The organism is Arcobacter defluvii (assembly GCF_013201725.1).
In the GTDB taxonomy this organism is placed as follows: Bacteria; Campylobacterota; Campylobacteria; order Campylobacterales; family Arcobacteraceae; genus Aliarcobacter; species Aliarcobacter defluvii.
Genome location: NZ_CP053835.1, coordinates 1,959,293 through 2,189,978 on the forward strand (window position 1 = coordinate 1,959,293; position 230,686 = coordinate 2,189,978).

At 26.0% G+C, this 230,686-nt stretch carries 228 protein-coding genes and 4 tRNA genes (2 of these 232 cut by a window edge); 93 read left to right on the forward strand and 139 right to left on the reverse strand.

The window, feature by feature from the left end; genetic code table 11:
- On the reverse strand, window positions 1-1,781 hold the 5' portion of the coding sequence (locus ADFLV_RS09790; protein WP_129011350.1) for a bifunctional aconitate hydratase 2/2-methylisocitrate dehydratase. 796 nt of this gene lie to the left of the window's left edge; 1,781 of the gene's 2,577 nt are visible here — the first part of the coding sequence; its start codon is at window positions 1,779-1,781; its stop codon lies beyond the left edge, outside the window.
- 307 nt (window positions 1,782-2,088) lie between these two features.
- On the opposite strand from ADFLV_RS09790, the gene ADFLV_RS09795 reads away from it, so the two are divergent.
- A complete protein-coding gene (locus tag ADFLV_RS09795) occupies window positions 2,089-2,529 on the forward strand; it encodes a YiiD C-terminal domain-containing protein (protein WP_129011351.1) in 441 nt (146 codons plus the stop codon).
- 35 nt (window positions 2,530-2,564) lie between these two features.
- On the opposite strand, the gene ADFLV_RS09800 is transcribed toward ADFLV_RS09795, so the two are convergent.
- Complete coding sequence (locus tag ADFLV_RS09800; protein ID WP_014474624.1) at window positions 2,565-3,056, reverse strand: PAS domain-containing protein; 492 nt, start codon at window positions 3,054-3,056, stop codon at window positions 2,565-2,567.
- A 112-nt stretch (window positions 3,057-3,168) separates the two neighbouring features.
- Here ADFLV_RS09800 and def point away from each other — a divergent pair, with 112 nt between their 5' ends.
- From def to ADFLV_RS09835, 7 genes are all read left to right on the forward strand, one after another.
- Complete coding sequence (gene def / locus ADFLV_RS09805) at window positions 3,169-3,690, forward strand: peptide deformylase (RefSeq protein WP_129011352.1); 522 nt, start codon at window positions 3,169-3,171, stop codon at window positions 3,688-3,690.
- An 83-nt stretch (window positions 3,691-3,773) separates the two neighbouring features.
- Window positions 3,774-5,516 carry an AMP-dependent synthetase/ligase gene (locus tag ADFLV_RS09810; protein WP_129011353.1) on the forward strand — a complete coding sequence of 581 codons (1,743 nt, stop codon included), beginning with the start codon at window positions 3,774-3,776 and terminating at the stop codon, window positions 5,514-5,516.
- Complete coding sequence (locus tag ADFLV_RS09815) at window positions 5,513-6,787, forward strand: thiolase family protein (RefSeq protein ID WP_129011354.1); 1,275 nt, start codon at window positions 5,513-5,515, stop codon at window positions 6,785-6,787. Before ADFLV_RS09810 ends, ADFLV_RS09815 begins: the two co-directional genes overlap by 4 nt.
- A gap of 1 nt (window position 6,788) precedes the next feature.
- Complete coding sequence (locus ADFLV_RS09820; RefSeq protein WP_129011355.1) at window positions 6,789-8,894, forward strand: 3-hydroxyacyl-CoA dehydrogenase NAD-binding domain-containing protein; 2,106 nt, start codon at window positions 6,789-6,791, stop codon at window positions 8,892-8,894.
- Window positions 8,882-11,242: an acyl-CoA dehydrogenase gene (locus ADFLV_RS09825; protein WP_129011356.1), complete on the forward strand. Its 2,361-nt coding sequence runs from the start codon at window positions 8,882-8,884 to the stop codon at window positions 11,240-11,242. The genes ADFLV_RS09820 and ADFLV_RS09825 overlap by 13 nt, the downstream gene beginning before the upstream one ends.
- Complete coding sequence (locus ADFLV_RS09830; protein WP_129011357.1) at window positions 11,239-13,362, forward strand: alpha/beta fold hydrolase; 2,124 nt, start codon at window positions 11,239-11,241, stop codon at window positions 13,360-13,362. The genes ADFLV_RS09825 and ADFLV_RS09830 overlap by 4 nt, the downstream gene beginning before the upstream one ends.
- Window positions 13,363-13,423: 61 nt before the next feature.
- Window positions 13,424-14,182, forward strand: a complete 759-nt coding sequence (locus ADFLV_RS09835) for a M48 family metallopeptidase (RefSeq protein WP_129011358.1) — start codon at window positions 13,424-13,426, stop codon at window positions 14,180-14,182.
- A 101-nt stretch (window positions 14,183-14,283) separates the two neighbouring features.
- Here ADFLV_RS09835 and ADFLV_RS09840 read toward each other — a convergent pair whose 3' ends face one another.
- The 10 genes from ADFLV_RS09840 to ADFLV_RS09885 all read right to left on the reverse strand — a co-directional run bounded on the left by ADFLV_RS09840 (window position 14,284) and on the right by ADFLV_RS09885 (window position 23,260).
- Window positions 14,284-14,793, reverse strand: a complete 510-nt coding sequence (locus tag ADFLV_RS09840) for a hypothetical protein (protein ID WP_129011359.1) — start codon at window positions 14,791-14,793, stop codon at window positions 14,284-14,286.
- 2 nt (window positions 14,794-14,795) lie between these two features.
- The gene (locus ADFLV_RS09845; RefSeq protein ID WP_129011360.1) at window positions 14,796-15,224 is read right to left on the reverse strand and encodes a hypothetical protein; all 429 of its coding nucleotides are present in this window, start codon (window positions 15,222-15,224) and stop codon (window positions 14,796-14,798) included.
- 61 nt (window positions 15,225-15,285) lie between these two features.
- Window positions 15,286-16,932, reverse strand: coding sequence for a PD-(D/E)XK nuclease family protein (locus ADFLV_RS09850; RefSeq protein WP_129011361.1), 1,647 nt, complete (start codon window positions 16,930-16,932; stop codon window positions 15,286-15,288).
- A gap of 54 nt (window positions 16,933-16,986) precedes the next feature.
- Window positions 16,987-17,373 (reverse strand): hypothetical protein, encoded by a 387-nt coding sequence (locus tag ADFLV_RS09855; protein WP_129011362.1) that lies wholly within the window; start codon window positions 17,371-17,373, stop codon window positions 16,987-16,989.
- A gap of 50 nt (window positions 17,374-17,423) precedes the next feature.
- Window positions 17,424-18,203, reverse strand: a complete 780-nt coding sequence (locus ADFLV_RS09860; RefSeq protein ID WP_164968516.1) for a WYL domain-containing protein — start codon at window positions 18,201-18,203, stop codon at window positions 17,424-17,426.
- A gap of 187 nt (window positions 18,204-18,390) precedes the next feature.
- Window positions 18,391-19,629 (reverse strand): sensor domain-containing diguanylate cyclase, encoded by a 1,239-nt coding sequence (locus tag ADFLV_RS09865; protein WP_129011364.1) that lies wholly within the window; start codon window positions 19,627-19,629, stop codon window positions 18,391-18,393.
- A complete protein-coding gene (locus tag ADFLV_RS09870) occupies window positions 19,626-20,141 on the reverse strand; it encodes a Rab family GTPase (RefSeq protein ID WP_014474634.1) in 516 nt (171 codons plus the stop codon). Before ADFLV_RS09870 ends, ADFLV_RS09865 begins: the two co-directional genes overlap by 4 nt.
- A gap of 9 nt (window positions 20,142-20,150) precedes the next feature.
- A complete protein-coding gene (locus tag ADFLV_RS09875; protein WP_129011365.1) occupies window positions 20,151-21,914 on the reverse strand; it encodes an OmpA family protein in 1,764 nt (587 codons plus the stop codon).
- Between the two features lie 20 nt (window positions 21,915-21,934).
- Complete coding sequence (locus ADFLV_RS09880) at window positions 21,935-22,504, reverse strand: hypothetical protein (RefSeq protein ID WP_129011366.1); 570 nt, start codon at window positions 22,502-22,504, stop codon at window positions 21,935-21,937.
- Window positions 22,505-22,549: 45 nt separating this feature from the next.
- Entirely contained in the window at window positions 22,550-23,260 is a 711-nt protein-coding gene (locus tag ADFLV_RS09885; RefSeq protein WP_014474637.1) for a YebC/PmpR family DNA-binding transcriptional regulator, read from the reverse strand.
- 165 nt (window positions 23,261-23,425) lie between these two features.
- Between ADFLV_RS09885 and ADFLV_RS09890 the strand changes: the two genes are divergently transcribed.
- From ADFLV_RS09890 to ADFLV_RS09910, 5 genes are all read left to right on the forward strand, one after another.
- Complete coding sequence (locus tag ADFLV_RS09890) at window positions 23,426-24,169, forward strand: MlaA family lipoprotein (RefSeq protein ID WP_014474638.1); 744 nt, start codon at window positions 23,426-23,428, stop codon at window positions 24,167-24,169.
- A 5-nt stretch (window positions 24,170-24,174) separates the two neighbouring features.
- On the forward strand, window positions 24,175-24,762 hold the full coding sequence (locus tag ADFLV_RS09895) for a Tgt2/MlaC family protein (protein WP_014474639.1): 588 nt from the start codon (window positions 24,175-24,177) through the stop codon (window positions 24,760-24,762).
- A gap of 1 nt (window position 24,763) precedes the next feature.
- The gene (locus tag ADFLV_RS09900; RefSeq protein WP_014474640.1) at window positions 24,764-27,253 is read left to right on the forward strand and encodes an efflux RND transporter permease subunit; all 2,490 of its coding nucleotides are present in this window, start codon (window positions 24,764-24,766) and stop codon (window positions 27,251-27,253) included.
- Window positions 27,250-27,813, forward strand: a complete 564-nt coding sequence (locus ADFLV_RS09905) for an LOG family protein (RefSeq protein ID WP_014474641.1) — start codon at window positions 27,250-27,252, stop codon at window positions 27,811-27,813. Before ADFLV_RS09900 ends, ADFLV_RS09905 begins: the two co-directional genes overlap by 4 nt.
- A gap of 219 nt (window positions 27,814-28,032) precedes the next feature.
- Entirely contained in the window at window positions 28,033-28,668 is a 636-nt protein-coding gene (locus ADFLV_RS09910) for an HAD family hydrolase (RefSeq protein WP_129011367.1), read from the forward strand.
- Here the strand turns inward: ADFLV_RS09910 and ADFLV_RS09915 are convergent.
- The 7 genes from ADFLV_RS09915 to ADFLV_RS09945 form a co-directional block, all read right to left on the reverse strand.
- On the reverse strand, window positions 28,665-29,237 hold the full coding sequence (locus ADFLV_RS09915) for a TlpA family protein disulfide reductase (protein WP_014474643.1): 573 nt from the start codon (window positions 29,235-29,237) through the stop codon (window positions 28,665-28,667). The two genes, ADFLV_RS09910 and ADFLV_RS09915, sit on opposite strands and share 4 nt — an antisense overlap.
- Window positions 29,237-29,533 carry a hypothetical protein gene (locus tag ADFLV_RS09920; RefSeq protein WP_129011368.1) on the reverse strand — a complete coding sequence of 99 codons (297 nt, stop codon included), beginning with the start codon at window positions 29,531-29,533 and terminating at the stop codon, window positions 29,237-29,239. Before ADFLV_RS09920 ends, ADFLV_RS09915 begins: the two co-directional genes overlap by 1 nt.
- Before the next feature lie 2 nt (window positions 29,534-29,535).
- Window positions 29,536-30,717 carry a hypothetical protein gene (locus ADFLV_RS09925; protein WP_129011369.1) on the reverse strand — a complete coding sequence of 394 codons (1,182 nt, stop codon included), beginning with the start codon at window positions 30,715-30,717 and terminating at the stop codon, window positions 29,536-29,538.
- Between the two features lie 9 nt (window positions 30,718-30,726).
- Window positions 30,727-31,374, reverse strand: a complete 648-nt coding sequence (locus ADFLV_RS09930) for a DsbA family protein (RefSeq protein ID WP_014474646.1) — start codon at window positions 31,372-31,374, stop codon at window positions 30,727-30,729.
- Window positions 31,364-31,813 carry a disulfide oxidoreductase gene (locus ADFLV_RS09935; RefSeq protein WP_172658783.1) on the reverse strand — a complete coding sequence of 150 codons (450 nt, stop codon included), beginning with the start codon at window positions 31,811-31,813 and terminating at the stop codon, window positions 31,364-31,366. Before ADFLV_RS09935 ends, ADFLV_RS09930 begins: the two co-directional genes overlap by 11 nt.
- 5 nt (window positions 31,814-31,818) lie before the next feature.
- Window positions 31,819-32,103: a hypothetical protein gene (locus ADFLV_RS09940; protein WP_014474648.1), complete on the reverse strand. Its 285-nt coding sequence runs from the start codon at window positions 32,101-32,103 to the stop codon at window positions 31,819-31,821.
- Window positions 32,104-32,170: 67 nt separating this feature from the next.
- On the reverse strand, window positions 32,171-33,100 hold the full coding sequence (locus ADFLV_RS09945) for a methyltransferase domain-containing protein (protein ID WP_228712386.1): 930 nt from the start codon (window positions 33,098-33,100) through the stop codon (window positions 32,171-32,173).
- Window positions 33,101-33,278: 178 nt separating this feature from the next.
- Here ADFLV_RS09945 and rraA point away from each other — a divergent pair, with 178 nt between their 5' ends.
- On the forward strand, window positions 33,279-33,761 hold the full coding sequence (rraA, locus tag ADFLV_RS09950; protein WP_014474650.1) for a ribonuclease E activity regulator RraA: 483 nt from the start codon (window positions 33,279-33,281) through the stop codon (window positions 33,759-33,761).
- A 110-nt stretch (window positions 33,762-33,871) separates the two neighbouring features.
- Complete coding sequence (locus tag ADFLV_RS09955) at window positions 33,872-36,400, forward strand: glycosyltransferase family 2 protein (protein WP_014474651.1); 2,529 nt, start codon at window positions 33,872-33,874, stop codon at window positions 36,398-36,400.
- A gap of 15 nt (window positions 36,401-36,415) precedes the next feature.
- Here the strand turns inward: ADFLV_RS09955 and ADFLV_RS09960 are convergent, their stop codons facing one another.
- A complete protein-coding gene (locus ADFLV_RS09960; RefSeq protein WP_129011370.1) occupies window positions 36,416-38,416 on the reverse strand; it encodes a BCCT family transporter in 2,001 nt (666 codons plus the stop codon).
- Window positions 38,406-39,683 carry an MFS transporter gene (locus tag ADFLV_RS09965; protein WP_014474653.1) on the reverse strand — a complete coding sequence of 426 codons (1,278 nt, stop codon included), beginning with the start codon at window positions 39,681-39,683 and terminating at the stop codon, window positions 38,406-38,408. The genes ADFLV_RS09960 and ADFLV_RS09965 overlap by 11 nt, the downstream gene beginning before the upstream one ends.
- Window positions 39,684-39,794: 111 nt before the next feature.
- Here ADFLV_RS09965 and ADFLV_RS09970 point away from each other — a divergent pair, with 111 nt between their 5' ends.
- A complete protein-coding gene (locus tag ADFLV_RS09970) occupies window positions 39,795-40,571 on the forward strand; it encodes an RMD1 family protein (protein ID WP_014474654.1) in 777 nt (258 codons plus the stop codon).
- Between the two features lies 1 nt (window position 40,572).
- Here the strand turns inward: ADFLV_RS09970 and ADFLV_RS09975 are convergent, their stop codons facing one another.
- Entirely contained in the window at window positions 40,573-41,205 is a 633-nt protein-coding gene (locus ADFLV_RS09975) for a peptidoglycan recognition protein family protein (RefSeq protein ID WP_041654836.1), read from the reverse strand.
- Between the two features lie 79 nt (window positions 41,206-41,284).
- Between ADFLV_RS09975 and ADFLV_RS09980 the strand changes: the two genes are divergently transcribed.
- Complete coding sequence (locus ADFLV_RS09980) at window positions 41,285-41,572, forward strand: hypothetical protein (protein WP_014474656.1); 288 nt, start codon at window positions 41,285-41,287, stop codon at window positions 41,570-41,572.
- Window positions 41,573-41,576: 4 nt separating this feature from the next.
- On the opposite strand, the gene ADFLV_RS09985 is transcribed toward ADFLV_RS09980, so the two are convergent.
- Window positions 41,577-43,187: a cation:proton antiporter domain-containing protein gene (locus ADFLV_RS09985; RefSeq protein ID WP_129011371.1), complete on the reverse strand. Its 1,611-nt coding sequence runs from the start codon at window positions 43,185-43,187 to the stop codon at window positions 41,577-41,579.
- Between the two features lie 129 nt (window positions 43,188-43,316).
- Between ADFLV_RS09985 and ADFLV_RS09990 the strand changes: the two genes are divergently transcribed.
- From ADFLV_RS09990 to ADFLV_RS10080, 19 genes are all read left to right on the forward strand, one after another.
- Window positions 43,317-43,646, forward strand: coding sequence for a DUF6172 family protein (locus ADFLV_RS09990; protein WP_014474658.1), 330 nt, complete (start codon window positions 43,317-43,319; stop codon window positions 43,644-43,646).
- Between the two features lie 151 nt (window positions 43,647-43,797).
- The gene (locus tag ADFLV_RS09995) at window positions 43,798-45,060 is read left to right on the forward strand and encodes a serine hydroxymethyltransferase (protein WP_129011372.1); all 1,263 of its coding nucleotides are present in this window, start codon (window positions 43,798-43,800) and stop codon (window positions 45,058-45,060) included.
- A 22-nt stretch (window positions 45,061-45,082) separates the two neighbouring features.
- On the forward strand, window positions 45,083-45,910 hold the full coding sequence (locus ADFLV_RS10000) for a bifunctional helix-turn-helix domain-containing protein/methylated-DNA--[protein]-cysteine S-methyltransferase (protein WP_014474659.1): 828 nt from the start codon (window positions 45,083-45,085) through the stop codon (window positions 45,908-45,910).
- 305 nt (window positions 45,911-46,215) lie between these two features.
- Window positions 46,216-49,968, forward strand: coding sequence for a hypothetical protein (locus ADFLV_RS10005; RefSeq protein WP_129011373.1), 3,753 nt, complete (start codon window positions 46,216-46,218; stop codon window positions 49,966-49,968).
- Entirely contained in the window at window positions 49,968-50,795 is an 828-nt protein-coding gene (locus ADFLV_RS10010) for a tetratricopeptide repeat protein (RefSeq protein ID WP_129011374.1), read from the forward strand. The genes ADFLV_RS10005 and ADFLV_RS10010 overlap by 1 nt, the downstream gene beginning before the upstream one ends.
- Complete coding sequence (locus ADFLV_RS10015) at window positions 50,792-51,616, forward strand: tetratricopeptide repeat protein (protein WP_129011375.1); 825 nt, start codon at window positions 50,792-50,794, stop codon at window positions 51,614-51,616. The genes ADFLV_RS10010 and ADFLV_RS10015 overlap by 4 nt, the downstream gene beginning before the upstream one ends.
- Window positions 51,613-52,425: a tetratricopeptide repeat protein gene (locus ADFLV_RS10020; protein WP_172658784.1), complete on the forward strand. Its 813-nt coding sequence runs from the start codon at window positions 51,613-51,615 to the stop codon at window positions 52,423-52,425. Before ADFLV_RS10015 ends, ADFLV_RS10020 begins: the two co-directional genes overlap by 4 nt.
- Window positions 52,422-53,255, forward strand: coding sequence for a tetratricopeptide repeat protein (locus ADFLV_RS10025; protein ID WP_129012245.1), 834 nt, complete (start codon window positions 52,422-52,424; stop codon window positions 53,253-53,255). Before ADFLV_RS10020 ends, ADFLV_RS10025 begins: the two co-directional genes overlap by 4 nt.
- Complete coding sequence (locus tag ADFLV_RS10030) at window positions 53,252-54,076, forward strand: tetratricopeptide repeat protein (protein ID WP_172658785.1); 825 nt, start codon at window positions 53,252-53,254, stop codon at window positions 54,074-54,076. The genes ADFLV_RS10025 and ADFLV_RS10030 overlap by 4 nt, the downstream gene beginning before the upstream one ends.
- Complete coding sequence (locus tag ADFLV_RS10035; RefSeq protein WP_172658786.1) at window positions 54,073-54,891, forward strand: tetratricopeptide repeat protein; 819 nt, start codon at window positions 54,073-54,075, stop codon at window positions 54,889-54,891. The genes ADFLV_RS10030 and ADFLV_RS10035 overlap by 4 nt, the downstream gene beginning before the upstream one ends.
- Before the next feature lie 6 nt (window positions 54,892-54,897).
- Window positions 54,898-55,557, forward strand: a complete 660-nt coding sequence (locus tag ADFLV_RS10040; protein ID WP_129012247.1) for a hypothetical protein — start codon at window positions 54,898-54,900, stop codon at window positions 55,555-55,557.
- A complete protein-coding gene (locus ADFLV_RS10045; protein ID WP_172658787.1) occupies window positions 55,554-56,375 on the forward strand; it encodes a tetratricopeptide repeat protein in 822 nt (273 codons plus the stop codon). The genes ADFLV_RS10040 and ADFLV_RS10045 overlap by 4 nt, the downstream gene beginning before the upstream one ends.
- Window positions 56,372-57,205 carry a tetratricopeptide repeat protein gene (locus ADFLV_RS10050; protein WP_129012245.1) on the forward strand — a complete coding sequence of 278 codons (834 nt, stop codon included), beginning with the start codon at window positions 56,372-56,374 and terminating at the stop codon, window positions 57,203-57,205. Before ADFLV_RS10045 ends, ADFLV_RS10050 begins: the two co-directional genes overlap by 4 nt.
- Window positions 57,202-58,029: a tetratricopeptide repeat protein gene (locus ADFLV_RS10055; RefSeq protein ID WP_172658788.1), complete on the forward strand. Its 828-nt coding sequence runs from the start codon at window positions 57,202-57,204 to the stop codon at window positions 58,027-58,029. Before ADFLV_RS10050 ends, ADFLV_RS10055 begins: the two co-directional genes overlap by 4 nt.
- Window positions 58,030-58,035: 6 nt before the next feature.
- Window positions 58,036-58,707, forward strand: coding sequence for a hypothetical protein (locus tag ADFLV_RS10060; RefSeq protein ID WP_129012249.1), 672 nt, complete (start codon window positions 58,036-58,038; stop codon window positions 58,705-58,707).
- Window positions 58,688-59,512, forward strand: coding sequence for a tetratricopeptide repeat protein (locus ADFLV_RS10065; RefSeq protein WP_172658789.1), 825 nt, complete (start codon window positions 58,688-58,690; stop codon window positions 59,510-59,512). Before ADFLV_RS10060 ends, ADFLV_RS10065 begins: the two co-directional genes overlap by 20 nt.
- Window positions 59,509-60,336 carry a tetratricopeptide repeat protein gene (locus tag ADFLV_RS10070; RefSeq protein WP_172658790.1) on the forward strand — a complete coding sequence of 276 codons (828 nt, stop codon included), beginning with the start codon at window positions 59,509-59,511 and terminating at the stop codon, window positions 60,334-60,336. The genes ADFLV_RS10065 and ADFLV_RS10070 overlap by 4 nt, the downstream gene beginning before the upstream one ends.
- Window positions 60,333-61,157: a tetratricopeptide repeat protein gene (locus ADFLV_RS10075; protein ID WP_172658791.1), complete on the forward strand. Its 825-nt coding sequence runs from the start codon at window positions 60,333-60,335 to the stop codon at window positions 61,155-61,157. Before ADFLV_RS10070 ends, ADFLV_RS10075 begins: the two co-directional genes overlap by 4 nt.
- Complete coding sequence (locus ADFLV_RS10080; RefSeq protein WP_172658792.1) at window positions 61,154-61,996, forward strand: tetratricopeptide repeat protein; 843 nt, start codon at window positions 61,154-61,156, stop codon at window positions 61,994-61,996. Before ADFLV_RS10075 ends, ADFLV_RS10080 begins: the two co-directional genes overlap by 4 nt.
- Before the next feature lie 228 nt (window positions 61,997-62,224).
- On the opposite strand, the gene ADFLV_RS10085 is transcribed toward ADFLV_RS10080, so the two are convergent.
- From ADFLV_RS10085 to ADFLV_RS10120, 8 genes are all read right to left on the reverse strand, one after another.
- Complete coding sequence (locus ADFLV_RS10085) at window positions 62,225-62,698, reverse strand: pyridoxamine 5'-phosphate oxidase family protein (protein WP_014474664.1); 474 nt, start codon at window positions 62,696-62,698, stop codon at window positions 62,225-62,227.
- Between the two features lie 12 nt (window positions 62,699-62,710).
- Window positions 62,711-63,946 (reverse strand): serine hydroxymethyltransferase, encoded by a 1,236-nt coding sequence (locus tag ADFLV_RS10090; protein WP_129011962.1) that lies wholly within the window; start codon window positions 63,944-63,946, stop codon window positions 62,711-62,713.
- Window positions 63,943-65,133: an aspartate aminotransferase family protein gene (locus ADFLV_RS10095; RefSeq protein WP_129011963.1), complete on the reverse strand. Its 1,191-nt coding sequence runs from the start codon at window positions 65,131-65,133 to the stop codon at window positions 63,943-63,945. Before ADFLV_RS10095 ends, ADFLV_RS10090 begins: the two co-directional genes overlap by 4 nt.
- Window positions 65,134-65,142: 9 nt before the next feature.
- Window positions 65,143-65,844 (reverse strand): MOSC domain-containing protein, encoded by a 702-nt coding sequence (locus tag ADFLV_RS10100; RefSeq protein ID WP_129011964.1) that lies wholly within the window; start codon window positions 65,842-65,844, stop codon window positions 65,143-65,145.
- A gap of 117 nt (window positions 65,845-65,961) precedes the next feature.
- Window positions 65,962-66,600 carry a Crp/Fnr family transcriptional regulator gene (locus tag ADFLV_RS10105; protein WP_014474668.1) on the reverse strand — a complete coding sequence of 213 codons (639 nt, stop codon included), beginning with the start codon at window positions 66,598-66,600 and terminating at the stop codon, window positions 65,962-65,964.
- Window positions 66,601-67,467 carry an aldose 1-epimerase family protein gene (locus ADFLV_RS10110; RefSeq protein ID WP_129011965.1) on the reverse strand — a complete coding sequence of 289 codons (867 nt, stop codon included), beginning with the start codon at window positions 67,465-67,467 and terminating at the stop codon, window positions 66,601-66,603.
- On the reverse strand, window positions 67,464-68,225 hold the full coding sequence (gene blaOXA, locus ADFLV_RS10115; RefSeq protein ID WP_129011966.1) for a class D beta-lactamase: 762 nt from the start codon (window positions 68,223-68,225) through the stop codon (window positions 67,464-67,466). The genes ADFLV_RS10110 and blaOXA overlap by 4 nt, the downstream gene beginning before the upstream one ends.
- 83 nt (window positions 68,226-68,308) lie before the next feature.
- Complete coding sequence (locus ADFLV_RS10120) at window positions 68,309-69,655, reverse strand: DEAD/DEAH box helicase (protein WP_129011967.1); 1,347 nt, start codon at window positions 69,653-69,655, stop codon at window positions 68,309-68,311.
- A gap of 261 nt (window positions 69,656-69,916) precedes the next feature.
- Between ADFLV_RS10120 and ADFLV_RS10125 the strand changes: the two genes are divergently transcribed.
- Both ADFLV_RS10125 and ADFLV_RS10130 read left to right on the forward strand, forming a co-directional pair.
- Window positions 69,917-71,662, forward strand: coding sequence for an AAA family ATPase (locus ADFLV_RS10125; RefSeq protein ID WP_129011968.1), 1,746 nt, complete (start codon window positions 69,917-69,919; stop codon window positions 71,660-71,662).
- Window positions 71,659-72,594, forward strand: coding sequence for a hypothetical protein (locus ADFLV_RS10130; protein WP_129011969.1), 936 nt, complete (start codon window positions 71,659-71,661; stop codon window positions 72,592-72,594). Before ADFLV_RS10125 ends, ADFLV_RS10130 begins: the two co-directional genes overlap by 4 nt.
- An 11-nt stretch (window positions 72,595-72,605) precedes the next feature.
- Here the strand turns inward: ADFLV_RS10130 and ADFLV_RS10135 are convergent, their stop codons facing one another.
- The 3 genes from ADFLV_RS10135 to ADFLV_RS10145 form a co-directional block, all read right to left on the reverse strand.
- The gene (locus ADFLV_RS10135; protein WP_129011970.1) at window positions 72,606-73,829 is read right to left on the reverse strand and encodes a type II toxin-antitoxin system HipA family toxin; all 1,224 of its coding nucleotides are present in this window, start codon (window positions 73,827-73,829) and stop codon (window positions 72,606-72,608) included.
- The gene (locus ADFLV_RS10140; RefSeq protein ID WP_129011971.1) at window positions 73,826-74,134 is read right to left on the reverse strand and encodes a helix-turn-helix domain-containing protein; all 309 of its coding nucleotides are present in this window, start codon (window positions 74,132-74,134) and stop codon (window positions 73,826-73,828) included. Before ADFLV_RS10140 ends, ADFLV_RS10135 begins: the two co-directional genes overlap by 4 nt.
- 74 nt (window positions 74,135-74,208) lie before the next feature.
- Window positions 74,209-74,637 (reverse strand): hypothetical protein, encoded by a 429-nt coding sequence (locus ADFLV_RS10145; RefSeq protein WP_014474676.1) that lies wholly within the window; start codon window positions 74,635-74,637, stop codon window positions 74,209-74,211.
- Between the two features lie 139 nt (window positions 74,638-74,776).
- On the opposite strand from ADFLV_RS10145, the gene ADFLV_RS10150 reads away from it, so the two are divergent.
- The 3 genes from ADFLV_RS10150 (at window position 74,777) to ADFLV_RS10160 (ending at window position 77,423) form a co-directional block, all read left to right on the forward strand.
- Window positions 74,777-76,402, forward strand: a complete 1,626-nt coding sequence (locus ADFLV_RS10150; protein WP_129011972.1) for a YcaO-like family protein — start codon at window positions 74,777-74,779, stop codon at window positions 76,400-76,402.
- A gap of 42 nt (window positions 76,403-76,444) precedes the next feature.
- Window positions 76,445-76,822 (forward strand): DUF302 domain-containing protein, encoded by a 378-nt coding sequence (locus ADFLV_RS10155; protein ID WP_014474678.1) that lies wholly within the window; start codon window positions 76,445-76,447, stop codon window positions 76,820-76,822.
- A gap of 124 nt (window positions 76,823-76,946) precedes the next feature.
- Window positions 76,947-77,423, forward strand: coding sequence for a DUF2721 domain-containing protein (locus tag ADFLV_RS10160; RefSeq protein WP_014474679.1), 477 nt, complete (start codon window positions 76,947-76,949; stop codon window positions 77,421-77,423).
- Between the two features lie 41 nt (window positions 77,424-77,464).
- Here ADFLV_RS10160 and ADFLV_RS10165 read toward each other — a convergent pair whose 3' ends face one another.
- Window positions 77,465-77,611: a hypothetical protein gene (locus ADFLV_RS10165; RefSeq protein WP_164968540.1), complete on the reverse strand. Its 147-nt coding sequence runs from the start codon at window positions 77,609-77,611 to the stop codon at window positions 77,465-77,467.
- A 186-nt stretch (window positions 77,612-77,797) separates the two neighbouring features.
- A complete protein-coding gene (locus tag ADFLV_RS10170; RefSeq protein WP_014474681.1) occupies window positions 77,798-80,035 on the reverse strand; it encodes a methyl-accepting chemotaxis protein in 2,238 nt (745 codons plus the stop codon).
- 185 nt (window positions 80,036-80,220) lie between these two features.
- Between ADFLV_RS10170 and ADFLV_RS10175 the strand changes: the two genes are divergently transcribed.
- Window positions 80,221-81,042, forward strand: coding sequence for a ribonuclease HI (locus ADFLV_RS10175; RefSeq protein WP_129011973.1), 822 nt, complete (start codon window positions 80,221-80,223; stop codon window positions 81,040-81,042).
- Between the two features lie 59 nt (window positions 81,043-81,101).
- Complete coding sequence (locus ADFLV_RS10180) at window positions 81,102-82,070, forward strand: aldolase catalytic domain-containing protein (RefSeq protein ID WP_129011974.1); 969 nt, start codon at window positions 81,102-81,104, stop codon at window positions 82,068-82,070.
- Between the two features lie 24 nt (window positions 82,071-82,094).
- On the opposite strand, the gene ADFLV_RS10185 is transcribed toward ADFLV_RS10180, so the two are convergent.
- From ADFLV_RS10185 to ADFLV_RS10195, 3 genes are all read right to left on the reverse strand, one after another.
- Window positions 82,095-82,400, reverse strand: a complete 306-nt coding sequence (locus ADFLV_RS10185; RefSeq protein ID WP_014474684.1) for a monooxygenase — start codon at window positions 82,398-82,400, stop codon at window positions 82,095-82,097.
- Between the two features lie 47 nt (window positions 82,401-82,447).
- Entirely contained in the window at window positions 82,448-82,858 is a 411-nt protein-coding gene (locus ADFLV_RS10190) for a DoxX family membrane protein (RefSeq protein ID WP_129011975.1), read from the reverse strand.
- Between the two features lie 112 nt (window positions 82,859-82,970).
- Complete coding sequence (locus tag ADFLV_RS10195) at window positions 82,971-84,242, reverse strand: Y-family DNA polymerase (protein ID WP_129011976.1); 1,272 nt, start codon at window positions 84,240-84,242, stop codon at window positions 82,971-82,973.
- Window positions 84,243-84,383: 141 nt separating this feature from the next.
- On the opposite strand from ADFLV_RS10195, the gene ADFLV_RS10200 reads away from it, so the two are divergent.
- Together ADFLV_RS10200 and ADFLV_RS10205 are read left to right on the forward strand one after the other, a co-directional pair.
- Complete coding sequence (locus ADFLV_RS10200) at window positions 84,384-84,680, forward strand: c-type cytochrome (protein WP_014474687.1); 297 nt, start codon at window positions 84,384-84,386, stop codon at window positions 84,678-84,680.
- A gap of 12 nt (window positions 84,681-84,692) precedes the next feature.
- Window positions 84,693-85,970: an NAD(P)/FAD-dependent oxidoreductase gene (locus ADFLV_RS10205; RefSeq protein WP_129011977.1), complete on the forward strand. Its 1,278-nt coding sequence runs from the start codon at window positions 84,693-84,695 to the stop codon at window positions 85,968-85,970.
- Window positions 85,971-86,000: 30 nt separating this feature from the next.
- Here ADFLV_RS10205 and ADFLV_RS10210 read toward each other — a convergent pair whose 3' ends face one another.
- On the reverse strand, window positions 86,001-86,423 hold the full coding sequence (locus ADFLV_RS10210) for a hypothetical protein (protein WP_014474689.1): 423 nt from the start codon (window positions 86,421-86,423) through the stop codon (window positions 86,001-86,003).
- A gap of 168 nt (window positions 86,424-86,591) precedes the next feature.
- Here ADFLV_RS10210 and ADFLV_RS10215 point away from each other — a divergent pair, with 168 nt between their 5' ends.
- From ADFLV_RS10215 to ADFLV_RS10235, 5 genes are read left to right on the forward strand one after another with little or no spacing between them, the layout of a single operon-like run.
- Window positions 86,592-88,217 carry a UvrD-helicase domain-containing protein gene (locus ADFLV_RS10215; RefSeq protein WP_129011978.1) on the forward strand — a complete coding sequence of 542 codons (1,626 nt, stop codon included), beginning with the start codon at window positions 86,592-86,594 and terminating at the stop codon, window positions 88,215-88,217.
- Window positions 88,218-88,226: 9 nt separating this feature from the next.
- A complete protein-coding gene (locus ADFLV_RS10220) occupies window positions 88,227-89,162 on the forward strand; it encodes a hypothetical protein (RefSeq protein WP_129011979.1) in 936 nt (311 codons plus the stop codon).
- The gene (locus ADFLV_RS10225) at window positions 89,159-91,330 is read left to right on the forward strand and encodes a hypothetical protein (protein ID WP_129011980.1); all 2,172 of its coding nucleotides are present in this window, start codon (window positions 89,159-89,161) and stop codon (window positions 91,328-91,330) included. Before ADFLV_RS10220 ends, ADFLV_RS10225 begins: the two co-directional genes overlap by 4 nt.
- 40 nt (window positions 91,331-91,370) lie before the next feature.
- A complete protein-coding gene (locus ADFLV_RS10230; protein ID WP_014474693.1) occupies window positions 91,371-92,117 on the forward strand; it encodes a hypothetical protein in 747 nt (248 codons plus the stop codon).
- 19 nt (window positions 92,118-92,136) lie between these two features.
- Entirely contained in the window at window positions 92,137-93,390 is a 1,254-nt protein-coding gene (locus ADFLV_RS10235; protein WP_014474694.1) for a response regulator, read from the forward strand.
- A 5-nt stretch (window positions 93,391-93,395) separates the two neighbouring features.
- On the opposite strand, the gene ADFLV_RS10240 is transcribed toward ADFLV_RS10235, so the two are convergent.
- Both ADFLV_RS10240 and ADFLV_RS10245 read right to left on the reverse strand, forming a co-directional pair.
- On the reverse strand, window positions 93,396-94,511 hold the full coding sequence (locus tag ADFLV_RS10240; RefSeq protein WP_014474695.1) for a hybrid sensor histidine kinase/response regulator: 1,116 nt from the start codon (window positions 94,509-94,511) through the stop codon (window positions 93,396-93,398).
- Window position 94,512: 1 nt separating this feature from the next.
- Window positions 94,513-96,126 carry a sensor histidine kinase gene (locus ADFLV_RS10245; RefSeq protein ID WP_129011982.1) on the reverse strand — a complete coding sequence of 538 codons (1,614 nt, stop codon included), beginning with the start codon at window positions 96,124-96,126 and terminating at the stop codon, window positions 94,513-94,515.
- 161 nt (window positions 96,127-96,287) lie between these two features.
- Between ADFLV_RS10245 and ADFLV_RS10250 the strand changes: the two genes are divergently transcribed.
- The 4 genes from ADFLV_RS10250 (at window position 96,288) to ADFLV_RS10265 (ending at window position 96,675) form a co-directional block, all read left to right on the forward strand.
- Window positions 96,288-96,362: transfer RNA gene (locus ADFLV_RS10250), tRNA-Gln, on the forward strand.
- A gap of 22 nt (window positions 96,363-96,384) precedes the next feature.
- Window positions 96,385-96,469: transfer RNA gene (locus ADFLV_RS10255), tRNA-Tyr, on the forward strand.
- Window positions 96,470-96,488: 19 nt separating this feature from the next.
- Window positions 96,489-96,564 (forward strand) — tRNA-Phe (locus ADFLV_RS10260).
- A gap of 24 nt (window positions 96,565-96,588) precedes the next feature.
- Window positions 96,589-96,675, forward strand: a tRNA-Leu gene (locus tag ADFLV_RS10265).
- A 93-nt stretch (window positions 96,676-96,768) separates the two neighbouring features.
- Here ADFLV_RS10265 and ADFLV_RS10270 read toward each other — a convergent pair.
- Both ADFLV_RS10270 and ADFLV_RS10275 read right to left on the reverse strand, forming a co-directional pair.
- Window positions 96,769-97,098: a hypothetical protein gene (locus ADFLV_RS10270; protein ID WP_129011983.1), complete on the reverse strand. Its 330-nt coding sequence runs from the start codon at window positions 97,096-97,098 to the stop codon at window positions 96,769-96,771.
- A gap of 63 nt (window positions 97,099-97,161) precedes the next feature.
- Entirely contained in the window at window positions 97,162-99,069 is a 1,908-nt protein-coding gene (locus tag ADFLV_RS10275; RefSeq protein WP_129011984.1) for a sensor histidine kinase, read from the reverse strand.
- Between the two features lie 148 nt (window positions 99,070-99,217).
- Here ADFLV_RS10275 and ADFLV_RS10280 point away from each other — a divergent pair, with 148 nt between their 5' ends.
- Window positions 99,218-99,727: an NADPH-dependent FMN reductase gene (locus ADFLV_RS10280; RefSeq protein ID WP_129011985.1), complete on the forward strand. Its 510-nt coding sequence runs from the start codon at window positions 99,218-99,220 to the stop codon at window positions 99,725-99,727.
- A gap of 18 nt (window positions 99,728-99,745) precedes the next feature.
- Here ADFLV_RS10280 and ADFLV_RS10285 read toward each other — a convergent pair whose 3' ends face one another.
- Window positions 99,746-101,422 (reverse strand): bifunctional diguanylate cyclase/phosphodiesterase, encoded by a 1,677-nt coding sequence (locus ADFLV_RS10285; protein ID WP_129011986.1) that lies wholly within the window; start codon window positions 101,420-101,422, stop codon window positions 99,746-99,748.
- A gap of 136 nt (window positions 101,423-101,558) precedes the next feature.
- Between ADFLV_RS10285 and ADFLV_RS10290 the strand changes: the two genes are divergently transcribed.
- Window positions 101,559-102,938, forward strand: coding sequence for a PhoH family protein (locus ADFLV_RS10290; RefSeq protein WP_129011987.1), 1,380 nt, complete (start codon window positions 101,559-101,561; stop codon window positions 102,936-102,938).
- 6 nt (window positions 102,939-102,944) lie between these two features.
- Here the strand turns inward: ADFLV_RS10290 and ADFLV_RS10295 are convergent, their stop codons facing one another.
- Window positions 102,945-103,064, reverse strand: coding sequence for a FeoB-associated Cys-rich membrane protein (locus ADFLV_RS10295; RefSeq protein WP_129011988.1), 120 nt, complete (start codon window positions 103,062-103,064; stop codon window positions 102,945-102,947).
- A gap of 190 nt (window positions 103,065-103,254) precedes the next feature.
- Here ADFLV_RS10295 and ADFLV_RS10300 point away from each other — a divergent pair, with 190 nt between their 5' ends.
- The 3 genes from ADFLV_RS10300 (at window position 103,255) to ADFLV_RS10310 (ending at window position 105,995) form a co-directional block, all read left to right on the forward strand.
- The gene (locus ADFLV_RS10300) at window positions 103,255-104,844 is read left to right on the forward strand and encodes an HD domain-containing protein (protein ID WP_228712408.1); all 1,590 of its coding nucleotides are present in this window, start codon (window positions 103,255-103,257) and stop codon (window positions 104,842-104,844) included.
- 51 nt (window positions 104,845-104,895) lie between these two features.
- On the forward strand, window positions 104,896-105,534 hold the full coding sequence (gene pdxH, locus ADFLV_RS10305; protein ID WP_129011990.1) for a pyridoxamine 5'-phosphate oxidase: 639 nt from the start codon (window positions 104,896-104,898) through the stop codon (window positions 105,532-105,534).
- Between the two features lie 77 nt (window positions 105,535-105,611).
- The gene (locus ADFLV_RS10310) at window positions 105,612-105,995 is read left to right on the forward strand and encodes a hypothetical protein (protein WP_129011991.1); all 384 of its coding nucleotides are present in this window, start codon (window positions 105,612-105,614) and stop codon (window positions 105,993-105,995) included.
- On the opposite strand, the gene ADFLV_RS10315 is transcribed toward ADFLV_RS10310, so the two are convergent.
- The 5 genes from ADFLV_RS10315 to ADFLV_RS10335 all read right to left on the reverse strand — a co-directional run bounded on the left by ADFLV_RS10315 (window position 105,981) and on the right by ADFLV_RS10335 (window position 111,358).
- On the reverse strand, window positions 105,981-106,262 hold the full coding sequence (locus ADFLV_RS10315; RefSeq protein WP_014474708.1) for a peptidylprolyl isomerase: 282 nt from the start codon (window positions 106,260-106,262) through the stop codon (window positions 105,981-105,983). The genes ADFLV_RS10310 and ADFLV_RS10315 overlap by 15 nt on opposite strands.
- 64 nt (window positions 106,263-106,326) lie before the next feature.
- Window positions 106,327-108,729 (reverse strand): diguanylate cyclase domain-containing protein, encoded by a 2,403-nt coding sequence (locus ADFLV_RS10320; RefSeq protein WP_129011992.1) that lies wholly within the window; start codon window positions 108,727-108,729, stop codon window positions 106,327-106,329.
- 86 nt (window positions 108,730-108,815) lie between these two features.
- A complete protein-coding gene (gene dbpA / locus ADFLV_RS10325; RefSeq protein WP_129011993.1) occupies window positions 108,816-110,183 on the reverse strand; it encodes an ATP-dependent RNA helicase DbpA in 1,368 nt (455 codons plus the stop codon).
- A 2-nt stretch (window positions 110,184-110,185) separates the two neighbouring features.
- Window positions 110,186-110,722: a DedA family protein gene (locus ADFLV_RS10330; RefSeq protein WP_014474711.1), complete on the reverse strand. Its 537-nt coding sequence runs from the start codon at window positions 110,720-110,722 to the stop codon at window positions 110,186-110,188.
- 3 nt (window positions 110,723-110,725) lie between these two features.
- On the reverse strand, window positions 110,726-111,358 hold the full coding sequence (locus tag ADFLV_RS10335) for a hypothetical protein (RefSeq protein WP_129011994.1): 633 nt from the start codon (window positions 111,356-111,358) through the stop codon (window positions 110,726-110,728).
- A 169-nt stretch (window positions 111,359-111,527) separates the two neighbouring features.
- On the opposite strand from ADFLV_RS10335, the gene ADFLV_RS10340 reads away from it, so the two are divergent.
- Window positions 111,528-112,763, forward strand: a complete 1,236-nt coding sequence (locus ADFLV_RS10340; RefSeq protein ID WP_164968541.1) for an EAL domain-containing protein — start codon at window positions 111,528-111,530, stop codon at window positions 112,761-112,763.
- Window positions 112,747-113,532, forward strand: coding sequence for a diguanylate cyclase domain-containing protein (locus ADFLV_RS10345; protein WP_129011996.1), 786 nt, complete (start codon window positions 112,747-112,749; stop codon window positions 113,530-113,532). The genes ADFLV_RS10340 and ADFLV_RS10345 overlap by 17 nt, the downstream gene beginning before the upstream one ends.
- On the opposite strand, the gene ADFLV_RS10350 is transcribed toward ADFLV_RS10345, so the two are convergent.
- Genes ADFLV_RS10350 through ADFLV_RS10365 form a run of 4 tightly spaced genes read right to left on the reverse strand, consistent with a single transcriptional unit; the run spans window position 113,525 to window position 116,036 of the window.
- On the reverse strand, window positions 113,525-114,436 hold the full coding sequence (locus ADFLV_RS10350) for a 5-oxoprolinase subunit C family protein (RefSeq protein ID WP_129011997.1): 912 nt from the start codon (window positions 114,434-114,436) through the stop codon (window positions 113,525-113,527). The two genes, ADFLV_RS10345 and ADFLV_RS10350, sit on opposite strands and share 8 nt — an antisense overlap.
- Entirely contained in the window at window positions 114,433-115,107 is a 675-nt protein-coding gene (gene pxpB / locus ADFLV_RS10355; RefSeq protein WP_129011998.1) for a 5-oxoprolinase subunit PxpB, read from the reverse strand. Before pxpB ends, ADFLV_RS10350 begins: the two co-directional genes overlap by 4 nt.
- On the reverse strand, window positions 115,107-115,844 hold the full coding sequence (locus tag ADFLV_RS10360; protein ID WP_228712409.1) for a 5-oxoprolinase subunit PxpA: 738 nt from the start codon (window positions 115,842-115,844) through the stop codon (window positions 115,107-115,109). Before ADFLV_RS10360 ends, pxpB begins: the two co-directional genes overlap by 1 nt.
- A 6-nt stretch (window positions 115,845-115,850) precedes the next feature.
- The gene (locus ADFLV_RS10365) at window positions 115,851-116,036 is read right to left on the reverse strand and encodes a hypothetical protein (protein WP_014474723.1); all 186 of its coding nucleotides are present in this window, start codon (window positions 116,034-116,036) and stop codon (window positions 115,851-115,853) included.
- Between the two features lie 335 nt (window positions 116,037-116,371).
- On the opposite strand from ADFLV_RS10365, the gene ADFLV_RS10370 reads away from it, so the two are divergent.
- On the forward strand, window positions 116,372-117,211 hold the full coding sequence (locus ADFLV_RS10370; RefSeq protein ID WP_129012000.1) for a DUF4197 domain-containing protein: 840 nt from the start codon (window positions 116,372-116,374) through the stop codon (window positions 117,209-117,211).
- 11 nt (window positions 117,212-117,222) lie between these two features.
- On the opposite strand, the gene ADFLV_RS10375 is transcribed toward ADFLV_RS10370, so the two are convergent.
- From ADFLV_RS10375 to ADFLV_RS10400, 5 genes are all read right to left on the reverse strand, one after another.
- On the reverse strand, window positions 117,223-117,798 hold the full coding sequence (locus ADFLV_RS10375; RefSeq protein ID WP_014474725.1) for a hypothetical protein: 576 nt from the start codon (window positions 117,796-117,798) through the stop codon (window positions 117,223-117,225).
- A gap of 105 nt (window positions 117,799-117,903) precedes the next feature.
- Entirely contained in the window at window positions 117,904-119,028 is a 1,125-nt protein-coding gene (locus ADFLV_RS10385) for an ABC transporter permease (protein ID WP_129012001.1), read from the reverse strand.
- Window positions 119,028-121,748 carry a ribosome-associated ATPase/putative transporter RbbA gene (gene rbbA, locus ADFLV_RS10390; protein WP_129012002.1) on the reverse strand — a complete coding sequence of 907 codons (2,721 nt, stop codon included), beginning with the start codon at window positions 121,746-121,748 and terminating at the stop codon, window positions 119,028-119,030. Before rbbA ends, ADFLV_RS10385 begins: the two co-directional genes overlap by 1 nt.
- A gap of 1 nt (window position 121,749) precedes the next feature.
- The gene (locus ADFLV_RS10395) at window positions 121,750-122,736 is read right to left on the reverse strand and encodes an HlyD family secretion protein (RefSeq protein ID WP_129012003.1); all 987 of its coding nucleotides are present in this window, start codon (window positions 122,734-122,736) and stop codon (window positions 121,750-121,752) included.
- Window positions 122,737-122,745: 9 nt separating this feature from the next.
- Entirely contained in the window at window positions 122,746-123,345 is a 600-nt protein-coding gene (locus ADFLV_RS10400; protein WP_129012004.1) for a TetR/AcrR family transcriptional regulator, read from the reverse strand.
- Between the two features lie 203 nt (window positions 123,346-123,548).
- Here ADFLV_RS10400 and ADFLV_RS10405 point away from each other — a divergent pair, with 203 nt between their 5' ends.
- A complete protein-coding gene (locus ADFLV_RS10405; protein ID WP_172658793.1) occupies window positions 123,549-125,135 on the forward strand; it encodes an inorganic phosphate transporter in 1,587 nt (528 codons plus the stop codon).
- A gap of 75 nt (window positions 125,136-125,210) precedes the next feature.
- Here ADFLV_RS10405 and ADFLV_RS10410 read toward each other — a convergent pair whose 3' ends face one another.
- Window positions 125,211-126,023, reverse strand: a complete 813-nt coding sequence (locus tag ADFLV_RS10410) for a hypothetical protein (protein WP_129011166.1) — start codon at window positions 126,021-126,023, stop codon at window positions 125,211-125,213.
- A gap of 184 nt (window positions 126,024-126,207) precedes the next feature.
- The gene (gene htpG / locus ADFLV_RS10415) at window positions 126,208-128,118 is read right to left on the reverse strand and encodes a molecular chaperone HtpG (protein WP_129011167.1); all 1,911 of its coding nucleotides are present in this window, start codon (window positions 128,116-128,118) and stop codon (window positions 126,208-126,210) included.
- A 174-nt stretch (window positions 128,119-128,292) separates the two neighbouring features.
- On the opposite strand from htpG, the gene aqpZ reads away from it, so the two are divergent.
- The 3 genes from aqpZ to ADFLV_RS10430 all read left to right on the forward strand — a co-directional run bounded on the left by aqpZ (window position 128,293) and on the right by ADFLV_RS10430 (window position 131,206).
- Entirely contained in the window at window positions 128,293-128,991 is a 699-nt protein-coding gene (aqpZ, locus tag ADFLV_RS10420) for an aquaporin Z (protein ID WP_129011168.1), read from the forward strand.
- Between the two features lie 113 nt (window positions 128,992-129,104).
- Window positions 129,105-130,988 carry an invasion protein CiaB gene (ciaB, locus tag ADFLV_RS10425; protein WP_129011169.1) on the forward strand — a complete coding sequence of 628 codons (1,884 nt, stop codon included), beginning with the start codon at window positions 129,105-129,107 and terminating at the stop codon, window positions 130,986-130,988.
- Window positions 130,985-131,206 (forward strand): cysteine-rich CWC family protein, encoded by a 222-nt coding sequence (locus ADFLV_RS10430; RefSeq protein WP_129011170.1) that lies wholly within the window; start codon window positions 130,985-130,987, stop codon window positions 131,204-131,206. Before ciaB ends, ADFLV_RS10430 begins: the two co-directional genes overlap by 4 nt.
- 71 nt (window positions 131,207-131,277) lie before the next feature.
- Here ADFLV_RS10430 and ADFLV_RS10435 read toward each other — a convergent pair whose 3' ends face one another.
- The 5 genes from ADFLV_RS10435 to ADFLV_RS10455 are packed head-to-tail and all read right to left on the reverse strand — an operon-like array spanning window position 131,278 to window position 135,565.
- A complete protein-coding gene (locus ADFLV_RS10435; protein WP_129011171.1) occupies window positions 131,278-131,568 on the reverse strand; it encodes a hypothetical protein in 291 nt (96 codons plus the stop codon).
- Window positions 131,569-131,709, reverse strand: a complete 141-nt coding sequence (locus ADFLV_RS10440; protein ID WP_164968504.1) for a hypothetical protein — start codon at window positions 131,707-131,709, stop codon at window positions 131,569-131,571.
- 18 nt (window positions 131,710-131,727) lie between these two features.
- Complete coding sequence (locus ADFLV_RS10445) at window positions 131,728-134,394, reverse strand: MlaD family protein (protein ID WP_129011172.1); 2,667 nt, start codon at window positions 134,392-134,394, stop codon at window positions 131,728-131,730.
- Window positions 134,387-134,968: a paraquat-inducible protein A gene (locus tag ADFLV_RS10450; RefSeq protein WP_129011173.1), complete on the reverse strand. Its 582-nt coding sequence runs from the start codon at window positions 134,966-134,968 to the stop codon at window positions 134,387-134,389. The genes ADFLV_RS10445 and ADFLV_RS10450 overlap by 8 nt, the downstream gene beginning before the upstream one ends.
- Window positions 134,969-135,565: a paraquat-inducible protein A gene (locus ADFLV_RS10455; RefSeq protein ID WP_129011174.1), complete on the reverse strand. Its 597-nt coding sequence runs from the start codon at window positions 135,563-135,565 to the stop codon at window positions 134,969-134,971.
- A 136-nt stretch (window positions 135,566-135,701) separates the two neighbouring features.
- Between ADFLV_RS10455 and ADFLV_RS10460 the strand changes: the two genes are divergently transcribed.
- Window positions 135,702-136,139, forward strand: a complete 438-nt coding sequence (locus tag ADFLV_RS10460) for a globin domain-containing protein (RefSeq protein ID WP_014474743.1) — start codon at window positions 135,702-135,704, stop codon at window positions 136,137-136,139.
- 153 nt (window positions 136,140-136,292) lie between these two features.
- On the forward strand, window positions 136,293-138,848 hold the full coding sequence (locus ADFLV_RS10465) for a putative bifunctional diguanylate cyclase/phosphodiesterase (protein WP_014474744.1): 2,556 nt from the start codon (window positions 136,293-136,295) through the stop codon (window positions 138,846-138,848).
- A 6-nt stretch (window positions 138,849-138,854) separates the two neighbouring features.
- Here ADFLV_RS10465 and ADFLV_RS10470 read toward each other — a convergent pair whose 3' ends face one another.
- The 7 genes from ADFLV_RS10470 to rhuM all read right to left on the reverse strand — a co-directional run bounded on the left by ADFLV_RS10470 (window position 138,855) and on the right by rhuM (window position 146,703).
- Window positions 138,855-140,156 carry a SagB family peptide dehydrogenase gene (locus ADFLV_RS10470; RefSeq protein WP_129011175.1) on the reverse strand — a complete coding sequence of 434 codons (1,302 nt, stop codon included), beginning with the start codon at window positions 140,154-140,156 and terminating at the stop codon, window positions 138,855-138,857.
- Window positions 140,157-140,172: 16 nt separating this feature from the next.
- The gene (locus ADFLV_RS10475; RefSeq protein ID WP_129011176.1) at window positions 140,173-140,655 is read right to left on the reverse strand and encodes an outer membrane beta-barrel protein; all 483 of its coding nucleotides are present in this window, start codon (window positions 140,653-140,655) and stop codon (window positions 140,173-140,175) included.
- A 115-nt stretch (window positions 140,656-140,770) separates the two neighbouring features.
- Entirely contained in the window at window positions 140,771-140,977 is a 207-nt protein-coding gene (locus ADFLV_RS10480) for a hypothetical protein (RefSeq protein WP_014474747.1), read from the reverse strand.
- A 70-nt stretch (window positions 140,978-141,047) separates the two neighbouring features.
- Entirely contained in the window at window positions 141,048-144,233 is a 3,186-nt protein-coding gene (locus ADFLV_RS10485) for an NAD-glutamate dehydrogenase domain-containing protein (RefSeq protein ID WP_129011177.1), read from the reverse strand.
- Between the two features lie 89 nt (window positions 144,234-144,322).
- Entirely contained in the window at window positions 144,323-144,790 is a 468-nt protein-coding gene (gene ybaK / locus ADFLV_RS10490) for a Cys-tRNA(Pro) deacylase (RefSeq protein WP_014474749.1), read from the reverse strand.
- Entirely contained in the window at window positions 144,774-145,859 is a 1,086-nt protein-coding gene (locus ADFLV_RS10495) for a DNA alkylation repair protein (RefSeq protein ID WP_129011178.1), read from the reverse strand. The genes ybaK and ADFLV_RS10495 overlap by 17 nt, the downstream gene beginning before the upstream one ends.
- 7 nt (window positions 145,860-145,866) lie before the next feature.
- Window positions 145,867-146,703: a RhuM family protein gene (gene rhuM, locus ADFLV_RS10500; RefSeq protein ID WP_129011179.1), complete on the reverse strand. Its 837-nt coding sequence runs from the start codon at window positions 146,701-146,703 to the stop codon at window positions 145,867-145,869.
- A gap of 144 nt (window positions 146,704-146,847) precedes the next feature.
- On the opposite strand from rhuM, the gene ADFLV_RS10505 reads away from it, so the two are divergent.
- Window positions 146,848-147,486: a hypothetical protein gene (locus ADFLV_RS10505; RefSeq protein ID WP_129011180.1), complete on the forward strand. Its 639-nt coding sequence runs from the start codon at window positions 146,848-146,850 to the stop codon at window positions 147,484-147,486.
- Between the two features lie 19 nt (window positions 147,487-147,505).
- Here ADFLV_RS10505 and ADFLV_RS10510 read toward each other — a convergent pair whose 3' ends face one another.
- The 4 genes from ADFLV_RS10510 to ADFLV_RS10525 form a co-directional block, all read right to left on the reverse strand.
- Window positions 147,506-149,320: a pentapeptide repeat-containing protein gene (locus ADFLV_RS10510; protein WP_164968505.1), complete on the reverse strand. Its 1,815-nt coding sequence runs from the start codon at window positions 149,318-149,320 to the stop codon at window positions 147,506-147,508.
- 296 nt (window positions 149,321-149,616) lie between these two features.
- Window positions 149,617-152,022 (reverse strand): TonB-dependent siderophore receptor, encoded by a 2,406-nt coding sequence (locus ADFLV_RS10515; protein ID WP_129011182.1) that lies wholly within the window; start codon window positions 152,020-152,022, stop codon window positions 149,617-149,619.
- 103 nt (window positions 152,023-152,125) lie between these two features.
- Window positions 152,126-153,103 (reverse strand): FecR family protein, encoded by a 978-nt coding sequence (locus tag ADFLV_RS10520; RefSeq protein ID WP_129011183.1) that lies wholly within the window; start codon window positions 153,101-153,103, stop codon window positions 152,126-152,128.
- Window positions 153,104-153,577, reverse strand: coding sequence for an RNA polymerase sigma factor (locus tag ADFLV_RS10525; protein ID WP_129011184.1), 474 nt, complete (start codon window positions 153,575-153,577; stop codon window positions 153,104-153,106). It lies immediately after the preceding gene.
- 163 nt (window positions 153,578-153,740) lie between these two features.
- On the opposite strand from ADFLV_RS10525, the gene ADFLV_RS10530 reads away from it, so the two are divergent.
- Complete coding sequence (locus tag ADFLV_RS10530) at window positions 153,741-154,802, forward strand: agmatinase family protein (RefSeq protein WP_129011185.1); 1,062 nt, start codon at window positions 153,741-153,743, stop codon at window positions 154,800-154,802.
- 22 nt (window positions 154,803-154,824) lie between these two features.
- Here ADFLV_RS10530 and ADFLV_RS10535 read toward each other — a convergent pair whose 3' ends face one another.
- The 18 genes from ADFLV_RS10535 to ADFLV_RS10620 form a co-directional block, all read right to left on the reverse strand.
- Window positions 154,825-156,126, reverse strand: coding sequence for a 2-isopropylmalate synthase (locus ADFLV_RS10535; protein ID WP_129011186.1), 1,302 nt, complete (start codon window positions 156,124-156,126; stop codon window positions 154,825-154,827).
- Window positions 156,127-156,306: 180 nt separating this feature from the next.
- The gene (locus ADFLV_RS10540; RefSeq protein ID WP_129011187.1) at window positions 156,307-157,092 is read right to left on the reverse strand and encodes an AraC family transcriptional regulator; all 786 of its coding nucleotides are present in this window, start codon (window positions 157,090-157,092) and stop codon (window positions 156,307-156,309) included.
- Between the two features lie 9 nt (window positions 157,093-157,101).
- Window positions 157,102-157,431 (reverse strand): type II toxin-antitoxin system PemK/MazF family toxin, encoded by a 330-nt coding sequence (locus ADFLV_RS10545; protein WP_046992058.1) that lies wholly within the window; start codon window positions 157,429-157,431, stop codon window positions 157,102-157,104.
- The gene (locus ADFLV_RS10550; protein ID WP_129011188.1) at window positions 157,425-157,685 is read right to left on the reverse strand and encodes an AbrB/MazE/SpoVT family DNA-binding domain-containing protein; all 261 of its coding nucleotides are present in this window, start codon (window positions 157,683-157,685) and stop codon (window positions 157,425-157,427) included. Before ADFLV_RS10550 ends, ADFLV_RS10545 begins: the two co-directional genes overlap by 7 nt.
- Before the next feature lie 62 nt (window positions 157,686-157,747).
- The gene (locus ADFLV_RS10555) at window positions 157,748-159,064 is read right to left on the reverse strand and encodes a hypothetical protein (protein WP_129011189.1); all 1,317 of its coding nucleotides are present in this window, start codon (window positions 159,062-159,064) and stop codon (window positions 157,748-157,750) included.
- 350 nt (window positions 159,065-159,414) lie between these two features.
- Window positions 159,415-159,990, reverse strand: a complete 576-nt coding sequence (locus ADFLV_RS10560; RefSeq protein WP_129011190.1) for a superoxide dismutase — start codon at window positions 159,988-159,990, stop codon at window positions 159,415-159,417.
- 155 nt (window positions 159,991-160,145) lie between these two features.
- Window positions 160,146-161,066: a manganese-dependent inorganic pyrophosphatase gene (locus tag ADFLV_RS10565; RefSeq protein WP_014474761.1), complete on the reverse strand. Its 921-nt coding sequence runs from the start codon at window positions 161,064-161,066 to the stop codon at window positions 160,146-160,148.
- A 79-nt stretch (window positions 161,067-161,145) separates the two neighbouring features.
- On the reverse strand, window positions 161,146-161,745 hold the full coding sequence (locus ADFLV_RS10570; RefSeq protein ID WP_129011191.1) for a lactate utilization protein: 600 nt from the start codon (window positions 161,743-161,745) through the stop codon (window positions 161,146-161,148).
- 9 nt (window positions 161,746-161,754) lie between these two features.
- Entirely contained in the window at window positions 161,755-162,243 is a 489-nt protein-coding gene (locus ADFLV_RS10575) for an asparaginase domain-containing protein (protein ID WP_014474763.1), read from the reverse strand.
- Complete coding sequence (gene aspA / locus ADFLV_RS10580; RefSeq protein ID WP_014474764.1) at window positions 162,224-163,654, reverse strand: aspartate ammonia-lyase; 1,431 nt, start codon at window positions 163,652-163,654, stop codon at window positions 162,224-162,226. Before aspA ends, ADFLV_RS10575 begins: the two co-directional genes overlap by 20 nt.
- 65 nt (window positions 163,655-163,719) lie before the next feature.
- A complete protein-coding gene (locus tag ADFLV_RS10585; RefSeq protein ID WP_014474765.1) occupies window positions 163,720-164,400 on the reverse strand; it encodes a response regulator transcription factor in 681 nt (226 codons plus the stop codon).
- Window positions 164,401-164,402: 2 nt separating this feature from the next.
- Window positions 164,403-165,497 carry a sensor histidine kinase gene (locus tag ADFLV_RS10590; protein ID WP_172658795.1) on the reverse strand — a complete coding sequence of 365 codons (1,095 nt, stop codon included), beginning with the start codon at window positions 165,495-165,497 and terminating at the stop codon, window positions 164,403-164,405.
- A 71-nt stretch (window positions 165,498-165,568) separates the two neighbouring features.
- Window positions 165,569-167,005: an alanine/glycine:cation symporter family protein gene (locus tag ADFLV_RS10595; protein WP_129011193.1), complete on the reverse strand. Its 1,437-nt coding sequence runs from the start codon at window positions 167,003-167,005 to the stop codon at window positions 165,569-165,571.
- A 127-nt stretch (window positions 167,006-167,132) separates the two neighbouring features.
- Complete coding sequence (locus ADFLV_RS10600) at window positions 167,133-167,828, reverse strand: 5'-methylthioadenosine/adenosylhomocysteine nucleosidase (RefSeq protein ID WP_129011194.1); 696 nt, start codon at window positions 167,826-167,828, stop codon at window positions 167,133-167,135.
- Window positions 167,821-168,750, reverse strand: coding sequence for an ACP S-malonyltransferase (gene fabD, locus ADFLV_RS10605; protein ID WP_129011195.1), 930 nt, complete (start codon window positions 168,748-168,750; stop codon window positions 167,821-167,823). The genes ADFLV_RS10600 and fabD overlap by 8 nt, the downstream gene beginning before the upstream one ends.
- 142 nt (window positions 168,751-168,892) lie before the next feature.
- Window positions 168,893-169,462, reverse strand: coding sequence for an FKBP-type peptidyl-prolyl cis-trans isomerase (locus ADFLV_RS10610; protein WP_129011196.1), 570 nt, complete (start codon window positions 169,460-169,462; stop codon window positions 168,893-168,895).
- A 28-nt stretch (window positions 169,463-169,490) separates the two neighbouring features.
- Window positions 169,491-170,453 carry a tetratricopeptide repeat protein gene (locus tag ADFLV_RS10615; RefSeq protein WP_014474771.1) on the reverse strand — a complete coding sequence of 321 codons (963 nt, stop codon included), beginning with the start codon at window positions 170,451-170,453 and terminating at the stop codon, window positions 169,491-169,493.
- Window positions 170,454-170,458: 5 nt separating this feature from the next.
- Window positions 170,459-170,998, reverse strand: coding sequence for an OmpA family protein (locus tag ADFLV_RS10620; RefSeq protein WP_014474772.1), 540 nt, complete (start codon window positions 170,996-170,998; stop codon window positions 170,459-170,461).
- A 150-nt stretch (window positions 170,999-171,148) separates the two neighbouring features.
- On the opposite strand from ADFLV_RS10620, the gene ADFLV_RS10625 reads away from it, so the two are divergent.
- Window positions 171,149-171,664 carry a ferritin-like domain-containing protein gene (locus ADFLV_RS10625; protein ID WP_014474773.1) on the forward strand — a complete coding sequence of 172 codons (516 nt, stop codon included), beginning with the start codon at window positions 171,149-171,151 and terminating at the stop codon, window positions 171,662-171,664.
- Between the two features lie 37 nt (window positions 171,665-171,701).
- Here ADFLV_RS10625 and tolB read toward each other — a convergent pair whose 3' ends face one another.
- The 14 genes from tolB to ADFLV_RS10695 form a co-directional block, all read right to left on the reverse strand.
- Entirely contained in the window at window positions 171,702-172,973 is a 1,272-nt protein-coding gene (gene tolB, locus ADFLV_RS10630) for a Tol-Pal system protein TolB (RefSeq protein WP_129011197.1), read from the reverse strand.
- A 5-nt stretch (window positions 172,974-172,978) separates the two neighbouring features.
- A complete protein-coding gene (locus ADFLV_RS10635) occupies window positions 172,979-173,704 on the reverse strand; it encodes a TonB C-terminal domain-containing protein (protein ID WP_014474775.1) in 726 nt (241 codons plus the stop codon).
- 3 nt (window positions 173,705-173,707) lie between these two features.
- The gene (locus tag ADFLV_RS10640; RefSeq protein ID WP_014474776.1) at window positions 173,708-174,097 is read right to left on the reverse strand and encodes a biopolymer transporter ExbD; all 390 of its coding nucleotides are present in this window, start codon (window positions 174,095-174,097) and stop codon (window positions 173,708-173,710) included.
- A 4-nt stretch (window positions 174,098-174,101) separates the two neighbouring features.
- Window positions 174,102-174,662 (reverse strand): MotA/TolQ/ExbB proton channel family protein, encoded by a 561-nt coding sequence (locus ADFLV_RS10645; protein WP_014474777.1) that lies wholly within the window; start codon window positions 174,660-174,662, stop codon window positions 174,102-174,104.
- A gap of 6 nt (window positions 174,663-174,668) precedes the next feature.
- Window positions 174,669-175,046 carry an ATP synthase F1 subunit epsilon gene (gene atpC, locus ADFLV_RS10650; RefSeq protein WP_014474778.1) on the reverse strand — a complete coding sequence of 126 codons (378 nt, stop codon included), beginning with the start codon at window positions 175,044-175,046 and terminating at the stop codon, window positions 174,669-174,671.
- A 22-nt stretch (window positions 175,047-175,068) separates the two neighbouring features.
- A complete protein-coding gene (atpD, locus tag ADFLV_RS10655) occupies window positions 175,069-176,463 on the reverse strand; it encodes a F0F1 ATP synthase subunit beta (RefSeq protein ID WP_014474779.1) in 1,395 nt (464 codons plus the stop codon).
- An 18-nt stretch (window positions 176,464-176,481) separates the two neighbouring features.
- Complete coding sequence (gene atpG / locus ADFLV_RS10660; protein WP_014474780.1) at window positions 176,482-177,366, reverse strand: ATP synthase F1 subunit gamma; 885 nt, start codon at window positions 177,364-177,366, stop codon at window positions 176,482-176,484.
- A 10-nt stretch (window positions 177,367-177,376) separates the two neighbouring features.
- A complete protein-coding gene (gene atpA / locus ADFLV_RS10665; protein WP_014474781.1) occupies window positions 177,377-178,894 on the reverse strand; it encodes a F0F1 ATP synthase subunit alpha in 1,518 nt (505 codons plus the stop codon).
- Between the two features lie 21 nt (window positions 178,895-178,915).
- Window positions 178,916-179,446 (reverse strand): F0F1 ATP synthase subunit delta, encoded by a 531-nt coding sequence (locus ADFLV_RS10670; RefSeq protein WP_014474782.1) that lies wholly within the window; start codon window positions 179,444-179,446, stop codon window positions 178,916-178,918.
- On the reverse strand, window positions 179,446-179,958 hold the full coding sequence (locus tag ADFLV_RS10675; RefSeq protein WP_014474783.1) for a F0F1 ATP synthase subunit B: 513 nt from the start codon (window positions 179,956-179,958) through the stop codon (window positions 179,446-179,448). The genes ADFLV_RS10670 and ADFLV_RS10675 overlap by 1 nt, the downstream gene beginning before the upstream one ends.
- A gap of 13 nt (window positions 179,959-179,971) precedes the next feature.
- Window positions 179,972-180,394, reverse strand: coding sequence for a F0F1 ATP synthase subunit B family protein (locus ADFLV_RS10680; RefSeq protein ID WP_014474784.1), 423 nt, complete (start codon window positions 180,392-180,394; stop codon window positions 179,972-179,974).
- A 113-nt stretch (window positions 180,395-180,507) separates the two neighbouring features.
- Window positions 180,508-181,365, reverse strand: coding sequence for a ParB/RepB/Spo0J family partition protein (locus ADFLV_RS10685; protein WP_129011198.1), 858 nt, complete (start codon window positions 181,363-181,365; stop codon window positions 180,508-180,510).
- Between the two features lie 19 nt (window positions 181,366-181,384).
- Window positions 181,385-182,161 (reverse strand): ParA family protein, encoded by a 777-nt coding sequence (locus ADFLV_RS10690; RefSeq protein WP_014474786.1) that lies wholly within the window; start codon window positions 182,159-182,161, stop codon window positions 181,385-181,387.
- Window positions 182,158-182,793: a biotin--[acetyl-CoA-carboxylase] ligase gene (locus tag ADFLV_RS10695; protein ID WP_129011199.1), complete on the reverse strand. Its 636-nt coding sequence runs from the start codon at window positions 182,791-182,793 to the stop codon at window positions 182,158-182,160. Before ADFLV_RS10695 ends, ADFLV_RS10690 begins: the two co-directional genes overlap by 4 nt.
- A gap of 65 nt (window positions 182,794-182,858) precedes the next feature.
- Here ADFLV_RS10695 and ADFLV_RS10700 point away from each other — a divergent pair, with 65 nt between their 5' ends.
- Window positions 182,859-183,752 (forward strand): AEC family transporter, encoded by an 894-nt coding sequence (locus tag ADFLV_RS10700; protein ID WP_041654850.1) that lies wholly within the window; start codon window positions 182,859-182,861, stop codon window positions 183,750-183,752.
- 14 nt (window positions 183,753-183,766) lie between these two features.
- Here ADFLV_RS10700 and fmt read toward each other — a convergent pair whose 3' ends face one another.
- From fmt to dnaG, 7 genes are all read right to left on the reverse strand, one after another.
- Window positions 183,767-184,687, reverse strand: a complete 921-nt coding sequence (gene fmt, locus ADFLV_RS10705) for a methionyl-tRNA formyltransferase (RefSeq protein ID WP_129011200.1) — start codon at window positions 184,685-184,687, stop codon at window positions 183,767-183,769.
- Window positions 184,688-184,698: 11 nt separating this feature from the next.
- Window positions 184,699-185,469, reverse strand: coding sequence for a glutamate 5-kinase (gene proB / locus ADFLV_RS10710; protein ID WP_129011201.1), 771 nt, complete (start codon window positions 185,467-185,469; stop codon window positions 184,699-184,701).
- A complete protein-coding gene (obgE, locus tag ADFLV_RS10715) occupies window positions 185,466-186,557 on the reverse strand; it encodes a GTPase ObgE (protein ID WP_014474791.1) in 1,092 nt (363 codons plus the stop codon). The genes proB and obgE overlap by 4 nt, the downstream gene beginning before the upstream one ends.
- Window positions 186,558-186,704: 147 nt before the next feature.
- Window positions 186,705-186,962, reverse strand: a complete 258-nt coding sequence (rpmA, locus tag ADFLV_RS10720; protein WP_014474792.1) for a 50S ribosomal protein L27 — start codon at window positions 186,960-186,962, stop codon at window positions 186,705-186,707.
- A 27-nt stretch (window positions 186,963-186,989) separates the two neighbouring features.
- Entirely contained in the window at window positions 186,990-187,307 is a 318-nt protein-coding gene (rplU, locus tag ADFLV_RS10725; protein WP_014474793.1) for a 50S ribosomal protein L21, read from the reverse strand.
- Window positions 187,308-187,423: 116 nt separating this feature from the next.
- On the reverse strand, window positions 187,424-187,807 hold the full coding sequence (locus ADFLV_RS10730; RefSeq protein WP_014474794.1) for a Rid family detoxifying hydrolase: 384 nt from the start codon (window positions 187,805-187,807) through the stop codon (window positions 187,424-187,426).
- A 94-nt stretch (window positions 187,808-187,901) separates the two neighbouring features.
- Window positions 187,902-189,536, reverse strand: coding sequence for a DNA primase (gene dnaG / locus ADFLV_RS10735; RefSeq protein WP_129011202.1), 1,635 nt, complete (start codon window positions 189,534-189,536; stop codon window positions 187,902-187,904).
- Between the two features lie 84 nt (window positions 189,537-189,620).
- Between dnaG and ADFLV_RS10740 the strand changes: the two genes are divergently transcribed.
- The 4 genes from ADFLV_RS10740 (at window position 189,621) to ADFLV_RS10755 (ending at window position 193,240) form a co-directional block, all read left to right on the forward strand.
- Window positions 189,621-190,670 carry a tetratricopeptide repeat protein gene (locus ADFLV_RS10740; protein WP_014474796.1) on the forward strand — a complete coding sequence of 350 codons (1,050 nt, stop codon included), beginning with the start codon at window positions 189,621-189,623 and terminating at the stop codon, window positions 190,668-190,670.
- 80 nt (window positions 190,671-190,750) lie between these two features.
- Complete coding sequence (gene rnc, locus ADFLV_RS10745; RefSeq protein ID WP_014474797.1) at window positions 190,751-191,425, forward strand: ribonuclease III; 675 nt, start codon at window positions 190,751-190,753, stop codon at window positions 191,423-191,425.
- A gap of 5 nt (window positions 191,426-191,430) precedes the next feature.
- Window positions 191,431-192,507 (forward strand): chorismate synthase, encoded by a 1,077-nt coding sequence (gene aroC, locus ADFLV_RS10750; RefSeq protein WP_014474798.1) that lies wholly within the window; start codon window positions 191,431-191,433, stop codon window positions 192,505-192,507.
- The gene (locus tag ADFLV_RS10755; RefSeq protein ID WP_129011203.1) at window positions 192,482-193,240 is read left to right on the forward strand and encodes a M15 family metallopeptidase; all 759 of its coding nucleotides are present in this window, start codon (window positions 192,482-192,484) and stop codon (window positions 193,238-193,240) included. The genes aroC and ADFLV_RS10755 overlap by 26 nt, the downstream gene beginning before the upstream one ends.
- 72 nt (window positions 193,241-193,312) lie before the next feature.
- On the opposite strand, the gene htpX is transcribed toward ADFLV_RS10755, so the two are convergent.
- Both htpX and ADFLV_RS10765 read right to left on the reverse strand, forming a co-directional pair.
- Window positions 193,313-194,173 (reverse strand): zinc metalloprotease HtpX, encoded by an 861-nt coding sequence (gene htpX, locus ADFLV_RS10760; RefSeq protein ID WP_014474800.1) that lies wholly within the window; start codon window positions 194,171-194,173, stop codon window positions 193,313-193,315.
- 54 nt (window positions 194,174-194,227) lie between these two features.
- Complete coding sequence (locus tag ADFLV_RS10765) at window positions 194,228-195,142, reverse strand: 5'-nucleotidase (RefSeq protein ID WP_014474801.1); 915 nt, start codon at window positions 195,140-195,142, stop codon at window positions 194,228-194,230.
- Between the two features lie 95 nt (window positions 195,143-195,237).
- On the opposite strand from ADFLV_RS10765, the gene ADFLV_RS10770 reads away from it, so the two are divergent.
- Window positions 195,238-195,717, forward strand: coding sequence for a SixA phosphatase family protein (locus ADFLV_RS10770; RefSeq protein WP_129011204.1), 480 nt, complete (start codon window positions 195,238-195,240; stop codon window positions 195,715-195,717).
- 28 nt (window positions 195,718-195,745) lie between these two features.
- Here the strand turns inward: ADFLV_RS10770 and ADFLV_RS10775 are convergent, their stop codons facing one another.
- The 10 genes from ADFLV_RS10775 to ADFLV_RS10820 all read right to left on the reverse strand — a co-directional run bounded on the left by ADFLV_RS10775 (window position 195,746) and on the right by ADFLV_RS10820 (window position 206,757).
- Window positions 195,746-196,159: a hypothetical protein gene (locus ADFLV_RS10775; RefSeq protein WP_014474803.1), complete on the reverse strand. Its 414-nt coding sequence runs from the start codon at window positions 196,157-196,159 to the stop codon at window positions 195,746-195,748.
- Between the two features lie 12 nt (window positions 196,160-196,171).
- The gene (mnmE, locus tag ADFLV_RS10780; RefSeq protein WP_129011205.1) at window positions 196,172-197,512 is read right to left on the reverse strand and encodes a tRNA uridine-5-carboxymethylaminomethyl(34) synthesis GTPase MnmE; all 1,341 of its coding nucleotides are present in this window, start codon (window positions 197,510-197,512) and stop codon (window positions 196,172-196,174) included.
- A 2-nt stretch (window positions 197,513-197,514) separates the two neighbouring features.
- On the reverse strand, window positions 197,515-198,387 hold the full coding sequence (locus ADFLV_RS10785) for a Jag N-terminal domain-containing protein (protein WP_014474805.1): 873 nt from the start codon (window positions 198,385-198,387) through the stop codon (window positions 197,515-197,517).
- Between the two features lie 8 nt (window positions 198,388-198,395).
- Window positions 198,396-200,018, reverse strand: coding sequence for a membrane protein insertase YidC (yidC, locus tag ADFLV_RS10790; protein WP_129011206.1), 1,623 nt, complete (start codon window positions 200,016-200,018; stop codon window positions 198,396-198,398).
- Window positions 199,996-200,343 carry a membrane protein insertion efficiency factor YidD gene (gene yidD / locus ADFLV_RS10795; RefSeq protein WP_041654855.1) on the reverse strand — a complete coding sequence of 116 codons (348 nt, stop codon included), beginning with the start codon at window positions 200,341-200,343 and terminating at the stop codon, window positions 199,996-199,998. Before yidD ends, yidC begins: the two co-directional genes overlap by 23 nt.
- The gene (gene rnpA / locus ADFLV_RS10800) at window positions 200,340-200,675 is read right to left on the reverse strand and encodes a ribonuclease P protein component (protein WP_041654857.1); all 336 of its coding nucleotides are present in this window, start codon (window positions 200,673-200,675) and stop codon (window positions 200,340-200,342) included. The genes yidD and rnpA overlap by 4 nt, the downstream gene beginning before the upstream one ends.
- Window positions 200,663-200,797 (reverse strand): 50S ribosomal protein L34, encoded by a 135-nt coding sequence (gene rpmH / locus ADFLV_RS10805; protein ID WP_014474809.1) that lies wholly within the window; start codon window positions 200,795-200,797, stop codon window positions 200,663-200,665. The genes rnpA and rpmH overlap by 13 nt, the downstream gene beginning before the upstream one ends.
- A gap of 65 nt (window positions 200,798-200,862) precedes the next feature.
- A complete protein-coding gene (locus ADFLV_RS10810) occupies window positions 200,863-203,442 on the reverse strand; it encodes an ATP-dependent Clp protease ATP-binding subunit (protein WP_014474810.1) in 2,580 nt (859 codons plus the stop codon).
- Between the two features lie 61 nt (window positions 203,443-203,503).
- Window positions 203,504-205,654 (reverse strand): PAS domain-containing sensor histidine kinase, encoded by a 2,151-nt coding sequence (locus tag ADFLV_RS10815; RefSeq protein ID WP_129011207.1) that lies wholly within the window; start codon window positions 205,652-205,654, stop codon window positions 203,504-203,506.
- On the reverse strand, window positions 205,651-206,757 hold the full coding sequence (locus tag ADFLV_RS10820) for an ABC transporter substrate-binding protein (protein WP_164968506.1): 1,107 nt from the start codon (window positions 206,755-206,757) through the stop codon (window positions 205,651-205,653). The genes ADFLV_RS10815 and ADFLV_RS10820 overlap by 4 nt, the downstream gene beginning before the upstream one ends.
- A 91-nt stretch (window positions 206,758-206,848) precedes the next feature.
- Between ADFLV_RS10820 and rnhB the strand changes: the two genes are divergently transcribed.
- Window positions 206,849-207,421: a ribonuclease HII gene (gene rnhB / locus ADFLV_RS10825; RefSeq protein ID WP_014474813.1), complete on the forward strand. Its 573-nt coding sequence runs from the start codon at window positions 206,849-206,851 to the stop codon at window positions 207,419-207,421.
- Between the two features lies 1 nt (window position 207,422).
- Here the strand turns inward: rnhB and ADFLV_RS10830 are convergent, their stop codons facing one another.
- Window positions 207,423-207,737, reverse strand: coding sequence for an MTH1187 family thiamine-binding protein (locus tag ADFLV_RS10830; RefSeq protein ID WP_014474814.1), 315 nt, complete (start codon window positions 207,735-207,737; stop codon window positions 207,423-207,425).
- A gap of 152 nt (window positions 207,738-207,889) precedes the next feature.
- Between ADFLV_RS10830 and ADFLV_RS10835 the strand changes: the two genes are divergently transcribed.
- Window positions 207,890-208,228 (forward strand): hypothetical protein, encoded by a 339-nt coding sequence (locus ADFLV_RS10835; protein ID WP_014474815.1) that lies wholly within the window; start codon window positions 207,890-207,892, stop codon window positions 208,226-208,228.
- Here the strand turns inward: ADFLV_RS10835 and msrA are convergent.
- On the reverse strand, window positions 208,225-208,707 hold the full coding sequence (gene msrA, locus ADFLV_RS10840; protein ID WP_014474816.1) for a peptide-methionine (S)-S-oxide reductase MsrA: 483 nt from the start codon (window positions 208,705-208,707) through the stop codon (window positions 208,225-208,227). The genes ADFLV_RS10835 and msrA overlap by 4 nt on opposite strands.
- 144 nt (window positions 208,708-208,851) lie before the next feature.
- Here msrA and ADFLV_RS10845 point away from each other — a divergent pair, with 144 nt between their 5' ends.
- From ADFLV_RS10845 to ADFLV_RS10905, 13 genes are all read left to right on the forward strand, one after another.
- Window positions 208,852-209,451, forward strand: coding sequence for a globin domain-containing protein (locus tag ADFLV_RS10845; RefSeq protein WP_129011209.1), 600 nt, complete (start codon window positions 208,852-208,854; stop codon window positions 209,449-209,451).
- Complete coding sequence (locus tag ADFLV_RS10850; RefSeq protein ID WP_014474818.1) at window positions 209,441-210,472, forward strand: ABC transporter substrate-binding protein; 1,032 nt, start codon at window positions 209,441-209,443, stop codon at window positions 210,470-210,472. The genes ADFLV_RS10845 and ADFLV_RS10850 overlap by 11 nt, the downstream gene beginning before the upstream one ends.
- Before the next feature lie 223 nt (window positions 210,473-210,695).
- The gene (locus tag ADFLV_RS10855) at window positions 210,696-211,691 is read left to right on the forward strand and encodes a FecCD family ABC transporter permease (protein WP_129011210.1); all 996 of its coding nucleotides are present in this window, start codon (window positions 210,696-210,698) and stop codon (window positions 211,689-211,691) included.
- Window positions 211,691-212,449 carry an ABC transporter ATP-binding protein gene (locus tag ADFLV_RS10860; protein ID WP_129011211.1) on the forward strand — a complete coding sequence of 253 codons (759 nt, stop codon included), beginning with the start codon at window positions 211,691-211,693 and terminating at the stop codon, window positions 212,447-212,449. Before ADFLV_RS10855 ends, ADFLV_RS10860 begins: the two co-directional genes overlap by 1 nt.
- Before the next feature lie 63 nt (window positions 212,450-212,512).
- Window positions 212,513-214,591: a TonB-dependent receptor gene (locus ADFLV_RS10865; protein WP_172658796.1), complete on the forward strand. Its 2,079-nt coding sequence runs from the start codon at window positions 212,513-212,515 to the stop codon at window positions 214,589-214,591.
- A 14-nt stretch (window positions 214,592-214,605) separates the two neighbouring features.
- Entirely contained in the window at window positions 214,606-216,531 is a 1,926-nt protein-coding gene (locus ADFLV_RS10870; protein ID WP_129011212.1) for a TonB-dependent receptor plug domain-containing protein, read from the forward strand.
- A 27-nt stretch (window positions 216,532-216,558) separates the two neighbouring features.
- Entirely contained in the window at window positions 216,559-218,631 is a 2,073-nt protein-coding gene (locus ADFLV_RS10875; RefSeq protein ID WP_129011213.1) for a TonB-dependent receptor plug domain-containing protein, read from the forward strand.
- Between the two features lie 9 nt (window positions 218,632-218,640).
- Window positions 218,641-219,660 (forward strand): ABC transporter substrate-binding protein, encoded by a 1,020-nt coding sequence (locus tag ADFLV_RS10880; RefSeq protein ID WP_228712380.1) that lies wholly within the window; start codon window positions 218,641-218,643, stop codon window positions 219,658-219,660.
- Between the two features lie 10 nt (window positions 219,661-219,670).
- Window positions 219,671-220,300 (forward strand): class I SAM-dependent methyltransferase, encoded by a 630-nt coding sequence (locus tag ADFLV_RS10885; RefSeq protein WP_129011214.1) that lies wholly within the window; start codon window positions 219,671-219,673, stop codon window positions 220,298-220,300.
- A 14-nt stretch (window positions 220,301-220,314) separates the two neighbouring features.
- Window positions 220,315-221,244, forward strand: a complete 930-nt coding sequence (locus tag ADFLV_RS10890) for an LLM class flavin-dependent oxidoreductase (RefSeq protein WP_129011215.1) — start codon at window positions 220,315-220,317, stop codon at window positions 221,242-221,244.
- Window positions 221,241-221,669, forward strand: a complete 429-nt coding sequence (gene exbB, locus ADFLV_RS10895; protein ID WP_014474829.1) for a TonB-system energizer ExbB — start codon at window positions 221,241-221,243, stop codon at window positions 221,667-221,669. The genes ADFLV_RS10890 and exbB overlap by 4 nt, the downstream gene beginning before the upstream one ends.
- The gene (locus tag ADFLV_RS10900; protein WP_014474830.1) at window positions 221,659-222,039 is read left to right on the forward strand and encodes an ExbD/TolR family protein; all 381 of its coding nucleotides are present in this window, start codon (window positions 221,659-221,661) and stop codon (window positions 222,037-222,039) included. Before exbB ends, ADFLV_RS10900 begins: the two co-directional genes overlap by 11 nt.
- A complete protein-coding gene (locus ADFLV_RS10905; RefSeq protein WP_129011216.1) occupies window positions 222,036-222,722 on the forward strand; it encodes an energy transducer TonB in 687 nt (228 codons plus the stop codon). Before ADFLV_RS10900 ends, ADFLV_RS10905 begins: the two co-directional genes overlap by 4 nt.
- A gap of 67 nt (window positions 222,723-222,789) precedes the next feature.
- Here ADFLV_RS10905 and ADFLV_RS10910 read toward each other — a convergent pair whose 3' ends face one another.
- The 7 genes from ADFLV_RS10910 to ADFLV_RS10940 form a co-directional block, all read right to left on the reverse strand.
- Complete coding sequence (locus ADFLV_RS10910; RefSeq protein WP_014474832.1) at window positions 222,790-223,008, reverse strand: cold-shock protein; 219 nt, start codon at window positions 223,006-223,008, stop codon at window positions 222,790-222,792.
- Window positions 223,009-223,224: 216 nt separating this feature from the next.
- Entirely contained in the window at window positions 223,225-223,587 is a 363-nt protein-coding gene (locus tag ADFLV_RS10915; protein ID WP_129011217.1) for a methionine-R-sulfoxide reductase, read from the reverse strand.
- Window positions 223,588-223,602: 15 nt separating this feature from the next.
- Window positions 223,603-224,745, reverse strand: coding sequence for a response regulator (locus ADFLV_RS10920; protein WP_129011218.1), 1,143 nt, complete (start codon window positions 224,743-224,745; stop codon window positions 223,603-223,605).
- A 12-nt stretch (window positions 224,746-224,757) separates the two neighbouring features.
- Window positions 224,758-225,156 carry a response regulator gene (locus tag ADFLV_RS10925; RefSeq protein WP_129011219.1) on the reverse strand — a complete coding sequence of 133 codons (399 nt, stop codon included), beginning with the start codon at window positions 225,154-225,156 and terminating at the stop codon, window positions 224,758-224,760.
- A complete protein-coding gene (locus tag ADFLV_RS10930) occupies window positions 225,146-228,316 on the reverse strand; it encodes a transporter substrate-binding domain-containing protein (RefSeq protein ID WP_129011220.1) in 3,171 nt (1,056 codons plus the stop codon). Before ADFLV_RS10930 ends, ADFLV_RS10925 begins: the two co-directional genes overlap by 11 nt.
- 55 nt (window positions 228,317-228,371) lie before the next feature.
- Window positions 228,372-228,986, reverse strand: coding sequence for a fumarylacetoacetate hydrolase family protein (locus ADFLV_RS10935; RefSeq protein WP_129011221.1), 615 nt, complete (start codon window positions 228,984-228,986; stop codon window positions 228,372-228,374).
- A 14-nt stretch (window positions 228,987-229,000) separates the two neighbouring features.
- Complete coding sequence (locus ADFLV_RS10940) at window positions 229,001-229,804, reverse strand: sulfite exporter TauE/SafE family protein (RefSeq protein ID WP_129011222.1); 804 nt, start codon at window positions 229,802-229,804, stop codon at window positions 229,001-229,003.
- A 124-nt stretch (window positions 229,805-229,928) separates the two neighbouring features.
- Between ADFLV_RS10940 and ADFLV_RS10945 the strand changes: the two genes are divergently transcribed.
- Window positions 229,929-230,270 carry a DsrE family protein gene (locus tag ADFLV_RS10945; protein ID WP_129011223.1) on the forward strand — a complete coding sequence of 114 codons (342 nt, stop codon included), beginning with the start codon at window positions 229,929-229,931 and terminating at the stop codon, window positions 230,268-230,270.
- On the opposite strand, the gene ADFLV_RS10950 is transcribed toward ADFLV_RS10945, so the two are convergent.
- On the reverse strand, window positions 230,267-230,686 hold the 3' portion of the coding sequence (locus ADFLV_RS10950; RefSeq protein ID WP_014474840.1) for an NUDIX hydrolase. The gene runs 237 nt beyond the window's last position; only the last 420 of its 657 coding nucleotides appear in the window; its start codon lies off the right edge, out of view; it ends in the stop codon at window positions 230,267-230,269. The two genes, ADFLV_RS10945 and ADFLV_RS10950, sit on opposite strands and share 4 nt — an antisense overlap.

Genomic DNA, 230,686 nt, shown 5'->3' on the forward strand with positions numbered 1-230,686 from the left:
CTTCTTTCAGCAGATGCATCAGATAATTCAAATGCTTGCTCAACTTTTAAGTCTGGTAAACCTTGAATTTCAATAATTGTTCCAGCAAAAATATTCTTTTTATTTTTTTTAGGAACTGTTAATAATCCTTGTTTAATCGCATAATAAGGAATAGCATTTACTAAATCTCTTAAAGTAATACCTGGTTGCATTTTTCCAGAGAATTTAACTAAAACAGATTCTGGCATAGTTAAAGGCATCATACCTGTAACACCTGCGAATGCGATAAGTCCTGATCCAGCTGGGAATGAAATACCAATTGGGAATCTTGTATGAGAATCTCCACCAGTTCCTACTGTATCTGGTAAACATAATCTATTTAACCATGAGTGAATAACACCATCACCTGGCTTAAGTGTAACTCCACCTCTTGAGTTGATGAAATCTGGTAAAGTGTGTCTTAATTTAATATCAGCTGGTTTTGGATAAGCAGCTGTATGACAGAATGATTGCATAACCATATCAGCACCAAAAGATAATGCAGCAAGTTCTTTAATCTCATCTCTTGTCATAGGTCCAGTTGTATCTTGTGATCCAACAGTTGTAGCGATTGGCTCAACATACATACCTGGTTTAACACCAGCAATACCACAAGCTTTTCCAACCATTTTTTGTGCTTGAGTAAATCCTTTACCGTTATCAGCTGGTTGCTCAGGAGCAATAAACATATCAGAAGCATCTAATTTTAATGCAGCTCTAGCTTTTGCAGTTAAACCTTTTCCAATAATTAATGGAATTCTTCCTCCTGCTCTCATTTCATCTGTTAATGTATTTGGAGCTAATTTAAATTCAGAAACAACTTTTCCATCTTTTTCAATAACACCATCATATGGTTTTAATACGATAACATCACCAGTTTCTATAGCATCAACGCTAGCTTGAATTGGTAAACATCCTGAATCTTCTGCAGTATTGAAGAAAATTGGAGCAATAATAGAACCAATAACAACCCCACCTGTTCTTTTATTAGGAACACCTGGAATATCTCTACCCATATGCCATTGAACAGAGTTGATTCCTGATTTTCTTGATGAACCAGTTCCAACAACATCTCCAACGTATGCTAAAGGGTGACCTTTTTCTTTTAATTCAGCCATTTTTTCTAATGGTTTTTCCATTCTTGATTGTAACATTGCAGTTGCATGTAATGGAATATCAGATCTTGTAAATGCAACAGTTGCAGGAGATAAATCATCTGTATTTGTTTCACCTGGGATTTTATATACAGTTAATGTAATTTCTTCTTCTAAAGCTGGTTTATTTGTAAACCATTCAGCATTTGCCCAAGACTCAATAACTTCTTTTGCTTTTGCATTTCCAGCATCCATTAACTCTTTTACATCATTAAATGAATTATAAACTAAAATAGTGTTTTTTAATTGAGTTGCAGCAGCATCAGCTACTTCTGCAATTTTTAATGCTTCAACTAATGGAGAAACATTATATCCACCCATCATTGTTCCTAAAATTTCAATAGCTTCAACTTTTGAAATAACTGAACAAGAAACTTTTCCTTGAACAATATCATTTAAAAATGCAGCTTTTACGTAAGCAGCATCATCAACACCTGGGTTAATTTTATTTTTAAATAAATCTAATACATATTCAGCTTCAACAACTGGATTAGCTTTTAATAATTCTACTAACTCAACAGTTTGCTCAGCAGTTAGAGGTAATGCAGGTAATCCACCTTCATTAAGTCTTTCTTGCGAATGTGCTTTATAGTTTGCTAATAAACTCATATATAATCTCCTCTTGATTTTAGAAAGTTCAACTATTATATCACAAAGAAAAAAATAAGTATGTACAATTTTTGTAAAGAATTGTACAAGTTTTTATTTATGTAAATAAAAGTTACACTAAATCTTTGTATTAATTTTAAATTAATTTTAGCCATACAAGAAATCAATATTTTCAAGATTTTTATTAAATTTACTTTAAGTTAAATAGTTTTTTGTATGTACAACTTTTGTACATTGTTTTTATTATTTGTTCAATTATTTTTTTGTATATTTTCATAATTAATAAAATGAAAAATAAGAGAAAATTATGATAAAAGAATTAGAAAAAAAACTACACAATGAGATTCCTTTAACTAAATTTATGAATTTAAAAATTTTAAATTATAATGAAAAAGAATTAATAACAACCATACCATTAGATGTAAATATAAATGATAAAGGAACAGCTTTTGGAGGAAGTTTAGCAACATTAACTATAATTTCTGGATGGAGTTTATGTTGGTTGATTTCAAAAGAATTAGGTTTCAATAGTAATAATATTGTAATTATAAAAAATGAAAATTCATATAAAAAACCCGTTACAAAAGATATAATTTGTCATACTTTTAAACCAAACAATGAAGAAATAAATATTTTAAAAGAAAAACTTTTATCAAAACAAAGTGCTTCAGTAAAAATAACATCTCAGATAGTTGAAAATAATGAAATTTGCGTGGATTTTGTAGGATATTATGTTATAAAAATATAATATCCTCTATTAAAAGTTTATCTAATATTTAAAAATTAATTATAGCCTAAGTCTTCTAGTTGTTTTGTTTTTTTATCAAGTTCTTCTAAAGCTTTTTTATAATCACTTACATCAAGCATAATACCAACAAGACCTAAAATTTCTCCATCCATGATAAATGATGATTTATAAAAATGATAATCTCTTGTTATATCATCAGCACACTTCACTTTTCCCTCATAAAATTGTTCTTTTGAAGTCAAAAAAAGTTCTTTATCTTTTTCATAATATAAATCAGCATTTTCTTTTGGAATAACATGACCTAAATCATAAAGAGTTTTTCCTATAATTTCCTCTTTTGGGATTCCTAATATAATTTTTGAAAAAGCATCATTACAATGCTGATAAACTCCGTCTTTATCTTTATAAAACATAGGACTTGGAATAATATCAAATAGTTTTTTTAAAAAAAAATTATTAAATTTTGCTTCTTTTTCTAAAAATGCAATTTTTAAAGTTAACTCTTCATAACTCAATCTTTGTTTCATTTTCTACCTTTTATAATTTATGAAAATATCAATTTTATGTAATTTAAAATGTATTTATAATATTATAATTTTTATTAATAAAATATTATTTTATTAAATTTAAAGGTTCATAATGTCAAATGAAATACAAATAGCAAAACTAGGTGAAAAAGTTTTAAGAAAAAAAGCAAAAAAAGTTAAAGATATAAAAAGTGAAGAAATAAAAAACATCGTTTCACTTATGATTGAAACCCTTAAAAAATCAAATGGTGTTGGTCTTGCTGCTCCTCAAATATTTATTTCAAAACAGATTATGATTATCTCATCAAAACCAAATGAAAGATATCCGAACGCTCCACTTTTGGAAGATTTAGTTTTAATAAATCCAAAAATAATAAAAACTTCAAAAGGTAAAAACAAAGATTGGGAAGGATGTTTAAGTATCCCAGGAATTAGAGCAAAAGTTCCAAGATATAATAAAATTGTAGTAAAGTATAAAACTTTAGAAAATGAGAAAAAAACTATTGTTTTCAAAGACTTTATAGCAAGAATTTTTCAACATGAATATGACCATTTAATAGGACATGTTTATATTGATAGAGTTGAAACAAATAAAGATATCATAAGTGAAGAGATTTATCGTTCTTTAATTTAATTCTTTTATAAAAAATTATTTTTTAAGCTATTATTATAATAAACATTATAGAATAAACTGTATATTTGAATAAAGGATATACAGTGGAAAATTACAACTTTAAAACCTACAATGAACTTTTCACTCATATTTGTAATTTAGATAATGAATATTTTTTAAACTATCTTTCAAATGGAACTTATAAAAACATCTCAACTACTACTTTTAAAAACAAAGTTATTTGTTTATCTCTTGCTTTAAAAGATATGGGAATACAAAAAGGTGATACAGTTGGTATTTTTGCCTCAAGTTCTCCTTTTTGGCTTATTTTTGATTTTGCAATTCATGAAGTAGGAGCTATAAGTGTGCCTATTTTTGCAAATATTTCAACTGAAAATTTAAACTATGAAATAAACGATTCAGCTATGAAATATATGTTTATTGATTCACTTGAAAGATTAAAAGATATTGAAGAAAAAAATTCACATTTAACTTTTATAACTCATAATTTTTGTATAAAAGAGCCAAATTTTTATAATTATGATGAAATATTAGTTATTGGGCAACAAATTTGTGATTCAAAAGGATTTATTCCTCATAAAGCAGAAGAAGATGAAATATTTTCTATTATCTATACAAGTGGAAATACAGGAACTCCAAAGGGAGTGATGCTTACACATAAAAATATAGTTTCACAACTTCAAGATATAAATAAACTAATAGATTTACCACAAAGTGAAGTTGCCCTATCACTTCTTCCTTTAGCACATATTTTTGAGCGAACTGTTATGAGTTATTATCTAAGTCGTGGAATTAGTATTTATTTTGTAGATGATATTTTAAATGTAGCAAATCTTATGAAAGTTGTAAAACCAACAATTATGACAGTTGTTCCAAGACTTCTTGAAAAAATATTTAACAAAATAAAAACTCAAATTTTAGAAAAACCATTTTTTAGTAAAATAATTGCTTCATTAGCCTTTTCTTATTCTTTAAAAGAGAACTTAGATAAAAGTTCTCTTTTATTTAAAATTTATGACAAACTTGTTTACTCAAAATTTAGAGAAATATTTGGTTCAAGAGTTCAAAAACTTGTAAGTGGAGGTGCACCTTTATCAAAAGAGATAGCACAATTTTTTGTAAATATTGGCGTTCCCGTTTATCAAGGTTATGGTTTAACAGAATTTTCACCAGTTATTTCTACAAACTATCCATCTGCCAACAAAGTAGGTTCTTGTGGAAAAGTAATCCCAAGTGCAAAAATAAAAATAGCTCAAAACAAAGAACTTCTAGTATCTGGATCATCTTTAATGAAAGGATATTTAAATCAAGAAGAATTAACAGCAAAAACCATAGATAAAGATGGTTGGCTTCATACAGGAGATATTGCCTATCTTGATGAAGAGGGTTATTTATTTATAACAAGTAGATTAAAAGAGATATTTAAAACTTCCACTGGTGAATATGTAAATGCAGTTGCAATTGAACAAAAACTATCAAAAGATAGATATATCGAGTTTGCTGTAGTTATTTCAGAAAATAAAAAATTCACTACTGCCCTACTTTTTGTAGATAAAGAGAAATATCAATTAGCAAAAAAAATAAATAATAACTTAACAATAGAAGAGTATTATAAGCAACCAGAAATTTTAGATAACATTTCTAAACACATATCAAATATCAATAAAGACTTGAATCAATGGGAAAAAATTGTTGATTTTAGAATTATAACAAACGATATTTCTATTGAAAGTGGAGAATTAACTCCATCAATGAAAATTGCTAGAAGTAAAATTGAACAAAAATATGCTAGTTTTATAAATAGCATGTATGAGGAGCAAAAATGAAAGAGAGAATTGCCATAATTGATGGATTAAGAAGTCCAATAGCTAAAGCAAATGGTAAATTAAATGATGTAAGTGCTGATATTTTAGGAAGTATTATTACAAAAGAGTTAGTTCTTAGAAATAATTTAGAATATGAACAATTTGATGAAGTAATTATGGGAAATGTTGCAAATCCTGCAAATGCTACAAATATCGCAAGAGTTATGGCTAGCCGTGCTGGTTTTCCTTCACAAACTCCTGCTTATACAGTTCATAGAAATTGTGCTTCAGGAATGCAAGCAATATCAAGTGCTATTGAAAAAATTCATTCAAATCAAGGGGATTTATACCTTGTTGGAGGAATTGAATCTATGAGTAATCTTCCTTTATATTATAGTGATGAGTTAAAAAATCTAATAACAAAATTTACATATTCAAAATCATTTATTGAAAAAATTCAACTTTTAAGCTCTTTTAGACCAAGTTTTTTAAAACCTACTATTGGTTTACTAACTGGTCTAACTGACCCAATTTCAGGAAAAATCATGGGATTAACAGCTGAAAATCTAGCAAATGAGTTTAAAATAAGTAGAGATACTCAAGATGAATATGCTTTAAAATCTCATCAAAAAGCTCAAAAAGCAATAGAAACTGGGATTTTTAAAGATGAAATTCATCAAATTATGACAAGTAATGCTTCAATTACACAAGATGATGGAGTAAGATTTAATCAAACTATTGAAGCCTTAAATAAGTTAAAACCTATTTTTGATAGGTTAAGTGGAACAGTAACAGCTGGTAATTCTTCACAAGTTTCAGATGGAGCTTGTAGTTTGATAGTTTGTAGTGAATCAAAAGCAAAAGAATTAAATCTTGAACCACTTGGATTTATAAAAGATTATGCTTATGCTGGACTTGATGCAAATAGAATGGGATTAGGTCCAATCTATGCAACAAAAAAACTTTTTGATAAAACTAATCTTACTTTAAAAGATATAGATTTAATTGAGATGAATGAAGCTTTTGCTGCTCAAATGATTGCAAATCAAAAAGCTTTTGCTTCAAATGATTTTTGTAAAAAAACTTTTAATTCAAATGCTCTTGGTGAAATTGACGAATCAATTTTAAATGTAAATGGTGGAGCAATTGCCCTTGGTCATCCAGTTGGAATGAGTGGAGCTAGAATTGTTTTAACAGCCCTTAAAGAACTAAGAAGAAGAAAAGACAAATTGGCACTTGCAACACTTTGTATTGGTGGTGGACAAGGTGCATCTTTCTTATTGGAGATATAATATGAGTAACATTATTTTAGAAATTAAACAAAATATAGCAACACTAACTTTTGATTTAAAAGATGAAAAAATAAATAAATTATCATTTGAAATTTTAAAAGAGTTTGATGAAAAACTAAATCTTATTAAAAATGATATTTCAATAAAAGCATTAGTAATTGATAGTGCAAAAAAAGATATTTTTATTGCAGGGGCTGATATAAAAGAGATTGAAAAATTAAAAGATGAAAAAGAAGTTTATGAAGCTTTGATGGAAGTTCATGAGATATTTAATAAACTAGAAAATTTACCAATCCCAACAATTGCTTATATAAATGGTGCTTGTATGGGTGGAGGACTTGAACTTGCTCTTGCTTGTAAATATAGAGTAATGAGTACAAATCCAAAAACAAAAATAGCATTTCCAGAGATAAAACTAGGAATTTTCCCAGGTTTTGCTGGAACCATAAGAGCTCCAAAAATCATAGGTTTATTAAATGCCTTAGATTTGATTTTAAGTGGAAAAACAATAGATGCTAAAAAAGCATATAAAATCAAACTTGCTGATATAATTTTTGATGATGCTCAAAAAGAGTTTATGTTAGATGATTTTGTAAAAAAAGCTATTTATGGAACACTAAAAGATAGATTTACTTTCAACCTTTTAAATTATGCTCCTTTAAATGAACTTGTATTTAAAAAAGCATATAAAAACTTAGAATCAAAAGTAAACAAAGATTTTAAAGCTCCTTATGTTGCTTTAGAAGTAATAAAAAAGACTATAAATAAAGAGTTTGATGATTCTATAAAAATTGAAGCAAAAGAGTTCTCAGCACTTGCTGTTTCAAAAGAATCAAAAAATATGATAAAACTATTTTTCTTATTTGAGAAATTAAATAAAAGTTATGAAAAAACATCTAATCCTATTTCAAATGCTGTAGTTCTTGGAAACGGAGTAATGGGAAAAGGAATTATTTATTTATTCTCAAAATATTTAAAAGATGTAAGAATAAAACTAAGAGATTTAACTCAAGCCCATGAGATTTTAAAAGATGTAGCAAAAATCTATGACCACTCTATAAAATCAAGAAGCATGAGTAAAAATCAAGTGGATTTTAAACTAAATAAAATCTCTTATACAGATAAATTTCTAGGATTTAAAAATTTTGATTTTGTTATTGAAGCAATTATTGAAGATGAAAAAGTAAAAAAAGAAACTTATAAAGAACTTGAAAATGTTATAGGTGAAAATACAATAATCGCCACAAACACTTCATCTATTTCAATAGAAAAACTAGGAAGTGAAATCAAAAATAAAGAGAATTTCTTAGGAGTTCACTTTTTCAATCCAGTAAATTTAATGCCTCTTGTTGAAATAATTCCAACAGAACAGACTTCAAAAGAGAGTATAAATAAAGTTTGTGAAATGCTTATTTCAAGTGGTAAAACACCGATTGTTGTAAAAGATTGTGCGGGATTTATAGTAAATAGAATTTTACTTCCATATCTAAATGAAGCAGCATTTATACTTGAAGAAGGCTCAAGAATTGAAAGAATTGATTCAATTATAAAAGATTTTGGAATGCCTATGGGTCCATTTACACTTGCTGATACAGTTGGAATTGATATAGGTTATAAAGTTGCTAGTATTTTAAACGAGTCTTATGGAAGTAGAATGCCAATAGCTTCTTTGATAGAAAAAATGTATAACGCAAAACTTTTAGGAGCAAAAACAAAAGCTGGATTTTATGAATATGCAGGTCGGGATAAATATCCAAACTCACATGTTACGTCTATGCTAGAGAACAATGGTAGAATTTTTGATGATGAAGAGATAGTTCAAAGATGTATATATATTATGATAAATGAAGCTAGTAGATGTTTAGAAGAAAACATCGTAACAGACGCTTCTATCATTGATTTTGCAATGATTGCAGGAACTGGTTTCCCAGCTTACAAAGGTGGATTATTAAGTTATGCAAATGAAATTGGACTAAAAAACATCTTAGAATCTTTAAGAAAATTTGAAAAAGAGTATGGAGAAAGATTTAAACCTTCTAATCTTTTAGTTAAATTGGTTGAAGAGTATGAAGATTTTGAAACAGGAGAAGCTTTATGGAAACATTGATTTTAATACTACTTATTTTAGCTTTTGGATTTTTTTCATTTCCACTTTACAGCTATTTTGCCTTAATAGGAATTTATAGTGCAATTTTTTTTGATGTTGGAACAGTTTTTTGGGCTATTTTTATAGTACTTGCTGCTATATTATTAATCCCTACTTTTAGAATAAAATTTATTACTTCAAAAATAGTAAATTTTATAAATAAAAATGGTCTATTACCAAAAATATCAAAAACAGAAGAAGCAGCACTTCAAGCTGGAACAAACTGGGTAGAAGCTGATTTTTTCAAAGCCCAAGTTAATTTCAAAGAGATAAATGCCCAAAAAGTTACAACACTTACAGCTGAAGAACAATCATTTTTAGATGATGTTGTTGATGAACTTTGTGAAAAAACAACAGACTGGGAAATTTTCCAAAATAGAGATTTATCTGATGAAGTTTGGCAGTTTATAAAAGATAAAAAGTTTTTTGGAATGATTATTCCAAAAGAGTATGGAGGTCTTGGATTTAGTGCAACTGCTCACTCAAAAGTGATTGAAAAATTAGTATCAAGATCTCAAGTTTTAGCAATAACTGTAATGGTTCCAAACTCACTAGGTCCTGCTGAACTTATTTTAAAACATGGAAGTCAGACTCAAAAAGATAAATACTTAAGCGATTTAGCAATAGGAAAACTTGTTCCTTGTTTTGGATTAACAGAACCAAATGCAGGAAGTGATGCAACATCAATAACTTCAAATGGAGTTTTATTTAAAGATGAAAATGGTGAAATAAAAATCAAATTAAATTTTGAAAAAAGATATATCACTCTAGGAAATATCGCAACTTTAATTGGACTTGCTTTTGTTTTAAAAGACCCAGAACATTTACTTGGTGAAAATGAAGATTTAGGTATTACTTTTGCTGTAATTGATTCAAATACAAAAGGTATTGATAACTCAAAACGACATGACCCACTTGGAATTCCTTTTGTAAACTCTCCTCTTTATGGAAAAGATGTAATTATTGGTTTAGAAAATATTATAGGTGAAAGTGAAGGTATTGGAAAAGGTTGGCAAATGCTTGTTGAATCTTTATCTATAGGACGGGGAATTTCACTTCCTAGTGTTAGTCTTGGTGGAAGTAAATTAGCTTTAAATGTTGTAGCTTCATATTCACAACTTAGAGAGCAATTTGGATTAAGTATCAATCATTTTGAAGGTATTGAAGAAAAAATTGCAAAAATTGCAGCACTTACATATATGTTAAATGCTTCTAGAAACTATACTTTAGATGCAATTGATGATGGAGTAAAACCAGGAGTTATAAACTCTATTATGAAATACCATGCAACAGAAAAATTTAGAACAGTTATAAATGATTCTATGGATGTTTTAGGAGGAAGTGCGATTATTAGAGGAGAAAACAACCTTCTAGCTCATGCTTATTTTGCCTTACCTATTTCAATAACTGTTGAAGGTGCAAATATTTTAACTAGAAATTTGATGCAATTTGGACAAGGATTAATAAAATCTCATCCTTATATTTATAAACAAATTACAGCATTAAATAGTAACAATGTAGAAAATTTTGATAAAGCATTTTTCTCTCATATTGGTTTAGTATTTTCATCTTTTTGTAAATCTTTTATTTTCTATATTACAAGAGCAAATATCTCTTGTCAAAAAGGAAACTTCCAAAGATATAAACAAAAACTAACTTGGGTTAGTGCTGAATTTACTCTTTTAACAAATGTTGCTTTAGGAATTTTAGGACCAAGTCTAAAAAAAAGAGAAAATATAAGTGCTAGATTTGGAGATATTTTATCAAACTGTTATTTGATAACTGCAACATTAAGAGAATTTGAAAATAATCCAAATGAAGAAGATGAACTTTTAGTTGATTATATTTGTAACTATTGTTTTAATGAAATTCAAATAGCAAGAGAAGAGATAATCACAAATATTGGTTATTTAGACTATTTACTTCCGATTTTTAAAATCAATCCTTTTTCAGTTAAAGCAAAAGATAAATTAAATGCAAAAATAGTAAAAAATCTATCAAATCAAGATTATTTACAAAAATTAACATCAGCTTTATTTATTTCAAAAAATGAAAAAGATAGATTAACAAAACTTCAACTAGCTGTCAAATTAAATAAAGAGTGTGAGAGTTCATTTAAAATTTTAAAAGATGCTATTAAAAATGGAACTATAAAAAAAGATAGTCCAGAAAATATGACTAAAGAGCTTTTAGAAAAAAATCTTTTATCAAAAGAAGAGATAGAAAAAATGCTTGAAGCTCATGCACTAAAACAAGAAGTAATAAGTGTTGATTCATTTGATGCAAAGGAATATAAGGCTCAAAAATGATTGATAAAAATGATTTGCTAATAAACACAAATGGTTATGTTTTAAGTCTACTTCAAAAAATTCTTGATGCAAATATTGAAGTAATTGGAGTTGAAAATATTCCAAAAGAGAATCCAAAAATGTTTGTTGCAAATCATTTTACAAGAACAGAAGCGATGCTTGTTCCTTATACTTTATATAACATAACAAATAAAAAAGTTGGAGTTATCGCTGCTGATTCTTTATTTAAAAGTTTTTTAGGAGATTTTTTAGAAAATCTTGGTGCTTTAAAAACAACTGCTCCAAATAGAAATGAACATATTATTGGTGATTTAATAACTTCTTGTAAAGATTGGATGATTTTTCCTGAAGGTATGATGATTAAAGGAAAAGATATTTCAAAAATAGATAAAAATTTTTGTGTAAAAGTTGATGGAGCATGTCAAAGAGTTCATACAGGAGCTGCTGTTTTTGCCCTACTTTCTCAGATTTTTAGACAAAAATATTTTGATAAAACATTGGAAAACTATGAAGAATTTAGTAATAAATATTTTATAAATAAATGCACTGATATAAATAAAAATGAAACTATGATTATTCCTATAAATATCAGTTATTCAAAACTAAGAAATGGGAAAAATTTTTTAGTTGATATGGCTAGTAAACTTATTCATGATATGGGAGTTAATTTTAAAGAAGAGCTTGAAATAGAGGGTAATATTGTTTTAAACTCAAAAATTACAATAAGAATTTTAGAGCCAATTTCAACTAAAAATTTATTAGATAAACTTTATAAAAAAGATTTGCACTATGAAAAAATCATAAACTCTTTAAGATATGAAGTAACTCATAATTTTATGGATAAAATTTATGAATCACTAACTATAAATTTTGATCATATTTTCGTTTTAGTTTTATTTTTATTTCCTAAAAAAGAGATAGAAATTGAATATTTTAAAAGACTAATTTACATAACTATTTTTAAAATAAAAGAAAAAAATATTTTCTATGATGAAGATATAAATAAAGATTTGATTTATCTAATATCTTATGAAAAATTCAAACCTTTTAATGATATTTTAGAAGTTGCCATCAAAAATAAGATTTTACAAACGGATGAAATAAACTGTTATAAATATCTAATTAATAAAAAAAATCTACTTGATACTTTTACTCATCATACTATTCGTTTAAAAAATATTTTAAGAGTAATTTTAAATGAAATTTTGATTCAAGAAGAGAGTGTAAATATAGTAAAAAATCTAGTTTCAAATAACGAAGAGTTAAATACTAAAATTCTACTAGAAATTTTAAAATATGAGGAAGATATTGAATTTGAAAATAGTTATAAAAAATTTGAAAACCATAAAGAAATAAAAGATATAGAAATAGGTAAACATAAATATTTTGAAAATAAAAACTCTAATAGTTGTGTTATAGCTATTCATGGTTTTTCCTCTGCTCCAAAAGAGATGGAAAAACTAGCTATATTTTTAAATAAAAATGGTTTCAATGTTCAAACTCCAAGATTAGATGGACATGGAACTGTATGTGAAGATTTAAAAAATAAAATTTGGCAAGATTGGTATAAATCAGTTTCAAGGTCTATAATCATTGCTTCTTTACAATATAAAAAAGTTTTTATTATTGGCTTTTCAACTGGAGGATTACTTGCACTTTTAAGTACAAAAAAACAATATAAAGAGTTTGTTTCTCTTATTTGTATAAATGCAGCACTTCATTTAAATGATATGAGAATAAAAACTCTGCTTCCTGCTATTTCATTTTGGAATGATATTGTAAAAGTTTTTCATGAAGATAAATATGCAAAAGAGTATATTGATAATACACCTGAAAATCCAGAAATAAATTATCATAAGCACTATGTAGATTCAATAGAACAATTAAATTTGTTAATGAATAAAACAAAAAAGACTCTTCCTAAAATCAAAAAACCTATTTTAATAATTCAAGGAAAAGATGACCCTGTTGTAAATCCAAGTTCTGCTCACGAAATTTTTGAAAGAATTAGTTCAAGATATAAAACACTAAAAATTATAGATTCAAAAAAACATGTAATAGTCACAGAATACAATGAAGAATTATTTTATTTAATTTTAAATTTTATAAAATCTGAATGACAAACTTTGTTATAATGAAAAATATTATAAAATTAATTCATAACAATGAAAAGGATTTAAAATGAAACTTTTAAGAAATTTATTATTTGTCAATTTAACATTAATTGTAATTGCTGGATGTACACATAAAACACCTTATACAAATAGATCTCAAATGATTTTTGTATCACAAAAAGAAGAATTAGCACTAGGTGAAGAGTCATATAAACAAACTTTATCTGAATCAAAAGTTATTGTTGGAACAAAAGATGCTAATAGAATTAAAAATATTGGTTCAAAAATAGCAAAAGTTGCAAATAGAAATGATTTCAATTGGGAATTTAATCTTGTTCAAAATGATGAAATGAATGCTTTTTGTTTACCAGGAGGAAAAGTTGTAGTTTATACGGGAATTCTAAAAGCAGCACATAATGATGACCAATTAGCTACTGTAATTTCACATGAAATTGCTCATGCTCTTGCACGTCATGGAGCAGAAAGAATGAGTGCATCAATGGTTCAGCAAGGTTTACAAGTTGTAGGAAATTTAGCTATAGGAGCAGCAGCCCCTCAATATCAAAATCTTTTTAATCAAACGTATGGAATTGGTTCTCAAGTTGGAGTAATGCTTCCTTATGGAAGAATACAAGAAACAGAAGCTGATGAAATAGGTATTTATTTGATGTACAAAGCTGGATACAATGTAAATGAAGCATTAAAATTTTGGGAAAATATGAGTGAAGGTAAAAAAGAAGGAAGTGATTTTTTCTCAACTCATCCAAGCTCAACTAATAGAATAAATGATATCCAAAAAGTTATTGTAAAACTACCAAAATCTTAAGAATATAGTTTAAAACTATATTCTAACTGCTAAACTAAAAGATAATGAAATTGTTAGATTTTCATTGTAAAACAGAGTTTTTTCAAATTTCTTCTATTCTTTCAACTAATTTTAAATTTTTTGTCAAAACTTAAACAATATAAACTAACATAATATGGCTTATCTGATATAACTTTGAAACTCTTTGGTAAATTTACAATATAGCTTTCTACAAAACTAATAGCTTCTTCTGAGCTTTTATATTTAAGTATTCTATTTACTCTTTGTTCTTCTTTAGTTATATCACAATTAGATTTATCAAATTTTATATATGGTGTAAAATCTAATATTCGAAAGTTCTCTTGTGAAATCAATTCAAACTTATTAGAAAGATAATAGCTCTTTTCACTTATTGAAACTACAAAAATTGTATTTTGAGTGATGACATTATTTTCATCTTCAATAGTTTTAATTATCTCAATTACTTTTTCTATATCTTCTAACTCTTTAATTTCATTTTGAACTTTTACTACAAATTCATTTCTCAAAGCTTCTTTTCCAAGAGCATTAAAAAAGCCATTATTTACAGTATCAACTTTACTTCCTAAATATCTTATCTCAATAATTGTCATATTTATTCCCTATTATTTAATTTATAATGGATTAATCCATTTAAATCAATATGTTTAATTTGACTAAAATCCAACCATCCATTTTCAATATATTTCAATTTTGTTTTTATAGATTTCAACTCATTTTTACCTATCACTTTTATTGCTTCATTCATAATAAAAAGTTCATTATATAGCTCATACTTAAAATCAAAAGATTCAAGAGCTTTTTTATAATCTTTTGAACAATCATTATAAATTGATATTACAGTTTGATAGATAGTGAAGTTTTTTAAGATTTTTTTAATCTCTTTTTGTGGTTTAGATTTTGATATAAAACTATTGATAATGTGTACTTCATTTATAAAAATATCATTATTCTTATCTATTTGAAAAACAGCAATTTTAGTCTTTTTTTCTTTGATACTAATTGCTAAAAAGATTTTTTCCATAAAGTTACTCCTAAATGTATATTTAGAAGTATAACTTTAGTAGATTACATAAGTTTGTAGTTTAGTTAAATTCTAAAAAGTTTAATATTAAACTTTCACGATATTTTTTATTTAATAGGTTAATTATATAAGAAGACTTAAATATATCAGGTTCTATTTTATTTGCACCGTATTCTAAGAGACTTAGTGTATCTATATTTATGTGGATTTCATTTTTAAATACTCCAAGATAATCACTTCTTATACTAAAGAAAAAATCTCCATCTAAATCAAAAGGAAATTCAATTAAACTATTATGTAATATTTTTGGTTGTAGCCTTGATTCTCTAACTTTTAAAATTTTGTATAAATCCTTTGCTATAGAGGTTTTATCTTCTCGTAAACTTACTTCACTATCATCTTTTAACATATAATCATTTTCAAAAGCTTTATCTCTTAAATTTACATAAAACAATCTTTCAATATATGCTTTTGCATACTCAAAACATTGAGCAATATCTTCAATAACTGTATTTTTGTATTTATTTTTATTTTGAAAAAATATATCTTTTATCTTCTCAGATTCTAAAAAGTTAAATTCTGATTTAGTAATAAAATCAATTAATGATAAAGAATATTCAAAGCTTAAATGATAATCATACATATATTTTAATAGAGCATCTTTGTAGTCAATTAATGTATTTTGAATATTATCAGTAATAGTGTTATCTTTAATTGAGTCATCAATAAAATCTATAATATCTTCTTCAAAATTAATTAAGTGAAACTTTTTTGATTCTTTTAAATCACTATTATTAAGATTTTTTGGCTCTTCATTCTTTCTAAGTGTCAAGTATAAAAGAATAAATTCTTTTTTTGATTTATTTAAATAATCATTATATTTATCTAACTGTCCTAAACTGTCTTTTGCTTCAATTTTCCCTTCAATAGCAATGATATATTCATCATTCTCTAACCATAAATCAATTCTTGCTTTATCTCCATTATTAAGTACAATTTGTTTTTCAATTTCTATAAATGGATTTTTATCAGTGAATTTTTGTAAAAACTTGTTATCTTTTAAATCAATGTATCCTAATAAACTATTTATAAAATGTTTTAAAAAAACATTTCCTTTAAAGTGATTTCCCATAGGATTTAGTAAATTTCCCAAAAAAGATAAGTGTTTAACTTCCCCTCTAATTAAATTTAAATTATGAAATGGGTTAAATAGAAAGCCTTGTTGTATATGTTCTTCCCTAATATTATTAAAATCATTAATAATTTCAGAGTTTATATCTATTTGAATAATGTCATTATATACATTTCCTTTCATCAGAAAATCAAATAGTTTTTTGCCCTCATCTTCATCTTTTAACAAGTATTTTGAAGCACCTTGTCCCATTGGTTTTAATTTGCTTTGCAAACGATTATAAATTAGAAAATTAGTATCATTAAAGGGTTGTTTTAATCGTCTAAGTACTTTTAGTTTTATTACATACCCTGTACTTGATTCATCTTTATGAGGAGCTGAAATTATTTCTGTAATAAAGTGAATGCCAACTTGATATTTTTTATCTGTTTGATAATAAAAGACAATATCTCCTTCACTTCCTTCCATTCTTTTATATGCAGTAATTTCTTGATAAAACTCTTCTCCACTGGAAATAGTTTCAAATTCTTTCCAGTTTCCTTTTTGTATATTAAATTTAAATTGCCAAAAGTTCATTTTTCTTTATCCTTAAAGTTGGGATATTGTACTATTTTATCTTAAATAACAATCTTATTTATTAGCATATATTCCTTTAAATATCTGTAATGGAGTCATTCTTCTTTCTAATATTTTTCCGTTTTTATTTTCTGTAATCTTTGCATAAATCACTTCTGCCGTATCATCAAGATTGATAAGCCATTGAACCGTGCAGTCCATTCCATTTACTACTTTACAATTAAATTCTACTATTCTCTTTTTATTATTGGTTTGAAATTCAGTCCATTTTTTATCTTTACAGTTTTCCCAGTTATCAAATGCTTGTCCAACTGTTATCGATTTGTCAAACCTCATAATACTTTCTTTTACTAAGTCAATATTATCAGCATAAGAGTAGCTTGTAAATAAAGCTAAAGATAATAAAACTTTACTTGTGATTGATTTTATATTTTTGCACATTGTTTTTCCTTTATTCGTTTTGGAAATTTTACACTGCACAAACAACACAGTTATGTAGTCTTTGAAAAATACTCTTCTAAATTTGATTTTATAATTTTATTAAGTTCATCAGGAGATATAATCATAATATGAGGTAAGTAACTTTGTATCAAAGGTATTATTTCCATAAAGTCAGTAATAAAAACTTCTATATCTATACTTTCATCTTCATAAGTTTTTAAAACTCTTTGAGTCTGGTTGATAGGTTTTCGTAAAAAATATTTTGAAACTTTTTTATCTAAAAATAGTTCTATCGCAAAAGGTTTTACATGTGGTTCAAAATAAGCATTTATAGCATTATCAAAACCACTTATAATTTCTTCATCAAATTCAAACTCAATATCTTGTAGCTCTACTTCTTTGATACTGTTTAAATGGTATCTTCTAATCTCATTATATTCTAAATCATAATTTATAAGATACCAAAAGCTATCAAGATTAAGTATTTTCAGAGGATAGAGTTCTCTTTTTTTGTCATTGTATATACATTCTATTTTTGTTTTAGTTTTTATAGCATTTTTTACTTTTATTATGTCTGTTTGATTTTCTTCTATACTTTCAATAGATGGCAATTTATAAATACTATTTTTTAAACTATCTTCTAACTTTTCAAAAAGTTTTTCAGTATTAAAAGAAAGTTCTTCATCAGTAAATTTATCTTTACTTTTATTTTTCAATATCGCTATTGTTGCCAATTCTTCACTATTTAATAAACTGCTTTGCAAAAAGGGATATTTTGCACTAAAACACTTTTCACTATGATTATAATAAATTGTATCATCATTAAACAAGGGAATAATATATTCTTTAAAATCAAGCTGTATAATTCTATCCGTAGTGTCAAATTGTTCAACCAATTTTTTTGTAGTAAGATTTTCTCCCTTTGAAAGTAATTCAAAAATATTTTTTATTCTATATGTTCTACTAATAATGGTATATCCCCTTACTTTTAATAATTAAAATAAGTATAATTTAAAACTATATTCTTATCCCCTTATTTTTGTACATTTTTTCATCTGCATGATTTAATAAAGATTCAATATCTTCACCATCATTTGGATAAATACTAACACCTAAACTAAATGTTAAAGGTATTATCAAATCTTCTGAATAGTATAAAGGATTCTTTTTTGATATTGAATCTATTCTTTTTAAAGTTAAATCTAAATACTGTGTTGATTCAATATGATCAAAAAGTATTACAAATTCATCTCCTCCAATTCTCGCAATAATATCACCTTCTCTTATGATACTTGAAAGAACTTCTCCTATATGTTTTAATAACATATCTCCAACATGATGTCCATATTCATCATTTACACTTTTAAATTTATTTAAATCAATAAAACATAAAGCAAATGATTCTTTTGTATCTTTACTTTTTAAAATACACTCTTCAATTCTTTTTCTTAACATCAACCTATTTGGAAGCCCTGTCAAACTATCATGATTTACAGCATATTCTAACTCTGATTCAATCTTTTTCAAATAAGTTATATCTTGACAAATAATGATATTTTGAGAACTGTTTTTTTCAGATTTAACAGGAATAATATCTGTATGGAAAAAAACATCTATTCCATTTAAATTTGTAGCTCTTAAAATATTACTTACTTCAGTTGAAGATACTTTAACTTCTCTTGAAAAAAAGAAATTAGAAAAATGTTTTCCTATCATTATACTTTTTTCTAAACCAAAAAATGAGAGACAAGCTTTGTTTACTTCTGTTATTATTCCCTTTTGATTTATATGAAAACTAATCAATTTTTGATTTATTAAATTATAATAATTTTGACTATTTTCAATATTTTCTTTTTCATATTCATATTTTAAATTTTCATGATTTACTTTTTGTATGATATTTAAATAACTCATTGAAAGATTTGATTGTCTTGTAAACATCGCAATAAAAAGTTTTTCATTTTTTTCAGTTTTACAAGTTTCTATATTTATATCATAAAAAACATCTTTTTTTAAAAGCATCGGAATATGTAAATAATTTTTTTTACCATTATATAATTCTTGAAGTTTTTCTTCAAAACCTACAAGTTCCCATAAAGAATCTCTTATATCACCATCAACAAAAAGTTTTTTTGTATCACTTACAAAATCTTTTAAATTATCTGTAAATTCGACAATTTTATAATCTTTTGAAAACAAAATACAAGAGATATTATATTTCTTACATATAATTGGTAAAATCAATCCTGTTATCATTGTACTAATCTCTTTACTATTTCATTATTTAAAAGTTCAAACAATTCTTTTACACAATTATCATCTTTTGCTGAAGTTCTAAAAATTCCTACAATATTTGAATCTATATTTTTATAATTTTCTATTTCTATTTCATCATGATTTAAATCACTTTTATTAAATGCAATACAAATAGGTAAATTTGGTATCGTTTTTTGACATAATTCAATATGTCCTTTAATTGATTCAATTGTTTTTTCTCTTGTTAAATCTGCAACTATTACAAATCCTTTTGCTCCATTTAGATAATGAGTTAAAATTGGTTTAAAATCCGTTTGCCCCTCAATATCCCAAATCATCATAGTTGAATCATATTTTTGTTCATTTATATTTGCAATTAAACTTTTTTTTGAAATAGATACACCAATACTACTTATGTACTCTTCACTAAAACTATTATCAACATATCTTCTAATCAAACTTGTTTTACCAGTTCCAAAATCTCCTATTAAAACAATTTTATAATTAAACATCATAAACCTTTATTTTTTCCATGTAAAGACTACTCGTCTTCCTTGTTCAGGATAGTTTTCTTTATCTATATTTGTTGGAATATCATTGATTCCAATATTGACTAATTTTTGAGAAACATTACCTTTAACTTTTAAATATTTCATTATATTTTCTGCTCTTTCTTTTACTAAAATAGCATTTCTTTCTAATGTTCCTGTAAAATCTCTAAAACCTCGTATTTCTAGAACTAAATCTTCATCTAAGTTATGTAATAAATTTATAATTTTTATTAATTTATATTCTTGATTTGGTAAAATTTCTGAAGAATTTTGTTCAAAATAAATTATATCTTCTATATTAGGAGGAACAATTCCAACTTCGAAATCAATATTTTCTAAACCTTTTATCAATTTAAATTGTTCTTCTACATATTTTTTTTCTTTTTTACTAAAAACATTACCAAAAACTTTAACATTAGGATAATTATAAGAATATTCTATTCTATTTCCTTCTTTTAAGTTTAATGCCAAAGTCAAATAAGTTATTTTATCATAAATATCTTTTGGATTATCAAAAGAATCGATAATCTGAATATTATTTTGAATTGATTTTATATTATCAATTTTTTGTAAATCTTTATATGCTAAATCTTTATAAAAAGAAAAAGGAACCATACCATTTATAATCATATTTTTATTTTTTACTTCAACCTCTAATCTATAAATAGTCAAAGCTGAATCTTTATATAAAATTTCATTTGCTTTTTTTGCTAAATTGTTATCAATTATATTATTATAAATAGTATAACTTATCCAAGAAACTAAAATTAAAGGTAATATATAAACTAAAGGATGTAAAGATTTATTATTAACCTCTTCTTCTTCATTAATTAGTTGAGATATAATTGATAAAAATTCTTCTTTTGGAAGATTTTCCATATTTCCATCAAAATTTTTTATTTCATCTGAATATTTTGCAACTAACTGAGAAAGAACTTCTCTTATACTATTTATAGTAATATTTGTTACAGCACCATCAATAATAACAGCTAAATAACTATACCCACTAGCTTCTAAAACTATTTTACTTCCACCATATTCAATTGTATTAATTTCTTGATGTTTTTCATTTTTATCAATCCAATCATTAACAAAACTACGAATTGCTGTCATCATTGAAGCAATCATTTCAGGTTCATTGATTGGATTATTTATATTTTGAGTATGAGATAAAACTATTCCTGTTTCTTTATGTATAAAAAAAACTGCTTTTACATTTGTTAAAGCATGTTCTTTCAATAAAAGTTCTGTTTCACTAATACCATGAATTTTTGCGTTAATTTTTCTTTTTAATGTCTTAAATGTAAGTCCATTTTTTATTTGATCATTAATCGAAAATAACATATCTTCAAAAGTTTTAGAAACATATCGAGTAATCATATTTCCAATTACAGGATACAAGGCATCAACAACTTCATCTTTGTGAGATTTTATCTGTTCTTTTATTGCTGTTGTGATAAGTGGAGCTAATTGTTTAACAACTTTATCTTTTGATTCTTCATAATTTCTATCAATTAACTCTAAAACAATTGGAGATAATGCTTCAAGTAATAATTTTTTATCACTACTATAACTTTTTTCTAAAATCGAAGAAATAAAAGGAGATATTTTCTCTATTATTATCTGTGGAGTGTGAGACTCTACAGTTAACTTTTCAAGTTGAATTTTGAGTTCTAATAAACTTTCTTGTTCTTCTTTTAAAAGAAGATTACGAAGTTTTCCTAAATCATCCATTTTATAAAATCAAACTAAAATTAATCATTTTGTACAGATACAATCTGCTTTTCTAACTGATTACCTTTTAATCTCATTGCTGTTTCCATCATGATTTCAGCAGCATCATCTCTTGATAATTTTAAATCACTTAATTCTTGAAGTTTTATTTCCATAATATCAAAAAGTTCATTTTTTAAATTATTCATCTCTTCTTGTAAATTATTTCTATTTTCAAGTTGTTCTTTATATAATTGTTCGTGTTTCGCACTCAACTCATCATTTAAAATATCCATAGAATTTTGTATTCTTTTTTCTTGTTTAAGTTCATTATCTCTTATATCTGATATTTCTTCTTGTTGTTGAGTCGTTAAATTTTTGATTTTTTTAGATATTAATTCTACTTCATTATCTAATCTTAAATTAAAATCTTTTTGATTTTGTTCAATTTTATTTTTTACTTCATCAAAAGAACGTTTAAAATCACTTTCAAGTTTTTCAAATCTTTTATTTAGTTCTCTTGTTTGAGAACCAAATAATATTTCTCTGATTTGATCAACATTTCCTAACTGGCTTATTTCATTTCCTGTATTTTGAGTATTATCTTTCATCTAAGTCCTTTTAAGAAAAATTATAGATAATTTAAATGTTCTAAATTAAGCTATATTTGTATAAACAGCTTGAACATCATCATCATCTTCAAGTTTTTCAATTAATTTTCCAATATCTTCTTGTTGTGCTTCACTAAATTCTTGTGGATTATTTGGAATTCTTTTTAACTCAGCTTTTGTTAAAGCTATTCCTAACTCTTCAAATTTATTATTCATATTTCCAAAATCTGTATAATTTGCATATGCTAAACATAAACCATCTTCTTCTTCAAGTTCTTCAAGTCCAGCATCTATTAATTCCATTTCTAAATCTTCAAGTTCATAATTACTTGGTTTATTAAATTCAAAAATTGCTTTTCTATCAAAGAAAAATTCTAAAGATCCAGTTGGAACTACTTGACCATTTGTTTTATTAAAATACATTTTGATATTTGCAACAGTTCTTGTATTATTATCCGTTGCAGTTTCAACAAATATTAAAACCCCATGAGGTCCTTTTCCTTCAAAATTTACTTCAGAAAAGTTTGCAGAATCTTTTCCTGTTGCTCTTTTTATAGCTGCATCAATATTTGCTTTTGGCATATTTTCAGCTTTTGCATTTAAAATAGCAGTTCTTAATGCTGAATTCATTTCTGGATCTGGAACTCCTGATTTTGCTGCTACTTCAATAGCACGTGCAAGTTTTGGGAAAACTCTAGACATATTTCCCCATCTTTTCATTTTAGCCGCTTTTCTATATTCAAAGGCTCTTCCCATAATCACTCCCAATTTATTTTTCAAAATTTTTCGCTGATTATAGCAAGTTTGTAATAATATATATATAAATATAAAGCTTGTTTGTAAAATAATTTAAAAATAAGACTTAATACTTCTTTTCATAAACTTTCAATATAATACAAATTTACTATAAAAGGATTAAATTTGAAAAAAATTATTTTTATTTTAATATTTGCCATTTTTAGTTTTGCTAACGAGACTAATAACGATAATTTTTCTGAAGAATTTGACTCAGAATTTACATCAAATACAAAAGAAGTTTTTGACCCATTAAGTGGCTACAATAGAATTATGACAACTTTTAATGACAAAGTTTACTTAAATGTTTTAGTACCTGTTTCAAAAGGTTACGCTTATGTTGTTCCTGAAACTGCAAGAACAGGTGTAAATAACTTTTTCAATAATATTATGTTTCCTGTTAGATTTGTAAATAATTTATTACAATTAAAATTTAAAAATTCTAGTGAAGAATTAGGCAGATTTTTGATAAATTCACTCTGGGGACTTGGTGGATTTATGGATTTAGCAACCACGGAATTACACATGAAAGAACATAAAGAAGATTTTGGACAAACACTTGGTTTTTATGGTGTAGGTGAAGGTTTTCATGTTGTTTTACCATTACTAGGACCATCTAATTTAAGAGATATTGTTGGATTAACAGCTGATAATGTAGTTTCACCATTAAGTAGATTAGGAGAAGATGGAATTGATTACAAAATTCCAAATACAGTTTTAGAAGAGTATGGTATCAAAACATTTGATGTAGTAAATTATACTTCATTAAATCCAGATCAATATGAAACAATAAAAAAAGATGCTTTAGACTTATATCCATTTTTAAGAGATATTTATACACAAGCAAGAAAAAGACAAATTGAGGAGTAATAATAATGCTTAAAAAGAATTTTGTTAGATTTGTTTTGTTAATGGCATTTACGTTTTCTTATGCAAATGCTTTAAAACAAGATGAAATTCAACAAGAAATGACAAAAAAAATAGATAATGTTTTATCAATTTTAGAAAAAAAAGATAAAACTTTTGCTCAAAAAGGTGATGAAATCATCAAAGTTATTGATGATGTTTTTGATTATGAACTAATGGCAAAAATTGCTTTGGGAAAAGAAACATGGAACACATTAACACCTGAAAAACAAAAAGAATTTACAAAAATTTTTGAAAATAAATTAAAAAAATCTTATATAGAAAAACTTCAACTTTATAATGACCAAAAAGTAAAAGTTATTGGTTTAAAACCATATAATAATACTAGATTACAATTAGAAACTGAATTATTAGGTAAAGATGGAACTTATAAAATAAATTATAACTTTTATAATAAATCAAAAGAAAATGAACAGTGGCTTATTTATGATGTTGACTTAGTTGGAGTAAGTATCATTCAAACATATAGACAACAATTTGCAGGGCTTTTAAAAGAAAAAACATTTGATGAAATGTTAGCTTTATTAGAACAATAAAATGATAAAAAAAATTTATGATACTTTTATTTTAAAGTATCCCTTAATTATTTTAACTCTTTTGATGTTATTTGTTTCAGTTTTGGGTTATTATGCTACAAAGCTTGAAATAGATGCATCTGCTGAAACTTTACTTTTAGAAGATGATAAAGATTTACAATTTTTTAGAGAAGTAAATAAAACTTATAATAATTCAGATTTTTTAGTAGTTACTTTTTCTCCTAAAAATGATGAACTATTATCTCAAAAAAGTTTAGAAACTATAAAAAATATGTCTAATGATTTTTTAAAAGTAAAAAATGTTGAAAGTATTACTTCTATTTTAAATGTACCTTTACTTCAATCTCCAATAAGACCTATTTCTGATTTAGTTGAAGGAGTTGATTCACTTGAAACAAAAAAGTTTGATAATAAACTTGTAAAAAATGAATTACTTCATTCACCATTGTACTCAAATGCTTTAGTAAGTAGTGATTTTAAAACAACAGCTATTATTTTAAATTTAAAAACAGATACAAAATATTTTGAACTTTTAGAAAAAAGAAATGCTTTATTAAAAAAAGAGAAAGATAAAACTATTTCAAATGAAGAAAAAATAGAATTAAAAGATACTATTTTAGAATTTAAAAAATATAGGGATTTTTTGAGAATCCAAGAAGCACAAGAAATTGAAAATATAAGAGATATTATCAAAAAATATCAAAGTGAAGCTAAAATATTTCTTGGTGGAGTAAATATGATAGCTAGCGATATTGTTGGCTATGTAAAAAATGATTTAATTATCTACGGTTCTGGGTTATTAGCAATTTTAATATTTGTTCTTTGGTATATTTTTAGACATATTAGATGGATTATTTTACCTTTATTTATTTGTTTAATTTCAGTTATTTCAACAGCAGGTATTTTAGGACTATTTGGTTGGGAAGTGACAGTTATATCTTCAAATTTTATTGCTTTACAATTAATCATAACAATTTCAATTGTTCTACACTTAATTGTAAGATATAGAGAATTAAATGTAAAATATAAAAATGCAAGTCAGTATAAACTGATAATAAATACAATTTTATCAAAATTCAACCCATCTTTTTTTGCAATTATTACAACCATAGTTGGTTTTGGTTCTCTTGTATTTTCAAATATAGAACCTGTAATTAATCTTGGTTTGATGATGAGTACAGGAATTGCTATTTCGTTATTTTTAGCATTTATTACTTTTCCTGCTTTATTAATTTTAATGAAGAAAAAAGATGAACATGAACAAAAAAATAAAAAATTCTCATTTATAGCAAAATCATCAAATATTGTTGAACATCAAGGTAAAACAATAATAATTGTAACTATTTTAATAATTATTTTTTCAGTAACAGGAGCATTAAAACTTTTAGTTGAAAATAGTTTTATTAGCTATTTTAAACAATCAACTGATATTTATAAAGGAATGAAAGTTATTGATGAAAATTTAGGTGGAACTACTCCACTTGATATTATCATCAAATTTAAAGATGAACCGAAACCTCAAATAAAGAAAAATCCAACTGATGATTTTGATGATTTTGAAAATGAATATGCTAAAAGTGCAGATGATAAACAATATTGGTTTAGTCAAGATAAAATGGATACAATCACAGCTGTTCATAACTATTTAGAAACTATTCCTGAAATTGGAAAAGTTCAATCTTTAGCAACTCTATTAAAAATTGGAGAATCTTTAAATGATGGAAAACCTCTTGATGGTATAACATTAGCTGTATTATATAATCAATTACCAGAAAGATATAAAAATCTAATTCTTTCACCTTTTATTAATATTGATAAAAATGAAGCTAGAATCACTATGAGAATTATGGACTCAAATCCTGATTTAAGAAGAAATGATTTAATAAATAAAATAAATCATGATTTAAAAGATGTTATTAAAAATAAAGAGACAACATTTAGACTTTCAAATCTAATGGTTTTATATAATAATATGCTTCAATCGTTATTTGAATCTCAAATAGCAACTTTAGGATTTACAATTATTGTCTTATTCATAATGTTCTTAATTTTATTTAAAACTTTTAAACTTGCAACTATTGCTATACTTGCAAATATTATACCTATTTCAACTATTTTTGGAATTATGGGTTGGTTAAATATTCCTTTAGATATTATGACTATTACAATTGCAGCAATTGCTATAGGAATTGGTGTTGATGATACTATTCACTTTATTCATAGGTTTAAAGAAGAATTTAAAGTTGACCATAACTATATAAATGCAATGAGAAGATCTCATCAAAGTATTGGATATGCTATGTATTATACATCTTTAGTAATAATCCTTGGTTTTTCAATTTTAGTTTTATCAAATCTAATTCCAACAATTTATTTTGGATTATTAACAGTAGTTACAATGTTCACCGTACTACTTGCTGATTTATTACTACTTCCAAAGCTATTACTAATATTTAAACCTTTTGAAAAATTAAAGGAAAAGAAACAATGAATATTGCTATTTACTGTGGTTCTTCATTTGGAAATAATAAAATTTATGAAGAACAAACAAAAGTTTTAGCTCAAAAACTTGCACTAAAAAATTTAAATATTGTTTATGGTGGCTCATTACAAGGACTTATGGGAATAGTTTCAAATGAATCAATTAGATATAAAAACGTTGTAATAGGTGTTATAACTTATGATTTAGTTGATAAAGAAATTGAAAATAAAAATATCACAAAAATTTACAAAGTAAACACAATAAATCAAAGAAAAGAAAAAATGGAAGAATTAAGTGATGCTTTTATAACTCTCCCTGGAGGTTATGGGACTTTTGAAGAGATATTTGAAGTATTGTCTTCTACTCAAATTGGCTATCATAAAAAACCTTGCGCATTTTATAATATAAATGGATATTATGATAAGTTAATCGATTTTTTAAATAATTGTGTAAAAGAAGGTTTTATAAAAAAAGATTATGTTGATATGTTAATTGTTTCAGATGATATAGATGAAATAATTGAAAGAATTATAAATTACAAAGCACCAAAAAATAAATGGCAAAATTAAGAGTTCTTTTATCTTATTCACATTTTGTTAACCTTTGATTTAAAAAAGGTTAATACATAGCTATTATAATTACTTCATAAGTTGATAGACAAACCTTAATTTGCGATGTTAAGATTTTTTTTAACTTTACTCCTCCTAATATATACAAGTTAAAGGAAGCTTTTTATAAGCTTCCTTTTTTTTTTAACTAAATTTTTAAAATAGGAATAATCTTAATAAATGAAAAAATATATACTTTTTGATAATGATGGTGTTTTAGTTCATACAGAACCTTTGTATTTTAAAGCAAATATTCAAGCTTTAAATGAGTTTTTTAATATTGAATTAGAATTTGAAGAATATATGAAAATTATGAGTGAAGGAACAACGGTTTGGCAAAAAGCTTTAAACAATGGCTTTTCATTTGCTGAAGTTGAAATTGCAAGAAATAAAAGAAATGAATATTATCAAACTTTTTTAAGAACAGAAAATATATTAATTGATGGTGTAAAAGATGTTTTAAAAGAGTTATCTAAAGATTATAAAATGGGAATAGTAACTACTTCAAGAAGAGTTGATTTTGAAATTATTCACAAAAATCTAGGAATAGTTGATTTTATGGATTTTGTTCTTTGTGAAGAGGATTATAATTTTGCAAAACCACATCCAGAACCATATTTAAAAGGTCTTGAACTCTTTAATGCAAATAAAGAAGAGGCTATTGTAGTTGAAGATTCAACTAGAGGTTTAAGCTCAGCTTACAAAGCAGGAATAGAATGTGTGATTGTAAAAAATGAATTTACACTTACACAAGATTTTTCAAAAGCAAATTATTTTATAGAGACTTTAAAAGAATTGAAAACTATTTTAAATTAGTTTTCAATTGCCATTTTTATATATCGCTCTAAATCTTCTTTTGATGTTTTTCCTATAAATTTATTTACAAATCTTCCATCTTTTGAGAATAAAAACATTTCAGGAACTTTTTTTATATCACCTAACTCTTTTGCAAGTCTGAAATTTTCTTCACCCATTGTAATTGGATAATTGATTCCATGTTCTTTCATAAAAGCCTCTATTTCTTCTTTTGTTTTATCTTTTTCAAATAAAACTGAAACTATTTCAAATTGGTCTTTATATTTCTCTTTTAACTCAACTAAAGTTGGAATTTCATCAATACAAGGTGGACACCAAGTTGCAAAAACATCAATTAATACTGCTTTTTTATTTTTAAATTCATCAAAATCTAAACCCTGAGGTGTGCTTGTAAAACTAATAAACTTTTCATCTGTTGTTATTAATGCAAAAGATTGAGGCTCAAAATTTGTATTAACTTCTTCTTTTTTAGGTTTGGCAAGAACATTGCCATCTATTGTTGATTTTGAATCACAACCACCAAATACTAAACTCAAACATATTAAACTAAAAACTATACTTTTCTTCATTATTTCCCTAATCTTACTAATTCTTGTATTAACTCTTTTGCTTCATTTTCATCAAAAAAAATATTCATTGATAACTCATAATTTACTCTTTTTAAAAACTTTAATTTCTCTTGTAGCTGTTTTTCTTTATCATTTTCAAACTCAGCTAAAAGACTTAAAAGTTCTAATTTATAAGCTTCAACAATCTCTTCTTTTTTTACTACTTTTGGTTTTAAAACACTACTATTTTTTCTCTTAAAAAATATAAAAATAAGAGTAAAAATAGTACTTAATATTAAAGCTATTATATATTCCATAATTATTTACTTCTCGCTATTGCTTTTGCTTCTTTTGCAATTTTTTTAGCATCATTCGCAATTTCTAAAACTCTTGATACTTTTGCATTAAAATCAATATCTTTTTCTAATTTTTCAATTCTTTCTATAATTGCTCTATAATCATTATGACCAATTACTTGTAAAACTTTCGGTGAATTTAAAATATAATTTATATATGCTAAATCTTTCCAATTATATGTTATTTGACAATTTATATACTCTTTATAATCATTTTTAATTTTTGTTTCATTTTTTATAAATGCCAAATCCAAATCTGTATCATTACTTTTCCCAAAAAAATTAAAATACAAACTTTGTAAATAATCTTTATCTTTTAAATTTGAAATATAATTATAAACTTTTTCTTTTTCATCATTTTTCAAAACATATGACAAAATCACATTTGATATTTTCTCATTTTCATCTTTAAACATATTATTTAACTTTTCATTTGATTTTACAAAAATTTCTCCAGAAGAATCTTTTGTCAATTTCTTTAAAAACTTGAATAACTCTAAGTTAAATGTAAAACTGAACTTATTTATTTCTTGTTGTAATGGAATCAAAACAGAAAAAGGATTAGACAAATTTTTTGAATATGTTACTATACTATTTACAAGTTCAACATCATCTTCATTAAATCTTGCTGTTTTATAATAATTTTCAATTTCTTTAAAAAGATTTTTTTCCAATAAAAAAATAGATTTTTCTTCAAAAAAATTTGATAATTCATCTATTTTATATTTTTGCGAATTTTTTGCAATCAAAGAGCAAGTTGTCGAAAAACTTTTATAAGCTTCTATCTTTTCTTTTATATTAAAATTTTTAATTAAAAATAAACCTTTTTCATAAATTTCATTTTTTGAAAGATTCAATTTACTCGCAACTTCAACTCCCCTTTTAGGAAGTTCATTTGCTATTTTTGATAATTTTTCTTCGAAATCTAAAAAATTAGAACTCTTTTCAATCTCAGAAATAAGTTTTAAAAGTTGAACTCTTTTAAAACTATTAACTATAAAAAAGGCTATAAGTATAGCTATAATAATCAAAATTAAAATAACCACATGAATATTATCTGGATTTTGAGAATATACCGTACCTAAATTATAATTTGATTCTTTTAAAAGAGAAAAAAATTCTTTTATATTTTCAAAAAATGACATCAATTACCTTTATTTATAAATTTCAGATTCTACTAAATCAAATAAATCTTTTTGCGATAAACTAACTAATCTTTTGCCATTTACAAAAATAGTAGGAGTTCCTCTTACATCTAACTGTTGTGAATCTTTTTTATCCATATCTATAAGTTTATCTATTTTAGGATTTTTAAAATCCTCTTTTAATTTATTTATATCAAGATCAGGGATTATTGATAAAAATTCCCATAATAGTTCTGGTTTCTCATTGTTATGTTGAGCCCATAAAGCTTGTTTTTCAAATATAATATCTAAAACTTCTTCATATTTATTTTGTTCTCTTGATGCTTCTAATATTTTTATAGCAAATTCTGAATTTTTATGATTTGGAATATATTTTACAACCAATAAAATATCTTCATGATATTCTTTATATAATTTACGTAAAATAGGATGAAATAATGCACAAGATTCACACTCTGGATCAACAAATTCTACAACTGAAATGTTTTTTTTATTTTCTCCAAATTTGATAGAGTGTTCTCTTTGAAGTAAATCACTTTTTCCTAAAACAGTTTTTTCATCTTTTTTGGCTTCACTATCTTTATAAAAAATAGCTAATCCAATAAATAAAATAATAAATCCAATTAATGAACCTAATACTAATTTCTTATTTTGCATCTACACTTTTCCTTTTAAATAAAATTAATAAAATAAAAATAATAGTATAAGCAAAAAAAGATAACAAAGGGATAGTAATAAACCCAAACCAGTTTAAATAATCAATAGAACAAGGAACTCCTTGTACACATGGAGACAAATTTTCTGGAATAACTTTGTAAATCAATAAATTATGATAAACAGATATTAATAAGCCAAGGATTACTAAAGGAAAACTATATTTAAAAATTTTATCATCAGGATACAAAAGATTAATTAAAAATAATAAAACTAATGGATACATAAAAATTCTTTGATACCAACATAATGAACAAGGTATAAAATTCATAATTTCAGAAAAAAACAGACTTCCTAATGTCGCAATTAAAGATGTTAAAAAGGATAAAAAAATAAAGGTCAAACTTGAAAAGTTTGACCTTTTAGAAGAATTAAAAAACATAAAATTTAAGCTCCTCCACCAACTTCAGAATTTAATTCTCCATGAATTGGATTATGTGGAATAGAATCACATAATGCAATAGATTCATTTAAAGCTTTTAAAAATTCTTGTATATTTTCATAAGGAATTTCAACTTCTGAAACTTTTGTTTTACCATGAGAATAAACAGCGATACTAACAACAGGACTGCTATATTCACCATAAGGTTTCTCAACATGTTCAATTTTTACAATATCATCTGTCGAATGAGCTAACTTAAACGTTTTAATTTCAATATGTTTTGATGGCATAATAAACTCCTTTAATTTGATTACTTATTGTAACAAAAAAATTTAATATAAACCAAATATTTTTTTATTATTTTATTGAAGTTGCGGTCAAAAATAGATAGTTTTTTCCAGTTAAAGTAACTCTATATTTTTTTTGTTGCAAATATTTTTTACAAAAATAAACATCTTTATACAAAATTGATTGTTCACTATATGAATAGTTTGGTGCTTTCGCCCCATAAATTATTTCACCATTTATCCATCGACAATTTGGAAAACCCAAAATTATTGAACCTTTTGCTTCTAAATAATTTTGAATTAAATCCATAAATAATAATTTAAAATTTAAACCTGAACTTTGTAATGTTCCAATTGAAATAATCAAATCTGCTTTTTTTAAATTTAACTCATTTAATTTATTTATATCATGTGCTAAAAATTTAAAATTATCACTTGGAAATCTTTTTTTTGCAAATTCTATTGCACTTAGTGAATAATCTATTCCAGTAAATGAGATATTTTTTAAAGTCTCTTCATCCAAAAGTTTTCTAATAACTTCAAATTCATCTGCTTTATTTATTCCCAAATTTAAAATAGACTTTTTTTCTTCTATATTTACATTTTTCAAAGCATTTATATATGAATATAAAAAAGCTGGTTCTTCATTTTTATTAATTCTAAAAAAAGTTGATTCTTTTCCATATTTTTCATTTTTTTCATCATTTATATCATTATGGAAAGAATCGATTTTATCTAATTTTTTATATTTTAAAATAACTGTATTTGTATTTAATCTTTCTATTAGCATTTTACAAAAAAGTATTTCTGCTAAATCACACCAAGATTTATAAGATCTATAAATAAATTCTACATTATGTAAAATATATTTTTCTCCTGCATAAATATCATCTTTTATATCAGGATTTAAAACTTCAAATAAAATTTCATTTTTATTTTTTAATTCTTTTTCTAAAAAAGAAATTATTTCATACATTGGTTCATTAGTAAATTTTTTCACAATTGCTCTCAATTTTTTACAGATTATAATATATTTCATATAATTATCACATTGTTACTTTTTTGCTTATTTTTAAAAATTAATTTAATTTTTTAATGTTTTTTTAATTTTATACACTTTTTATACATTTATTTCTATTAATATAACAATTATAATTTTAAAGGAGAGAGGAAAAATTATGAATATACAAACAGCTGATTTATGTGATGATAATAGAGATAGAAATATACAAGTATTATCTTCAAAATTCAAAAATTATGGTGGATTAAAAAAATTCACAGGACAAATAGTAACTGTAAAATTAGATAAAAGTAATTGGCGATTATTAGAGATGTTAAGAGATGAAAATGGTGAAGGGAAAATTGCAGTTGTAGATAACTCAGAAGAGTTTTATGGAGTTGTAGGTGATAAATTAATGACTTTTGCAAAAAATAACAATTGGAAAGCAATTATTTTAAATGGTTATGTAAGAGATACAGATGAAACTAAAAATATAAATGTTGGATTATTAGCAATTGGAACTTGTCCACTTAGAAATTTTGAAGAAACTACTTCTGCAAGGGATGTTGAACTAAATTTTGGTGGAGTTACATTTAATAATGGTGATTATATTTATGCTGATAATGATGGAGTAATTGTTACAAAAACTAAACTATTATAGAACAAAATAAACAATTATAAACTATATATCCCAATTTATTTCATTTTATTAACAAAAATAAACTAAAAAATGTTAATATTCGCCATTATTTATTATAAAAGGAAACTAAGTTGAGATATATTATCTTAGGTCTTATTATGGCTGGATTATTTCAAATGTTTTTCTGGATAACACAAGACAATCGTGTATCATTAACAGAAGATTCATTTGATAAAATTGAGTCTCTTTCGTATTCTCCATATGAGGGATATGATAAAAAAGTTTTATCATATCAACAAATTGAAAATGATGTAAATATGTTATCACATTTTACAAATAAACTGCGTACATATTCTACAATGGACGCAAAAGCCATTTTGGAAGTTACTTCTCAAACAGATATGCCAATAGATTTAGGACTTTGGTTAAGTGGTGATCATAAAGAAAATCAATTAGAAATTCAAAGAGCCATTAAACTATTGAAAAAATATCCTGATAATATTGAAAATGTAATAGTGGGTAATGAGGTTCTATTAAGAGCTGATTTAAATGAAACTGAACTATTTGCATATATTGATTTTATGAGAGAATTTACTAATAAACCAATAACAAGTGCTGAAACTTGGGATGTATGGGAAAGAGTACCTGATTTAGCTAAACATGTGGATTTTTTAACTATTCATATTTTACCTTATTGGGAAAAAATTCCAATAGAACAATTTAACTCATTTATAATTGAAAAATATAATTTAGTAAAAAAAATTCATCCATATAAAAAAATAGTAATTGGTGAAACAGGTTGGCCAAGCCATGGATACAATAATAGAAGTGCAGTTCCTAGTTTAAAAAATCAAGCAATGGCTATTAGAGGTTTCATAAATCTTGCAAAAGAAAATAAATGGACATATAATATTGTTGAAGCATTTGATCAACAATGGAAAGGTTATGATGAAGGAAATGTTGGACAATATTGGGGAATATTTACTTCAAATAGAGAATTAAAATTCTCTTTAAATGGAGATATTGAATTAAATCAATATTGGTTATATCAAATGATTGCAGCAATCATTATTGGTGCATTAATTACTTTATATGGATTAAGAAATCAAAGATTAAACTTAAGTCACTCAATAGCTTATGCAATTGCTGCACAAGGTATGGCATTTGGTATAGTTATGGCTGTAATTTATCCATTTACAAACTATATGAATTTTGGTATGTGGGTAATGTGGGGAATGGGAACTTTCTTGATGATTCCATTGGTTGTTATAACTTTAGCAAAAGCAAATGAATTATTTAAATGTTCTATTGGAACTCCTCCAACAAGATTAGTTCCACTTGATTTAAAATCAGAAAATGCACCTTTTGTTTCTATTCATGTTCCAGCATATAAAGAACAACCTCATGTTTTAGAAGAGACTTTAAGAGCATTAGCAAAACTAAAATATCCAAACTATGAAGTTTTAGTAATTATTAATAATACTCCTGAAGAGTATTATTGGAAACCAATAGAAAAAGTTTGCCAAGAATTAGGTGATAAATTTGTGTTTATGAATATCACTTGTACTGGGTTTAAAGCAGGAGCACTTAATGCAGCACTTGAAAGAACAGACAAAAGAGCTGAAATTATTGCTGTTATTGACGCTGATTATGTAGTTGAATCGCCTTGGTTAACAGATTTAGTTCCTTTATTTGATGATCCAAAAGTTGCAATAGTACAAGCACCACAAGATCATAGAGATGGAAATGAGTCTATTATCAAAACAGCAATGAATGCAGAATATGCAGGTTTCTTTGACATTGGTATGATTGATAGAAATGAAGAAAACGCTATTGTTGTTCATGGAACTATGGTTTTAGTGAGACTTAGTGCAATGATGGAAGTTGGTGGTTGGGGAACTGATACTATTGTTGAAGATAGTGAACTTGGACTTAGACTATTTGAAGCAGGATATACAGCTCATTATACAAATAGAAGATATGGTTATGGTTTACTTCCTGATACAGTTGAAGCATTTAAAACACAAAGACATAGATGGGCCTATGGAGCAATTCAAATTCTAAAAAAACATTGGAGAGAATTAAAACCATCTGCAACAAAACTTACACCTAGACAAAAGAAAAAATTCATTGCTGGATGGTTTTTTTGGTTAAGTGATGCAATGGGTCCAGTTATGGCAGTAATGAATATTATTTGGGTTCCAGTTATTATTTTTGTAGGAGTTACGATTCCAACAATTCCATTAACTATTCCAATTATTACGGCATTTTTAGTAAATATTTTACATACATTTATTTTATATAGAATGAGAGTAAAAGCAAGTATTAAAGATACTATTTTAAGTTCAATTGCTTCTATGAGTTTACAACTTATTATTTTTAAAGCAGTATATGATGGATTTGTTAAAGATGGTTTACCATTTAAAAGAACTCAAAAAGGTGGAAAAGCAGCTAAGAAAAGTGCAAATCCAATAAAACATGAAACTATTTTAGCAGTTTTATTATTGATTTCTTTCTTTGCTTTAATTTTTACAAATCATACAAGAATTACTGAAATTTATGTATTTGCAGTAACTATACTTATTCAAAGTATTCCTTATATTTCTGCAATTATCATGAGAATTTTAGAAATTTACTCAATAAAGAATCAAAAGTCTTAAAAAGACTTTTGATTACTAATCAATTGGTACAACTGGATTTAAACTAGAAGTATTATTTAAAAAATGTCTATGTTTTTCAAACTGATCAATTATATCAGTTGCTATCACATCTTCATCATATCCATAAATATCATAAGCTTTATTTCCATCTTGTAAAAACACTTCAGCTCTTGCATATTTTTTTTGTGCTTTTGTAGGATTAACTGATTCAGGATAAGCATAACTTGGAGTATCATAATTTTTTGCACGTACTTCATAAATAAAATCAAAATCATCAGAATGTTCAACTCTTATAATTGAAATTGCATTTAACTTATCATTTGATACTTCAACATTCCATGAATAATTTGTAAGTTCATCTTTTACTAAATTCATAGCCTTAACTACATCTTCATTTATGAATCTTTTTGTTTCATCAACTTGAGGAAATTCTATAATTCTACTAAGTCTTGCTTGCCATGTTCCACTTATTTTTCCATGGCGACCTGCATTCATATGGTGTTGTAAACTTTCATTTCTAATACTTTCTAAACTCAAAGCTTTATACATTCCCCAACAAGCAATTAACATTACAAAAACAAAAGGTAACGCTATGATTATTGAAGCTGATTGTAAAGCTTGAAGTCCTCCTGCAAGTAAAAGTGCTATTGCTACAATACCTTGAGTTACAGCCCAGAATATTCTTTGCCAAACAGGATTATTTAATCTTCCACCTGATGAAATTGTATCTACGACTAAAGAACCTGAATCAGAAGAAGTTACAAAAAATGTTACAACTAAAAGTATTGCAATAACTGATACGAAATTTGAAAAGGGAAAATGTTCTAAAAATTTAAAAAGTGCTGTTGATACATCTGCTGAAACTGCTGTTGATAGAGAGATAAATCCTTCATTCATAATAGAATTTAAAGCACTATTTCCAAATACTGTCATCCAAATAAAAGTAAACCCAACAGGTACAAATAAAACTCCCATAACAAACTCTCTTATAGTTCGCCCTCTTGAAACTCTTGCTATAAACATCCCAACAAATGGAGCCCATGCAATCCACCAAGCCCAATAAAATAGTGTCCATGAACTCATCCAAGAAGAAGTTTTATCATAAGCATATTGATTAAAAGTCATAAATACTACGTTTGATAAATAAGACCCAATATTTTGAATTAATGTATTTAATAAAAAAAATGTAGGTCCAGCTAAAAAAATAAATAAAAGTAAAAAAAGTGCTAAGTAAAGATTTAATTCAGATAATCTTTTAATACCTCCATCTAAACCTAAAACAACTGAAATTGTAGCTATTGCACTGATAAATGCTATTAAAATAATCTGTGTCGTAATTCCTACTGGAATATCAAAAAGATAGTTTAATCCAGAATTTATTTGTAAAACTCCAAATCCCAAAGAAGTAGCAACTCCAAAAACTGTACCTAAAACTGCAATTGTATCAACACTATGCCCTATTTTTCCATAGATTTTATCTCCAATTAAAGGATATAAAGCTGAACGAATAGATAAAGGTAATCCATGTCTAAAAGAAAAATATGCTAAAACAAGCCCAACTATTGCATAAATTGCCCAAGCATGTAATCCCCAGTGAAAAAATAGTGTATTCATAGCAAATTTTGCTGATTCAATACTTTGCTTTTCTCCAACAGGAGGTGAAACATAATGCATCACAGGTTCAGCTACTCCCCAAAACATTAGCCCTATTCCCATTCCTGCTGAAAAAAGCATAGCAAACCAAGATAAATTACTATAAGCAGGTTTTGATTGATCAGGTCCTAACTTAAACTTTCCAAATGGTGAAACAGCTAAAAAAAGTGCAAAAAAGGTAAAAATACCAACACTTAACATATAAAGCCATCCAAATTTATCTGCAACAAAATTTTTGATACTACTAAAAACTTCATTTGCTATTTGAGGCATAAAAATCGTAAAAGTAACTAAAATTACTATAAAAATAACCGAAGGTATAAATACTGGTTTTAAGATTGTTGTTTTAAAATTATTTTTCATTATTGTTTTCCTTTTCTTCTTCCAAATCTTGTCTAGGATCTAGTTCTACTACTGTTGTTCCTGAAGCAACAGGAACATTTACAAAAATACTCATATCATCATCTGCAATTCGTTTTTTTGATAATGAATAAAAACCTAAAAATATTCCTAATATTGCAAAAATTATAAAAATAAATTCTTTATAATAAAAAAGCCCAAAACCTAAAATAACAGGAGAGATAAAAGAGCCTAAGCCATAAGCAAAAAGCAAAGAACGGCTTATTTCTACTATATCTTTATTTTCATCTACAACATCATTTGCTCTTGCTAAAGACAAAGGATAAATAGAAAAAATACTTAATCCTAATAAAATTCCTAAAAAATAAATATAGTTTTCCCATGTATAATTAACTAGAAAAAGTAAACATACTAAAAAGATATAGAAGCCATTGTAAGCTATCATTTTTCTTCTTCCATATTTATCGGATAAAAGCCCTATTGGCCATTGAGATAGTAGACCTCCAATAATAGAACAAGCCATAAATAAAGATACAGTTTCAATAGATGAATATTTTTGCATTAAATAAATTGGTACCATTGTAAAAAAACCACCTACAAAAAATCCACCAATAAAACTTCCTGTAAGCGCAAGAGGAACCACACTAAAGAGTTTGGGAAAGCTGTATTTTTCAAAAGGTTTTAAAACAGGTTCTTTTATTTTTGTCATTGAAATAAAAAGAACTGAAAAAAGAATTAAAATAGAACCTAATATAAAAATAATATAAGTAGTTTCACCTTTAATATTTAAAAAAACTTGTCCAAGTGCAGTTGCAAGATAAAAAATAATTGTATAAATAGCAAGTATTTTTCCTCTATGAGTTTGGCTACTTTTTTCATTTAACCAACTTTCTATAATTATAAGAAGTGCATAAAAAGCAAAACCTGAAATAAAACGTAAGAGTGCCCACAAATATTCATTAAAGAAGAGAGCTTGAAGCAAAAAAGATATAACCATCAAAGAAGCAAAAGTTGAAAAACTTCTGATATGACCGACGGAGGATATGATTTTTTGACTAAATATCGCGGAGCCAATGGCGCCTAAAAAAAATGAAGCATTAATCAAACCAATGATTGCATCATTTAAACCTAAATCTTTTAAATAAACTCCTACAAAAGTAAGTATCATTCCATAACCAATAGCCAAAAAAGCTATCGCAAAAAATAAAGAAGAAACTGGACTTAATGTGAATTTATCTATATACGAGTTTGTGTTTATATTTTCATTCATCTTTTCAAACTAACATATCTGTTCTTAAATTTCTCTTTTACATAATTTTTTTGTCACTCAAAAGTAACATAATTGTTATATAATAATTGCAAAAACTGTAATGGAAAAATCATGCAAACAAAAAAATTAATCTCATATTTAACTTGTGAAAAATTTCAAGATGAAATATTTGAAAAAGTTGAAGAAAGATATAAATGTACTATCATAAAAGATGCAATTATTATAAATATCAAAGAAGAACAACAAATTATTTTATTTAAATATGGTGTTTTTATATCGTGGAATGTTGAATTTGAAAATATGAAATTTTTTAAAGATTTTATAAAGAATTATGAAATTAATAGTTTTGAAACTCCTTTTATTGAAGAATTAAATTATACTTTTGAAAATGAGTTCAAAATAAATTTTGATACTATTTATCTAAATGATTTATCTTCTATTTCAAAAATTGCTATTTCTCAAGCTCTTGCACAAAATGTAAAACTTGACCAATTTGAAAAAGAACTTATAACAACAATAGAAAACAACTCAAATATTCCTCTACAACTAGCACATACAGGAAAAATAAATCTTACTAAAAAAGAGATTTCTAAAAAAATTGGAGAGCTTTTTTTAGTAAAAAGTAAAATGAATTTACACTACGATTTACTTGATACTCCAGAATTTTTCTGGGAATATCCTGAGTATGAAAATCAATATGAAAAGCTGATAAAATATCTTGATATAAAATCAAGAGTTGAAGTTTTAAATAAAAAATTAGAAATTATTCAAGAACTTTTACATGTTTTAGGTGATGAACAAAAACATAGATATTCATCTTTTTTAGAATGGATAATTATCATTCTTATTGCTTTTGAAATTGTAATAAATCTAAAAGATCATCTTTGATTTAAAGAGATTTTAAATCAGGAAAATTTGCTTTTATATTTTCCATAAAATTTATATCAGGATCATGTTTTACAGTTCTATATTTATCATCTTTTTCTAAAAAAAGATGATGATTTTCAAAATTTGTATATTCATAATGCCCTATTAAATACTCAATTGTTTTATATTTTTCTTTTAAATATTTCACAAGTTCTATATTTGATTTAAGTTGAGCTTCTGTCAAACTTTTTTTATTTCCTCCAACATTTTCTATTCCAATACTTGAAAGATTTAATCCAATTACATGTCTTGCCATATAATTTTCAGGTATTAATGAATAAATCGTTCCATCAAAATCCACAAAAAAATGTGCTGAAACATTTAATCTCCCAGCTTTTTTTATATATTTTCTATCACTTGTTAAAATTTCAGGTTTAAACTTTTCGTATGACTCTTTTAAATCATCAATTGCTGTATGATGAATTACTATAATTTTAGGGATTATATGTATATTTTCAACTTCTAAATTGTAAGAATTTTTTATATACTCTTTTGTCAATTCAACCCTTGTTTTTCCAAAGTCCAAAGGTAATTGCTTTATTTCTATTGCATTTAAATTTAATAATAAGATTGTTAATAGTAGGAATTTTTTCATATATATATTTTAGCAAAAAATTCATTTGTAAATTAAATGAATAAGATAATATAATTAAGAACTAATAAAAAGGAAATAAATGGAAAACATAAAAGAAAAATTAAAAGATATAGTTGAAAATCTGATGATTCCAGAAGTTGAAGCATATCTTGATGATTTACATAAACTTTTAGAAACAAACTCACAAACTGATGATGATAAAGAAGCGATTGAAGAAATGGAATCTTTTTTAGTTGAACTTCAAAATATTTTAGCTGTTATTGAAGAAAATAAAACAGAAGATAGTGAATATCAAAGAATTTATGATTATATTATACAAAATTTAGAAGAACATGCCCACGAACATAATGACGAACAAGAAGATTAAAAATCTACTTGTTTTCTATACTCAAAATAGCCTCTTCAACTAATAATCTTCCTACTTCAATATGAGCATGTACGAATTTTTTAATATTTAAATCTTTAAGTTGAATTTTTTCATCAATAGACTCAATTTTCAATAAAATATTTGCATCTTTATGAAAATTTAAAACTGCTTCACAAATTAATCTTTTTCTATGTGTATCACTTACAGTTATAATCACACTTGAAGCTTCATCAACTTTTAAAGACTCCAAAACAGGAAGTTTATCTAAGTGACCAAAATAAGCCATATAACCAAGTTTTCTTCCAAGTAATACATGTCTTAAATCATCTGAAATAATTACAAAAGGAATATTTCTTTCACTTAAATCTCTTGCAATTACTCGTCCTAAAATAGAAAAACCACAAATAACAACATGATTTTTTACTTTAATTGGTGTAATTTTATCCGATTCATAAAACTCAACTACAAAATATGAAGCTATTTTATATATGTTATTTATAATAAATGGTGTCAGAATCATAGATAACACTGAAACTAAGATTAAAAAACTTGCTGTTTCATGAGAAAGAATATTATTACTAGAAGCTAATGCAAATATTGCAAATGAAAATTCTCCAACTTGACAAAGTGCTAATGCTGATTTAACAGCTGTACTTTTATCCGATTTTCTTCTAATTATTACATAAACTACTAAAGCTTTTATCACCATTACTGCAATAAAAATAAGTAAAATTATATGAACATTATATAAAAAATATAATGCATCTATTTTTGTTCCAACACTAAAGAAAAATGTACCTAAAAGTAAATCTTTATAACTTGCTATATCTGATTCTACTTTTACACTAAAGTTTGTATCAGAAATAATCATCCCAGCTATAAATGCTCCTAAAGAATATGTAAATCCCATTTCATGTGCTAAAAGAGAAGTTCCAATAACGATTGATAAAACTGCTCCTAAAAACAACTCTTCAATTCTACTATTTGAAGCAAATTTTAAAAGCCAAGAGATTAGTTTTTTACCTATTGTAAACATAAATAAAATAATAATTACCGCTGATATAAAAGTTTTTGTTAAAACTTCACCAATTGATAAAGTATCATTTGTTAAAAATGTAATAAGTAATAAAATTGGAATTACAGCTAAATCTTGAAAAATCAAAATTGCTGTTGATTTTTCTCCATAAGGTGTATGAATATCTTTTGACTGTTTTAAATATGTTAAAACAATCGCAGTTGAAGATAAAGAAAAAGCTAAAGAGACTATCAAAGAAACTTCGACACTTAATTTAAAAATATAAAAACTAACTAAATAAATCAATATTGCACTAATACTTACTTGTAAAAAACCATTTAATAAAAGAATTTCTTTCATCTTTTTGATTTTATCAACACTCATTTCAAGTCCAATTGTGAACATCAAAAAAACTATACCAAACTCAGCAATTAACTCTAAAGAACCAATATCAACGCCATTAAAATTAAATCCATAACTTATTAAAGTACCAGTTAGAATATAACCTATTATATGAGAAATTCCAAATCTTTTTAAAATTATATTTAAAATTGTTGCTGTTGAAATAGTCAAAAACAATGTAAATAGTGTCTGTTCCATCTTCCTCTTTCTATATTTTTGTATAAAATTATATCTTATTTAAATTGTTTATTTTATATTTGTATGTATAATATTTATTCATTAATTAAATCAATTTTTTTTTGATATAATTGCACCAAAGGATTTTATATGAAAAAAACGTTCCAACTAAATGTGGCAAACAAAAATAGAGATAGACAAGTTGAATCTATCAAAAATGAAGTAAGAAAATATATAAAAAGAGAAAAAAGTAAAAGACCTCCAGAAGGTTTTAATTTTTGGGCTTTTGATTGTAAGTTTGGAAAAACAGAACAAGAAGCTGAAGAGATAAAATTTGTTGATGTTACAAAATCTATTGATTTTGCTGCTAATGAAAATTATGATAGTTTTTTTATTGAACTTGTGGCAAGAGCAGATATAAAAAAAATAAAAGAAAAAAATGAAACAAATAATGAAGAAGAGGAAGAAATAGAAGATTAACATTCTTCTATCTTTTTTAATTAAGAAGAATTACTTACTAAATAAAATGAAAATCAGAAAAAACTTAATATTATTGAAAATAGCAATTTTTGGATTGTTAAATATTTTTAATTAAGTTATTGTTTTAAAAATAAAAGAAATAGGAGAGAAGATGAGTTTTGTATCAAGCGCAAATCTAAAAGAAGCAGATAATGAAGTATTTTCAATAATAGAAAATGAATTAAAAAGACAAACAAATCATTTAGAAATGATTGCTAGTGAAAACTTCACTAGTCCTGCTGTTATGCAAGCTATGGGTTCTGTTTTTACTAACAAATATGCTGAGGGTTATCCTTATAAAAGATATTATGGTGGTTGTGAGTTTGCTGATGCTGTTGAGCAATTAGCAATTGATAGAGCTTGTAAAATCTTTGGTTGTACTTATGCTAATGTTCAACCTCATTCAGGAAGCCAAGCTAATGGTGCTGTTTATGCTGCATTATTAAGTGCTGGTGATAAAATCTTAGGTATGGATTTATCTCATGGTGGACATTTAACTCATGGTTCTAAACCTTCATTCTCTGGTAAAAACTATTCTGCTTTTTATTATGGTGTTGAATTAGATGGTAGAATCAATTATGACAAAGTTATGGAAATTGCAAAAATTTGTCAACCAAAAATCATTGTATGTGGTGCTTCTGCTTACGCAAGAGAAATTGACTTTAAAAAATTTAGAGAAATAGCTGATGCTGTTGGTGCTATTTTATTTGCTGATATTGCTCACATTGCAGGACTTGTTGCTGCTGGTGAACACATGAGTCCATTTCCTTATGCTGATGTTGTTACAACTACTACTCACAAGACTTTAAGAGGTCCAAGAGGTGGTATGATTATGACAAATGATGAAGATATTGCTAAAAAAATAAATAGTGCTATTTTCCCAGGATTACAAGGTGGACCATTAGTTCATGTAATTGCTGCCAAAGCTGTTGCATTTAAAGAGATTTTAGATCCATCATGGAAAGATTATGCAAAACAAGTAAAAGCAAATGCAAAAGTATTAGCAGAAGTTCTTACAAAAAGAGGATATGATATTGTTTCAGGTGGAACAGATAATCACTTAATTTTAGTAAGTTTTTTAAATAAACCATTCAGTGGAAAAGATGCAGATGCAGCTTTAGGAAATGCAGGGATTACTGTAAATAAAAATACAGTTCCAGGTGAGACAAGAAGTCCATTTGTAACATCAGGGATTAGAATAGGAAGTCCAGCATTAACTGCACGTGGGATGAAAGAAAAAGAGTTTGAAATTATTGCAAACAAAATTTGCGATGTATTAGATAACATTGAAGATTCAGCATTACATGCTAAAATCAGCAAAGAGTTAGAAGAATTAGCTTCTGGTTTTGTGATTTACAATCAATCGACTTTCTAGGATTTTATAAATTGGAGTATTAATGCCTACTTTAGATACTACTTATAAACAAATTGAAAAGGCAATAAAATATATTGATGAAAACTTCAAGGAACATCCAAGTGTTGAGGAAGTTGCCAAAAATATAGGTATGAGTAAATTTCATTTTATAAGAGTTTTCAAAGAGTATGTGGGTGTTACTCCAAAACAATTTTTACATTGCGTAACGCTAAATTATGCAAAAGAGCACATAAAAGAGTCCAAATCCATACTAGATAGTAGTTTGGATATTGGACTATCTAGTACAAGCAGACTTCACGAACTTTTTGTAAACTTGATTGGAGTTACTCCCAAAGAATGGAAAGAAAAAGGTAAAGATGTACAAATCACTTATGGTTTTGGACAAACTCCTTTTGGTGAAGCTTTGATTGGATTTACAGATAAAGGAATCTGCTATTTAGGTTTTATTGATGAAAATAAAACTGAAATTTTTAATCGTTTTAATGAACTTTGGGAAAATGCAAATTTAGTTCACGATGAAACTGCTGCAAATGAATACTTAGAAAATATCTTCATAAAAAATAAAAAATATAACCTTTTTGTAAAAGGAACAAATCTTCAAATAAACGTTTGGAAAGCCTTATTAAATCTACCAAATGGAATAGTTGCAACATATCAAGATATTGCTAATTATCTAGATAAACCAAAGGCTGTAAGAGCGATTGCAAGTGCTATTGGAAGAAATCATATTGGTTATTTGATTCCTTGCCACAGAGTTATCGCTAAAAGTGGAGCTATGAGTGGATATAGATGGGGAATTGAACGAAAAAAAATCCTAATCGCTTACGAATCTGTAAAAGAAAATAGTTAAAAAATTGTCTTATTTTTTAATTTAAACTATTTTTCCTAATTTGAGTTATTGTTTTACCCTATTTCATAATTATCTGTTGAAATTTCTCTTCAATTAAATATTTTTGAAAAAAATTCAGTAATTCCTTTTCATAATTCTTCTTTTTGTTATTTTGTTACTTACCATCTTCATACATCATTTTTATATTTATTCACTGGTAGTGATAAATTAGTTAAATATAAAATAATAAAGTTGAATATAAAATAATCTGTATTTAAATTATTTTTGTGTACCATAAGCCCATTTCTATAAAAAGGGATAGAAGAATGGGAAATGAATATAATGTAATAGAAGAAGGCGTAATAACTTGTGCTTGTGGAGGAAATGTAACTCTAATTTCAACTGCATCAAACTTAAAAATAGCAGGTAAAAAACCTTTATACCTAAAAGATATGCTAGGAGCATCTGTTTCTTGTCCAAGAAGTAAAAATCCTTGTACAAAAGTAGTGAGTATCTCAACAGCAGGAACAGAAGTGAATGTATCAGCATCGGATTTAACATATCTTCTAAGAACAGATGGATTTAAAACAGATAAAGGAAGAGCTGTAATTTTGAAAGATCCTGGACAAGAAACTTCAAAAATATTATCTATTCCAACTGAAGAAAATTTAGATGTTACTGAAGTGCAAAAAGTTTTAAAAGAAGAGAAAAATAGGATTGAAGAAGAAATAGAAACAAAATATAAACTTTATCTTTTAAGAAAATCTGAAAAAATATATAAACCAATACGTCCTTCAAGAGCTTTCAGAAAAACAAATGAGACATATGAAATAAATAAAAAAGAAACAAAATTTAATAATATTTATTCTCATACTTTAGCTTTTGTATATTTAGTAAAAAATAATGAATATCTAGAGTACAAAATTTGTAGTAATGGAGGAATAAATGCTGAAAGAGTAAAAGATATATATTATCATGATACAAAAAATGAAGTTTTAAGAAGATTTATTCCTTTAGAAGAGGATACAAGCTATCAAGTTTATTATAGTAACTTCCAATTAAAAAGTTTAACGGATATACAAAAACTTCCAGAGCTTAAAATAAATCCAAAAACATTAGATAAAAAAAGTGGAATCTATATAAAAGATATAGATAGTATAGATAAAAATGAAATTGAACAAAAACTTATAGATGCACAAAAAACCCAAAATGGAGAAAAAAATTCAAATATCATAGTAGGTTTTTTAGAAGATATTATAGGAGAAATAGAAGATTTATATGAAAAATATTATACAAACTATAAACTTGCTTTCACCCATAATAAAGCTATTTTTGATGGTATAAAAAAGAAAAACTCATATGCCTATACTATTGCAAATTTAGTAGATTATTTTTATGTTTCCTCTTATGAAAATAAAGAATATAGAGATAATCTCTTTATTCTAAAAAATTGCTATAGTAAATTTATAGAGATGATTTTTTTTGAGAAAAAGCTTTATAATTATGTACTTGATTTAAAAGATATAGAAAATATAGTTCATAAAGATACCCATAAAAAAGCTTTTGCTTTTTATAAAATATTGGAAAACTATAAAAAAGACTTTTTCTCTTTTAAATATCTTTTCCCTTTTAAAAGAGATACTGTTGGCAACTCAGCATTTAGATATACAAATAATTATATTTATAGTATTCCTTATATGAAAAATAGATCAACAAACAGTTACTTTATAAAGTATGAAAATCTTTTTTATCATATTGATCAAAATCGGAAAACAAAATCCTTGATGAAATTTACAGGAAATGATGATTATACCTTAGTAAAAAAGGATGCTGAACAAGTTTTGGCTCATATAGTTTTTTGTTTGTTCTTTCTAGATGATTTTGAAGAAGATATAAAAAATCTTATAGATTATTCAAATCTAGTAAAAATAAGAAATGAGTTTTTGATAGCTTATAGAAAAATAGTTCCATTACCAAATATAGGACAAAATACTAGTTCTAATGTAAAACATTTAATAGAAGAACAAGAGTTTTATAATCTGACTGTTTTAAAACAAAATAATGAATCAAAAAAAAACAATAAAAGTTTTTTAGGAGTATTAAAAAAAACTGATAATCACTTTTTAGAAGATTATAAACAAATAGATAATCATCATATTATGAAATCTTTTGATTATGATTATAAAGTAGGTTTTAAAAGCAATCTGCTTTATATACCAAAAAATATTCAGTATTATCAAGAAAAAGAAATTACTTCTCCTAAAAGTATATTAAGAACTATTAAAACAAAGTTTTCTGAAAGAAGTCTAAAAAAGTTACTTATAGAATATCAAAGTTGCAATATAGATAGATTTGAATATGTAGTAGGAAGTATGAATATTATCTATTCTCTTTGCTCAACAAAAATTGCTTTAGATGAAGAAGTAGCAGTAAATGGAATATTTGCTAGTGAAGATATTGAATATCTTTTAAATTTTACTGATGATATAGTAGAAAAAAAGATAAAATTAGAAGATTCAAAAAAAGAATTACTTTTAAAATATCAAATTTCAGAATATTTTGATGAATATCTTATCAAACAACTTTTAAATGAACTACTTTTCTTAAAATCAAATGAAACTGCTAAAACTAAAGCTCAAACCTTTTTTAATAGATATCAAAATCTAGCAAAAAAAACTATGAGTGAAGAAAATGAAAAGATAGAGCCTTTAGATTTAGATAAAGATATTAAGAAATTAGAAAAAGAGTTTTATTCAAGCTTAAAATTTATCTCAGGAGTAACAGACCAGATTGATAAAAGTTTAGATAAATTTTTGGAAGAATATAAAGATAAAGAACTTTTACCTGAAATAGGGATATCCAAATCAAGAGCCTTACAATTAGGATTAGCCTTTAAAGGCTACTCTGCTATGTTAGCAATAGCTTCAATAAAAGAGTATATCTACGATAATAAAAATAAAGATATAAAATCAACAATAGGCTTTGTAAATGATTTTGCGGGACTAAATAGTGCTTTAGTAGGAATAATGCAAAATAAAGAGTTTGGAAACATGGCACAAGCTTTTTTAAATAAAATGAATAAAAAATTAGGTGGAAAAGAGCTAATAAAAATAAACCTTGCTAATAATGAATTTCTAGCAGGATCAGGAAAAGCTCTCGCAAAAGTATCTGCATATACAGTAATAATTATCTCTGTACTTGATGCAATGAAATATAAAAAGAATGAAGATTATGATGCTTTTGCTGCAACAGTTGGAATGATTACTTTAAATATTGTAGCTCTTTTTGTAACAAGCGGAACACCTTTGGTTGTATTTGTATCGTTAAGTTCTATTGTATATGCAATAGTTATGTTAAAAGTTATAGATAGTGCTTTTGAAAGCTATCTAAAAAGATCTTTATTTTATAAAGATGATATTTATCTAAAAAGTAAAGATAAAACAATAAAAGGTTTTTCCGCAAAATATCTTTTAGAAACAACAAATAAAAAAGAAAAATTAAAAACTATAAATAGTGAAGGTTTTACAAGTGCTAAAAAGATAATGGATTTTATAGGAGAAAACTATAAAACAAATGAGTTATATTTTGATACAGCTTTAAATAATGAACTAAGTTTTTTAAAATCTTCTTTATATGGATATAAGTTGGAAAAAACAGAGCTTAAAACAGAACAAAGAATAAGAAATATACAAGGAGTGGAGATAAGCTTTAGAAGTTATGAGGGGATTAAGATACCGAGTATTATTGTAACTGACGATGAGTTTAAATTATATTTCTCACCCTATGGAGATGAATATATTCAATTTATTGGTGACTTAATCAAAGAAGAAGATAGCTATCTTTTTAATATATTCCCTAAAGATACCCCTTATTATAATGTAAGAACTTTAGTCAATAACCTTAAAAATGCGAACCATACCTCATATATCATAATAAAATCCTCTTTAATAGATTTTAAATATAAGGTAGAATTAATAGATACAAATAAACCATCACTAAATTGTGATATAACAATATATTTTTTGGAACAAATAAGTTTTGAACCAAATGATGAACAACTAATCAAAGGAGCACAATAATGATACAAAAATTCTTTAAACTTACTTTATTGCTATTACTAACTCTTAGCTTTTCTGCTTGTGAGGACAAATCTTCAAACAGTCAAGCAGAGAAAAAAGAAGAACAAGTTAAATTTACCCCTAAATTACCTATTCCAAGTGGTTCACAAGAGATAAGAGATGCAAAATTAAATATAGTTTCATTATGGTATGACGCAAAAAATGACCCAATCCCAGCGATGAAAATAGGATATGCCTATTCAGAAAAGTTACATGATTATGAAAAAGCTTTAGAATGGTACAAATATGCTGATTCAATGATTCCTTTAGGTGAAAACTCTTATTTTGCTTGTTATGCTTTACAACAACTAAAAAAATATGATGAAGCTATATCTTGGTGTCAAAAAGCTATTGATTTAAAATGGAATGAAGCTTTATATCAATTAGGAACTGTTTATTATAAAAAAAATGATTTTGATAATGCTTTAAAATGGTTTACTAAAGCATATGAAAAAGGAGAAAAAATTGCAGTAACTAGTATTGGACTTAGCAATACAAAACTTGGTAATATTCTAGAAGCTGAAAAATGGTACAAAAAAGGAGTTGAAGAAAGTAATGTAGACTCTTATCATAATATTGGAAGATTCTATTTCCATACAATGAAAGATAATCTAAAAGCGAGTGCTTATTCTATTGCATTAATAGATACAAAATATACTAAAAAATCTGTTTTAAGAGTTTTACAAGATGAATGGAAAATCCCAAATGATATTATTCAGAAAGGTTATGAACTTCAACTATCATCAGATGAATTTCCTATTAAATTCAAAGGTGATTTAGGATTATGATAAAAGGCATAATAAAAGTAATTTTATTACTATTACTAACTCTTACCTTTAGTGCTTGCGAAGAAAAATCTTCACAAGAAAGCAAAACCCAAGAAATAGTCTATATAGCAACTTTGTCTATGCCAGAATGGGATAAAATAGCAAAGAGTAAACTTGATGGTTACACTGCAAATTGGCACGACGCAAAACATGACCCAATCCCAGCAACCCAAATAGGTTATGCTTATGCAAATAAATTACAAGATTATGAAAAAGCTTTAGAGTGGTTTGAATACTCAAACTCAATGAAACCAACAGCAGATAATTCTGCTTATGCGTGTTATGTGCTTCAAGAAATGAAACAATATGATAAAGCTATCAAATGGTGTAATGACTCAATCATTCAAGAAAGCAATAAAGAAGCATTGTTTATGCTTGGGACTGTATATTATGATGTTGAACAATATAATAAAGCAATAGAATATTATAAATTATCTGCAAATAAAGGTTTTACAGATGCTTTAACAAATATAGGATATATCTATGAAGAAAAATTAAAAGATTATAAAGAAGCTGAACAATGGTACTTAAAAGCAGTAAAAGAAAAAAGCTATAAAGGATTTCATGGATTATCTTATCTATATTATTCAAAATTAAATGATAATGTAAAATCAAGTGCATATGCTATAGCTTTAATAGGAACAAAATATTCTCAACGTTCAGTTTTAAAGATACTTCAAAAAGAAAGAAAAATCCCAAATGATATTATTCAGAAAGGTTATGAACTTCAACTATCATCAGATGAATTTCCTATTAAATTCAAAGGTGATTTAGAATTATGATAAAAGGCATAATAAAAGTAATTTTATTACTATTACTAACTCTTACCTTTAGTGCTTGCGAAGAGAAATCTTCACAAGAAAGCAAAACTCAAGAAATAGTTTATATAGCAACTTTACCTATACCAGAATCTGAAAATTTAAGAAAAATGGGACTAATTAGTTTATGGTATGACGCCAAATACGACCCAATCCCAGCAACCCAAATAGGTTATGCTTATGCAAATAAACTACAAGATTATGAAAAAGCTTTACAGTGGTTTGAATACTCAAACTCTATGAAACCAACAGCAGATAATTCTGCTTATGCGTGTAGTGCTTTACAACAATTAAAGCAATATGAAAAAGCATTAACATGGTGTAATAATGCCATAAGTCTAGGTAGTACACAAGTATTTATAGTTTTAGCTTCAATCTATAATGAACAAGAAAATTATCAAGAAACAGAAAAATGGCTTTTAAAGGCTTTTGATTCAAAAAATAAAGATGCACCAATATCATTAGGGTATTTGTATGCAAACAATTTAAAAGATTATGTAAAAGCAGAACAATATTATAAAGAAGCTATAAAAATAAGAGATTTAGAAGCATTTCATAATCTTTCAAGGCTGTATCATCATAATTTACATGATGATATCAAAGCTTCTGCTTATGCTATAGCTTTAATAGGAACAAAATATTCTCAACGTTCAGTTTTAAAGATACTTCAAAAAGAAAGAAAAATCCCAAATGAAACAATAAAAAAAGGTTATGAACTTCAACTAACATCAGATGAATTTCCTATTAAATTCAAAGGTGATTTAGGATTATGATAAAAGGCATAATAAAAGTAATTTTAGTAATATTTATAGTATTTAGTTTTAGTGCTTGTGAGGACAAATCTTCAAACAGTCAAGCAGAGAAAAAAGAAGAACAAGTAAAGTTTACCCCTAAACTAAAAATGCCTGAGTGGGATAAAGACGGAGGAAAGAAAATCTGGGATGAGTATAAAAATTGGCACGACGCAAAAAACGACCCAATCCCAGCAACCAAAATAGGATATGCCTATTCAGAAAAGTTACATGATTATGAAAAAGCTTTAGAATGGTACAAATATGCTGATTCAATGATTCCTTTAGGTGAAAACTCTTATTTTGCTTGTTATGCTTTACAACAACTAAAAAAATATGATGAAGCTATATCTTGGTGTCAAAAAGCTATTGATTTAAAATGGAATGAAGCTTTATTTAGAATGGGAGATATTTATAAAGAATTAAATAATTATGAGAAAGCTATTTCATACTATGAACAATCATTTGAAAAATCAAAAGATAAAATCTCTGCAAATAATTTAGGATTTATTTTTTCTAGAAAATTAAATAATTATCAAGAAGCTGAAAAATGGTATAAAAAAGCAATTAAGTTAGACAATTATGAATCATATAAAAATATTTCTAGTTTATACCATGAAAAATTAAAAGATGATATAAAAGCTTCAGCTTATGCAATTGCAGTAATAGATACAAAATATACAAAATCCTCAGTTTTAAGAGTTTTACAAAATGAAATGAAAATCCCAAATGAAACAATAAAAAAAGGATATGAACTTCAACTAAACTCTGATGAATTTCCTATTAAATTCAAAGGTGATTTAGGATTATGATAAAAGGCATAATAAAAGTAATTTTAGTAATATTTATAGTATTTAGTTTTAATGCTTGTGAGGACAAATCTTCACAAGAAAGCAAAAGCCAAGAAATAGTCTATATAGCAACTTTACCTATGCCAGAATGGGATGAAGTAGGTGGGAAGAAAATATGGGATGCATATAAAAATTGGCACGACGCCAAACATGACCCAATCCCAGCAACCCAAATAGGTTATGCTTATGCAAATAAATTACAAGATTATGAAAAAGCTTTACAGTGGTTTGAATACTCAAACTCTATGAAACCAACAGCAGATAATTCTGCTTATGCGTGTTATGTACTTCAAGAAATGAAACAATATGATAAAGCTATCAAATGGTGTAATGACTCAATCATTCAAGAAAGCAATAAAGAAGCATTGTTTATGCTTGGGACTGTATATTATGATGTTGAACAATATAATAAAGCAATAGAATATTATAAATTATCTGCAAATAAAGGTTTTACAGATGCTTTAACAAATATAGGATATATCTATGAAGAAAAATTAAAAGATTATAAAGAAGCTGAACAATGGTACTTAAAAGCAGTAAAAGAAAAAAGCTATAAAGGATTTCATGGATTATCTTATCTATATTATTCAAAATTAAATGATAATGTAAAATCAAGTGCATATGCTATAGCTTTAATAGGAACAAAATATTCTCAACGTTCAGTTTTAAAGATACTTCAAAAAGAAAGAAAAATCCCAAATGAAACAATAAAAAAAGGTTATGAACTTCAACTAACATCAGATGAATTTCCTATTAAATATAAAGGTAATTTAGGATTATGATAAAAGGCATAATAAAAGTAATTTTATTACTATTACTAACTCTTACCTTTTGTGCTTGCGAAGAGAAATCTTCACAAGAAAGCAAAACTCAAGAAATAGTTTATATAGCAACTTTACCTATACCAGAATCTGAAAATTTAAGAAAAATGGGACTAATTAGTTTATGGTATGACGCCAAATCCGACCCAATCCCAGCAACCCAAATAGGTTATGCTTATGCAAATAAATTACAAGATTATGAAAAAGCATTACAGTGGTTTGAATACTCAAACTCTATGAAACCAACAGCAGATAACTCTGCTTATGCGTGTTATGTGCTTCAAGAAATGAAACAATATGATAAAGCTATCAAATGGTGTAATGACTCAATCATTCAAGAAAGCAATAAAGAAGCATTGTTTATGCTTGGGACTATATATGAAGATACACAAAAATATGATAAGGCAATAGAATATTATAAATTATCTGCAAATAAAGGTTATGTAAATGCAATGAATAACTTAGGGTTTGTTTATAATGAAAAATTAAAAGATTATAACCTAGCAGAACAATGGTATTTAAAAGCAGTAAAAAAAAGAAATTATACAGCTTTTAATAATATAGCTCTTTTTTATCATGAAGATTTACATGATGATATCAAAGCTTCTGCTTATGCTATAGCTTTAATAGGAAATAAATATAGTTATCAATCGGTTATGAATTTATTAAAAAAAGATTGGCAAATCCCAAATGAAATCATAAAAAAAGGTTATGAACTTCAACTAACATCAGATGAATTTCCTATTAAATATAAAGAAAATCTAAATTTAGAGTAAATAAAAATGTCAATTTTTTTTAACCCAATAAAAGAATTTTCCGCAAAATATCTTTTAGAAATAAAAAATAAAAAAGAAGAATTAAAAACTATAAATAATGAAGGTTTTAGAAGTGCTAAAAAGATAATTGATTTTATAGGTCAAAACTATAAAACAAATGAGTTATATTTCGATACGGCTTTAGAAAATGAGATAAGTTTCTTTAAAACTTCAATCTATGGAATAGACTTAAAAAAAGTAGATTATAAAATAACAAATAAAAGAACAGTTATTGCTGGGATTGAAAGAGGGTTTAATGTAGAACATGCTTTAGGGATTCCAAAGTCTTTAGCGGAGGATAAACAGTTTAAATTCTTTTTTGCACCTTATACTGGAGCAGAATATTTGGAATATGATGCTAATACATTAGTAAGTAAATCAGAAAATTATATCTTCAACCTTTTCCCTAATGAAGCCTCTTATTATCAAGATAGGCAATTTGGACAATCTGCCCATAGTGCAAATTTTAAAGTGCATGTGATAGTTTTAAGTTCATTAGTCAATGCTAAATATGAGATACAAATAGATAGAGGAGTGAGTGAAAACTATATTATGAGAATAAGCAATATAGAGCAAATTAGCTTTACTCCTGAAGATAAACAATTTTTAGAAGGAAAAATGAAATGATACAAACATTAACTAAAGTACTATTATTTATATTTATTATTAGTTTTAGCGCTTGTGAGGATAAAGGCTCACAAAAAACCCAAACGCAAGAAGTACAATATAAAGCTACGTTACCTATGCCGGAATGGGACGATATTGCAGATAAAAATATTGATAAATATTGGCGAAGCCGTAATGCAGCCAAATCCGACCCAATCCCAGCAACCCAAATAGGTTATGCTTATGCAAATAAATTACAAGATTATGAAAAAGCTTTACAGTGGTTTGAATACTCAAACTCTATGAAACCAACAGCAGATAATTCTGCTTATGCGTGTTATGTACTTCAAGAAATGAAACAATATGATAAAGCTATCAAATGGTGTAATGACTCAATCATTCAAGAAAGCAATAAAGAAGCATTGTTTATGCTTGGGACTGTATATTATGATGTTGAACAATATAATAAAGCAATAGAATATTATAAATTATCTGCAAATAAAGGTTTTACAGATGCTTTAACAAATATAGGATATATCTATGAAGAAAAATTAAAAGATTATAAAGAAGCTGAACAATGGTACTTAAAAGCAGTAAAAGAAAAAAGCTATAAAGGATTTCATGGATTATCTTATCTATATTATTCAAAATTAAATAATAATGTAAAATCAAGTGCATATGCTATAGCTTTAATAGGAACAAAATATTCTCAACGTTCAGTTTTAAAGATACTTCAAAAAGAAAGAAAAATCCCAAATGAAACAATAAAAAAAGGTTATGAACTTCAACTAACATCAGATGAATTTCCTATTAAATTCAAAGGTGATTTAGGATTATGATAAAAGGCATAATAAAAGTAATTTTAGTAATATTTATAGTATTTAGTTTTAGTGCTTGTGAGGACAAATCTTCAAACAGTCAAGCAGAGAAAAAAGAAGAACAAGTAAAGTTTACCCCTAAACTAAAAATGCCTGAGTGGGATAAAGACGGAGGAAAGAAAATCTGGGATGAGTATAAAAATTGGCACGACGCAAAAAACGACCCAATCCCAGCAACCAAAATAGGATATGCCTATTCAGAAAAGTTACATGATTATGAAAAAGCTTTAGAATGGTACAAATATGCTGATTCAATGATTCCTTTAGGTGAAAACTCTTATTTTGCTTGTTATGCTTTACAACAACTAAAAAAATATGATGAAGCTATATCTTGGTGTCAAAAAGCTATTGATTTAAAATGGAATGAAGCTTTATTTAGAATGGGAGATATTTATAAAGAATTAAATAATTATGAGAAAGCTATTTCATACTATGAACAATCATTTGAAAAATCAAAAGATAAAATCTCTGCAAATAATTTAGGATTTATTTTTTCTAGAAAATTAAATAATTATCAAGAAGCTGAAAAATGGTATAAAAAAGCAATTAAGTTAGACAATTATGAATCATATAAAAATATTTCTAGTTTATACCATGAAAAATTAAAAGATGATATAAAAGCTTCAGCTTATGCAATTGCAGTAATAGATACAAAATATACAAAATCCTCAGTTTTAAGAGTTTTACAAAATGAAATGAAAATCCCAAATGAAACAATAAAAAAAGGATATGAACTTCAACTAAACTCTGATGAATTTCCTATTAAATTCAAAGGTGATTTAGGATTATGATAAAAGGCATAATAAAAGTAATTTTAGTAATATTTATAGTATTTAGTTTTAATGCTTGTGAGGACAAATCTTCACAAGAAAGCAAAAGCCAAGAAATAGTCTATATAGCAACTTTACCTATGCCAGAATGGGATGAAGTAGGTGGGAAGAAAATATGGGATGCATATAAAAATTGGCACGACGCCAAACATGACCCAATCCCAGCAACCCAAATAGGTTATGCTTATGCAAATAAATTACAAGATTATGAAAAAGCTTTACAGTGGTTTGAATACTCAAACTCTATGAAACCAACAGCAGATAATTCTGCTTATGCGTGTTATGTACTTCAAGAAATGAAACAATATGATAAAGCTATCAAATGGTGTAATGACTCAATCATTCAAGAAAGCAATAAAGAAGCATTGTTTATGCTTGGGACTGTATATGAAGATACACAAAAATATGATAAGGCAATAGAATATTATAAATTATCTGCAAATAAAGGTTATGTAAATGCAATGAATAACTTAGGGTTTGTTTATAATGAAAAATTAAAAGATTATAACCTAGCAGAACAATGGTATTTAAAAGCAGTAAAAAAAAGAAATTATACAGCTTTTAATAATATAGCTCTTTTTTATCATGAAGATTTACATGATGATATCAAAGCTTCTGCTTATGCTATAGCTTTAATAGGAAATAAATATAGTTATCAATCGGTTATGAATTTATTAAAAAAAGATTGGCAAATCCCAAATGATATTATTCAGAAAGGTTATGAACTTCAACTATCATCAGATGAATTTCCTATTAAATATAAAGAAAATCTAAATTTAGAGTAAATAAAAATGTCAATTTTTTTTAACCCAATAAAAGAATTTTCCGCAAAATATCTTTTAGAAATAAAAAATAAAAAAGAAGAATTAAAAACTATAAATAATGAAGGTTTTACAAGTGCTAAAAAGATAATTGATTTTATAGGTCAAAACTATAAAACAAATGAAAACTATTTTGAAACTGCCTTGGAAAATGAACTAAGCTTTTTTAAAACTAGCATATATGGTTTAGAAGTGAAAGAAACTGAGTATAAAATAGATAGAAGAATGTCAATAAATGGTATTGAGAGAAGTTTTAGAGTACATCATGCAATAAAGATTTCAAATACTTTAATTAATGATGTTAAATTCAAACTCTTTTTTACATCTTACAAAGGAAGTGAATATTTGAACATTACTAAAACTAGATTAATTGCCACTAATGGAGTTTTTAATCTTTTTCCTGATAATAATCCATATTATGATATAAATAATTTTGGATTTAATATTAAAAAAGTAGATTATAAAGCATATATTATTATCTTAAGTTCAATATTTAATGCTAAATATGAAATAACTTTAAGCGATAGTAACAAACAATCACCTAATATTGATATAGTAATAAGCAAAGTAAAACAAGTAAGTTTTACACCAGAAGATAAAGAATTTATAAAAGGAAAAAAAGATGATTCAAAAACTAACTAAATTAATTTTAATAAGCTTTCTAATAATATATTTCACTGCGTGTAATGATTCATTACAAAATAATAAGAATGAAAAAAATAAACAAATAGAATATAAGTCTAATTTACCAATGCCTGAACTTGAAGAAAAACATATAAATCAATATTTTAAACTATCAACAGTGATAAATGCAAAATCCGACCCAATCCCAGCAACCCAAATAGGTTATGCTTATGCAAATAAACTACAAGATTATGAAAAAGCTTTACAGTGGTTTGAATACTCAAACTCTATGAAACCAACAGCAGATAATTCTGCTTATGCGTGTAGTGCTTTACAACAATTAAAGCAATATGAAAAAGCATTAACATGGTGTAATAATGCCATAAGTCTAGGTAGTACACAAGTATTTATAGTTTTAGCTTCAATCTATAATGAACAAGAAAATTATCAAGAAACAGAAAAATGGCTTTTAAAGGCTTTTGATTCAAAAAATAAAGATGCACCAATATCATTAGGGTATTTGTATGCAAACAATTTAAAAGATTATGTAAAAGCAGAACAATATTATAAAGAAGCTATAAAAATAAGAGATTTAGAAGCATTTCATAATCTTTCAAGGCTGTATCATCATAATTTACATGATGATATCAAAGCTTCTGCTTATGCTATAGCTTTAATAGGAAATAAATATAGCTATCAATCGGTTATGAATTTATTAAAAAAAGATTGGCAAATCCCAAATGAAACAATAAAAAAAGGTTATGAATTACAATTAAATTCTCCTGAGTTTCCTATAAAATATAAAGGTGATTTAGGATTATGATAAAAGGCATAATAAAAGTAATTTTAGTAATATTTATAGTATTTAGTTTTAGTGCTTGTGAGGACAAATCTTCAAACAGTCAAGCAGAGAAAAAAGAAGAACAAGTAAAGTTTACCCCTAAACTAAAAATGCCTGAGTGGGATAAAGACGGAGGAAAGAAAATCTGGGATGAGTATAAAAATTGGCACGACGCAAAAAATGACCCAATCCCAGCGATGAAAATAGGATATGCCTATTCAGAAAAGTTACATGATTATGAAAAAGCTTTAGAATGGTACAAATATGCTGATTCAATGATTCCTTTAGGTGAAAACTCTTATTTTGCTTGTTATGCTTTACAACAACTAAAAAAATATGATGAAGCTATATCTTGGTGTCAAAAAGCTATTGATTTAAAATGGAATGAAGCTTTATATCAATTAGGAACTGTTTATTATAAAAAAAATGATTTTGATAATGCTTTAAAATGGTTTACTAAAGCATATGAAAAAGGAGAAAAAATTGCAGTAACTAGTATTGGACTTAGCAATACAAAACTTGGTAATATTCTAGAAGCTGAAAAATGGTACAAAAAAGGAGTTGAAGAAAGTAATGTAGACTCTTATCATAATATTGGAAGATTCTATTTCCATACAATGAAAGATAATCTAAAAGCGAGTGCTTATTCTATTGCATTAATAGATACAAAATATACTAAAAAATCTGTTTTAAGAGTTTTACAAGATGAATGGAAAATCCCAAATGATATTATTCAGAAAGGTTATGAACTTCAACTATCATCAGATGAATTTCCTATTAAATTCAAAGGTGATTTAGGATTATGATAAAAGGCATAATAAAAGTAATTTTATTACTATTACTAACTCTTACCTTTAGTGCTTGCGAAGAAAAATCTTCACAAGAAAGCAAAACCCAAGAAATAGTCTATATAGCAACTTTGTCTATGCCAGAATGGGATAAAATAGCAAAGAGTAAACTTGATGGTTACACTGCAAATTGGCACGACGCAAAACATGACCCAATCCCAGCAACCCAAATAGGTTATGCTTATGCAAATAAATTACAAGATTATGAAAAAGCTTTAGAGTGGTTTGAATACTCAAACTCAATGAAACCAACAGCAGATAATTCTGCTTATGCGTGTTATGTGCTTCAAGAAATGAAACAATATGATAAAGCTATCAAATGGTGTAATGACTCAATCATTCAAGAAAGCAATAAAGAAGCATTGTTTATGCTTGGGACTGTATATTATGATGTTGAACAATATAATAAAGCAATAGAATATTATAAATTATCTGCAAATAAAGGTTTTACAGATGCTTTAACAAATATAGGATATATCTATGAAGAAAAATTAAAAGATTATAAAGAAGCTGAACAATGGTACTTAAAAGCAGTAAAAGAAAAAAGCTATAAAGGATTTCATGGATTATCTTATCTATATTATTCAAAATTAAATGATAATGTAAAATCAAGTGCATATGCTATAGCTTTAATAGGAACAAAATATTCTCAACGTTCAGTTTTAAAGATACTTCAAAAAGAAAGAAAAATCCCAAATGATATTATTCAGAAAGGATATGAACTTCAACTATCATCAGATGAATTTCCTATTAAATTCAAAGGTGATTTAGGATTATGATAAAAGGCATAATAAAAGTAATTTTATTACTATTACTAACTCTTACCTTTAGTGCTTGCGAAGAAAAATTTTCACAGAATACTCAAGTAAATAAAGAAGAAAAAAAAGAACAAGTAATATATACTCCAAGATTGCCTATTCCAGAGTGGGATAAGATAGCCAAACAAAATATCAACAACTATTGGAGTAATTGGCACGACGCCAAACACGACCCAATCCCAGCAACCCAAATAGGTTATGCTTATGCAAATAAACTACAAGATTATGAAAAAGCTTTACAGTGGTTTGAATACTCAAACTCTATGAAACCAACAGCAGATAATTCTGCTTATGCGTGTAGTGCTTTACAACAATTAAAGCAATATGAAAAAGCATTAACATGGTGTAATAATGCCATAAGTCTAGGTAGTACACAAGTATTTATAGTTTTAGCTTCAATCTATAATGAACAAGAAAATTATCAAGAAACAGAAAAATGGCTTTTAAAGGCTTTTGATTCAAAAAATAAAGATGCACCAATATCATTAGGGTATTTGTATGCAAACAATTTAAAAGATTATGTAAAAGCAGAACAATATTATAAAGAAGCTATAAAAATAAGAGATTTAGAAGCATTTCATAATCTTTCAAGGCTGTATCATCATAATTTACATGATGATATCAAAGCTTCTGCTTATGCTATAGCTTTAATAGGAAATAAATATAGTTATCAATCGGTTATGAATTTATTAAAAAAAGATTGGCAAATCCCAAATGATATTATTCAGAAAGGTTATGAACTTCAACTATCATCAGATGAATTTCCTATTAAATATAAAGAAAATCTAAATCTAGAGTAAATAAAAATGTCAATTTTTTTTAACCCAATAAAAGTGTATATCTGTAATAACAAAACATCTTGTAAAAACCAAGATGATTAGTTATACTCCTAAAGAATCATAAAAAATGGTGTCATAAAATAATTGACAATAATTTTTAGGAGAAATTGTCTTATGTCAAATGAAGTCTAAGTAATTTAGCATCAATTTAAACTAAAAAACAAAAAAAGGATTTATCCTTTTTTTGTTTTATTTATAATATCTCCCTACACACTCTAAAATATCTATTTTTATAACAGCTGTTCCATTTATCATTTTAGAAGGTAACTCTTTATCTACTAAGTGAGGTGTGAATTTTGCAACAATAGAAGATAAAGCCATCTTTTTTTCATCAAAATCACTGACTAAAGAGGCTTTTCCTTCTACAATAATACTATTAAATTCTGTATTTACATCGCAAGGATTTTCAACTCCTTCATAAAGAAGAGAAAGCATTTCATCTACCTCAAAACATACATTTGAATTGAATTTAATATTATCTATTTTTTTTCCTTTTGGTAATCCATGCATATATATTTTATTATCAACATAAACAAAATGCATAGGCAAAACATATGGAAAACCATTTGAAGAAAAAGTACCTAATCTTCCAACTTCTGCTCTTTTAAATAAATCATCTATTTGTTCTTTTGTCAAAAGATGTGTTTTTGTTCTATGTCTCATAATAATCTTCCTTTAAATATAAATAGGAAATTGTTTAGATAAAAATTCTAAATCTTTTTTTATTTGTAGGTGTTTTTCTTTATTTTCTATATCATCTAAAACATCACAAATTTTATTTGCTATAAATTCAAACTCTTTTTCTTTCATACCTCTTGTTGTAAGAGCTGGACTTCCTATTCTAATACCTGAAGTTATAAAAGGACTTCTTTTTTCATTTGGAACGCTATTTTTATTTATAGAAATTCCTGCATCATGTAAAGCAAACTGAGCATCTTTTCCACTAAAATCTTTATTTAGTAAAGAGACTAAAACTAGATGATTATCTGTTCCATTTGAGATTAATTCATATCCTCTTTTTATCAATACATCAGCAATTATTTTTGCATTTGCTTTTACTTGTTTCGCATACTCTTTCCACTCTTTTGATAAGTTATATTTAAATCCAACTGCTTTTGCTGCAATAGTATTCATCAAAGGACCACCTTGCGTTCCAGGGAAAATTGCACTATTGATTTTTGACATTAACTCTTCATCATTACTTAAAATAACTCCTCCTCTTGGTCCTGCTAAAGTTTTATGCGTTGTAGTAGTAACCACATGAGCATAAGGAAATGGATTCATATGTTCACCAGCCACAATAAGTCCAGCTATATGAGCAACATCAGCTAAGAAATAAGCCCCAACAATATCTGCAATTTCTCTAAATCTTTTAAAATCTATCTCTCTTGCATATGCAGAAGCTCCACAAACTATCATTTTTGGTTTGATTACTTTTGCAATTTCTAAAACTTTTTCATAATCAATATATCCATTTTCATCTAAACCATAAAAAAAACTTTGATAGTTTTTCCCTGAAAAATTCACTTTTGAACCATGAGTTAGATGTCCACCGCAAGATAAATCCATTCCTAAAATAGTATCTCCATGATTTAACAATGCCATATAAACAGCTGCATTTGCTTGACTTCCTGAATGTGGCTGAACATTTGCATATTTACATGAAAATAACTCACAAACTCGACTTATAGCCAATTCTTCAACTCTATCAACATATTCACAACCACTATAATATCTCTTATTTGGGTAACCTTCTGCATATTTATTTGTAAAAACCGTACCTAATGTTTCCATAACAGCTGGTATTGTAAAATTTTCACTAGCAATCATCTCTAAATATTCATTTTGCCTATTTAGCTCTTGCGTGGCTAAATTATAAATTTCGTTATCAAAATTTTTTAAACTATTCATTTTCTTTTTTCCTCTTTTAAAATTTCTATTAATGAACTCTCAAATCTTTCAAAACCTTGTTTTATCTCTTTTTTTGAGATATTTAAAGCAGGCAAAAATCTGATTATATTTTTCCCTGATTTTAAAACTAAAACACCTTTTTTTAGTGATTTTTTTACTATTTCATCAAGTTTATTTTCATCATTTAAAACAAGTCCTTGCATAAATCCCCAACCATTTTTTTGTAAAAATAAAGATGGATATTTATCTACAAAATAGTGTAAATAGTTATTGAAATATTTTATATTTACTTCTAACTTTCCACTATTTGAATACTCTTCTAAAATATTTAAAACTTTAGTGCAAACTGTAGTTGACATATGATTTCCACCAAAAGTAGAACCATGGTCACCAGCTTTAAAAATATTTTTTAAACTTGTCATCATAACTCCTATTGGAATACCAGTCGATAGGCCTTTTGCTAAAGTTATAATATCTGGTTTGATTCCAAAATATTGGGAAATCAAAAAGTTACCACTTCTATAAACTCCTGTTTGTACCTCATCAATAATCAAAAGCAATTTTTTACTTTTTAAGATAGTTTCCAACTCTTTTATTTTGTGAACATCTTGCATAAATATTCCGCCCTCACCTTGAATTAATTCAAGCATCACGGCAACTGTACTTTCATCTATTAGTGTTATTGCTTCATTTATATCTTTTGCATAAACAAATCCTTCGGGATATGGTCCAAAAAATTTATGTTTATCTTCTTGGGCTGTTGCTTTTAAAGTAGCAATTGTTCGCCCATGAAAAGAGTTTTTTATAGTAATAATTTTATATTTTGCTTTAGCAAATTCTGTATTTCCATATTTTCTAGCTAGTTTAATAGCACTTTCATTTGATTCTGCTCCACTATTACAAAAAAAACATTGCATATCAAGATTGCTTAATTCAACTATTTTTTTTGCACATTTTTCTTGTGATTTTATTCGATAAATATTTGAAGTATGTAAAATATTTTTTGCTTGTTCTTTTATAGTTTTTACAACTTCTTTATTTGCATATCCTAAACTATTTACACCAATTCCTGATGTAAAATCGACATAATCTTTTCCTTCTTCATCATATAAAATAGATTTTTTCCCTTTTACAAAACTTACATCTAATCTTTTGTATAAAGGCAATAAATATTCATCTTCTTTCATTTTTATTCCTTATGTGTGATAATGAGAAAATTGTTCATCTTTATCTTTTAATTTATATCTTTTTTCAAGTGATGTTAAAAATGCTTTTCCCAAATCTTCACAATTTAAAGCTTCTTGTGTTAAGTTTTCATCTAACATGGGATTTATCATCAATTGATTTAATTTTTCAATTGTCAAATTTGGATTTTTCCTTGTTTGTAAAATAACCTCATCATCTTTACAAATAAATCCCTCTTCTAAAACTTTTGCATACCAGCCTGTAAGACCACTATCAAAAATAAACTTCGTCATAATTTTTTTATTTGTATTTGCACTCAATTTCCAACAAGGTTGCCTTGGTTGTGTTATTTGAACTAAACTTTCTCCAATTTGCAGTACATCTCCAACACAAATATCTTTTTCACAAATATCAGATAAGATAATATTTTCTCCAAAATAAGCCATATCTGTCATATCAAAACTATCACTAAAAAAAGAGTTTATTTTTTCATATGTGAGTTCTGAAAACAAAAACAAAGCTTTATTTTCTCCACCATGATGAAGTAAATCAGCTTGAAAATCATCTTTAAAACCTGTTTTTGTAAGATATGATTTTTCTATTGGATATTTTTTTATACCTGAAATCAACTCTTGACGTTTACTATTTTCCAGTTTTGTAGTAGTTACAATTCCAACTTTTACATATAAAACATTTGCAATTTTTTTACTCATGAAAATGCTCCAATTTTTTTAATAATTGTATCAGTTAAAAAAAATCAATATGTGACTTTTATCACACTTTTTTATTTTTGTTAGGGAAATGATTATTTAGGAAAGAAGTCTAATAATTTAAATGAAATCTAAATCATTTTCTTGAAATTTTATAAAAGTTTCCAAAAATTCTTCATTTAAAATTATTATTTCATTTTTATTTTTTTTAATAGCTTTATATTCAATAAAAAAACTAATAGCTCTTGAAACAGATTCACGTGTGGTATTTAAAAGGCTAGACATTTCAGTTATAGAAATATATTGTAAATAAGTTTTATGTTCTAATAAAAACATTGCACATTTTACTTTTGTGTTTACAGAAGTGATTGTACTAATAGTTCTTTGTAAAAACCTTACTTTACTTATCATCGCTCTTTGAAAGATTTTATTTAATTCATCTTTTGAAAAATTTGAATTGTTCAACGAAGTTCTACTTATAACTACTGCTTTTCCATTTGTCACAAACTTTGCACTTAAAGCGTAGTTTTTTTCTTCTAAAAAAGAGATTTCTCCTATAAACATTCTAGGGAAAAAATAATGAAATATTTTTTCCCTTTTATTTTCAAATATTCCACCTTTTACAAATCCAGAAAGAATGATATAAAAATTATTTGCTTTTTCATTTTCATAAAATAAAATAGCACCTTCATCATAACTTTTTATTTGTCCAATTTTTTTAAAAAGTTCTATCTCTTCATTTGTTAATTCAAAAAACATCTAAATCTCGATACTGTAAAAACAAAAAAATTCTTCATCTTTTTTTAAACTATTTATTCCTTTTTTTTCTTCTAGTTTTTGATTTGAATTTTTATCATCAGCAACTCCAAACCAAGGTTCTATACATAAAAAAGGTGCACCACTTGGTTTTGACCAAATACCTAAATATGGAAAATTATCGAAATTTACTTTTATAAACTTTTCATTTTTAACACTTTTAAAAACAACTTGTTTGATATTTGAATCTTCAAATACCAAAGCATCATCTTTAAAAAGTTCTTCATTTAAAAATAATTTATTATTTTCAAGCTTCAAATCATCACTTTTAAAAAGAAGTCCTTTTTCATCTAAAAAATATCTTTTTATTTTATCAACTTCAAATTCTAAAAAATAATCTTCTTTTTTTTCATTTTCATCTAAAGTCCAATTAAAAGCAGGATGAGCGCCAATTGAAAAAAGGATTTTTTCATCACTTTTATTTACAACTTTATAGGAGATAATCAAACTACTTTTTTCAAGTTTATACGATAAATACAACTCAAAAGAAAAAGGATAAATTTCAAAACTCTTTTCGTCACTACAAAGTCTAAACTCTATAAAGTTTTCTTTTTTATTTACAACTTCAAATTCTTTATCTCTGGCAATTCCATGTTGTGACATACTATATTTTTTATCTTTATAAAAATAACTATCCTCTTTTAGTCTTCCAACTATTGGAAAAAGTATAGGAGAATGTCTAGCCCAATATTTACTATTTGCTTGCCAAATATATTCACAACTATTATCTATTTTTTGTAAGCTATTTAATTCAGCACCAAATGAGTTGATTTTTACTTTTAAAAAATCATTTTTTAACTCAAAGGTCAATTTATGATTCCTTCTGTCTTTAAAGCTTCCAAAGTGATTGCTTTTCTTTTTGCTAAATCTTCTTTAGTATTTGTATCTATATTTAAAGCAAAAAACCAAACATCATCTTTTGTTTCAACATAACCAACATACCAACCATATTTACCTTCCCATCCAGTTTTTGCTCTTATGATATAATTGTCATTTTTTTCATCAATCATAATTTCTTTTAAAAGTTCCATATCTTCTTTTTTGAAAGGCAAATCATTTAAATACAATCTTTTTAAAAATTTTATCTCACCAAAAGCACTGATTTTCAAACTCTCATCTAACCAAAAGTTTTTTACATCATCACCTAAAGTTTTATTTCCATAATCAATATCTTCTAAATATTTTTTATATTTTTCAACTCCAATTTTTGAAGCAAACTCTTGATAACACCAAACACAAGAGTTTTTAAAAGCAGATAGTAAAGTTTGATTTTTATTCCACGAATCAAATTCTCTTACTTTTTTATCCCAAACTATTATAGAATCTTTGTTTACAACACCTTCTTTTAAAGCGATTAAAGTATTTGGAATTTTAAACGTTGAAGCAGGAGAAAAAAAACTATCTGCTCTTTCATCATTATAAATATAAATCTTTTTTTTATTTAAAGATTCAATTACAATCGTACCTTCAACTTTTTTTTCATCAAATATTTTTTTTAGTTCTAAATCTTCTGCAAAAAGATTTGCAGAAATTATTAAAAAAAATAAAACACTAATTTTTTTAAACATAATTTACCTTTTCTTAATTTTTTCGATTTTAACAAAATTTATTGATGATTATTATTAATATTGACAAAATTAAAAATCTTAAATTAATTATTTTTAAATCTAGAATTAGTTCTTCTATTTTTTGAAGTGTTTGATGAAGGTTCATTTTTTTTAGAATCAAATCTATTTTTACTTTTTGATTTTATAGATGAACTTTCATCTTTTTTCTTTCCAAAATGTTTTTTTGGATTCTCTTTTTGATTTGTATTAGATTTACTTCTATTCCCTTTATTTCCTATTGGTTCAGCTTTAATATTTGGATTTACTTTAAATCCTGCAACTTCAATCTTTTTAATTTTTTGTTTAATTAATCTTTCAATTCCAAACAAATATTCATGTTCATCTATACAAACTAAAGAGATAGCCACACCTTCATTTCCAGCTCGCCCTGTTCTTCCAATTCTATGAACATAATCTTCTGCAACATTTGGTAATTCAAAATTTATTACATGAGGAAGTTGGTCTATGTCAATTCCTCTTGCAGCAATATCAGTTGCAACTAATATTCTTACTTTTCCCTCTTTAAAATCATCCAATGCCTTTGTTCTTGCACCTTGTGATTTATTTCCATGAATTGCAGCAGATGTTATATTTTCTTTTATTAAAGCTTCGCTTAGTTTATTTGCACCATGTTTTGTTCTTGTGAAAACTAAAACTTGTTTCCAATCATTTTTATTAATCAAATGAATTAAAAGCTCTTTTTTTCTTTCTCTATCAACATGATGAACTATTTGTTGAACTTTATGTGAAGTGCTATTTGCTTTTGCAACTTCAATTAAAATAGGAGATTTAAGTAAACCATCGGCTAATTTTTTTATTTCAGTTGAAAAAGTTGCCGAAAAAAGTAGATTTTGTCTTTGTTTTGGCAAAATTGCTAAAATCTTTTTAATATCATTTATAAATCCCATATCAAGCATTCTATCTGCTTCATCTAAAATCAAAAATTCAATTTTTGATAGATTTAAACTATCTTGAGAGATTAAATCTATCAATCTTCCTGGAGTTGCAATAATAATATCAACACCTTTTTTTAAAAGAGCTTTTTGAGGATTTATTCCAACTCCTCCAAAAATTACTGCTGATTTAAAAGGAAGATATTTTCCATAAGTTTCTACACTTTGTGCAACTTGAGCTGCAAGTTCTCTTGTGGGAGTTAAAATCAAAGCTTTTGGATATTTTGAATCTTTTGAAGTTGATTTTGTTAATCTTTGAAGCAATGGAAGTGTAAAACCAGCTGTTTTTCCCGTACCTGTTTGAGCACCTGCTAAAACATCTTTTTTTGATAAAATTACAGGAATAGATTGCGCTTGTATAGGAGTTGGAGTTGTATATCCTTCTTCTTTAATTGCACGAAGAATTTCTGAACATAAACCTAATTTTGAAAATGACATAAGTACCTTATTTTTATAAACCTACAAAAGTTATAAACTTAAGTTACGGTCTAGGTTGAATAATTTGAGTTTAGTTGAGTTGTAAATTGAATACAAAAACGAAGTCAGGCATAGACCGATGTATGCTGAAATTGTGGGATTATATCATAATTATTGGATTAAAAGTGTTAAAAGAATTTAAAAGAAAAGTTTAAACAAAAGAATAATTATTTTCTTATCTTTTATTGATATAATTTAGTCAAATAATAATCAAGGTTTTTTATGGAATTAGTTTATTTATGGGTTGAAGAGTATAAAAATATTGAGAATCAGGGGTTTAGATTTTCGCCGAGGTTTGAATTTCATTATGATAAAGATTCAAAAAAGTTAACAAAAGTCAGAGATGAAAGTACAACTTATAAAAGTATTTTTCCTGATAATATTAATATTACGGCTATTGTTGGAGAAAATGGAACAGGAAAGAGTAGTTTATTAAAATTGATTCATAAAAATCTTTTAATTTGGAAAGGTTCTGGTTTTGCAATATTTAAAGATAAAAACGATGAAATATTATATTCAGGAGAAGTAGAAGATTATCCTATTCTTGAAGATTATAAAAAATTATGTTCTAATAATAAAAAGATTGATTTCCCTTTTTTTGAATATTCATTTACTTATGATAGAGATATAGACTATAACAATGAATTTATTTATCCTAAAAAACAAATCAATTCAATAAAAGGTGGTATCCATTTAATAAATGAGTTATTTCGTAATCAGAAAAATATTCTATTAAATTATTTTGATTTAAAAGAAACTAAACAATTAGATAAATTTGAATCTTTTTTTATTCCTAAAACAATAAATATATTTTTTGATATAGAAACTGTTAAGCAAAATGATAAATATCCAAGTTTAACAAAAGAGTCAAAAAGTAATTTAGCTAAATTAAAAAGCTTGATTTATCCAAATCTTGCTACTACTGATTTTATCAATGAAGTAAAAGAAATATCAAAATTATTAACAAATAGAAATTCATATGAGGAAAGGACTAATGAATTTGATTATTTTAATCCAGAATTTGAATTTCAATTAGGTAAATATGATACTCAAGAAGAAGAGTATAATAATTTATGGAAAAACTCTCAAAAATCTTTCATTGAATTAAATAATCTTTCAGAAACAAAAGTTATAAAATTAGTTAATTCTAATGAGAAATGGCTTAATGAATCTAATTTACTTATTTATTCATTTGATATTGAAAAATTAGATTCTAAAATAATTGAAATTATAATGGCAAGTTTTTCATCATACCAATTTACTATACAACTTTGTGATAACAATAATAAGGCATTAAATGATTTAAGTTTTGGAGAACAGCAATTACTATTTATACTAAATCAGTTATATTCACTAAAGAATAAAGTAGATGAAAATAAAAGCCTTGAAAATAACATTGTTCTGTTGGATGAAATTGATATTGGATTACATCCTATGTGGCAAAAAAAATCAATTAATTATATTTGTGAATTTCTAAAACTACTTCCAAATATAAATTTTCATCTCATTTTTGCAACACATTCTCCATTTATACTTTCAGATATTCCAAAAGAAAATGTGATATTTTTAGAAAAATACAAAGAAAATGATGAAGAAGTAAAAAACGAAAATCAAAAAGTTGGTAACTGTAAAAATGTAAGTAAAGATATAGAACTCAATACCTTTGGAGCAAACATTCATACTTTACTTTCAAATGGCTTTTTTATGAGTGAGGGGCTTATGGGTGAGTTTGCCCAAAATAAAATAAATAATGTAATAAAAAAATTAAAAGATAAAAATTACAATCCATCAAAAAATGAAAAAGAAAATATTTTAGCTATCATAAAAATTATAGGCGAAGATTTTTTAAGAACAAAACTTTTAGATATGTATTATAAAAAATTTGATGATGATTTTATAAAAAAACAACGAAAAGAAGAGTTACTAGAACAACAAGAAAAAATTAAAAAAGAATTGGAAAATTTATGATAAAAATTCCATATCCAAATCAGCAAACTTTAGATACTTATTTTGATGAAATTAAAATAGAACTTTTAAAAAAAGTTAGATATATAAAATCTCAAAAAGATATTAGCATTGATAAAAAAAAATTTCGAGTTACAAACAAAATAAAAAAGATACTTGTGTGGTTAGAGAATGAAAGTAATTTAAAAAAATTGATTCAGTTTAAACCAAATGAGTTAGCTTCTTTAATAGAAAATGTTTATAAGAAATTTCCTAAGTCACATTACAAAAAAGAAAGTTTAAATAGAATCTTTTACAGAATTTTTGTAGAAGCGGGATATAACGAAATAGATAAATTAAAATTTATTCAAAATATAAATCTTGGAAGCTGTCCTTATTGCAATAGAAACTATATATTTAATATAAATAGGAAAGGATCTATAAAACCTGAAATTGACCATTTGTATCCAAAATCTATATATCCTTATCTAGCAGTTTCTTATTTTAATTTAATTCCATCTTGTCCTACTTGTAACGGTTTTGGTGCAAAAGAAGATAAAGATACCTTTTATACTTATCCTATTTCTAATCCTTATGAATTAAAAGAAAATGATTTCAAATTTTCAATTAGTCCAGAAAGTATTGATTTTTTTAATGTTGAAAGCAAAAAATATGATTTCAATAGTTTTGAAATAGAATTATATGGTAATAAAGCAAATTTAGAAATTTTTAAATTGGAAGAATTATATAAACAACACAAAGATATAGTTTTGGAACTTTTAATAAAAAAAGCTTATTATCCTAAAAGTTACATCAAAGAATTAAAAAGATTTGGTTTTAGTGAAGATGAAATTTATAGATATTTATTATGCAATTACAGAAAAAATGAAGACCTCCACAAACGACCACTTAGTAAACTTATAAAAGATATTTCTGAAGAGATAGGGATTATATAGTTTTTTTTAATCTATTTTTTCCCCATTAACTCACTAAATATTTTACCCAAATTTACAGTTTCATTTTTTGGAAGTTCCACATCTATTGCAAGATTTGGAAACTCTAAAATTGCACTTTTTACTTCTTCAATTATTTGTTTATACTCTTTGATTCCGTGTTTTAATGCTAGTTTTTCAAGATGATTTATTGTTGGATTTTTTCCCTCATTTAAGTATGTAGTGCTGTGTTCAGTTACCACTCCATAAGAAAAAGTCAAATCATAAGCAGGGGTGAGTTTCCAAGAATTTTTTTCATCCAACATAAAAGAGAAGTTTTTGGCATGGTCGTCACGATTATGTGTAAAAAGATTAAAAACTGCTAATCTGAAAAGTTTTTTTACTTCATTTATATCTTTTGTAAGATGAAAACATAAAGTTAATAAATCATCATAATCAAGTGATGGAATTCTAAAATCACTATGAACTAATCCAGCTACACTATGAATATGCAATCTATTATCTTTTATTCTATCAAATCTTTTTATTGCAAAATAGCTATTTTTTTTGCCTTTTAGCAACTTTGTTTCAGGTATTTCAATATTTGCTTTTTTTGCCATCAAAGAGTAGATATACTCTATTTTTCCAATATTTAATCCATCATTTGAGTTTGGAAATTTAATTATATAATGTTCAAAACCCTCTATTAATTTTTGACTTCCATGAAGTATTTCATTTTTATTGTTTAATTGAGTCATAATTTTTGGTCTAGCTCCTGCACTACTTCCACCAATTGCCAATAATGTATCAAGAAGTTCATAACTAGAGCCATTTAAAATATTAATTGAAGAGTTTGCTAAATCATCTAAAATAATCTCTTGATTTTTCGTCTCTATCTCTTCATATATTGGTTCATAACTTAATGCTCCTATACCATATTTTCCAACATAACACAATCTATCAAGTGGTGTAATATCGTGAAAATTTATCCCTTTTGACATTAAGTGTCTGTCTAAAAGTAATTTTCCCCAACCATCAGGCAAACTATCTGCAAAAACTCCAAATAAACCATCAAAAATATTGTCATTACAAACTTGTAACTCTTTTTTTAATGGCAAAATATAAGGAGAAATTTGAATATCTTTTTTTATAAAATTCTCATCATATTCAAAATATATTTTTCTATTTTTAAGTGCTAACTTTCCAACAAAGATTTTGTTATTAAAATGATTTAAAAATACATTTACAGTTTTTATCATTTTATAGCTCCTCTTTTTTTGATTGGTTTTACTTTTAATAAATCATCCATAGAATCGTATTGTTCATCTTTTTTATTTGCAATATTTTTAAAATCATCTAAACAATTTAAGACTAATGCAATTTTTAGTAAAGATTCAAAAGAGATTTCGCCACTTGTTTCAAACCTTTTGATACTACCAAGACTTACTCCACTTTTGTTGGAAAGTCCTTCTTGTGTTAGGTTTAAAGATAATCTTTTTTGTTTGAATTTATCTTTTAAATCTTGCATTATAGATTTTGGTGTTGAGATATTAATAGCTAACATATTAGTCCTAAAATAGATATTTTAGTTATTATAGCTAAAATATTATCTATTAATACTTTTATTTGGATGGATTTTTATGCTTCTTCCGTCACATAAAAAGTAGTTTTACCATTTTTAGGGTCATAATTTACACCATCTTTTGAGATATATGTATTTATGATTTTTCTAGCTTTTTTAAATGAACTTGCATTTCCTATCTCTTCTCTTTTATCAGCTGGTGTGATTACAGTTTTGTCATAACCTTTTGCAAATTTTTTAGCAATACTTGGGTCTTGAAATGTATACTTAACAATATCAATATCTCTTTTTACATCTATTGTTGCTTTTTTCTTTTCATCTTCAAATCTTAAAATTCTATTTCCGTTTGATGAGATTTTCATTGTAGTTGCTGTTTCGATATTTTCTGTGTCTTCAACTATCACATACTCTTTTCCATTTATTAATAATATTTCATCATCTATTTTTTTAATCTCTTTAATTATTGTTTTTTTACCTTTTGCCATTTATAAACCTTTACATATTTTTATATTGATTTCGTATTGTAGCTAATATTTACGCCCTATTCTTGGAATATTTTTTTTTTGGCTATACTGTAAACCTTTATATAGAAAAAATTAATATGAATCGAGAAGAAAAAATTAAATGAATTTACTATCAAAAAACTCTCCCGTTGAACAATCAATTTTAAAAATGAAAGCAGTATTAAAAGATGTAGGTTGTGAAGCCTCTTTTTCACAAGAAAAACATCCTTTAGAAAACTGTTTTTCAGTAAACTTAGCTTCAAATGAAGCCCCAAATCATATCTATTCAAATGGAAAAGGAACAATCTCAGATGCTTCAATAGCAAGTGCTTATGGAGAATATATCGAAAGATTACAAACTAACAACTTTTTTATAGATTTCCACCTTCCAAATAGAAAATATTATCCTGATGAAGTTGCTTTTGATTTTGATGGAGATTATTTAAACCCTGAATTAAAAAAAATCTATGATGCAGATGGTGAATTAGAACCAAAAGATTTAGTTGATTTTAACAGCGACTATATGGACAAAATCGTAGCGTTGCCATTTATCAAAGAATCAACAAAAGAAAAAACATATATTCCAATAAATATTTTAAGTAACCTTTTTGTAAGTAACGGTCTGGCTACTGGTAACACTGCAAATGAAGCAAAAGTTCAAGCTCTTAGTGAAATCTTTGAAAGATATGCAAAAATCGCTATCATCAAAGAAGGTTATGCACTTCCAAAGTTTCCAGATGAAGTTGTAAAATCATTTCCAAAAGTTTATAAAGATGTAGAAGCTTTAAGAGAGTTAGGTTATATCATCGAAGTTTTGGATGCAAGTCTTGGTGGAATTTTCCCCGTAACTGCAATTTCACTAATAAACACTAAAAATAATACTCTATTTGTATCATTTGGAGCTCACCCTATTTTAGAAGTAAGTTTAGAGCGAACTATGACAGAACTTATGCAAGGAAGAGATTTAACAAATCTTGATGCTTTTGAAATTCCTACTTTTGATATGAGTTTAGTAGCTGATAGTTTTAACTTAGAAGCTCACTTTATTGATTCAAATGGAAAGTTAGGTTTTCCATTTTTAAGTGCTAAAAAAAGTTTTGAATATGCTCCTTGGAAATATGAGGGAAATGGAAGTGATGATGAATACGCATTTTTACTTGATATTTTAAAATCTCAGAATAGAGAAATGTATGTAAGAGAATATACATATTTAGACTTTTACTCTTGTCAAATGATTGTTCCAAATTTTTCAGAAGTTTATCCACTTGATGATATGGTTTACAACAACAAAAACAACGGAAAATTAATCCGAGATATGGTTTTAAACTTTGAAAAATATGATGCAAATGATATTTTAGATGTAATTGACAGTCTTGATGATTCACTAAATATGCAACTTTACATTGGTGTGATTTTTGAAGAAAACTTTACAATGCAAGATTTTAAAGCTCAAATGTTACTTCTTTTAGAAGAGTATGATGATGCTTTAGAAATTTTGGAGTTTTCAAATAATAAACTAGGACATTTAGTAGCTCAACTTCTTAGAATGCAAAATGATGAATTAGAATGGAATGATTATGAAGAATCACTTTTTAATATTTATGGAGAAGAAAAAATTCAAAAAGCTGTAAATATATTAGAAGGAAAAGAGTATTTAATAAATAGAACTTTACATCAAGATTATAAAAATATGTTAAGTATGTTTGATAAACTTGAAGTTAAAAAAAGAGCTTTTTATAAAATTTAATTTGATATAATCCCCTAAAATACAAAGTCAAGGAAAATAAAAATGCAATACATAGAAGTATCAAATAAAAGTGTACAAGAAGTAGTTGATAGTATCAAAGAGACCGCAACAAAATATAAATTTGGGGTTATGCATATTCATAATATTAAAGAGACACTAAAATCAAAAGGTATTGATTTCAAAAATGAATGCCAAGTTCTTGATATTTGTAACCCAGTTATTGCAGAAGGATTTTTAAAAGAAGATATCTCTCTTTCTTGTATCATGCCTTGTAAAATATCTATTTATACTTTAGATGGTGAAACTATGATTGCAATGAATTCTTTAGTTCAATTAGTTGATGATATAAATCCAGATTTAGTTGGAATTGCACAAAAAACTCAAGAGCAACTCTTAAAAATTATTGATGAATCAATATAAGTAGGAATTAATGGAAATAATTTATAAAATATTTGAAGTTGGCATTGTTTTATTTTTCATATATATGATTATAAAAATTTTTAGATGTAAATTTGGAAAATGTAATTTAAAATAAAGAAAGAAAATGATTAATCCTTTAGAAATAAATACAATAAATAGTGTTTCACAACTAATACAACTTTCAGTTGCTCCTGTTTTTTTACTTGCAGGAGTTGCAGGACTTTTAAATGTTTTTACAGGAAGATTATCGAGAATTATAGATAAAGTTGATAAATTAGATAAATATGAAAATGAAAATTTAGAATTATTAAAAAATAGTAATGAAATTCATTCTAAAATAGAACAAAGAAGAAAGTTTTTAACTATGAGAATGAAAAATACAAATTTAGCTATTTTATTTTGTACAAGTACTGGTTTATTAATTGCTTTAGTCATTGTAACAATGTTTTTAAGTGCTATATTTGAATTTCAAGACTCTTTGCTTATTGCAATTCTTTTCATTTCAGCTATGGTTTGTTTGATTATATCTTTGTTTTTATTTTTGAGAGAAATTTTCTATACAACTTCTTTTATAAAAAATAAACAAAGCTATATTCCATAATAAAAGAAGTCTATAGCTTTAGACTTCATCTTGATTAACTTTTAGAAATTTGATTTTTGCATTATCAATTTTGTTTTTTCTATATTTAATCCAGCTTTAGAACTTGCATCTTCTAAACTTTCATTATTTTCTAAAAGTCTAAATAAAACTTTGATTTTTTTGTTTGTTTTTATATGTGTAATTGACATATTATTTTTCCTTTTTTTCTTCAATTTAATGAAGTTATTAAAAGATAAAAATGAGCTTGTTGTCTAAATGAGTAATATTAACAGTGTGAGAATCAATAAAAGGCAAATAACAGATGAAACTCGAATTCATCTCATGTGGACACAGTATAACTGAATAAAAAAATAAAAGCAAGGATTAGAGTTTAATTAAACTCTAATCGAATCTTTTCCATCAAATTCTTTAGAATCAGCTTGCGTTATAATACTATTTGATATATCAAGAGTTTGCTGAGCTATTGTATTTGCTTCTGAAGCACTTTGTGCATTTAATTGAGTTATTTGATCTAAATTATTAACTGCATCATTTATTTGAACCATTCCTGTTGCTTGTTCTTTACTTGCTGTTGTAACATTTTCAATTAACTCTAATGTTGTCGAAATATTTTTATTCAATTCAGTATATCCAACAATCATATCAGATGCTATTTTTTTACCTTCTTCTGTTTTTCTTTGAGCATTTTCTACTAAATCTTTTATCTGTTTTGCAGCTTCTGCACTCCTACTTGCAAGTGTTCTTACTTCTCCTGCAACAACCGCAAAACCTTTTCCAGCTTCTCCAGCAGTTGCAGCTTCAACTGCTGCATTAAGTGAAAGAATATTTGTTTGAAAAGCAATTTGATCGATAACTGTTATTGCTTCTGTAATTGCAGATGTTTGAGAATTTATCTCTTCCATAGAAATTACTGTTTTATCTGCTAATTTTTGTCCTAATGAAATTGATTCTTTAACTTTATTCCCAAAATTTGCCATTTTTATAGTTGTTTCATTATTATTTGTAATATTAGAAGTTATCTCTTCAAGTGATGCAGCTGTTTCTTCCAAAGAAGCTGCTTGTGAATTTGCTGCACTTGCAATTTTATTCATATTTTCACTTAAACTATGTGCATTTTTACCTAATAAAATTCCTGATTTTTTATTTTCTACTAAAGTGTCTGTAATAACTTTTCCCAAAATATTTATATTTTCTTCTAATTCTTTTATTATTCCTTCCAAATTATTTTGAGCTAATTTTGGTCTAAAATCTAATTTTGAATATGAAGTTAAAATATTTAAAATATTTGATATATTACTATTTAAAGTAAAAAGCATTTCATTGATAATATTTTTTAAATCATTTAGCGTCGGATTATTTGAACCAACTTCAATTTTTATATCTAAATGTCCTTTATTAATTGCATTTGTAACTCTAATTGCATCTGATATTAACTTTCTATCTTTTTGAATATTTATCTTAGTTTCTTCTATATTTTTATTTATAATTCTTGACATTTTTCCTAATTCATCTTCTGAATCAATTTTTATCAACTCTATATCATCTTTTTCAAAATTTATAAAAGCAAAAAAGTTTTCAACTCCTTTTCTAACAGAATCAACATCAATTAGGATTGTAAAAGCAATAGTTCTTGCTAAAATCATAGTTAAAGCTATACCAAAAGCACTTAAAAGTCCAAAAATAATCATATTTTTATTTGCTTCATCTATTTCGCTTCTAATAGTTTTAAGTAAGGTATCAGATAAATAATTTTCTACTTTTTTTAATAGATTTATTTTTTCTGTAATTGTTTTAAACCAATAATTTGCATCAATATTAAAATTTGTTTCTAAGCCATCATATAAAGCTATTTTTCTCATTTTTTCAACTTCTTCTATTGATTTATCCTGCATAGTTGTTTTATAAAATTCTATTATCTTTTTATCACTAACTTTTAAAAATACATCCATATAAGCATTTTGTTCAGCAATCAAAATATAAAATTTTGCCTTCATTCCTTTATCAAATGCATTTTTTGCAAATACATTTGTACCAACTGCTCGTTCAATACCAGCTCTTTCTTTTGATAATAAAAAGTTCATATAAGATACAAGTTCATGTGATACATTAGCATTATGTGATACATTTATGATTGTTCCAATCATATTTAACAATAATCTATTTATATCTGTATAAAATGCAATTGCAGTGGAAGTATCAATATTTAAAGCACTTACTTCTTTTCTAATATCTGGCAATTTTTCAAGCTTTGTCAAAGCACTATTTAGGTTTTCTAAAAATTCTGAACTATATGAGTTTTTATCAAAAGAGATTAAATATTCATTTAAATCTGTCAACTCTTTATCAACCATTACTCTTTGTGCTGATAATTCATCTTTAAATTTTTCTGCTTTGCTTCCTAAAAAGCCTGATGTCATACCTCTTTCTTTTTGTGTTTCATGAACCAAAGCACCTATTTTTGTAGAAAGAATTACTACATTATCCAATGAACTTAAATTTCTTGAAGCACTAAAAGAATCTACTGCTAATTTTGCTGCTAATAATATAACAACAACTAAAGGAATTAGCATTATTAAGATAAGTTTCTGTTTTATTGATAGTCTTGAAAGCATTTGAACTCCTTTTGATATTTAAATTCATTATAACAAAAAAAAAGATTATTTATTCATTTTATAATGTCAATGATTATAATTTTATCTCTTAAATAATTTATTTTTAAATTCTTATTTTTCTAAAAAGCAAGCACTATATATTTTTTTTGTATACTTCCAAAAAACTTAAAAAGAAAAATTATAAAATGAAAATAGAAGAAAATTTTTTAGATTTAATATCACATAATAACACTTTAAATAAAGAACAATTAAGAATTTTAGATTTACCATTTCCCTGTGACGAAAATTGGAAGAATTCAGCTTTAAATAAAGATATTTCTAAAAATGATATGAATTTACTTATGCTTTTAAAAGGTGATTTATCTCTAAAATCTCAAGAACAAATAATAAAAAACTATCATATGGTTTTGAATTTTAATAACATAAAAGCCAAAGTTTATACTCCTAAAGTCGAAGAAAAAGTAGAAGCTACAACTATAAAAGAAGGAAATGAAGAAGAACATATAAGAATCTATTGTGATGGAGCTTGTAGTGGAAATCCTGGAAATGCAGGAAGTGGACTTGCAATTTATTCAAATAAAAAAAATCCAGTTTTACTATATGGTGCTTATGAAGAAGAAGGAACAAACAATATAGCCGAATTAAATGCTTTATTCCAAGCATTAACAATAGCTTCACAAACTCATAGTGAAAATATCATTTCTATTTATTCTGATTCAAAATATAGTATAGATTGTATTACTACTTGGGCTTATGGTTGGAAAAAAAATGGCTGGAGTAAAAAAGGTGGAGAAATAAAAAATCTTGAACTAATCCAAGAAGCTCATCATTTATATGAAAAATTAAAAAATAAAATAGAAATCATTCACGTAAGAGGACACAAAGGAATCGAAGGAAATGAACTTGCTGATAGAATGGCTGTTTATACAATAAAAGCAAAAAATAAAAACTTTGCCTTCTACTCTTATGATAAAATTGAAGATGTTTTATCACTGAAATCTTATTAATATAATTTTGAGTGGCTTTTAGATATTATATATTTAATTATTAAATTCAAGGAACAATGATGATTGAAAAAAAAGGTTCAATATTGACAGTTAGAGAAGATATAAAAGTTTTTGATTGTACTATTAGAGATGGTGGATTAGTAAATAATTATCATTTTAGTGACGCTTTTGTAAAAGCACATTACGAAACTTGTTTAGCTGCTGGTGTTGATTATATGGAAATTGGGAAAAATGTATCTCCAACTATTATGAGTGAAGATGAATATGGTCCTTGGAATTTCTGTAAAGAAGAAGATATTAGAAGAATTGTTGGTGAAAATAACACAAATATGAAAATTGCTGTTATGAGTGATATTGGTAGAAGTTTAAAAGAAGAATTAAGACCAAAATCTGAAAGTGTTGTTGATATGATAAGAATTGCAACATATATTCATCAAATTCCTGCAGCAATCGAATTAATTGAAGATGCACATGCAAAAGGTTATGAAACAACTGTAAATATTATGGCTATTTCAAAATCATTTGATGATGAACTTGATGAAGTTTTATCACAATTATCAAAAACTCCTGTTGATGTTATTTATATAGCTGATAGTTTTGGTTCTTTTTATCCTGAACAAATTAAGAAATTAACAGAAAAATATTTAAAGGTTGCTCAAGAATCAGGAAAACAAATTGGAATTCATGCACATAATAATCTTCAATTAGCTTATGCAAATACTTTAGAATCTATGATTTATGGTGCAAGTTTCCTTGATGTAACAATATCAGGATTAGGAAGAGGAGCTGGAAACTGTCCGCTTGAACTTTTAATTGGTTTTTTAAAAAATCCAAAATACAAACTAATGCCTGTATTAAAATTTATTGAAGAGTATATTGTTCCACTTGAAAAACAACTTGACTGGGGATATAGTATTCCATATATGTTAACTGGTCAGTTAAATGAACATCCAAGAGCTGCTATGAAAGCTAGAGATGAAAAAGATACAAACTATAGAGAATTTTATAGAAATTTATTAGTTGATTAAAAAAAGGGCTTTTGCCCTTTTTGTTTATAAAAAACTTGCTTTTGTGATTTCACTTAAAGCTTTATTTACTTCAAAAATTTTTGCTCTTATATTTTTATATCCAAAAGATTCAAGTCTTTTTGTATGTTTTTCTAAATATCTTTTTGCATCAGCTTCATTTGAAAATAGATAAATTCCACCTGCTTCTTTTGTATTTTCATTTTCAGTCCAGATTTTCCAAAGTAAACCTTCTTCTTTTGATATATCATTTGCTAAATCAACAAAAGCTTTTGAAAACTCTTCACCAAAAATTCCATCATGTGGAAAATCTACTTGTAAAAGATAATTCATTTTTAACTCCAAAAATATTTTTTCAAAGTATACTCAAAACAAAATAATTATCTTATTTCTTTAGTCAACTCATTTTGATAAATAATAATTCCTACTAATATAAATACAATATTTTTTACTATATATTGACCAACAAGTGTAAAAGCATAAGGTGCGTGAGTAAAAGACAATTCTGGAAGTATAAATAACGGTGCAAAAGTACAAACCATATGACCTAAAAAAATTATTGTTACAATTTTTGTATAATAACCACTTAAAAATCCAAGACCTATTCCTACTTCTAAAAGTGCTAAAAGCTTAATTGAGATTGTTTCATTTATTAAACCAAAAAACATAATATCAATTGTTTTTATAGCCAATTCTTCTGCTGGACTTAATGATGGAAAAAATTTCAATATTCCATACCATAAAAAAATAATTCCTAGAGATATTCTCATTAACTTAATAGTGTTTTTCATTTTATTTCCCCTTTTTATAAAAAAGAAGTTTAAAACATTTATTCTTTAAAGAATATTAATAATGATTATCAATAAATAAAATATTTTATCTTTGGATAATTTTAATAATCTACTATTCACGTATTTCAAATGCAGTTTTTACAATATCTATTCCATATTTAGTTCTTAATTTTTGCATTTGATTTGTCAATGATTGTTTTTTCAAATCCTTTTCATATTCAAAAAGATTATATGTATAATCATTTTGTTTTGCAAAATTAAAAACTGTAATATAAAGTTGAATTACTCCATGTGTTTTATGATTATCTGTTTGTTCAAATAACTTTACCATTTCAGTTTTAAAATCAATTTCATTAAAAATTCTATTTACATTTATATAGTTTTTAGATTTTATTCTATATTCATATCTTATTTTTATAGCATACGTTAATGGATTTACACCCTCTTTTTTTACTAAAAAACATAAATAACGACAAAGTATCATTACTCTTCTTTTTAGTTCATCTCTATCAAAAATCACATCAAAAGTTCGCCCTATTCCAATTGATTTTTTTTCTCTTTCAATTGTTAATTTATTATCTCTAATTCCACAAACTCTGTTATACAAATCAATTCCTGGTTTTTTCCAAGAATAAAAAAGCTTTTGATTTTTTCTGATATCTCCTAAAGTTTTTATTCCATAACCTTTGAGTCTTTCTTGAAAACTTTTTCCAATGCCTGGAAATTCTCCAATAGGAATAGCTCTTATAAAATTTGCAATATTATCAACACTTACGTATTTTATGCCATCTGGTTTTGCATATTCAGTTATTAATTTTGAAAGATATTTTGTATTCGCAATTCCAATTGAAATAGGCAATTTCAACTCATCATAAATTTTCTTTTTTAATCTATATGCAAAATCAATTATTTCATCTTCATTTATATAACCTGTTACATCTCCAAAAAATTCATCTATTGAAAACTGTTCAACTAAAGGTATCTCTTTAGTTAAAATATCTTTTAATTTTGTAGATAATTCATGATAAAGCGGATAATTTGGCGGAATCATTTTGAGTTGTGGACATAAACTCAAAGCTTCATTTACACTCATTGCTGTTTTTACACCAAAAGCTCGTGCTTCATATGATGCTGTTGTTATTATTCCTCTTATTTTTCCATTTTCATCTACAAAATATTCTTTAAAACTCTTCTGCCCTTCATTTGTAAGAATTGAACTTACAAATGCTCCACTATTTGATGAAATTTCCCTAATCTCTTTTTTTGATGAAAAAATATTTATATTGCTTCGTCCTCCAACCGCGACTGGAATATGAAATAAACTATCATCAATAGTTCTATGAGCAGAAACAAAAAAACAATCTATATCTAAATGTAAAAACATAAACTAATTTTATTATATTTTTTTAATTAATTATAAAAATATTACAATTTGATATATTTTCAACTTAATAATTTATTTCATTTTAAGATTAATAACTTATTATAATTATATTTATATTTTGTTATATCTTAAGGAGAGAAAATGAAAAAAATTGCACTTTTATTTATCTGTGTCTATAGTCTTTCAATAGCTGCAGAATATGACCCAATCAGAGGTGAAATGTTAGCACTTTCTTGTGCTTCTTGTCATGGAACAGATGGTAAATCTGAAGCAATAACTCCATATATTGCAGGAATGGGGAAAACTAATCTATATCAAACTCTATTAGATTACAAAAATGGCAAAAGAACAGAGACTATGATGCAAAAACATGTAAAAGGTTTCACTGATGAAGAACTTGAACAAATTGCTTACTACTTTTCAAGTATAGAAAGATAAAAGGAAAATATCATGATGAATAGAAGAAATTTTCACAAAATACTTTTAGGAACAACTGCTTTATCTTTTGCAGCTTGTAGTAAAATAGATAACGTTTCAACACCAACAAATAAAAAAAGAGTTGTTGTTATTGGTGGTGGATTTGGTGGGGCAACTGCAGCTAAATATTTAAGAAAATTTTCTCCTGATACAGAAATTATTTTAATTGAACAAAATAAAGAATACTATACTTGTCCATTTAGTAATACTGTAATTGCAGGAATAAATCCTATTGAATATATCAAACATGACTATAATACTTTAGAAAAAAAATATGATATTACAGTAATTCATGAAAAAGTAAAAAAACTTGATGGAATTAAAAATAGTGTAATTTTAGAAAGTGGAAAAATTATAACTTATACAAAAGCAATAGTTGCACCTGGAATTGATTTTAAATATGAAAAAGGTTATGTTGAAGGTTCAGAAGAATATGCACCACATGCCTATAAAGCAGGCTCTCAAACTGAACTTTTAAGAAAACAATTAGAAGAGATGAAAGATGGTGGAATATTTGTAATGGTCGTACCAAAAGATCCTTTTAGATGTCCTCCTGGACCTTATGAAAGAGTTTCTCTTGTTGCACATTATTTAAAAAACAATAAACCAAATTCAAAGATTATAATTCTTGACCAAAAAAATAAATTTTCAAAACAAGCTTTATTTCAAGAAGGTTGGGAAAAACTTTATCCAGATATGATTGAATGGAGAAGTGCTGAATTTGGTGGTAAAGTAATTTCTGTTGACCCAATAAATAAAATTGTAACAACTGAAGATGAAAAAGTAAAAGCAGATGTTTTAAATTATATTCCTGAACAAAAAGCTGGAAAACTTGCATTTGATTCAAGACTTGCACTAGGAGATTGGTGTCCTGTTAATACTAAAACTTTTGAATCAAAACTTGTAAAAAATATCCATGTAATTGGTGATGCTTGTATGGCAAGCCCAATGCCAAAATCAGGATTTTCTGCAAACTCACAAGCTAAAATTGTAGCTTTACAAATATCTAAAATATTAGAAAATAAAGCTGTTGTTAATCCTCCAAAACTTGCAAATACTTGTTATAGTTTAGTATCTCCAACTTATGGAATTTCTATTGCAGCAGTATATGAGGCTCATACAAATAATATAGAAGCTGTAAAAGGTGCAGGAGGTTTAAGCCCAGAACACGCAGATGATAATTTTAGAGCCCAAGAAGCTGAATATGCTGTTGGTTGGTATAAAAATCAAATGTCTGATATATTTATGTAAAAAATCTAAATTAATAAAAAAAGAACTGATTTAAATCAGTTCTTTTTTTCCATTTCTTGTTCTAAAACATCCTAATTGACAATGGCTTACTTGAATATCACTATTTTTTACTGTTGAACCAACTGTTTTAAGATTCGATCGTTTTGCTTCATCCCACAAAACTTTACACTCTAAAGTTTCATGTCCCATATAATTTTGTTTTAATCTATTATAAATATCTTCATTTGGATTTTTAAATTTTAATTTTCCAAAAACACCAAGTTCACAATTTGTGATTTGAATTCCTAAACTTTTTGTAATAGCACTCATTTCTATTGGCTTTCTACCTATTAATCTTGCTACTTTAAAAGCTTTTAAACAAGATAACTTTCCATCTTCATCCAAATTTGTAAGTAATAACTCTTTTTGGATATTATCAAGTTCTACAACGACGTTATCATCAATACTAGACATTTATTCTTCCTGAAAGTGTATGAATATTCATTTTCAAATTTTTTGTAAATTATATCGAGAATTTATTAAAACATATAACTCATAGCTTATTTTGCAAAAAGCTTAATAAAAAATTCTATTTAAATAATTTTTTATTGATTATTTAGTCTGTAATGATACAATTCCAAGATGAAATTAACAAAAGAACAAGAAGAGATAATAAATAGTCAAGAACTATCATTTAAAATAAATGCTGTAGCAGGAAGTGGGAAAACTACAACTCTTCTTGAATATGCAAAAAGAAATTCAAATTTAAAAATTTTATATCTTGCATATAATAAATCTTTACAAATTTCACTACAAGAAAAACTAAAAGATTATAATCTTCCTTATATGCACATAAGCACGATTCACTCTTTGGCTTATAACAGAATTGAAGCTTATAACTATAATCTTGCTCATGATTTGAAAAATCAAATTATTGAAAATCTTTTAATCAAACATGAACTCACAGTAAATCAAAAAGCCTATTATCCAATTCCTGAATATATCGCGTTGATGAAAGATCTTGTAAACTTTTATTGTAATTCATCTTTGATTGCTTTAGATTCTAAACTTCTTGAATCTTATAAAAAACAATCTGATTTAGGTGCAAAAATCCTAGAACTTTTGAATAAAAATGAGAAAAGAGTAATAGAACACCTAAAAACTATTTTAAGTGCTATGAAAAATAAAATTATTGATGCAACCCATGATTTTTATCTAAAAATGTTTTATCTAAATAAAAAAATATCGACAAATCTTCCTTATGATTTGATTTTAGTAGATGAAGCTCAGGATATTAGTGATGTGATGATTGGAATAGTTGAAAATCAAAGTTGTAGAAGAATTTATGTGGGAGATTCATTTCAGCAAATTTATACTTTTAGATTTGCAACTAATGCCTTAAATAAAATAAATTTGCCTTCTTATGATTTAACAAAAAGTTTCAGATTTGGAGATAACTTCGCAAAGGTTTTACAAAATAATCTAAATAGTTTATATGAGATAAACTCCTCAAAACTTCTTAAAATTTCAGGCTTAGAAAAGACTACTTTGATTGGAAAAAATCATATAGATTTTTCTAAACCTTTTTGCGTGATTGCAAGAAGTACTTTTGGATTAATACAACAATTAGTCTACTTTATACATGACAAGAAAAAAATCTATTTTGAAGGTGGATATAACTCATATTCATTTATGAACCAAACTGTTTATTCTATTTTTTATCTAAAACAGAAAAAAAACGACAAAATCACAATAGATGAAATCAAAGATTTTGAAACAATAAATGAGCTTGAACAATTTGCAAAAGATACAAAAAATCAAGATTATCTAAATATTATCAAATTTATAAATACTTATGGAGATAATATTTTTGAGATAAATAAAAAAATAAAAGAGTTTCTTGTTAGTGATAAAAAAGATGCAGATATTATTTTTACAACAACTCATAAATCAAAAGGTTTAGAGTATGAACAAGTTGTGATGGCAGATGACTTTATCTCAAAAAAAGAGATTGTAAATACAAAAAATAGACTTTCATATCAAAAGGCAAATGAAGAGTTAAATATCTATTATGTTGCAGCAACAAGGGCAAAAAATGTAATTCAACTTGCAGATTTAAACCTAACTTATACATACAATGAAAATGATGAAACTACATCTTATGTAAAATCAAGATTCGTTAGTAAACGTGCAGATAATAAAAAAAGCAAAGAGTTACAAGAAGAGTGGCTGAAAAAAAATAGAGCTACAAAAGTAAAAGCTTTTTAGGATAATTTTATGAAAAAAATTCTAATAATTTTAAGTGCAGTATTTTTAATAAGCTCTTTTTTTCTAATTTCTACAAAAAAACCAGAATCGCTGTTTATCTCTTTTTACTCTTGGGAAAATAGTTTTGATAAAAAAGATATAAATGAAAAACTTTATATAAAAGTTTTAGATATTGCTTATTCTACAAAGTTAGAAATTGTTACAACAAATCTAAAAACTACTCCAAAAGATTTCGTTCCAGTTATTTATATCACAAATGAAACTATGAAAAATGTAGATTATTCTTTGGTTTCAAATGCTATTTTAAAAACTCTAAAAAATCTAAATTTTAATGAAGTACAAATAGATTGTGATTGGTCAGATTCAAGTCAATCAAACTACTTTAAACTGCTTGAAGATTTAAAAACAAAACTAAACAAACCTCTAAGTGCAACTATTAGACTTCATCAAATAAAATATTACGTAAAAACAGGTATTCCACCTGTGGATTATGGAGTTTTGATGTACTACAATATGTCTGATATTACAAATATAGATACAAAAAATTCTATTTTAGATAATGACATTGCAAAAAAATATCACTATAACTTTGATAATTATAAACTAAAATTAAAACTTGCACTTCCTCTTTATTCTCAAGCGATTCAATTTCGTGAAAATAAAGCTTTGAGTATTTTTGAAGGAGTTGAAAGAAGTGATTTTGACTCAAACTTTATAGAGATTTCACCAAATTTGTATAAGGTCTTAAATAGTACTTATTTTAAAGGAAGATATATTTATAAAGATGATATTTTTAGATTTGAAGATGTAAAAAAAGAGGATTTAAAAATAGCTTTAGATGACTTTATGAATTTAACAAAAAATAGATTTGATGAAATAATTTTTTATACACTAAAATACAAAAACAAATTTGATTTAGACAATTTAATAAAAGGAAAAATATGATTTTTAGGATTTTGATTTTAACACTTTTTGTAAAGCTTTATCTTCTAGCTTGTGCTGATGGCTGGGATTACAATCAAAAAGAGTTTATCTTTTTAGAAAATAGAAATATGCCTTTTTCAAATGTTTCAGAAGAGGTAAATTCTGCAAATGTTTACAATACTATCATTTGGGCTTATGAAGAAAAAAATAAAGAAGAAAATCTAAAAGAGTGGAAAAAAGAGCTAAAAAATGCTTATTCGTTAAAAGAGATAGAAGATTTTGTTTATAAAAGAGAAAATCTTGATAAGTTAAAAGATAAAGAAATTCTTGATTATATAAATCTTGTAAGAAAACAAGAAAAACATGTAACTTACAACTATTATATGAGTGATGTAGAAAAAAGAGCTTTAGTTGATTATAAAAAACTTTTAGATGAAGCTTTAAATAAAATAGATACAGTAAACTCTTCGTGGTTAAAACTTAGATATTTTTATTTAGCACTAAGATTAGCTCACTATAAAAAACAAGAACCTTTAAAAATCTATGAAAAATATAAATATTTATTAGATTCAAATGATAAAACAATTGTAAAAGATTGGATTCAAGGACTTTATGCTGGAGCTTTAGTAAAAAGTGGAAAAGTAGTCGAAGGTGTTTATGAATTTTCAAAACTTTTCAGTGAAGATAAAATCAACTCACATTTAAGTTACTATAATTTTTTCCATATCAAAACAAATGAACAATGGAATGAGTTATTAAATTTAGCAAAATCAAACGAAGAAAAAACAAAGTTTTATGCACTAAGAGCTTTAAATGAAAATAGCAATGTAATCGAAGAGTTACAAAATATTTACACTTTAGATAAAAACTCAAAATGGTTTGATTTTACACTTTATAGAGAACTTTTAAATACTCAACACTTTTTTGACCAACACAGCGAATATGAAAGAAATTTCCCTTATAAAAAATATATAGAGTTTTTAAAAACTGTAAAAAAAGATGATATGTATTTAGTAAATTTAAGTCTTGCATATTTTAATCTTTATGAAAAAAACTTTGATGAAAGTACAAAAATTACAGAAGAATTACTGAAAAACTATCCAAATTCTCATGAAGTTCAAACTTTATCATATATTTTATATCTTGAAAAATTAAACTCTATAGATATAAAAACAGAAAATGATATCTATGAAAAAATGTCAAAATTAACAAAAAACGAGACAAATTCTACTTCAATTCATGACTATACTTTTGTAGTTTTAGAAAAACTATATTTAAAACAAAATGACAAATTTAACGCTTTTTTAGCAAATCATATCAACTATTTAGATGATAGCGTTTTTGATTTAGCTTTATTGGAAAAATTTAGAATATTTATGGAAAATCCAAAAGATTCTAAAATCAAAGAACATTTTGCTTCTAAATATGAAGCACAAAAACTATTAACTAAAGAAAATGATAAATTTGTTTTAAGTAAGAATTTATTAAATACAAAAACAAAACTTTTAATCAACAATTTAAAATTTAAAGAAGCACTTGAGTTAAATGCTTCAATTTTAAATGAGAAAGTTCAATTTAACCCATTTAATGGTCTAATTAGAGGAAATAATCGAAGTGGGAAACAAGATACGATGAGTATCAAAGAGTTTCTTGAAAAAGTTATTGTAATTCAAAATGAATTAGTAAAAAATCCAAAAAGCGTGATGGATAATTACCTTTATGCAAATGCCTTATATAATCTTAGTTACTTTGGAAACTCAAATATTTTGACAACAGTTTATAGAAGTGTTTACTCTTTTAATGATTATGATTTACAAAAAGAAAAAATTGATTTATCTATTAAACACTTTACTATTGCTCTTGAAGAAGCAAAAGAAAAAGAGTTTAAAGCAAAAATCACTTATATGTTAGCAAAATCTGAACTTTCTTCATATGATATAAACTATTCAAATAAAACTAAAGATTATTTCAATAAAGATTTAGATAGATATGATTTGGAGAGATTTTGGTACTATGGAAATGAAAAAGTTTATGATGAATATATCAAAAATAATTATGGGAAATATTTTGATAAACTAAAAAATGAATATAGCGATACAAATTATTACAATGAATTAATTCGTGAATGTGCAAATTTAAGAGTTTATCAAAAAAGAATGAAAGAAAAACCTAAGCCAGCTATTCATTAATGTTTGATAATATTTTAAAAGAAATAATTAAGGGAGTTTAATGCAATATTTTGGAGTGATTGAAACTAAATATGAAGAGATTTTTTTAACACAAAGTTATATGTACTTTAATGAAGAAGGTGAAGAAATAACACCTAAAGATTTAAAAGATAAAATTAAAACAGCAAAAGATAGAAAAAAAAATATAATAGGAACTGTATTTTTATACAATCCACTTGTAACTCCTATTGGATTTGATTCAAATAAATATTTATTAGAACAAGAGTTTGATGACTTTGATAAAATGATTGAATTAAAAGCTGAAACATATATAACTGTTTTCAAACAAGCAATGAGAGAAAGCTGTAAAGGGAAAATAGTAGAGATTAAAAATCTATTTAATCTAATAGAATCTCATATTGATGTTCCTTCTTTATTGACTAAATTTAATGAAGATTTAGAAAAATATAACTCGGCTCAAAATACAGAATTTGATAGAGATATTATGTATATTGATGCAGCCAATTTTATTCCTTCAGGAAAATTTGTATTTTTCTGTTGGGGAGATAAAATCAAAGAAAAAGAGTTTCCATATATAAATGATTATGCAAAATTAATTTATGAAAATACTTTAAAACTTGGGAAAAAAGTAGCTTATGTTTATAAAAAAGAGAAAACAGAACAAGGTTCAATAGAATTTTTACAATTTTCTAATCCTTTACAAAATTATAAATATAGAAACTCTATTTCAAGTGCAATAAAAAAAGCATTTGAAGAGTTTCCACCAAAACCAACTCCTTATGAATAAAATTTGAAAGGAAAATTTTATGCTTGATTCAGAATTTTTAAAAAACCAAACTGTACTTTTTGTTGAAGATGAAGAGTTAGCAAGAGAAAAACTTGCTAAGCTTTTAAGTAAATTATTTAAAACTGTAATTCTTGCAATAAATGGAGATGACGGTTTAAAAAAATTCAAAGAATCATATAATTCAAATGAAAAGATTGATTTAATTATTTCAGATATAAACATGCCTATTATGAATGGTCTTGAAATGCTTGAAAAAATAAGAGAAATAGATTTAGATATTCCTATTATTTATACAACTGCTAGAAATGAAACTGATAATATTATAAAAGCTATTGATTTAAATGTTAGTAGTTATATAATAAAACCAATTGACACAACTCTTTTAGTAAAAAGAATATCTGAAGCTTGTGAAAAAAAATATATTCAATCTAAATTAGATGAAAAACAAAATGAACTAAAAAAATATCTTGAAGCAGTTGATAATGTAGCTTTAATTTATAAAATGGATGGAGATGGAAATATCTCTTTTGCAAATAAAAGTTTACTAGAAACTTCAAAATATACAATTGAAGAGTTAAAAGAGATAGGATTTAATGGTTTAATCCATCCAGATATCCCAAAAGAATATATTGAAAATACATGGACAAGTTTAAAAAAAGGTGAGAATTGGACAGGAAATACAAAATTTTTGTCAAAAGAGCATGAAACTTTTTATTTAAAAAATACTATATTTAAACTTGATATTGAACATAAAATAGAATATATAACTATTGGATTTTCAACAACAAAAGAAAATATAGAAAAAAGAGAATTTCAAAAAAAAGTTATAAAAACTCTTCAAGAATTTAATAAAAAAGAGTATTCATATAAAAAACTCTTAGAAGAATCATCAGAAAGAATCAAACAATTAGAATCTTTTATCCCAAAATTACAAGAAGAATTAGAAGAACAAAGGTTAAAAACTGCTGCTAGACAAAGACAACTTGACCATTATGAATTACAAATGCATAATGTTGATGAAAAATATTATGGACATATGACTGTAAAAAGTAAAGAAGCAGAAGAGTATGCAAAAAATGTCTCTTTATTAAAACAAGAAAAAGCTGTTTTACAAGAAAAAGTTAAATCTTCTCAAGAAGAGATTATAGCTATAAAAAAAGAATTAGCACTATTAACTGAAACTAATGAACAAAAAAACAGAAGAATTACAAATTTAACAGATGTTATTAAATCTTTAGAAGATAAAATCAAAGAAATATCACAACCTCAATAAATAACCTAAAATTTATTTTGAGGAAGTGCAATTATATACCTTAGTCCTAGTTCGCTATTACTTAATTTTAAATCTCCTTGAAAACTATTTTTTATTACAAGTTTTACCATATAAAGCCCTGTTCCTGTCCCATTTGCTTTTGTTGTATAGTAAGGATCAAAAAGTTTTTCTAAAGTCTCTATTTTTACCCCACCTGCATTATCTTCCATAATTAAAATAGTATAAGATTGTTTAGATAACACTTTAATATTTATTTCTCTATTTTTTATACCCTTTTCTTTGAAAGCATCAATTGAATTATTAATAATATTTAAAATAACTTGCTCTAATTCTGTTTCACTACCATAAACTTTTTCATCTGATACTTCAATATTTAACTTGATTTCGTTAACTTCAAACTGATTTCCAAGTAATTTTATAGAAGTATTTATTGCATCTTTTATCTCAAATTGAACTTTATTTTTTTCAGGATTGAAAAAATTTCTAAAATCATCAATAGTTTCACTTAAAAATTTTATTTGCTCTTTTGTATTTTTTGAAAAATCATCAATAAATTTATCATCTATTTCATTATATTCATAAGAAGTTTTTACATCGTTACAATACAAAGATAAAATATTTAAAGGTTGTTTTAGTTGATGAGCAATTACTCCTATCATCTCTCCCATTGTTGCCATTTTTGATTGATGAATTAAAACTTTTTCTTTTTCAGCTATTTGCTTTTCATCTTCTTTTCTTCTTTCAAAAATATCAATATAAACTTTTAATTTAGAATTTAATAAAACATCATGAATTGGTTTTGTGATATATTCAACAGCTCCGAGATTATAACCTTTTGTTTTATACTCATCTTTATCATAAATTCCTGTTATAAAAATAACTGGAATATCTTTTGTTCTTTCTATATTTTTAATATAATCAACAAATTCAAATCCATCAATATCAGGCATTTGAACATCAGTTAAAATTAAATCTATATTCTCTTTCATAAGAATCTCAATTCCTTCTTGAGCATTTAATGCAGAATAAATTCTTACATCAAAACTATCTTCTATCATCATTTTTAAAGAATATATGTTTTCAGGAACATCATCTACAATTAAAATATTAAATTTATCCATGTTATTTTTCCAAATAAGTTAAAATTTTGTTAAATAATTCTGTTTTTACCAACTCTTTATTAAAAAAGTTTTCTTTAGAATCATCATTTGTCGCAATTACTAAATAATTCAATTTTTCATTTTTTAAATACTCTAAAATCTCATCTAAATTTGAAGATAGATTTTCTTCATAAATTAAAATAAGTTTATAATTTTTATCTAAAGAGTTCAAACTTTCTTCAAATGAATTAAAATAATCAATAAATACACCTTGCTTTTTCAAAGCAACAGCAACTTGAAAAAAGCTACTATGATCACTATTTATTACTAAAATTCTATCTTCTTGTTTTAATTTCGTTTCTTCCAAAATATTTTCATCCATATCAAAAAAAACTATATCTTCTATAACCTCATCCTTATCTTTTGAAAATATAGTTACTTTATCATCCGAAATATTTTTAATAGTTGTTTTTTTAGGCAAAATAAGTTCAAAAGTACTACCTTTATCTATTTCACTAAAAGCTTTTATATCCGCTCCTAATAAAAGTGCTAGTTCTTTTGATATAGCAAGTCCCAAACCTGTTCCGCCATATTTTCTTGTTGTACTTCCATCAGCTTGTTTGAATCTTTCAAAAATATGTTGTAACTTTTCTTTTGGTATTCCTATGCCTTCATCAATAACTTTTATAGTTAAATCATTAGCATTTTCTTCTAAAATTACTTCTATTTTTCCATCTTTTGTAAATTTTATTGCATTACTTATAAGATTTTTTAGAATTTGTTTTATTCTGCTTGAATCAGTTAATAAAAATATCTGATTTAATAAACAATTTGAAATCAACAATAACTCTTTTTCAACAGCTAAAGGTTGCATTTCTGTAATTAAATCTTCAATTAATTGATTGATATTTGTTTTTGTCAAATTAATTGTAATTTCACCTGCTTCAATTTTAGAGATATCTAAAATATCGTTTATGAGAACTAATAAATCATTTCCACAGTTATTGATAATTTTCATATTTTTAACTTGTTCATCATCAAGTTTTTTATTTTTGTTTTTTGACATAATTGATGAAATAACAATGATAGAATTTAATGGAGTTTTTAATTCATGAGACATATTTGCTAAAAAATCACTTTTGTATTTATCTGATTCAATTAGCTGCTTTTGTTGTTCTTTTAACTCATTTGTTAAATGCTTCAATATTTTATTTTTATTTTTCATTCTTTGAACATTTAAACAAGCATCAATACTTATATTTAATTTCACAATTAAATCTTGAAACATAGAAGTAATATATTCAAAATTTATTTCATTATTTTCATAAACAATAAAAATAAATCCCTTATCTAAAGGTAAAACTAAAAATCTTTTATCATCAAAATCAAAATCTTTTACATATTTAAAATCATTAATATGCTCTTTTAATAACTCTTTGTCATATTCAAAAGAGTTATTATAAGACATATATTTATACAAATTATTATTTTCATCTATTAAATAAAAAAATCCATTTATTGCATTTGTTTCTTCAACAAATGTTGTAAGAACTTCTTTTATCATATTATTCAAATCTAAACTGTTACCTATAGAGCTATGACATTTGTAAGTCAAAGCTAAGTGCTCCATAAACATATCCACACCTTTTTTGATTAAAATAATATTTAACCAAAAAAAATAATACCATAAAACTCTCTTTTAGTAAAGTTCATTTAAAAAATAAATCTAAAAAAATGTAGTTATATTTTAGCTAACTTTAATTATTTAAATTATATAATTCCGTCCACTTAAATTAATGGGGTATCGCCAAGCGGTAAGGCAACGGTTTTTGGTACCGTCACTCGAAGGTTCGAATCCTTCTACCCCATCCAAATTAGTTTGAGTTTTATTGATGGTGAGGTTGGAGAGTGGTCAAATCCTGCGGACTGTAAATCCGCCGCCTACGGCTTCGAAGGTTCGAATCCTTCTCTCACCACCACTTTTTTCAAAAGTAATTTGGTTCGATAGCTCAGTCGGTAGAGCAAAGGATTGAAAATCCTTGTGTCGACAGTTCGATTCTGTCTCGAACCACCACTTTTGAATTTTATATACACATGTGCGAGTGTGGCGGAATAGGTAGACGCGCGGGACTTAAAATCCCGTTCCGGTTTCGGAGTGTGAGTTCGATTCTCACCATTCGCACCACTGTAAAACAATCTTATTTTATACTATTTTCAATCAAAAAATCTTAAAACTTTCCAAATACTATTTTGAGCTATATATAACAAAACAAAAGTATCAAAGTTTTGACAACATAACTAAAATAAATGGAACATGATATTTAGGAGCACCAACAATATCAAATATTTTACATGTTATACCCGCAAACTTTAAAATATCATCTTTTGTATATTCATGATCGTATGCATTATTAAGTAACTCTAAAGTCTTTTGTGATACTAACTCTAAATCATCACAATTAACAATATCCTCATCAAGAGTTTTTACAAATTTACAAGCATGTGGAAATGTTTCAAATAACTCTTTGAATTCTTGTTCTTCCATAGTTTCTAAAAGTTGTGAATACTTATGAAAGAAATCGTTTATCTCCTCAAATTTACAAACCATATGATTCCTTTGTGTTTATTTTCTAATATACAAAAAGTGTGCCATATATTTTGGCTTTATTTATTAATTTGCATCTTCATCAAATAATTTTAATTTTATTTTAAATTGTGCTCCAATATATTTTTTATCATTATAAATAAATTCTTTATTTCGTACAACAATTGTTCCATTTAGATGTTTTGTTATAATCTCTTCAGTCATATAAAGTCCTATTCCAGTACCTTGTGATTGATGTTTTGTTGTAAAATATGGCTCAAATATCTTATCTAAAAACTCTTCTTTTATTCCACCTGCATTATCTTTTAAAATAATATTTACTTCATTTTTATTATTTTTATATACATCAATAAAAATAAATCTTTCATCTTCTTTTTTTAATAATTCATCTCTTGAATTATTAAATATATTTATCAATGCTTGGATTAATTCATTTTCATAACTATAAAGTTCCACATCTTCTATATTTTTAATTATAGTAATTTCTTTTGCATTAAATTGTGCAGAGATTAAATCAAGTGTTGTAGAGAATGTATTTTTTAAAAAGAATTTAGATTTTAATCTATTTGGACTAAAAAAGTTCCTAAAATCATCAATCGTTTTAGATAAATGTTGAGCAGATGTGTTTATTTTTTTTGAAGCTTCAAAAAAGAACTCATCAGTTAATATTCCCATCTCTTTTTGTAAAACCATTCCACTAGAAGCTGTTGTAATTGTAGATAAAGGTTGTCGCCATTGATGGGCAATATTTCCTATCATTTCACCCATAGCGGCCATTTTTGATTGTTGATGTAATATCGTTTGTTTTTTATCCAATTCTTTTTTATATTGATTAAATTTATTCTCTAAAAATATTGAAACATATCTTGAAATAATCAACAATACAATAATCAATATAAAACCTACTAATAAAATATTTTTTACATAAGTTTCATATTTTTCATCTAGTTTTCTTTTTACTTCTACAATTTCTGAATTTACATCATCTTCATAAAATCCAGTCCCAATTAACCATTTCCAATCATTTAATCCTTGAACATAACTTATTTTTTTTGTTGCTAGATTTGTTCCAGGTTTTTGATTTTGAATATATGTACAAAATCCTCCACCTTCTTGAGCTATATTCATCATCTCTAATACAATTTCTTTATTATCTTTTAAACTCAATGTTTCATTGTAGTTTTTACCAATATACTCTTTTCTAATATGACTTAAATATACTCCATCATAATTAATAACAAAAATATATCCTACTTTACCAAATTTAATCATACGTATATATTCTAAAGCCTTTTTTTGAATCATTCGTTCAAAATCATCAAAATATTCACCTGTACCAATAGCTATATTTAAAGGTTCAAAATATTTGTAAAAAGATATCTTTCGTCCTACTTCTCCCTTTGTATTAGGCTTATACCAATAATATTCATCAAATCTTTCTGTTTTATCTTTTATTGTATTTACAATTGTTTGAAAAAGTTTATAACCTCTCGCATCGGTATAGTTTATAAAATTTTTACCTTCGATACTTTTATCAACAGGATGAGATAACTTATTTCCATTAATATCATCCATAAAAAAGTAACCTCTTCCATCATTGAATCTAATCTTATCTAAAGCAACTTTTATAAGTTCAAAAATCTCTTTTTTACTTTTTGTATCTTTATAATTTTCATAAATACTAGAAGCAATTGCATGAGCTTCATAAACCCTACTTTTTACGCTATTTTTCAATTCTTCTTCAGTATTTGTTTGAAGATGTTTAATAAATAAATAAACTCTATTTACCTCTTCTTTTATAATATCTTTATTTTTTGAAATATATTTTTCTTCTATATCTTTTTTTTCTTCATCAAACGTTTTTTTATTCTCAAAATATAAAAATAAAATTACAAAAATAGAAAATATAGTCACAAAAATAGAAGGCATAAATTTTATTATTTTTAAAAATTGTTTTTCTCTTGAAATTTCCATTTTTTATTACTTTTTTATAAGATTATTTAATCAGTCATTATAACAATTTTTATTTTAATTGCCTATTTTTAAATTACTTTTTTATTATATGGGATAAAAGTAATCCTTTGATATAATCAATCTTTTAAAAATTTATATAAGGATTATTATGCCAAAAATAGGAATATTAGTAGCAAGTTCTAATAATAACCAAAAATTAGGATTAAAATTAAAAGAGTTAGCTCTGAGTCAAAATTGTGAAGTTGAATTAATAAATTTAGTAGACTTAAGATTACCTCTTTATAGTACAGTTGAAGAGGAAGAAAATGGTGTTCCTGAATCTGCTTTAGATTTAGCTTCAAAAATCTTAGATTTAAAAGCTTTTATTATTGTTGCCCCAGAATATAATGGAGTAATGCCTCCTGTATTAAATAATGCAATGGCATGGACTTCACGTGCTACAAAAAACTGGAGAGATGCTTTTAATGAAAAAATAGTAGGACTAGCAACTCACAGTGGTGGAGGTGGAGCAAAAGGACTTCAAGCTATGAGAATAATGTTCCAACACTTAGGATCAACAATAATAGCAAGAGAAATTTTAACTACTTATGAAAAACCTCTAAATGAAGAAAGCGCAATTTCAATGATTAATTCTTTAATCAAACTATCAAAAGCTTAAGATTATTTCTTAAGCTTTTTAATCTATTTTAATCTTTGGTTCACTTATATAATAACCTTGAGCATAATCAATACCTAAATCTTTTACTTTTTCAAAAATATCTTTATTTGATACAAACTCAGCTATAGTTTTTAGACCTTGTCTTCTTGCAAAATCTACTAAAGTGATTACTATTTCTTCACTATTTTTATTTATTAAAATATCTTTTATTAAAGAACCATCAATTTTTATATAATCTGCATTTAGTTTTATTAGATATTCAAAATTTGAATATCCTGAACCAAAATCATCAATTGCGATTTGACAACCAAGCTCTCGTACTTTATCAATAAAACTATTTACCTCAACAAAATCTTCGATCCCCTCTGATTCAACTATTTCGAATACAACTTTAGATGCAATATTATATTCCACCAACATATCTAAAATATAAGTAGATATTGATTTACTTTTTATATCTTCTAAAGTTAAATTTATAGAAAACTCAAAATTTTTATCTTTAAAATATTCAAACGATTTTTTAATTACCTGTTTTGTAAGTTTTAAATACTGTTTTGATTTTTTTGCTATATCTAAAAAATAATAAGGAGAAATTGCTATTCCATCTTCATCAATCAATCTTACTAATGCCTCATATTTTTCAATTTTATTTGTTTTTATATTGAATATTGCTTGATAATAGGGAACTATATTATCATTTTCAAATGCTTTTTTTAGTTTAGTAGTCCACATAATATTTTTTTCATAGATTTTTTCAATCTCTAAATTTTTATTATAGATAACTACATCTTTATTTGTTTTTGCATATTTTTTAATCATATTTGCAGTTTTTTTCAAAGTATCTTTTTCTTCAAAAGATATACTATAGCTTATCTGAATATAGATCTCTTTACCTTTTATTTTTAAAGGATTTAAACTCAATGAATCAGAAATTTGTTTTATAAATCTAAGAAAATGTTCTTTATCTTCATTATCAGCTAAAATCGCAAATTCATCTGAATATATTCGATATAATGAATATTTATTTCCTATAAATTTTCTAAAAGTTTTTGCAACTATTCTTAAAACTTCATCTCCAATATCATATCCATAAAAATCATTTATTTCGCCAAATCTATTTATATCTAAAAGTGCTAAAGAAGGTCTTTTTGATTTTTTTATATCTTCTAATAATTTAAATCTATTTCCCTCTTTTGTTAAAAAATCTTCTCTTAAACTTTTTTCTAATTCTTCTGATTTATGAATCAAATCTGTTATTTCATGTCTTATAGCAATATACTCTATAATTTCATTATTTTCATCTAAAATAGGTTTAATAATAATGTTTACATAATAAAATTCACCATCTTTTCTTCTATTTTTTAAAACACCATGCCAAGTATTTTTACTAGATATAGTTTCCCATAAATTTTTAAAAATTTCTTTTGAACTTTCACCTTTTAAAAGACTATGTGGTTTACCAAGTATCTCTTCTCTTGAATATAAAGTAACCTCACAAAATTTATCATTAACATAAGTTATATTCCCTTTCAAATCAGCTTTTGAAATAATATTACTCTCTTCAACTGCCTCTTTATATTGTTTTAATATATGATTTTCTTTTTTTAAATCTCGATTTTTTTTCTGTTTTGATAAAAGATAAATGATTATAAAAAAAGTTAAGATTAATAAATATTCTTCATATGAAAGGTTCAATTATAATCCTTATTTAGATTGTTTGTAAATCATTATACAAGATTTTTTTCAATTTTCAAAATTAGTTATTTTATATTTTTATACAAAATTATCAGCAATGTAACTTTTTTGTTATCAATCTATGTTACAATTTCTTATGAAAGAAAAAGTATATGTATTAGATACAAATATCATCTTACAAAATCTTCAAAATCTCTATAAAATATCAGACAATAAAACTAACCATATGCTAATACCTGAAACAGTACTTCTTGAATTAGAGGACAAAAAGAAACTGACAAATGAATTAGGGTATTACTCAAGAGAATTTGCTAGATTACTTGCAAAGATGAAAATCAAAGAGGTTGATTATAGAACTGGCTTTAAAGTTGTAAAACTTTTTAATGAAGAAATAAATATTGATATAATCTCAAAAGATAAATATGATACACAAATTGAACAAATTCATATTTCAGAATCTAATGATAAAAGAATTATTGAAGTAGCTTCAATTGCCCAAGAATATTATAAAGGTTGCCAGACGATTTTTCTATCTTTAGATGTATATGCTAGAACTTTTGCACTATTTAAAGGTATAAAAACAGAAACTCTGCATGATGATAAATCAACCGTCCCAAATTTTAATTTTGTAAAATCAATAGAACTTGATTCTTCTTTATTTAATAGTTTAGAGAATAAAGATATTACTTCTGTTGATAAAGATTATGAAATGGAAAATTTTGCTTATAGTTTTGAAAGCAATGATGGGAATATCGAATATGCAATTATTACAAATGGAAAAATTGATGTTTTAAAAGAAAATGATTTTAAATCTTTAAATGTAAAACCAGTAAATATAAAACAAAAACTTTTTACAAAAGCAATTTTAACAAATATGTATGATTTACTTGTAATTGATGCAAAAGCAGGAAGTGGTAAAACTTTGATGTCAATAGTTAGTTCTATGAGATTAATTGATTTAGGTTTATACGATAAAATTGTATATGTTAGAAACTCCATAGAATCTTTGGATAAAGGTGCTGATGTTGGATATTTAGCAGGAAATGATGAAAAATTTAGAATCTATAATATGGCATTAAGTGATACTTTAGAATTTATTGCAAAAAAACATCTTAAAAAGAGTGAAAATAGAGAAAATCAAGAATCAATTGACTCTAAAATTGATGAATTAAAATCAAGATATTGTATAGAAACTCTTTGGCCAGGAGAAGCAAGAGGAAGAACTTTAAGTGGTGCAATTGTTATCATGGATGAATGGCAAAATAGTAGTGAAAAAACAACTCAATTAATACTTTCAAGACTTGATGAAAGTTGTATGGCAATAGTTATTGGTTCAAATAGACAAATTGATAATTTGTATTTAAACAAATACAACAATGGTTTAACAACTCTTTTAAAACAAACAAATCAAACACATCCTGAACTTAAAATGTTTGCAATAGAGTTAGAAAAAGCAGTTCGTGGTAAATTTGCACAATTTACAGAAAGAATTTTTGAGAAAAAAGTAGAGAATTAAACTTCTCTATTTTTTAGAACAATTGCCTTTACCACCACAACCGCAATTGCCATCTTTTCCAAATAGTTTATTTATAAAATAAATTGCAGCAATTCCAACTATGATATAGATGATAATATCTTCCATTTTAAACCTTATTTTGATAATGATTATTATATCATTATTTAATATTTTTGCATAATTTTTAGGTTTAAAACAATAAAATATAACCACAAAAATAAAAGGATACAACATACAAAATAGATTAATAAATGATACTATTTACAATCATATAGAATATACAAAACTTGAAGATAAAATTCTTCAAACAAAAATAGTGAATAGATTACAATTCATCACACAAAATGCTTTGGCGTATTTTTCATATCCATCAATTACTACAAAAAGATTTATTCATAGTTTAGGAACTATGCATTTAGCTTCTTTTATGTTCAAAAATGCGTTACTTAATGCTGATAAAAAAACAAAAAATGATTTTTTATCAAGCCTAAAAAATACAATTGTTTCTATAATAATTGAAGAAAATCTAAAACTTAGTTTTGATGATATGGATTATTTTGATAACAAAGCTTTATACCAATTTACAATTCCAACAAAATCAAAATCTCAAAGAGCAACTTATACAATATTTTTACAAACACTAAGAATAGTTGCCCTACTTCACGATGTAGGACATCTTCCTTTTTCACATCAAGTTGAATATGCTTTAAAAAAAGTTTATGACAAAATCAAACTAAAAGAGCAAAATCAAGAAGCTCTACTAGAAAAAGAGGTAGTTTTTAAAGAAAATTATGAAGAGATTACAAAAAATTCAAAAGAAGTTTTACACGAAGCAATAGGTGAAAATCTTTTAAAACTACTTTTTGATTATGAATTAGAAGAATTAATCTCAAAATCTTATGAAAAAGAGTATTTAAAACTTATCAAAAGACTTGCTATTTTAATCCTTGAAGAAGAGTTTTATGAAGGTTTTGATTTTAAAGTTTTACATAATTTTATAGATAGCACAGTTGATGCAGATAGACTTGATTATATAAATCGTGATATGTTAGCAAGTGGTTATATAACAGGTCCAAATGACCATATAAGAATCACAAAACAAGCAGTTCTTGTGGAAAAAGATGAAAAATTTTATCTAAGTTTTTACGATATGAGTTTGATTGATATTGAACATATGCTTGAAATGAGATTTAATCTTTATAAAAAAGTAATCTTCAATCATGGTATTGCAAAAACAGATACACTACTTGAAAGTGTAGTTCAATATTTAGCTAGCAAATATTTTGAAGATGAAAAAGAAGAAAAACTTTCAAACTCGATTTCAATGTTGTGGAATTTTAAAAATCAAAATAGACAAAAAGAACTTGATACAATCTCTATGCTTGATGAAAATTGGCTAATTTCATTATTTAAAAATAGATATTTTGATATAAAAGATAAAGAAATTCAAACAAAAGAAGATAAAAAATATCTATACTGTTTTGAAGAAGTTTTATTTGGAAAACGAAGATTTAGAAGTCCTTGGAAAAACCTAAATGAATTTTATAAAGTGTTAGATTTTACAACCGTTGAAAGATATAAATTTAGAGAAAGCTTTGGATTTATAACAATAAATAGATTAAATAAATTACAAATAGCATTAGATGATTTTGTTAAAAAATATGAAAATGAAGAACTATATTTTGCATACCAAATAGTATCTTTTAAACTTGGAATTGCAAAAGATTTTTATTTATATGATGGTGATGAACTTATAAATATTGATGAAATTTCAACTTTAAGAAAAAGATTAAAATATTCTATGAGAAATACTGTTCCTTTTTATCTTTACTCAAATAAAAAAACTTTAACAACAGAGATGAAAACAGAGCTAAAATCTATATTATTCAATATTTTTGAGGAATGAAATAGATAAATATTTTGCTAAAATTACAAATACTAATTCGAAGGATAAATTTTGGATTTAACAAGCCTTAGAGCAAAATACACAACAAGAGGTTTAGATATAAAAGATTTAAACCCAAATCCTTTTTTACAATTTGAGCTTTGGTTCAATCAAGCGATGCAAGCAGAACTTACTGAACCAAATGCTTTTTCACTTGCAACTGTTGGAGCTGATATGATGCCAAGTATTAGAACAGTTTTATTAAAAATATTTGATGAAAAAGGTTTTGTTTTCTTTACAAATTACACAAGTACAAAAGCGAAACAAATAGAACAAAATCCCAAAGCAGCTGCACTTTTCCCTTGGCTTGATTTAGAACGTCAAGTAAAAATTGAAGGAAATATTGAAAAAATATCAACAACTGAATCTTTAAAATATTTTCTCTCACGCCCAAAAGGTAGTCAAATAGGAGCTTGGGTTTCACATCAAAGTCAAGTTATAAGTTCAAGAAGTCTTCTTGAACAAAAATTTGATGAAATAAAAAGAAAATTTGTAAAAGGTGAAGTTCCTTTTCCTGATTTTTGGGGAGGATATATAATAAAACCCACAAAAATAGAGTTTTGGCAAGGTGGACAAGACAGACTTCATGATAGATTTTTATATGAGTTAAAAGATGATAATACTTGGACTATTTCAAGACTTGCTCCTTAATCTTTCAAATTGTCATATTTTTAAAGCTCTTTTCAAAAATTTTGTAAAATTCTTTTAGAAAATTTAGGAGCTTTAAAATGATTCTTGGGAAATGCCCATATTGCAATGGAAAAGTAATAGCTATAAAAACTACTGCACATGGCAAAAAAGTAAATCTTTACACTTGTGAAAATGCAAAAAAAGAGTATGATGAAAGTGAATCTTTTGTTTTCACAGCAGATTCTACTTGTACTTTTAGAGTTTATTCAAATGTTTTTTTAAAATGGAATAAAAGAAGTTTTTCTAAATATGAAATGAAAAAATTATTAGAAGAAGATCAAGTTATTGTAAGACTTCATGGAAGACGAGGAACAAGTGAATATTTCAAATATGTAATAACAGATAAAGAGTATGGAATTTCTATTTTATGGGATGAAGAAGTTTCAAAAAAAGAGGAAGAAGAGTTTTTAATCTCTTCTTGAAGTTGTTTCTAATAAGTGGTAACCAAAGTCAGTTTTAACTGGGCCATGAACTACATTTATTGCTTCATTAAATACAACTTTATCAAATTCAGGAACCATTTGTCCTTCAAAAAAGTTACCTAAATCTCCACCTCTTGAACCTGATGGACAAGATGAATACTCTTTTGCTAAATCTTCAAATTTTTCACCTTTTGCAATTCTTTCTTTTAATTGTAAACATAACTCTTCACTATCAACTAACAAATGTCTAGCCGTTGCACTTTTCATAATATTTCCTTTTGTAATTTTAAATAAAAAAAGATTTTAACATAAGCTTTCTTTTGACTAATTATTAATCAAAAAATTCTATTGCATTTTTACCTTGTTTTTTTGCTACATACATAGCTGTATCTGCTTGTTTAATAATATCTTTTACACTAACACTTGAATCACTAAATAGTGTAATTCCAATACTTGGAGTTGAAACATTAATATGACCTTCAATATGAGTAATTCCATTTAAAACATTTTTTATTTTTTCTGCAAGATTCGTTATATTTGTTTTTGCATCAATTTTATTATTACCAATATTATCAATAAGAACAATAAATTCATCTCCACCAATTCTTGCTATTGTATCTTCATCTCTGATAACTTCTGCTATTTTTTTTGCAACCATGATAAGTAATGCATCTCCAATATCATGACCTAAAGTATCATTTACTTCTTTGAAATTATCTAAATCAATAAAAATCAAACCACCTACTATTTTGTGTCTTACAACTTTTGTAATTGCGTGTTCTATTCTATCAAGTAACAATAATCTATTTGGTAAACCTGTTAAATTATCATGTGTTGCTTGGTACTCAAGAACTTTTTCTTTATCTTTTTGCTCACCAATATCTATATATTGTCCTAGAAAATGAGTTATTTTCCCATCTTTATCTTTAATAGCTGTAATTGTACTTCGTAAAGGGATAATTTCATCATTTGCTTTTCTATTATAAACTTCACCACTCCAAAAACCTTGAATACGCAAACTATTCCATAATTCATCACCAAATTTACTATTTTGATGACCTGATTTAAATATTCTTGGATTTTTACCTAAAATTTCTTCTCTCGTATAACCCATTGTCGTACAAAATGCTTGATTTACTTTTATAATTTCTCCAGCATTATTTGTAATAATCATTGGTTCACTTGATTCAAAAGCATATGAAGATAATCTTAACTCATCTTCTTGTTTTACTCTTATTTCTTCATATTCAATTTTTTCTAAACAATGTGTTACATCATTTACTAATTTATCAAATAAAATTTCAACTTCTTGATCAAAAAAGTTTAATTCATTTGAATAAATAACTAATGTTCCAACTATTTGATTAAATTTTTTTATAGGGAATGTTGCCATTGAATTGATATTTAATTCATCAGCATTTTCATAAAAAACAGAAATATTTTTTTCTTTAAAATTATTTATTATGATATTTGTTTCCCATTTTATAGTCTTTGAAATTATATTATCTTTAGTTTTATCGTGATATTTATCCATTTGAGTAATAATTTTATCTTTTAACTTTCCTTCATTTGCAATTATTTCTTTATCACTTAAATCGTATATAAAACAAAACTGCAAATTTTCATTTTCCAATAATAATTCACAAATATTTGAATATAACCTTTTTTTATCAAAAGTTTTTAATAAAAATTTATTGGCTTGGTTTAATAATTCATAAATTTCTTTATGTTTTTGAACTTTATAAAAACTTTTTTGTTCATTAAAAATTATATTTCTTAAAACAAAAAGTAATGAAATCAATGTAGAAAAACAAACAAATAAAAAGATTAAACTCTTATTTCTTTCGACTATAATATCATCTTCATATTTCATTGCTGTTTTTTCTATTGAATAGATTAAATTGTTATAAATATTTGATAAATAATCTATATTTTCATTTGAGATATATTCCCAATCTTCAAATTTGAAGTCACTATTTTTTTCAATTTTATTTTTAATATTATTTCTCAAAATAAAAATTTTGTTTAAATAATCTTCATTAAACTTTATATTAAAGTTTTGTAAAGAACTTAAACTATGAACATTATAAAAAGAATCTTTATTTATCTCCTGAATTGAGTAATTTCTTAAAAAAATATCATATAGTTTATCATCTAGTTTTTTTTCTTCTAAATAAATTTTTATAATACTTTTTTCAATATAACTTGCTTCTTTAAAATTTAGAAAATCTACAACATTTGATAAATCTGTATTAAACTCTATTGCAAATTTAATCGGTTTCATTAGAGATAAAGAGTTTAATAAAACTCTATTTATTACGTTATAACCTTCAAAAACTTCATCTATAGATATCGAAAAATTATCTATTTTATTTCTAAAATCATCTATTTTTTTTATATCAATTTTAAATTGATTGAATTTACTTTCTAAATTTAGATTTTTAACAATATTTATTAGATTATTATAAGATTTTGTTGTTTCATTTTGTTGCTTTTCAAGTTGGGGAAATTCATTTCTTAATAAAAAATATTTAACTGACAAATCTCTTTCTTCTTCAAAATTTGAAATCAATTTTTCCACAGATTTAAGGTAAGTTAAATTATCATAAGTATCATCAATTTCTTTTGTAAGTTCAACTTTTTCAAGAACTAAAACTGAACTAAAATACAAAATTCCTAGAGCAGGAAGTGTAAAAATAATAATTATTTTAAGAAATAATGTATTCTTTAACAATATATTTCCTTTTATTCTTTAATTTTGATTATATCTTATTTAAATTAATATAAATGAAAAAATTGAATAATTTAACTTAGAAATACCTATTTTTCATAAATACGATAATATTTTCCTTTGATTTTTGTCTTTAATAATTTTTCCAAAACATAAATAATTTTTTCTTTATTGATTGCAACATATGAAGAAAAATCTAAAATATCAATTTTTCCTATATCATCTTTTTGCAAACCAATTCCAGCAGTTAATGCACCTAAAATATCACCTGCTCTTAATTTCTGTTTTTTTCCACCATTTATAAAAATTGTTCTCAAATTAGAATCTATTTTATATGATATATCATCTTCAATAGTAGAGATATCTTCTTCTTTAATATCAGAAAATTTCTCTTTTATAATTTCAACTTTGTCTAATTCATCTTTTGTGTATAAAGAAATTGCTAATCCACCTTTTCCAGCACGTGCTGTTCTTCCGATTCTATGAGTATGTATTTTTTCATCCAATGATAAATCATAATTAATTACCAAATCCACATCATCAATATGAAGCCCTCGTGAAGCAACATCTGTAGCTATCAAAATTGGATAAGATTTGTTAGAAAATAATATTATTGTTTCATCTCTTTGTTTTTGTTCTAAATCTGAATGAAGTGTTAAAACATCTAAACCCATATCATATAAATCATCTGCTAATTTATCACAAGTTATTTTCATATTACAAAAGATTAAAATTGATTTTGCTTTATTTGAAGAAATTAAAGCAGGAATTATAGATGTTTTATTCTCATCAAAAATTTCATAAAATTTTTGATTTATTGTAGTTTTTATTTCATCTTCTACTTTTACTAAAGTTGGTTCTACTAAAATACTAGAAGCTAGATTTTCAATATTTTTTTCAAAAGTTGCAGAAAAAAGTAGTGTTTGTCTTTTTTTAGGTAAAGTATTTATTATCTCAATAATATCATCATAAAATCCCATATCTAGCATTTTATCAGCTTCATCTAAAACTAAAGTATTTATATTTTCTAAAGAAATATTATTTTCTTTTATATGTTTTAAAACTCTTCCAGGAGTTGCCACTACTATATGTGCTCCATGAAATAAAGATAAAGCTTGTGGTTTAAAAGGCATTCCACCACAAAGTGTTAGAACTTTTATATTATGAATATGCCGAGAAAGTTTTCTTAATTCTTGAGCTATTTGATTTGCAAGCTCTCTTGTCGGAGCTAAAATCAAAGATTGTACTTTAAACTCTTTTACTTTTAATTTATTTATTATTGGTATACAAAAAGCAACTGTTTTACCTGAACCAGTTTTTGCTTGAGCTATTAAATCTTTATTTTCTAAACTAAAAGGTAAACTTTTTTGCTGAATTGTGGTCATTTCAGTATATGACAAAGAATCTAAATTTGATAAAAACTCTTTTGATAAATTTAATTGTGAAAATTTTTTCATTATTATTTCTCAATTCTTTTGAAAAGATATGAAATTAATAAGAAAACTACTAACACAATGCCTAAACCTACATATTTAAAATCATCACTTAAACTTAATATATATTCTCCTGCTGTAAAACTTAAATATCCAATTATACAAGCCCATAAAATAGTTGCAAAAATATTTAATATTGCAAATTTTGTAGCTGAATATTTTGTAAGTCCCATTGCAAGAGGTATTAAAGTTTTAATTCCATAAATATATTTTTGAATAAATACTACAAAAGAGCCATATTTTCTCATCATTAAATGTGCTAATGCAATTTTTCTTCCATATTTTTTCATCATATCTTTTGCATAATTTTTATTTTTTCTAGCTATTAAAAATAAAAATTGATCACCTAAAAAGTTAGAAATACCTGCAACTAAAATAGAAATATAAATATTTAAATCTCCAGCATAAGATAAAACACCTGCAAATATAAGTCCAACAAATCCTCCACCAAAAGAGTATAAAAAAAGAGCTAAGTAACCCCAATCTTGAATAAATTGTTCCATAAATTAAATCCTAATTCCAAAAAATTCTAAAGATTCAATCACTGAATCATCTTCAATATCTATTAGATTATTTTTTATATTTTCTCTTGCCTTATCGATAATAAAATTTTTCACTTTTATTTTTACATCTTCTAAATCATCAACTATTACAAAACCACTAAATTGAATCTCATTGTCATAACAAAGTAAAGTTCCATTGCATGATTCTTCGATAAATTCACTGAGTTCTCTGTAATTAATTTCTAAATCACTTGCATGCCAACCGTAATTTTCCAAAACTTTATCTTCAAATATCTCTACACCATCACTTTGATGATCGAAATAAAGCATATTTTCTTTATTCATATCAATAATATTCTGCCAATTCATAACAGGTTTTATTTTACAAACTGTTCCAACAATAGTTGGTTTATAATCTGTTAGAAGTGTAGTTGCCATTGTTTTTGCATCTAAAATAGATGACAATTGTTGAAGATTTGTATTTTTATAAATAACTGCTTTTTTCTTTGTATCCTCTAAATTTGTATAAATATTTCCATCAACATCAATAATAATTTTAGATTTTGAAGCATATAAATTTAAAATTTGTGTTATATCAATATTTAGCTCTAAATCTTTTATATTAATTTTTCTCATTTTTAATCTTCCAATAATTAAATTTATAGGATTCTATCGTAAAGTTAATTAAATATTGAGTTTAATAATATTTATTCAAATTGTATAAAAGTTTAATCATTTTTTTATATTTCTTAAAGTTAGTTTATATATAATGAAGCACTTTTATCTACCTAAAATGGGGGATTTATTGATAATTAGAAACATTATATCTTCTTTATTCAAAGATAAAAAAATCAAAACTCTATTTTTAGTAGATATTCTTTATATGAAAGATTTAAATGCCATTTATAATTTTGATAATGGCGATTTTATTATCAAACAACTAAATGAAATTTTAATCACTAAAACAAAAAATTCTATTCCAAGAACTCTTAATAGAAAAATTTCAGTAAAGATAAAAAATACTCATGCAGATGTTTTTGAAATACTGCTGTATGATGATTTAACAATTGAAGAGATTATTATAATAAAAAATCTAATTTATGAAAATGTTGTATCTAATGATTTTAAACTTTTAGATAAAAATTTATCAATTAATATTGATGTAACTATTGGTTGCTCAAAAAGTGCAGAAAAACAGATAAAATCATATGCTGAAAAAGCTTTACATGAAGCAAAATTAAACTATCTACACTATATGTATTTTGATTCTTTCTTATATAAAAATGAGTTTGTTAATAAAGATTTATTAGATATTTTAAATCATAATATAAACAATAATTTAGTTGAACCTTACTTTCAAGCAATTATGGATAATCAGTCAAATAATATTGTTAAATATGAAGCTTTAATGAGGATTTTTGATAAAGATGGAAATATGTTGATGCCAAATGTTTTCATTCACAAAGCAAAAAAATCAAGACTTTATCAGAAACTAATGGAAATTTTATTTGATAAAATCATCGTTTATATAGAAAAATATAAAATTCATATTAGCGTAAATTTAGATTATACAGATATTTTAAATCCCCAAATAAAAAGAACTCTTCTTTCTAAAATTAAAACAAAAAATGTTGGTTCATATATAACTTTTGAAGTATTAGAAAGTGAAAAAGTATCTAACTTCAATCTAGTAAATGATTTTATAAAAGAAGCAAGAATTTATGGAGTAAAAATTGCAATAGATGATTTTGGTACAGGTTTTTCAAACTATGAAAATATTTTAAATTTAGATATTGATTATATAAAAATTGATGGTTCTTTAATAAAAAAAATTGATGAAGCGATATATTTAAACTTGATAAAAAGTATTGTTTTATTTTCAAAACAACAAAATATAAAAATTGTTGCAGAGTTTGTTAGTGATTTAAAAACATTGCGTTATGTAAAAAATATAGGAATTGATTTTTCACAAGGTTATCATATAGGAAAACCAATGTGCATAGAAGAACTTTTAGGAGTTAAAAATGAAAAGAAAACTTGAAAAAATAACTAATTCAACAATCAATGAATTGTTAAATAATGAGATAATTTTGCCATCTTTGTATTTTGAAAGATTTAATTATCACGCAAAAGAAGTAGAAGTAAATTTAGATGATGAAAACTTCCAAAAAGAGATAAATGAACTTTTGATTCAAGACTATAAAAATATTGAGAAATATATAAATTTAATCACTTCAAGTGTAAATGAACTAAAAAATGAAACAAAAAATGCAAGCACTGCTATTTTAAATAAAGATAGTGATACTTTGTCAGATATTTATAAAAAAATGATAACTCTTGAAAAAGAAATAGAACTTTTAAATAATGAATTATTTATTGATGAAACAACAAAAACTTATAATAGAAAATGGTTATATAGCAAATTTTTAAATGAAAATCTTTATTTTAAAGATAATGGAATTTGTACATTAGTTGATATAATTGATTATGAATATATCCAAAAAGAGTATGGAGAATTATTAGCCAAAAATTTTCTAATTTTTGTAATAAATTTTATTTCTCAGAAATTAAAAGATGAAAATTATGATTTTTATATAACTAGATATTTTGATGATAAATTTTTTATCTTTATTCTAAATGAAAACCAAAGTTCAATCGTAAATTATCTATTAAATTTAGAGCAAATGCTTTTAAATACAACTCTGAAAAGTCACTCAGGATTATATATAAAAGCAAATTATAAATTTAAAGTAGAAAGTTTTTCAACAAAAGATGAATCAAAATCAGTTTTTGAAAAGCTACTTAACTGAAAAAAGTATAAAACCTTTTTTCTTCTTCAACAGCTTCTTTATAAGAAATCTCTTCAAATCTAATTTTCGTATTTGCTTTTGCTTGGGAAAGTTTAAAACAATCTATTCCTAAAACAACCCCAATTTTTGGATAACCACCGATTGTTTGTCTATCCTTTAATAAAACTATTGGTTGTCCATCACTTGGTATTTGAATACTTCCAAAAGCAATTGCTTCTGAGATAATTCCATTTATCTCACACTTTATAGCCTCACCACTTAGCTTTGCTGCCATTCTATTAAAATCATTTGTTACTAAATAAGTTGAAGTTAAAAACTTCTTTTTTTCTTCATCTAAAAAGTAGTTTTCTTGATAAGAAAATAACACTCTTAAAGTCAAATTATCTTCATATTTTGGAATAAACTCTTCTTTTACTTTCATTGTATAGTTAAAATTAGAACTATTAAAAGGCAAAATATCACCTTTTTTTAGCTTATTTCCATCAACTCCACCAAGATTTTCTTTTATTGTTACACTATTACTTCCAAACTCTTTTTTTATATTAAAACCACCAAAAACTGCTAAATAAACCCTATTTCCACTTAGGATTTTTCCTATTTTTATGATGTCATTTTTTTTGATATTATAACTTTGCCAAAGCTCTTTTTTTTCATCATTTATAAAAAATTCACAACTAGCACCAGTGATTGAGATTTGAGTATTTTCATTTGCTTTAAAAATCACATTTGAAAAAGCTATTTCTAAAATATTTGTATCTAAAGAGTTTTTTAAAAGTCTGTTTGCCCAAAAATAAGCATACTCATCCATCACACCAGAATTTGTAACTCCAATATGTGCATAGCCAAATCTTCCCCTATCTTGAATAGTTACAAAAAGAGGATTATTTATGATTTCTAAACTCATAAAACTCCTCCTTTGGCTAAAAATTCTTCTTTAGAAATAGGATTAAATTTTACTTTATCACCTACCCTAAGTGGAGATAATGTTTCTAAATTTTTATCAAAAAGTTCAAAAGCTGTTTTTCCTATGATATTCCAACCACCAGGACTTTGTTGTGGATAAATTGCTGTTTGAAAATCAGCTATTGCAACACTTCCTTTTGGAACTATTTTTCTAGGAGTTGAAAGTCTTGAAAATACTATTTTTTCATCAACTTTTGCTAAATATGCAAAACCTGGCAAAAATCCAATTGCATAAACATCATAAAGTTTATTTGAATGAATTTCTATAATCTCTTCTATAGTTAAAGTTGTTTTTGAGCTTAAATATTCTAAATCAAATCCAACTTCTGTTCCATAATAAACATCTATCTCTATAATCTTTTCTTCAAAATTTTCATCTATTTCTAAATTTATATTTTGTTCTATTAAAGTTTTTAGAGTTTCAAAATCATATTTAAAAATATCAAAGCTTATAAAAATAGAAGTATAAGAAGGAATGATTTCAATAACCCCTTCCAAATTTAATTTTTTTATACCTAAATAGGCTTTTTTTATATCAAGTGCAATTTTTTCATCTATTAAATCTCCAAAATAGATGATAAATGAATCACAATTTACTACTTTAAAAACCATCAATATATCGCTTTTCTAAGTAGTTTTATAAATTCAAGAGCCTTTTCATTATCACCATGAACACAAACTGAATCAGTTTTTAAAAATAGTTTTTGCCCACTTAAACTATATAAAAAACCTTTATCCTTTAGATTTTTTATTCTATTTACAACTTCTAATTCATCATGAATTACTGCATTTTCATTCATTCTTGATACTAAACTTCCATCATCATTATAATTTCTATCTGCAAATACTTCATAAATTAAATTTATAGAATATAATTTTGATATATGTTCATAAGCTTCATTTTTTGCTCCTGATAAAATCATCAATTTTATATTTTTATCAAAAGATGAAATTGCATTTAAAACTGCTTTAAAAATATTTTCATCTCTCATCATATCATTGTAAAGTGCACCATGAGGTTTTACATAAGAAACAGCTGTTCCTTGAGCTTTACAAAAAGCACTTAAAGCTCCTAATTGATACAAAATTATTGATTTTATCTCTTCAAGTGAACAAAGTATACTTCTTCTTCCAAAACCAACTAAATCTTGATATGAAGGATGTGCACCTATTGTAACATTATGTTTTTTTGCTAAAGTTACAGATCTATTCATTGTAACTGAGTCACTTGCATGGAAACCACAAGCTAAATTTGCCATATCAATAAATGGCATAATTTCCTCATCATTTCCCATTTTCCAAATACCAAAACTCTCACCCATATCACAATTTAATTTTATGTTCATAATTTACCTTTAATACTGATACATATGATATTTTTTATTTTCAGCTGCTTTTCTTTCTTCTATTTTTTTATAAATATTTAAAGCTTTTTCTTTTTCATCTTCGTTCACTTCTTTTGACAAATACTCTTTTACAATACTATCTAAAACTAAGATATAAACTATACAATTTAATTTTAAAGAGTCTTCATTTTTCATCAATTTATCCAAATCAATAGCATAAACAGCTTCACTAAAAGTAAAAAATAGCCTTTGTTTTACATCTTTAAGTCTATATGAATAACCTAAAATTGTATAAAAGTTCTCTTCAAACTCTTTATCAAAATTTAAAGTTTTTAATTCATTTGAAAAAAAAGATATTTTTTCACCATATTTATTTGCTATTTCATCTGCTTCAACAACTCTATTTTTAAAATAATAAATAAAGTTACAAATCTCTTCTATTAGTTCTATTTTATATCCTTTTTCACAATTATTACATCTACTCTATTATATAATGAAATATATAAAATACAAAAAAATTAGGAAAAATCATGAAAAAATCAATTATAGCTTCAACTCTAATTCTTAGTGCTTCACTTTCATTTGCTTTAGATTTTGGTTCTATTGCAAAAGGTGTTTTAGATACAGTGGCAACTGAAAAACAAACAACTACTACTGAAGAAACTTCAAAAGCTCCAGCAACTACAAATACAACAAAATCAAATTTAAGTGATTCAACTGTTTCAAGTGGCTTAAAAGAGGCATTAAAAACAGGTGTTACTTATGCAACTACTCAATTAGGTAAAGATAATGGTTACTTAAATAATAGTGCGGTTAAAATACCACTTCCTGATAATCTTGCAAAAGCTGAAACTCTTATAAGAAGTGCAGGTGGAAATAAAATAGCAGATGATTTAATAAACTCTATGAATACAGCCGCTTCAAAAGCAGCACCAAAAACAGCAGAAATTTTTGTAGATGCAATCGATAAGATGAGTTTAACTGATGCACAAAATATTTTATCAGGTAGCAATGATGCAGCGACACAATATTTCAAGAAGAATACAAGTGACTCTTTAAAGAAAGCAATTACTCCAATTATTCAAGAAACAATGAAAGAAAACAATGTTGCAAGTTATTATGATATGGCAAATAATTTATATAAAACAAATGCAAAAGGATTAGTTGAAAACAGTTCTGTTATGGGAATGGCAAAAAGTTTTGGTGTTGATTCATATCTTCCAGCTAGCTCAGATGAAAGTCTAGATGAATTTGTTACAAACAAAGCAATTGAAGGTTTATTTACAATGATAGCTCAAAAAGAAGCTGCAATTAGATCAAATCCTGTTGAACAAACTTCTTCAATCTTAAAACAAGTATTTGGAAACTAAGAGGTTACCTCTTAGTTTGAAATAGCAAAATAACTATTCATAGCATTATTTTTTACTAAACTTATATTTATATCCAAAGAAACATCTTTATTTTTTTCATATTCATACTTATAATCTTTTTTAAAATTTCTTAATAAATTTTCATAAAGTTCAGATTTTTTATCTATAACAAATATTTCTTTATTTACTTCATAAATATAGATAATATTTAAAATATAGCTATCATCTATTTTATATGTCAAAAATTCATAATGACTAAATTCAAACTTTTCTAGTAAATCCATCTTTTTAGCCCTGATTTTCTCTTTTAGTAAACTAATAAAAAAACCTAAAGCTTGACCATTCCAACAGACATCACTATCAGTGTGAATGTACTCTAAATATATACTATCTGCACTCAAAGTATATGCTTCTAAAATATAAGAGTCATATCTTGTTTTTGTCTCAACATTTATAACTGGATATTTATAAAAACTATCGGTATCCACTTTGAATTTTAATTCATTTTCTTCAAGGCTAAAATAAGGACGAGATAATATTGTAATTGTTTTAAAAACTGATTTTAAAGCATCTTTTACCATACCCATTTATCTAACCTTTTATTTAATTTTAAGAAATGTACTTTAACATAATAATTTCATTTATTCAAGGATATTAGTTAAAAATTGTGCAAAAATAATTAATTATAAAAATTAATTTTCCATTCCTAAACTTCTTTTAAATAAAATTAGAGTTAAACTAAAAAATACAGCTCCAATTACAAAAATTATTAACATCTTTTTCCAAATAATACTAATTCCAGCACCTTTAAATAATATTGATTGAGATAAATCTACAAAGTGACTTGTTGGCATTAGTTGCATAAGATTTTGTAAAATCATTGGCATACTTTCAAATGGTGTAATACTTCCTGAAAGTAACATCAAAGGTAAAATTGTCAAAATAAAAATCATTCCAAGTTGAGGCATATTTTGAGCAATAGTTCCCATAAATACTCCCATAGAAGTAGTTGCAAATAAAACCAAAAAAGTACATAATAAAAAAAGAGGAACCGAACCACTTAAAGGTATTTGTAAAACACCTTCAACAACAACCAATAAACTAAAAGTCACACAAACTAAAATCACTAAACAAGCAGAAAATATTTTAGAAAGCATTATTTCAAATGCTCTTAAAGGCATAACTAAAAGATGTTCAATTGTTCCATGTTCTCTTTCTCTAACCAAAGCAGCACCAGATAATAAAATAGAAATCATTACAATATTATTTATAATTTCATTTATACTTCCAAACCACATACTTGTTAGATTTGGATTATATTTATATCTACTTACAACTTTTGGATTAGTACTACTTTCATAACTTCCTTTTAAAAAAGTTTGAACCTCTTGAGTTATAATATTTTGAATATATCCTGAACCAATACCTGCTTGAGTCATTCTTGTTGCATCAATATTTACTAAAATATCAGGAGATATTCCAGATAACACATCCTTTTCAAAATCAGTTGGAATCATTATAATAAAAGTATAATATCCTGAATCCATTCTTTTATCAACTTCATCATAAGAAATCACTTCAGGTGTATTAAATCGTGGTTTGTAAAAAGCATCTATTATTCTATGTGAAAGTTCAGTTTTATCACTATCTACAAAAGCTATTGAAGCATTATGCAGTTCAGTTGATGTTTGAGTTCCACCTATATAAATTGCAAATGAAAAAGAATAAATAACCAATAAAACCATCACTTTATCATAAAAAAGTGTTTTTAGCTCTTTTATACTTAAATTAAAAATATTTAATATAGTTCTTATCATTATTTTTCCTGTTTTTTTAGAACTAATAAACTTAGCATTGTAATAACTATAGCTGCTGCAAATAAAGCAAAAAATTCAAGATGTAATTCAGAAAAAGAGACATTTTTACTAAAAACTCCCCTACTTATATTTATAAAATAAGTAACTGGGAAAAAATCTCCTATAAATCTTCCAATTCCTTCAAGTGAACTAACAGGATCTTTCAATCCAGCAAATTGAACTGTTGGTAAAAGTGTAAAAATTGCTGTTCCTGCAAGTGCAGCTATTTGAGTTTGAGCAAAAGAAGACATCAAAAGTCCAATTCCAGTTGTACAAATAATATATAATAAAGCCGCTAAACTCAAAGTAATAAAACTACCTTTTAAAGGTACACCAAATGCAACTATAGCAAAGCCAACAAGTATAATAAAACTAATCATACTAACAACCACATAAGGCAATTGTTTTCCAAATAAAAATTCCAATTTAGTAACTGGTGTTGCATAAAAATTAGTGATAGAACCTAACTCTTTTTCTCTTACAACACTCAATGCCATTAAAATTGCTGGTATAAAAATCAATAACATCGGGATTACAGCGGGAACAATAGAATAAATACTTTTAAAATCTTGGTTATATCTATATCTTAAAATAATATTTGTATCAGATGTAATATCTATTCCAAAATTTTCTTTATAAAAACTTTGTAAATAACTAATATGCAAACCTTGTACATAACCATGTATTGTTTCAGCTCTAAAAGGAAAAGAACCATCTATCCAAACAGCTATTTCTTCTGTATAACCTTTTGTAAGATTTTTACCAAAATTTGGAGGTATTACAAAAGCAACACTAATCTCCCCTCTTTTCATTCTGTCATCTAATTCATCAAAAGAATTTAAAGCTTTCTCTTCTAAAAAATACCTTGAACCTGAAACATTTTCTATATAATGCCTACTTAATGGTGATTCATCTTGGTCTAAAACTGCAAATTTTAAATCTTCAACATCCATTGTTATTCCATATCCAATAACAAACATCAAAATTACAGTTCCTAAAAGTGCAAATGTAAGTCTAACCTTATCTCTTAATAACTCCAATGATTCCCTATAGCTATAGCCAAAAACTCTTAAAAGACTAAAAGAACTACTATTTTGAGCTTTTTTTGAATTTTCATTAAAAACTAACTCTTCTACTTTTTCTTCAGTTGAATTTTTTTCTAAAGCATCTTCTAAATAAGATATAAATGCTTCTTCCAAACTATTTTTATTTTTTAATCTTACAAGTTCACTTGGACTATTTGTTATTAAAACCTTTCCTTGGTGCATCAAGGAAATTCTATCGCATCTTTCACCTTCATTCATAAAGTGCGTTGAGATAAATATAGTAACATTATCATTTCTTGATAAATCTATCAATAACTGCCAAAAATTATCTCTAGAAACTGGATCAACTCCTGAAGTTGGCTCATCTAAAATAAGCATTTTTGGTCTATGAATAACTGCTGCTGCAAGAGAAAGTCTTTGTTTTATTCCCAAAGGTAGTTCATTTGCTAAATGATTTTTATACTCTTTTAAATCAAATTTTTCCAAAAGAGCATCTATTCTTTTTTCTTTATCTTCTTTTATATGAAAAAGTTTTGCATGTAATTCTAAATTTTCAAAAACTGATAATTCATTATATAAAGAGAAAGCTTGAGTCATATATCCAACTTTTTCTCTCATTTGCAAAGAGTTATCTTTTACCTCTTCTCCAAAAAGTTTTGCATTACCACTTGTGGGAGAAAGTAATCCTGTAAGCATCTTCATAGTTGTGGTTTTTCCACAACCATTTGAGCCTAAAAAACCAAAAATCTCTCCTTGTTTTATATTTAGATTTACATTATTTACAGCTATAAAATCTCCAAATTGCATAGTTAAATTTTGAGCTTCAATAGCATATATTTCTTCTTTATCTTCTTTTGGCGGAACTACTAATTTTTTATGACCTGCTCTTTTTTCACTTGGTAAAAGTTCAATAAATGCTTCATCTATATTATCACATTGTGTTTTTTCTAATAACTCTTTTAGTGTTCCTTGCATCAAAACTTTTCCATCATCCATAGCGATAATTGTGTCAAAACTAGCTGCTTCTTGCATATAAGCAGTTGCGATTAAAACACTCATTTTTTGATTTTTTTCTTTGATATTTGATATTAATTTCCAAAACTCTCTTCTTGAAAGTGGGTCAACTCCTGTTGTTGGTTCATCTAAAATCAAAAGTTCAGGGTCATGAATCAAAGCACAACAAAGTCCAAGTTTTTGTTTCATTCCACCAGAAAGTTTTCCTGCTGGTCTATCTTTAAATTGGAGCAAACCTGTGCTTTTTAGTAATTGTAAAATTCTTTGATTTCTCTCTTTTTTATCTTGTCCAAAAAGTCTTGCAAAAAACTCTATATTTTCATAAACAGATAAAGTCATATATAAATTTTTTCCTAAACCTTGTGGCATATAAGCAATTTTAGGACAAATCTCTTTTCTATATTTTTCGTTTTTTATATCTCCATTTAAAACTTCAACTTCACCCGTTTGGATTATTTTTACACCTGATAAGATAGATAAAAGTGTTGATTTTCCAACTCCATCAGGTCCAATAAAGCCTATCATTTTTCCAGCTTTAATATCTAAAGTAACATTATCAAGTGCAGTTACATCTGCATATTTATGAGAAAGATTTTTTACTTTAGCAATAAATTCACTCATTTTATTCACTTACTTTTTTAGGTAAATTATTTAAATTATTGGGCCAAGAAACGTTTTTATCAAGTTTGATATAAGCAACTCCTGGTAATCCTGTTTTTATTCTGTCAAAATATTTTTCTAAAACATTTGAATCAATTTTTACTTTGATTCTAAACATAAGTTTTTCCCTTTCAGCTTGAGTTTCTATCTCTTTTGGAGTAAATTGTGCCAAAGGTGAAACAAATGTTACATGAGCTGGAATTGCGATATTTGGTATTGCATCAAGTACAATTCTAGCTTCAGAACCAATATCAACAAGCCCTGCTTGTGAAGTTGGAAGAAAAATTGTCATATATGTATTCATTAAATCAAGAACAACTAAAACTTTCCCACCATTTGCAACTATTTCACCATTTTGAGCAATTTTATATAAAACTCTTCCTTTTACAGGTGAGTAAAGTTTTGAATCTTCGATATTTACTTTTATAGTTTCTATTTGTGCGGCTGTTGCATTTATAGTTGACTGAGCACTTATAACTTGACTTTTAGCAGCAGTTAAAGCAGCTTGTGCAGTTTGATATAAAGTTTCATTTTTTTGAAATTCTGCAAGAGGAATACTTTTTGTTTTATATAAAGAATTTGCTCTATCATAATCTTTTTTTGCAAGAGATAATTGACTTTGTTTTTCTTCAACTATTGCTAAAGCATAATTTTTATTTTCGATTGCTTGTTGTTCATAAGCCATTGCTTCTTGTAGTTTTGCATTTAACTCTTTTATATCAAGTCTTGCTAAAAGTTGATTTTCTTCAACTAAATCACCTTCTTCGGAATCTATATTTATCAATCTTCCTGATAATTTTGAAGAAATATCAACTTGAGTAGTTTCAATTCTTCCATTTCCACTTGCAAACCCTTCGGGTAAATTTGATTGTTTATTTATAAATGAATAAAAATAAATTGTAGCAAGAACTACTAATAACAATAAAATAATAATTAATTTTTTCAACATCTTTTTCTCCTAATTTTCACATAAAGCATCTAATAAAATATTAGTTATAAACTCTTCTACATAATTTAATATTTTAGTATCATTTTTATCAAAATCCTTAATATTATTCAACTTTAAAGGTGTCTTTTGCATTGAATAATATGAAGAAATTGTACCTATTATCATAGCTTTTAATTCATAAAAATCCATATCTTTATATTTTTCTTTTAAGTTTAATTGTGAAATGATTTGTTTCATTAAAACAAGTTCTTTTTCAATAGAATTTGGGATATTGTTTTCTATTCCTAAATCAAAATTTGCCATTTCTCTTAATGTCAGGGGTATAATACTTGGATTATTACTGATAGTTTTTGTATATAGTTTTATGTATCTTTTAAATTTTTCTTTGGCTTCCAAAGAACTATTTAAAATCTCTTTTTTTTCTTCTTCATTTAATTCAATTATTGAAGAAATAACTTCATCATATAAATTTCGTTTATCTTTAAAGTGATAATAAATTGTAGCTTTATTTATTTTTAATTTATCTGCGAGCTTGTTCATACTCAAGACTGAATAGCCAAAGATTGCAAATTCCTCCGTTGCTACATCTAAGATGTGTTTTTTTGTCATTAATTAATCCTATATTTTATTAACTAACCGTTCGGTTAATAAAAGTATAAAATAAAAAAGATTAAAATCATAATAAAATAATTAATCTTTGAATTAATTAATAGTTAAATTTAGGTCAAATCAATATAAAAACAATCAAAAATAATCTTATTAAATTAAATCAAGCAATTTTAAAAAATTTTTTATTGCATTAGGAAATAAAAGTGGAAACTAAAATATTAAACTCTATTGAAAAAATTGAGAAAAAGACCCTGCCAGATTTTGCGAAGTTGTCGCTAGCATTGCTATTTATAGTAGTAGTATTTTTGTGGTCGTATGCCTCACATGGGAACTTGCCAAATAATACGTTTCTAATAATAGGAGCAGTGTTCGGAGCTTATATGGCTATGAATATTGGAGCGAATGATGTAGCAAATAATGTTGGACCAGCTGTTGGTTCTAAAGCCTTGACTCTTACAGGTGCTATTTTTATTGCTGCTATCTTTGAATCACTTGGTGCTTTTATAGCTGGTGGTGATGTTGTTAAAACAATTAAAGATGGTATTATCAATCCTGATTTGATAAAAAATCCTGAAATATTTATTTGGGCTATGACAGCAGCTTTGCTTTCTGCTGCACTTTGGTTGAATTTTGCAACTTCTATTGGAGCACCTGTTTCTACAACACATTCTATTGTTGGTGGTGTAATGGGAGCAGGTATTGCAGCAGCAGGTTTTGCAATAGTTTCTTGGGATACTGTTGGTAAAATTGTTGCCTCTTGGATTGTTTCCCCTTTGCTTGGTGGAATAATAGCAGCAGGTTTTCTTTATTTTATAAAAAAACAAATAATCTATAAAGAAAATATGATAGAAGCCTCAAAAAAATTTGTTCCAATTTTGATTTCAGTAATGACTTGGACTTTTAGTACTTATATCATCTTGAAAGGCTTGAAACACCTTGTTGATTTGAATTTCTTTGTAGCTTCTGTAATTGCATTTTTTATAACTGTTGGTGTTTATCTTCTTGTTAAACCATTAATAGCTAAATCTTCAAATAAATTGGCAAATACAAGAGCTTCTGTAAATAGCTTGTTTAATATTCCTTTGGTGTTTGCGGCAGCCTTGCTTTCTTTTGCACATGGAGCAAATGATGTGGCAAATGCAATTGGACCACTTGCAGCAATAAATGATGCAATAGTAAATGTAGAAATAGCATCAAAAGTAAGTATTCCTTTTTGGGTAATGGCAGTAGGAGCATTTGGTATAGTAATAGGATTGACTCTATATGGACCAAAACTGATAAAAACAGTAGGCTCAGAGATAACAGAACTTGATCAAATGAGAGCATACTCAATAGCAATGGCAGCAGCATTCACAGTAATAGTAGCAAGCCAATTGGGACTTCCAGTGTCTTCAACACATATAGCAGTAGGTGGAGTGTTTGGAGTAGGATTTTTAAGAGAGTTTTTGGATAATAATGAGAAAAGATTTTTGCAAGAGACAAGAAAAAGGTTTAAAAGACATAAACGAGAATTAGACTTGATGCAAGAAGAGTTGAATAGATTAGAGATAATAAAAGATAAATCAAAAACACATTATGTAAAAATAGTAGAGTTGTATAAAAAGATAGATGATAAAGAGAACTTGGTAAAACAAGAGAGAAAAGATGTAAAAGATGCAAAAAGTACAAAATATGTAAAAAGGGATGCTATTAAGAAGATAATAGCAGCTTGGATTATAACTGTACCTGCTGCGGCTATTCTTTCTGCGGCTATCTTTTTTATGATTAAAGGATTTATGGCTTCAATTTAAAGTTTTAATTAGTTATAAAATTAAATATTGTTTGTGAATCTTGTGGGGGTTGCATTTCTAATTTTTAGTGCTATTTTAATATTTTCTTTTGTTTTCTTTAGAAAATAGTTTTTTACCTTCTTTAATTAATTTCTCTAAATTTGTGTAATACTCTAAATGATTTATTTTTAAATCTATTTCTTTTGTAATTACATAAACTATCCCGTATACAGATTGCAATGTTGTTAATAATAATGTTGCAATTACATTAGAATTATGTTCAACCATACTAATATCAGAAAACTCTTTTATTGTTTTTCCATGGATTAGTCCCATAGCCTGTAACATTCCATATAATGTGCCATGTGCAATATTTGATGAAGTACGATATATAACCAAATGAGCTACCATTAATGAACGAGAAACAATTTTCCCGTATTTTTTATCAATTAAATTTATACTATTTTTTAAATTATGTTTTGTCCAATTTCTTGGATTTTTAACACTGAAAGGATTGTTTTTAGAAAAACCAACAATATGTTCTTTTCCATCAAAAGTCAAAAAAACAGCTTCACTATCAATCGCAATTGAACGTGCAGGTTCTTGATTTATTTCATTTTGTGTATATACATTCATTTCATCCATTGACTCAAAATCTGTTGACAATATTAAAAGAATATTTACTGTCGTTTCATAAATCACCCTTGAAATTACATATGAATCTCGCATCTTATTATAACGACTGAGAATTGCTAATGTTTCCATTGAATCAAAGACAGCTAAAAGTAATAAAAAAAGCTCATTGTTAATTTTAGTATCTTTTTTTAATATTTCATCACACATTGTTTTATAACTTTTTATTCCATCCAAATAAATTGAAGCTAATTTTTCAACATCACTAATTTTCATTTTTTATATCTTTTTTAATTAATTATATATTAATAATATAAATAAAACTATTATCCAATGACAGTTTTTTATAATATCAAGGTGGAGGGATTTTTTAGTGATTGAGCGTACATTAAGTACGTGATTGAGCTAAAAAATTCTGACAACGCCAAGATTATGAAAAAATGGCGTTGTAGAATAGTTTTTAAAGAGCTTTTGCAGTAATTCTTGATAATCTTTGAGCAAAAGCTACAGTATCTGTGATTTCCATACCTTCACTTAGTTTTGCTTGGTCTAATAAAATCCAAGAAACATCTTCAATTGTTGATTCATCTGTACAACCATTTAATTTTTTTACGATTTCATGGTCTGGATTGATTTCTAAGATTGGAGCTGATTCTGGCATAGCTTGTCCCATTTGTCTAAACATATGAGCCATCGCTGCCATTTGTGCATCTGCTGCATCTTTTGTTACACAAGATGGTGACTCAGAAAGTCTTGAAGTAACTTTTACATCTTTTACTGCACTTCCTAATTTATCTTTGATTTTTGCAAGAATATCTTGAAATTTTTCTTCAACTTCTTTTTTCTCTTCTTCAGATTGCTCTATTTTTGGAGGCTCGCAAGCTGTAATATCTTTAAATTCCCACTCTTTATATGCACCAATTGCAGGAGTTATAATCTCATCTATTTCTTTATCATCTAGAATTAAAACTTCAATATCATTTTTCTTATATGACTCTAAAAGTGGAGAATTTTTTAATACTTTTTCATTTTCTCCAATGATGTAATAGATAGCTTTTTGCTCAGTATTTGCTCTTTGCTTATAATCTTCTAATGAAGTCATTTTTCCAGTTTCTGTTTTTGTTGATTTGTATCTTAATAGTTCTAAAATCGCTTCTTTATTTGTATAGTCTTGATATACACCCTCTTTTAAAGGTCTGATATATTGAGCTACAAATTCTGCATATTTTTCTTCATCTTTAGATAATTTTTTGATTTCACCAAGGATTTTTTTAACACTTCCTTGTTTGATATTTGCTAAGATTCTATTTTCTTGTAAAATCTCTCTACTTACGTTTAGTGGTAAATCTTCACTATCAATAATACCTCTTACAAATCTTAAATATGTTGGTAAAAGTTCTTTTTCATCATCTGTGATAAATACTCTTTTAACATATAGTTTAACTCCACTTTGGAAATCTGCTCTATACATATCCATTGGTGCAGTTTTTGGAATATAAAATAGTGTTGTATATTCGTTTACACCTTCAGTTTTTGTATGAATTGTAAGCATTGGATCTGAACTATCATGAGAAATTGATTTATAAAAATCATTATAATCTTGCTCAGTTAATTTAGCTTTTGGTTGCATCCAAAGAGCTGTTGCTGCATTGATTTGTTCATGTTTTCTTTCAGTTTTTTTCTCTGCTTCTTTTCCAGCTTTTTTATCTTCTTCACTTTGCTCAACAGTTACTTCTTCATTGTAGTTTAAGAAAATTGGATAAGCGATATGATTTGAGTATTTTTCAACAATATTTTTGATTCTATATTTACTTGCAAACTCGTCTGCTTCTTCATCTTTTAATTTGATGTAAATAACTGTTCCACTATCACCTTTTACACATTCACCTAAATCAAATTCACCACTACCGTTTGATGACCATTTATAAGCTTTATCTTCTCCAGCTTTTTTAGTAATTACATCAACATTTGATGCAACCATAAATACTGAATAAAATCCAACTCCAAATTGACCAATTAAGTTTGAATCTTTTTTAGCATCACCTGTTAAATTATCAATAAATGATTTTGTTCCAGATTTAGCAATAGTACCAATTGAAGCGATTAAATCTTCATCGTTCATACCAACACCATTGTCTGAAATAGTTAAAGATTTATCTTTTTCATCAAAAGAGATATTAATCTCACCTTTCCACTGCGCATATTTGTCTTTTAAATTTTCATCTGTTAATCTTAAATAGTTTAATTTATCAATAGCATCACTTGCATTTGATACAAGTTCTCTTATAAAAATCTCTTTATTTGAGTATAAAGAGTGTGTCATTAAATGTAATAATTGTCCTACTTCTGTTTGAAATTGATGTTTTGCCATACTAATTTCTCCTATAAAATTTTTAATTTTTAAAAGATAATTTTATCGCAACTTTATAAAAGTTAGCTAAAGTTTTTCTTAAATTTAGCACTTTTTATATCTGAGTGCCAAATAATAATATTTTTAGTTTTTTTATTATATTATTCGCTAAATTTTTAAAGGAGACAAACTATTATGAGTTTATCAAAGAAATTAGTTGCAGAATTTATAGGTACTTTTTGGTTAGTACTTGGTGGTTGCGGAAGTGCTGTTTTAGCAGCAGCTTTTCCAGAACTTGGTATTGGATTTACAGGGGTTGCATTAGCATTTGGACTTACAGTTTTAACTATGGCTTATGCAATAGGACATATTTCAGGTTGTCATTTAAATCCTGCTGTTTCATTTGGATTGTGGACAGGAGGAAGGTTTCCAACAGCTGAACTTATTCCTTATATTATTGCACAAGTTTTAGGAGGAATTGCTGGAGCATTGATTTTATATCTTATTGCTTCTGGAAAAGTTGGTTTTGATGTAACAGCTGGTTTTGCTTCAAATGGTTATGAAGAACATTCACCAAATGGATATAGTTTAACTGCTGCATTGATTTGTGAAATTGTGATGACATTTATGTTTTTAATAATAATTTTAGGTTCTACAGATAAAAGAGCTCCAGCTGGTTTTGCACCAATTGCTATTGGACTTGGACTTACTTTAATTCATCTTATTTCAATTCCAGTTACAAATACTTCTGTAAATCCTGCAAGAAGTACAGCTGTTGCACTATTTCAAGGAAGTTGGGCAATCGAGCAATTATGGTTATTTTGGGTAGCTCCTATTATTGGTGCTATTATTGCAGGTATTATATATAAATTCTTCGAAACAAAAGAAAACTAAAAATTCATCCCTAAAATGGGGATGAATTTTATTTTTTTATCCACTTCTTAAACTTTTCTCTTCACTTTATAAGTTATAATACTCACTTAAATTTATTACAAGAAAGATTTATTATGACAAAAGAACAATTTTTAAACGACTTACAAAAAATATATGATTTTTTAAATGACCAAAAAACAAAAACAAATGAACTAATAAAATTTTTAGAAAATAAAGAGTTTGATAAACTAACACTTATTGATGATTTTGGAAAATCTTTAAATCTTGAAATGAAAGATGATTTGAGATTTGCACTTGTTACAAGACTTGTAAATTTAAGGGATGATAGTTTAGTTCAAGTTCTAAAAAAACTTGAAAAAAATGAGAAAGAAATCATCTCTTTACAAGAGAAAGCTTATCAATTTGTAAAAGAGTATTGGCACGATATTCATACAAAATTTATTGATTTTATAGTTGAAAACAAACTTTTAACTCCCTTTTATAGGGAAGTATTTATTGGAGTTTATAACGTAGGACTTCAAATGAGCGCATGGCAAACTTCTTGGACAGCTCATATTATAAATGGAATAAATAAAGAGTTAGTTGCCAAATTTGAAGGTGATGAAGCAAAGATTATGAAATATCTTGAAGATGAAAAACTTTTTGATTTAGGACATGGAGGAATTACTGCTGATAGATGTTATTCAGCTTTAGTAAAAGATGGTGACAAATACAAATCTCAAGCATATATAAAAGCTTTCAAAAAAGAGACAACTGAAGTTGTAGATGCACTTGAAGAGTTTGCTGATAAACTAATCGAACTTGAAGATGAAATCTATAACCAAAAATGGGATTATGTTTTATATATTCAAGCTCTTATCAAAGCATTTAGTGAAGATAGAACAAATGAATTAGTTTCAAAATGGGCAGATGTTGATAGAGCTTGGATGAAAATAAAAACTCCAATTCAAATTGGACATCCACTTGAATATTATGAAGACCACTTTAGAAAAGCCGTTGCACTTGAATGGGATATTAGACTTACAAATCCAAAATTTGCGCAAAATGACCATAGAGTAAATAAAATAAAATCAGCGTTTTCAAAAATCTTTAATAGTTTTGAAACAAATGAAAGTTACAAAAAAATCTATGATTTTTCTTTCAAATCATTGGATAAAGTTCAACTTTATGTGGGACGACCAGCACTGTTTTTTGGTGCAGAGTTCAATGGACTGTTTTCAGCACAAGTTGTACCAAATGATGAAGTTGTATCTTTAGAAGAAGGTAAAAAAATCTTTGCATTTAGTGATGAGATTTTACAAACAAGCAGGGCTAAACCATTTTTAAAACTAAGTCGAGAAATATTTGGGCAAGAATTACTAACAAGAGATAGAATGTTCTTATTTAATGAAACAACATCTTGGCATCAAGTTTATGATATAAGTACAGTTGGACATGAATATGGACATATTTTATGGTGTGATGATGAAACTGAATCAGTTATGAATAAAACTGGAAACTTTAAAAACATTGAAGAGTTTAAAGCAACAACAGGTGGATTAATCTCTTATTTACTTGATGTTGATACTGACGAGTTACACTTAAAAGAGCAAGTTTTAATAGACCTTGTAAAAAGAAGTGTTGGGCTTATTGGTTGGATGGAAGTTGATGAAGTTCAACCATATTATTGTGAAGGATTAATTCACTTAAGTGGACTTTTTGATAGTGGTGTTTTATCTTGGGATAATGAAAATAAAAAGTTAAATATAGATATAAATGATGCAAAATTTGAAACTTTAAAAGCTTGGTATATAAAAAACTATACAGCTTTAGCAAAACACTATTTAGACAAAAAAGATGCTACACAATTTTTAAATAACTATGCAACAAAAAAAGAGAAATATTTTATGCCAAATGATGAAACTATAAATTCATTTGTAAAATATTATTTCAAAAGATACCAAGAAATTGGTCAAGAATTAGATACTTTCGATAAAAAAGAGAACTATATAAAATGAAGGTAAATCCAAAGATTTGCCCATTTTGTAAAAAAGAGAACCTTTGTGAAGCACATATAGTAAACAATAACTGCTGGTGCAACACAATAGAAATTCCAAAAGAGTTAAGAACTTTAATCCCAAAAGAGTTACAAATGAAAGCTTGTATTTGTAAAAATTGTATTTTAGCTTTTAAAGAGAACAAAGATAAATTTATCAAAGAATTAGCTACTATTTAGCTAATTCTTATTTTACAAAAACTACCTCATCTAACTCTACACAATAAGCACAAAGTTTTCCATAACTTTTATCAGCATAACAACAACCCGTATCTACATCTATGAAATGTATGACCAAAAATATTAAAAATTGGAACATCCACTTTTGGTTCTTTTATATTCCATAAAGCACAGTCTTCTATAATATCTTGTTTTTTTTCATCATCTTTTAAATCCCAAACATCTGCCATTGAAGCATGTGAAATTACAATTGGTTTGTTGTTTTTTTTAGCTTCTAACTCTATATATAAAGGTAATGTTTTAAACCAAGCTACATCAGATAATAATCTTTGAAATTTTTGTTTATCTTCAATACAAAGCAACTACCTCTTTTGATTTTTCCCCTCTATCAACTTATGAAAGCAAATATTTTTATAAGAACTTAACATCAAAAGAATATTTCCTCTATAATCAAAAGCAATTAAATGCAATTTTTCATAACTATTTAATTCATTTACTTGCATTTTAATTCCTAAAATTTTTTATTTAATACTTGGACTTATACTTTTCCAATCTTCTCTTAATGTTTTTACTAAAGTAAACTTATCTTTTGGATTTGCTATTTCACCATATTCATAAGGAGTTACTACAACTAAACCACCTTTTAATAGACTTGTAAAAGTATTTGATTCAATTTTAGAACCACTAAAAATAGAGAATTTCATCTCAAAACCACTTATGTCATAAAATTCTGAATTTTTTCTAATAAGTTTTGTATATTTATCATAAATCAAACAATCAACTACAACTTTAGAACCATCTTCACTTAAGTCAATTTTACTTACTTTTCCTATTTGTACATTTTTATAATAAACTGGTGCATCAACATTCACGCTTGATGCTGTTAAATCTTCCACTTTAAATACTGTTCCAAATTGTGATTTTTCAACTGAAGGTTGAGTTTCTAGTCCAACAAATTTTGTTTGTCTATTTAAACTTTCACTTTTAATAACTCCAATATTTACAGCCATTACTGTTGAACCTGCATTTGCAATCTCTTGTAAAGAAATTCTAGGTTTTTTTAAATAATAAACTGTTCCCTCTTTTGTAAAAGATGAATAATCATCATAAATCAAAGCTTGAACTTCAACTTTTTGTTTTTCATTTAGTGAAATTTTTTTAACTTTCCCTACATTTACACCTTTATAAGTTAGTTGTGAAAAGTTTTCTTGAAGACCTTCAACATCATCAAAAACTATAGTTACACTATTTATAGCTTTATTCATTTCATCTTCAGAAGCAAAGATTTGATATTTACTCAAAGTTGTAGTTGAAGAGTTATCTAAATGAATAGAACCATCAATCAAAGATGAAAAATTATCAACTTCAAATATCACACCTGATAAACTAGCTTTAAAATTTACAATTCCTTGTTTGAAAAACCTACTTTTATCTGTTATATATTTTTTATAAGGTGAATAAATAAATAGATTAACTTTTGATTTTTTATCATCAAATTTTATATCTTTAACAAAACCTATTTCTTGATTTTTATAAACTATTGCCATATCTTGTTTTATTTCAAAGCTATTATCAAAATCTGCTTCAATAGTAAATCCACTATTATAAAATCTTTTAAGTCTTTCCACATCTTTAAAAGAGCTATAAAGTTTAAACTCTTTTTTTGTAAGTTTTTCATCACTTCTTTTTTCAGCAATTAACCCAATAGCTCCATTTAACAACGGCTCTATTCCACTATAATTTACATTTAAATTTAAGCTTTTCATCTCTACAAGTTTTGAACTCATATCATAAAAAAGATTATGATCATTTATCAAATCTTTGTACTTATCATCAATAAAAATAGTAATTTTTACATTTTTCAAATCAGGTGTTAAAACATAACTATCAACTCTTCCTATTTCTATATTTTTATAATAAACCTTTGATTTTTCCGATATAGAATTCAAACTTTCACTTAAAAGTTCTACTTTTACACTACTACTAATCTTGTTTAAATCTTTTTTATTTATTGCAATAAAATTATTTGAGAAATCTCCTTTTTTATACTCTAAAGAGATAAAATTTCCTTTTACAATATTTCCTAAATTTTTCACTCCATCAAAAGAAATAGTTGGTTCTTCTACAAAAAATTTAGTTTTATTTGTTAATAAATATTTATACTCTTCATATACAAAAGCTTTTGTATTTAAAATATTTTTATTAAGATTAACTTCTAAAATTTTTCCTATTTCAATACCTTTAAAAATAATTGGCGTATTCTCTTCAATTCCATTTACATCAGAAAAGCTTATATTAAAATACTCTTTATTTTTCAAATCATCTTCTTTTCCATATAAAAGACAAACCTCATCTTTTGAGATTTTTTGTGCATCTTTATTTGGAGTAACTACAGTAACACCACCTACAAGAGCAGAATATAATGAACCTAATTCGATATTTAATCCACTTGCTCCATATTTTACTTTTAAAGCTTCATTTATTACAAATTTTGAACTTTTATTTACTAAATAATTAAATTTATCATAGATATAAGCTGTGAAATATACTTTTTCAAAAACAAACTCTTTTGCCGTTATTTCACCAATTTGGAATTTATTATAAAATATTGGAGTTCCAACTTCTATGTTACTTTTATCATTTGCAATTAAAGAAATATAATATCCATTATCATCAAATTCATCATTTGGTTGAGAATCCAATCCCTCAAAATAGCTTTTATATGCACCTTTTGCATACTCTTCTTGAGTTTTAAATTTGGGAGAAAGTTCGATTTTATATCCACTAATAAGTGTATTTAATCCTGATACTTTTGTTAAAGAAACTGTAGGTTTTTTTATCCAAAAGTCTGAACCTTCACTTGCTACATATCTTGCAACATCATTATTTACTAAAATATTAACTTTTACGCTTTTTAAATCTTCATGCATAGAAATTTTTGTAACTTTTCCAAGTTGCAAACCTTTGTATTCCAAAGGTGTAACATTTTCTTTTAAACCTTCTGCACTTTTAAAAACAACAGTTATATTTGTACCTTTTTTCATATAAGATTCATAAGCAATCCAACCTAAAATTCCAAGAACTATTAAAGGTAAAATCCAAACAAAAGAGATAGATTTTTTCTCTTCAATTTTAGCTTTATAAACAACTGGTTCTTTTTGTTCTTCTTTTATCAAATCATTACTCATCCCAAATAATCCTTGTATCAAATCTATTTGCTGCAATCATTGTTAAAATCACCATTAAAGCAAAAGATGTAGCAGCAATTCCACCTTTTATATTAAAAATCTCATCAAGTTGTACAATTGAAGCTAAAATTGCCACAACATAAATATCAATCATAGACCATTTTCCAATTGCTTCTATAAATTTGTATATTAAATTTTTTGTTTTATTTTCCATTTTTACATTTATTTTTAAAGATATAAATATAAAAAGCAAACCTATAAGTTTTATCATAGGAATAGCAACACTAGCTGTAAATATAACTATTGCGATAAAATAACTCTCCATATCTAAAAAACTAATAACACCTTCAAGTATGGTACTTTCCATATTTACACCAAGCTTTGTAACTTCCATAATAGGATAAAGCATTGCTGGAATATATAATAAAATTGCGCATATAATTAAAGCTAAAGATACTTGTAAAGAGTTTTTAATTCTTCTTGTAACTTTATGTTTACATCTAGTACAAACAAATTCATCATAATTTTCTTTTTCATAGACTTTATGACAATTTTTACAAGAGATTAAAACCATCTATTCTCCAAATACACTTTTACCTTCAAATTTTTTATTTGACATATAAAAACAAAAAACATAAGCTAACATTACATAAAATCCTATGTCAAATTTTGTTGAACTTACCATTCCTATTAATTTTATATATGTAACTATAATGCTTACTATAAAAACCTCTATAAAACCCCAATGTTTAAAAAAATGAAAACTATCATGTAATAATGTTTTAGTAAAAAGTTTTATTTTTGTCTTAGCTTGAATAAAAGCAAATATTATTATTAATGAGTTCAAGATTGGTGCTAAAATAATAGTAAAAAAAACTATCAGTGCCACAAAAAAGAAGTTTTGTTCAAGTAAAATAGAAACTGTTCCAATTAAAGTTGCTTTTAATTCATTTTCATTAATATTCAAAGTTATTATTGGATAGATATTTAAAATTCCAAATAATAACAAAGATGAAATTGCATAATACAAAGAATCATTTGAGTGTTTTTTATGGATTTCTAATTTACTATTACATCTTGGACATCGTTGATTTATATCTGATTTTGCTTCTTTTTTTACAAATAGCCCACAACTATAACACTCTATTATAGAGTTCAAATCTTTACGCATCAAAATCCTAAATTTTTAATCTTGATATTTTATCATTAGTAAACTTTTTTTAATTGTAAAACTATTTAAAATCAAATATATTGTATTATATTAATCGCTTTAAGCGAATATTATTATTTTTTTAAAGGTTAATAAAATGCAATTTACTATAACTCAAGCACAGATTGGCTCTCGACCACCTGTTGTAAAACCTGACCCTAAAGTTTTAGAATTTTTAGGTGAAGATGGAATGAGAAAATTAATATCAGATCATTATGATTTGCTAAGAGTTAGTGATATAAAAGGATTATTTCCTCCAACAGATGAAGGATTTGCGTTAGCAAAACAACATTCTGCTGATTTTTTTATTCAAATTTGTGGAGGAGTTGATTATTTCAATCAAAATAGAGGAGCACCTATGATGGTTGGACGTCACCAACCTTTTAAAATAACTCCTGAAGCTAGAAAAATTTGGCTTGAATCTTATATCATAATTCTAAATAAACTTGATATGCCAGAAAATTTAAAACAATCTTTTTGGAATTATCTAGATATTTTTTCAATTTGGATGATAAATACACCTTCTGAAAATTAAGAAAATGGTTACTTACCATTTTCTTAATTAATAACTATTTTTGTCCTATTTTATATACTATTTTTATAAATTAATAATATTTTTTATCTCTAATTTTGTATAAAATAGTCAAATTTTGTGGTACCATAATAAATATATTTTTCAGGACTCATAATGAATAAAACTTTCAAAAACTATATTTTCTCTCGACAAATTATTTTAGTATCAGCTATATTTTTACTATGTTTTATCTTCAGTACTTATTTACATACAAGTCTTACAAAAGATGAAGCTTTAAATCACTCAAAAGCTATATCAAATCAAATTTTTTCTTCTATGTACCAAGTAATGAGAAAAGGATGGAGTAGAGATGATGTGATGATGTTTACAAAATCTTTAGAAGATAATTTTCAAAGTAGTAATTATGAGATAAATATTTACAGAGGGGATAAAGTAAAACAACTTTTTGGAGAAATTGAAGAAAAAGCAAAAGATGCAACATTAGTAGATGTTTTAAATGGAAAAATTGATAAATTAGATAGTTTTAACAATAACATAGTTAGAAATATTTTACCTTTAAAAGCAACTCAAGATTGTAAATCATGTCATGTAAATAGTCAAGTTGGCGATGTTTTAGGAGTTTTAGAAGTAAAACAAAATCTTAATTCAATATTTTTAGAATCAAAATACCAATTTATAGCATTTTTCTTAATAATAATCCCAATATTCTATATACTTGCATTTATCTCTTCAAGATATACAACTAAAAAAATCACAGATAATTTAGATTTATTCAATGAAAAAGTTGAAAATATAAACTCTATTCAAGATTTTAAAGAATTTGATTCAAAAAATATTGATTTATATTTTAAAGAGTTTAATCAAATTATCAATAATATTGATTTTATGGCAGAAAGATTAAAAATAATAGCTGTTGATAAAGAATTGCTTGAATTTGAAATAAAACTTCTAGATAAATTTATTATCACTTCTGATGTGGTAAAAGATTGGCGAGAATATATTTGTGATTTATTAATTGAGATTAATAAAATCATGGAAACATATACTTTAATGACTATTTTTAGAGTTGGTGAAGATCAATTTGAAGTAGATATTTTCTGGCTAGGAATTCCTGATAATTATCAAAAAGAAATGTTTGATAAATATATCAACAAAACTGTAAAAGAAGCTGAATATTTCAAAGAAATGACTGATTTTACTATAAAACATATAGTTGCAGATAATAATAGATGTTTAAGTGAATTAAAAGAAGATAGTGTTGAATATAGAACAAAATCTCTATTTTTAGATACTCCAAAAATTGGAGGAATTGTAGGTATAGGTTTACAATCTGTATTTTCAAATGACCCAGTAAGATATATAGTAATTGACTCTATTTTAACAACTATGGCAAACTTAGTAGGTTCAGTTAAAGCTATTCATAAATATACACAAGATTTAGAATATTATGCTGCACGTGATCCACTTACAGATTTATTTAATCAAAGAGTATTCAATGATATGATGGCATATGAAATTAAACGTGCTGAGAAACACGATTATCCATTTGCTTTAATGGTTATTGATTGTGATAATTTTAAACCAATAAATGATAACTTTGGTCATGCATTTGGAGATAAATTTTTACAAACTATTGCCGATATTTTAGAAGAAGAAAAAAGACCTGAAGATATAGTTGCTAGATATGGAGGAGATGAATTTACTATTATTCTTCCTGAATGTGATGAAAATGGTGCATTAACTGTTGCAAATAGAATCTCTAAAAAAATTGAAGAAGAAAAACTTCTAGCTCCTGATGGCACAAAAGTAGGAATAACTATTTCTATTGGAATTTCAGTATATCCAACACATAGTTTATCGCAAAAAGATATGTTTGTAATTGCTGATTCTATGATGTATCAAGCAAAAGAAGAAGGTAAAAATTCTATAAAAATACCAAGTCAAAATGATATATCAAATATCTTAAAACAAAAACAAGAGAAATCATCACTTCTAATCAAAGCCATAGAAAATGACCAAATAGAAGCCTATTTCCAACCAATAAAACCATCTTCATCAAATAATGATTTAGTAATACATGAACTTTTAATGAGAATACATCAAGATGGAAAAGTTGTATCTGCTTTTGAATTTATTGAAATTGCAGAAGCAAGAGGTTTAATCAATACAATGGATTTAATGGTAATAGAAAAAGCCTTTAGAAAAATTCAAGAGATAGGATATGAAGGAATTTTATTTATAAATTTATCTCCAAAATCTTTAATTATGGGTGATTTTATAAATAAAATAAATGGTTTTGTAAAAAAATATAATATAAAAAAAGAGAAAATTGTATTTGAAATAACTGAACGTGAAACTGTAAAAAACTTCTCATTACTTGAGAAATTTGTTCATAATCTAAAATCTGAAGGTTATAAGTTTGCTATTGATGATTTTGGTTCAGGATTTTCTTCATTTCACTATATCAAAAAATTCCCTATTGATTATGTAAAAATTGACGGTGATTTTATAGTAAATATAGATAAAGATATAAAAGATAAAGCATTTGTAAATAGTATAGTTACACTTGCAAAAGAACTAAAAATTCAAGTTATTGCTGAGTTTGTAGAAAATGAAGAAATTGTTATAGTTTTAAATGAATTAGAAATAGATTATTATCAGGGTTATCATATAGGAAAACCATCTTCAAACTTTGTCTCTTTACAATAAAGAGACTTAGTTACCAATAGCAAGTGCATAAAAAATCATTGTTTGTTCTTCTAAAAATTCACAAACTTCATCATCATAATAAGCCCCTATTCCACTACATCCTATCTCTAAATAGTTTGATGCAAGATATAATCTATGTCCAATTACTCCAGCTTTTTGATAGGCTTCTTGATAATTTTGGCTTTTTGAAGCTAAGAAAAATGTAACTGCACTTGATTTTCCTAAATCTTGCTCCAAACATAAATAACCAGCTTTTAGTGAAAAATCTCCATTTTTTATAAGTTTTCCATTTTTATAAAGCCCTATTTCTAAACCTTCAACTCTATTTATAATATAAAAAATATCAACTTGCTCATCACAATCACTTGTAATTGCTTGATTTACAACATTCATTATTGATTCAAATTGAATTTTTGAAATACTTTGTTTTGTAAACTCTCTTATTGATCTTCTATTAAAAATCGTATCTTGAAATCTTTGTTTTTGAAAATTGAAAATTGCTCTATTTTCTTGGTTTCTTCTATTTCTTACGTTCAAAGTATCATCATAAGCTTTTTCAATTAATTCATTTTTTACAAAAAATGAGAGTTTCCCTTCATCATATGAACTTCCATCAAGAGTTGGAAGAATCAAAGAAAATTCATCTTTTTTATCATCTTTTTTTATTCCAACCAAACAAATAGATGTAAAAAACTCTTTTTCATCAAAAGAAAAAAATTCATTTAATTTTTGTTTTGGAAAATCATATAAAATCTCAAACTCTTTATCAAACAAATAAGAACTAGCTTCAATACTTCCTATTAAATGTCCAGCATCAAGTAAACAATATCTAAATGCTCTATTTTTATATTTCCAAGAAGACCTAAAATATAAAGAAGAGATAAAAAATACAAAACCATCTATACTAAAATCCAAACCTAAAAGATTTTCTATTCCTTCATTTGTTTTAATTGTTTGTAATAAAACAACACTTGAACTAGATACTTCAAGATGATAAATTCCATCTTCAAAACCTTCTATATTTCTTACTTGAAAATATACTTCATTAGGATAAAGTGCTCCTGCACTTGGATTTACTCTTAGATAATATTCAATTCCCGGATATGTTTTTTTTGCAGTAATTCCAGAAATCAAATATAAAAAATTATAATTTGAATTTTTAGAATCTAAATGAATGCGTTTATAACTATCTGCATAGTTTTTGAATCTATTGGGAGGATTATTCCAATCAACTTGATTTGAATTAGTTCTAACTGATAAATAAGAGTGCTTTGTATTTTGGTGGTATTGATTTAAAGAGACTAACATATCAAAAGTTCAACCATTAATAGTTGAACTTTATAGCAAGATTTGAAGTGTCATAATCATAATCATTTGTTGAATATCTCATATTTGTAGTTTTATAACTACCTTCTATTGCTACATGTTCTGTTATTTTATACTCTAAAGAACCACCATAACCAAGACCAGTTGCTGAACTATCATCATAATATTGATAAACACCTGTTCCTATTGCAAAAGCTGTTAAATTATTAAATATTTCATATCCAGCTCGTAAATCTAAATCAACTGTTGTAACTTCTTTTCCACTTGTTACATTTCCATAATAAGCACTATTTCCAAATCCTAAAATTATTCCATTATTTAAAGTTGTATTTGCTGTATATCCTAAACCATATTGAGTATAAGTTTCTCCATCAAGTTTTGCAGATGTTGCACCTACTGATATTTTTGTATCAAAATCATTTGCATTTAATAAAGTAATAAAACTAGCTAATAATGAAATAGCTACATACCTTTTTTTCATTCTTTTTTCCTTTTTTATTTTTTATGAAAATTTCAGCAGTATATATCATCATAACTTAAAAATTTAAAAGCTAAAAAAAAGAGCTAGAATTTCTAGCTCTTAATATTGAGATTTATTATTTTGTAGTAGAAATACCCGGTTGTTCATTTGTACCAACATAATCACTTGGTGCAGAAGTTGCTTTGAAATAAGCTATTAATCCCCCAACAACTAAACAAAGAATAATCACTAATCTAACTGTATTTCTTTTTTGTTTTGATTCATTTCCATTATAATCATCAATTTTATTTAAACTTGGTTCACCATTATTTAATTTACTCATAATAACTCCTTTATTAAATTTTCAATAAGTATACCTAATAAAAACTTTATATACTAATCATAAGTAAGACTTATATTAAAGAGACCATTAGTTGATTAACAGTTATTGCAATATCTTTTATATCTTTATTTTCTTTAGTCATAAAAATATCTAAATGATCTCTAATTTTATAAAACTTATCTTTTTCATTAGTTATAAAATTTGTAAAAGCTATATCTGGTGCTTCATTTACTCTTTGAAATTCCAATATTTTTTTTGTGTAATGCACAACAATATATTCAATAAATTGTAATATCTGATTTCTTAAAGCCATATCAGTTGAATTTATAATTTTAACTCTATTTAATTCTACTATTATTTCTAAAATATTAAATTCATGGATTAATGAATAAAATAAAACAATAACATCTTTAAATGAATGGGGAGTATTTTCTTTTATAATAATTGCAGCAATAGCAAATCTTAGATAATCAATCACACTATAAAATTTATTAAATTCATCATCATTTTGTATTAGAATTTCTACTTTTTGTTTGTGAACCTCAGATAATAGTGCAAAAAGTTCAGCTTTATGGTCTAAAATATGAACTGAATCTAACTGATTTTTTTGAAGATATTTAACCATCCATTTTGTACTTGCATACAAAATATATTCTAATTTATTTATTAGTTTATATTGTTGTTCTACACTCATTTTTGTATCTTGAGCATAAATTTTTTCTCTTATTTCTTTTGAACCAAAAAGTAATTTTACAACTAAATATGATTTTATTTTTAATAAAAATTTCTCATTTCCAAGTTTTGCATAATCTGAAAGAAAAGTAATACCTTGATGATTTATCACAATATCAGCCATCATTGTTGCAATTATCTCTCTTTTTAGAGGATGATTTGCTATTTGTTGTTCATAAGCTCCTACAAATGATTGAGGGAAATATCTAAATAAATATTGTAAAGAAAACTGTTCATCAACTAAAGTTGAATCAAGTATGATTTTTTTGATAAAAATTTTACTATATGATAAAAGAGAACCTAAAACTGGTCTTACAATAGAACCATTTATATCTATAATATCACTTAAATTTTCATTTTTAGGTATGTAAAAATCTCTTCTATTAAAGGCTTCTACATTATTTTCTAAAACTTCTATAGATTTTATATAATCATTTGGATATTTTCTTGAAAATTGTTCATCTATTGAGATTACACAAGCTTGGTCATAATTACTTTTTAAAACAAGTTGAACCACTTGTTCTGTTAAAGAATGAAGTGTTTCATTTGCTTGTTTTTCATTTAATATCCCTTGATTTTTTATGATATTTAATAAAATTTTTAAATTTACTTCATGGTCAGATGTATTAACACCACCTGCGTTATCAATTGCATCTTGATTAATTCTTCCACCATTTAAAGCATATTCAATTCTTGCTTTTTGTGTAAATCCTAAATTTCCACCTTCACATACAATTTTTGCTTTTAAATCACAGGCATCTACTCTTACAGCTTCATTTTGTTTATCACCCAAATCAAGATTATTTTCATCACTTGCTTTTACATAAGTTCCAACTCCTCCATTAAAAAGTAAATCAACATCTAAAGTTAAAAGTTTTTTACACAACTCTTCCCCAGAAATTGTTTTTCTTGTACATTTTATAAGTTTTTGTATTTCTGATGTTAGTTCAATTTGTTTATCGCTTCTTTTGAATACTCCACCACCTTTTGAAATCAAAGATAAATCATAATTTGCCCAACCACCATCACGAGATTCAAAAAGTCTTTTTCTCTCTTTATATGCAAGTTCAATATTTGGATTTGGATCAATAAAAATTTCTTTTTGTGAAATTGCTCCAACAAGTTTGAAGTTTTCTGATTCCATCATTCCATTTCCAAAAACATCACCACTCATAGAACCAATCCCAACAACACTTATTTCATCTTTATGAATATCAATGCCCTCTTCTATAAAAAATCTATTCGTTGAAACCATTGCACCTCGTGCAGTAATTCCTAAATCTTTATGTCCAAAACCATTACTTCCACCACTTGCAAAGGCATCACCTAACCAAAATTTTCTTTGTTTTGCTATTTCATTTGCAACATCACTCATAGCAGCAGTTCCTTTATCAGCTGCAACTACAAAATAAGCGTCATCTTCATCATAACAAACAACATTTGGATTCTTTACAATTTTTCCGTCTATCATATTATCAACTAAATCAAGATTTGCATTTATAAACAGTGAATAAATTTGAGTAAAATACTCTTTTGAAATTTCACTTGAATCTTTATTTATTACAAATCCACCCTTAGCTCCATCAGGAATAATAATAGAGTTTTTTCCTTCTTGAGTAATCATAAGAGATTTTATTTCTTGTCGATAGTCATCATGTCTATCTGACCATCGAAGTCCTCCTCTTGAAACCTTCGTCATTCGTAGATGTATTCCATAAAAATCTCTATGATATATAAAATTTTCTATATTTGGTTGTAATCCTTTTAAATCTTTTGCAAAAGTTTTTGTATCAATTTTAAAAGCTAATGTCTCTTTATCTAAAAAATAGTTTGTTCTTAAAAGTGCTTTTAAAAATGAAACCATGATATTTAAAATTCTATCATCTAAAATTTGTGGTACAAGTTTTATTTTATCTTTAATTTTAGTTTCAATTTCTTCAAGAAGTTTTTCTTTACTTTTTATTTTTGGATCAAATTTACTCAAAAAATACTCCACAAAAAGTGCTGTAATTTCATGATGAAGTGTAAGAGTATTTAAAATTGCAGCTGTATTTATAGTCAAAACTGCTTGCCCTATATACTCTATAAATGCTCTTAAAATATTTATTTTTTTCAAATTTAGATTTTCTTCATATACTAAAGAAAAAGCTTTTGAGTGTTTTACTGTCGAATCTTGTAAGGTATAAGTTATAATATCTTCAATATTATTTTTTGCAATTTCAATTTTTTGTAAATCTGGATTAAAAAGATTAAATCTTGAAATATAAATCATCTCTTTTTTATTCATAACATTATAAGTCACTTCATCGATTATTTCAAAACCAATATTATGTAAAAGAGGTGTTATATGAGATAAAAAAAGTTGCTCTTTAGAGAAAATCTTTATATATTTCAAACCTTTGTTATCTAAAATTTTAGTTACTATTTTATCTTTTAAAACTTTTTGAAAAAGTTCTTCTTCTACTATCAAATCATCAGATGTTAAAATTTGTGAACAAATTGCATTTATATCGTGTGTAGTCATATATTCAAGTCCTTAAAGAAGATTTTATATATGATACTACCTTTTATATCTTAAATATCTATTAAAAAATAATTATTAAATTCATATGATTATGCTGTGATTTTTGTAACTTTTGCTTTTAATAATATTTGTAAATCTTTGGGTTTAACTTCTATATCAAGTCCTCTTTTTCCACCACTTACAAAAACTGTATCAAAACTATTTACACTATCATCTAAAACTGTTCTTAGTTGTTTTTTTTGCCCTAGAGGGGAAATTCCTCCAAGTAAATAACCTGTAATTTTTTGTGCTTCATCTTTATTTGCCATTACGGCTTTTTTAACATCAAAAGCAGTTGCTACTTCTTTTAAACTCAATTGATTTGCTACAGGTAATACACAAACTACTAACTCTTTTGGTGTTAATTCAACAAGTAAAGTTTTATAAACTTGTAAGGCATTTAATCCTAATTTTTCTACAGCTTCTTCTCCAAAATTTGTACATTCTGGGTCATGGTCATATTTGTGTATTTTAAAATCACATTTGTTTTTTTTAAGTAAATTAATAGCTGGCGTCATAAACAAAAAACTCCTCTTTTACAAACTCTTCACCATTTATCAATAAAGAAATAAAATGTTTTCCTTCATAGTGTTTTCTTGTTGTCATATTTTTAAAATTCTGTTTTTTTATAAAGATTTTAGAAAATGATTTTATCTCATTTTGACTTATCATAAAAATTTTTCTATTATGAGTTTTATTTGATTTTAAATAATCAATTGCATATTCAACTCTAATATTTCCAATATTTTTATTTGAATTTAATTCAAAAGAAAAAGTCAAATCTTCTCCTAATTTTACCTTTTTATCATAACAAAAATTTGTGATATTAATATGATTTACTTTTTCTAAGCCAAATAATTTCAAAATTTTTTCATCACCAATTTTAAGTAAAGTTCTACTTGCATGTTTACAAATCCAATCAAGTTCTTTTGAAACTCCTAGATTATTTTTCACAAAATCTATCACCAAATCTGGATTATCTTTTGAAATATCATTTAGATTATTTGCTACAGATTTTTGAACATATTTAGAAGAATCATTTTTTAGAAGTTCTATTATTTCCAAAACTTTTGTAGGATTTTTTTTGAATTTTGGCAAAGCAACTGCCCAAGGAAGTCTTGGACGACACCCTTCACTAGCTAATCTTCTTAGATGTTCATTTTGTGATTTTACCCAAATTTTCATTTGCTCCATAGTTTCATCTTCATATTTCAAAATAAACTGTCTTATTGCAAACTCACTACTTGAATTTATAGTAAAAATTTCTAAAGCTTTTAATGACTCTGTTAAATCATCAAGACCAAAAACCTCAACAAAATCTTGAAAAACCATAGCTTCAAGTCCACCAAAATCCTCTTTTACTTTTTTTAATATTTCAAGTTGTTCTTTATAAGATAAAGGTAAAAAAGTATTTAAGTTTAAAGAGATATGTCTCATCCTTGCTTTTAATTCTAAATCTTGCCAAGTATTATCAAAAATAGAGTTTATAAACTTTTCTTTTTCAAATTTTGCGTAGGTTAAAAATAGTTTATTTGCTAATTTATCAATAAACTCTTTTGAATATAAATTTTTTAATTGTTCTGCCATTTTTTTCCTAATTTAATTTTTTTATTAATTCATCAATATCTAAATTCATCTTTGAAAGAGCGAACCATTTTTTACCCAAATCTTTAAGACTTGCTCCTATGTGATAAATCTCTTTTTTATCAATTATCAAAAATCTATCGTGGGAATTTTGGAAAATTTTTAGTGTGATATTATCATATTGTTTTGAATACTTTTCAAAATCTAGTTTTAATTGTTTTGAGATAGTGTTTGTATAAATTATAAAATCAATATTTTGATATTTTGAAAATAAAGTTAATACAGTATCATCTACATAGTTATCTATCAAAATCACTTCATTATTGGCTATTTTTAATAAATCATTTATAAAAGAGTATGAATCATATATTTGTCCATCATAAAAAATTCCTTGATTAGTTTCTAGTTTATTATCTTTTATTTTAGATTTTATAACATTTACATCGTTTTCTAACAATAGTAATCTTTGTTCTGTTATTTTATGATGATTTATCACATAGCCATCATTTATATAATCTTTAAGTATTGTTGTAGCCCATTTTCTAAATTTTGTTGCTTTTTTAGAATTTACTCTATATCCAACAGAAATTATTACATCGAGATTATAAAAATTTATCTTTCTTAATTTTCCATCTTTTGCAACCTGTTCCAAAATGGAACAAGTTGAATTTTGTTCTAATTCTTCATCCTTGTAAATATTTCCAATATGTTTCACAATAGCTGGTCTATTTACATTAAAAATATATGCAATTTCATCTGCACTTAACCAAACTGTTTGATTATTTACAGAAACTTTGAGTTCTAACTCACCATCAGAATAAACTACTAGATTTGATATATCACTCATAATATTACCTTTTGGAAATAATTGATTTTGAACTATATCATAAAAGATAATTTTAAATTTAAAATATTACAAATTGAAATATATTATTTGATTATTTTAAAATGATGTTAAACTTCAAAAAATTTACTTATATAAGGATTTTATATGGAAATTACTGAATCTTTTATTCGTCAAAGACGAAATTTACTGTTAACATCAATTGTTCTATTTCTTATTAATTTTGCAGGGATAGAAATACCAGATAAGTTAATAATTGCTACAAATGAATATAAAATTGAAGATCCAATAATTATTTATATGTTTATGTGGACAATGTTATTTTATTTTTTATGGAGATATTTTCAATATTATAATGAATTACTTACAAAACATAAAGAATATAATTTCTTTATTTATCCTATTAGTTCTCTACCTGAAGAATTATATTTTGATTTTAAAAATATCAATCTGTTTTATGTTATATCATTTTTTTGGTCTATAATAAAAATTCTATTTATTAGTTTTTCTAATTTTTTATCTTCGATAATATCAAGTATATTCAATAAAAATATAACAGAAACGCTATTACCTTTTATTTTTGCAATATTTGTGATATTTTCATCTACTCAAACTCCTTATTATAAAAATAAAGAAATAGAAATATCAAAAAAATTAGAACTGGTTGAAAATAAAATATGGAATGAACCAATACTAAAAATAAAACATGAAATAAATAATTACTTTACAATTAAAATATTTGATATTGAAAGTTCACAAAAAATAGATAATTGTAATACAAACTAAGAACTAATTCTTAGTTTATTTACTTTCTTCTTGTATTTTGACGAATAGAAACAATAAGTTGATAAATCAAATATGCAATTATTACTTTATATATCATTAATCCTAAAAATAGTGTTTCTCCTTTTGTCATAATAGAAAATGGATTAATCAAATTTGTAATTTCATTAATGTCAATTGAGAAATAACTCATAAATAATAAAAAAGAGAAAATTAAAATTATTTTTCCAAAATAATTTCTAAAATTTATCAATGAATAAATTGAAATATAAACACCCAATAACAAAATAAATCCAAAAAATTCATCCACATAATAATATGTTTTTTTCTCAATAAAATAATAAAGATATGAAATATTTAAAATCCATAACAAAACTAAAATCCAGTCCTGAGAATGATTTGAAGAAATTTTATGAAATTTAAAAATAATCCATTCAAAGAAATTATTTCTAAAGATTAATTCTTTTTCTCTTTTTTCCATTTCTAATTTATAAAATCTATTTGCTTCAATTATATTATTTGCATTATCATAAAAATTTTTAATTATTCTTGCTGTCTCACGATTTGCAACTTTTATATCTGTTGGCTCTCCTATAAATTGTCCTTCTTTATTTTCTCTCTTTTTATAGGTAATATCTAAAAAGTTAGCTTCATCATCAAATATTGCATTTCTTAAATCAAGTTTTCCAGTTATAACCATATCCCTAAAAATTGATTTTCCTAGAAATTTTGTATATTTAAAATCCACATCACAATAAAACTCACACTCACTAAATACTGATATTTTTTCAAAATCTGTTCTTTCAAAATCAACTTTTTTGAATCCAGTTTGGTAAAAATCTGCTAAATCTTTAAATTTAGTATTATAAAATATAGCTTCTTCTTTTATATCACAAAATTGAATCTTAACTTTTACATCTTTTTCAAAAACTGTATCTGTTAAATCTATTTTATTTACGGTATATCTTCTAAATATAAAATTATTTTTAACTATACATTTTATAATTTCCAATTTATTTATTTCTAAATACTCTTTATCTTCTAAAGGTTCATAAAATTCAGTATTATTAAATATCCCTTTCTCAAATTCTATTTTTTCAGCCTTTAAATCCTTTTTAAATTTACAATCACTAAAAAGTGTATGATTTATTTTATTACTTTTATCATCAGCTGTTGATATAGATACATCTCGATGAAAAGTACAATTTTGATAAATAATATTTGATTCATTTTCAAGAATAGCACTATTTAAGATTGAATAACTATCCAAAAATTCACAATCTTGAAAAAACACTTCAATATCTATCAAATCAAAAAATTTAGCTTTAAACTTACAAGTATCAAAATGTACTTTTTTTAATTTTCTAATTATCTTCATATAATTAAATTTGTCCCTAGCATCATAAGTAGGAAAAAATATTTGTTCAAAAATTATAATTTTTTCTTTAAAAAACTCATCTAAATAAGATTGAAATACATACCCATCAATTGATAAATCACTATTTTCAATTTCATTGATTATTAAATCAGCAAAATATTTATCCAATTGTTCTTCATTTTGTATTTCAAAGTAATTCCTAATAACTTTTTTTAATTCTTCTTCATTATTTAATATTTGAAAAATTTTTTTACCATCAATAGTATTTTCTTCACCATAATTAATATTTATTTTTATTTTTACATAATTTTTTATTTCTTCATAATCAATAACATAATTAAATAATTCTTCGTAAAAATTATCTAAAAATCCAACTTTCCCAAAATCTGTTCGATAATCTGACTTTTCTATATGTAGTATACATTTTTTAGTAGGTGTGCAGTTTAGACAATCATCCATGATATTTTCCATATAATAATTTTTTTGTTATTATACATAAAAATCCATAGCCTGTGGATTTGAAGTGAGAGACTAATTCATTCATAATTATTTATGTGACAAGGAAACGAACACATAAATATAAATCCACAGCACTATGAAGTTAAGCTTATAAGTGTTTATAAACTTAAGTATGGATTCCAAAATATCTGAAAATTTGATGTTTTGTTTTGTTGTTGAATAATCAGTTTTTAGGAAAACTTAATATTTTGAAATCCATAATTAAATCTATAAAGGAAGAAATCTTCCTTTATATTTTAAAAAGTGTATTTCATAGCAAGAGTGAAATTTCTAGGCTCTCCATAATTTATATTAGATTGAGCAATACCTTCATAATATTTTTTATCAAATATGTTATCTATATTAAGCTGTAAATTCATATTCTTATCTATGTTATATTTAAACATTGTATTTACAATTGTGTATCCACCTTGTCCAACATGATTTCCCATAAATGTTTCTTCTATTTTACTTCTATAGTTTAAACCTGCACCTAACTCAAATCTATCAAAAATATATTTACTCCATAAATTTGCCGTTGTTCTTGATGATTCAGCTTTATATTTTTCTCCATTTTCTTCTTTTGCATCAAAATGTGAAATACCAAAACTTAAAGCCCAGTTATCTGTAATTGCTCCATCCATTTCAAATTCAACACCTTTACTAACAACACCCTCTACTAATTTTGATGGGATACTACCATCAGGAAGACGAGGAGCATCGTTATCTGATGCAACACCATCTTTTTCTACTCTAAAAAAAGCTAATGAAGCATTTAGTTTACCATCAAAATATTCTCCCTTTATTCCTGCTTCATAATTATCTCCTTCAGCAGGATTTAAAGTTTTAGCATCTCTATCCAATTCCGTTCTTGGTTCGAAAATATTTGTATAACTTGTATAAATTGAATGATTATCATCAATATCATAAACTACACCTATATAAGGAGTTACTTCATCTGTAAACTCTCTTTTATAATCTGTTCCATTTGTATTTTTTTCTTCCCAATCTGAAACTCTCACTCCAGCAATAATTTTCAACTCTTCCATAAGTGAAAGCTTACTTGCTAAAAACTTAGCTGATTGTTCTCTCTCAAATATTCTAAATTTATCTGTAGGTGATAAATTTGGATTAGCAATATTTATATTATTAAAATCCAATTGTGTACAAGGCAAAAATCCCATTTGACAAAACATATCAAATCCTGAACCAGGAGCATAAGTATATTTATAATCACTTTTTTGATTATTCTTTTTCAAATTATATTTGTTATATATATACCCAGCAACTACTTCATGTTTTAAATTAGCTAATTCAAATGGAATAGAAACATAAAAATTGATATTATCCTCTTTTTCTTCTACATCACCTACAAAAGTAGAAAGCGAATAATCAGCTGCCAAATTGCTACTTTTATCTACTGAACCTACATAAGCTGCTAATGCACTTTTTGTAGTCATATCTCTATGAGAATAAAATAAATTTAAAGAAATATCTTTATATACAAATTGTTTTAAATCAGTATAATAAGTTTTTGTTTTTGTATCCCAATCTGACCAATCTCCGCTTACATTTGTTGATCTACTAAACTTTGTTCTTGAACCATCATTATATGTACTAGGAATTCCAGCCCATCTAACTCCATCTCTATCAATATTTTCATAACTAGCACCAAAAGATAGGTATGTTGTATCTGTTAAATCCATATCAAAAACACCATATAAAATATCATTTGTTTTTTCATAAAAATCTAAAAATGATTTACTATCTTGGTGTTTAGCTACAAACCTTGCCCTAATACTACCATTATCATTAAGAGGAGTAGATATATCAGTTTTAATACTATAATCATCCCAAGAACCAGCAGAAATATTAATATTTCCAGTAAATTCTTTTGAATTTGCATGTTTTCTAATCATATTTATTCCTACTCCTGGATTTCCCGAACCCGTCATAAGTCCATTTGCACCTTTTACGATTTCTACTCTATCAAACATTATCATATCAGGATCATTTGCACTATAATCTCTAGTATTTGCCATAGCATAAGTTGGCATTCCATCAAGTAAATAATAATCTACATCAAAGCCTCTTGCTTTTGGATATACTCTTTCATCTATTCTATTTACTGTAACTCCTGTAATATTTTTTAACATATCTTGATAAGATGTGATATTTGCATCTTCTAAATATTTTTCTGTTAAGACTTTTACAGATTGAGGAGTATCTCTGAGAGATAAGTCAAGTTTTGTAGCGGTGTTTGTACTTCCTGTAGTATAAGAACCACTTCCTTCTGTTGTTCCACTTGGAAGATAAATCCCCTCATTTATATTTACTTCTTCAAGTACAGTTCCACTTCCAACAACTACTTTTTTCTTTATAATAATCGCACCATCTTCAATAACAGCTTCTAAACCACTATTTTCTAGTACTTTATCTAAAGCATTTTTTGTTCCTTTTATATTTTTTATAGCATTAGAAGTTTTACCATCTAAAAATGAACTATTTGCGATATATGGAGTGTTTGATTTTTTTGAAATAGTTTCTATAGCATCTTTTAAAGATTGTTTTTCTATTGAATAAGTCAAATCATTCGCCATTGCACTTGAATATAAAAGCAAAGCGACCGCAGGGCTTAATAATCTTTTTTTGAATAAATTCATTCTAAATTTTCTCCTTGTGTATTATAAAACAATTTTAATAATCATTCTTAATTACATAAGAGTAAAATTTAAAAGAAAAACGGACATAAATTTCAAAGAAATTTTAAATTTTCTTTGAAATTTTTATTTCTTTATCACTTTTGTCTATTTTGATAGGATATATTTTTGTTATTGTTTTCAAAAATATATCAAGTTGAGTTGAATAAAATTCTCCTGTTATTGAGTAGTTTTCAAGTTCTTTTGAGAAAAAATAGATATTTATATCACTATATTTTGAAAATTCTTCCAATGCTTCTTTTAGAGTTGTTTTATGTAAAACTATCAGATTTTCTCTCCAAAGTGCTATCTTTTCTGAATTGATTTTTTCTTGATTATTTATATCCCCTTGGAAATTTGAATAAGTTATACTATTGCTTTTAGTAAGCAATTTTTCATTTTGTTTATCAAAAAAATATTTAGAATAGTATGTTTTCACGATACCCTCTTCCACGTTTATAGTTGTAGTATCTTTTTTGTGTATTACTTCAAACTTTGTTCCAACTACTTCTATATTTATCTCCCCACTTTTTATGATAAATACTCTATTTTTATCTTTTGCAACTTCAAACATAACTCTTCCATCTTTTAAAGTTACTTCTCTTTTTCCATTGAAAAACTCTATATTTAGATTTGTTTTTGCATCAATAAAGATACTTGAGCCATCAGGAAGTTGTTTTTTTAAGCTATTTTTATCGGTCATAAATGAATTTGAATATTGAACAGCAAAATTATTATCATAGATTTTAAAAGCTGAAAAACAAACTATTAGTAAAATTGTAGCTACACTTGAAAAGTATTTTATTTTATTTAAAAATTTTTCTTTTCTTATTTCTAAATGAACTTTATCACTTAAATTTTGTGCATTTTCTTTTGATATTGATTTAGCCATTTGATGAACAAATTTCATCCGATTATATATTTTTTTATTAATCTCCTCTTTTATCCAATTTTCAAACTCTACTTTTTGATTTTTTTCCAATCCCTCTTTCTCACAGGCAAGCCAATAAATTGCTTCTTCTTTGATTTTAGTTTCTATATTCACTTAAAATCCTCTCTTTGCTAGTTCTTCTTCTATTTTTATTGTTGCTCTTTTTATGAGTTTTTCAACTGCATTTGATGTTATATCTAAAATTTTAGCTATTTCTTTTCTACTATAACCATCAATAGTATATAAAATAAAAGCTTGTTTAACTCGAGGCGAAAGGTCTTCTAATATTTGCATAAAAATCTTTTCTTGATCTTCTTTTATTAATACTTCTTCTGGTTGTTCAGAGGTTGGTGAGATGTGAAAATTTTCCTCATATTCTGTACTTGGCATTTTTTGATTTTGTAAAACTTCGTTAATTACTATATTTTTTGCTATTTTATATAGATATGCGCGTTCATTATTTATATTATATTTATCTTTAATTTCAAGAAGTTTGATATAAGTTTCTTGTATTATATCTTTTGCTTTTTCCCTATCACCTACTTGTTTCTGGGCAAAATACAAAAGTTCATTATAGTATTTGAGCATCTACACACCTAAAGTTTTTTGATAGACATTATCATAATGTTTCTTAAAAATATTTTTAAAAAATTTGAATCAAGACAAATAACTTTCTAATTAACTTAACTATTTCCTTAATTATTCTATAATTCAAAATCAAGAAATATCATATATTGTATTAGGAAAATTTATGTCATACAGAACTTTAGAAGAAGAGATAAAAGTATTAGAATTAGGATTACCTCCAGTTGAAGGTGATGGATTTATTGGTGGAAGATTAGACCCAAAAGAAGCTAGTTTAGTTTTAGTTCCAGTTCCTTGGGAAGCAACTGTTTCATTTGGTGAGGGAACTGCAAATGCTCCTGATGCTATACGAACTTCAAGCCACCAACTTGACGTTGAGAACTACCACTATATCAAACCATATACTGCTGGTATTGCCATGCTTGAAACTGACAAAAGTTTACATAAACTAAGCAACAAAGCTAGAAAAAAAGCTCTAAAAGTAATCGAAGCTCTTGAAGATGGAAAAACAAACAAAAAAGCACTAAAATATGTAAATGAAGCTTCAGCTACACTAAACTCTTCAGTTTATGAAAAATCTCTTGAACAATTAAAAGGTGGTAAGTTTGTAGCTGTTGTTGGTGGTGACCACTCTTGCCCATTTGGACTTATCAAAGCTTTAAGTGACACACAAACTGAAAATTTTGGAATTTTACATGTTGATGCTCATCATGACCTAAGAGAAGCTTATGAAGGTTTTACTTACTCTCATGCTTCAATCTTTTATAACGTTATGAAAGAGTGTGAAAAAGTTTCAAATCTTGTTCAAGTTGGAATAAGAGACTATAGTAAAGAAGAAGCAACTAGAATGATTGAATATGGAGTAAAAGGTGCTTGTTTATATGATACTTTAATGCAAGCCCAACTTGCTAGCGGAAAATCACTTGAAGAAGTTTTTGCACCATATATAAACCAACTTCCTCAAAATGTTTATTTATCAATAGATATTGATGGATTAGAGCCATTAAACTGTCCAAATACAGGAACTCCTGTTCCTGGAGGATTAAGATATGGAGAGCTTGAACACTTAATCTTTATGATTGTAAAAAGTGGTAAAAATATCATAGGATTTGACCTTTGTGAAGTTGGCGATAGTGCTGATAGTTGGGATGCAAATGTTGGTTCACGTGTTTTATACCAATTATGTGGTGCATTACTTGCAAGTCAAGGAAAAATCGAATACAAATAAAAGTAAGTTTTAAAACTTACTTTTAACTATTTAACTTTTTATATAGTCCGATTATTTCTTCTTTTTCTAACTCTCTTTTTAATCTATCAGATTCTTCTTTTATAACTAAACCAAATTTTATAGCCTCATCTTTATTCATTTCTACTCCTAAAAATTCACTTATTATAAAACTTGCTCCACCTTTTCCTGATTGAGAATTTACACGTATTACTTTTTCATATCCTCTTTTTATATCTTTTGGGTCAATTGGTAAGTATGGTACATTCCAACTTTGGCTATTTGTTTGTCTATAAAAATCTATTCCTTTTTTTATAGCATCTTGATGTCCACCACTAAAAGCGGTAAATATCATATCACCAACAAAAGGATGTCTTGGATGTACAAAAAGTTGCGTTTTTTCTTCGTACATGGCTTTTACTTCATCAATTATTGATAAATCAAGTTTTGGGTCAATTCCTTGTGAATAGATATTAAAAGCAAAATTTATTATGTCCAAGTTCCCTGCTCGCTCCCCATTTCCAAATAAAGTTCCTTCAACCTTATCTGCTCCTGCAAGTACGGCTAACTCTGCACTTGCTACAGAAGTTCCCCTATCATTATGAGGATGAACACTGATTATCAAAGCTTCGCGATTGTGTAAATTCTTACACATCCACTCTATTCTATCTGCATAAACATTTGCTGTACAAGCTTCAAGAGTATTTGGTAAGTTTATTATCATCTTATTTTCTTTTATTGGTTTTACCACATTTATAACTTCATTACAAATCTTTACAGCAAACTCTAAATCTGTTTGAGAAAAGCTTTCTGGTGAATATTGATAAGTTACTTTTCCTTTAAAATCTTTTGTTAGTTCAACTAAATATTGCATAGCTTCAATAGCCATTTGAATTATCTCATCATCACTTTTTTGAAAAACAACTCTTCTTTGAAACTCATTTGTTGGATTGTATAAATGAAAGATTCCATTTTTTACATCTTTCATAGCTTCTACACTTTTTTTAATCCACTCTTTTTTTGCAGGAATCAAAATCTGAATAGCTACATCATCTGGCACTAAATCCTCTTCTATTAATTTTCTAGTAAAGTTAAAATCCGTATCACTAGCACTTGGGTAACTAACTTCTATTTGTTTAAAGCCTATTTTTACTAAAGATTTAAAATACTCCAATTTTTGCTCTACTGTTAAAGGATTTATCAAAGCTTGATTTCCATCTCTTAAATCTACACTACAATAAATTGGTGCTTTTGTTATAGTTTTATCTGCCCACTCTCTTTTAAAATTTTGCACAATAGGATATTGTTGATATTTTTTGAAACTCATGGTTTACTCCGTTATAATTTTTGTTTTTTGATTTGTTTTTTTATGTTTTAAGTATTAGAAAGTTTTGAGGCAGAGGAGAGAAAAAGAGATAATTTGTTTTATAATATTTACATCCATGATAAACTCCTTTTTAAATTTTGCAAATTATAACTTTTACAAAAAATAAAATCTTGTACAAAATTAACATTTTGAAAAAATATTTTTTTGATACTCTTTTGGTGTAATTTGAAAAATTCTTTTAAAACTTCTATTTAAGTGACTTTGGTCAAAAAAACCACTATCTTGAGCTATTTGAGATATAGAAATATTTGAAGTCAATAGCTCTTTTGCAAGATGAACTTTTTTATTTAAAATATATGAGTGAATTGGAAGTCCAAACTCTTTTTTAAATACTCGTATTAGATGAACAACTGTTAAATCAAACTTCAAAGCTAACTCATCTAAGATAAACTCTTCAAGATAACTTTCATCTAAATATTTTTTTATATTCATTGCTAAAGTTGATTCTTCTTTATAGTTTTGTTCTGTTTGTTCAAAAGAAAAAAATGCCAGACAAAATAGATAAAGATTTTCCTCTTTTTCTATCAAAGAGACTTTAATATCAAGTAAACAATCACATAATTTTATAAAACTTTTATAAATATTTTTATTTTTGATTAACTCAAAAGCTGATGAAAAATTAAAATCTAAATTTCTTAAATAATCTTTTTTCAAGTACAAAACATATCCATCTTTTGATTTTTCATTTGTTGTTGCACTATGAGGAATTTGACTATTTATGATAGCTATTTCATTTGGTTTTACTGTTATTGAAGTGTCATTGAAAATAAGAGTTAATGAACCTTTTTTTATTGCAGTGATTGTAAGTTCTTCATGTAAATGCATCTTTACACAATCTTCGATATCTTCTACATATCGTAACTCAATAAAGTCTAGCTTTGGATTTTTAAAGATATCTGATTTCATCTATTTAGTTTAATATTTAAAAATTTCTACTAGTGTTGAAGAAATTTCTTTTGATTTTTCAATATCAACTGTTCCAATTTTTTTTAAAAGTCTTGATTTATCGACAGTTCTAATCTGGTCAAGTAAAATTAAACCTTTTTTACCTTCAAAATTTATTTTTGGTCTAAATATAAAATCAAAGCCTTTACTTGTAAGAGGAGAAACTATAACTGTATTTAAAACGTTCATTTCATTGGGAGAGATAATTATACAAGGTCTAGTTTTTTGAATCTCACTTCCTATTGTTGGATTTAATTTTACTAAATATATATCAAATCTTTTTATTGTTTCTTCTACCATTCGTAATCTTCCAAATCACTATCATTTAAAAAATCTTCAAGAATTCCATCATCTTTTTTATTTTTATTTTTTTCAATAACTTTTTTAATACTTTTTCCCCAATCTTCTCTAGCAGTTTTTTTAACAGGTTTTAAAAGTAAACCATTTTCAACTACTTCTAAATCTATTTCAACATTTTCAAGTTGAGCTTCTTTTATAAGAGCTTTTGGTATTCTAATACCTTGTGAATTTCCTATTTTTGTAAGCATTGTCATTTTAAAATCCTACAATTTTTATTTTATTTTGTAATTATATTGTAATAACATTTATTAGTCAATTATCTATCAATATCTGCTATCAACCGTATCAATTTAAAAAATATATCTTGAAGTAAATTTTTTTGTTTAATAATTTTTTTTATAGAGTCTTCATTTTTATTACCATGAGCAGAATCATTTCTTCCTTGCCAAGCTTTAAGCTCATCTTCATTTATTGAATAATTCAAGTGTTTAAATAAGTTTTCTAAAATCATTTTTTGTGGTAATTTATTTAATGAAGCCAACTTTTCTTTTAATATATTTTTTTCTTTATCTTTAATATCTAACTCATCAATTTCTTTTATTATCTTTTCTTTAAATTCTTTAAATTTATCTTTACTAATAATTGCAGCACTCCATCCCTTTGTGTTATTATCAATATATGCTTTTTGCAAGGCTTCAATAGTTGCCCCAAACTCTCCACATTTTGTATGAATAGCAGAACATTGTGCATGCCAATATAACCAAGAAAGATGAGAGAAATCAAATAAATCATATTTCTGATATAATAAATTACAATGCTTTGAAAAGCTTTCTGAATCAATTATATAATCATATTTTATAGGTAATATTGTATTAATCTTAAATGCTCGTCCATTCATCAATTTTTTTGGAGAGAAAGCTTTAAATGAAGTTAAATTCCAATCAATATCATAAAAAGATTCTTCCAAGAGAATAATTATTCTACCTATAAAAAAAGATATGATGTTTCTAAATTTATCTCTTAATTCTTTACTTGGATTACCCTTATATAAAATAAACCCATCTGTATACTCTTTTTTTGATTTTTCTTCATTTCTTATTAAATAAATTTCTTGATTATCAATATTTAGAATTAAACCATTACTTCCACCGCTAGATGCAAATTCTTCTTTTTCAATCTCAATATCACCTATACTAATAATATTTTTACTTATAATTTCTTTTTCTATAATATCTGACCAAATATGATTAATAGGTATATTATCAATATACTCAACAATATATTCACTATTTTTATAAGTCTCACTAACAAATTCTATAGATTCAACAAAAGCTTCTGCACTAATTTTACTTGTATGAAAAGATAAATTAAGAGATTGATTTAATGAATGAAAATAAACATTTTTTAAAGTGTAATTTGTTTTACCTATATCTAAAATAGACATTGTATCAATAATTTTATGATTCATTTCGAGCTGTTCATATTGAGTTGAAGATTCATGATTTAATAAAATATTTAATTCATTATCTCTTCTAATTTTTATAATATGTTCATCTTTATATTTTTCATCATTAATTGTAAAAGTATTTTCAGTAATAAGCTTTTCAAAATTATTTTCATCTAATATAGACATCAATATTCCTTATTTTTATTTTGTTAGATAACAATAAAATTGTATTTTTATAAATTATAACTAATTTTACTCAAAACAAAAAATATCAACACCTATAAAATTAGCTTTTATTTTCACAGTTTTAATAATAAAGTATACTTTCTATATTTATAAGGGGTTTTAATTAAATCCAAAATATTTTGTAAAAATAGCTGTAAAATTTCATTTATTTAAAACTATAATTGATAAAAGTTATTTAGTTACATTTGAAAAGATAGTAGAGTTTAGATAATTAACTTATTGAAAAGGAAGATTTATAGGTGTTGGATTAAAATACTCTTTTAAAAAGAGTATTTTAACTTTATATATTTTTATCCTAAATTTTGTGCTACAAAATCCCAGTTTACAAGTTTCCAGAAGTTTTCTAAGAATTTAGGTCTTGCATTTCTTACATCTATATAATATGCATGTTCCCAAACATCACATACTAAAATAGGTTTTAGATTGTCTGTTAGAGGATTTTGAGCATTAGAAGTTGATATAACTTTTAAATTTTGATTTTCATCTTGAACTAACCAAGCCCAACCAGAACCAAAATGACTAACAGCTTTTGCTGTAAACTCTTCTTTAAATTTATCTACACTTCCAAAAGCTTTTGTTAAAGCTTCTTCTACAGAAGTTGGAATTGCACCTTGAGTTGGAGTTAAACCATTCCAAAAAAAGTCGTGATTATAAACTTGTGCTGCATTATTAAAAATACCACCATCTGATTCTAAAATAATATTTACTAAAGAAGAATCTTCAAATTTTGTACCAGCAATTAAATTATTTAAGTTATTTACATAAGTTTGGTGATGTTTTCCATAATGAAACTCTAAAGTCTCTTTTGACATACATGGCTCTAAAGCGTCCATAGAATAAGGTAAAGTCATTAATTCGTGTTTCATTTTTATATCCTTTATTAAAATTTTTTCATCAATTCTAGGATACTACTTTTTTTATTTTTTTTTACTTAAGATAGTATTTAAAAATTTTCTATGGATATTTTTTATTATTTAGTTACTTTTAGATACAAAGCCAAAATTAGCTTTGTATCTAAAATTTAAGCAAATGCAGGTTCTAAGAAAGGAATAATTTGTTTTTTTCTTGATAAACAACCATCTAACCAAACTTTTCCATCTTCAAGTTTACAGTTAAATGCTTTTTCAAAGATTGTTGCATCATCAGAAGTTACTAATACTTCACTTCCCTCTTTCATAATATCAGTTAAAAGTAAAGCAACAGTATGTAATCCTTGCTCTTCTTTTACTTTTTTAATATCAGCCATTAATTCATCTTTAATTGCATCAAAAACGCTCCCATCAACAACTTCAAGTTGCCCAACACCAACTTTAGACCCATGCATATCAAAGTTTTTATAATCTCTCATTACAAGCTCTCTTATTGGAGTTCCTGCAACTGCTGATTTTACTCTAAACATTTCCATACCAACAGCACCAAAATCTTCAATACCACAAATAGCTGCTAATTCTCTAACAGCTTTAATATCTGTTTCTGTACAAGTTGGTGATTTGAAAATAACTGTATCAGATAAAATCGCACACATCATAATTCCAGCGATGTTTGCAGGAATTTCAACTTTATGGAAATCATACATCTCTTTTACGATTGTATTTGTACAACCAACTGGTCTTATCCAACATTCAAGTGGTGCTGAAGTTGTAATATCACCTAATTTGTGGTGGTCAACAATTCCAACGATTGTAGTTTTATCAAGTTCTTGAGGAGCTTGTGCAACATCTGAATAATCAGTGATAAACAGTTCATCACCAGCAAAAGATGTTTTTAAAACTGGTGCTTCAAATCCAAATCTTTCTAAAATATATTTAGTTTCAGGATTTGGTTCACCTTGACGTGCAGGAGTTGCAGGACGTCCAATTTTATTTAATAAATATGCTAAAGAGATTGCTGAACAAATTGAGTCAGAATCTGGAATAATGTGTCCACATGTATATAATGCCATTTTATAAAGTCCTATATTTTTATTTTTGGGCATTTTATCTAAAAAGAAGTTATGTTACTTTTAAATAAAAAAATTACTCTTAATATCCCAACTCTTCATCAACTAGGATTATAATTATTCTTCCTTTTATATCATCACCTTTAATCCAAGAAAATTTATTTGCAATATTTTCAAGATTATATTTTGGTTCTTTGCCCATTTCTATTGCTTTGTTGTTTATTCGATTTATATTTTTAACAGCCGCAACTTCCATAACTCTTTTAAAACCATTTTCTAAAGTATCAACTATTTTATTAATTCCAACTATTAATAAAACATTTGTTGGTCCATAACAAAGTGCAGCTACTCTATTTCCACTTCCATCTGCATTTACAAGTTTCCCATCTTTTGTGATGGCATTTGTACTTGAAACAAAAATATCAGAAACTAAACCTTGTCTTCTTCTTTTGATATTTTCTTCCATTGAAATACCAGCTTCATATTGGTTATATAAAGTGATTTCTTTGTTATTTAGTAAATAATCAAGTAAACCAATCTCTTTTACACTTTCACTTCCACCAAGACCAACACTCATATCTGATTTTATATATGTTTTAGCCAAAGATAAAGCTGAAGCTTTATCTTTTACAAAATGTGAATCATAACCACAAGATTTTAAAACTTCTAAAAACTCTTTCATTTAAATCCTTTATGAAATTAAAAATTGTCCTAGTTGTCTATTTTTCAAAAGTTTAGCATAATTTGTCACACATCCGTGCATAGAAATATAAACTCCATTTGATATTGGTGCATTTAAAAACCCAATTGCTTGTGCGAAATTTAGAGTTGCTTCAACTTTTTTTATACTCATAGGAACCATAGCTCCTGTTAAAACTATCTTTTTATCTTTAACTCTTTCATCAATATATTTAGAAGTTATATCTATAGTATCTGTTCCGTGAACGATGATAATATTTTCACTACTTTCATTTATAATTTTTACAAGATAATCTCTATCATCATTGTCTATTTCTAAACTATCTTTTGAAATTACATTTTTAATTTCAAATTCAATATTAAAACAACTTTCAATTATCTCATCAAGTGCAATATTGTCTTTTGGAACTTCAAGTTCACCTTTTAAGGGATTATATCTTTTATTAAAAGTTCCACCTGTATTAATCAGCGTAATCTTCATTTTTTTCGTCCTTCTCATAATTATGTACCATATTTTTTGGTTGAAGTAATTCATCCAACTCTTCTTTAGTAAATAAACCTTGTTCTAAAATCAAATCATAAACTCTTTTGTTTGTTTTTAAGGCTTCTTTTGCGATACTTGAGCTTTTTTCATATCCTAAAATTGGATTTAAACAAGTTACTAAAGTAACTGAATTTAAGATATTATTCATACAAACTTCTTCGTTTGCTGTTATACCTTTTACACATTTTTCACCTAAAGAGTAAAATGCTCTTCTCATCATATTTATAGAATTAAATAATTTATATGCAATTAAAGGCTCAAATACATTTAGCTGTAATTGCCCATGTTCACTTGCTATTGAGATAGTTGTATCTGCTCCAATTACTTCAAAAGCCACTTGATTTACAACTTCAGGAATAACAGGATTTACTTTTCCTGGCATTATTGAACTTCCTGGTTGTAATGGTGGTAAATTAATCTCATTTAATCCAGCTCGTGGACCAGAACTTAAAAGTCTTAAATCATTACAAATTTTTGAGATTTTTATAGCAACTCTTTTTAAAACTCCAGAAATATGTACAAATGCTCCTGTATCTTGAGTAGCTTCAATCAAATCTCCAGCACTTACATAATCAACTCCAGTAACTTCTCTTAAATTTGAGATTACTTTTCTTTGATAAGCTGGTTTTGTATTAATTCCTGTACCAATTGCAGTTGCTCCAAGATTTACCTCTTTTAAAAGTGCTTGACACTCTCTTAATCTAAAAATATCTTCATCAATCATAACTGCAAAAGTTTTAAACTCTTGTCCTAAAGTCATAGGAACAGCATCTTGAAGCTGAGTTCTTCCCATTTTAAGCACATCTTTAAACTCTACAGATTTATTTTCAAAACAATCTCTTAAAAATCTTAAACTATCTTTTAATCTGTAAATCAACTCATGTAAAGTTAATTTTATAGCTGTTGGATAAACATCATTTGTTGATTGACTCATATTTATATGATTATTTGGATGAATGATGTCATAAGAACTTTTTGGTTTTCCAAGAATTTCTAAAGCACGATTAGCTATAACTTCATTTACATTCATATTTGTAGAAGTTCCAGCTCCACCTTGAATAGGGTCAACTATAAATTGATCTCTAAATTTTCCATCAATTATCTCATTACAAGCTTGAATGATGGCATCTTTTTGAATATCTGTTAAATCACCTAATTCATAATTAGTTAAAGCACAAGCTTTTTTAACTTTTGCTAGAGACTTTATAAAGTTTGGGAACAAAGAAAGACTTGTTTTTGTAATATCAAAATTCTCTTTTGCTCTTAAAGTTTGAATACCATAATATTTAGTTGTTTCTATCTCTTTTTCACCTAAAAAATCTTTTTCAATTCTATATTGCTTTTCCATAATTATCCTCTTGATTAATAATTTTAAAATATTATAAAATAAAAGTATGCAAAAAGTGTCTTTTATTATTTTTGTAAAGTATACCCTTCTTGAGGTACATTTTTGATTACGTTTATTGGTAATTTACTTCGTAATTCTTTTATAAATGATTTTAGTGCATGGGTTGTCATCTCTTTATCATTCCACAGCTCAAACTCTATCTCTTCATATTTCAAAATTGAATCTTTTCTTTCATATAATAAATATAAAAAATCTTTTTCTCTTTTTCGCAATGGAATTATTTCGCTATTTTTATAAACTAATTCTCTTTTTTGTAAATCAAAAAGTAAATCTTCACTTAACATCACTGGTTTTGAAGATTTTACAAGATATTTTTCCAAAGCTTGTGACAATTTTTTTAGATTTAAAGGTTTTAAAATATAATGATTTACATTAGAATTTATTAATTCCATTAAATATTCTTCATTTGAGTGAGCTGTTAACATAATAATCATTGTTTCAAAATCATTTTCTCTAATTCTTTTAACTAACTCAACACCATTTCCATCTCTCATTTGAATATCTGTTATTACAATTTTTGGTTTATAATATTCATAAAGTTCAAATCCTTCATTTCCACTTGTTGCTTCATATACATCTTTAAAATAGTAATTTAAAGTATTTACAATTGTTTCTCTTATTCCATCTTCGTCTTCAACACATAAAATAGAGATATTTTTTAACTCTTCAATTAATTCTGGTTTCATTTTTATCCTGCTACAACTATTTTAAAAACAGCACCATCACTGTCGTTAGATACACTTAAATCTCCACCCATATTTCGCTCAATTATTAGTTTTGAAATATAAAGACCAAGTCCAGTTCCTTTTGATGAATCTTTTGTACTATAATATGGGTCAAAAATTTGTTCTAAATTTTTTTCTTCAATTCCACCTGCATTATCTTTTATTGTAATAATTGATAAAATACCTTTTGATTCTATATTTATCTCAATTTTTGGATTTTTTATATTTTTTTCAATTAAAACATCTTTAGCGTTACTTATAATATTTAAAATAACTTGAGAAAATTCTGTTGGATATCCAAAAATTTTTTTATCATCTTTTATATCTAAAATAAGATTTATTCCAAGGTTTTCTAAAGTTGCATCTATAATATTTATCGCTTTTTTACAAGCATCAGAAACATAGAAATCCTCTTTTTTCTTATCTGGTTTATAGAAATTTCTAAAATCATCTATTGTATTTGACATAAATTCAATCATCTTATCACTTTTATCAATAGCATTTAAAATATAATCATTATCTACTTTTTTAAATCTTGTTGTGTTTTCTAATTCCATTAAAATTCCAGATAATTGACTTAAAGGTTGTCTCCATTGATGAGCAATCATACTAATCATAGAACCAATTCTTGCTAACTTAGCTTGTTCTAAGATTTTTCTATCTTTTTGTTTAGCCTCGTCAATCCCTTGTTTTACTTTTAAAGATAAATTTTCATTCAAACTTTCAAGTGCATTTTCTCTATTTTGAACTTGTAATTTATATTTTTTTATAACATCTTTTATAATTGATAACATTAAAAAAGTAAATAACATCATAAAAATAATAATTACTGATGTAACTGCAAGCATAAATTTTATAAATTTTGTTTTTTCATTTTGGTGATTTTGTTTTTTGATTTCTGAAAAACTACTTGTTTGCTCTTTATTGAGTATTAACTCTTTTTGGTAAGTTTCATCTGATAATTTTAAATAATATGAAATTGATAAAAAAGATACAAAAAATATAGCTAAAAAAGGTATAACTATGATAAAAAATGGTATTCCTTCTTTATTAAACATAAAAAACCTTTGTTTATATCTTTTAGTTTATATGATGTCTAAAAATTGCTTAAAAGATTAAGAGTTAACTCTTAATCTTTTTTATCGTTGATATTATCAACAATCTCTTTCCAAGTATTTTTATCGATGTTAAATTCATTATAATCATTGTATCTAAGAACTGGACCTTTCCCTTCTTTTAATTGTCTTTCATAACCTTTGATTAATTGAAGTACTGGTTTATATAATATTGCAATAACAATCATATTTATAATTGCTAATAATCCCATAGATAAATCAGAGAAAGCAAAAATAGAACTTAAATCTTGAAATGAACCCCAAATAACAAGTAAAATACATAATATTCTAAAAATATTAAATACTGTTACATTTCCCTTACTAAAGAAATTTAAACTATTTTCAGCTAAATAATAGTTATAAATCATTGATGAAAAACCAAATAAAAATAGTGCAATAGTTACAAAGTATCCACCAAATGGTCCAATATGTTCAATTAAAGCATTTTGAGTTAATAAAACTCCTTGAACACCACTAATTCCTGGAGTATAAACACCAGATAAAAGAATAATAAATGCTGTACAAGAACATAAAATTATTGTATCAATAAACACTGAAAAAGATTGAACTATTCCTTGTTGCACAGGATGTGCCACATAAGCAACGGCTGCAACATTTGGCGCACTTCCAAGTCCTGCTTCATTTGAGAACATACCTCTTTTTGCACCTTGAATAATAACAGCACCAATTCCTCCACCAATTGCAGAACTTGGATTAAATGCTTCAGTTATAATCATAACAATTAAAGAAGGAATTTTGTCAAGATTTAAAACAATAACAACTAAAGCAATTAACAAATATCCTAAAGCCATAACAGGAACAATAACCTCAGACATTCTAGCTATTCTTTTTACTCCACCAAAAATAGTAATACCAAAAACTAAAGTTAATACTAATCCAGTTATGTATGTTGGTATATTAAAAGATGCATTAAAAGATGTAGATATAATAAATGATTGAGTTGCATTAAATGCAAAACCAAAAGTGATTAAAAGTAAAATAGAAATAACAATACCAAGCCATTTTTGTTTTAAAGCTTTTGTCGCATAATAAGCTGGTCCTCCTCTATAAAGACATGAATCTAATCCATCTTTTTCTTTATATAATTGAGCTAAGGAACATTCAAAAAAACTTGTTGCCATTCCAACAAGTGCAATAAGCCACATCCAAAAAACAGCACCAGGACCACCTAGCGTTATAGCAACAGCAACACCAGCAATATTTCCACCACCAACACGTCCAGCAACGCTAAGCATTAAAGCTTGAAAAGAAGAAATATGTCCCTCTTTATCTCTAACTGTTTCTCTTAAAATATGAAACATTTTAAAAAAATATCTAAATTGTACAAATCTAGAACTTACTGTAAAAAATAATCCTAATATAGGTAATAAATATATTAAAATAGAACCCCAAATAATATCACTTAAAAATGTATTTATTTCAGCTAACATCTTGTCTCCTTTTTATAATAGAAAACTTTATCATTGAAAAGAGTGTTAAAAGAGGGTTTTAAATTAGAAAAAATATACAATAAAGTTGAAATAATTATAATTTCAACTTTATTTTAATTAAGAAGTATTATTTAATTAATTCTTTTACTATTTTGATTAAATAATCAGCAGAATTTTTAGCACTTGATTTTAAAAATTCATCAAAATCAAATCCAGCATCCATATCAGCAGTATCAGAGATAGCTCTTAGTATAAAGAATGGAACATTTAAAGCATCACAAACAACTGCAACACTCGCACCTTCCATCTCTAAAGCATCTGCATTAAAAGTAGATTGAATAAAATCTTTTCTTTGTGTTGAATGGACAAACTGATCTCCAGTTGCAATTGTTCCAACAATAATTTTAAGATTATTTTCATTTGCAACTTTAATCGCGATTTCTCTTAAACTTTTTGTAGTTTCAACAAAAACCTTTCCACCTGGAACATATCCATGAGCATGACCAAAAGCAGTGATATCTAAATCATGTTGGCATAATTTATCTGCAATAATCAAATCACCAATTTTAAGTTTAGGATTAATTCCTCCTGCAACACCAGAAAATAAAAGTGTATCACAAGCAAATTTTTCTATCATTGTTGCAGCTGTCAAACTTGCAAATACTTTTCCAATTTTTGAATAAGCAATTACAATATCTAAACCATTATAATTTACTTCATAATATTTATTATTTGCAAACTCAACAATATTTACATTTTCAAAGTGAGCTAAAAGAGGTTCAATTTCCTCTTCCATTGCTCCCATAATTGCTAATTTAGTCATTTAATTCACCTATTACAGCTTCTAATGTTTTCATATCTGAAACATTAACTGTTGGTTTATCTGTGATTTTTTTATTTAAACCTTTTAAAACAATTCCATTCCCAAATTCAATAAATAAATCAACTTTATCTTCATGAGCTTTAATTGATTGTTTATATTTAACTGGGCTTGTAAGTTGCGAAGCTAATAATTCTATAGCTTCATCTTTTGTAGTATAAGCTTGAGTACTTACATTTGAAATAACAGGAGCAAATTCATCTTTTAAAAACTCTTGTAAATATGGTTTTAAATTTTCAACTGCACTTTTTAATAATTCACAATGTGATGCAACTGACATATCTAAAACAATGGCTCTTTTAGCACCTGCACCTTTAAATACATCAACTAAAGATTCTAAATCTGATTTAATACCTGCAAGTACAAGTTGTCCATCCATATTATAGTTTGCTGGCCAAACTTTTTTACCAAGTTCTCTTTGCTCAACACATACTTTTTCAACTGTAGCATCATCAATTCCAACTAAAGCCATCATACCAGCATTTCCACCAGCGCAAGCTTCACTCATAAATAAACCTCTTTTATGAACTAATTCAACAGCATCTAAATAATCAATAGCACCAGCAGCAACTAAAGCTGAAAATTCACCTAAAGAGTGCCCTAAAACAAATTCTGGTTTAATATCACATTTTTCTTTAAAAATTGCATTTGCAATAGAACTTACAAGTAAAATTGCAGGTTGTGTAAATTCTGTTTTTCCTAAATTTTCATTTTCTTCAAATAAAAGTTTTTCAAAATCAATACCCAATCTATCACTTGCTTTTGAAATCATATTTTTTGCAATTTCACTGTTCTCAAAAAAATCTTTTCCCATCCCAACTGTTTGACTTCCTTGCCCAGGAAATATAAAAGCAACTTTTTTCATTATAAATACCTCTTATATATAAATTTCAAATTTATTCAAAATCATTTTTTAAAGTTAAATTTCATAACCCTAAAAAATAATTTTGCCCAAATGTATAAATACACTTGGGCAAATTTTCAAATTTTTCTTTATATAAAAAAGATTAGTGACAACCACAACCACCATGAGAGTGTCCGTGTTCATGTCCAGTTCCACAAGAACCTTCACCATGTGAGTGACCTCCGCCACCACAACATCCACCACCCATAGCAGCCATACCACCAACAACACCTGTTTGAACTTCTTCTTCAGTTGCATCTCTTAAACTTAAAATTGCTACTGAGAACATTAAAGTTCTTCCAGCCATTGGATGATTATAATCAATTGTTACATCTGAATCAGAAAAAGATTTAACTACAACTTGTACAGTTTCACCATGTTCACCTGTTCCATATAATGACATACCTTCAACTAATTCAATACCAGCGAATTGTTCTTTTGGTAATGTTTGAACTGCTTCTTCATTATACTCACCATAAGCATCTTTTGCTTCAACCATAACATCCGCTTCTTCATTTGCTGACATTTCAACTAATTTAACTTCTAAACCAGGAATGATTTGTCCTTTTCCAGAAATAAATTCTAATGGAGCTTGACCAACATTTGTATCTAAATGTTCACCTGTTTTTGCATCTTTTAATGTATATTCTATACCTATAACTTTATGTGACATATTTTTTCCTTATTTAATTTTATAATTATTATAATTTAGCTAAATTTTTTTTTGCTACTTTTGCTTCACTTGAATCAGGATAAAGATCAATTAAAGTAGAATAAAAACTTTTAGCATTATCTTTATCTTTTGTATTTTCAAATGAAATAGCACTATGCAATAATAATGTAGGCATATAAGCTGCTTTATCATTTAGTATTGCAGATTTTTTAAAATGACTTATTGCAACGTCAAATTTTTTTCTTATATACCACATTTCACCTAAATAATAATTACTTTCAGCAGGTTTATAGTTAACTTCAACAAGTTTTTCATATTTAGGAATAGCATTATCATATTTTTTTGCACTAAAATCTTTTTTTGCATCAGATAATAATTTTGCTTTATCATCTGAAGTAAGATTTTTTTTGATTTCATCTACTTCAGCTGATTTTTTTTCGTTAGTTTTTGTAGGATTTACTTGTGATGTTTTAACACCAACTGCTTTTTTCAAGGCCTCAAATTCTTCTCTTGTTATAAATTGCTGCATATTTTTCTCAAGTTCAGTTGAAGACACATATTCAGAATTAATTTTGTTAACAAGAGCTGTCAATTTACTAAGAGCAGCTTTTAAATTATTCACGGTATCAGTCAAATCATTATTTGTTGACTGAGTTGTAGGTGTTGTATTAGAAGCTAGATCTGAAGATAAATTTAGTTTCTGCGATAATTCATTTACTTTAAGTACAGTTGAATTTAATTTTGCAGAATCACCTTCATATGTAGATTCTAAGCCTTCTAACCTTCTATTAATTGATTCAACTAAAGTATTTATATCTCCTAATTTAGAAGATATATTACTTATGTTTGTCTGGTTTTTTAAAATATGCTTTTCTGATGAACTAAGTCCGTAAGGACTATCAGCATTTAAACTCCCAGCTCCATAAACCGAAACCTCTTCGGCTACGGTTAATGAAGTTACTACTAATAAAGGTAGAAGATACTTATTCATCAGAATTATTTACTTAATTCGTGTTCAACTCTTCTGTTTTTTGCCCAACAATCTTTAGTTTTTTCAGTACAAACTGGATTACTTTCACCTAAAGATACTAAAGAGATATTAGCTGTTACACCATTTGAAACTAAAACATCTTTTACAGAGTTAGCTCTTTTTAAACCTAATGCGTAGTTATACTCATCAGTTCCCCATTCGTCAGTGTTACCGAAAACTTTAACTGTTGTATCAGCAGTTAATGGAGATAATTTAGAAGCATTAGAAACTGCTTTTTCTTTATTTTCAGCAGTTAAATCATATTTATCAAATCCAAAATAAACATGCTCAATTAACACTTTTTGTCCATTAATCATATAGTAATTTCCATTACCAACTTTTTCTAAAGCTGAGAAACTTCCATCAGCAATATTTGTATCTGGTGTACTAACAACTTCTGGTTGAGAAGCACCATTATCAACATTCATATCAACATTTTTTTCACTACAACCTGTAGTAAATAATAATGCTGCAACTAATACAGAGTAAATACCTAACTTTTTCATAATTTTTTCCTTGAAATAAAATTTCCTGAAATGATATTAAATTGAACCTTAATTATTGTTTAGATTTTAAATAATAATTAATTGATTCTTATTGCTTATTAAGAATTACTTATGTAATATCAAATAACATTCTATTTTAAGGAGAAAAAGATGGCAAGAGTAGGAAATTCAATAATAAAAGATATTGAAATAAGTGAAATTATTCATCTGTTAAATAGAGCTTATGCAGATGAATGGTTAGCATATTATCAATACTTTATTGAAAGTAAAGTTGTAAAAGGTATTATGAAAGATGCTGCAATTGTTGAACTTAATCAACATGCAACTGATGAATTAAGACATGCTAATATGATTGCAGATAGAATTCTTCAACTAGGAGGAACTCCTCTTCTAGATCCTAATGAATGGATAAAACACACAAATTGTGGATATGATGCACCAAGAAACTTTGATGTAGTAGCTATTTTAAAAGATGCTATAAAAGGTGAACAATGTGCCATAAATACTTATTCTAAAATTGTTGATATAACAAGAAATAAAGACATAGTAACTTATGATATTGTAAGCCAAATATTAGCAGATGAAGTAGAACATGAAGAAGATTTGCAAACACTTCATGATGATATTACAGAATTTATTGCCGATTTAAAGAAAAATCTAAATTAAAAAATTAAAGTATGGAAATCCATACTTTAATTAAACCCTACCAATCAATAGATTGAATTCGTCCTGTAGATAAAGGGAATAAAAAAGATTTACTATAATCTAGTCTAATTATACCAACAGAACTCACTCCTTCAAAAGTTTTTATAAAAAGTAAAGTTTCACCATCATTAGAAAATTTTGGAAATTGGTTAACTCCACTAGATGTAAGTCTCTTTAAACTATCAGTTTTAGTAGAAATTAAATATAAGTTAAAACTTTTTCCACCTAATTCATTATCTGAATCTTTACTACTATAAACAATATTATTTTCATGTGCAGTAGCTGAAGAATTATTATTACTATGATAAACTAATCTTTCAACTGCAGTTGAGTTAATTCCTTGAGCAAAAATATTAGGATTTCCTAATCTATCTGATACAAAAACAATTCTTGAATCATTTTCGATAAATTGTCCACCTACATCAATTCCACTAAATCTGCTAATTTGAGTTTTCTTTTTCGTTCTAGTTTCATATAAGAAAATATCAGGTTGCCCTGTAGGTGATGCAGTAATTAAAAGTTTAGTTCCATCTTTATTTACATCAGAACAAGCTATCATACCATCAGAATCCATGATTATTTCTTTACCTCTATTATAAATATTTAATTTAACTAATGTAGGTTTTTTATAATTATAAGTAGTATAATATATAGTTTTTTGTTCTTTATCTGCCCATTTTGGGAAAATATTTAATCCACCAGTTACAACAGTTTTTTTATAAGTTAGAGTATAATCACCAATCATAATATCTGCTTTACCAGCTCCACGATATGTTGAGAATACAACAAATTTATCCATCCAAGCAATACTCGGAGCTTTAAAAAAATCATTTATCGATATTGCTGCTTTATGAGCTAAAAAAACATATCTATCTTCTTGTGAAGTTGTAAAGTTTTTTTCTAAAATTAAAGCTCTTGCATTAATATCATACAATTTTGTCATCAAAGTATAATCCCCTGATGCTTCTTTTTTAGCTGATAAATTTAAATATAATCCAACACCTTGGTTTGATAAAGCTAAAATATCAGGTAAACTATCATAAGCAGTTTGGCTATTTACACTTGCTATTTCAAAATGACCACTTACATTTAGGTCATCAGATAAACTCTTTTTTATTTTATTAAGAGTTTCAACTTCCATTGCATCTGTAGCAACTGAAACTAAAACTTTTGGTACAGAGTTTGCTTTTTTAATTATTTCTAAATTTGCATCAACTTCTGCAAAAACTGAACTAAATATCAATGATATTAACAAAAATATTTTAAACATAATTCTCATCCTTCTGATTTGAAATCAACATTAATTTTAACTGCCTTTCCTTTTGTTGGCTTAGGATAAGCAATATTCTTTTGTTCTTCTAAAAAAACTTTTAAAGAAGTATCAAAAGTTTCATCACCTGATTTTTTTACAAAACTATAATCAAACTTACCATCTAAATCAATCATAATTAATACAACAGCTTTAAGTCCAGAACCAACAGGTACCCAAGCAGATAACATATCACTTATTTGAGCAAAATATTCATCTGTTTCAACACCTTTTGCAGCATTTGTACTTTTAGTATTAGTTGCTGTTTTTTCATCTTCTAATAATTTATCAATTTTAATATTTGAAGATTTTTTTTCTTTTTCAAATTTTGATTTAAATCTTTTAGGATCAATCGATTTTTGAACATTATTAACTTCTTCTTTTGTAACTTTAGGTGCTTTTTCTTTAACATTAGCAAATAAAGATTTTAAGTCAGGTCTCTTTTCATTTGAAGCAGAAGCTGATTTTTCTTTTACCTCTTCTTTTTCAATTATTTTATCTACTTTTCTTTCAACCATCTTTTTTTCAGCTTTTTCAACTATCATATCAAGTTCTATTGAAGTAGAAGTTGGCGTAATATTAATAGTATTTGGTACTGGACTCATTATATAAAAAAGTACCGAAAAAGCTAAAAGAAGATATAGAGAAATCGCAATTATACCTGAAACTGTAAATGAAAGATTATTTTGCATTTATTATCCATCTGTCACTAATGCCACTTTAAAAAAACCAGCTTCTTTAACTGATTTTAAAACATAAATAATATCATCATATTTTAAACTTTTATCTGCACGGATATAAATTGGTGTATTTTGATCTTTTCCATTTGAGAACTGTAAAAAACTATCTGCAAAGTTTGATATTTCAACCTTATTTTTATTTAATGTTACAATTCTATCTTTTGTAATAATAATATCAATTTTTTGAACATCTTGTGTTTGTTGTGATCTACTTCCTGTTGGAAGTGTAATTGGTTCTTCAAATTCGATAACAGGAGCTGTTACCATTAATATTGCTAATAAAACTAGCATAATATCAACTAAAGGAGTAATATTTAAATCTGGTTTTTGATTAAAATCATACACTATTTTACCCTTTAGCAATTAAAATTTGCGATTGTGCCTTAAGAAAAATATTAAGTTCATAAACTTTTCTTGTAAGTATTTGATGGAATGTATAAGCAAAAATCGCCACTAATATACCTGCTGCTGTCGCAACTAATGCTTCACTAATTGCAGGAGCAATTATTGAAAATGCAACTTTTGACTGATTTGCAAATTTTGCAAATGATTCTAATATACCAACAACTGTACCAAAAAGACCAATAAATGGTGAAGTTGACGATATTATAGCTAACCAAGAAAGACCATTACTTGCATCTTTAACTATATTAATTTCACATGCATGCAATAACTCTTTTGAAGTTGAATTATTTGAACACTTGTTAAGTGCTGACAACGGCGAAAATCTAGCTTCTCTTGAAGTTAAAGCTTCTAAAGATTTCTTCTCATTACTAAGAAGTGAATTTAAAATGCTATTTCTATAAAAGAAAACCCAGAATGTAATGATTAGATAAGTTGACAATAGTGCTAAAACTATATAAGTTATAGCACTACTATTTGCCAAATAATTTAGTAATGTAGTAATCATGTGCTTTTATGCAAATGAATTAATTTTTGCTTCAACTGAAGCAACAGAAATATTAGAATCTTTTACAGAATTAACTAATGCTTTTGCTGCTTCAATATTTTTAGCGATTTCTGAATCTTTTCCAGCTGTTAATGCAATAGCTCCATCTGCTAGCACATCAACTGATTTTTCATCTACTTTCACATGTCCCCAGTTAATAGCAACAGCTTCTGTAGAATTTGCTTTTTCAATAACGATAACACCAACAGTTAATGAAGAAATTAAAGATGAATGTCCTGGTAGAACACCGAACTCTCCCTCTTTTCCAGGAAGAGTCACAGTTTTCACATCATCATTAAATATTTCTCCATTAGGTGTAACGATTGATAATCTAATTGTATCCATGTTATGCCTTAATGGTTTTTTGTTATTTCATTTTCTCAGCTTTTGCTAGAACCTCGTCGATTCCACCAACCATATAGAATGCCATTTCAGGAATGTTATCATATTTACCATCTAAAATTCCTTGGAATCCAGCAATAGTATCTTTTAATTCAACATATTTACCTGGGCTTCCTGTAAATACCTCTGCAACGAAGAATGGTTGAGATAAAAATCTTTCAATTTTTCTTGCTCTAGAAACAACAAGTTTGTCTGCTTCTGATAACTCATCCATACCAAGAATTGCAATAATATCTTGTAAATCTTTATATTTTTGTAATACTGATTGAACACCTCTTGCTGTATTATAGTGTTCTAATCCGATAATATCTGCATTTAAAATTCTTGAAGTTGAATCAAGTGGATCAACTGCAGGATAAATACCTTTTTCAGCAATTTTTCTATTTAAAACTGTAGTTGCATCTAAGTGAGCAAATACAGAAGCTGGAGCTGGGTCAGTTAAGTCATCCGCTGGAACGTAAACTGCTTGAACAGAAGTAATAGAACCTTTAGAAGTAGAAGTAATTCTTTCTTGTAATTTACCCATTTCTGAAGCAAGTGTTGGTTGGTATCCAACAGCTGAAGGAATTCTTCCTAATAATGCTGACATTTCAGATCCTGATTGTGCAAATCTAAAGATATTATCAATAAACATAAGTACATCTAGACCTTTTTCATCTCTAAAGTATTCAGCCATTGTAAGACCAGTTAATGCAATTCTATTTCTTGCACCTGGAGGCTCACTCATTTGACCATAGCATAATGCAACTTTATCAAGAACGTTTGAGTCTTTCATCTCATGATAAAGATCGTTTCCTTCTCTTGTTCTTTCACCAACACCAGCAAATACAGAGTATCCAGAGTGTTTAAAAGCAACGTTATGGATTAATTCCATAATAATAACTGTTTTTCCAACTCCAGCACCACCAAATAATCCAACTTTTCCCCCTTTTGAATAAGGAGCTAAAAGGTCAACAACTTTAATACCTGTTTCAAACATTTCAGTTTTTGTTGATTGCTCTTCAAAAGTTGGTGCTGATCTATGAATTGACCATCTTTCAGTTTCTGCAGGAATTGCAGCACCTTCATCAACTGGATCACCAATAACATTAAAAATTCTTCCTAGTACTGCTTCACCAACTGGAACTTTAATTGGTCCACCAGTAGCATTACACTCTTGACCTCTAGTTAAACCTTCTGTCATATCCATAGCGATAGTTCTAACTCTACCATCACCAATATGCGCAGCAACTTCTAATACTAATCTGTCTTTATTAGCATCTGCTAATACTACATCAATAGCTTCATTAATTTCTGGTAAGTATCCGTCGAATTCTACGTCAACAACCGGACCCATTACCTGAATAATTTTACCTTTCATACGGGCAGCTCCTTTAAATTATTTTAATGCTTCAACACCACTGATAATTTCTATCAGCTCTGTTGTAATTGCAGCTTGTCTAGCTTTATTATATTCAACTGTTAAACTATTAACTTTTTCTTTTGCATTTTTAGTTGCAGCTTCCATTGCTTGCATTCTTGCACTGTGTTCAGCAGCTAAAGAATCAATCAAAGCATAATACATATTGAAATCAATATATTTATCAGTTAATTCGTTTAAAACTTCTTCATCATCATCTGGCTCAATATTTAACATAGATGAGTTATCTTCTATTTCAACAGCATCTAAACTAATTGGTAATAACTCTCTAACTCTAATTTCTTGAGATAGCATATTTAAGAAACCATTGTAAACAACTATTACTTTATCAGTAACTTCATTTTTAAAATCTTCAACAACACTATGAATAAACTCAGCAGCTCTATCATATTCAGGTGCAGATGATAAATCACTTGCTTTTTGCTCTAACGCAACACCTTGGAAAGAGAAGAAATCTACTCCTTTTCTTCCAGCAGCTCTTAATCTAACTTTTGAACCTTTTGCTTCATATTCTGAAATCAATTTACTAACAGTTTTAATTGTTGCCATATTAAAACCACCGCAAAGTCCTTTATCAGCAGTTACAAAAACAATATCAACTGTTTTTGGAGTATCATTTTGTACAAATGCTCTACCAATATTTCCTTCGTCTTGAACTTTGCTAACTCTAGCAGCAATATCAGAAAGCACATCATTTATCTTTCTAGCATAACTTCTAGCTTGTTCAGACAATTGTCTTGTTCTAGTTAGTTTTGCAGAAGATACAAGCTTCATAGCTTTCGTTGTTTTCTGAGTATTTTTAACACTACCTATTTTTAATTTTATTTCTTTTAAGTTAGCCATTGACTAATCCTTAGTTTGCACTAAATACAGTTTTAAACTCTTCTAATGCAGCTTTTAATTCTGCTTCTGTATCATCATCTATTTTTTGTTTAGATTTAATTGCTTCTAAAATATTTGAATATTTTTGTTCAAAGAATGAATGTAATTCAGCTTCAAATCTAACAACATCTTTAACTGCAATATCATTTAAGTACCCTTTAGTACCTGCATAAATAATTACAATTTGTTTTTCAATCACTAGAGGTTTATTAACACCTTGTTTTAAAACTTCAACCATTCTTTGACCAAGTTCTAATTCTCTTCTAGTAGCTTCATCTAAATCTGATGCAAATTGAGCAAATGCTTCAAGTTCTCTATATTGAGCAAGTGATAATTTTAAAGTTCCTGCAACTTGTTTAGTAGCTTTAATTTGAGCAGCTCCCCCAACCCTAGAAACAGATAAACCTACATTAATTGCAGGTCTTATACCTGAGTTAAATAAGTTAGTTTCTAAGAAAATTTGTCCATCAGTAATAGAAATTACGTTTGTTGGAATATAAGCAGCAACATCTCCAGCTTGTGTTTCGATGATTGGTAACGCAGTCATAGAACCAGCACCTTTTTCATCTGACATTTTTGCAGCTCTTTCTAATAATCTTGAGTGTAGATAAAATACATCCCCTGGATATGCTTCTCTTCCTGGAGGTCTTCTTAAAATTAATGACATTTCTCTATATGCAACAGCATGTTTAGATAAATCATCATAAATAATTAGTGCATGCTTACCATTATCTCTGAAATATTCACCAATAGTTACACCTGTATATGGAGCTAAGAATTGTAAAGCTGATGAATCAGCAGCAGATGCATTAACAACGATTGTATATTCCATTGCACCTGATTCTTCTAATGTTCTAACTACAGAAGCAACAGAAGATGATTTTTGTCCAATTGCAACATAAATACAAATTACATTTTCACCTTTTTGGTTAAGAATTGTATCAATTGCAACTGTTGTTTTACCAGTTTGTCTATCACCAATAATAAGCTCTCTTTGCCCTCTTCCAATTGGAACTAATGCATCAATAGCTTTAATACCAGTTTGTAATGGTTCATGTACAGATTTTCTTGCCATAATTCCAGGAGCTTTTTCTTCTACAAATCTATATTCAGCTGCTGCAATTGAACCTTTACCATCAATAGCTTCACCAAGAGCATTTACAACTCTACCAACCATTGCATCACCAACTGGTGTTTCTAAAAGTTTTCCAAGTCTTCTACAAGAAGTACCTTCTCTAAGACCTTCTCCTTTTCCAAGAACAACGATACCAACAGAAGATTCTTCTAAATTTGAAGCAAGACCTCTCTCACCATTTTCAAACTCAACTAGTTCCCCAGCCATAACATTTTTTAGACCGTAAACTTGTGCAATACCATCTGCATAAGAGATAATTTTACCTGTTTCATTTACATCTACATTTAATTCAAAGTTATCAATTCTTTCTTTTATTATAGAACTGATTTCATCAGCTTGAATTTTTGCACCCATTCAATTTCTCCTTTATAAGTTCTAAACTGCTTTTAAAATATGATCAATTAACTGTGATCTTAATCTCTCTTTAGAAAAAGAGATTTCTACCCCAAGTCCGTCAATATCTACTTTAATACCATCATAATCACAAACATTTTGTGATAATGATAATTTAACATCAAATTTTTTACTAAATTGTTCTTCAATTGAAGATACATAATCACTTGATAATTCAAGATTTGTATAAACAACACCTACATAACTATTATTCATTTTTGCAATTTGTGTATTTAACTCTTCTGCAATAAATGGTAATAAAGCTAATCTTCTTTTCTCACCAAGTAATTTAATAAAATTATTTAATGTATAATCTATACCATCAACTAAAGAGATTATTAAATCAATTTTTGCATTATCTGCAACTTCTGGTGAAGATATAATAAAATTAAATTTTTCATCAGCAAATGCCGAAGAAATTTCATTTAACTTACTACTAATAGTATTTATAGTGTTACTATCTCTACCATCAATTAAAGCTTTTACGTATCTTTTTGCTACTAAATCTTTCATTATGCTACCTTTTTAAGAACAATATTCGCTAACTCATTTTGAGTTAATTTAATATTTTCTGAATTTAATAGCTCTTCAAGAACTTCTGTAACAACTTGTTTTTTAGCTTTTGATGTTTCAACTTTCATCATTTCATCTAAATTTTTATTTAGATTTGCGATATCCGCATCAACAGCAGTTGCGACTTTTTGTTTAACTGAATCAATATCAGCTTTTGCACCTTCAATAATATCAGCAGCAATTTTTTTTGCTTCTTCTAATTTTTTTTGTGCATCTGAAACTTTATCTTGAGAAGCTTTTAAAGTCTCTTGAACTTTGTCAAGTTCCGCTTGAATAGATAAAGTTCTATTGGCAAAAAATGCTTTAATTTTATCAGCAAGTAAATACCATAAAATTCCAGCAAATATTATAAAGTTAACGGTTCTTTGTACTATATCAGTTTCAACCGCGCCTTCGTTTGCAAATAATGCAACAGGAGCTAAAGCTAACCCAAGTAATAACATTCTTTTCATATTCTCTTCCCTTTTAAATTGAGCTAAGCTTAGCTTTTAGGCTCTCATTAAATTGAGGCATAGAAGATACTAAAGAATCTTTTAAAGCTTTAGTCTCGTCTTGTAAGTTTTTAGCAAATTCAACAGATTTTGCTTCTAAATTAGATTTAGCACTTGCAAGTTTTGCATCAGCACTATCCTTTGCTTCCTTATAAGCTTGTTCTCTAATTGCAGCTGCTTCTTTTTTAGCTTTAGAAATAATTTCATTTGCTTCAGCTAACAAACCATCTACATCTGCACCATTTGACTTTGCATCTTCTAAATCTTTTTTTATAGAAGCTGCTCTATCATCCATGTGCTTTAATAATGGTTTGAAAAGACAACTGTTTAGTCTAGCAACAACTAAAAGAAAGATGATACCAGAGCTAAGCAATAATACAGGACTTATGTCTAACATTCATTCCTCCATATTTTTTACAGTTTAGTTTAACTAAAACTCTAATATTTTAGCAAAACAAAGTATAAAAATATATTAAAAGAAAAAATTAGCTTGGAAATTTTTAGATTTTGTTACAATTGTAAATTAAAGTAACTAGATATTTTGTCTATCTCTTCTTGCGAATTAAATTCAATTTTAAAATAGTTTTTTTCTACTTTAACTTTTAAATCATTTTCTTGAAGTTTTGCCATTAAATTTTTCAATGGGTCTATATTATAATTTGTAGAAATTATTTCTTTTTTAGGTTTTTCAGTATTTCTTTCTTTTAATTCTTTTACAAGTTTTTCAGTTTCTCTAACTGAAAGTTTTTGTCCTATAATTGAATCACAAACCATTCTTTGTTCATCATTAGATAATCCAAGCATAACTTTTGCATGCCCTGCACTAATTTTGTCAGTTGCTAAAAATTGTTGTACATATGAGTTTAATTGTAACAATCTTAATGTATTTGTAATAGACGTTCTACTTTTAAATACTTTTTTTGATAATTCTTCATGAGTGATATTATGTTCATTTAGTAACTGTGCGTAACAATATGCCAATTCGATAATATTTAAATCATCTCTTTGAATATTTTCAATTAATGCTAATTCTCTTAATTTTAATACATCAGTATCAACAATAATAGCTTTTATTTTATCAATTTTTGCAAGTTTATGAGCTCTTAATCTTCTCTCACCTGCAATTAATGTATATGTATTATCTTCATTTTCTACAACAACTATTGGTTGTAATAAACCATGCTCTTTTATCGATTCACTTAGTTCAAATAATTTATCTTCATCAAAAATTTTTCTTGGCTGATTTGGATTAGCTTTTATTATTGAAACATCTATTTTTTTTACACCTGATGTATTATTTCCTGTTGAATTTACATAAGCAGATTCAACTTCACCTAATAATTCTCCTAATCCTCTTCCTAGTGCCATATTATTTCCTATAAATAAATTATCCTGCAATTGCTCTTGCTAAGTTTGTATATGCTTTTGTTCCACTTGAATTTGTATCATAAAGCATGATTGGTTTACCAAAACTTGGACTCTCAGCTAATTTTATATTTCTTGGTATAACAACATATGAGTTATCATCTATTTTAAATAACTTATTTTCAAAATGTTGTGCTAAATCTGCAAATACTTGTTTTGATAAATTATTTTGAGAACTATACATTGTAGGTAAAAAACCTCTAATTTGTAAAGATTGATTAATTGTTTGTTTAACTAATTTTATAGTATTTAGTAATTGTGCTAAACCTTCCAATGCAAAAAACTCACATTGAATTGGTATTAATACAGATGTTGAAGCACTTAGTGTATTAATAGTTATTGGTCCTAATGCAGGAGGCGAGTCAATTATAATATAATCAAAATCTTTTTTAACTGGATCAATTTTTCTTTTTAATACCAATTCTCTTTCTTTTGTATTTTTATAAAATTCTTTTTCTATTCCTACAAGTCCAATATTTGAAGGTGCAACTTTTAAATTCTCTATTTCTGAATCTAAAATAATTTCATTTAATTCTTTTGTTCCTAACATTACATGATAAATGTTATATTCATAAGTATCTCTATGAAAACCTAATGATGTGGTTGCATTTGCTTGAGGGTCAGCATCTATTAATAAGACTTTTTTTCCCTCTAAGGCAAGTGCTGCACTTAAATTTACAGCTGTAGTAGTTTTACCTACTCCACCCTTTTGATTAGCTATTGAAATAATTTCTGTCATCTTAAACTAAATACCTTTTTGTTGTTTACTTGAATTGAACCATCTTCGTTTAATATCGCATTTTCGAGTGAAACTTTTTGATTATCTATGGTCGTTTGGAACTTTTTGCTAAGTTGAAATTCTATCTTAAAATCACTAAATATTTGCTTCCATAAAATCTTTTTTTCTATTTCAGAAAAATAATCTTTTAACATACTATTTATATCGACTTTTATATCTAATTTACCAAATCCTTCATCTACTTCTAAAAGATTTAATCCTATCCCACAATAGATTATATCTTTTGACATAGTTGTAATAGTTCCACCAATTTTTTTATTTTCTATATAAAAATCATTTGGCCATTTTATCCAAACTTTTGATTTTAAGTTTTTCAAAATATTTTTCAAAATATATGAAACATAGATTGAAATACTTTGCAAAGGCAAATCTTTTGGTAAATCTTTTATATTTAAAACAAAAGAAAAAAACAAATTTCCTTTTCTACCTGTCCAAGAATTTCCTCTACTTCCAATTCCATTTGTTTGAAAATCTGATACTATACATAAAGGTTCACTAAATCCATTTAAACTTATATATTTTTTTAAATACGTATGAGTTGAATCAACTTCATCTAATCTTATAATTTTCATTTTTGGATTATACATAATTAAAATAGAAGATATTATTAATTATAATCTTTGCAAAAAAGGTTAGTATGTTAGACCCTGTTTTACCGATTGCAATTTATTTAGCTTTGGGATACTTATTTAAAGTATTTTTTCATGATAATTCAAAGCAATTAATTGAATTTATCATCTACTTTTCTCTTCCGTCCATTGTTTTTTCAAAAATTTATCCTTTGATTATTGATCAAAGAATCATTGGATTAATTTTAATGTTTATATGTTTCATTTTATTTAATCTTACTCTAGCATATCTAGTAGGAAAATTAATGAGATTAAATAGAACATACTTTGCTACATTTATGATTATGGCAACATTTGGAAATACTTCATTTATAGGGTTTTCATATATAGATGCTTTTTATGGGCAAGATTTCATTGTGTATGGTTTGATATATGATATTTTTGGTTCATTTTTACTTTTAGTTTCAGTTGGTATGTTTATAATTACTTGGGGAAATGGTAAAAAAAATAGTGTAAAATCTATTTCAAAATCTATTTTTTTATTCCCACCTCAAATTATGTTTTTTGTTACATTAATTGCAAAGAATTTTGAAATACCAAACTTCATATTGTTAACTACTCAAACACTTGGTTCAACATTAGTGCCACTTGCTATGATTGCTATTGGTATGAAGTTAGAATTGAAAAATATTTTTGCAAGATTACATATTGTTTCTGTTGCAATGATTTTAAAAATGATTGTTGTACCAATAATAATTTTAATTGGATTCAAATACTTCTATGGAATAGATCAAACTTGGGTAAAAGTAACTATTATCGAAGTTGCAATGCCTCCAATGACTATGGCAACAGTTTTAGCTATAAAAGGTGGTTTAGATGAAAAAATCGCAATCAATTCTCTTGTATTAGGAGTTTTATTAAGTCTATTTACAATAACGATGTATACCACATATTTAGCGTAATTTTTACGCTAAATTTATACTAAAATATCTCCTACTTCAAGTCTTTGACCCCTTATAAAATCAACTGAACTAATAGCTTTTTTTGAAGGAGCTTGTAATGTTTTTATTTTTAGACTTCCTTTTTTACATCCAATAACGATAAAATCTTTAGAGATTTCTAAAATCTCTCCCTCTTTATTTATTGATTCTTCTTCACATAATTCAATATCTTTTAATTTTAACTCTGACTCTAAAAAAACTCCTGGCCAATAAGAGTAAGCTTTATATTTCAAATACAATTTTTTTGCATTTAAGAAATTTACTAAACCATCATCTTTTTTAATTTTTTTGCAAAAACTAACTTCTGATTCATTTTGTTTAAGGGGTTTAATATTTTCAAAATTATCTAAAGTAGTTATTGTTAAATTTGCTGCAATAATTGACAATTTTTCAAAGGCTTCAGATACTTCCATAGTTGAATTGATTTTTAGATATTGTAAACCTAAAATATCTCCACTATCAAGACCTTCTTCCATAAGCATAGATGTAACACCTGTAAAATAATCATCATTTAATAATGATTCTTGAATAGGACTTGCACCTCTATATTTTGGTAAAAGTGAAGCATGAAGATTTATGCAAGGAGCAATATCTAAAATCTCTTTTGGTAGAATCTGTCCATAAGCAGCAACTATTATAAAATCTGGTTTTAATTCTTCTATTTGTTTTTTAGCTTCTTCATTCCCTCTCAATTTAATAGGTTGAAAAATTGAAATATCTAAATTTTCATCTAAACAATATTGTTTTATATGAGGAGGAGTTAAAATCTGTTTTCGCCCAACTGGTTTATCAGGCTGAGTAAATAAAGCAACTACATCATATTTACTATTTATCAACTCTTTAAAAATTGTTGTTGCATAATCAGGAGTTCCCATAAATAGAATTTTTTTACTCAATATTTATCCTTTTATTTTTTTGATTGAAAAATTGTTCCATTTTTATGATTTCCTTCAACTAAAAAATCATAAGCATTTGTTAGATTAAATCCAGAAGATAAATACATAGGAATGTTATTTTGCATTAAAAAATCTGCTGCTTTAAGTTTTGTTACTATTCCACCTGTTGCAAATTGTGAATTTGCACTAGGTTTTTTTTCAAGTTCCTCACAAGATATAAAAGAAATGTTTTTTTGTAATTTTGCATCTTCATATTCTCTTGGATTTTTGTCATAATATCCATCAATATCTGTTAAAATTGCCAACATATCTGCTTTAAAATAATAAGTTACAAAAGCTGCTAATTGATCATTATCTCCAATTAATTCATCTGTTGAGATAATATCATTTTCATTGATAATAGGAAGTACTTTGTTTTCTAATAAAATTTCCATTACATTTCTAGCATTTTGTAATCTTTTTCTTGAATCAAAATCATCAGCCGTAAAAAGAAGTTGAGAACACGGTATCTCATATTTTTCAAACATATTTTGATATGTTTTCATCAATTTTGGCTGACCAATTGCTGCTAGTGTTTGTTTATTAGCTAAAATTTTCTTATCAAGTTTTAGTACTGTATATCCAGCACCAACAGCACCCGATGAAACTAAAATAACTTCTAATTTTTTTTCATTTTTTAATTTAGCTATTAAATTAACTAAATTTTGGATTCTTTCTAATGCAAGTTTTTTATTATCTTCAGTTAAAACTGCAGTTCCAACTTTTATAACTAATCTTTTCATTTATCTTGTTCCAATAAATTATATAAGGCAAAACTTAATGGTTTAATATTTAATTTTGTTAAAGATGAAATTGGCAAAACAAAGTATGGCTTACTATTATCAAATCTTGAATAAATTAAATCTTGAATAAAATATGGGTAATCACCTTCAAATTTAAATTCATTTGAATTACTCTGTTCTAAACCAATTTCTTTTATAAAATTTTTAATATCGTTTTCTAAATCTTCACCAAAATATCCATCAACTTTACTTAGTACAATTGCAAAATTTCTTTTTGATAATTCTGTAGAGAACTTTGTAACTTCTTCTTTTAAAACTTTATATTGTTCAATCATTGTTCTATAATTTGCAACATCAATTACAAATAATAAAGTTTTTGTTCTTTCAATATGTTTTAAAAATTCAAGTCCTAAACCTCTTCCTTCACTAGCTCCATCTATAATTCCTGGAATATCAGCCATCACAAAAGAGTTAAAATCTCCAACATTAACAACTCCAAGTTTTGGTGTTATTGTTGTAAATTCATAATTTGCTATTTCAGGAGTTGCATTTGATGTAACAGAAATTAGAGTTGATTTCCCTACATTTGGATAACCTACTAATCCAACATCTGCAATTAGTTTTAACTCTAATCTAATGTTTTTTGTAACTCCTGGTAATCCTGGTTGGAAATATGTAGGTCTTTGATTTCTTGAATTTTTAAAGTGAACATTTCCTAATCCACCTTTCCCACCTTCAAGAAATAAAACTTTTTCTCCAGGAATTAATAAATCAAATATAATTTCATTTGTTTCATCATCAATAATTTGAGTTCCTGGAGGAACAACCAATACAAGTGTTTCTCCAGATTTTCCTGTCATATTTCCACCCATACCTTGCTTTCCATTATCAGCTTTAAAGAATTTTTTTCCTTTATAACTTGATAGAGTATCAGTATTGTTGTCAACTAAAAAGTAAACATCACCACCTTTTCCTCCATCTCCACCATCTGGTCCACCTTTAACAACAAATTTTTCTCTTCTAAACGAAGCGCACCCTTGTCCACCTTTTCCAGATGTAACGGCAAATCTAGCGCTATCTATAAACATATAACTTTCCTTTTAATAAATAATTAAAAACTAAAAGTAAAATTGTGATTTTCACTGTTAACTTTTAATTAGTTATGTTAATTTTTAAATAAAAAAAGGGTGTAGGCAAAGCCATACACCCTTTAAAGAAAATAATTTGATTCAGAATTACGATGCTGCGTAAACTGAAACTTTTTTTCTTTTTTTATCTTTAATTTCAAATTTAACAACACCGTCAATTAAAGAATAAATAGTATGATCTTTACCCATACCAACATTTTGACCTAAATGTACTTTAGTACCTCTTTGTCTAATAATGATATTTCCAGCTCTTACAACTTCACCACCAAATTTTTTAACACCAAGTCTTCTACCAGCTGAATCTCTATTATTCTGTGTACTTCCCTGACCTTTTTTGTGAGCCATGATTGTTCTCCTTAACTTTTATTATGCTTATGCAGCAATTTTTGTAATTCTAATTTTTGTGAAGCTTTTTCTAAAACCTCTTTTTAATTTTGAATCTTTTCTTCTTCTTTTTTTGTAAATGATTACTTTTCTAGCTCTATTTACACCAGTACCATCTAATACTACAACTGCTTCTACTTTTGCATTTGCAACTGCTTCACCAGTTTTTAATTCACCGTTGTTTACAGCTAAAACATCAGTAATTTCTAAAGTTTCTTTTGCAGCTTTACCAGTATAATCAACATCTAAGATATCACCCTCAGAAACTTTATACTGTTTTCCACCACACTTGATAATTGCGTACATCTTTCTTCCTCTAATTCAATTCTATATGCATAAGTCGATACTTTTTCATATTAACTCTATTTTTCGAACCGGAATAGTATCTTAATTTAGTTTAAACTTTCTTTAAGCCTAAGATTTCAATGATAATCATTTGCTAAAGCAATTGCATCTACCATTATCAAAGAATTCTTTGGTAATCCTTTTACAGAAATTGTGCTTCTTGCTGGTTTATGTTCACCAAATGCTTCAGCAAATAAAACATTAACTACTCCAAAATCATCTATATTTTCTAAATAAACTGATATTTTCACTACTTTTTCCATGCCACTATCAGCATCTTCTAAAAGTGTTCTAAGATTTGTTAATACTTGTCTTGTTTGAACTTTTATATCTCTTTCAATCATTGTACCATCTAAAGTTACTGGAACTTGAGCAGATGTATAAATCATACCATTTACCTTAACAGCAGGTGAATATGGTCCTATAGCTTGTGGTAAATTGTCACTTTCAATAAATTTCATCGGATTTTCCTTATTTTCCTTAAGAAGTTAAAATAACTTTTTGGAATTTTACAAAAAATAAACTACTAATAAAATTAATTTTAAAAATTAATTTTCATAGATTATAACTTACAAGTTTTCCTTGTTTTAATTGATAAATATTATCTTTAATTTTTCTAATCAAATTTGCTTTTTGTTTAAAATCTAGACTTTTATCATATGAAATTGCTGTTAATTTATTTGTATAAAATTTATATACCAATGTAAGAAGTTCTTGATTAAGTCTTTCATCATCATAATTTTCAAGCTTTTCATTTAAAATAATCGAATTTAAAGATGGATTTTCTATATCAGTTAAGACTAATTCAAATTCATTTTTATGAAATTCAAACATAGAAGTATCAACTATATCTAAAACTGAATCTAACCTTTTTGGTTTTTCAAGTATTGATTTTATTATACAAAGTTCAGCAATATCTATTTTTGATAAATTAACATCATTTATTCTGTGTTTATCTCCACTAATTTTTATTCTATCTTCTCTTATATTCAGTTTTTGTGCTAAATATCTTTTATATTCATCTTGATTTAATAGACTTAAACTTTTTAAATAATCATTTGCTTCATTTAATGCTTTTTGTTTTTGACTAGGTTCATTTATATCATATTTTGAAATAATATAATCTATAGCATAAGGAATAAAAGATATTGGATTTATAAAAATATTATTTAATTCTTCAATTTTTTTTCCCTTAACCATATCAGCAGGATCTTGTCCATCACTAAAAATTACAACTCCTCCTTCAAAATCACTTTGACTAAGCATTACAGATGCTTTAAAAGCTGCAGCAAGTCCAGCTTTGTCTCCATCATAAGCAAGTATTACTTTTGGCTCACCTCGTCTTAGAAGCGGTAAGTGTTCCGTTGTAAGTGCAGTTCCAAGTGTTGCAACTGCTGAATTAAATCCTGCTTGATGAAGCATAATTACATCTAAATAACCTTCACAAACAATTATTTGTTTATTTTTATAAATCTTTTCTTTTGCTAAATGATACCCATATAAAAGTCTTGATTTATTAAAAAGTTTTGTTTGTGGGGAATTTACATATTTTGCATTATGTCCTGTTATTGTTCTTCCACCAAAACCTACAAGTTTGCCATTTATGGAATATATTGGAAAAGTTATTCTTTCTATAAATCTTGAATAAAGTCCATTTGTTCCTGTATCTATTATTCCTAAATCAATTGCTTCAGTTAAATTAAAATGATTTGATTTTAAAAAATTTATTGTATCAATAGAAACTGGAGCATAACCAATTTCAAATTTTTCTATTGAAAAATCAGAAATTCCTCTATCTTTTATGTACTCTTTTGCTACAGAATTATTTACAAAAAGTTTTTGATAAAATTTATTAACTTCTTCTAATACTTTAATATCTTGTTGTTTTTCATTATTATTGTCATACTCCAAATTAAAATTATACATTGAAGCTAATTTTTCTATTGTTTCAGGATATGATAATTTTTCATATTCCATAACAAATTTTATAGAGTCTCCACCTGCCCCACATCCAAAACAATGATATATTTGTTTAGCTGGGCTAACCACAAAAGATGGAGTTGTTTCACCATGAAAAGGGCAACATGCTTTGAAATTTGCTCCAGATTTTTTTAATTCTATAAATTGTGAAACCACATCAACTACATCAAGATGGTTTTTTAAGTTTTCAATCGATTCTTTTTTTATCATAAATTGGATTATACTCTTTTATTATTTTATATGAACTTTTATGTTAATATGCACTACTTTTAAGATAGATAACAAAGGTTTTTTTTGGATAATATAGTTTTAGAATATAGGGATCCTCTATTTGGAATAATACTTATTGTTGCTCTAATTTTTGTAATTTCATTTATTACATATTCTTATGGTATTTATAAAGAAAGAAATGCAAGAAAAGATTATAGAAAACTTTCATTAAGATTTGAACTTGGAAAATTAAAAGAAGAAGATTACGTTCATTTATATAAAACTTATAATCTTCCTTTTGATTCTATATTACTTTTAGCTTCAACTTTTTTACATAAAGGTGATTATAATAAAGCTATATCTGTTTATTTAACACTTCTTGAACATGTTAATGAAAGAGTAAAAAAAGAAGAATTATTAGAACTTTTAGGAACAACATATTTTAAAGGTGGATTTTTACAAAGATCAAAAGAGATATTTTTAAGAATATTAAAATTTTCTCCTCATAATAAAAATGCATTAACTTATCTATTATTGATAAATGAAAAATTAAAAGATTTTAAAAAAGCAAAAGAAATTACATCTTCATTAGAAGAATTAGATGCAAATATGGAAACTGACAAAATTTATCTAGATTCACTAATAATTTTAAATGATTCAATTTTATCGTTTGAAAGAAGGACAGAACTTTTATATGAAATTTTTAAAGAAAATAAAATTATTGAAAGAATTTTTATTAATTTTTTAATTCAATTTAATAAACAATTTTTTTGGGAACATATAAAAGAATTTGACTGTTCAAAATTTATTGATGTTATGTGGTATTTAAACTTTGATGACATTAATTTTGAAAAAGTTTTAGAAAATAAATTTTTAGTTGAACTTTACAATGCAAAAGGTTACTTAAACACAATAAAACACAGTGATGATTTCGATTTAGATATTTTAATTCTAATAAATCAACATGAACATAAAATCAAAGCTTCTTTAGATTTTGAATTTATTTGTAGTTCTTGTAAACACTCTCATCCTGTATTTGACACAAGATGTCCTCATTGTCATAATATTTTAACATTTAATGTAAAACATCATTTAACTAAATCGTTTTATGAATCTTATCAATCTTTACAATAATGTAAAAATAAAAAAATAACTAGATATAACATAATAAAATATGTGATATACTTCCAAAGAAATTAAAAAAAAGGAAATAAATGAGTGATTATTCTAAGTTAGAAAAGTGTTTGGATTATCAGTTTAAAAATAAAAATCTGATAATCGAAGCACTTACACATAAAAGTTATAAAAAACCTTATAATAATGAACGTTTAGAGTTTTTAGGTGATGCAGTTTTAAATCTAATTGTTGGAGAATATTTATATTTAAAATTCCCAAAATCAAATGAAGGTGAACTCTCTAAAATTAGAGCTAGTTTAGTAAATGAAACAGGTTTTACAAGACTTGCAAATGAGATAAAATTAGGCGATTATATTTTTATTTCTACAGCGGAAGAAAGAAATAAAGGAAGAACTAAAGCTTCTATTTTATCAGATGCTTTTGAAGCAATTATGGGTGCTGTTTACTTAGAATCAGGACTTGACGTTTTAAAACCTATTATTTTAAAATTACTTGAAAAATCTTATGTCAAAATAAATCTTGATGTATTATTTAGTGATTATAAAACAGCTCTTCAAGAGATAACTCAAGCAAAATTTGCATCAATTCCTGAATATAAAATAGAAGGTTCATATGGACCAGACCATAAAAAAGAGTTTGAAGTATCAATTTGGATTGATGGAGTAAATTATGGTTATGCTAGTGGTAAAAGTAAAAAACTAGCTCAACAAGCAGCTGCTAAAATTGCAATTGAAAAACTAAAAGGAGAATAACCAATATGAATACATTTGGTCATAGATTTAGGTTTACAACTTTTGGTGAATCTCATGGGAAAGCTCTTGGATGCATAGTTGATGGCGTTCCAGCTGGAATTAAAATAGATGAAGAATTTATCCAAAGTGAAATGAATAGAAGAAAGCCTGGTCAAAATAAATTTGCAACTGCGAGAAAAGAAGGTGATGTTGTAGAAATTTTAAGTGGAGTTTTTGAAGGAATAACTACTGGAACTCCTATTTCTATGGTAATTTTCAATGAAAATCAAAAAAGTAGTGATTATTCAAATGTAAAAGATTTATTCCGTCCAGGACATGCAGATTTTACATATTTTAATAAATATGGAACAAGAGATTATAGAGGTGGAGGAAGAAGTAGTGCTAGAGAAACAGCTGCTAGAGTAGCTGCTGGTGCTATTGCAAAACTTTTATTAAAAGAGTTAAATATAGATATCAAAAGTGGAATTTGTGAAATAGATGGTATTCAAGCTTCAACTTTTGATTTTGAAAATGTTTCTAATTCTGAAATATTTGCCTTAGATAAAAATGTTGAAGAAGCACAAAAAAATGCTATTTTAGAAGCTAAAAATTCACATAATAGTGTTGGAGGAGTTGCACTTATAAATGTATCAAATGCTCCTATTGGTCTTGGTGAACCACTTTATTTTAAGCTTGATTCTCAAATAGCAAATGCAATGATGGGAATAAATGCTGTAAAAGCTGTTGAAATTGGAGATGGAGCATTATCTTCAAGAGTAAAAGGTTATGATAATAATGACCAAATACGAAAATCTGGATTTAAAACAAATCATAGTGGTGGAATTCTTGGTGGTATTTCAAATGGTGATGATATAAATGTAAAAGTTTATTTCAAAGCAACTCCATCAATTTTTATAGAACAAGAAACTATTGATATAAATAATAATGAAGTAGAATGCAAACTAAAAGGAAGGCATGACCCTTGTGTTGCTGTACGTGGAAGTGTTGTTGCTGAGTCAATGATGGCTTTAGTTCTTGCTGATATGGTATTACTTAATATGTCATCAAAAATGGAAAATGTTAAAAAAGTCTATAATAACTAATTTTTCTTTTTTGCTTATTCTTTCTTTTGATTTATTAGCAAATGATGCAAATAAATTTGTTCAAGCTTATCCAGATTATATAAAAGAGTATTCAAACAATTATTTAATCTGGAATGATAATGAAAAAATGATTTTTGATGACAAAATTGAAAATAAAACTTTTAAAGAAACACTAAAAAATGCTTCATTAAAAAATCAACTAGATATTCCATATATAAAAGTTTCAGAAAATAAAAACTACATTCCATCTAAAAATGAAGATTCTGGAAGAATAAGACATGAACCATTCTTTAAAAAAATGTACGGACATAATGAAAAAGAAGTAAAACAAAATCTTGTAAAAATTGTATGGCTTCCTAATAGTGCAAAAAAAAATATTTGGGTTAGTAAAATAAATAATATAGATAAAAAATTAGAAGCTATTTCAAATGAAATTGAAAAACTTCCCAAAAATATTAAAATTTTTGCACAGCATCCAAGTGGAGTATTTAATTGGAGAAAAATAAGTAATACAAATAGACTGAGTGTTCACAGTTTTGGTATTGCAATTGATTTAAATGTAAAAGATTCGCATTATTGGTTATGGGACAAAGAAAAAGATAATTTTACTTACAAAAATAAAATTCCTTTACAGATAGTAGAAATTTTTGAAAAATATGGATTTATTTGGGGAGGTAGATGGTATCACTATGATACTATGCATTTTGAATATCGTCCTGAACTTCTCAATTAAAGAAGCATTTAACTTTTTTTAAATATAATACAAATATAAAGCAACTCTTTGGTCAAGGGTTGCTTTTTTTATTTATCTTCTTTTTAATTCAGCTTTTAACTCTTCAAGTCTTGCTATTCTATCTTCAGTTGTTGGATGTGTTCTAAATAAATTTGCAATATTTGATTTTAATCCTGAAAATGGATTTATAATAAACATATGAGCTGTTTGCTCTGTTGCATTATGAATTTGATGTCCACTTCTTGCATAATTCTCAAGTTTTGATAAAGCACTTTGTAAACCAGCTGGGTTTCCTGTAAGTCTAGCAGCTCCTTCATCAGCCATAAATTCCCTACTTCTACTAACTGTCATTTGAATAATTGAAGCAGCAATAGGAAGTAAAATAGCCATAGCTATCATCATAATGGGATTTGAATTTTGTCTATCACTATTATTTCCAAACATTGCACCAAATTGCATCATATTTGCAATCATTGCAATGGCTCCTGAAAAAACAGCTGCAATTGTACCAATTAAAATATCATAATGTTTTATATGAGATAACTCGTGTGCAATAACACCTTCAAGTTCTTCTTCATTTAACATCTCATATAATCCCATTGTAACAGCAACAGCTGCGTGCTCATAATTTCTTCCTGTTGCAAATGCATTTGGTGTATGATCAGGTATCAAATATACCTTTGGCATAGGGAGTCCAGCTTTTTGTGTTAATTTTTGTGTAATTCTATAAACTGGATGCCGAACATCATCTAAAGGTGTAGCATCATAATGTTTTAACACTTGTTGATCTGAATAGTAATAAGCATAAAAATTCATACCACCAGCAATCAAAAATGCTATTAACATACCATTTGTTCCACCAAATGAATAACCTATAAATACGAATAATACCGTTAGAAATGTAAGTAAAAAAACTGTTTTTATTTGTTCCATAGTATCCTCCTTAATTTTCAACATTTTAACAAATATTAGTTAATAAAAATTAAACTAAATATTATTTAAAATTGACTCTTTTTTATAAGGAACCTTCGCACTAGGAGTTACTTTTGAAGTAGTTTCAAGATGTACATCTTGGTCATCAAAAAAAATATCAGCTCCAAAAGCTTTGACAACTTCATATTTATCAACTCCACCTAAAAAAAATGCTTCATCAAGTCTTACTCCCCATTGAGAAAGAGTTCGTATAACTCTTTCATGTGCAGGTGAATTTCTTGCTGTTATTAAAGCTGTTCTTATTGGTGTTTGTTCTTCTGAATATTTTGCTTGTATGTTTGAAATAACTCTTAATAATTGAGCAAAAGGTCCTGTTTTCATAGGATTTGAAGCATTTTGTTTTTCATATTCTAAAAATGCGTTTAATCCTTGTGTTTTGTAAATAACTTCTGATTCTTCTGAAAATAAAACTGCATCTCCATCAAAAGCTATTTTTACTTGATTTGAAAATTCATCTTCCTCATTTTCATAAGGTAATATTCTAGCTGCTGCTATTCCTTCATTTATTGCATCTTGAACATCTTGTTCATTTGCAGATAAAAATAAATCAACTTTAAATGGTTTTAAATATTTTGAAATATCACTTCCTCCACTCCAAGCTGATCTTGCAATATCAAGTTTATATTTTTCTATTGATTTAGTAATTCTTAAACTTGTTGCTGAATTATTTCTTGACATAATAATAACTTCAACTTGTTTATCATTTGGAAAATCATTATTTATTCTTAGTAAATTTTTTACAAGTCTAAAACCTGTCCCTTTTTTAAGTTGTATATCTTCATTTTCAATTTGATATTTATAATATTCATCAAGACCTTTTTCTTCGAATATTTTATTTTCATCTTCTAAATTAAATAAAGCCCTTGAGGAAATTGCAATAACTAATTTTTTATTTAAATCATATCCCAAAATAGTATCCTTATATTTTTTTTATTATACAAATTTTATAGAAAAAAAAGCATAAATCATTTAAAATCAAAGATAATTTTTAAGTAAGAGAGAATATGAAAAAACTTTACATTATAAGACATACAAAAAAAGAAAATGAAGATTTAAACCAAGATGATTATGATAGAGAATTGTCAGAAGAAGGGATTGAAGAAGCAAAAAAAATAGCTATAAAGTTTGCAAAAAAAAAGCCTAATATTGATTTAATAGTTTCAAGTCCAGCAAAAAGAACTAGACAAACAGCAGAAATATTTGCAGAAATATTAAATTATAATAAAAGTATTATGCTAAATGAAGTTTTATATATGGCATTTGTAAATGAATTACTTGAAACAATATCTTATACCTATGATACTGTTGATTCTATGATAATAGTAGGACATAATCCATCATTAACAGCTCTTGCTATAACTTTAGTTGGTTTTAAAGAGAAATTTGAAATGGGAGCAATTATGGAAATAGAATTTGATTGTAATAGTTGGATTGATATTTCTAAAGAAAACGCAAAACTGATAAATTATACTTTATCAAATTAAATAAGAAAAGTTAAAAACTTTTTCTTATTTATTCCAAATTTTTATTCAAAAGAACAACTGAAGCTAACTTTGTAAGTTCTTTTAATGTTTCTTTATTTAATTCTTGTTCTCCAACAACTGATGAAAATATCTCTGTAAAATTTTCCCTTGCCCAAGATCTAAGTTCAATTGCTGTCATAAATTTCTTTGTTGATAAAACTTTACCTTTGCTATTTGTAATAGTAACTTTTGCACTATCATTATTTTCAAAATTACCTTTTATTCCATCATTATTTGATATTTGATAACTTACTTTTGCCTGATATAATTTACCTTTTACAATAGAACCATCATCAATAACTTTCCTTGGGAAACCTGTTTCTTTAAAAAAACCATCCCATTGATCAGCAAATAAAGTAGAAAAACTAAATACCATAAAAATAAAAAATAAACTTTTTTTCATTTATTAACCTTTTTATTTACCTAAACAAAATTCACCAAACATAACATCTAACATTTCATCATTTTCATAAGGTCTAGTAATTGATGAAATATTTCCTAAGGCTTCTGTTATAAAGTGAGCAAAAAATTCTAATTCTCCACTTACTAAAGGTTCTTTAGCAAGATTGATATTATACAATGTATCTTCAACTGATGTAACTTGTCTTTTTGAGATTAAAGTCATTTCATCACTATGTGTATTTGAATCTAAAAAATTCTCAACTTTTTTTATAAGTGGATTTATATCTTCTTTTGTTGAAAGTTCAATAAAATCCATAAGATTTGACTTATCAAATTTATTTTCTAAATCAGATTTATTTAAAACTTTTATTATCTCTTTATTTAAATTTTCATTTATTAATTCTAATATTTTTTTATCTTCATCATCACAAATTTTACTATTATCAAATAAAGCTATTACAATATCTGCTTCATTTATTGTTTGAATTGATTTTTCAATTCCAATCTTTTCAATTATATCACTCGCTGTTCTAATACCAGCTGTGTCAACTATTTTGATAATATGTGTACCAATTCTTACTGATTCTTCTATTGTGTCTCTTGTTGTTCCTGCAATATCACTAATAATAGCTCTATCATAGTTTAAAAGTTTATTTAAAAGTGAAGATTTCCCAACATTTGGTTTTCCAATAATTGCTACTTTAAACCCTTCAATCATTCCTTCTCGTCTACGACTAGCTTCCAAGGTATTTGATAGTTTTAAAATAATTTTTTGAATTTTATTCTCTATTTGATCAAAAATATCAGAAGGTAAATCCTCTTCTGCATAATCAATAGATACTTCTGTATAAGCTAACATAAAAAGTAAATCTTCTCTAATTTCATTTACAAAATTTGTTAACTCCCCTTTTAATTGCCGAGCAAGTAATTTAACAGCATCCGCACTTCTTGCTTCTATGATTTTTGATATTGCTTCTGCTTTAGTTAAATCTATTTTATTATTAAAAAATGCTCTTTTTGAAAATTCACCTGGATTTGCTAATCTTGCACCATATTTTAAAACTTCATCAACAATTATATTTGCAATTGCCACACCACCGTGACATTGGAACTCAACAACATCTTCTCCAGTAAAAGAAAATGGTGCTTTAAAATATAAAACTATTGCTTCATCAATAGTTTCATTATTTTCATCATAAATATATGAAAGTGTTGCAAGTCTTGGTTGAAAAGTATTTTTCTTAGAAATTTTTTTAGCTATTTCAAGAGCATTTACTCCTGAAATTCTAACTATTGAAATAGAACCTATTCCATTTGCTGTTGCAATTGCAACAATTGTAGCATCATCGAACAAGACTATATTTCTCTTGCTCTGTACTCATTTACAAGTACGTATTTGTCACCTCGGACATTTGTTTTTACTGCAACATATTTATCAGGGAATTCGTCTCTTAATCTTTTTAAAGCAATATGAACTAAAATACCATCAAGTGGTTTTGTTTTAAATGTGCCTTTTTCTTTGATTATTTCAATAATTGGTTCTAAATAAGCATGAATTGCTTCTTCTTGATTTTTCAAAAATTGTGCAACTTCTAATCTTAACATTAAACCATATTTCTCATTTATCCAATTAAATAAAATGTATGATAAAGCTTTATACCTATAACCTTCTTTACCAATTAATAAAGCTGAATCTTCACCTAAGAATTCTATATATAAAGTTTCATCATCATAAAACTCTACATTTATTTCTTCAATTTGATAACATGTATTATCAAATAAAAGATTTATTCCTTCTCTTACTTCTTGTAGAATTTTATCTCTATCTTTTTTAATTACAATTTTTGAAATTTCTGATTGTGAAGACTCTTCATTATAAAAATTATCAAATATTTTATCTTTTGCACCAGCTGTTGGAACTTTAGATAAAACTTCTTTCTTCCCATAATTATTGATTTTTTCTTCTTCAAATTTATTTGAATATTCAATTCTTTCAGAAACTTCTTCGATTCTTACATCTTTGTTTTTAAAAGTTTTTGTTTCTTGAACATACCTTTTACAATTATCTTTAAAACATACTTCAATAATTGCATTTTTCTTTCCAAAACCAAGAAAACCTTTACTTGGTTGTTGGATAACTTCAATCTCTAATTCTGTTATAGAACATTTAAATTCTGCTGTGGCTAATTCATAAACTTTTTCTAAACAATTTGCTTCAAACTTTTTCATGAGTTTTCCTATGCTTTTTCTGCTCTTTTTCTTTCAAATACTTTATTAATGTAGTATTGTTGACCAATTGTAAATAAATTATTTATAAACCAATATAACGTTAGACCTGCTGGGAACCATAAAAAGAAGAATGTGAAAACAACTGGTAAAAACTGGAATATTTTCTTTTGCATTTCATCTTGCATAGTATTAGGTGTAATTTTTTGTTGTAAATACATTGTTGCACCCATTAAAATAGGTAAAACAAAATAAGGATCCATTTCAGCTAAATCATGTACCCATAAAATCCAAGGTGCACCTTTTAATTCAATAGCATTTAATAAAACTCTATAGATAGCAAAAAATACTGGAATTTGTAAAATTAATGGTAAACATCCACCCATTGGATTTGCACCATGTTTTTTATAAAGTTCCATCATATGCATAGATTGTTTTTGTTTATCATCTTTATATCTAGCTTGAATTTCTTTCATTTTTGGAGCTAAATCTTTTAATTTTTGCATAGAAACCATACCTTTATATGATAAAGGATATAAAACTAATTTAATTAAAATTGTAAGAATAACAATTGTCCAACCCCAGTTACCAATATAACCTTGAATGAATTGTAATAATAAAAACATTGGTTTTGCTATAAACGTAAACCAACCATAATCAATAACATCTATTAACTCAGGATTTAAAGCTTCTAAATCTCTATGATTTTTTGGTCCAATATATCCTGAAAAAGAGATACTATTTCCACCATGTATAAAACCTTGTGGATTAGATGAAGAATCAGGCATAACTGTAACATTTAATGATTTTTCAAAATTATAAATTACTGTTGCATAATATCTATCAAAATTAGATATAAACTTAGCTCCAACTATATTTTCATTTTTATCTAAATCACCATCTTCTATCGTTTTTAAAGTATTATCATTTAACTTACTAATAAATCCATGAACAGCATACATATCAGCTAATACATTTGGTCTAAATCCATTTGAGATAAAAAATTGTTTATCATTTGTAGTACTAACTGTTAAATCGTAATGACCATCTGGATATATAGTAAACTTTTTTGTTAAAATAGAATTTGTTAAGTTTTGAGTTAAAATTAATTCTTGAACTTGTGTTGTTGCATCAACATTTGATGAACTTGCAATTACATTAACTTTAAATGCTTCTGTATTTAAATTTGCATCTGCAAATCTAACTTCTAAAGGTCTTAATTGATTTGATTCCAATAACTTTATTTGATTCGTATTTTCATCTTTATATTTTTTTTCAAGTAAAGTAACTTGTGCAACTCTTCCTAATGTATCAATTTCAATAACATTTTTAGCTGTTTTTATAACAGAAACAATTTGAGAACTAGCTATTGCTTTTGAAGATAGTGCATCAGCTGATTTTGACATATCAACTGGATTACCATTCACATCTGTTGATAACGTTTGAGTTGCAACTGTATTAACATCAGGTGCAGCATTTTGTTTTTGTGATAATTCTTCTTTTGCTTTTTGAGCTCTTGCTTCTTGCTGTGGCTTTAAAACTAAAAATTCATAAGCTATAAAAAATACAAAAACTACCAATGTCATGATTAACATTCGTTTTTGCATACCGTTATTTTGATTCATGTTGTTCATTCTTCTTTTTCCACTCCCGATTCTTTACTACTAAATACTTCCCATTTTTTAATGGAACATACCAATATATTATTTTGATTTTTTTATAATTGATATTTTGATTTGCTTTCAACTTTATAATTGGATAATCAAATCCACCATCGAAAAGTTGATTACACTTTAATATGCGCAATATTGTAAAATAAATCGCCTTAAAAAAAGTATTATTGTCCAATTGCCACAATGCATATTGGGAACAAGTGGGATAATATCTGCATGATCCAAAAGATAAAACTGTTAAATATTTCTGATAAAATCTTATCAAATATTTAAAAATAAGCTTCATTTTAAAACTTCTAATCTTTTTAAAGCAAAATCAAAATCTTTTTTCAATTCTAAAAAATTTTTATCATGTAAGGCTATTTTTGCAACAAATATATAATTACCAATTACTAATTGTTTTTCATAAGAAGCAAATAAAGCACGCATTCTTCGTCTTGCTTTATTTCTATTTACTGCATTTCCAACTTTTTTTGAAGTAACAAAAGCAGCTTTTAATGTAGGGTTAGAACTAAAAAAAGCGACAAAGCTGGTAGTATGCCATCTTTTGCCGCTTTTATATAGTCTATTAAAGTCTTTTGGACTATTAAGTCTGTGGTCTTTGCTTAAACAGCTAATCTTTTTCTACCTTTAGCTCTTCTTGCATTAATTACTTTTCTACCATTTTTAGTAGCCATTCTTACTCTGAACCCGTGAGTTCTTTTTCTTGGAGTATTATGTGGTTGATACGTTCTTTTCATCTTAGATTTCCTCTATATTCACTAAATAAGTTGTGGATTATAGTTAAGTTTTACTTAAATATTCTTTAGGCAATGTTTACTAAAACTTCATCATCTTTCACATCAAACTCAACACTACTTCCTTCACCTATTTTATCTTCTAGAATTAAATCAGCAAGTTTGTCTTCTACAATCTCATAAATAGCTCGTTTTAATGGTCTTGCTCCATATACCGGGTCAAATCCAATTTTTGCAATATACTCTTTTGCATTTTGTGTTAAAGAAATTTTTATATCTTTTTCTTCAACTTTTTTCTTAATATTATTAAATAAGATATCAACAATATTTGTAATAGCACTTAGATTTAATTGTTCAAAAATAACAATATCATCAAGTCTATTTAAAAATTCAGGTCTAAAATGAGATTTTAACTCATCTAAAACTGCTTTTCTTCTTTCTTCTTTATCACTAATCTCAATTATTCTTGCACTTCCTATATTTGAAGTTAAAATAATAATTGTATTTTTAAAATCAACTGTAACACCTTTATTATCAGTTAATCTTCCATCATCTAATACTTGTAATAAAATATTAAATACATCAGGATGTGCTTTTTCTACCTCATCAAATAAAATAACACTATAAGGTTTTCTTCTTACTGCTTCTGTTAATTGACCACCTTCTTCATATCCAACATATCCAGGTGCTGCTCCAACAAGTCTTGAAACTGCATGTTTTTCCATATATTCACTCATATCAAATCTAATAAGTGATTTTGGGTCATCAAATAAAAACTTAGCTAAAGTTTTTGCACTTTCAGTTTTACCAACTCCTGTTGGTCCAAGAAATAAAAAACTTCCTATTGGTCTTGAAGTTTCACTTAATCCTGCTTTATTTCTTTTAATTGCTCGACTTATTGCTTTTATTGCTTCATCTTGTCCAATAACATCTTGTTTTAAAACTTCTTCAACTTTTAAAACTTTTTGTTTTTCACTATCCATCATTTTATTTACAGGAATTCCAGTCCATCTTGAAACAATACTTGCTATTGCTTCTTCATCAACTGAATTTCTAAGAAGTGTTCCTTCTTTTTGCATTCTGTCCCATTTTTCAGCATTTTCTTTAATTTTTGCTTCAAGTGCAGGTATTTCTCCATATTCTATTCTTGCTGCTTCATCAAATTTTGATTCACGTTTTGCGATATTTGCTTTTGTTTTTAGCTCTTCTATTTTTGTTTTTAATTCACTTGTTGCATTAAAAGTTTGTTTTTCATTTTCAAATTGTGCTTCTAAACTTTGTTTTTCTTCATTTTTATTAGCTAACTCTTTTTCAATTTGTTCAATTCTTTCTTCATTCTTTTTATTTTTTTCCATTTTAAGAGCTTCTTTTTCAACATTTAATGTTTGAATCTCTCTTTTTATATGAGATAGTGCTGTTGGTTCACTCTCTATTTGCATTTTAAGTTCAGCTGCTGCTTCATCAATTAAATCTATTGCTTTATCTGGTAAAAATCTATCTGTAATATATCTATTTGAAAGTTTTGCCGCTGCAACTAATGCACTATCATTTATAGTTACATTATGATGAGTTTCAAGTTTTTCTTTTATACCTCTTAAAATTTGTAAAGCTTCATTTACTGTTGGTTCATCAACTTTAACTGGTTGGAACCTTCTTTGCATTGCTGCATCTTTTTCAAAATATTTTCTATACTCTTTTAGTGTTGTTGCACCTATAGTATGTAATTCACCTCTTGCAAGACTAGGTTTTAAAATATTTGCTGCATCCATACTTCCTTCACTAGCACCTGCACCAATGATTGTATGAATTTCATCAATAAATAAAATTATATTTCCAGCTTTTTTTACTTCATCAACAACTGATTTTAATCTATCTTCAAACTCTCCTCTATATTTAGCACCAGCAATTAGTGCACTCATATCAAGACTTACAACTCTTTTATTTAGTAAACTTGTTGGAACATCTTTATTTACAATCCTTTGAGCTAATCCTTCAGCAATCGCTGTTTTACCAGTTCCAGGTTCTCCTAACAAAATCGGATTATTTTTTGTTTTTCTTATTAAAATTTGCATCATTCTGTTGATTTGTTCGTCTCTTCCAATTACAGGATCAAGTTCACCATCAATAGCTTTTTTATTTAAATCTATTCCATATTTATTTAAAGCTTCTAAATTATCATCAGCACTATTACTTTCAATTGTTTTTCCAGCACGCATTGCTTCAAGTTCTTTTTTTGCTTCTCTTAAATCTATGTATTTTCCTAAAATCTCTTTCATTATTGGTAAATCAAAATTTGATATAAGCCAAGTATCAATAGCTATAAATTTATCACCATTACTTGCCATTTGACCTTCTGCTTTTTGTAAACTTGAAAGTAAATTTCTAGATAATTTTATATTCTCTTTTGTTACACTGCTTACACTTGGAAGTTTTTGCGCATTTGATTTTGCTTCAAGTTCAATTGCTGCTTTATTAACATTCATTTTATTTAATAATTGATTTAATACAGAATTTGTGTTTGTCAATAAAGCCCAAAGTAGATGAACAACTTCTACTTCTTGATTTTTATTATGTAATGCAAGGGCAACACTTGAATCTATCGTTTCTTGCATTTGATTCGTCATTTTTTCAAAAATATTATTACTCATTTAGCACTCCTTAAGTTTAACTGCTAATAAAATTATACAACTTTAGTCTTTCTTTGTCAAGTTATATATGAAAATCCAAATTATATTTTTCATTTATTGGAATTTCTAAGATAACCATACAACCTTTATATACTTCATCATTCTTTATAAAATCCATATTCTTAATATCTATTCCTCCTTTCATATGCTCAACAATAATTTGATGAGACATATATAATCCTATTCCAGTTCCTTGAGATTTGTGTTTTGTAGTAAAATAAGGTTCAAAAACTTTTGATATCACTTCATCTTCTAGTCCACCACCATTATCAGATATTTCTACAAAACATTTTTTATTTTTTATATAAGTATTTATATCAATAAATCTTTTATTTTTATCTTGATTTAATAAAGCATCTTTTGAATTATTTAAAATATTTATTATTACTTGTAAAAATTCATTTGGATAACCATTTATTATTAAATTTTCAATATTTTTTGTTTCAATTTTTATATTATGATTTTCAATACTCGATTTCAAAAGGTTTAATACTTTATTAATACTTTTATTTACACAATAATTTTCAATATTTTTATCAGCTTTAAAAAAATTTCTAAAATCATCTATCGTTTTAGAAAGATACTGTGTATTATCAACTATTAAATTCAAAGATTCCACCAATCTTTCATCACTAATAGTTTTATTGAACTCTTTTTCAAATTTGATTCCACTTGCACAAGTACTTATCAAACTTAAAGGTTGTCGCCATTGATGAGCAATATTTTCTATCATTTCACCCATTGCAGCCATTTTTGATTGTTGAGAAAGTAATTTGTCTTTATCTTTTAACTCTGTAATATCTATCAAAGTTGATAGTTTAACAACTCTACCATTTAATTTTAAAAATTTTCCTTGTCCTAGACAAGTAAATTTTTGATTATTTATAACTATTTCAAATTCATATGGTAAAGTATTTTTTACATAATTTTTTATTAATAATTCTTTATAATTTTCATCAACAAACTCTAAAAGATTTTTACCTAATAATTCATCTTTATTATTTAATTGTAAAAATTTAATTGCCACATTATTTGCATCTACACAAATTCCTTTATCATGAATTATCATAATTTCCATAGTTGAATTAAATAAAGATTTAAAACTATCTAACGAAGCTTCTAAAGACTCTTCTCTTTTATCAATCTCTATTTTCATTTTATTAAAACTATTTAATAATAAATTAAATTCATTGTAATATGAATCTTTGATATTAATATCATAATTTCCATTTGAAATATTTGTTGTAGTTTTTTGTAATTCATCAAAAGAGTTAAAAATTCTTTTTGAAATTTTTAATGATAAACTAATAGCTAATAAAATGAATATCAACATACTCAAAAACATTACCAAAACAATGCCAGATAAAGACTTCAATATCAAATCATAACTCTCACTTACAACTATTTTCCAATCTGTTTTTTCTATAGTTGTATATGTTCCATATAAATTTTCATTATTAAGACTACTATTAAATATTGTAAAATAATATGATGGCAATTTATCTATTAATTTTGTAAATACTTCTTTTGTTTTTTCATTAAATCTTTGTAACACTAAATCTGGGTTATTCGGATTTAAAACTAAAATTCCATTTTCATCAAATATTTTTACCATATGAGTATCATTTTGATTTTTAAATCTTGAAATAAATTCAGAAATTTCTTTTAATCTTATCATCAATACAACAACTTTATTATCAAATTTAAAACTATAAGAAATTGCTGGTTCTTCATCAACTGTTGATAAAAAAACATTAGACCAATAATCACTTTTTCCTTTTTTCAAGCCAAGAAAGTAGTTCTGTTTTGAATAATCAAATCCTTTATAAATATTTAAATTCGTTGTTGCATAAAAATCTTTAATTACACCACTATCATCTAAAACTAAAATACTTGAAATATTTGTATTTGTTTCAACTATATTTTTTAAAAGACTGTTATTATCTTTATAATTGTTTTTTATATACAATGATATATTATAAATTTGAGTTAAAAATTTTTTTACTTCTGATTCAATTTGAAATAAAATCTGTTTTTGATTATGTTCTATTATCGTAAGTTTTGAAAAATAAAAATTTATTATTGAAAGTAAACTAATAGCAATAGTTATAAAAATAGAAAAAGATATTAAAATATTTTGAATATGCTTTTTTAAGCTTATCTCTTTTTTCATTTTATTTTTTCAAACTTTCCATTAATTATTTTATAAGTATTAAATTCTCTTACAACATCACCAAATTCATCAAAAGTTATAGTATTTTGAAGTCCATTAAACTCTTTTTTTAATAAAATATTTTTTTTAAGTTCTGTTTCATTTCCCATTTTTAGAAGTTCAATAATTATTTTGGCTAATTCATATCCCTTAACCGCGTACATCGAAGGAAAAGTTTTATATTTATTCTCAAAATTATTAACAAATTTTACGAACTCATCTTTTTTTGAGTTTTCATCATAATCGATATTAAAAATTATTCCTTCACTATATTTACCACTATTTTCTATAAATGTAGAAGTCATTGCCCATTCAGATGAAGCAATTTGAGTAAAAATTCCATTTATTCTTAAATATTGTACTACTCTTGCTGCATCTACTGAATTTGCACAAATAAGTAATAAATCTGGATTTTTTTCTTTTATATCTTTTAATAAAAAATCTAAATTTCCTATCTTTGAATACTGTATAAACTTCTTTCCTCCATGAAGTAAAAAACTTTTTTCAAAATTTTCTAAATAATCTTTTGTATATGTTACATTTTCAGGATCATAAATTCCATAAATTTTTTTAAAACCTGAATCTTTTATATATGTTGCAAAACTTGAAAATCTTTGTTCATTATTTGCTACATGAACTCTAAAAAACTGGTCATCAATTCCTGAAAATTCATTACTTGCTGAAGCTGCTGAAATCATAAACATATCTTTATGTTCATTGATTATTGACATTGAAATTTTTGTCATACTACTTGTTACATTTCCTATGACTATTTTTATTCCTTGATTTATAAAATCATTTACGATTTTTTTATTTACTTCTATATCTTTTTTATCATCTTTAAAAATAAGTTCTATTTCTTTTCCATTTATTTTGTAATTTTCTTCTTCAAAAGCTAAAATAATTCCATTCATCATTGCATTTCCTAAAACAGAATATTTTGCAGTTAGAGCTCCTACAAATCCAATTTTTATCACATCTTCTTTTTTATAAAAATAACTATATGATATCGTTATTATAAAAAGGAATAAAGTAAATATGATTAGAAAATAACTTTTTTTCATCTTATTTCCAGATAATATAATATTAAAAAACATTATATAGTTTTTTCTTATAGAATGTTATAATAAATCAAATTTAATAAGGATTTTTAATATGTTATGTGGCATTGATGAAGCAGGACGCGGACCAATTGCGGGTCCTTTAGTAGTTGCAGGTGCAATACTTCTTGAAAATATTGAAGGATTAAATGATTCAAAAGTTTTAACTGAAAAAAAAAGAGAAAAACTTTTTGAAGAAATAATTGAAAAATCAAAATATCATATAGTCTTTAGTGATGCTAAAATGATTGATGAAAAAGGAATTAGTTATTGTTTAAAAAATTCAATTCTTGAAATTATGGAAAAATTAAAAGAATTTAGCAATGAATTTTTAATGGATGGAAATACTTCTTTTGGAATTACAACTTTACAACACAAAATAAAAGCTGATGCAACAATAAAAGAAGTAAGTGCAGCTTCAATTTTAGCAAAAGTAAGCCGAGATAGATTTATGGATGATATTTCATCACTCTATCCAAATTATGATTTTCATAAACATAAAGGTTATGGAACAAAAGCTCATATTGAAGCAATTAAAAAATTTGGAAAAAGCGATATTCATAGAATCAGTTTTAAACTAAAAGCTTTAGGTGAAGTTGAAATAGGTATTCAAAAAAGTCTATTTTAGACTATTTTGAAACTTCTCCTATATGTTTTTCAACTGATTCTATTTTTGTTTTAAGTCTATTTTCATGACCTTTTCTAATATCAAATTTAAGTGTTGCATATACTCTATTACAACCTAATTCTTCCAATTTTGAATAACATTTTTCTACTAATTCTAAAGCCTCTTTTAAAGTATTTGTTTCAATAATAGTTGCCATAGCTGTTAACTGATAATTTGCTCCACTATCTCTTACTATTCTTATTACTTCAGCAACTTCTTTACTTTTACTTTCACTTTTATCTGTAGGGAACATAGACATTTCCATTAAAATACTCATTTTAATTACCTTTGATTTTTTATTTTATCTTACATAAAAAAGATAAAAAGCTTAATAAATAAACAAATAATAATTTTTTATTATCTATTTTTTAATCATAATTAAAAATAATTTTGATAACATATATTATAATTAAAAAAATAAGGATTGAAATGCAGTTAGACGTATCTGAAGAAGTTATATTATCTCAATTAGGTTATTCAAAAAGTGAAGCTTCATTGAAACAAGCTGAAAAAATGATTGAATCTACAACAAATTTTGACAAGTTTGCAAAACATATTTTAACATTAAATGATCATTTAAAAAAAATGAACGCTTATGTTGGATTATCAAATAAAACAAATTATTTAAAAATTAAATGTGATGAAAATGACTCTGAAGAGATTTTACAAGAGTTTCATGATGAAGTTTCACATTGGGCTAATAAATACAATGTAAAACTTCAAAGATTAGATAATAAACCTATATACTATATTTTAGGAACTATCTAAAATATTTTTTTATAACTATGACAATAAGGCATCTTTTGATGTCTTTCATAGTAATTTTGATGATATTCTTCTGCTTCATAAAAAGTTGTATAAGGATAAACAGAAGTAGCTACTTTAAACCCTTTATTTTCTAGTTCACAAATTAAATTTTCACTAATATCTTTTTGTTTCTCATCTAAATAAAAAATTGCTGATAAATATTGACTTCCAATATCTGGACCTTGTCCATTAGTTTGAGTAAAATCATGTATTTCAAAAAACAACTTAGCTAATTCCTCAAAACTTACAATTGTTTCATCATAAGTTATTTCTACTGCTTCTAAATGTCCTGAAAAACCACTACAAACTATTTCATAAGTTGGATTAGGAATACTTCCACCCATATAACCAGAAATTGCACTAATTACACCCTTTAATTTTTCAAAATGATACTCTACTCCCCAAAAACAACCTGCTGCGAAATATGCTTTATTTATCATATTAACTCCTATTTTTATATTTTATTCTAACAAAACTTTTTTTAGTTTATTCTATTGACTTGCGTTATTTATTTAAATATACTACGTAATTCATTTACTTACTATTTACATTTTTCACATCAATATAATAAGTAAAGGAATAAAATGGAACCAAATAATGTATTCATTAATTTAAAACACGAAACAATCACAGATATAAAAAGTTTTAGTAACTGTGATCCTACACAAAAATTTAATGCTGATGGTGTAAAACCTATCATGATTGATTTTATCTATCCAGAAGTACCATTTCCTCCAAAAACAATTTTTAAAGAGTTTGGAGAAGAAAATATAAAAAAAATGGTTTTTCATCATCATAATCTATTAAAAAAAAGTTCTATTGGTCATCTTTTTTCTCAAAATGATGAAATGTTTGAAATTGTAACAAATAGAACAGCGGAATTTTTCATGGAAGCTTTAGGAGCACCAGAAAGATATACTTCACAATATGGACATCCTCATCTTCGATCAAGACATTTTCCATTTTCTATAGATGAACAAGCAAGAGATATATGGTTAATGTTTTATAAAAAAACATTAAAAGAAGTGAATTTTCCAAAAGTATATATTAAAGAATTTTGGGAATGGATTGAATCTTTATCTTTAAGAATGATAAATCGAAGAACTATGATGGAAGCACCTAAAAGATACCCTTATAAAGATATTGCTCATGAATTTGAAAAAGGAGAGAAAGATGAAAACTAAATTTTTATTTCTATTATTTATAATATTTAATATCTCTTTGTATTCAAAAACTATTGTAGATATGAGTAATACAAAGGTTGAAGTTCCAAATAAAATAGAAAGAATATTTGGTTCAGCACCGCCTACAACATTTTTAGTTGCATTATATAATCCAAATTTATTAGTTGGATTAAATTTTCCAGCAATTAATGAAAACAATATTGCAGATGAAAAATATTTAGGAAAATATTTTATGAATCTTCCTGTTATTGGTGGTTGGCATGGAAATCAAAAAGGTGCAAATTTAGAAAAACTTTTAAGTTTAAATACTCAAATTATTTTGGCTTGGCAAAATAACTTTTTATTCCAAAAAGTCGAAAATAGCCTTGGAAAAATTGATATTCCAATTGTTATGATTGATGCAGATAATTTACCTAAAACACCCCAAACTTTTAGATTTTTAGGAGAATTACTTGATAATCAAAAAAGAGGTGAAGAGTTAGCAAGTTATGCAGAAGAGACTTTAAATTATATTGAAGAAATGACAAAAAATATTTCAAAAGACAAAGAAGTAAGCTTTTATTATGCTCAAGGACACAATGGTTTACAAAGTGATTGTCAAGATTCTTTTCATACAACACAATTTAGATTTATTAAAGCAAAAAATATTTTTGAATGTGTACAAAAAAATATTGTTGGAATGGAAAATTTAAGTTTTGAAACTATTTTAAAAGCAAATCCAGAATATATTATTGTTCAATCTCCCCAATTTTATAAACAAATTTTTACAGATACCAACTGGCAAATGCTAGATGCAGTAAAACAAAAAAAAGTATATTTAGTACCAAGAGTTCCATTTAATTGGATTGATAGACCACCCTCTTTTATGAGATTACTAGGTATTCACTGGTTAAGTTCTATTATGTATAAAGATTATTATAAAAAAGATATAAAAGAAGAAATTAAAAAGTTTTATAAACTTTTCTTTAATTTTGATTTAGATGAAAAAACTTTAGAAAATATTTCAAAAGGTGCTTTATAAAATTCAGAAAATGATATTTTTTATACAGGTTTTATGTTGTTTTAATTGACTTTTTTTTCGTTGTATATTACTATAAACAGCGAAAAATGTATCTAGTTTGAAAATGAAAAGATTTTTTATAGCTTTTTATAATAAATCTTAAATAGATTAAAAAAACAGAATCAGGGGGAAAAAGATTGTTATTTAATTTTAAATATAATAAATATTTTGGTGAATACTTACGATGAAAGCTATTATAGTATTATTTATAATTCTTATTATACTTTCAGTATTTTCACTAACTTTAGGACAATATGATTTATCAATAAAACAAATTGTTCAATTTTTATTGTACAAATTGGGATTTGAAAATATACCAAATTCCCAATTGATACAAAACATAATTGTAGAAATACGATTTCCAAGAATAGTTGGTGCTATTTTAATAGGTGCATCTTTAGCAATTTCAGGAGTTGCATTTCAATCAATGTTTAGAAATCCTTTGGTATCTCCTGGTATTTTAGGAGTATTATCAGGAGCTTCTTTTGGAGCAGCTTTAGGAATGATTTTTTTTAAAGATTTTCTTTTCATTCAAGCTTCTTCTTTCATTTTTGGAATTTTAGCAGTTTTTATTGCTTTGTTTATTTCAATGTTTAATAAACAAAATCAAATAATTTTACTGATTTTAGGTGGAGTAGTAAGTTCTGCTTTTTTTAGCTCACTTTTATCAATTACAAAATATATGGCTGACCCTTATGACCAACTTCCTGCGATAGTTTATTGGCTTATGGGAAGTTTAGCTTTAATTGATAAACATACTATTTATATAGTAACTATTCCTATATTACTTGGGATTTTTTTAATGATATTTTTATCAAAATATTTAAATATTTTAAGTCTTGGTGATGAAGAAGCAAGAAGTTTAGGAATAAATGTAAAACTTATTCGTTTTGTCATTATTTTAATTGCAACATTTATAAGTGCATTTACTGTTGTACTTGCTGGAATGATTGGTTGGGTTGGACTTGTAATTCCTCATATTGCAAGATTATTATTTGGTTCAAATAATATGATTATTGTACCAATTAGTGCCCTACTTGGTGGAATTTATCTTTTAATCATTGATAATATTTCAAGAACTTTATTTAGTGTGGAAATTCCTATAGGAATTTTAACTTCGCTTATTGGTATTCCATTTTTTGCATATGCTTTAAAAAATGTAAAAAAAGGATGGGCTTAATGTTTAAAGTTGAGAATTTAAAATTTTCTTATGGTAAAAAAGAGATTCTAAAAGGAGTTAATTTTGAGATTAATTCTAGTGATATTATCTCAATTTTAGGTCCAAATGGTTGTGGGAAAACAACTTTATTAAAAATCTTATTAGGTTTTTTAAAACCAAATTCTGGAGAAGTTTATTTTGAAAATAGACCAATAAGAGAAATAAAAATAAAAGAATTTTGCCAAAAAGTTGCTTACATTCCTCAAATTCACAATGGTGCATTTGGCTACTTAGTAAAAGATGTAGTTTTAATGGGAAGAATGCCTTATAAATCACTCTTTTCTAATTTTAATAAAGAAGATAAAAAGATTGCTTTAGAAGCTTTGGAAATAATGGGGATTGCCAACTTAAAAGATGAAATATATACAACTTTAAGTGGTGGGCAAAAACAGTTGATTTTAATAGCAAGAGCTATCGCTCAACAAGCAGATATATTTATTATGGACGAGCCTGTTAATGGTTTAGATTTTGGAAATCAATATAAACTACTAAATAAAATAAAAGAGTTATCTAAAAAAGATTTAACTTTTATAAAAACAAGTCACCATCCAGACCATGTTTTTTTTGCTTCAAATGAAGCAATATTTTTAAATGAAGGAAAAATTTTAGAAAAAGGTAAACCAATAGATATTATCAATGAAGAAAATATTGAAAAAGTTTACAATTTAAAATCAAAAATTGAACATTTGCATGATAGAAAAATTTGTATGGCTATTTAAAAAATTTTAAATAGCGTTATATATAAATATATATAAAGAAACATAGAAAATAAAAGGAAAAATATGAAAATAAAATTATCATTAATCACTATTCAAATGTGTGCTTTTGTTGCTTTTGCAGCACAAAATACAAAGATTGAAGAGATTAAAATCAAGGATTCTACACTATTAGAAGAATCACTAAGTAGTTCAAAATCAACTATTAATGTTGAAGAAAAAGTTGTTAGTTCAATGAATGATGCTTTAGATAAAGAGTTTTATGTTGAGTTTAAAAAATCAAGTTCTTATGCATCAGAACCATATATAAGAGGTAGAGGAAATAAAGGTGTTCCTGTTTTTATAGAAGGTATGAGATTAAATGCAGGACATGATGATTCAACAAATTTATTTAGTATGACTGATGTATCTGAAATTGAAGTTTATAGAGGTGCAAATGGTGCAAAACTAGGTATGGGAGCTATGAGTGGAGCTGTTGTTGTAAAATACAAAGAACCTGAATTTAACTCAACACAAGATTTTAAAGTATCTGGATTTTTAAATGGAAAATATGAATTTTTATCAAATGATGGTTATACAAGCTCAATAGGTACTAGTTTATATAACAACTTAATCAACGTTTCATTAAGTGCAGGAATGAGTGATTTTGATAATTATGAAGATGGAAATTCAGATGAGATATTACACTCTGAATATGAAACGCAAAATTATAATGGAAGTTTTGCAATAAAAACAGGAGATGATAGTTATATCTACACAAGATATACAAAAGATAAAGCAGATTCACAAGATCCATATACAAGATGGTTTAATGTTACAAATGGATTTTGGACATATACAGATAGACCAAATGATGAAGCAAAAACTTATTTTATAGGTTATAGAGAGGATGAAATTGCTGGTGGTTTTACTAATTTTGATGTTCAATATTTTAATAATAGATCTCATTATGATTTAAATACAAAAAGAGAAGCTACTATATCTGAACAACAAGAATTATTTAGAAATAGCACAACAGAAGGAATCAAAATTTCTGTTGATAAAGAGTTAGGAAATCACTATTTAAGTCTTGCAGGAACTTACTCTGATATGGATATTACAAATGGAGTAAGAAGTTACAACTACAATACTAAAACTTGGGGTAGTTGGATGAGTGCATTTGGAATAACTGGTGGTGGAATAGAGACTTATAATCTATCTTTAGCAGATGATATTCATTATGACAAATTATTTTTTAACTTAGCTGCTGGTTATGAATATGCTAAAAGAGATGTAACTTCTAATATAAATACAAATAAATATATCAATGATGGACTAATTCCAACTGCACTTTTAGGTGAAATTGTAAAAGAAAATACAAATGAGAAAGACAACTTAGTATCTCTTAGTGCAACTGTTGGTTATGAAGTTTCAACTGCGTTTATACCTTATTTGAAATTATCAAATGCAACAAGAACCCCTTATTTCAATGAACAATATGGAAATAATCCAAGTAATGGTTCTCAAATACCAAATCAAGATTTAGAGAATGAAAAAGTATATGGTATTGATATTGGAGCTGATGGTCAAATTGGTAAGGCTTATTATACGAGTGCTTTATATTATCAAGAATATAAAGATTATATTGAATTAGTAAATACAGGATATAAAACAACTGCTAATTTACCTATAAAACAATTTGTAAATTTAGATGAAGCTTCTATTTATGGAGCTGAATTAATGCTTGGATATGAACTATTTGATGATATTTATGCAGAAGCTTCTTACACATATACAAGAGGAAAAAATAAAGATGATAACACTCCATTAGCTTATATAACTCCACAAAAAGTAACTTTAAGTCTATCACAAAAAAAAGCAAAAGGTTTAAGTTGGAGAATAGAAGAAGAATTAGTTGATAATCAAGACAAAATTTCAAGTATTAATGGAGAAAAAGCAACTTCAGGTTATGGACTTACAAATGCTTCAATTGGTTATGGTTTTACTAATTTTGGGATTTTTAAAACAGCAAATATCTCTTTTGAATTAAATAACATTTTAGATAAAAATTATAGAGAACACTTAAGTAAAGCCTCTTCTACTGCTTATTATTTACCAAATGAAGCGGGAATAAATGGTGCTTTAGCAATAAATCTTAAATTTTAAAAAAAGGGAAAAATATGAAAAAAACAATTATCTACTCAACACTAATAGCATCTATTTTATGTGCTAGTGAAAATGAACAATTTACACTAGGACAAATTGACATCAGTGAACAAAAAGATGTAAATAATTCAACTGAAATTCTTAGTGAAGATATTCAGTTACATAACTATACTGATATCTCAGAAGCATTAAGTAACACATCAGGTGTTTATTTATCAAATACAGGAGCAAGAGCTGAAAAAACAATCTCTATTAGAGGTTTTAATTCTACAAGAGTTGCTGTATTTATGGATGGTATTCCTATGTATGTTCCTTATGATGGTAATTTTGACTATGGAAGATTTACAACTGCTGATTTATCTAAAATTGATATCTCAAAAGGTTTTTCATCTGTTAAATATGGTGCAAATACAATGGCTGGAGTTATAAATCTTGTATCAAAAAAACCTACAAAAGAGTTTGAAGGAGATATAAGTCTTGGTACAACTTTTGATAATGATTTTGGATTAAGTCAATATACAACTGCTCTAAACTTAGGGACAAAACAAGATAAGTATTATTTACAATTTTCTGGAAGTATAAAAGATAGAGACCATTTTGATTTATCTGATGATTATAAAGCAACTTCAAATCAACCAGAAGGTGAAAGACTTCACTCAAGTTCAAATGATAAAAAATATAGTTTAAAAGCTGGTTGGACACCAACTGATGAGAGTGAATATGCAATTATGTATTCTAAAATTGATGGTGAAAAAGAACAACAAAATACTACAATAGATGACAATTCATTAAGCCGTTCAAGATATTGGAATTGGCCACAATGGGATAAAGAAGGATTTTATGCTTTTACAGATAATAAATTGGGAGATAATTATCTAAAAACTAGATGGTTCTATGATAAATTTGATAATTATTTAGAAAATTATAACACAGATTGGAAAAAAGTAACTTGGGGAAGTAGATATGAAGATTATAGTTATGGAACATCTGTAGAATTTGGTATGCCATTTAAAAATCATGAATTAGTATCTTCTGTTAGTTATAAATATGATTCTCATAAAGGTTATGATGAAAATGATGTAAAAAATGAAGATTATGCAGACAAAACAGTTTCTCTAGCACTTGAAGATACATACTCTTTAACTGATTCATTGGCACTTGTTACAGGAATTAGTTATGATAGATTAGATGATGATAAAATCTGGGATGAAGATGGAACTTTCAACATAGGAAGTATGGATAGTTTTAATCCACAAATTGGTCTTTTCTATGACATAAACGAACAACAAAAAGTAAGCTTCACAATTTCAAGAAAAACTCATCTACCAACAATGAAAGAGAGATATTCTGAAAAAATGGGAGAAGGTTTAGCTAATCCTGATTTAGATGCAGAAAAAGCTACTCATTATGAAATTTCTTATTCAAATATGCTTACTTCAAACTTTGATGTTAAAACAAATCTATTTTTATCAGATTATAAAGATGCAATACAATCAGTAAATGTTGGTAGTTTAACTCAAAATCAGAATATTGGAGATTTTAGACACAAAGGAGTTGAACTAGAATTAAACAGTTACTTTGATAAGTTCTCATCAGGAATCAACTACACATATATAGATATTGAAGATAGAGATGATAGCGAATATAAAAGAACTGGAATAGCTAAACATGCAACCTTTCTTTATGCTAAATATGACATCCTAAAAGATTTGTATATTTATGCAAATTTGAAAAATGAAAAAGATATATATCTTCAATATAGAAATAATACTTACGATAAAAGTAATTTTACAACTGTTAACACAAAACTTTCATATGAATATAAAGATATAACTTTTGAAGCTGGTGTGAAAAACTTATTTGATGAAAATTATTACTATGATTTAGGATTTTATGAACCAGGTAGAGAATACTTTTTCAATATGAAATATAGCTTCTAACAATTTAGATTGAAAAAAAGGGAAAAAATGAAAACCAATTATTTAAGAAATAAGACTTTTAATTTAGTTGCAACAACTGCAATTTTATTAGCTAATAATGTAACAACTTTACAAGCAGATGAAACAAATTTTGCAATAGATCAAATCAATATAGAAGATAGTAGTTACAGTGATTATGAATCTAGAGAAGATTTAAAACTATCAAGTACAAAAAATCTTTATAGGGTTGAAAAAACTGCACAATTTGGTACAGAAGTAATAACACAAGAAGAGATAAAAGCTCAAAATCCAAAAGATATTTTTGATTTATTAAATAAAACTGCTGGATTAGATGTTACTTATCAAGGAAGAAAACATCCATATTTTGTAAATATGAGAGGTGGAGGGAATATCACTTATATTTTAGATGGAGCAATTTTAACTGGTACTGCTGATAGAATTTTAGTAAAACTTCCTATGAGTGCAATTGAAGAGATTCAAATAGTTAAAAGTTCAACATCTTTAACTTTAGCTCCTTCAATAGATATTGGTGCATCAAATAGTGGTTCAGGAAATAGTATTGGATTTATTATAATCAGAACAAAACAACCTAAAAAAACTGAAGGTGTTATTTCTACATACTATGAAAAAAGCGAAAGTCATCCAAGTGCAAATGGTCAAAATATATATGTAGGGACAACTTTTGCTAAATCTGATGATTTAAGTGGATTTGTTGGAGGGATGGTATCAAGATATGATAGACCTAGTAATAATGAATGGTTTGATGGAAGTGATGCAAAATCAGGTATGATAAATGCAGGATTTACTTATAATAAATTAAAAATGAATCTTATGGGTTATAAAGATGAAGGGATGTTTGAATTTCAAAAAGGCGTAGATAAAACAGGAGCAATTAGCACAGTTGAATGGTATTATGACCCTTTAAAAACAACTATTCTTTCACTTGATGGTAATTATGCTTGGAATGAAAATCAAATAACTCTATTTAGTTTATCAAATAGTGAATATAAACATACAGAATATACTCCAAATGCAAAAGATTATGAAGAAAAAACAAAAACATATAGTTTAAGACATAATATGACTTTTGACGATACTTTAATACAACTTGGAGGACAAATAACAAATAGTAAAGGTAATGGTTCTAATTTATCATATAGCTATAATTCATATGATACAAGTGTATATGGTGGTGCAATATCTATAGAGCAAGGATTATTTGATAACTCCTTAATTTTAAATGCTGGATATAGAATTGATCAAAAAAAGATTGATCATTCAACATCAGCAAAAAATCAAACTTCCTACAATAATTTAAAAGATGCTAATAACAATAGTGACCTTCCTGAAGCAAAAGTTCTAGCTTTAGGAGCGATGTATAACTTTGACAATATACATTCACTTAGTGTTAGATATTTAAAAACAAATGAAGGTGGAGGAGATTTTGATTTAATTACAAATGATGGTTCTGAACTTCATGAAGAGAAACAAGATAGGTTTGAAGTTGGAATAGAAGGGAAATATTCAAAAGCTTTTAATCCAATGATAACTTATTTTGATGTTGACATAAAAAATGAAAAAAGTGTTGCAACAGATTCTAGTGGGAATACACTATATTACACTGATTCAAGTGGAAATGAATACTATTATTATAATGAAGAAGACTCAAGAAGAAAAGGTTTAGAATTTGCCATAAAAGGTACAATAAATGGAGCAACAACATATAAACTCTCTTATACAAGAATGTTAGATAACACAACAGATAATGAAGATAGTATTGGTATTGATACACCAAGAGATCTTTACACAGCTATGATAAGTCATACTTGGGATAGTTATACATTTAATGTTTCAGCTAAAAAAGTTAGTGATTATACAAGTTCATCTAGTGCAATGGGAACTTCTACAAATGGTGACTTAGGAGATTATATAAGAGTTGATGCAAATGTTTCAAAAGATTTTAAAATCTTTAATTTTGATTCTATATTTAAACTTTATGGAAGAAATATTACTGATGAAAACTATGCAACTAGATATACAACAGGTTATTACTATGATAGAGGAAGAGTAATAGGTGCTGAATTAAGCCTATTATTTTAAGGCTTTATAATGTTACGTATTTTTATTATAAGTGTGGTTTTTCAAATTATGTTAGTAGCTCAAATAAAAACAGTTATTGATATGTTCAATAAAGAGGTTGAAATTCCCTCAACAGTAAAAAAGATTTATGCTCCATCACCTTATGGCTCACTTGCATTATATGCGATGGATTCATCTTTACTTGCAGGATGGATTTTTGAAATTGATTCAAAAAACTATCCGTATTTAAGTGAAAATATGAAAACTCTTCCAGTTATTGGAAGAGTTTTTGGAACAGGACAAAGAGCAAATTTAGAAGTTTTATTATCCCAACATCCTGATTTAATACTTATGTGGTCGCATAATGATGAAATTTCACAAAAAGAAGAGGAACAACTAAAACTTTTAAACTCCCCAATTATTTATGTAAAGGAAAAAAATCTATTTGATTATCCAAATATTTTTAAATTTTTAGGAGATACTCTCAATTTAGAAAAAAGAGGTGAAGAATTAGCTTCTTATACACAAAATGTTTTTAATAAAGTTGAAAAAACCTTAAAGGAAATTCCTAATGAAAAACGTCCAAAAGTTTATTATGCCCAAGGTGTAGATGGACTTGCAACAGAATGTAATGATTCAATTCATGTGGAACTTTTACAAATTGTAGGAGACGTAAATATTCATAGATGTCAAACTTCAAGCCATAAAGGTTTTGAAAAAATTTCTATGGAAAAAGTTATTCAATACAATCCCGATGTAATACTAATTCAAGAAAAAATATTTTTTGAAAATATAAAAAATTCTGAACTATGGAAAGATATAAAAGCTGTAAAAAATAATAAAGTATTTTTAATTCCTAAAAAACCATTTAATTGGTTTGATAGACCACCTTCATTTATGAGAATTTTGGGACTTCAATGGCTAATGGCAAACTTATATCCAGAGTATTACATATTTAATAAAAATGAAGAAATCAAAAAGTTTTATAAACTATTTTTAAATGTATCAATTACAGATGAACAAATATCAAACATCTTAAATGATTTATAAAAGGAAAATAATGAATGCACATATAAAAGGAGCAAAAGATCCTAAAGGTTTTGACAATATTGTAAAAGAAATTTTTGCACCAATATATCCAGTTATTTCACAACAAATTATAGAAAAAACCTCTTTAGTTGAGGGTAAATGCCTTGATGCAGGTTGTGGAACTGGAGCATTAGGAAGAGCTTTTGCGAAAAAAACAAAAATGCAAATCACATTTTTTGATAAATCACCTGAGATGTTAAATCTTTCAAAACAGTATGTAAATGATGAAAATCTATCTAATCGTAGTTCATTTCTATTTGGTGATATTCATGATATTCCTTGTGAAAATGAAAGCTTTGATTTAGTTATAAGTCGTGGCTCAACTCCATTTTGGGATGATTGGTCTAAAGCTTATGATGAAATTTTTAGAATCTTAAAAATTGGAGGTCAAGCTTATATTGGTGGTGGTTTTGGAAACAAAAATCTAAGAAATCAAATACGAAAAAAAATGGAAGAAAAAGAACCAAATTGGAGAAACTCTTTTAAAGATAGATTGGAAGAAAAAAAAGAGACTCTTCCAAAAATCATAAAAGATTTAAAACCAACATATTTTGAAATTATAGATAATGAGAGTGGATTTTGGCTCTATATGAAAAAATAAAAAAAGGATTTTAGATGAAATTTGGATTATTATTACTATTTGAATATGAAGAAGATTTTCAAAATAGTTTAAAAAAACAGCTTGAATTAATAAAACTATATGATGATTTTATAGATACTATTTGGGTAACCGAGCACCATTATAATCCATTGAGGATTAATTCAACTCCTTTGATGTTACTTAATCATCTTGCAACTCATACAAATAAAAACTTAGGAGTTGCAACCCTACTTTTAGGTTTATATGATCCTGTTTACATTAGTGAAAATATATCAATGCTTGGTAATTTAACAAATAGAAAACTTTTCATAGGAATTGCAAAAGGTGGAAGAAGTGAAGTAAAAAATTCTCATTTAAATTTAAATGAAAAACTTGCAAGAAAAAATCTTATAAAAAAATATAAAGTTGTGAAACCTTTACTTGATAATAAAACTATTTCATTTAAGAAAAAAGAGTTTTTTATTTCTCCTAAAGTAACTAATAAAATTGAATTTTCTGTTGCTTCTTTACATGATAAATTGATTAAATTTGCTGCACAAAATGATTTACCTTTGATGGCTGGACATAAATGGAGTATAAAAAAAATTGAAGATTTAATTTACACTTATCAATCTTTTCACAAAAAAAATCAAAAACCAAAAATCATTCTTTCAAGAATGTTTTGCCCAACAAATGATAAGCAAAATATTATCAGTTTAATCAAAAAAAAGATGCAAAAGCAAAAAGAACTTGTAAAAAAATTTAATAAAAATCATGAAACAAAAATTTTGGATGAAACAATTTTTGATGAGAGTTTGATTGGTTCTTCAAAAGAGATAAAAGAAAAAATTGAGTTTTTTAAAAATCTAGGAATTGAAGAGATCATTTTACGACCTATTTCAGAACAGATTAATTTAAAAGATATTAAAGCAACAATAGAAATAAAAAAGGAAGAAATATTATGATAGATACACTAAAAATTTATATTGAGTATAGCATTATTGGAGTTTTAGCACTTATGAGTTTTTTAACTCTATGGTTTGCTTTTGAAAGATACTTTTTTCTTTCAAAAATAAAACTAGAAGATTATAAAAAAGTTGGTGAATTAGAAAATGATTTAACAAAAAATATCACTACTTTATATACTATTGCTTCAAATGCTCCTTATATTGGACTTTTTGGAACTGTTTGTGGAATAATGATAACTTTTTATAAAATTTCTGAAAGTTCTAATTTTGATACAAATAGTGTGATGATGGGATTGGCTTTAGCTTTAAAAGCAACGGCTTTAGGTATTTTAGTTGCTATTTTTACAACAATCATTTATAACGCAATAGCTAGAAAAATCGATGTTTTAATGGCAAGATGGAGAGATTTAAATGAAAGTTAAAAAATTTGACTCTATGAATGTAATCCCATTTATAGATATTATTCTTGTTTTATTAGCTATTGTTTTAATTTTTTCTACCTTTATTGCTCAAGGTAGAATAGAAATAACTCTACCAAAAGCATCTACAAATGAACAAACTGATTTAAAATTTAAAGAGTTAATTATTGATGCAAATGGTCAATTAGTATTTGAAAAAGAAAATCTTGAAATAAAACAATTAAAACAATTACTACAAACTCTTCCAAAAGATACACCTATATCTTTAAAAGCTGATGAAAATACTCCTTTTAAAACTTTTGTACAAATAATAGATATTTTTAAAGAGTTAAAAATGGATAAAATATCTATAATTACAGAGTTACAACGATGAATAATTCACTAAAAGCTTTTATAATTTCTTTGTTAATTCATGCCTCACTATTTGCAATGATATTCAATTTTGAAGAACCAAAGCCAGAAAAGAAAGAGCTTATAATCTTAAATATGAATATGATTCAAAATATATCCCAAGTTCAAAAACAAGAGATTCAACAAATACCAGAAATTGAAAAGAAAATTGAAGAAAAAGTTATAGAACCTGAACCTATAAAAGAACCAACTCCAATAAAAAAAGAGATTCCTAAAAAAATAGAAAAAAAGACTGAAAAACCAAAAATTAAACCTCTAAAAAAAATAGAAGAATCTAAAAAAATGGAAGAAATCACAGAAAAAGTTATAACAAAAGAAGAAATAAAAAAGATTGAAAAAGTTAAAACAGAACCAAACTATCAACAAAAATATCTAGATGACAATCTTGCTAGTATTATTAAAGCTATAAAAAAATATAAGAAATATCCTCTACAAGCTAAAAAAAGAGGAATGATAGGAAAAACCTTAATTCAATGTACAATCACTACAAGTGGAAAACTTATAAATATAAAAATATTAGAAGGTTCAAAACATAATTTGTTGGATGAGAACAGTATAGAAATTTTAACAAAAGCTTCTAAAGAGTTTGTAGCTCCACAAAAAGATGTTACTTTAACCATCCCTTTTAACTACGAATTAAATTAATTTTAAATCATCATATAAATAACATTTAGATGTTATTTATATGAATATGCGAAAAATCAAAAGTTGATTAGATTGTTTCTACACTTTTAGCTTGTTCACCTTTAACACCTGTTCCAATTGAGAAAGTAACTTTTTGACCATCTTCTAATGAAACTCTACCAAATCCACTTTTTTTTACTTCACTATGATGTACGAATAAATCTTTATCACTATCATCTAATTGAATAAATCCAAAACCTTTTTCATTGTTGAACCATTTTACAGTTCCGTTATATCTATCGTTCATAGATTTTCCTTGTTTATTATACTTCTTTTATTAAAAAGTATAAAGTTAATATATATAAAGCTAAAATTGAGTTATTAATTTTTGAGAGTTTTGTATGGTTACTAAAAATCAAGTCAAAGAATTTATTACAATTGGTTATCTTTAAGTTTAGTACTTTATCTGAAAAAAAAAATAAAAGCAAGCTTTTACTCTTTTTTTTAAGAAATATACAAAATTTTAAGCTTTTGCTTCAAAATTTAAAGAAATTGAATTTACACAATGTCTAGTATCTTTTGATGTAAATCCTTCTCCTTCAAAAACATGCCCTAAATGTGCCCCACAAGAAGCACAAACTATTTCTATTCTTCGACCATCTCTATCTGGAACTCTTTTTACAGCACCTTTTATTTCATCATCAAAACTAGGCCAACCACAACCTGATTTAAATTTATCTTCACTTTTATATAAAGGCGTATCACATTTTTTACATGTAAAGATACCTTCTTCATAAAAATCATTATAAATCCCAGTAAATGGATATTCTGTTCCTTTATTTTCAATTACATATTTTTCTTCTTGAGTTAATTCATTATATTTCATTATATATTTTCCTTCTTATTTATCAAATCTTATACTATATTTTATTCCATTTTGAGTTTTTTCTATATTTAATAATCCAAAATTTTTTTCAATAAATACTTTCACTAAATAAAAACCTAAATCAAAATTATCATATTTAAATAAATTTGGAGATGCAAAGAATTTTTTTATTTGATGTTCATCGTAATTATCTGAATTATCTTCATAAGTTATATAAACTGATTCATCAATATTTTCAAAAGAAATATCTATTATTTTATTTGTTACTAAATTTGTAGATTTAAAACTATCAATTGATTTTAAAATTAATTTATTAAAAATATGTTTGATTTCATCAAACACTATATTCAAGGAAATCAAATTATTACCTTTTATATTTACTTTTATATCCAAATTATCTATTTCATCTCTCAATGAAAAAAGTGTATTGTCTAAAGATACTTTTAAATTAACATCTTCTTTATTTTTATGATTATTAAAAAACTTATGAAAATCTCCCATAATTTCATCTAATTTTTTTACTTCCATTAACGTTTTTTTAAAAACATTATCTGATTTAAAATCTTCATTATCAGCAAATTTAAAATCTAAAGATTGTAAATAAAGCCTTATTTTATCAACTGGTTCTTTCCATTGTAAAGATATTACATCAATTATTGCTGCCATTGCATCTATTTTTGAATGTTGAACTATTATTTCATCTTTATGTCTTAACTCTTCAACTTGCTCTTTTACCTTTTGATTTAGATTTTTATTTATGTGTTCTAACTCTTGCATAACACTTGCTAATTTTAGATGAACCTCAACTCTTTTTAATAAAACTTCACTATAAAATGGCTTTGTTATATAATCAACTGCACCTAATTCAAAACCTTTCACTATATCTTTTTCATCATCTTTTACAGTTAAAAAAACAACTGGTATTTTTTTTGTTTTTTCATTAGATTTGATTTTTGAACATACTTGATAACCATCCATAATTGGCATAACTACATCAAGTAAAATTAAATCAAATTGATTTTTTTCTAATAATTCTAAAGCTTTATCTCCATTTTGTGCATAAATAACATTATAATCCCTCAAAATACTCATAGCAACTTGTAAATTTTTAGGGTCATCATCTACTAATAAAATTCTATTTTCATACTTTTTATGCATCTTATACCCTTTTTATAATCTATTAAATTTATCTTCTAATTGTTTCAGTTTTACATATGAATTTGCTTTTGTAATTAACTCTATGTTGATAAAAGGCTTTACAACATAATCAAGCCCTCCACTTTCATAAGCTTGTTCTATATCTTGAGTTGAATCTTTTCCTGATAAAAAAATTACTGGAATATTTTTTGTTTTTTCATCACTTTTTAATTTAGAACAAACTGTAAAACCATTCATATCAGGCATCATAATATCAAGTAAGATTAAATCAAAATCATGTTCATTTACAAGTTTTAATGCCATTTCCCCACTTTTTGCATAATACATTTTATGACCTTCATTTTTTAAAATATTCATTGCCATTTGAATATTTTTAGGTACATCATCAACTATCAATATTTTACTTTCCATTTTCAAGTTTTACCTTTAAGTTATCAATTAATTCTATATAAGTATTCATTAAATAATCAACTTTCTCAATATCAAAAGCTTCAATATTTTTTAATAATTCTGAAGAATAATCTTTTAATAAATAAATATCTTTTTGTATTGATAAATCATATAATTTCTGTGCAAATTCTTCAATTAAAGAGAAATCTCCTCCATCTTTAATCTCTTTCCATTCATCTCTTAACTCATTTTCTAATTTATCAATAACTTCTTGCAATTTTTTAATATCAATAACTTTATAAATATCTTTTTCTAGAAAATCTTCATTTACAAAAAAATATTTTAAATATTTACCTAACTCTTCTATTAAATCATCTAAAATAACAGGTTTTCTTAAATATCCATCAAAACCATATTTTGACACTTTTTCTAAATCTTTTCCCATAACAGAAGCTGTAAGAGCAATCAAAGGAATATTTTTTAATCTTTCATCATTTTTTATTATTACAGCAGCTTCATATCCATCCATTATAGGCATTCTTAAATCCATAAGTATTAAATCAACATTTATATTTTTTAATTTATCTAAAGCTTCTTGCCCATTATTAGCCATTATCAAATCTATATCATAATCTTTCAAACTTGCTTGTACTAACTTTCTATTCTCTTCTACATCATCAACTACTAATATTTGTGCTTTTTCAAAAGCAATATTTGAAGCTGATAATTTATTTGAATTAGTTTTTTCTTCCATAGAACTAACAGGAATATCTCGCAAAATTACTCTAAAAATAGAGCCTCTATTTTTTTCACTTTGAACCTCTATTTCACCATTCATCATATGAACAAGCTTTGCACAAATTGCAAGACCTAAACCTGTCCCACCATATTTTGCAACATCTTGATTTTTCACTTGTTCAAAAGCATTAAAAATTGATTTTAGATTATTCCCATCTATACCAATTCCAGTATCTTCAACACTAAAAATCAAATCTATTTTACTTTTTATATTATCTTTATATACATTTTCAACTTTTAGTTTTATGTAACCTTTTTCTGTAAATTTAATCGCATTTCCAATTAAATTAAATAAAATTTGTCTTATTCTTACACCATCCATTATTATATACTTTGGTATTGTTTTATCAATTTCTACAATAAAAGTTATATTTTTACTTATAATTTTTGAATGAAAAATAGATTCAATTTCTAAAAACATATTTGTAGGGTTTATTGATTCTTGTTTTATTTCAAGCTTTCCTGCTTCAATTTTTGAAAGATCTAAAATATCATTTATAATTCTTAATAAAGAATCTCCTCCTTTTTTTATAGAACTCAAATACTCTTTATGCAAAGGATTTTGTATTTCTTTATCTAAAATTTCTGTAAATCCAATAACAGAATTCATAGGAGTTCTTATTTCATGGCTCATATTTGCCAAAAACTCACTCTTTTGTCTAGCGATATTTTCAGCTACATCTTTTGCTTTTTTTAATTCTTCATTTAAAGAATTTATATTATTTCTCTCTTTTTCTAGCTCTTTTTGGATTTTTTCTTTTTCTTTTATCTCTTGTTTTAGTTTTCTATTCCAATAAAAAATTATGCTTAGAATAATAAAAGATATAACACTTATTTTCCAGATTAAATCATAATCAATATTTTTTCCACTATCAATTTTTATCCATTTTCTATAAATTTCATCTTTTCTATCTTGGGGAATATGTTTTAAAATTTTATTCATAATTGATACTAAAATAATATTGTCTTTTTCAACACCAAATCTATATTCAGTGTTGTATCCAGTAATTCCAACTATTTTTAAATTACTTAAACTATATATTTTGCTGTAATAATCAAAAGTTGGGATATCTAATATAAAATAATCTATCATACCTGTTGATAATGCTTTTAATCCTTCTGGTATATCTTTAAAAGTACCAAAAATTTCTAAATCAGGATTATCTCTTTTTATCATTTCAGTTATAAAATGCCCTTCAACCAAACCTAGTGTTTTATTTTTTATATTTTCTAAATCTTTTATGGAACTTATATATCTTTCATTTTTTTTATTTCCAATAATTACAATTTGAGAAGAAAAATATTTTGAAGTAAAATCTAAGATTTTTGACATTGAAGGAGTTATTGTAACAGCATCAAGTATTTTTATTTCTTTATTTTTTAGTAAATTAACAGAATCTTGCCAACTATTTGTATCAAGATGTGAAAAATTAATTCCACTAACTTCTTTTAATAAATTTAACATATCAGGAATAATTCCAACATATTTGCCATCTTCATAAAAAGAAAAAGGTGGCCATTTGGGATCACCAGATAAATATATTATTGGATTTTGTTTTAACCAATCCAATTCTTCTTTTGAGAAATTTATTAATCTTTCTTTTGATTCATTCTCTAATATCCATTTTTTATTTATTTTATCTTTTTCTTCTTCGCTAATACTATCAAGAACTTTTTGAATTATGTCAAATAAAATTTTATTCTCTTTTAAAACTGCTATTGATAACTTTGCACTTTCAAAATCTGATTTCATCTTTATTTCTAAATTTGTAAGTAAATCTTTTTCTATAAAATATGTAACAACAGCCAAATTTCCTAAATAAAAATCTGCTTTTCCATAAGAAATAGCTTTAAAAGCTTCTTCATTTGACTTAACAAAATAAAACTTCATATTAGGAAACATTCTAGATAAATCTTCATATATATAATTGTTTTTTTGAACAGCTACTTTATAATTTTTTATTTCATCAAAAGTATTAAGTTTTAAATCTTTTCTTCCAACAACAACGATTTCAACATCTAAATAAGAATCTGTAAAATTAAGATAACTTTCTCTTTGAGAAGTTTTTGCAGCACAAGCTAATAAATCTAGCTCTTTTTTTTGAATTTTATCTAATACATTTATCCAAGCATCAGAATATATATCAAATCTTAAACCTGTATATTTAGTTATAAGATTTAAATATTCAGAAGAGACTCCTTGATGTTGACCAGTTATATCTATGTAGTCAAAAGGAGGCCAATTTGCATCTACCCCTACTTTTATTTTGGGATTATTTTTTATCCAAGTTAATTCTTCTTTTGTAAAAATTAAATTATTATCTCTTTCAACATTACAGAAAAGCACAGAAACAAATAGTAGTAAAAAAGTTATATATTTCATTTTAAGCCTTTCTTTAAAAGTTAAAACAAAATATTATAACATAAAAAAATATTTTTTAAAAAACTATAAACTCTTCTTCTAAAATTATTTTATTATCAAAAAGTATTCTTCCAAGAAAAACATCTCCAACTTTAAATAAACCAACACCTTTAGGTGTTCCGCTCATTAAAATATCACCATCTTCAAAACTTAAAAATGTTTTTGCTTCATTTATAATCTCATTTGGTTTATTTATCATCAAAGAATAATCACCTTTTTGTTTTAATTCACCATTTATGTAAAGTTCAATTTCTAATTTTGAAATATCTTTATCAAAACTAATAAATTTTGAAAAAACAGCAGCTCCATCAAAAGCCTTTGCTCTTTCCCAAGGTAAACCTTTTGCTTTTAATTTACTTTGAACTTCTCTTAGTGTTAAATCTAAACCAAATCCAACAGCGCTTATTTTATCATCTTCAATTAAAAATGAAATCTCAGCTTCATAATGACAAGAATTTTGATTTTTAGGAAAAACCAATCTATTTGAAACTGCTGAATTTGGTTTAATAAAAAATACCATATCTTCTGGAACTTCGTTATTAAGTTCATTTATATGATCCATATAATTCCTTCCAATACAAACAACTTTTGATGGAATTATTTCAATATCATCTAAAAATATTTTATTCATAATTTTCTCTTCTTTTAAATAAATGTAAGTAACATTTTAATACTTAAAAGCATTAATAAACAAGCAAATACTTTTTTTACAATTCCAACTGGTAAAATATGTACCAATTTAACACCAATTGGTGCAGTTAGAAAACTAAAAAAAGCAACTATTGCAAATGCAGGCAAAGATACATAACCTAAAATTAAATCATCCAAATTTGTGTGAGACCAACCATTTATCATATAACCTAATGTTCCACTTATTGCTATTGGTAAACCAATAGCAGCACTTGTACCTATAGCTTTTTTAAGTTCTACATTTTGCCATAATAAATAGGGAACACTAAGAGAACCTCCACCAATAGAAACCATTGCTGAAATTGCTCCAATTAAAGAACCAGAAAAAAACTGAATAATAGGAGAGAAAAGAGTTCTACTTGGTTTTGGCTTTTTATTTAAAAACATTTGAATAGAAACATATGCCATAAAAACTGAAAAGAATATGGCCAAAAATAACGAACTTAAAATTGAAGCTAAAAAGGTAGCTAAAAATGTTCCTATTAAAACTCCAGGTGCCATCATCTTAACAACATCCCAAAGAACACCTTGTTTTTTATTATGTGCTCTTAAACTAGAGATTGAAGTAATAACAATAGTTGCCATTGAGGTTCCTAGTGCTAAATGTACAACATTTTCACTAGAAATCCCTTGTGCTAAAAATAAAGCTGTTAATACTGGAACTATTATTCCACCTCCACCTATTCCTAATAAACCTGCTGCTATCCCTACTATAATACCTAATAAAGCATAAGCAATTAAAAATTCTAATCCAAACATTTAAATACCTAAAATATAATATTTATTGATAGAAATTATAACATTGTATTATTATGTTATAACTTATATATAAAAAATATAATGATTATTATATAATTAAAAAAATCTATTATAAGGTTAAAAAATGAAAAATAATTTATTAATTGTTTGGACAAATGGTGATATTGAAGTTGCAAATAAATTTCCACTTTTATACTCTTCTGTTATATTAGATAGAGGATATTGGGAAACAGCCCATTTAATGCTATGGGGACCATCTATTTTATTAGCAAAAAACAATCAACAAATCCAAGAACAACTAAAAAAAATACAAAAAACAGGTGTAAAAATGAGCGCTTGTATTGTCTGTGTAGAAGACTATGAAGCAACTTCTATTTTGGAAGAATTAAATATAGAAATTACTCATACAGGTGAACTTTTAACAAGTGCATTAAAAGATGATACTTATGCTGTTATGACTATTTAATATTTATCAATAACATCTTTTATTAAAACTGAAGTAATTCCCCAAATTACTTCTCCTTCATACTCATAAACCCAAATTTTATGTCTTTTATTTCCCCAAGGTTTTTTATAAGTATCAGGAAGCCCAAGTTCTTCAACAGGGAAAAATATCTCTTTATTTCCATTTTCATCTATTTTATATGGCTGAATCTCATGAGCTAAAGTATACTCTTTTGGTTCATTATCTTTAAAAAAAGAGATAGGAATAACTATCGTTTTTTCAACTTCATTATGATCAATCTTCATATTATTATAAGCTTTTTTCTTAACTCTTGCTACAAAAGATTCAATTATTGCACCAATTGGAGCTACATAAGTATCAAGTTGTCCTAAAATTTTTATATCTTTTTTAGGAATTCCTAACTCTTCATAAGTCTC

What these genes read in the sequence shown, in the direction of transcription:
- ADFLV_RS09850 (WP_129011361.1), bottom strand. Translation starts at nt 16,932, where the DNA reads ATGAACTTTTGGCAATTTAAATTTAATATACAAAAAGGAAACTGGAAA.
- aqpZ (WP_129011168.1), top strand. Translation starts at nt 128,293, where the DNA reads ATGAGTTTATCAAAGAAATTAGTTGCAGAATTTATAGGTACTTTTTGG.
- rnc (WP_014474797.1), top strand. Translation starts at nt 190,751, where the DNA reads ATGAGTGATTATTCTAAGTTAGAAAAGTGTTTGGATTATCAGTTTAAA.
- ADFLV_RS09840 (WP_129011359.1), bottom strand. Translation starts at nt 14,793, where the DNA reads ATGACAATTATTGAGATAAGATATTTAGGAAGTAAAGTTGATACTGTA.
- ADFLV_RS10635 (WP_014474775.1), bottom strand. Translation starts at nt 173,704, where the DNA reads ATGCAAAATAATCTTTCATTTACAGTTTCAGGTATAATTGCGATTTCT.
- ADFLV_RS10160 (WP_014474679.1), top strand. Translation starts at nt 76,947, where the DNA reads ATGATTAATCCTTTAGAAATAAATACAATAAATAGTGTTTCACAACTA.
- blaOXA (WP_129011966.1), bottom strand. Translation starts at nt 68,225, where the DNA reads ATGTTTAAAAAAATTAGTGTTTTATTTTTTTTAATAATTTCTGCAAAT.
- ADFLV_RS10570 (WP_129011191.1), bottom strand. Translation starts at nt 161,745, where the DNA reads ATGAAAGAGTTTTTAGAAGTTTTAAAATCTTGTGGTTATGATTCACAT.
- ADFLV_RS10940 (WP_129011222.1), bottom strand. Translation starts at nt 229,804, where the DNA reads ATGTTTGGATTAGAATTTTTAATTGCTTATGCTTTATTAGGTATTATA.
- ADFLV_RS10855 (WP_129011210.1), top strand. Translation starts at nt 210,696, where the DNA reads ATGAAAGCTATTATAGTATTATTTATAATTCTTATTATACTTTCAGTA.
- dnaG (WP_129011202.1), bottom strand. Translation starts at nt 189,536, where the DNA reads ATGATAAAAAAAGAATCGATTGAAAACTTAAAAAACCATCTTGATGTA.
- ADFLV_RS10200 (WP_014474687.1), top strand. Translation starts at nt 84,384, where the DNA reads ATGAAAAAAATTGCACTTTTATTTATCTGTGTCTATAGTCTTTCAATA.
- ADFLV_RS10025 (WP_129012245.1), top strand. Translation starts at nt 52,422, where the DNA reads ATGATAAAAGGCATAATAAAAGTAATTTTAGTAATATTTATAGTATTT.
- ADFLV_RS09855 (WP_129011362.1), bottom strand. Translation starts at nt 17,373, where the DNA reads ATGTGCAAAAATATAAAATCAATCACAAGTAAAGTTTTATTATCTTTA.
- ADFLV_RS10495 (WP_129011178.1), bottom strand. Translation starts at nt 145,859, where the DNA reads ATGGCAGAACAATTAAAAAATTTATATTCAAAAGAGTTTATTGATAAA.
- ADFLV_RS10810 (WP_014474810.1), bottom strand. Translation starts at nt 203,442, where the DNA reads ATGAGTAATAATATTTTTGAAAAAATGACGAATCAAATGCAAGAAACG.
- rpmH (WP_014474809.1), bottom strand. Translation starts at nt 200,797, where the DNA reads ATGAAAAGAACGTATCAACCACATAATACTCCAAGAAAAAGAACTCAC.
- ADFLV_RS10010 (WP_129011374.1), top strand. Translation starts at nt 49,968, where the DNA reads ATGATACAAAAATTCTTTAAACTTACTTTATTGCTATTACTAACTCTT.
- ADFLV_RS10870 (WP_129011212.1), top strand. Translation starts at nt 214,606, where the DNA reads ATGAAAAAAACAATTATCTACTCAACACTAATAGCATCTATTTTATGT.
- ADFLV_RS10105 (WP_014474668.1), bottom strand. Translation starts at nt 66,600, where the DNA reads ATGTTTTTTGAATTAACAAATGAAGAGATAGAACTTTTTAAAAAAATT.
- ADFLV_RS10085 (WP_014474664.1), bottom strand. Translation starts at nt 62,698, where the DNA reads ATGAGACATAGAACAAAAACACATCTTTTGACAAAAGAACAAATAGAT.
- ADFLV_RS10935 (WP_129011221.1), bottom strand. Translation starts at nt 228,986, where the DNA reads ATGAATAAAATATTTTTAGATGATATTGAAATAATTCCATCAAAAGTT.
- exbB (WP_014474829.1), top strand. Translation starts at nt 221,241, where the DNA reads ATGATAGATACACTAAAAATTTATATTGAGTATAGCATTATTGGAGTT.
- fabD (WP_129011195.1), bottom strand. Translation starts at nt 168,750, where the DNA reads ATGAAAAAAGTTGCTTTTATATTTCCTGGGCAAGGAAGTCAAACAGTT.
- ADFLV_RS09865 (WP_129011364.1), bottom strand. Translation starts at nt 19,629, where the DNA reads ATGATAACAGGATTGATTTTACCAATTATATGTAAGAAATATAATATC.
- ADFLV_RS09825 (WP_129011356.1), top strand. Translation starts at nt 8,882, where the DNA reads ATGGAAACATTGATTTTAATACTACTTATTTTAGCTTTTGGATTTTTT.
- def (WP_129011352.1), top strand. Translation starts at nt 3,169, where the DNA reads ATGTCAAATGAAATACAAATAGCAAAACTAGGTGAAAAAGTTTTAAGA.
- ADFLV_RS10590 (WP_172658795.1), bottom strand. Translation starts at nt 165,497, where the DNA reads ATGTTTAATAAAGAAGGAATACCATTTTTTATCATAGTTATACCTTTT.
- ADFLV_RS09990 (WP_014474658.1), top strand. Translation starts at nt 43,317, where the DNA reads ATGAAAAAAACGTTCCAACTAAATGTGGCAAACAAAAATAGAGATAGA.
- ADFLV_RS10095 (WP_129011963.1), bottom strand. Translation starts at nt 65,133, where the DNA reads ATGAAAGAAGATGAATATTTATTGCCTTTATACAAAAGATTAGATGTA.
- ADFLV_RS10600 (WP_129011194.1), bottom strand. Translation starts at nt 167,828, where the DNA reads ATGACTAAATTAGCAATTATGGGAGCAATGGAAGAGGAAATTGAACCT.
- ADFLV_RS10445 (WP_129011172.1), bottom strand. Translation starts at nt 134,394, where the DNA reads ATGAGTAATGATTTGATAAAAGAAGAACAAAAAGAACCAGTTGTTTAT.
- ADFLV_RS10770 (WP_129011204.1), top strand. Translation starts at nt 195,238, where the DNA reads ATGAAAAAACTTTACATTATAAGACATACAAAAAAAGAAAATGAAGAT.
- ADFLV_RS10830 (WP_014474814.1), bottom strand. Translation starts at nt 207,737, where the DNA reads ATGAGTATTTTAATGGAAATGTCTATGTTCCCTACAGATAAAAGTGAA.
- aspA (WP_014474764.1), bottom strand. Translation starts at nt 163,654, where the DNA reads ATGGAAAAGCAATATAGAATTGAAAAAGATTTTTTAGGTGAAAAAGAG.
- ADFLV_RS10875 (WP_129011213.1), top strand. Translation starts at nt 216,559, where the DNA reads ATGAAAACCAATTATTTAAGAAATAAGACTTTTAATTTAGTTGCAACA.
- ADFLV_RS10130 (WP_129011969.1), top strand. Translation starts at nt 71,659, where the DNA reads ATGATAAAAATTCCATATCCAAATCAGCAAACTTTAGATACTTATTTT.
- ADFLV_RS10385 (WP_129012001.1), bottom strand. Translation starts at nt 119,028, where the DNA reads ATGATAAGAACTATATTAAATATTTTTAATTTAAGTATAAAAGAGCTA.
- ADFLV_RS10270 (WP_129011983.1), bottom strand. Translation starts at nt 97,098, where the DNA reads ATGGTTTGTAAATTTGAGGAGATAAACGATTTCTTTCATAAGTATTCA.
- ADFLV_RS10240 (WP_014474695.1), bottom strand. Translation starts at nt 94,511, where the DNA reads ATGGATAAATTTAATATTTTAATTGTAGATGATGTTCCTGAAAACATA.
- ADFLV_RS09980 (WP_014474656.1), top strand. Translation starts at nt 41,285, where the DNA reads ATGGAAAACATAAAAGAAAAATTAAAAGATATAGTTGAAAATCTGATG.
- ADFLV_RS10480 (WP_014474747.1), bottom strand. Translation starts at nt 140,977, where the DNA reads ATGAGTAAATTAAATAATGGTGAACCAAGTTTAAATAAAATTGATGAT.
- rnhB (WP_014474813.1), top strand. Translation starts at nt 206,849, where the DNA reads ATGTTATGTGGCATTGATGAAGCAGGACGCGGACCAATTGCGGGTCCT.
- ADFLV_RS10475 (WP_129011176.1), bottom strand. Translation starts at nt 140,655, where the DNA reads ATGAAAAAAAGGTATGTAGCTATTTCATTATTAGCTAGTTTTATTACT.
- ADFLV_RS10835 (WP_014474815.1), top strand. Translation starts at nt 207,890, where the DNA reads ATGCAGTTAGACGTATCTGAAGAAGTTATATTATCTCAATTAGGTTAT.
- ADFLV_RS10550 (WP_129011188.1), bottom strand. Translation starts at nt 157,685, where the DNA reads ATGACAATGCTTACAAAAATAGGAAATTCACAAGGTATTAGAATACCA.
- htpX (WP_014474800.1), bottom strand. Translation starts at nt 194,173, where the DNA reads ATGGAACAAATAAAAACAGTTTTTTTACTTACATTTCTAACGGTATTA.
- ADFLV_RS10000 (WP_014474659.1), top strand. Translation starts at nt 45,083, where the DNA reads ATGCCTACTTTAGATACTACTTATAAACAAATTGAAAAGGCAATAAAA.
- ADFLV_RS10820 (WP_164968506.1), bottom strand. Translation starts at nt 206,757, where the DNA reads ATGAAAAAAAGTTATTTTCTAATCATATTTACTTTATTCCTTTTTATA.
- ADFLV_RS10080 (WP_172658792.1), top strand. Translation starts at nt 61,154, where the DNA reads ATGATAAAAGGCATAATAAAAGTAATTTTATTACTATTACTAACTCTT.
- ADFLV_RS10430 (WP_129011170.1), top strand. Translation starts at nt 130,985, where the DNA reads ATGAAGGTAAATCCAAAGATTTGCCCATTTTGTAAAAAAGAGAACCTT.
- ADFLV_RS10410 (WP_129011166.1), bottom strand. Translation starts at nt 126,023, where the DNA reads ATGAAAATTAGTGATGTTGAAAAATTAGCTTCAATTTATTTGGATGGA.
- ADFLV_RS10315 (WP_014474708.1), bottom strand. Translation starts at nt 106,262, where the DNA reads ATGAAAAGTGCAACGGCTAGACATTTGTTAGTTGATAGTGAAGAGTTA.
- ADFLV_RS09920 (WP_129011368.1), bottom strand. Translation starts at nt 29,533, where the DNA reads ATGGAATATATAATAGCTTTAATATTAAGTACTATTTTTACTCTTATT.
- ADFLV_RS10860 (WP_129011211.1), top strand. Translation starts at nt 211,691, where the DNA reads ATGTTTAAAGTTGAGAATTTAAAATTTTCTTATGGTAAAAAAGAGATT.
- ADFLV_RS10060 (WP_129012249.1), top strand. Translation starts at nt 58,036, where the DNA reads ATGTCAATTTTTTTTAACCCAATAAAAGAATTTTCCGCAAAATATCTT.
- ybaK (WP_014474749.1), bottom strand. Translation starts at nt 144,790, where the DNA reads ATGACGCCAGCTATTAATTTACTTAAAAAAAACAAATGTGATTTTAAA.
- ADFLV_RS10035 (WP_172658786.1), top strand. Translation starts at nt 54,073, where the DNA reads ATGATAAAAGGCATAATAAAAGTAATTTTATTACTATTACTAACTCTT.
- ADFLV_RS09835 (WP_129011358.1), top strand. Translation starts at nt 13,424, where the DNA reads ATGAAACTTTTAAGAAATTTATTATTTGTCAATTTAACATTAATTGTA.
- ADFLV_RS09985 (WP_129011371.1), bottom strand. Translation starts at nt 43,187, where the DNA reads ATGGAACAGACACTATTTACATTGTTTTTGACTATTTCAACAGCAACA.
- ADFLV_RS10865 (WP_172658796.1), top strand. Translation starts at nt 212,513, where the DNA reads ATGAAAATAAAATTATCATTAATCACTATTCAAATGTGTGCTTTTGTT.
- ADFLV_RS10645 (WP_014474777.1), bottom strand. Translation starts at nt 174,662, where the DNA reads ATGATTACTACATTACTAAATTATTTGGCAAATAGTAGTGCTATAACT.
- ADFLV_RS10245 (WP_129011982.1), bottom strand. Translation starts at nt 96,126, where the DNA reads ATGTTTATGGAGCACTTAGCTTTGACTTACAAATGTCATAGCTCTATA.
- atpG (WP_014474780.1), bottom strand. Translation starts at nt 177,366, where the DNA reads ATGGCTAACTTAAAAGAAATAAAATTAAAAATAGGTAGTGTTAAAAAT.
- ADFLV_RS09815 (WP_129011354.1), top strand. Translation starts at nt 5,513, where the DNA reads ATGAAAGAGAGAATTGCCATAATTGATGGATTAAGAAGTCCAATAGCT.
- ADFLV_RS10210 (WP_014474689.1), bottom strand. Translation starts at nt 86,423, where the DNA reads ATGTCTAGTATTGATGATAACGTCGTTGTAGAACTTGATAATATCCAA.
- rbbA (WP_129012002.1), bottom strand. Translation starts at nt 121,748, where the DNA reads ATGAGTGAATTTATTGCTAAAGTAAAAAATCTTTCTCATAAATATGCA.
- ciaB (WP_129011169.1), top strand. Translation starts at nt 129,105, where the DNA reads ATGACAAAAGAACAATTTTTAAACGACTTACAAAAAATATATGATTTT.
- ADFLV_RS09960 (WP_129011370.1), bottom strand. Translation starts at nt 38,416, where the DNA reads ATGAAAAATAATTTTAAAACAACAATCTTAAAACCAGTATTTATACCT.
- ADFLV_RS10045 (WP_172658787.1), top strand. Translation starts at nt 55,554, where the DNA reads ATGATACAAACATTAACTAAAGTACTATTATTTATATTTATTATTAGT.
- ADFLV_RS10515 (WP_129011182.1), bottom strand. Translation starts at nt 152,022, where the DNA reads ATGAATTTATTCAAAAAAAGATTATTAAGCCCTGCGGTCGCTTTGCTT.
- ADFLV_RS10015 (WP_129011375.1), top strand. Translation starts at nt 50,792, where the DNA reads ATGATAAAAGGCATAATAAAAGTAATTTTATTACTATTACTAACTCTT.
- ADFLV_RS09875 (WP_129011365.1), bottom strand. Translation starts at nt 21,914, where the DNA reads ATGGATGATTTAGGAAAACTTCGTAATCTTCTTTTAAAAGAAGAACAA.
- ADFLV_RS10905 (WP_129011216.1), top strand. Translation starts at nt 222,036, where the DNA reads ATGAATAATTCACTAAAAGCTTTTATAATTTCTTTGTTAATTCATGCC.
- ADFLV_RS10510 (WP_164968505.1), bottom strand. Translation starts at nt 149,320, where the DNA reads ATGGATGATTGTCTAAACTGCACACCTACTAAAAAATGTATACTACAT.
- ADFLV_RS10785 (WP_014474805.1), bottom strand. Translation starts at nt 198,387, where the DNA reads ATGAAAAAGTTTGAAGCAAATTGTTTAGAAAAAGTTTATGAATTAGCC.
- ADFLV_RS09915 (WP_014474643.1), bottom strand. Translation starts at nt 29,237, where the DNA reads ATGAAGAAAAGTATAGTTTTTAGTTTAATATGTTTGAGTTTAGTATTT.
- ADFLV_RS10675 (WP_014474783.1), bottom strand. Translation starts at nt 179,958, where the DNA reads ATGAAAAGAATGTTATTACTTGGGTTAGCTTTAGCTCCTGTTGCATTA.
- ADFLV_RS10350 (WP_129011997.1), bottom strand. Translation starts at nt 114,436, where the DNA reads ATGAGTTTAGAAATCATAAATAATCCTCTTTTTGTAACTATTCAAGAT.
- yidC (WP_129011206.1), bottom strand. Translation starts at nt 200,018, where the DNA reads ATGAACAACATGAATCAAAATAACGGTATGCAAAAACGAATGTTAATC.
- rpmA (WP_014474792.1), bottom strand. Translation starts at nt 186,962, where the DNA reads ATGGCTCACAAAAAAGGTCAGGGAAGTACACAGAATAATAGAGATTCA.
- ADFLV_RS10525 (WP_129011184.1), bottom strand. Translation starts at nt 153,577, where the DNA reads ATGCTCAAATACTATAATGAACTTTTGTATTTTGCCCAGAAACAAGTA.
- ADFLV_RS10290 (WP_129011987.1), top strand. Translation starts at nt 101,559, where the DNA reads ATGAAAGAAAAAGTATATGTATTAGATACAAATATCATCTTACAAAAT.
- ADFLV_RS10575 (WP_014474763.1), bottom strand. Translation starts at nt 162,243, where the DNA reads ATGAAGATTACGCTGATTAATACAGGTGGAACTTTTAATAAAAGATAT.
- ADFLV_RS10880 (WP_228712380.1), top strand. Translation starts at nt 218,641, where the DNA reads ATGTTACGTATTTTTATTATAAGTGTGGTTTTTCAAATTATGTTAGTA.
- ADFLV_RS10055 (WP_172658788.1), top strand. Translation starts at nt 57,202, where the DNA reads ATGATAAAAGGCATAATAAAAGTAATTTTAGTAATATTTATAGTATTT.
- yidD (WP_041654855.1), bottom strand. Translation starts at nt 200,343, where the DNA reads ATGAAGCTTATTTTTAAATATTTGATAAGATTTTATCAGAAATATTTA.
- ADFLV_RS10945 (WP_129011223.1), top strand. Translation starts at nt 229,929, where the DNA reads ATGAAAAATAATTTATTAATTGTTTGGACAAATGGTGATATTGAAGTT.
- ADFLV_RS10170 (WP_014474681.1), bottom strand. Translation starts at nt 80,035, where the DNA reads ATGCTTTCAAGACTATCAATAAAACAGAAACTTATCTTAATAATGCTA.
- ADFLV_RS10005 (WP_129011373.1), top strand. Translation starts at nt 46,216, where the DNA reads ATGGGAAATGAATATAATGTAATAGAAGAAGGCGTAATAACTTGTGCT.
- ADFLV_RS10440 (WP_164968504.1), bottom strand. Translation starts at nt 131,709, where the DNA reads ATGCAAGTAAATGAATTAAATAGTTATGAAAAATTGCATTTAATTGCT.
- ADFLV_RS10545 (WP_046992058.1), bottom strand. Translation starts at nt 157,431, where the DNA reads ATGGTAGAAGAAACAATAAAAAGATTTGATATATATTTAGTAAAATTA.
- ADFLV_RS10235 (WP_014474694.1), top strand. Translation starts at nt 92,137, where the DNA reads ATGCTTGATTCAGAATTTTTAAAAAACCAAACTGTACTTTTTGTTGAA.
- ADFLV_RS09905 (WP_014474641.1), top strand. Translation starts at nt 27,250, where the DNA reads ATGAATATTGCTATTTACTGTGGTTCTTCATTTGGAAATAATAAAATT.
- ADFLV_RS10145 (WP_014474676.1), bottom strand. Translation starts at nt 74,637, where the DNA reads ATGGCAAAAGGTAAAAAAACAATAATTAAAGAGATTAAAAAAATAGAT.
- ADFLV_RS10365 (WP_014474723.1), bottom strand. Translation starts at nt 116,036, where the DNA reads ATGAAAAATGAAGACTCTTTAAAATTAAATTGTATAGTTTATATCTTA.
- ADFLV_RS10400 (WP_129012004.1), bottom strand. Translation starts at nt 123,345, where the DNA reads ATGACAAAAAAACACATCTTAGATGTAGCAACGGAGGAATTTGCAATC.
- ADFLV_RS10295 (WP_129011988.1), bottom strand. Translation starts at nt 103,064, where the DNA reads ATGGAAGATATTATCATCTATATCATAGTTGGAATTGCTGCAATTTAT.
- ADFLV_RS10930 (WP_129011220.1), bottom strand. Translation starts at nt 228,316, where the DNA reads ATGAAATATATAACTTTTTTACTACTATTTGTTTCTGTGCTTTTCTGT.
- msrA (WP_014474816.1), bottom strand. Translation starts at nt 208,707, where the DNA reads ATGATAAATAAAGCATATTTCGCAGCAGGTTGTTTTTGGGGAGTAGAG.
- ADFLV_RS10310 (WP_129011991.1), top strand. Translation starts at nt 105,612, where the DNA reads ATGATTCTTGGGAAATGCCCATATTGCAATGGAAAAGTAATAGCTATA.
- ADFLV_RS10850 (WP_014474818.1), top strand. Translation starts at nt 209,441, where the DNA reads ATGAAAACTAAATTTTTATTTCTATTATTTATAATATTTAATATCTCT.
- ADFLV_RS10395 (WP_129012003.1), bottom strand. Translation starts at nt 122,736, where the DNA reads ATGTTGAAAAAATTAATTATTATTTTATTGTTATTAGTAGTTCTTGCT.
- ADFLV_RS10090 (WP_129011962.1), bottom strand. Translation starts at nt 63,946, where the DNA reads ATGAATAGTTTAAAAAATTTTGATAACGAAATTTATAATTTAGCCACG.
- ADFLV_RS09830 (WP_129011357.1), top strand. Translation starts at nt 11,239, where the DNA reads ATGATTGATAAAAATGATTTGCTAATAAACACAAATGGTTATGTTTTA.
- ADFLV_RS09795 (WP_129011351.1), top strand. Translation starts at nt 2,089, where the DNA reads ATGATAAAAGAATTAGAAAAAAAACTACACAATGAGATTCCTTTAACT.
- ADFLV_RS09870 (WP_014474634.1), bottom strand. Translation starts at nt 20,141, where the DNA reads ATGTTTAATTATAAAATTGTTTTAATAGGAGATTTTGGAACTGGTAAA.
- ADFLV_RS10670 (WP_014474782.1), bottom strand. Translation starts at nt 179,446, where the DNA reads ATGAAAGATTTAGTAGCAAAAAGATACGTAAAAGCTTTAATTGATGGT.
- htpG (WP_129011167.1), bottom strand. Translation starts at nt 128,118, where the DNA reads ATGGCAAAACATCAATTTCAAACAGAAGTAGGACAATTATTACATTTA.
- ADFLV_RS10615 (WP_014474771.1), bottom strand. Translation starts at nt 170,453, where the DNA reads ATGAATAAGTATCTTCTACCTTTATTAGTAGTAACTTCATTAACCGTA.
- ADFLV_RS10620 (WP_014474772.1), bottom strand. Translation starts at nt 170,998, where the DNA reads ATGAAAAAGTTAGGTATTTACTCTGTATTAGTTGCAGCATTATTATTT.
- ADFLV_RS10845 (WP_129011209.1), top strand. Translation starts at nt 208,852, where the DNA reads ATGGAACCAAATAATGTATTCATTAATTTAAAACACGAAACAATCACA.
- ADFLV_RS09935 (WP_172658783.1), bottom strand. Translation starts at nt 31,813, where the DNA reads ATGTTTTTTAATTCTTCTAAAAGGTCAAACTTTTCAAGTTTGACCTTT.
- atpC (WP_014474778.1), bottom strand. Translation starts at nt 175,046, where the DNA reads ATGGATACAATTAGATTATCAATCGTTACACCTAATGGAGAAATATTT.
- ADFLV_RS10465 (WP_014474744.1), top strand. Translation starts at nt 136,293, where the DNA reads ATGAATAAAACTTTCAAAAACTATATTTTCTCTCGACAAATTATTTTA.
- ADFLV_RS10125 (WP_129011968.1), top strand. Translation starts at nt 69,917, where the DNA reads ATGGAATTAGTTTATTTATGGGTTGAAGAGTATAAAAATATTGAGAAT.
- ADFLV_RS10195 (WP_129011976.1), bottom strand. Translation starts at nt 84,242, where the DNA reads ATGTTTTTACATTTAGATATAGATTGTTTTTTTGTTTCTGCTCATAGA.
- ADFLV_RS09900 (WP_014474640.1), top strand. Translation starts at nt 24,764, where the DNA reads ATGATAAAAAAAATTTATGATACTTTTATTTTAAAGTATCCCTTAATT.
- proB (WP_129011201.1), bottom strand. Translation starts at nt 185,469, where the DNA reads ATGAAAAGATTAGTTATAAAAGTTGGAACTGCAGTTTTAACTGAAGAT.
- atpA (WP_014474781.1), bottom strand. Translation starts at nt 178,894, where the DNA reads ATGGGTGCAAAAATTCAAGCTGATGAAATCAGTTCTATAATAAAAGAA.
- ADFLV_RS10755 (WP_129011203.1), top strand. Translation starts at nt 192,482, where the DNA reads ATGTTAAAAAAGTCTATAATAACTAATTTTTCTTTTTTGCTTATTCTT.
- rplU (WP_014474793.1), bottom strand. Translation starts at nt 187,307, where the DNA reads ATGTACGCAATTATCAAGTGTGGTGGAAAACAGTATAAAGTTTCTGAG.
- ADFLV_RS10560 (WP_129011190.1), bottom strand. Translation starts at nt 159,990, where the DNA reads ATGAAACACGAATTAATGACTTTACCTTATTCTATGGACGCTTTAGAG.
- ADFLV_RS09995 (WP_129011372.1), top strand. Translation starts at nt 43,798, where the DNA reads ATGAGTTTTGTATCAAGCGCAAATCTAAAAGAAGCAGATAATGAAGTA.
- pxpB (WP_129011998.1), bottom strand. Translation starts at nt 115,107, where the DNA reads ATGGTTTTTAAAGTAGTAAATTGTGATTCATTTATCATCTATTTTGGA.
- ADFLV_RS09885 (WP_014474637.1), bottom strand. Translation starts at nt 23,260, where the DNA reads ATGGGAAGAGCCTTTGAATATAGAAAAGCGGCTAAAATGAAAAGATGG.
- ADFLV_RS10690 (WP_014474786.1), bottom strand. Translation starts at nt 182,161, where the DNA reads ATGACAGAAATTATTTCAATAGCTAATCAAAAGGGTGGAGTAGGTAAA.
- ADFLV_RS10185 (WP_014474684.1), bottom strand. Translation starts at nt 82,400, where the DNA reads ATGAATTATCTTTTACAAGTAGATTTTCCACATGATGGAATTTTTGGT.
- ADFLV_RS10540 (WP_129011187.1), bottom strand. Translation starts at nt 157,092, where the DNA reads ATGAAATCAGATATCTTTAAAAATCCAAAGCTAGACTTTATTGAGTTA.
- dbpA (WP_129011993.1), bottom strand. Translation starts at nt 110,183, where the DNA reads ATGAAAAAATTTTCACAATTAAATTTATCAAAAGAGTTTTTATCAAAT.
- ADFLV_RS09845 (WP_129011360.1), bottom strand. Translation starts at nt 15,224, where the DNA reads ATGGAAAAAATCTTTTTAGCAATTAGTATCAAAGAAAAAAAGACTAAA.
- tolB (WP_129011197.1), bottom strand. Translation starts at nt 172,973, where the DNA reads ATGTTTAAAATATTTTTGTTAATATCATTGATATTTAGTTCAGTTTTT.
- ADFLV_RS10565 (WP_014474761.1), bottom strand. Translation starts at nt 161,066, where the DNA reads ATGGCATTATATACATGTGGACACATTATTCCAGATTCTGACTCAATT.
- ADFLV_RS10535 (WP_129011186.1), bottom strand. Translation starts at nt 156,126, where the DNA reads ATGAGTTTCAAAAAATATCAACAATATCCTATTGTGCAAAATTTTAAA.
- ADFLV_RS10190 (WP_129011975.1), bottom strand. Translation starts at nt 82,858, where the DNA reads ATGAAAAACACTATTAAGTTAATGAGAATATCTCTAGGAATTATTTTT.
- ADFLV_RS10470 (WP_129011175.1), bottom strand. Translation starts at nt 140,156, where the DNA reads ATGTTAGTCTCTTTAAATCAATACCACCAAAATACAAAGCACTCTTAT.
- ADFLV_RS09975 (WP_041654836.1), bottom strand. Translation starts at nt 41,205, where the DNA reads ATGAAAAAATTCCTACTATTAACAATCTTATTATTAAATTTAAATGCA.
- ADFLV_RS10120 (WP_129011967.1), bottom strand. Translation starts at nt 69,655, where the DNA reads ATGTCATTTTCAAAATTAGGTTTATGTTCAGAAATTCTTCGTGCAATT.
- ADFLV_RS10220 (WP_129011979.1), top strand. Translation starts at nt 88,227, where the DNA reads ATGAAAAAAATTCTAATAATTTTAAGTGCAGTATTTTTAATAAGCTCT.
- ADFLV_RS10070 (WP_172658790.1), top strand. Translation starts at nt 59,509, where the DNA reads ATGATAAAAGGCATAATAAAAGTAATTTTAGTAATATTTATAGTATTT.
- ADFLV_RS10890 (WP_129011215.1), top strand. Translation starts at nt 220,315, where the DNA reads ATGAAATTTGGATTATTATTACTATTTGAATATGAAGAAGATTTTCAA.
- ADFLV_RS10020 (WP_172658784.1), top strand. Translation starts at nt 51,613, where the DNA reads ATGATAAAAGGCATAATAAAAGTAATTTTATTACTATTACTAACTCTT.
- ADFLV_RS10135 (WP_129011970.1), bottom strand. Translation starts at nt 73,829, where the DNA reads ATGATAAAAACTGTAAATGTATTTTTAAATCATTTTAATAACAAAATC.
- ADFLV_RS09895 (WP_014474639.1), top strand. Translation starts at nt 24,175, where the DNA reads ATGCTTAAAAAGAATTTTGTTAGATTTGTTTTGTTAATGGCATTTACG.
- ADFLV_RS10155 (WP_014474678.1), top strand. Translation starts at nt 76,445, where the DNA reads ATGCAATACATAGAAGTATCAAATAAAAGTGTACAAGAAGTAGTTGAT.
- ADFLV_RS10530 (WP_129011185.1), top strand. Translation starts at nt 153,741, where the DNA reads ATGTCATACAGAACTTTAGAAGAAGAGATAAAAGTATTAGAATTAGGA.
- ADFLV_RS09880 (WP_129011366.1), bottom strand. Translation starts at nt 22,504, where the DNA reads ATGAAAGATAATACTCAAAATACAGGAAATGAAATAAGCCAGTTAGGA.
- ADFLV_RS09965 (WP_014474653.1), bottom strand. Translation starts at nt 39,683, where the DNA reads ATGAATGAAAATATAAACACAAACTCGTATATAGATAAATTCACATTA.
- ADFLV_RS10330 (WP_014474711.1), bottom strand. Translation starts at nt 110,722, where the DNA reads ATGGAACAATTTATTCAAGATTGGGGTTACTTAGCTCTTTTTTTATAC.
- ADFLV_RS09800 (WP_014474624.1), bottom strand. Translation starts at nt 3,056, where the DNA reads ATGAAACAAAGATTGAGTTATGAAGAGTTAACTTTAAAAATTGCATTT.
- ADFLV_RS10775 (WP_014474803.1), bottom strand. Translation starts at nt 196,159, where the DNA reads ATGAAAAAAAGTTTATTTTTTATTTTTATGGTATTTAGTTTTTCTACT.
- ADFLV_RS09820 (WP_129011355.1), top strand. Translation starts at nt 6,789, where the DNA reads ATGAGTAACATTATTTTAGAAATTAAACAAAATATAGCAACACTAACT.
- ADFLV_RS10280 (WP_129011985.1), top strand. Translation starts at nt 99,218, where the DNA reads ATGCCAAAAATAGGAATATTAGTAGCAAGTTCTAATAATAACCAAAAA.
- ADFLV_RS09930 (WP_014474646.1), bottom strand. Translation starts at nt 31,374, where the DNA reads ATGCAAAATAAGAAATTAGTATTAGGTTCATTAATTGGATTTATTATT.
- ADFLV_RS10685 (WP_129011198.1), bottom strand. Translation starts at nt 181,365, where the DNA reads ATGGCACTAGGAAGAGGATTAGGAGAATTATTAGGTGAAGTTGAATCT.
- ADFLV_RS10150 (WP_129011972.1), top strand. Translation starts at nt 74,777, where the DNA reads ATGAATTTACTATCAAAAAACTCTCCCGTTGAACAATCAATTTTAAAA.
- ADFLV_RS10040 (WP_129012247.1), top strand. Translation starts at nt 54,898, where the DNA reads ATGTCAATTTTTTTTAACCCAATAAAAGAATTTTCCGCAAAATATCTT.
- ADFLV_RS10205 (WP_129011977.1), top strand. Translation starts at nt 84,693, where the DNA reads ATGATGAATAGAAGAAATTTTCACAAAATACTTTTAGGAACAACTGCT.
- ADFLV_RS10595 (WP_129011193.1), bottom strand. Translation starts at nt 167,005, where the DNA reads ATGTTAGCTGAAATAAATACATTTTTAAGTGATATTATTTGGGGTTCT.
- ADFLV_RS10555 (WP_129011189.1), bottom strand. Translation starts at nt 159,064, where the DNA reads ATGTCTATATTAGATGAAAATAATTTTGAAAAGCTTATTACTGAAAAT.
- ADFLV_RS10700 (WP_041654850.1), top strand. Translation starts at nt 182,859, where the DNA reads ATGTTAGACCCTGTTTTACCGATTGCAATTTATTTAGCTTTGGGATAC.
- aroC (WP_014474798.1), top strand. Translation starts at nt 191,431, where the DNA reads ATGAATACATTTGGTCATAGATTTAGGTTTACAACTTTTGGTGAATCT.
- ADFLV_RS10815 (WP_129011207.1), bottom strand. Translation starts at nt 205,654, where the DNA reads ATGAAAAAAGAGATAAGCTTAAAAAAGCATATTCAAAATATTTTAATA.
- obgE (WP_014474791.1), bottom strand. Translation starts at nt 186,557, where the DNA reads ATGTTTATAGATAGCGCTAGATTTGCCGTTACATCTGGAAAAGGTGGA.
- ADFLV_RS10455 (WP_129011174.1), bottom strand. Translation starts at nt 135,565, where the DNA reads ATGCGTAAAGATTTGAACTCTATAATAGAGTGTTATAGTTGTGGGCTA.
- ADFLV_RS10335 (WP_129011994.1), bottom strand. Translation starts at nt 111,358, where the DNA reads ATGAGAAAAATTAATATAAAAGATTTAGAGCTAAATATTGATATAACA.
- ADFLV_RS10215 (WP_129011978.1), top strand. Translation starts at nt 86,592, where the DNA reads ATGAAATTAACAAAAGAACAAGAAGAGATAATAAATAGTCAAGAACTA.
- ADFLV_RS10140 (WP_129011971.1), bottom strand. Translation starts at nt 74,134, where the DNA reads ATGTTAGCTATTAATATCTCAACACCAAAATCTATAATGCAAGATTTA.
- ADFLV_RS10065 (WP_172658789.1), top strand. Translation starts at nt 58,688, where the DNA reads ATGATTCAAAAACTAACTAAATTAATTTTAATAAGCTTTCTAATAATA.
- ADFLV_RS10370 (WP_129012000.1), top strand. Translation starts at nt 116,372, where the DNA reads ATGAAAAAATCAATTATAGCTTCAACTCTAATTCTTAGTGCTTCACTT.
- ADFLV_RS10345 (WP_129011996.1), top strand. Translation starts at nt 112,747, where the DNA reads ATGAAAAGAAAACTTGAAAAAATAACTAATTCAACAATCAATGAATTG.
- ADFLV_RS10075 (WP_172658791.1), top strand. Translation starts at nt 60,333, where the DNA reads ATGATAAAAGGCATAATAAAAGTAATTTTATTACTATTACTAACTCTT.
- ADFLV_RS10230 (WP_014474693.1), top strand. Translation starts at nt 91,371, where the DNA reads ATGCAATATTTTGGAGTGATTGAAACTAAATATGAAGAGATTTTTTTA.
- ADFLV_RS09970 (WP_014474654.1), top strand. Translation starts at nt 39,795, where the DNA reads ATGCAAACAAAAAAATTAATCTCATATTTAACTTGTGAAAAATTTCAA.
- ADFLV_RS10900 (WP_014474830.1), top strand. Translation starts at nt 221,659, where the DNA reads ATGAAAGTTAAAAAATTTGACTCTATGAATGTAATCCCATTTATAGAT.
- ADFLV_RS10925 (WP_129011219.1), bottom strand. Translation starts at nt 225,156, where the DNA reads ATGGAAAGTAAAATATTGATAGTTGATGATGTACCTAAAAATATTCAA.
- ADFLV_RS10100 (WP_129011964.1), bottom strand. Translation starts at nt 65,844, where the DNA reads ATGAGTAAAAAAATTGCAAATGTTTTATATGTAAAAGTTGGAATTGTA.
- ADFLV_RS09910 (WP_129011367.1), top strand. Translation starts at nt 28,033, where the DNA reads ATGAAAAAATATATACTTTTTGATAATGATGGTGTTTTAGTTCATACA.
- ADFLV_RS10915 (WP_129011217.1), bottom strand. Translation starts at nt 223,587, where the DNA reads ATGAAATATAATGAATTAACTCAAGAAGAAAAATATGTAATTGAAAAT.
- ADFLV_RS10450 (WP_129011173.1), bottom strand. Translation starts at nt 134,968, where the DNA reads ATGGTTTTAATCTCTTGTAAAAATTGTCATAAAGTCTATGAAAAAGAA.
- ADFLV_RS10275 (WP_129011984.1), bottom strand. Translation starts at nt 99,069, where the DNA reads ATGGAAATTTCAAGAGAAAAACAATTTTTAAAAATAATAAAATTTATG.
- ADFLV_RS10610 (WP_129011196.1), bottom strand. Translation starts at nt 169,462, where the DNA reads ATGTCACATAAAGTTATAGGTATAGAATATACATTAAAAGATGCAAAA.
- ADFLV_RS10050 (WP_129012245.1), top strand. Translation starts at nt 56,372, where the DNA reads ATGATAAAAGGCATAATAAAAGTAATTTTAGTAATATTTATAGTATTT.
- ADFLV_RS09940 (WP_014474648.1), bottom strand. Translation starts at nt 32,103, where the DNA reads ATGCCATCAAAACATATTGAAATTAAAACGTTTAAGTTAGCTCATTCG.
- ADFLV_RS10680 (WP_014474784.1), bottom strand. Translation starts at nt 180,394, where the DNA reads ATGTTAGACATAAGTCCTGTATTATTGCTTAGCTCTGGTATCATCTTT.
- ADFLV_RS10505 (WP_129011180.1), top strand. Translation starts at nt 146,848, where the DNA reads ATGGAAATTACTGAATCTTTTATTCGTCAAAGACGAAATTTACTGTTA.
- ADFLV_RS10920 (WP_129011218.1), bottom strand. Translation starts at nt 224,745, where the DNA reads ATGCATAAAAAGTATGAAAATAGAATTTTATTAGTAGATGATGACCCT.
- atpD (WP_014474779.1), bottom strand. Translation starts at nt 176,463, where the DNA reads ATGAAAGGTAAAATTATTCAGGTAATGGGTCCGGTTGTTGACGTAGAA.
- ADFLV_RS10175 (WP_129011973.1), top strand. Translation starts at nt 80,221, where the DNA reads ATGAAAATAGAAGAAAATTTTTTAGATTTAATATCACATAATAACACT.
- ADFLV_RS10885 (WP_129011214.1), top strand. Translation starts at nt 219,671, where the DNA reads ATGAATGCACATATAAAAGGAGCAAAAGATCCTAAAGGTTTTGACAAT.
- ADFLV_RS10375 (WP_014474725.1), bottom strand. Translation starts at nt 117,798, where the DNA reads ATGGGTATGGTAAAAGATGCTTTAAAATCAGTTTTTAAAACAATTACA.
- rraA (WP_014474650.1), top strand. Translation starts at nt 33,279, where the DNA reads ATGAATATACAAACAGCTGATTTATGTGATGATAATAGAGATAGAAAT.
- ADFLV_RS10695 (WP_129011199.1), bottom strand. Translation starts at nt 182,793, where the DNA reads ATGAAAATTATAAGATTAGATGAAGTTGATTCAACTCATACGTATTTA.
- ADFLV_RS10460 (WP_014474743.1), top strand. Translation starts at nt 135,702, where the DNA reads ATGCAATTTACTATAACTCAAGCACAGATTGGCTCTCGACCACCTGTT.
- ADFLV_RS10730 (WP_014474794.1), bottom strand. Translation starts at nt 187,807, where the DNA reads ATGAAATTTATTGAAAGTGACAATTTACCACAAGCTATAGGACCATAT.
- ADFLV_RS10625 (WP_014474773.1), top strand. Translation starts at nt 171,149, where the DNA reads ATGGCAAGAGTAGGAAATTCAATAATAAAAGATATTGAAATAAGTGAA.
- ADFLV_RS10180 (WP_129011974.1), top strand. Translation starts at nt 81,102, where the DNA reads ATGATTGAAAAAAAAGGTTCAATATTGACAGTTAGAGAAGATATAAAA.
- ADFLV_RS10165 (WP_164968540.1), bottom strand. Translation starts at nt 77,611, where the DNA reads ATGTCAATTACACATATAAAAACAAACAAAAAAATCAAAGTTTTATTT.
- ADFLV_RS10030 (WP_172658785.1), top strand. Translation starts at nt 53,252, where the DNA reads ATGATAAAAGGCATAATAAAAGTAATTTTAGTAATATTTATAGTATTT.
- ADFLV_RS10225 (WP_129011980.1), top strand. Translation starts at nt 89,159, where the DNA reads ATGATTTTTAGGATTTTGATTTTAACACTTTTTGTAAAGCTTTATCTT.
- rhuM (WP_129011179.1), bottom strand. Translation starts at nt 146,703, where the DNA reads ATGAGTGATATATCAAATCTAGTAGTTTATTCTGATGGTGAGTTAGAA.
- ADFLV_RS10910 (WP_014474832.1), bottom strand. Translation starts at nt 223,008, where the DNA reads ATGAACGATAGATATAACGGAACTGTAAAATGGTTCAACAATGAAAAA.
- ADFLV_RS10585 (WP_014474765.1), bottom strand. Translation starts at nt 164,400, where the DNA reads ATGAAACCAGAATTAATTGAAGAGTTAAAAAATATCTCTATTTTATGT.
- ADFLV_RS10485 (WP_129011177.1), bottom strand. Translation starts at nt 144,233, where the DNA reads ATGACTACACACGATATAAATGCAATTTGTTCACAAATTTTAACATCT.
- ADFLV_RS09925 (WP_129011369.1), bottom strand. Translation starts at nt 30,717, where the DNA reads ATGTCATTTTTTGAAAATATAAAAGAATTTTTTTCTCTTTTAAAAGAA.